This window comes from Rhizobium sp. G21 (genome assembly GCF_014158035.1).
Classification (GTDB): Bacteria; Pseudomonadota; Alphaproteobacteria; order Rhizobiales; family Rhizobiaceae; genus Rhizobium_E.
The window spans coordinates 451,171-665,000 of the sequence record NZ_JACFXW010000002.1; the positions used below are offsets into that span (position 1 = coordinate 451,171).

The window sequence follows — 213,830 nt, forward strand, 5'->3', positions numbered from 1 at the left end:
ACAGCTGCATTCCGATTTCGATGCGCTCAGACAAATCCATGATCCGCTCCCCCAAGGATGACGATCGAATGATTGTCAATTTGCATTGACTTAAAAATGTGTCAACATAAATTGACATACTGAAGGGGAATGTCAATCGGGCGCAGGGGGTGAGGGTGCGCGAAAGGACTGGCGACACGGTGGTGGTGATCGGCGCCGGCATGGGCGGCATCTCAGCCGCCATCCTGCTCGCCGCGCAGGGGCTGAAGGTCCAGATGATCGAGGCCGCCGCAGCGCCGGGCGGCAAGATGCGGCGGGTGACGGCAGGCGGCCACGCCTTCGACGCCGGGCCGACCGTGCTGACCATGAAATGGGTGTTCGACGAGATCCTCGCTCATTGCGGCACGTCGCTGGCCGAGGAAATCCCGCTCACCCGCTCTGATGTCATCGCCCGCCACTATTGGCGGAATGGAGAAAGGCTGGATCTTTTCGCCGATGTCGCGGAGAGCCGCCGGGCGATCGCTGATTTCGCCGGCGCCCGTGAGGCGCAGGGCTTTCAGCGTTTCGCCGACGACAGCGCCCGCATCTATCATCTGTTGGAGCGCAGCTTCATCGATGCCGCCAGGCCCAATCCCCTGTCGCTATCGGCGCGGATCGGGCTCAATCGACCCCATGCGCTGATGGCGCTCAAGCCTTTCGCCACGCTCTGGTCGGCGCTGTCGGATTATTTCGCCGATCCGCGGCTGAGTCAGCTCTTCGGCCGCTACGCCACCTATTGCGGCTCGTCGCCCTTCCTCTCGCCGGCGACGCTGATGCTGGTCGCCCATGTCGAACAGGCAGGTGTCTGGACGATCGAGGGCGGCATGCATGCGCTGGCGCGGCGGCTGATGGACATCGCCTGCGATTTCGGCGTCGAGATCCATTATGGCGAACGCGTATCCTCCATTCTCAGCGACGGCTCCGGCAGAAAGGTCGCAGGCGTTCTGACCGATCGCGAGCGCTGCATCGCTGCAGACAGCGTTCTCTATAATGGCGATGTCGCCGCGCTCGGCCCGCTTCTGGGGCGGCCGGCGGCTGCGGAGCGGCGGTCGCCGCGGTCTCTTTCGGCGCTGGTGACTTGCGGCCTCGAACGGCCCCTCGGCGTCCCGCTCGCCCATCACACGGTGTTCTTTTCGGATGACTACCGCGCTGAATTCTATGACATTTTCGACAAGGTCCGTCCGCCGCGCGATCCCACGGTCTATCTCTGCGCCCAGGATCGGCTAGCCTCCGGCGCGCGCTCGGTCGGGCAAGACGAGCGCGCCCCTGAACGTCTCTACTGTCTCATGAACATGCCGGCCGATGGCGACAGCCATGCCCCTGCGGAAAGCGAGATCGAGCAATGCCTGTCTTCGATGAGACATCGCCTGGAGAAGAACGGCCTGACGATCTCGCTCGATCGGGCGATGCTGGATGTGACGACGCCGGAGAGCTTCGACCGGCTCTATCCGGGCTCGGGCGGAGCGCTTTACGGGGTGGCGTCACATGGCTGGATGGCGTCCTTCCAGCGGCCGGGCGCGCGGGGGCCGCTCAAGGGTCTGTATCTGGCGGGTGGGAGCGTGCATCCGGGGCCGGGCGTGCCGATGGCGGCGCTTTCGGGCAAGATCGCCGCCCAGCGCCTGATCGCGGACAGGGCTTCGAACGGCCGGTCGCGCCTGGCGGCTATCACTGGTGGTATGCGGATGCGGTCAGCGATTGCGGATCTTTCGCCCTGAGCGTCATCGCCTTCGTCGGGTCGGTTTTCTCGCCCTATTATCATTGGGCCGGGCGGCGCGAGCCCGAAGATCACATTTCTTTCAACGTGGCGCTCTATGGAACCGGCGTAAACGCCTGGGCGATGACCGAGCGGGGGAAAGCCAGCCTCATGCGTGGCACTCATCTCCTGAAGATCGGCGCCAGCAGCATGGAGATCCACCCCGGCAAGCTGCTGATCCATTTCGACGAAATGGCGTTGCCTTGGCCGGGACAGCGCCTGCTTCCGCAACGCATCACCGGCGATATCGAGATCAGCGCTGACAGTGAGAGCGACGCCGCTATCGCTCTCGATCCGGGTCGAGCGCATGTCTGGTCGCCGCGCCTGCCGCAGGCGCGGGCGGTCGTGCGCAGTCACGCCTTTCCCGGCGGCGGCTGGGCGGGTCACGCCTATCACGACGTCAATTTCGGCAGCCGCCCGGTGGAGCATGATTTCATGGGCTGGGATTGGGCGCGGGGCGTCGATGAAGAGAGCGGCGAGACTGTTGTCCTTTATGACGCCGAGCTTCTGCATGGAGGGCGCCGGCGCCTCGCATTGCGGTTCGGGGACGATGGTGCGCCCTCCGCGTTCGACTTGCCCTCGGCCAAGCGCCTGCCCAGAGGCTTTTGGGGTGTCGGCGGCGCGATCGCCTGTGACGACGCGGCGGAGCCGGAGATCGTACGCCGTCTGGAGGATTCTCCCTTTTACCGGCGTTCGCTCGTCAGCACCCGCATGGGCGGTCATCCGCTTACGATGGTGCATGAGACACTCGATTGCCGGCGGCTCGCCAATCCGCTGGTGCGGATGATGCTGCCCTTCCGCATGCCGCGGCGAACCGGATTTCAGCGCTCATCCTGATTATCCCGGTCCGCCTTCCGATCCTGCTCTTCATAGCGCTCGAGGTCGCGTTTCTGCCAGATATAGAAGGCGATCGCCAATCCGAACACGAAGACCGCCTCGATCAGGCCGAAATAGGAATTAAGCAAGCTTCACCGCCTTTTCGTAGCGCTGCAGCCGCCTGATGCGATGGTCGTCTCTCGTCTTCGTCTGCAGTCCCATCAAAATGGCGGCGAGCCGTTCGAGGCCCGCCTCTTGCGCGCCGCCATGTTCGCGTTTGACAAACACGGCCGCGTCGGCAGCGGTTTCGATCAGCCATTCGACGCTCGGATCGGCCGGCGCGCTCATGGCCCGGCGCTGCGCCTCCCGGGACAAAGGCTGAGCCCGCGCGGCTTTCGCCATCAGAGCGAGCTTGCGCGGAAGCGTCGTGCGGGCGCGTTTGGTGACGCTGTCATAGCCATTGGCGGCGATGGCGTGGCCGATGTCCTGATAGGTGAGGGCGGCAGTGCGGATGGCGTGACGGCAGTCGGCCGGTAGATGTTCGATCCCGGCATGGCCGAGCGCATAGTGATGATCGGCTTCCGCCAGCAGCCGCCGCACAACGAGACCAAGTTCCGGGGAGAAGCGAGGCTTCGCCAAAAAGGAATGCGGATCGATGCCGACCTCCTCCAGCCAATCAGTGGGCAGATAAAGCCGGCCGTTGCGGGCGTCTTCGCCGACATCGCGGGCGATGTTGGTCAGCTGCATGGCGATGCCGAGATCGGCGGCGCGCGCCAGCGTCCAGCGGTCGTCCTTGCCCATGATCAGCGCCATCATCAAGCCCACGGTCGCGGCCACGCCGGCGGCATAGTCCTTGAGCTCTCCGATGGTCCGGTATCGGCGGCCGGATATGTCCATGGCGAAGCCGTCGAGCAGCGCGGAGGGAATGCCTTTGGGAATGGCGTGTCGATGCGCCAGCCGCCCGAAGGCGCGGTCGCAGGCATGGTCGAGCGGCCGCCCCTCATAGATGAGGTCCAGACGTTGACGCAGGCGCGCCAGCGCATCGGGCCCGCGCCCCGGCTCGTCGATCGCATCGTCGGAATGGCGGCAGAATGAGTAAAGCGCATGCGCCGCCTGCCGGATCGGCCGCGGCAGGATCAGCGAGGCGATGTGAAAGGATTTCGAGCCGCGCCGGATCGATTGCGTGCAGACGCGCAGATCCGTCTCCTGACCGGTGAAGCCGAAATTGGGACTGGCGCCCCCGCCGTTCGGCGATCGCGCCAACAGCCGGTCATCGCAGCGTAGCCCGATCCCATCCGGAAAGCCTCCCGCGCTCATGGCCGAACCTCCGTCACTTTCCCGGCGCGCAGCGACAGCGGGTCTGGAGCCAGTTCGCTGACGATGCGGGCGGAGGACAGGACGCCCGGCAGCCCGGCGCCCGGATGGGTGCCCGCGCCGCAGAGATAGAGATTGTCGAGCTCTTCGCTCTTGTTGTGCGGGCGAAACCAGGCGCTTTGCAGGAGTTTGGGTTCGAGCGCGAACGCTGCGCCTTGCCAGGACTGCAGCCGATCGCGAAAATCGATCGGCGTCGCCACTTTCGAGGTGACGATATGGGCGCCGAGGCCGGGCAGGAGCGTCTCTTCGAGCCGTTTTTCGATGCGGCGGCGATAGGTCTCCGTCATCGCCTCCCAATCCGTCGATCCGGCCAGATTGGGCACGGGGCTCAGCACATAGAAGGCGTCGCAGCCCTCCGGCGCCACCGAGGGATCGACGGCGCTCGGCCGATGCAGATAGAGACTGAAATCCTCTGCGAGGCGACGGCGATGGAAGATGTCGGTCAGCAGGCCGCGATAGCGCGGGCCGAACAGCATCGTGTGATGATAGACGTCGTCATAGCGGCGGTTCGCGCCGAAATACCAGACGAACAACCCCATGGAATAATCGCCGCGGGCGATCTTCGCGTCGGTCCACCGTCGGCGCGGATGGTGTTTCAAGAGTTTGCCATAGAGCGTCGCCGGATCGGCATTGGAGACGACGATGTCGGCCGCGACCGTTTGGCCCGAGGCGAGCCGGACGCCGGTCGCGCGCCTTCCTTCGGTGATAACAGTGTCGACAGTCTCTCCCAGCCGGATCACGCCGCCATTGCGCCGCACGAGCTTGGCGATGCCTTCGACCAGCGCGTTGGTGCCGCCCATGGCGTAATGCACGCCGTATCGGCTTTCGAGATGCGCGATCAGGCAATAGAAGGAGGTCGCGGAAAACGGGTTGCCGCCGATTAGCAGCGGATGAAAGGAGAAGATCGTCCGGAGCTTCTCATTGCGGAAATGGCGCGCCACCACGGAATAGACCGAACGATAGCCTCCGAGGCGCACCATGCCCGCCAATGTCTTCAGCGTGAAGGCGAGGCTGTGAAACGGCTGGTCGGCCAATTGCTCGAAGGCGACCTCATAGATGCGGCGGCTCTCGTCCATGAAGCCGCGATAGCCCACGACATCGGCCGGCTCGAAGCGGGCGACCTCCGCCTCCATCGCCGCCTTGTCGCCGGAGTAATCGAACCAACTGCCGTCATTGAAGCGGATGCGGTAGAAGGGCGTGCAGGCCTTGAGCTGTACGTCATCCTGCATCCTGCCGCCGCAATCGCGCCAGAGATCTTCGAACAGCCAGGGCGCGGTGATGATGGTGGGGCCGGCGTCGAAAGTGAATCCGTCCTGACGATGCGCATAGGCGCGGCCGCCTGGCGCATCGAGGCGATCGAAGACGGTGACGCGATAGCCGCGGGCGGCCAGAAGCGCCGCGCTCGACAGGCCGCCGACGCCCGCGCCGATCACCACGGCATGCGGCGCCCCCGGATCAAGAGGGCGCGCGAGATCGGGATTGAAGCGTCCGGCGATGTTCATGCCGCATCCACTCCTTCGCTCGAGGACCGGTCGATGGCGTCGCCGATCGCGCGGCAGACGAAGCCGGGATTGCATTCATGCAGGAGATGGCCGCCGCGCTCGCTCAGCGCCAGCTTTGCGCCTGGGCACTGACGCGCCAGCTGTCGCGAATTCTCCGCCGGCACCATGGGATCGTCGCTCGCCGCGATCAGGATCGGCGGCCGCGCCAGCGCTGCGACACAGCGGTCGAAGCCGGTCAGGTCCCAGGCCGCCATCATGCCGAGCGCGCCGCGCACATGGCCGGACGAGGTGAGAAGACGCCGATAAAGCGCGGCCCCTTCGGCGTCGATCGGCGAACCGGTCGCTTGCAGGAGATTGCCGCCGAGCGGCGTCGACCCGGCCAGCAGCGAAAACACAGAGGCCGAGAAGGGATTGGCGAACAACAGCTTGGCCATGGGGGAAAACAGTCGCTCGCCCCGGATCGGCCGGAAGGCGCCATTGATGCCCACTACCTGCGGCTGACGCGCGCGCTCCTCTTCCGCGGTAAGCGCGATAGCGATCGCCGCGCCGGCGGAATGGCCGATGATGACATCGGGCGTGACGCCGAGCCGACGCAGCAAGGCCGTGATCGCGCGCGTCATGCCCGGCAAAGACAGATCCGTCGCGGCGCGTGGCCGCGTGAAGCCGTGACAGGGCAGATCGATGGCGATGCAGCGGCGCCGCTGACTGAGAAGCGGCAGCATGTGGCGCCAGGAATGGCTGGACGCTCCGGTTCCATGCAGCAAGAGAAGCGTGGAGCCTGTTTCGGGTCCCATGATCTGCACATGCCAATTGAAGCTTCCGGCGTCGATGAAACGGCTCGCGACGCGGTGCGGCCAATCAAGCCCGTCGCGGCGCCAGTCGAGCCATGTTCCGCCGCTCATCATCACCTGCTCGCCTCCATCGAGGCGTGGACGAGGTCCGACATGCGGCTGCGATCGGCCTGCCGCAGTACATGCAGCGACGCCCCCAACTGATCGGCCAAAAGGCTGACGGCGTCGCGCGGCCGCCGGGCGATGTCGATGCAAATCGACGTCACCGCATGGGCGCGGAAGAGCCGGGCGATCTGTTCCGTCTGGCGCGCCGCCAGCGGCCGATCCGCCGATCCGTCGAGCGCGATATTGCCGCTGCCGTCGGTCATCACCACGACCACCGGCGTACTCCCGCGTCTTCGGACCGAGAGCGCCAGCTCCAACCCTTTTTCGAGCCCCGAGGCGAGGGGCGTCAGGCCGCCGCCGGGCAGGTCGGCGAGCTTGCGTTTGGCAGATGTCAGCGATCGCGTCGGCGCCATCATGAGGTCGGCGCTCTTGCCGCGAAAAGCGATCAGCGAGACCTCGTCGCGCCTGACATAGCAGCGCGCCAACAGCTCTTCGATTGCTCCCTTCGTCTCGCCGAGCCGCTCGAGCGCGGTCGAGCCCGAGGCGTCGACCACGAAGATCGCGGTGGAAGGCCGCAGGTGGCGACGGCGCTGATAGCGAAAATCCTCCTTGCGAATCAGCAGCCTGTCGCGCTCGTCGGGATGCAGGCGCGCCCTGATCTCCTGCCAGGGCGCCGCGGCACGGAGCGTCGCGACGAGATCGGGTCTGGCGTCGGGAAAAGGCGCGTTGCGGCTGGCCGCATAAGGCCTTCCCCGCCTTGCGTTTTTCGCCTCGCCCCCGCCTTGCCCGCTTGGCCGCCCATGCGCGCGGCGCGTTCGGACACGGCAAGCGAAAGACCCTCGATCACTCCCCGTTCGATCGCCGTCTGGAGGGCGTCGAGCGGGCCGGTCGTCGCCGGTTGCTCGTCGTCCCGGGGCGCCGCATCGGCGGGCGGGGTAGAGCACTCGGCTCCATCCGGCTCATCGCCTGCCGACGGCGTGGTCGCATCCGGCATAGGCTTCGCCTCCGGTTCGCCATGCACGAGGCGAATGCCGAGGCAGATCCTCAGCGCCGTCAGCGCATCCTCCTCGGTCACCCGCAGCCGCCCCGAAAGCGCTGCGAGGATGCGGCTGACCTTGACCAGCCGATGCTGGACGCCGACCGATCCGTTCCCGCCCGCCGCTGCGATCGTCAGGATCTGGCCGAGCAGCGCGTCGTCGATCGCGACCGCGCGCCAATCCGCGGCGCAGGCGTCGGCTTCTACAGGCAGATCCGAAACGGTCCGCCAGGCGACGCCGTCCAGATTGACGTGAAGGCCGAGCCGCTGGCCGAGGATCGACGGGATCTGCTCCTCGCACTCCGCCGCCTCGTCCAGGGCGATGATCGTGAGGCGTGTCTTTGCATTGTCGTTTTGTGCCACGCCGGCGGGGACAAGCTCAGGGCGGCGGCCGGTGTCGAGGATCTCGGCGACGACGGCAGCGGCGGACGCGTCGAGCCGTCCGGCCATAGGAATGACGAGTGTGCCGCCATCGACCGCAGCGAGGATGCCGTGATCCCAGACGATCCTGCCGGTGCGGTTGGTCTCGGCAATATCGAGCCGGCCGGAAAGCGAGGCGGCGGATGCGCCCGGCGGCAGCCGCAGGACGGGACCGGGCATGAGACTTGACAGATGACGGAGATAAAGATCGCGCACACCTCCGGCCCGCGCCGTCAGCCACAAACCGCCGATCTCGGGGCCGGCGGCGGCGAGCGCACGGGCGGCGATCAGCGCATCGCGCCAGCGCTCCTCGCTTTGCCGCAGCATGGCTTCGCAGACCTCGTCCTGGGTGAGGCGATCACCCATGGCCGTGCCCGTTGTCCATGGTGGCGAGCGCTCGCTCGATCCGCGGCGCAGTGCCCGCGTCATCCAGCGGATCGCGTCGCAGCCGGTGGCAAAGCACCATCGGCGCGATGTCGGCGATGTCGCTCCAGGATACCGATCCGCGCCCGTCCAGCGCGGCGGCGGCCCGGCCGGCCCGCATCAGGGTGAGTTCGCCGCGCATGCCGTCGATGCCGAGACGCATGCAGAGCTGCGACATCCGTTCGATCACCGGATCGGGAATGGTCACCTCGCGCAGCATCTTCCGGGCAGCGACGACGCGGTTGCGGATCGCTGTTTCTCGCCGCGCCCATTGGCCGGCGAAGGCGTCGGGATCGGTCTCATAGGCGTCCCGGCGGCGGATCACTTCGATGCGCGAGGCGAGATCGTTGATCGTGCGCACGTCGACGGACAGGCCGAAACGATCGAGCAGTTGCGGCCTCAGATCGCCCTCTTCGGGATTGCCGCTGCCGACCAGCACGAAGCGGGCGGCGTGGCGGATGCTGAGGCCCTCGCGCTCGACCACATTGACGCCCGACGCCGCCGCATCGAGAAGCAGGTCGACCAGATGGTCTTCGAGCAGGTTCACCTCGTCGATATAGAGAAAACCGCGATTGGCGGCGGCCAGCAGTCCGGCTCGAACGCTTTCTCTCCGACGGTCAGCGCCTTTTCGATGTCGAGCGCGCCGCAGACCCTGTCTTCGGTGGCGCCGAGCGGCAGGTCGATCATCGGCGCGCGGATCTTGACGAGAGCGGGTTTCGGGTGCGCGCGACAGGTCGCGCAGGCCTGTTGCGGCTCCGAAGGAAGGCAGTTGTAGCGACAGCGTTCGCGCGTCTCCAACTTCGGCAGCAGGGACGCCAGCGCTCTCACCGCGGTCGATTTGCCGGTGCCTCGATCGCCGAAGATCAGCACGCCGCCGAGCAGGGGTTCGACCGCCGCCATCAGCAGGGCTTTCTTCATATCCTCCTGGCCGACAATGGCCGTGAACGGAAATGGCGTCGCCATGGAACCCTCCTCCAAAGAGTGTCAACATACATTGACACTTTCTTGCTGGGATTAGAAGAGGAAATTGACAGTTGGCGTTGCTTTTGCCGGCATATGCGAACCGGCTCATTTCGATGTCGCCGCGATACTGTTCGGAGGCGGCGGCGCCATCCTTTCAGCCTCGCGTAAAGAGGAAACCGGGCGATGCGCTCTCATGGCCGCTAGCGGCGGCTGTCGCTGATGCGCCTAGGTGGACCGCTCACTCGGTGAGCCCTGTGCGGGCATCCGGGGGCGTTCGGGTCAAGACGCGGCCGAGAACGACATGCGGGGCTTGAGATAAACGCACGGTGGTTGCTCCGACAGGCGCCCAACCGCTCGCGCCGGGCTACGACTATCGGCGAATGTACGGTCTTTGGCGAATGAGTTATTCCTTGAAAATTGTCAATTCCGCCTCGGGACTCGGAGTGGTGGAATCGGCGTGGAGGAAGGGGCGTCCTGGCGACGTCCCATCAAGAAAGGGAGGAGTAATCGTAATGGATAAATCTTCGTCCAACGCATATTGGTCCGCCAATGTTCGCGTCATCTATATCTGCCTGGCGATCTGGGCGGTCGTTTCCTACGGATTCGGGATACTGCTGCGTCCGGCGCTGTCCGGCATCGCCGTGGGTGGAACCGATCTCGGCTTCTGGTTCGCCCAGCAAGGCTCGATCGTCGTCTTCATCGCGCTGATTTTCGGATACTCGGTGTATATGAACAAGATCGACCGCGAATTCGGCGTCGACGAGCAGTAAGGCGGACCCACAATGGATCAGTATGCACTCAATCTGCTGATCGTAGGCGCGTCCTTCGCGCTCTACATCGGCATCGCCATCTGGGCGCGCGCCGGCTCCACGGCCGAGTTCTACGCCGCCAACCGCGGCGTCAATCCCGTCATGAACGGCATGGCGACCGCTGCCGACTGGATGTCTGCGGCCTCCTTCATCTCGATGGCCGGTCTCATCGCCACCGTCGGCTATGGAAACTCCACCTATCTCATGGGCTGGACCGGCGGCTATGTGCTGCTCGCTCTCCTGCTCGCTCCCTATCTGCGCAAGTTCGGCAAATATACCGTCCCGCAGTTCATCGGCGATCGCTTCTACAGCCAAGGCGCGCGCCTGACGGCGGTCGTCTGCCTGATCATCATCTCGGTGACCTATGTCATCGGCCAGATGACCGGCGCCGGGGTGGCGTTCTCGCGCTTCCTCGAAGTCGACGTCTCGACCGGTCTGTGGATCGCATCGGCGGTCGTCTTCGTCTACGCCGTTCTCGGCGGCATGAAGGGCATCACCTATACGCAGGTCGCCCAGTACATCGTGCTGATCATCGCCTATACGATCCCGGCGGTGTTTATCTCGCTGCAACTGACCGGCAACCCGATTCCGTGGTTCGGCCTGTTTGGGACGCATACCGAATCCGCGCTTCCGCTGCTGCAGAAGCTCGATCAGGTCGTCACCGATCTGGGATTCAACGCCTACACCGGCCAGGGCTCCATGCTGAACATGACACTGTTCACGCTGTCGCTGATGATCGGCACCGCGGGTCTGCCGCATGTCATTATCCGCTTCTTCACGGTTCCGAAGGTCGCAGATGCGCGCTGGTCGGCCGGCTGGGCGCTCATCTTCATCGCGCTCCTCTATCTGACGGCTCCGGCTGTCGGCGCCATGGCGCGACTGAACATCATCGACACGATCTACCCCGGCGGCACCCAGCAGGACGCGGTTCTCTATGAGGAACGCCCCGACTGGATGCGCAACTGGGAAGTCACGGGTCTCCTGACATTCGAAGACAAGAATGGCGACGGCCGCATCCAGTATTACAACGATACTGCCGCGGGCTTCACCGAGACCGCCACGCAGCGCGGCTGGACCGGCAACGAACTGACCATCAACAACGACATTCTCGTTCTGGCCAATCCGGAAATCGCACAGCTTCCGGGCTGGGTCATCGGTCTCATCGCCGCCGGTGGTCTTGCCGCCGCTCTGTCGACCGCCGCAGGCCTGTTGCTGGCGATCTCGTCCGCCATCAGCCATGACCTGATCAAGGACTTCCTGAAGCCGGACATTTCCGAGAAGTCCGAACTCATGGCCGCTCGCATCTCGATGGCAGGCGCGATTCTCGTCGCTACGCTGCTCGGCCTCAATCCGCCGGGCTTCGCGGCGCAGACCGTCGCTCTCGCCTTCGGCCTTGCCGCTGCGACGATCTTCCCGGCTCTGATGATGGGCATCTTCTCCAAGCGCATCAACTCGCTCGGCGCGACGCTCGGCATGATCGTCGGTCTCGTGGTGACCTGCGTCTACCTGTTCACGTATCTGGGCTGGTTCTTCGTCGCCGGCACCAACATGCTCGAAAACGTTCCGGCCAACTACCTGTTCGGCATCCCGCCGACCGCGTTCGGCCCGATCGGCGCACTGCTCAACTTCGGGACGGCCTATGTCGTTTCGACGATGACCCAGGCGCCGCCCAAGCATGTGCAGGACCTCGTCGAGTCCATCCGTGTTCCCCGGGGAGCGGGCGCCGCGACCGGTCACTGATAGACGGCAACCGGGAGGGGCGAGCAGATCGCCCCTCCCGTCCCTCGACCAGACAGAGCGCCTTTGCGCCGCATGAGGGCACAGCGCATGACCCAGACGAATTCCGACGTGCTGGCGTTTCTCGAGACGGTCCACCCCTATGACAGTCTTCCGAGGAAGGAAATCGAACGGGTCTCGACCCGCTTCCAGCCTCTGTCATTTCAGAAAGATGCGGAGATCTACCGCCGCGGTAGTCCACAGCAGGGCATCTATCTCATTCGGGATGGCGCAGTTGAAATCACGGACGCCGCCAACACGGTGATATCGGAACTTGCGCCACGCAATTCCTTCGGCGAACGCGGACTGATGGCGGATGGCTTCGCCGTGACCACCGCCACGGCCCGCAGCGACTGCGCGCTTCTTCTGCTGCCCGCCGACGAGTTTCGGCGGCTGATGCAGGAACATGCGGTTTTCGCCCGCTTTTTCACCCGCGGGCGGTTCGCAGATAGCCGTCGTGGCGATGTGTCGGTCCAGAAGGTCAGCGAGCTCATGTCGCGTCCCCCGATCGTCTGCGGTCCGACCGATACGGTCCGTTCGGCCGCAGCTCTCATGCGGGGCCGGCATGTCTCCAGCCTCGGCGTCGTCGACGGTGATCGATTTCTCGGCATCCTCACCAGCCGCGATCTGACGGGAAGGGTGCTTGCCGAAGGGCTCGACCCGGAAGCCACGCCGGTGTCCGCGGTCATGACGCCGGATCCAGTGGGTCTGAGCGCCGAAGCGCTCGGCTCGGATATCCTTCATCTGATGCTCGAGAAGCGTGTCGGTCATCTGCCCGTGGTCGATGGCGACCGCTTGGTGGGGATGATCACGCAGACGGATCTCATCCGTTTTCACGCAATCAATTCGGCGCAATTGGTTCGCGACATCTCGACGGCCGAAACGCCCGAGGCGATGCGTGCGATCACGGCGCGTATTCCGCAACTGCTCGTCCAACTCGTCGGCGGCAACAACGCGCATGAGGTCGTCACGCGGCTGATCACCGATATCGCCGACAGTGTGACGCGCCGTCTTGTCGTGCTGGCCGAGCTCGAACTCGGGCCGCCGCCAGCGCCCTATGTCTGGCTCGCCGCCTGCGGCAGTCAGGGGCGTCAGGAGCAGACCGGCGTCAGCGATCAGGACAATTGCATGTTCATAGCTGACGGCGTCGCGCCGGATGCGACGCCCTGGTTCCGACAACTGGCGGCCAAAGTCAGCCGTGGTCTGGATCTCTGCGGTTATCATTACTGCCCGGGCGACATGATGGCGACCAATCCACGTTGGCGCCAGCCGCTTTCGGTCTGGCGCAGCTATTTCCGTGACTGGATCAATCGGCCGGATCCGACTGCGCAGATGCTGGCGAGCGTCATGTTCGATCTCAGGCCGATCTGCGGCGATCCGTCCCTATATCAGGATCTGCAGGCCGAGACGTTGGAAGAGGCGAGCCGCAATTCGATTTTCACGGCGCATATGGTCAGCAACGCGCTGAAGCATGCGCCGCCGCTCGGCCTGCTGCGAGGCTTCGCCACGATCCGAAGCGGGGAGCATCGAAACCATATAGACATGAAGCACAACGGCGTGGCGCCGGTCGTCGATCTCGGACGCGTCTATGCCCTGATGGGCAGGCTGAGGCCGGTGAACACGCGCGCGCGACTGCTTGCGGCGGAGGACGCGGGGATCATCTCCGGGCCAGGGGCGAAGGATCTCATCGCGGCCTACGATCTCATCTCGGATATGCGCCTGCATAGTCAGATGCGGCAGGTGCGCGACGGCCGCAAGCCAGACAACTTTCTGGCGCCCTACGATTTCGGTGATTTCGAGCGTTCGCACCTTCGCGATGCCTTTGTCGTCGTCAGAACCATGCAATCGGCGCTCGCCAATGGCGGTCGAGCGCCCGTCTGAAGGAATGAAGAATGCTGTTTGAGTTGATCGCGGCGGTCGTCGCCGGTGTTGCATTGGCGGGCGTGGCGATGGCCCTGCGTTGGCTGAGCCGGGGATCCTTGCCGAAATGGATCATTCCTGCGACTGCTGGTCTCGGAATGCTGTGTTATTCGGTCTGGAGCGAATATAGCTGGTTCGACCGGATGACCACGGCGCTGCCTGGGATCGCCGTGACTTGGAAAAATCAGCAAACGGCGTTTTGGCGTCCCTGGTCCTATCTCGAGCCGGTGACCACAAGGTTCACGGCCGTCGATCTCAAAGGCGCCAAGCGCAATCCGAAGCAGCCCGGTCTGGTGATGGTGGATATTCTGCTCGTGGCGCGCTGGCAGCCGGTCAAGCCCGTCAAGGTGGTCTATGACTGCGGCAATGCGCGACGCGCCGATCTTATCGACGCCGATGTCGCCATTGCCGACGACGGCAGTCTCGTCGGGGCGGAGTGGAACAACGTGAAGCCCGACGATGCGTCTTTGAAGGTCGCATGCGCGGCCGGGTGAGGGAGCTATGCTGACGAGGATCAGCCTGCGCGGTCGTATCCTACTCTTTTTCGTGGCTTTGGCGGCCGGCGCCCTGGCGGCCTTGGCGGTGGGCATGTGGTTCGGCTATCACCGAGCAGGCAGTCCGGACATGTTGACCGCTTTCATGCAGAGCGCCATCGCCGCCGGTTTTCTGATCCTTGCCATCGTGACGTGGATCTGGTTCCTGTTCGACACGCATCTCGCGCGGCCGATCGCCAGAGTGGCGTCCGCCATGCGGGCGAGGGCGCATGCAAATGTGGCGCATGATTTCCGCGCGGAGGAGGCGCGCTATCTCGGCGAGCTCGCCGAGGCGGCGTCCGCGACGGCGGCGACGCTCGCGCGGACGAGGGGCGCGCTGGCGGAACAGGTCCAGCGGGAGACCACGAGGCTGTCTTCCGACAAAAGCAAGCTCGAGCAATTGCTTGCCGATGTTCCGCCTGCAGTCCTTCTCTGCACCGGCCGTCATCACATCGTCTTTTACAACGGCGTCGCTCAGCACCTGCTCTCGGGCTCGTCGAGACCGGTCTGCCTCGACCGGAACATTTTCGATTATTTGAGCGAAGGCCCGATCCGCACCGCGCATCATAGGCTTTTGGAAAGCGCCGAGCCGGATGCGATCGTCGAATTCCTCTGTCTGGGGCCATGTGGACGACGAAGGCTTGCCGGGCGCATGCGGCTCGCCGGCGACAATGGTGGGGATCAGGCGGCCTATGTCATGACCCTCAGGGATGTCACGACGGAGGTTGCGGCCCATGCGGGGCGTGATGCTCTTCTCGGCGACGTCTTCGCGCTGGTTCGACCCATCGTGTCGGAGTTTCGTCGGCTGGCCGGCGCGCACGATCTGGATATGATTGCCGGGGATGAAGTGTCGCCCCCGCTTCGGCGCCTGGAGGCCACTCTTGCGGAATTGGAGACGCGATTCGAACGCCTGCGCTCCGACGGTTGGCCCATGGCGGTCGAGCATGCGCGGGAGATTGCCCGGCTGTTGCATCGCGAGCTGGACAGGCGGACGCGCTCTCTCGACATCGACGTCGCAGACATTGCCCTACGCTGCAACGCTTTCGACATCGTCAGTCTGATGGCTCACCTCATTGATCGGATCAGCGAGACGAGGGAAGCCGCCGATTATCGTTTGTCTGTCGCGCCGGTCGGGGCGGCGGCCGAAGTCGCCTTGTCCTGGCAGGGGGCGGCGTCTTTCCCGACGAGTTGAAAACGTGGCTGGACGAGCCGGTGTTCGAAAGCGGCGCGACCGGCGAGGCGATCCTGTCGGCGCATGGCGCCGCGGCCTTGGCCGTCAGAGCCGACGAAGCCCCGTCAATCTCCATACGCCTGCAACTGAGCGAGCAGCACGCGTACGGAGCGGACGTATCGAGGCATGTCGTCTACAATTTCGAACTTCTGTCGCGGATGCACGACGAGAAGCTCGCCGACGCGCGGCTGGACGCCCTGACCTATGTCGTTTTCGATACGGAGACCACGGGTCTTTTGCCGGAACAGGGAGACGAGATGGTTCAGATCGCCGCCGTGCGCATCGTGAACGGCAAGCGTATCGGAAGCGAGGTCTTCAACCTTCTCGTCAACCCGGGACGAGCCATCCCGCGCTCCGCTACGGCCATTCACGGGGTGACGGATGCGATGGTTCTGGATGCGGTCAGCGTGCAGGAGGCCGTTCGGCAATTTCATCTCTTCGCGGAAGGCGCCGTGCTCGTGGCCCATAATGCGCCCTTCGACATGGAGTTCCTTACGCGGCGGGAGAGAGAAATGGGGCTGCGCTTCGTCAATCCGATCCTGGACACGGTCCTCCTGTCGGCAAGCGCTTTCGGTCGGGCGGAGACGCACACGCTCGACGCGCTCGCGGATCGCCTCGGGGTTCGCATTGAGGAAAGAGACCGTCATACAGCCCTCGGCGACGCCATAGCCACGGCCGACATCTTCATCAAGCTGAAGGATATGTTGGCGGGTCAGGGGCTCGTCCGTTTCGGCGATGTGCTGACCAAAATGCGCAGCCACCAGAGGCTCGTGCGCGACCTGAACGATCGACATGTCCGGTGAGTCGGCCCGTTTCCGACAGAAATGACATCGAACGCAGCCCCGGCGTCGGAGCTCGCATCCGGTCTTGAGCTTCAGCGCGGCGGGTTTCTGCGCATGAAGCCATCCAGCGTGTCGGCAAGACGCGTCCGAAGCCGGCGCGTCCAAATCATGTCGCCCGCGTCTTACAAGACCCGCGACAGAAATTCCCGGGTGCGCGGCGATTGCGGATCGGCGATCATGGCGCGCGGATCGCCCTGTTCGACGATCACGCCCTGATCCATGAAGATCAACTGGTCGCCGATTTCGCGGGCGAAGCCGATTTCATGCGTCACCACCACCATGGTCATGCCGCTTTCGGCGAGATCTCTCATGACGTTCAAGACTTCGCCGACCAGTTCCGGATCGAGCGCCGAGGTCGGTTCGTCGAACAATAGCACCTTCGGCTTCATGGCCATGGCGCGGGCGATCGCGACGCGCTGCTGTTGGCCGCCGGAGAGTTCGCGCGGATAGCGGTCGAGCTTGTCGGACAGGCCGACGCGCTTGAGCAGCACTTCCGCCTCGGCGCGGGCCTGCTCGACGGGGACGCGGCGCACCTGGGTCGGCGCCTCGATCATGTTTTCCATCACGGTCATATGGGAAAACAGGTTGAAGGATTGAAACAGCATGCCGATCTCGGCGCGGCGCTGGCAGAGCAGGCTGTCCTTGACCTCATAGAGATTGTCGCCGACGAGATCGTAGCCGACGAAGTCGCCGTCGACCAGCAGCAGGCCGCCGGACAGCTTCTCAAGATGGTTGATGCAGCGGAGAAACGTGCTCTTGCCGGAACCCGATGGGCCGATGATACAGGTGACCGCGCCCTTGGCGACGTCCAGATCAATGCCCTTCAGCACTTCGAGATTTCCGTAGGATTTACGAACGCCGCGGGCGAAAACCATGGATTCCGCCGGTATCTGGAAGCGGGCGCGGTTGGAGAGGCTGGCCTCAGACATGGCTATGGCTCCTGCGGACGGGCATGAGTTTGGCGAAAACATCCGCGAGAAGCGAGTCCTCTCGCTTGTCGCTGCGGCCGAAATGCCGTTCGAGGAAATGCTGGCCGACCGACATAATGCTGACCACCGCCAGATACCAGAAGGCCACGACAATCAAGAGCGGGATGGTCTCGAAGGTGCGGGCGTAGATGCTCTGGGCCGAATAAAAGAGGTCGTCGACGGCGATGAAGGTGACGAGCGAGGTCATCTTGAGCAGATTGATCGCCTCGTTGCCGGTCGGCGGCACGACGAAGCGCATGGCCTGGGGCAGCGTGATGCGCTTGAGGATCATGCGATAGGGCATGCCCAGCGCGCTTGCCGCTTCCGCCTGTCCCGAGGGAACGGACTTGATGCCGGCGCGGATGATCTCGGCCATATAGCCCGCCTCGCAGAGCGACAGCGCCACGACAGCGGAGAGGAACGGCGACATCAGATCGTTGGTGCGGATGGAGAAGAGTGTGCCGAGACCGGGAATGGCAAGCGACACCTCGCGCACCAGGAGCGAGAGGTTGAACCAGAAGATCAGCTGGATCAGCGCGGGCACGCCGCGGAAGAACCAGACATAGACGCCGGCGAAGGCGCGCAGGATCGGGCTCGGCGACACCCGCATGATGGCGACGATTGCGCCGATGACGATCGCGACCGCCATGATCAGCACGGTCAGCAGAAGCGTCGTGCCGAGACCGCGCAGGATCGGCGGATGGAAGAGATAGCCCATCGCCGTGCCCCAATCGAAGGCGGGATTGACGGCGAAGGCGCGAATGATGAACCCGGCCAGCACGAGAGCGAGCGCAGTGCCGATCCAGATGCCGTATTGCCGTTGCGGCACGACCTTCAGGCGCGAGACCTGCTCGGCGATGGCCGCATGCGCGTGGGTTTGGGGAGGATCGGCGGTGCTCATATCACTGTCCTTGGAATTCTCGAAGGGCGTCCGGCGCAAAACGCCGACGATGCGCCGCCGGAGTCAATCGGCGGCGCTCATGAATGGGTCAAGCTCCTGATGAGAGCTGTTTCCAGCCTTATTCGGCGCGAAGGGCTTCCATCTTGTTGACGAAATAGGGCTCCTTGATCGCATAGGCGCCCATGCCGTATTTGTTCAGGATCTCCTGATACTTGCCGTTCTTGAACAGCTCCGCAAGGGCCGACACCATCATGTCGGCGGTCGCCGGATCGTCCTTGGCGATGGCGAGGCCGAGCGGCGCCACATCATAAAGCGTCGGCAGCACGACCAACTGACCCTTGCTCGTCACTTCGAAATAGCTCGACGCGGTCGCGTCGTCCATACGGGCGTCGACGCGGTCGGAGAGCACGGCCTGGACGATGTCGGTCGAGGAGTTGAAGACCGACTTCTTAATCTCTTCCTTGCCCTTGTCCGCACAGTCCTTGGAGAGCTTGTCGACCAGGAAGTCGGATGCGCTGCCGGCGGAGACGCCGATGCGCTTGCCGCAGAGCGGCATGTCGCCGGTGAAGCTGTCCTTCTTTTCCGGCGAGGTCGAGGCGGCGATGCCGGCCTTGATGAACATCACGAAATCCACCTGCTTGAGGCGGTCGGGATTGGCGGAAAAGGTTTCCCAGGCGATCTTGAAGCGGCCGGAAGCCAGGCCGGGGATCATCGACGGGAAGGGCGTGCGCTGGATATCGAGATCCGCCTTCACGAGCTTGGCGACTTCGCCGGCGAGCTCCACGATGATGCCGGTCTGCTTGCCGTCGGCGTCGAGATATTCGAAGGGCGCGTAATCCAGCGTGTTGGCGACAGAAAGCTTGCCGCTGCTGGCCACCTCCGGAGAAGGCTTTATGTCCGCGGCTGTGGCGGCGCCGGTCCAGACGGTCATCATCGCGGCGAGGCCGAAGCCTGCATAGGTGAGATAGGATGTCATGTCGGTCGTTCCTCTCTTCATTGTTGTTACTCCCGGCGCCGGTCTCAGTCTTTCGCCTGATCCCGGCGGCTTCCGATCCGGTCCCGCCGAATGGAAATTCTGTTTGTCTCCCAACGCGTCGTCTCAGACCCCGTGGTCGGCCGCGGCCGCGTCCCGTCGATGAAGCGCTCGTAGCGGAATGCCGTGGGATCGACGAGCGGTCTATCGCCGGTGACCAGATCGGCGGCGAGTCTGCCCGCGCCGGGTCCGATGCCGAAGCCATGACCGGAAAATCCCGTCGCAATGATCAGCCCGGGCAGCGACTGCACTTTTGAGATGACCGGGATCGCATCCGGCGTCGCATCGATCATGCCTGCCCAGCTCTGCTCCACTTTGGCGCCCCGAAAGATCGGAAAGGCTTTCTGCAGGTCAGAAAATGTCTGCTGAAGGCGATTGTCCATCGGCGCCGGATCGAGCGTGCGCGTCTGTTCGAAGATCGTCTCGCCCTTGCTGTCCGATGGCGGCGGCGGAGACAGGCCCAGGCTGAAGCTTCCCCATTCCTGCCGCATCATCGGCATGAAGTCCTTGAAATAGCGAAAGCTGTCGGCGCCGATGTCATGGCGGTTCTGGCTGCCGTCGGCGATCGTATAGCCCCCGTCCAACCGTTTGCGATAGGCGAATTCCTTGCACCAGGCCGCGCCATTGGGGCCGCCCGCCACGGGGCTGGTGCGCAGCACGGAGGCGCGGACGCCGAGCTGCGGCAGCCGCAGGTTCAAGCGGCGCAACAGCTTGGTCGACCAGACGCCGCCGGCGACCACCACCGACTGACAGTCGATGCGGCCATATTCGGTGAGGACGGCCGAGACCCGTCCATTGCTGGTCTCGATGTCGCGGACGGCGCATTTGGCCATGAGGATCGCGCCATCGGCGGCCGCGGCGCGCGCAATCGCGGAGGCGGCCTTTTGCGGTTCTGCCCGACCGTCGCTCGCGGTGTACAGCGCCGCATGCCATGATCGCGCGGCGCCCGGCAGGAGGTCGGCGAGTTCCGCGCCCCGCGCCAGGCGGCTGTCGAAAGCGAAATCGCCGGCGCGCTTCAGCCAGTCGAGATGGTGGTCGACATCCTCTTCCCCGTCGCAGAGATAGAGAATGCCGGTTCTGCGAAAGCCGACATCGGCGCCGACCAGCGCATTCATATCGTCCCAGATCCGCATCGCCTCGACGATCAGCGGCAGCTCGCGCGGATCGCGGCCCATCCGCCGCACCCAGCCCCAGTTGCGGCTCGATTGTTCGCCGACGAAGTCGCCCTTCTCGCAAACGGTCACGGACAGGCCGCGGCGCGCCAAAAACAGCGCCGTGCTCAAGCCGATGATGCCGCCGCCCACCACGACCACATCGGTCCTGGCGGGCGGCTTATCTGCGGAGATGACTGGGTCGACCTGCGGTCCCAAACGCGCCTCCTCGGATCTCAGGCCTTGGCGGCGGCTTCCGCCGCCTGCTTCTTGCGGTAGTGATAGTTCTTGTCGATCCGCTCCATCAGGTAGTCGCCATATTGAACCGGCGGATATTTCGGTTCGGTCCCGGCGGGCACGCAGACGTCCAGCGCCTCGATCATCTCATGCATGGCCGGGTCGAAGAAGAAGGGTTGCGAATAGCGTTCGCGGCCGGTGCGGTTGATGACCCGGTGCGGAGTCGAGACGAAGACGTCGTTGGACCAGCGGGCGAGGATATCGCCGACATTCATCACGAAGGAATCCGGGATCGGCGGCGCGGGCACCCATTCGCCGGCCTTGTTTTTGACTTCGAGGCCGCCGACATCGTCTTGCGCAAGCAGCGTGATGAAGCCGTAATCGGTGTGCGGCGCGGAGCCGAACAGGCCTTCTTCCTGCGGCTGGGTGGGATAGTGCAGCAGGCGCAGGAAGGTGGTCGGATCTTCGAAATAGCGGTCGAGATTGTCCGAGGGCAGGCCGAGCGACAGCGCGATCGCCCGCACCATCTTGCGCGCCAGCGTGCTCATCTCCTCGACATAATGCTCGATCGTGGCGCGGAAGCCGGCAAGCTGCGCCTCGTCCGGCCACTGGTTCGGGCCCTGCAGCGGCTCGCCGGCGATAGCGCGCGGATCGTTCTCGTCGACCTCATGCATGAAGAAGATCGATTCGCTCTGGTTGGGCTTGCTGACGGTCGCGACCGAAGAGGTCACGATGGTGGAGCCGGCAAACGGCAGGAAGCCGCGGAAATTCTTGTCGATCTTCAGTTTGAGTTTTTCCTCGTCCGGCAGCGCGAAGAAGCGCTTGCTGGCTTCACGGACCGCCTCGACATCGGCGCGAGGAATGGGATGTCCGACGACATAGAGGAAGCCGATCGTCTCGAGATAGCTGCGCAGCGTCGCCGCCGTGGCGCGGATGGCCGCCTCGTCGTCGCCGTAAAGCGAGGAGACGTCTAGAATCGGAATCTCGGAAAAGTCGCCGCGGTCGATCGAGGTCATCGCCAAACTCCTGTCTTGAACATACGATACAGTACTGTATTTCTACACATAGAAATGATATCGGCAATAGGCATTCGTCAATCATGGGAATTTCAAATCAATGACCCCACGCAAGATCATCATCGACACCGATCCGGGGCAGGACGACGCCTTTGCGATTCTGTTTGCGCTCGGATCGCCCAAGGAGTTGGAGGTGGTGGGGATCACCACTGTCGGGGGCAATGTTCCCCTCAGGCTGACCGCGATCAATGCGTTGAAAGTGGTGGAACTGGCGGGCCGGACCGACGTCCCGGTCTTCGCCGGCTGCCCGGCGCCGATGGTTAAGCCGCTGATGACGGCGGAATATGTCCATGGCGAGACCGGCCTCGATGGCGCGGATCTTCCGGAGCCGGTGACGCCGCTTCAGACAGAACATGGCGTCAACTGGATGGTCCGCACCATCATGGAAGCCGAGGTCGGCGAGATCACCGTCTGCACGCTCGGGCCGATGACCAATCTCGCGATGGCCATGACGATGGAGCCGCGGATCATCCCGCGCATCCGCGAAGTCGTGCTGATGGGCGGCGGCTTCTTCGAGGGCGGCAATGCGACGCCGGCCGCCGAGTTCAACATCTTCGTCGATCCGCATGCCGCCCACAAAGTGTTCGCATCGGGCGTTCCTGTCACGATGGCCGGGATCGACTGCACCTATACGGCGCAGATGACGCCGGAATGGCTCGGCGAGTTGCGCGCCACCGGCAGCCGGGCGGCGATCGAGGCGGCCAATCTCGCCGATTTCTTCCGCATCTATGGCTCGCACAAATTCCCGACCGAGGCGCGGCCGATCCACGACGCCTGCGTCACCGGCTATCTGCTGGCGCCGGAGATCTTCGAGCAGCGCCAATGCCATGTGACGGTGGAAATCTCATCGCCTGTCACGATCGGCATGACGGTTGTGGATTGGTGGCATGTGACGGGTCAGGAGAAAAACTGCAACGTGCTGCGCCGCATCGATCCCGATCCTTTCTTTGCACTTATGTTGGAGCGGATCAGCGCCCTCCCTTGATTCTGCGCCCGCTGGTTGCTAACGGCAGGAAATTATGTCCGGACCGGCCGGCGAGCGTCGCCAGCCCTTCCCGGTCTTGAAAGCGAAAAAGCCTTTGGCAAAAGTAAAACAGTCATCGACAGCCCCGGACGCCGGGGACGGTGGAAAGGTCGCTCGGCGGACGCTCACTCGTGAAGATTGGGTGGCCGCCGCGCGCAAGGTCCTGGAAAAGGGCGGCATCGCAGAGGTGAAGATCGATCGGCTGGCGCGGCAGTTCAAGGTGACGCGCGGCAGCTTCTATTTTCACTTTTCGAGCCTGAAGGATCTGCACCAGGAACTGCTGTCCGAATGGCGGCGCGCCAATTGCGCGCCCTTCCAGGCGATGGTCGATGAAGACGTGACCGACGGCGTGCAGTTCTTCAGCGACATCGTCCACACCTGGGTGGATGAGAAACCATTCAGCCCCAAGCTCGATCTCGCGATCCGCGATTGGGCCCGGACTTCGAAGGAGATTGCCCGCGAAGTGGATGCGATCGACGCGTTGCGCATCAATCTCCTGGTGCGGTCCTTCCTCGCGATAGGCTATTCCGAAAAGGAAAGCATCGTGCGGGCGCGCATCACCTATTTCCACCAGATCGGCCAATACGCGCTGTCCTTCAAGGAAGACCCCGACGTCCGCAAGAGCTACCAGCCTCTGTTTGGGGATGTGCTGCTGGGGCCGCTCGCCAAGAGCCCATAACGGGCCTGTCGCGTCGACCGGGCGCCAAGCCGGCGGCATTGATCGAATGATTATGCTCCCGCCGCATTTGAGGCTATCCTCGTCCCGAAGATCACGGGAGGCGGTCCTTGACGGGCCGGTGATTTCATGGGTTTTTCTGAGCATGTGAAGGAAATCGAACGCGTCGGCCAGGGCAGCAATACCGGTCGCGATGCGCTGGTGGTGGAATCCTGGCGGCGATGCCTGGAAACTTATCAACTCGATCCGGCCAAAGCGCGGGAAGCGGTCATCGTTTCCGAAACGCGGCTGCGGGAACATCGCCAGCAGGCGGAGGATCTGGTCCACATCGCACGTTCAGGTCTCGAACGGTTATACCGGCAGGTCGCCGAGCAGAATTACGTTCTTCTGCTGTCCGATCGCCAGGGCGTGACAGTCGAATTTCTCGGCGATCCCTCCTTCAACAACAATCTGCGCAAAGCCGGCCTCTACCTCGGTTCGGAATGGTCGGAGCCGCTCGCCGGCACCTGCGCGGTCGGCGCCTGCATCGCCACCGGCGAAGCCCTGACCATCCACCAGACCGATCATTTCGACATCACCCACACGCCGCTGTCCTGCACCGCCGCGCCGATCTACGACACTCAGGGCGCGCTCACGGCGGTGCTCGACATTTCGCTTTTGAGCTCGCCGATCCTGAAGACGAGCCAGAACATGGCGCGTCATCTCGTCTCTTCCACGGTGCGTCGGATCGAGCTCGCCAATCTCATGGCAAACAGCCGGCATGATCTCGTGCTGCGCTTCGCCGCCGCGCCAGAGTTTCTCGATGTCGATCCCGAAGCGGCCGTGTCCGTCGACGGCGCCGGGCGCATCACCGGCATGACGCATGGCGGCGCGCGGCTTCTCGCCCGAGCGCGCGGGTTGGATTGGCGCAGCCCTCATCGCCTCATTGGCCAGCCCGTCGCCGATTTCTTCGACGCTGGTCTCGATGAACTGGCTTCGCTGACCCGGGCGACCCTTCCGCGCGACAGGCGCATCGCCTTGCGCGACGGCGCAAATCTCTACGCGCATGCGATCGAACCGCAGCAGCGCGGGACGGCGACGCCGATGGCCCGAATGGTTCGTCCCGCGCCGGCGATAGCCCGGTTGGGCGGTGGATCCGTTATAATCGACGGTCTCAAGCGCAAGATCGAAAAGCTCGCGCCAAGCCGACTTCCGATCCTCCTGCAGGGGCCGACGGGGGCGGGAAAGGAATTCCTGGCGAGGATCATTCATGAAACGAGCGGCGTTTCCGGTCGCTTCGTCGCCGTCAATTGCGCGGCCATTCCCGAACAACTGATCGAAAGCGAGTTGTTCGGCCATGTCCCCGGCGCCTTTACCGGCGCGCTCGCCAAGGGACGCAAGGGACTGGTCGAGGAGGCTGAGGGGGCACGCTGTTTCTCGACGAGATCGGTGACATGCCTTTCGCGGCCCAAAGCCGATTGCTGCGGGTGCTGGCCGAGGGCGAAGTGCTGCCCGTCGGCGGATCGTCGCCGCGCAAGGTCGATTTCCGCGTCATCTCGGCCTCGCATCGATTGCTGGCCGATCTGGTGGCTGCGGGCGACTTCCGTTCGGATCTTTATTATCGGCTGAATGCGGCTGTGCTCTCGCTGCCGCCGCTTTCAAAGCGCGAGGATTTCCCCTGGCTGTTGGATCGCCTTCTCGAAAAGCACGGATCAGCGGGCCGATCCCTTCGGCTTTCGAGCGCCGCCAGACTGTTGATCCTCGGCTATTGCTGGCCCGGCAACATCCGTGAACTCGACAACGCCATCGCTTTCGCCGCCGCGCTGTGCGAGGGTGGCGTGATCGAGGTCGTCGACCTGCCCGATCATCTCACGCTCACCGGCGATCTGCCCGACCGAGAAAAGGATGAGGCGGATGTCCGCGCCATCCTCTCCGTCTGCAAGGGAAATGTGTCCGAGGCCGCCCGGCGGCTCGGCGTCGATCGCACCACGCTGCATCGGCGGATGAAACGCCTCGGCATTGAGCGGCCGCATTGAGCGCCCGTTGTGGCGCGCGCCACACCTGTGGCGCCGCAGATGTGGCGCACAGTATGGCCGGCGATCAGGAATATCCAACAAGTTCAATCGACTGAATGGCGAATGGCCATTGGCATGGGCGTTGCAGCTCACCTTGCGTCGAAAAGACCAGAGGGAGAGAATATGCGCGCGCTCAGATTTCATGCGGCCAGGGACTTGCGGCTGGAAGAGCTTCCCGAGCCGAAACAGCCGGGTCCGGGACAAGTTCTGGTTCGCAATCGTTTCGTCGGTATTTGCGGTACCGATCTGCACGAATACAGCTATGGTCCGATCTTTATCCCGAAAGAGCCGCATCCCTATACCGGCGCACACGGTCCGCAGGTTCTCGGCCACGAATTCGGAGGCGTCGTCGAGGCGATCGGAGCAGGCGTGACCTCCGTGGTCGCCGGCGACCGTGTGTCGATCCAGCCGCTGATCATGCCCCGGTCGGGCGACTATTTCGCCGATCGCGGGCTGTTTCACTTGAGCCCGCAACTGGCGCTGGTCGGGCTGAGCTGGGATGGCGGCGGCATGGCGGAAGCGGCTGTCGTGAACGAATACAATGTCCAGAAAATGCCCGATGAGATGACCGATGAAGAGGCTGCTCTGGTCGAGCCCACGGCGGTCGCCGTCTATGCCTGCGATCGCGGCGGCGTGACCGCCGGCAACAGCGTGCTGGTGACCGGCGCAGGTCCGATCGGCATGTTGACGCTTCTCGCTGCCCGCGCCGCCGGAGCGGCGCAGCTCTTCGTGTCCGATCTCAATGATGCGAGACTCGACCTGGCGAAAAGCGTGCTGCCGGATGTCGTCACGATCAACCCGAAGCGTGACAGTGTCGGCGATGTCGTTCGTTCCTCACCGGAGGCCATGTCGGCTGTGACGTGGCCATTGAATGCGTCGGCAACGAACATGCGTTGAAAGCCTGTGTCGACGCGGTGCGCAAGCAGGGTGTCGTCGTCCAGACGGGCCTGCATCCTCATGAAAACCCGCTCGACTGGTTTCAGGTCACCTTCCGCGATCTCGAGATCAAGGGGGCCTGGGCCTATCCGACCCATTATTGGCCGAGGGTGATCCGGCTGATCGCATCAGGACTGCTGCCGGCGACCAGGATCGTCACCAAGCGCATCACCCTCGACACGGCCGTCACGGAAGGATTCGACGTTCTGCTCGATCCCGCCGGCGCGCATCTGAAGATCCTGATCGATCTGTCGAAGTGAGATTTTCAGCCTTGGCCGCTCGGGAGAGGAGTCCGGTCGGCCAAGGTTCGGAAGTAAACGGAGCGCCTCTCGGGCGTATCCCCAAATCCACCAAGCATCCATGGAGGAGATGACCATGCTTGATATCAGCCCCGGAACCAAGATCGACGCGGTTCTTTCAAAACTCGGCCAGGCCCTCGAGAGCGGCGACATCGACGCCGCCGTCAATCTGTTTCAGGCGGATTGCTACTGGCGCGATCTCGTCACCTTCACCTGGAACCTCAAGACGCTGGAAGGGCATGAGCAGATCCGCGACATGCTGGCGAGCCAGCTCGGCGCGACAAAACCCTCCAATTTCGTGCAGGACGCCAAGGAGCAGGCGTCGGAAGCCGGCGGCGTTACGGATGGCTGGTTCGAGTTCGAAACCGGCGTGGCGCGCGGCTATGGCCATATCCGCCTCAAGGACGGGCTGATTTGGACGCTGCTCACCACCATGACCGAACTCAAGGGCCATGAGGAGCCGAAGGGCTTCCAACGTCCGATGGGCGCCGAGCACGGCCATGGCCGCAACCGCAAGACCTGGAAGGAAAAGCGCGAGGCTGAGGCGGCGGAACTCGGTTATCAGACCCAGCCCTATGTCGTCATCATCGGCGGCGGGCAGGGCGGTATTGCCCTTGGCGCGCGGCTGCGCCAGCTCGGCGTGCCGACCATCATCATCGAGAAGAACGAGCGGCCGGGCGACAGCTGGCGCAAGCGTTACAAGTCGCTCTGCCTGCATGACCCCGTCTGGTACGATCACCTGCCTTACATCCCCTTCCCGGAAAACTGGCCGGTGTTCACGCCCAAGGACAAAGTGGGCGACTGGCTGGAAATGTACACCAAGGTCATGGAGCTGAACTATTGGGGCTCCACCACCTGCAAATCCGCACAATATGACGAGGCGACCGGCGAATGGACCGTGGTCGTCGACCGCGCCGGCCAGGAGGTCGTGCTCCGGCCGAAGCAGTTGGTGTTGGCGACCGGCATGTCCGGCAAGGCCAACGTGCCGACATTTCCGGGACAGGACGTGTTCAAGGGCGAGCAGCAGCATTCTTCCCAGCATCCCGGTCCGGACGCCTATGCCGGCAAAAAGGTCGTGGTGATCGGCTCCAACAATTCCGCCCATGATATCTGCGCCGCGCTCTGGGAAGCCGGGGCCGATGTCACCATGCTGCAGCGTTCGTCCACCCATATCGTCAAGTCGGATTCGCTGATGGAGATCGGCCTCGGCGACCTCTATTCGGAACGGGCGGTGCAGGGCGGCATGACGACGCGCAAAGCGGATCTCATCTTCGCCTCGCTTCCGTATCGGATCCTGCATGAGTTCCAGATCCCGATCTACGACAAGATCCGCGAGCAGGACGCCGATTTCTATGCGGCGCTCGAAAAGGCCGGCTTCATGCTGGATTTCGGCGACGACGAATCCGGCCTGTTCATGAAATATCTGCGGCGCGGCTCGGGGTACTACATCGATGTCGGCACCTGCGATCTGGTGATCGACGGCTCGATCAAGCTCAAATCCGGTGTCGACGTCTCCCATCTGACGGAAAAAGCCGTCGTGTTGAAGGATGGAACGGAGTTGCCGGCCGATCTCGTGGTCTACGCCACCGGCTACGGCTCGATGAATGGCTGGGCTGCCGATCTGATTTCGCGCGAGGTCGCCGACAAGGTCGGCAAGTGCTGGGGCCTCGGTTCAAACACCACCAAAGATCCCGGTCCCTGGGAGGGGGAGCAGCGGAATATGTGGAAGCCGACGCAACAGGAGGCGCTGTGGTTCCATGGCGGCAACCTGCACCAGTCCCGGCATTATTCGCAATATCTGTCGCTGCAACTCAAGGCCCGTCAGGCCGGCATCGACACGCCGGTCTACAGACTGACCGCGCCGCATCATTTGGCTTGATAAATGGCGGGCGCCGGCCTGGCCGGCGCCCGCCATTCCGGGCTCCTCGACACAGAGCGACGATCCCGCGCCGAAGGCAAAGCTGCGACCGTCGCCGAATTCAGTTGTTTTTCCCCTGAGATAAACATCGGCCTGACGCTGGGACAATTCTTCCCAAACCATATGGGCAGCGAGATCGGGTTCGGTGGCCTCGGCCTGATGCGACATCGCGGCCGTCGCGCTCCGGAAACCGTCGAACCAGCCTGCGCCGACGGCGGCGGAGATGCCGGCGCCCAGGGCCGAGGCTTCATCCGACAGGCTGCGCCGCACCCGAAAGCCGGTCGCGTCGGCCACCATCTTGCGCCAGAGCGTGCTCGCGGCGCCGCCGCCGATCACATAGATCTCTTCCGCTCCCGGCGCGGCGGCCTGCATCTGTTTGAGCGCCCGGGCGAATTCCAGCGTGATGGCTTCGAGCGAGGCGCGATAGAGATGGCTCATCCGATGATTCGGCCCCAGGCCGATGAAAGAGGCGCGCGCCTCTTCGTCCCAATGCGGATCCATGCAGCCCATCAGATAGGTGCAGGCGAGAACGCCGTCCGCTCCGACCGGGATATTCGTCGCCTCATGTTCGAGGCGCTGGAAGATGGCGGGGTCGCTGCGACCGCCGGCGAAATTGTCGATCAGCCAATTGACGAACAAGGCGCCGGCTCGTTGCACCGCTTCGAGCAGATATCCCTCGCCGGTGGGCGAGATCAGCGTGCGCCAGAAGGGGCTGATCGCCGGCGTCGGCGACCAGACGCCGCCCACAACCGCGGTGCCCAGATTGAGATAGACCGTCTGCGGATCGATGGCGCTGACGCCGAGGCCCGCGCAATGGCCGTCGCCGCCAGCGGCGTAGACCGGAAGTCCCATGGGAAGCCCAGTCGCCGCAGCCGCAGCCGCGGTCACCCTGCCCAATATGGCGCCCGGAGGATGGGCCGAGGGTAGTTTCTCCAGGTCGATGCCGAGGTGATCCAGCAGCGGCTGAGACCAAGCCTTGGCCTCGATGTCGAAGATGCCGAACGGATCGGCGCTGGTCCATGTGGCCGCCGGCTCTCCCGTCAGATGCATCACCAGAAAATCATGAACCGACAGGATATGGCGGGTGCGGTCGAGGAGTTCCGGTTGATGGGCGCGAAAATGCCGGAGACGAAAGACGCAAGGGATGACATCGACGGGTTTGCCTGAAATGCGATGCAGCCGCTCGCGGCCGATTTCATCCGACAGCACATGCGTCATGTCGCGGGCGCGACGGTCGAGCCATAGGGTGGCGGGCGCGAGCGGCCGGCGGCTCTCGTCCAGCAGCACCATGGTTTCGCGCTGGTTGGAAATGGCGACGCCGTCGATGCGAGCCGGATCGATCCCGGCGATGCAGGCGCGCAACGCCGTTTGCGCCGCTGTCCACCATTCGGCCGAATCCTGCTCGGCGCGATAGGCGTCCGGGGTCAGAAGCGTGTGGGCTGCGCGGCCTTCGCTGCGCGGCTCTCCGTTTTGCGTCCAGGCGATCGCCTTCACCGACTGGGTCGATGAATCCATCCCGATCACGTAACGTTCATTCGGATGCATGCGGCTCCTCCTTCCGCTAGACTTCCGTATGGGCGTCGACGCGGCGACCGCGGCGATCATTGTTCGAGCAGTGCTTCTCCCGTGGCCATGTCGGTGACGAGATGGGTGGCGTACCCTCCGCGCAACGTGGCGAGAATGGCGTCTATCTTGCCCGCCCCGCCGGCCACGCAGATGCGGTTCGGCGTCTGCTTCAATTCTTCCAGCGCGATGCCGACCATGCGGGCGTCATGCTGGCCGCCGACGCCGCCTCCCGCGGCGTTGATGAAGCGGCCGATGATGACGGCGACGGCGCCGTTGCACACATAGTCGTCGATTTCTTGCTGGCTGGCGATGCCGGAGATGCGGACCGTGCTTTTCCCGCCGACATCGCCGACGCCGAACAGAATGCGGTTGGTCGAATGGATCAGGTCGAACTGTTTCTTCAGCACCGGCTCTTCGAGCAGCATGTCTCGCAATTCGGGAGTCGACAACACAGCCGGGGCCAAGAGGTTGACGCAGCGCGCCCGGATGCGGCTTGACAGCAGCGAGGTGCAGAGTTCCGGCGAAAAGTCGGGCTCGCCGGTGGAACTGCCCGACACCTGCACCACCGTCAGGTCGGTGATGGGATCGGGAAGCGTGATCTGATTGGCGACCGAGAGCACGGTGCGGCCCCAGGCGACGCCGATCACGTCGCCCGGCTTCAATTGATCGGCGAGCACGCGCGCGCCGGCGTCGCCGAGGCGGCGCACGAGATCCCTGTCTTCGCCCGAGGGAATGACGAGGGCGCCGTCCAGTCGAAACGTTCCATAAGGCGGCGCGCGATCGCGGTTCGTCCGCTCGCTTGAGTATTCAGCCGTATCGAGACGATGCCGCGTTCGCGCGCCTCCTGCAGGTAGTTCACGATGGTCGCCCGGGAGACGTTGAGCGTCTTGGCGATTTCGCTCTGGGTCATTTCATCGGCGTAATAGAGCCATGCCGCCCAGGTGACGGCGTCTTCGAATTCTGTCGGCTTCGCGGCCGCGCTTTCCAGCATGTGTTTCCTCGAGCAGTCTTTTCATCGTCATCTGACGGCATCCCAGGACAAATGTCAATGTCGTCTGTCATCTGTGTTGACAAGTGTCAGAAAGTGGTGTCACTTGTATCCAAGAATTAAAAATGGATAGTGGGAATGGAAACGCTGAGGAACCGGGGCGCCGTCGATGGCGCGCCGTTGGGCGGCTGGACCGCGCTTATCGATGACATCGTCGCCGGGAAATGGACCAATCCGGAAACGGGCGAGAGGCCGTCCGTGCCCTATGACTCGATCGTCATTGCCGAAAGTCTCGCAGGCCGCGAAGCGGACTTGGTGAAGAGCCTGGATCTCGGTTCGTCCTTCACCGTCGTGGCCGATCATGCGACATGGGAGGCGATGGGCGCACGGGTCGCCAAGGCGCTGGAAAGCCTCGGTCCGGTCAAAACGGTGCTTCTCGATCATCCTCATGCGGATATGGCGACGGTGGAGGACCTGACGGAGCGGTTGAAAGGAGCCGAGGGCCTGGTGGCCGTGGGCTCCGGCACCATCAACGACCTCGTGAAATATGTGACGGGGCTGGATGGCCGGCGCTATTGCGTGTTCGGCACTGCTGCGTCCATGAATGGCTACACCTCCACCACGGCCTCCATCACCCTCGAAAGCGGGCTGAAGGTTTCCTTGCCGTCGCATGCGCCGGCGGGCTTCTTCGTCGATCTCTCGGTGGCGGCGCAGGCGCCGACTTATTTGTCGGCCGCAGGCTTCGCCGATTGCATCTGCCGATCCGTGGCTCAGGTCGACTGGTGGATGTCGCACCGGCTGCTGGGCTCGGTCTACGCCAATTCCCCTTACATCATTCAGGCTCAGGACGAGATCGAACTCAACCGCCGCGCCGCAGGCATCGGCAGGGGCGATGTGGAGGCGAACGGTTATCTCTATCGCGTGCTGACGCTGTGCGGGCTCGGCGTGTCCTTCACCGGCATGTCCCATCACGGTTCGATGGGCGAGCACCAGATTTCCCACTACATCGATTGTTTCGCCGGCGACCGTCATCCGGGCACGTTGCACGGCCAGCAGGTCGGCGTCGCCTCGCTGACCATGGCCCGCATCCAGCGCCATTTTCTCGACAGCGCGACGCCGCCCAGGATCGGACCGACGCGGATCGACCGCGACGACATGGTCAGGCGCATGGGTGTGGATGTCGCCGACCAATGCCTGGCGGATATCGCTCCCAAAATCTACGACCAGCGCGACGCCGATGAGATCAATGTGCGTCTTGCCGACCTCTGGCCGACGCTGCGCGAAGAACTCCGGGCTTTCGTCATCCCGGTCGACGAGATGACCAAGCTGCTGAAGGCCGCGGGCGGGCCGACCACGGCGGCCGAGCTCGGCGTTCCCGTCGATTTCTATCGCGAGGCGGTGATGCATTGCCGGGAAATGCGCAATCGATATTCCTTCCTCGACATCGCCGCCGACAGCGGCGTGCTCGACGAACTCGTCGCGGCGGAGGTCTGAGCCATGCGCGCGGTCGCCGACATGCCCATCGAGACGGCCCGGAGCGTCACCACGCTGTTCGCCGATATCGATGACACGCTGACCACCGAGGGGCGGCTGCCCGCGGCGGCTTATGCGGCGCTCGAGGCTCTGTCGGAGGCGGGCGTCTCGGTCGCGCCGATCACCGGAAGGCCGGCAGGCTGGTGCGACATGATCGCCCGGATGTGGCCGGTGGCGGGCGTGGTCGGTGAGAACGGCGCTTTCTATTTCTCTTGCCATGCCGCCGACCGCCGCATGCGCCGCGTCTTTGCGGCGCCGGATCGGCAACGTGCGGAAAATCGCCAGCGGCTGGAGCGTGTGCGCGCCCGTATTCTCGCCGAGGTGCCGGGCGCTGCGATTTCCGCCGACCAGCATTATCGCGAAGCCGATCTCGCCATCGATTTCTGCGAGGACGTGCCGCCGCTCGGCGCAAGCGAGGTCGACCGCATCAAGCGCATTTTCGAGGAAGAGGGTGCCGTCGCCAAAGTGTCTTCGATCCATGTCAATGGCTGGTTCGGCTCTTATGACAAGCTGACCATGACGCGGCTGTTCGCCAGCGACGTGCTCGGACTCGACATCGACGGAGACAAGGAACGCATCGTCTTCGTCGGCGACAGCCCCAACGACGCGCCGATGTTTTCTTTCTTCCCCAATGCCTGCGGCGTCGCCAATGTGCTGAAATTCCTGGGTCGGATCGACGCCGAGCCCGCTTATGTGGCCAGCGCCGAGGGCGGTCAGGGCTTCGTGGAAGTGGCCGAGCGCATTCTTGCGGCGCGGTCGGGGAGGGCTGCGGCATGACGGCGCCTCTTTACGACATCGCCATCATCGGCGGCGGTATAAACGGCGCGGGCATCGCCCGCGACGCAGCGGGCCGCGGCCTCAAGGTCTTTCTCTGCGAGAAATCCGATCTGGGGTCTGCGACGTCCTCGGCTTCGACCAAGCTCATTCACGGCGGTTTGCGCTATCTCGAACATTACGAATTTCGCCTGGTGCGGCATGCGCTGGCCGAGCGCGAGGTGCTCTGGGGCATTGCGCCGCATATCATCTGGCCTCTGCGCTTCGTCCTGCCGCATCGAAAGGGCTTGCGCCCGGCATGGCTATTGCGGCTGGGGCTTTTCCTCTACGACCATATCGGCGGGCGCAGGAAACTGCCGGGCACGAAGACGCTTCGTCTGAACAGGCATGAGGCAGGCGAGCCGCTCCGCGACGTCTCCTCGATCGGCTTCGAATATTCCGATTGCTGGGTGCAGGACAACAGGCTGGTGGTCCTGAACGCCCGTGACGCCGAAGCGCATGGCGCCGATATCCGCACCCGCACCCGCTGCACCCGCGCCGTCCGTGAAGCGGATGGCTGGCGGCTATCTCTCGAAGACTGCTATTCCGGCACAGTGGACACGATCCGCGCCAAAGCTCTGATCAATGCTGCCGGACCCTGGGCCGACCGTGTGCTGGCGACGGCGATCGGCCGCAATGCGCCGGGGTCCGTGCGGCTGGTCCAGGGTTCGCACATCGTCGTGCCCAAACTGTATGACCATGACCGCTGCTATATTTTCCAGAACCCGGATGGCCGCATCGTCTTCGCCATTCCCTATGAGGATGATTTCACGCTGATCGGCACCACCGATGTCGACTATACCGGCGATCCCGCCGCAGTGGCGATCACTCAAAAAGAAATCGACTATCTCTGCGGCGCCGCCGCCTCCTATTTCAACCGAACCATCGCGCCCGGCGATGTCGTCTGGACCTATTCCGGCGTCCGCCCGCTCTATGACGACGGCAAGGCCAACGCGCAGGAAACGACGCGCGATTACGTCCTGACGCTCGATGGAGATGGCAATCAGCCGCCGCTGCTCAACATCTTCGGGGGCAAGATCACCACCTATCGCTGCCTCGGCGAAGATGCGTTGTCGCGATTGGCGGAGCGCTTCCCGGAATGGAGCAGCGGGCGTGGCTGGACGAAGGACAGAAGTTTGCCCGGCGGAGATTTCCCGGCAGGAGAGGCCGGTCGCGTCGTCGCCGGATTGCAGCGCGACTATCCTTTCCTGACCGAAAAGGCGGCGCGTCGCCTTGTCCGCCATTATGGCACGGAAGCCCGCCGCATTCTCGGCGCTGCCCGCACTCCATCCGATCTCGGAACCGCGTTCGGGCCGGAGCTGACCGAGGCCGAATGCCGCTACCTGATCGACTATGAATATGCGCGTGAGGCGGCGGATATCGCCTTTCGGCGGACCAAGGCCGGCATTCGCATGAGCCCTGAAGAACTCGACGCGCTCGACCGTTGGATGAGCGCTGCGCGGATCCGGACGTCGCCATTGAAAGGCGTCGTCAACGGCTGAAAAAGAGGCGCTTTCCCACCGGGACTGCGCAGGACGAACCGGCGGTTGAGGAGCCGCCTTGATCGAGAGGATGGGACGCGGCTCTCTCCGCGTCCGGTCGGCATTCGCTCTTGGGAGGAGTACGGAATGTCCGTATTGCAGGTGAAACGCATCGCGATCTCGGATTCGCCATGGCCTTGGCTGGCGCCGCTCGTCGCCTTGCTCGTCGTCTTTACGATCTATCCTTTGCTCTACAATATCTGGCTCAGCTTTCACGAGTTTCTGCCGCGCAAGCGCACGCTCGCCTTTGTCGGTTTCGACAACTGGATCCAGCTGTGGAACGACACCCGGTTCTGGGGCGCTCTCGGCGTCACTTTCATCTATTTCTTCATCGCTTTGATCTTCGAACTCGTGCTGGGCATGGCGATCGCTCTGTTGCTGGACGCCGAACTGCCGGGCTTCGGCGCGTTGCGCGCGGTCCTCTCGATGACGCTGGTCATCCCGCCCGCGATTGCCGGCATGATGTTCCTGCTAATGGAGGATCCGCAATTCGGCGCAATCACTTATTTCCTCAATCAACTCGGGCTTCTCGACAAGACGACGCCCATTCTCGCGACCTCTTCGCTGGCGCTGGCGGGCGTGCTGGTGGCGGAAATCTGGCAATGGACGCCGTTCATGGTGCTGATCTTCATGGCCGGCCTGCGCTCGCTGCCAGCCGAGCCCTATGAGGCGGCGATGATCGACGGCGCTTCCGCCGTGCAGATGTTTCGTCGCCTGACGCTTCCGATGATGAGCCGGGTCATTGCCGTGGCCATCCTGCTGCGCGGCATCGATCTGTTCCGCGTCTTCGACTACATCTTCGTGATGACCTCCGGCGGCCCCGGCACCGCGACCTATACGGTCAGCCTCTATGCCTGGCAGCAGACCTTCAGCAATCTGAAATGGGGCTATGGCGCGACCCTCAGCCTGGTCAGCCTGGTGATCGTGATGATCATGGCCAATCTGTTCATCAAAATCTTCAAGGTGAGGTGGTGACCATGCGCCAGAGCAGAACCGCAAGCACGGTGCGCACCCTCGCAGGCTGGCTCGTCGTCGCGATCTTCTTTTTCCCGATCTTCTTCTGGACGTCGGTCGCCTTCCGCAACGCCAAGGATATCTTCAGCTGGCCGCCGAAATTCTTCGATTTCGACCCGACCGTCCGCAATTTCGAGAAGGTGTTCGGCATCTCGCTGGGCTTCGGCTACGGCACGCAGGAGACGGTCGATCCCGGCGGCGGCAATTTCTACATGGCCCCGCGGCTTCTGGATTCCATCATCGTGGCGACCTTCTCGACTGTCCTGGCCATCGTGGTCGCCACGCTCGCCCTATTGTTTGTCCCGCATGCATTTCCGCGGCCGCCACGAATTCGTCAACTGGGTGCTGTCGACGCGCATGATGCCGCCGGTGGCGGTGGCCATTCCGATGTTCTTCATCTTCAAGCAGTTCAGCCTGCTCGACACCTATCTCGGGCTGATCCTCGTGCACGGCCTGATGAATCTGCCGCTCGCCGTGCTGCTGATGAAGAGCTTCTTCGACGACATCCCGGCCGAAATCGACGAGAGCGCGCTGCTCGACGGCGCCTCGCGCTGGACGATCTTCCGTCGCATCGTTTTGCCGATGGCCAAAGGGGGCATCGCCGCCTCCGCCGTGCTCTGCTTCATCTTCAGCTGGACGGAATTCCTGTTCGTCCTGACCCTGACGCAGACCGGCATCAAGACCGTTCCCGTCGTGTCCTCGACCTTTGTGACGTCGATCGGCACGGCATGGGGCAATATGGCCGCCTTGGGAGCGGCGGCCATCGTGCCAGCCTTCATCGTCATCCTCCTGGTTCAGCGCCACCTCGTGCGGGGGCTGACCATGGGATCGCTGAAGCAATGAACCGGCGGCCTGGAGGGGCCAGCCGAAACATCAATCCGGCCGACGCTTTCGTCGTTCGATAGAGGAGGAGAAGAGCATGAAAGACAGTTTGAGGAAATCATATCTGGCTTCGATCACGGACAAGTTCGTCCGCGGCCAGATGGGCCGGCGCGACTTCCTGCGCGCGGCCGGAAAGCTCGGATTGGGCGCAGGCGCGCTCGGCATGGGTTTCGGCAATCGTCCCTTCAGCATGGTCACGAGCGCACAGGCCGCCGAACAATTGGCGCCCAACCCCGAAATCCTCGCCTGGCTCAAGGACGTCGCCAAGCCGTTCGCCGGCACGACGCTGAAGCTCGCGACGGAATCGACGCCGCCGTCCAACGCCATCAACAGTCAGCTCAAGAAATATTTCGAGGAAGCCACCGGCATCAAGGTCGAGATCGAAGTCCTGCCGCTCGAGCAGGTGCTGCAGAAGCTGACGCTCGACGTCGCCTCTTCGCTCGGCACCTATGATCTCTATTATATCGACCAGAGCTGGGCGGCGAGCTTCAGCCAGGATGTGTTCGATCCGCGCGAACAATATTCGGGCAAGGCCGATCTCGCCATGCCCAACTACAATCTCGACGACTTCCTGCCGGCGCTGGTGGACGGGATTTCTAAATACGAGGATCGCTGGGTCGGCGTGCCCTATGACATTCCGATCTTCATCATGATCTACCGCAAGGACATCTACGACAAGTTCAACCTCAAGGCGCCGGAGACGCTGGAAGAGCTGTACACCAACTCGAAGATCATCGTCGATGAAATGGGACCGACCGTCTATGGCACGAGCGGCCAGATGAAGTCGGGCCATTACAGCCTGGAATGCGACTGGACGGCCTGGCTCTGGGGCCATGGCGGCTCGATCTTCGGACCGGACGGCCAGTTCACCGGCAACGACGAAAATGGCATCGCCGCGATGGAATACTGGACCAAACTCAAGGCCACCATGCCTCCCGGCGTCGATGGCTGGACATGGGACGGCCAGGGTCAGTCGGTGGCCCAGGGCGTTGCGGCGTCCATGTTGTCTTGGGGCGAGTTCTTCCCCTATTTCGACGATCCGACCCAGACCAAGGTCTCCGGTCTTTGCGAAGTGGCCGTGCCGCCGCGCGCCTCGTCGCTGCGCACGGTCAAGGAAACAGGCTACGGCGAAATCCCCGGCGTCGGCCATCAGGGCGGCTCCTCGCTCGCCGTTTCGCGCTATTCGAAAAACCCGGACGCCGCCTGGATCTTCATGCAATGGGCGACCTGCGCCGACACCCAGGCGCTGATCACCACGCTCGGCGGCGGCACCGGCCCGACGCGGTCGTCGGTCTATGACGATCCGCGCGTGCTCGCCAATGCCCGCGTCGGCGCGGGCACCACGCGCCACCTGCCGGTGGTGCGCGAGACCATCGCCAAGCATATGGGTTCCGAGCCGGATCTTCCGGAATGGGCGCAGCTGTCGAGCGACACGATCCCGGTCGCGCTCGGCAAATATTTCGCCGGCAATTATGGTTCTCCCAAGGAAGCCATGGACGACATCGCCAAGCAGGTCGGCGAAGTCCTCAAGGGCTGATCCCGCGAAGCCGGGCGCGGGAGGAAACTCTCGCGCCCGTCCCCAGGTGTTGAACAGCAGCAATCCGAGAGTCTGACATGACAAGCAAACCTCTGATCGCCATTACTGGCGCAAGCTCCGGCATCGGCGAAGCGACCGCCCGGGCCTTTTCCGCAGCCGGCCACCCTCTGCTCCTCATGGCGCGCCGCCTGGATCGGCTCGAGGCGCTCGGTCTGCCGAATGCGGTTCTGAAGAAGGTGGATGTGCGCGACCGCGCCGCAATTGCAGACGCCGTGCGTGATGCGGAAGCAATCCATGGCCCTGTCGACATGATGTTCGCCAATGCCGGCATCGCCCGTCTCGGGGATATCGCCAAACAGCCGCCCGAAGAATGGGACGAGATGATCGACATCAACGCCAAGGGGTGATGAACAGCGTGCATGCCGTGCTGAACGGCATGATCGCCCGCAAGACGGGCACCTTGATGATGATGAGTTCGATCGCCGGCCGGAAAGTCTATCCCGATCACACCGTCTATTGCGGCACCAAGTACTTCGTCCACGCGATCTCTGAAAGCCTGCGCGCCTATCTTGCGCCGCATGATGTGCGGGTGATCGTGCTGTCGCCTGGGATCATCGACACCGAAGTGCTCGATCATGTGAAGGACGAGAAGACGCTCGCCAATTACAAGGCCAACAAAGCGGCCATCGGCGGCGGCATTTCCGCCGACATCGTCGCGCAACTGATCCTCGACGCCTACCAGCTGCCGCAACGCGCCATCGTGCAGGAAATCGTCATCACGCCGACCCGGCAGACCTACTGACGCGCAGATCTTCTCATTGATTGGAATTCGACATGGCCACCGTGGAATACAAGAATATCGGCAAGTCCTTCGGCGCCTTCACCATCATGCGCGACATCTCCTTCCTGATCGAGGATCATCAGTTCGTGGTGCTGCTCGGTCCCTCGGGATGCGGCAAGACCACGCTGTTGCGCATGACCGCCGGACTTGAAACGGTGACCGCCGGCGATCTGATGATCGGAGGCCGCAGGGTCAACGACGTGCATCCCCGCGACCGCGACATCGCCATGGTGTTCCAGAACTACGCGCTCTATCCGACCATGAAGGTCTATGAAAACATCGCCTTCAGTCTGGAAGTGGCGAAACTGCCGCCGGCCGAGATCAAGACGCGGGTCGAGCGGGCCGCCGAAATCCTCAACCTGACGCCCTACCTGCAGCGCTACCCCAAGGAACTGTCCGGCGGCCAGCGTCAGCGCGTCGCCATGGGCCGCGCCATGGTGCGGGAGGCGGCGGTGTTCCTCTTCGACGAGCCGCTCTCCAATCTCGACGCCAAGCTGCGCGCGCATATGCGCACCGAGATCCGCCAGCTGCACAACCGGCTCAAGACCACGACGATCTATGTAACCCATGACCAGATCGAGGCCATGACCATGGCTGACAAGATCGTGGTGATGCGCGCCGGCAAGATCGAGCAGATCGGCACGCCTGACGACGTCTATGACCGACCGGCCAGCAAATATGTCGCCGACTTCATCGGCTCCTCCGCGATCAATTTTCTGACCGGCGTCGTGGTCGCCGATGAGGGCGCCCCGGCCGTAGACACCAAGGCGGGCAGGGTCCGGATTACCCCGTCGCATGCCGTCGAGCCCGGCCGGCGCGTGGTGATCGGCATGCGACCCACCGATGTAACCGTCGACGAGGCTGGCGGGATTGCGGCGCGATCGCTGCTGATCGAGCGCATGGGCCATGACGCGCAACTCTGCTGCGAAGGACCGGAGGGACAATTCCTCGCCATCGTCGACAAGAGCGCGCGCTTTGCCGACGGACAGGAGGTTCGCTTCGCGATCGCGCCTGAGAAGGTGCACGTCTTCGACGCCGAAACCGAAAACCGGCTCTGAGGAGCCACATGAATGACAGCGAACCCGCCGGTCGCCGCGCGGGCAGGAAGGATATTGCCATGAAATCGAGATGGAACGACGGCGATTTCGCCTCCGTGGTGCAGGCCTATGTCGACAAGGGCGTCAATCGGGATCTCGCCATTCGCACCTATGCGACGCGGCTGCTCGGCCAGGATCCTGAACTCGTGCTGCATGGCGGCGGCAACACATCCGTCAAGACGGTCATCGCCGATCGCGACGGCTCCGATGTCGAGGTGCTCTGCGTCAAGGGTAGCGGCTGGGATATGGGCGTGATCGAGCCGCAGGGACTGCCAGCGGTTCGGCTCGAACCGCTTCAGGACCTGGTGAAATTCGACAGCCTCTCCGATGAAGACATGGTGATGCTGCAGCGCCGGCTTCTGCTCGATCCCGCCGCGCCCAATCCCTCGGTCGAAGCCATTCTTCACGCCATCCTGCCGTTCAAGCATATCGACCACACCCATGCCAACGCCATCGTCTCCCTGACCAATCAGCCGCATGGCGAAGAGCTGGTGCGGGAGCTTTTTCCTGACAGCATCATCGTGCCCTATGTCATGCCCGGCTTCGTGCTGGCGAAAGTCTGCGACGAGGCCTTCCGAGCCCAGCCGCGAGGCGACGGCATGATCCTTTTGAAGCACGGGATCTTCACCTGGTCGGAGGATCCGCGCGAAGCCTATGAGGACATGATCGCCAAGATCGACATGGCGGAGCGCCGGCTGGCGCGCGGGATCGCAAAGCCGTTTAAATCCGCGTCCCTATCGAGAAACGTCGCGCCCGCTTCGGATATCGCGCCGATCCTCCGCGGCGCCATCGCCATCGATACGGGACTGGAAGGGGCGCCGAAGCGCTTCGTGTTGGAGCACAGAACCAGCGAAAAGATCCTCGACTTCTGCAATGCGGACAATGCTGCCGATCTCGTTCGCCGCGGCAACGCCACGCCTGAGCATGTGCTCATATCAAGCGCTACGGCGTCGCGCTGCCCGCGCCCGATCTTGAAAAGCTTGACGATTGGGCGCGAGACGTCCGAGCCGCCGTCGCCCGCTATGCGGAGGAGTACAAGGCCTATTTCGAGCGCAACAATGCGCGGGTCGGCGGGATCAAGACCATGCTCGATCCTATGCCGCGCGTCTTCTATGTCCAGGGCGTCGGCCTGTTCGCCGCCGGTCCGACCGCCAAGAACGCCCGCATTGCCGCCGATGTCGCCGAGGCGACCATCGACGTGATCACCAAAGCGGAGGGCATCGAAGCCTTCGAGGCGCTGTCTGAAGAGGATCTGTTCGACATCGAATATTGGTCGCTCGAACAGGCCAAGCTCGCGAAATCCGTCGAAAAACCATTGACGCGCCAGGTGGCCGTCGTCACAGGCGGGGCCGGCGGCCTGGGTCTTGCGATCGCCAAGGCGCTGAAAGCCGATGGCGCGGAAGTGGTTCTCGTCGACATCGCCGAGGACGCGGTGAAAGCCGAGGCCAAACGGTTGGGGGCGTCGGCGTCGTCTGCGACGTCACCGATCCCGCATCCGCCACAACCGCGGTCGCCCAAACCGTCAGCGCCTTCGGCGGCATAGACATTCTCATCTCGAATGCCGGCGCAGCGTTTCAAGGCAAACTTCTGGACGTGTCTGACGAGGTGTTCCGCAAGTCGATGGACCTCAATTTCTGGGGGCATCAGCTGATGTCGCGCGAGGCCGCGAAGGTGATGCGGAAGCAGAACACCGGCGGCGCGATCGTGTTCAACATCTCCAAGCAGGCGGTCAATCCCGGCGCGGAGTTTGCGCCGTATGGAACGGCGAAGGCTGCCGCGCTGGCGCTGATGCGGCATTCGGCCATCGAATACGGGCCGATGGGCGTGACCTGCAACGCCGTCAATGCCGACCGCATCCGCACCGGGCTGATGACCGACGCGATGGTCGAGGAGCGCAGCCGCGCCCGAGGCGTCACGCCGCATGATTACATGCGCGGCAATCTACTCGGCCGCGAGGTGACGGGCGAGGATGTGGCGGAGGCCTTTTTGCATCTCGCCAAGGCCCGCGCCACCACTGGCGCGGTGATCACGGTCGACGGCGGCAATGTCGCCGCGATGATGCGGTGAGGCGGCCATGGCGAACATTGCGATCATCGGCGCGGGCGTCATGGGCTCGGCGCTATCGGTTCCGGCCGCCGACAACGGCCATGCGGTGACGCTGGTCGGCTCGCCGCTCGACGACGGGATCATTGAGGTCTTGCGATCGCCCGGCGGCGTGCATCCCAAGCTGGACGCGCCGTTGCCAGCCAGTGTTCGGCCCGTCACGCAAGCCGAACTCCAATCCACCGTTCTGGACGAGGCGGATGTCATCATTGCCGGCGTCAGCAGCCCCGGCGTCGATTGGTTCGCCGACTATGTCGAGACCAGGCTCAGCCGTCCCAAGCCGATCGCCTTCGTCACCAAAGGGCTCGATCTGCTGGGCGGCGCGCTCGCGACATATGCCGACACGCTGCCTCGACGGACGACGCGCTGTCAGGCTTTCGTCGGGATCGGCGGTCCGTGCATCGCGCGCGAACTCGCCAACCGCGTCCCGACTTTGTCGATCTACGCCAGTCCCGATCGAGACGTCGCCGATCGCCTTCGCAGCCTTTTGCAAACCCCTTATTATCGCCTGGCGACGACAACTGACGCCGTGGGCTTGGAGGCCTGCGCCGCGCTGAAGAATTTCTACGCCATCGGCGTGAGCGCGATGCAAACCCGCTATCCCGACGACAGACGTAACGACGGCCAGTCGAAAAATCCTTGCGCCGGCGCCTTCTCAATCGCCGTTGCGGAAATGACCAGGATCGTCACCGCCTTGGGCGGATCCGGCGAAACGGCCATCGGCCTGGCCGGCCTCGGCGACCTTCATGTTACGGTCGGCGGCGGGCGCAACAGCAGATTGGGGCATGGCCTCGGCGCAGGCCGGACTGTCTCGGAAGTGCTGGCCACGGATCTGAAGGGGGAAACCGTGGAGGGCGTCGACACCGCGCGGCTATTGGCCGATTGGCTGAAGGGGCAGGACGACGCGAGGGCGCAGTATCCGCTCGCTACCGCAATCACCGAGGCCGTGCTGGGCGACCGTCTCTTCGAGTTCGACTTTTCGGCTTTGCGCCCGACATAACAGCGCCGAAGAGTTCGGCTTGCGCGCGACATCGGTATTCGGCTTTCTATGACGATCAGGTTGGGCGTCTTCTTTTCACCGCACGAAAAAGCCGGGCGCTGTCCGCCCGGCTGGTATTCTCGTCCTTCTTTCTATGTCCGGCCATCTCGGCCGCCGGTCATGCGGCCGGCAGCAGCGACCGGGTCTTGCTGCGGGACGGGCGCCCCGAAGCGGCCATCTCCGCGTCCGTCGCATGGACATTTTGCGCATGCGCGTCGTCCGTATGCTGCGTCAGCGCCTTGTTTCCGGTGATCCGCCGCGCCAGCACATAGAAGACGGGCGTCATGAAGATGCCGAAGAAGGTGACGCCGATCATGCCCGAGAAGACCGCGATGCCCATGGCGGCGCGCATCTCCGCGCCCGCGCCGGTGGAGACGACCAGCGGTATGACGCCCATGATGAAGGCCATGGAGGTCATCAGGATCGGGCGCAGCCTGAGGCGGCTCGCTTCGATGGCCGCCTGAACCGGCGTCCGGCCCTCGAATTCCAGCTCGCGTGCGAATTCGACGATCAGGATGGCGTTTTTGGCCGACAGCCCCACCAGCACGACCAGGCCGATCTGGGTGAAGATGTTGTTGTCGCCGCCCGTGAGCCAGACGCCTGCGAGCGCCGCCAGCACGCCCATCGGCACGATCATGATGATCGCGATCGGCAGGGTGAGGCTCTCATATTGGGCTGCCAGCACCAGATAGACCAGCAGCAGCGCGAGCGGGAACACCAGCACCCCCGAATTGCCGGCGAGGATCTGCTGATAGGTCAGGTCGGTCCATTCGAAGCCGATGCCCTTGGGCAGGGTTTCCGCGGCGATGCGTTCAATGGCCGCCTGAGCCTGGCCCGAGGAGAAGCCGGGAGCAGGGCCGCCATTGATGTCGGCGGCAAGGAAGCCGTTGTAGCGGTTGGTCCGCTCCGGCCCCGTCGTCGCGTCCACCCTGAGCAGCGCCGAAAGCGGGATCATCTCGCCGCTCGCGGAGCGCACCTTCAACTGACCGATGTCTTCGGGGTTGGCGCGGAACTTGGCGTCGGCCTGGGCGCGGACGCTGTAGGTGCGGCCGAACGCGTTGAAGTCGTTGACGTAGAGCGAACCGAGATAGATCTGCAGCGTCTCGAACACATCCGTCACCGATACGCCGAGTTGCTGCGCCTTGGTGCGGTCGAGGTCGGCATAGAGCTGCGGCACGTTGATCTGGTAGCTCGAGAACAGGCCGGCCAGTTCAGGCGTCTGATAGGCCTTGCCGAGGAACGCCTTGGTCGCTTCGTCGAGCGCCTGATAGCCCAGGCCGGCTCGGTCTTCGAGCTGCAGCTTGAAGCCGCCCGTGGTGCCCAGGCCCTGTACGGGCGGCGGCGGGAACATGGCGATGAAGGCGTCCTGGATGGCGCCGAACTTCTGGTTCAGCTTCATGGCGATCGCGCCGCCCGAGAGATCCGGCGTCTTCCGCTCCTCGAAATCCTTCAACGTCACGAAGACGATGCCGGCATTGGACGAGTTGGTGAAGCCGTTGATCGAGAGGCCCGGAAAAGCGATCGCATGTTCGACGCCCGACTCGGCGAGCGCGATGTCGCTCATGCGCTTAATCACGTCTTCCGTGCGGTTGAGGGTTGCGGCGTCGGGAAGCTGGGCGAAGCCGATGAGATACTGCTTGTCCTGAGCCGGCACGAAGCCGCCCGGCACGGCGTTGAAGATCCCGTAAGTGGCGCCGGCCAAAGCGAGATAGACGCCCATGACCAGCGTTTTGCGTGTCAGGAGCCCGCCTATGCTGCGGCCATAGCCGTTCGAACTCGCGCCGAAGGCGGTTGAAGCCGCGGAAGAACCAGCCAAACAGGAAGTCCATGCCACGCGTCAGCCAGTCTTTCGGCGCATGATGACCCTTCAGCAGAAGCGCGGCGAGCGCCGGCGACAGCGTCAGCGAATTGATCGCCGAAATCACCGTCGAAATGGCGATGGTCAGCGCGAACTGGCGATAGAACTGGCCCGACAAACCGGTGATGAAGGCGAGTGGCACGAACACGGCCACCAGCACCAGAGCGATGGCGATGATCGGCCCCGACACTTCTTTCATGGCGCGATAAGTCGCCTCGCGCGGCGAAAGGCCGTTTTCGATGTTGCGTTCGACGTTTTCGACCACGACGATCGCATCGTCGACGACGATGCCGATCGCGAGGACGAGGCCGAACAGGCTGAGCGCGTTGATGGAGAAACCGAAGGCGTACATGACGCCGAATGTGCCGATGATCGACACGGGGACGGCGATTAGCGGAATGATCGAGGCGCGCCAGGTCTGCAGGAACAGGATGACCACGAGCACGACGAGCGCCACGGCTTCGAGAAGCGTGTCGACGACCTTCTCGATCGAACTGCGAACGAATTTGGTCGTGTCATAGACGATTTCGTACTTCACGCCTTCCGGCATGGCGACCTGCAGCTCGTTCATGGTCTTGACGACCTCGTCGGAGATGGTGATCGCGTTGGAGCCTGGCGCTTGGAAAACCGGGATGGCGACCGCGGCCTTGCCGTCGAGCAGCGACCGCAGCGAATAGTCCGATGCGCCGAGTTCGACACGGGCGACGTCGCGCAGGCGGGTGATCTGACCCTCGGCGCCGCTCTTGACGATGATGTCGCCGAATTCTTCCGGCGTCTGCAGGCGACCCTGGGCGTTGACGTTCAATTGCACGTCGATGCCGGCGAGATTGGGCGATGCGCCGATCACGCCTGCCGCGGCCTGAACGTTCTGGCCGCGGATCGCATTGGTGATGTCGCTCGCCGCCAGACCGTGTTCGGCGGCCTTTTGCGGATCGATCCAGACGCGCATGGAGTAGTCGCCCGAGCCGAAGATCTGCACCTGGCCGACGCCGGGAATGCGCGCCAGGCGGTCCTTGATGTTGAGGACGCCGTAATTGCGCAGATAGGTGATGTCGTAGCGATTGTCCGGAGACAGCAGGTTCACCACCATCATCAGGTCCGGCGAGCTCTTCGCCGTGGTGACGCCGATGGTCCGGACTTCTTCCGGCAGGCGCGGCTCGGCCTGCGACACCCGGTTCTGCACCAGCTGCTGCGCCTTGTCGGGATCTGTGCCGAGCTTGAAGGTGACGGTCAGCGTCATGACGCCGTCCGATGTCGCCTGGCTCGACATATAGAGCATGCCGTCGACGCCGTTGATCTGCTCTTCGAGCGGAGTGGCCACCGTTTCGGCGATGACCTTGGGATTTGCGCCGGGATAGGTCGCGCGCACCACGATGGACGGCGGCACCACGTCGGGATATTCGGAGATCGGCAGCGCCCTCATGCCCAGAAGGCCGGCGACCACGATCAGCACCGACAGCACCCCGGCAAATACCGGGCGGTCGACAAAGAAGCGGGAGATGTTCATGAGGGAACCCTCTTCAACGAGAATTTGAGACGCAGGCGCACACCCCGGTCGCCGAGGGCGCCGGATATGGAAACTGCGAAGACGGATCCGCCTCCCGATCGAAGATCGAGCGGGAGGCGGATGTGACAGTTATTGCGACTGCGCGGGCTGTGCCGCGCCCAGAGCGGCTGTCTTTTCCACTTCGGGAGCGACGACGACGCCGGGACGGATGCGCTGCAGTCCGTTGACCACGATCGTGTCGCCGGCACTCAGACCGGTTTCGACGATGCGCATGCCGTCGACGGCCGCGCCGAGCGCTACCTGCCGATAGGCGACCTTGTTGCCGGCCTCGACCACGAAGACGAACTTCTTGTCCTGATCCGTGCCGATGGCGCGTTCGCTGACCAGGATCTTCTTTTCCGCCTTCGGCTGGCCCATACGGACCTTCACGAACTGGCCGGGGATCAACCGGCCGCCCGGATTGTCGAACACGGCGCGGACGGCGATCGTGCCGCTGGCGCTGTCCACCTGGTTATCGATGAGCTGAAGACGTCCCTTGATGGGCGTGCCCTTGTCTGCGACAGTGCCGATTTCGACCGGGATCTGATCGAGCGCCGGCGAAGACGCCGTGGATTCGGGGAGATCGGCGAGGGCGCGCGTCACCGTTTCTTCGCTGACATTGAAGCCGGCATAGATCGGATCGATGGAAACGAGCGTGGTCAGCGCCGGCGAAGCGGCGCCGGCTTCCACCAGGTTGCCGACGGTGATTTCGACTTTGCCGACCCGACCGGTGACGGGCGCGATGACCTTGGTGTAGCCGAGATTGAGGGATACGGTCCGAAGCGCCGCCTGTGCGGTGCGAAGGCCGGCCTCCGCCTCGGTCAGCGCATTCTGGCGCTCGTCGAGATCGCTTTGCGAGATCGCCTTGTTGGCGGTGAGCCTGCGGCCGCGATCCAATTGCAGCTGCGCGAGGCTGACCCGCGCCTGCGCGGATGCGACCTGACCCTCGGCCTGGGCGACGGCGGCTTCATACGGCGCGGGATCCAGGGTGAAGAGCAGGTCGCCCGCCTTTACAATCGCCCCTTCGCGGAAGGCGACGGTCTGAATGACGCCGGAGACGCGAGGGCGGATCTGCACCCTTTCGACGGCTTCGAGGCGGCCGGAAAATTCTTCCCAGGCCGTGATGGACTTGTCTTCGACGACGGAGACCGTCACCGGTACGGCCGGCGGCGCCGCAGGCGCTTCGGTCGCGGCGGCGGCGGTCCCTCCGGGGAGGTCGAAGAACAAAGTCGCGGCTGCCAAAGACGCAGCCAGTCCCAGGCCGGCGCCCGCGAGGGCCCAGCGTTTGCTGTTCGGTGTCATGGAATGTCTCCTTGCGATCCCGGGGAAAACCCGATCTCAGTAGAGTGTCGTCATCGATCAACCGGCGCCGAGTTCACGGACGAAGTCCGCAAAATGCCGGCGAAGGTTGTCCGCCCAGTTGGGCGTATGGCCTGTCGTCCCGCCGTAGAGTTCAGGCCATCCTGCTCCGGCGGGAAGCAGATGCTGCTGGACATGATTGCCCGCTTGTCTCAGGCGCTCGGCATAACCGATAGCCTCGTCGCGCAACGGATCATCGTCCGATGTCGCAAGCAAAGTCGGCGCCAGGCCCGTCATGCGCGAACAAAGACACGGCGCCGCATAGGGATGACAGACGCCGGCGCTGAGATAATGGCTCCAGCCTTCCGTCCATCGTTCCCGCATGCCCGCGGCGTCCGCTTCGCGCATCGAGACCGAGCCCATGAACGGATCGACCAGCGGCGACAACAGAACCTGACCATCCAGTTCCCGCGCCAGGTGATCCCGGGCCTTGAAGGCGACTGCGGCAGCGATGTTTCCACCCGCTTCTTCGCCTCCGATCAACAACAGCGATTTCCGGTCGCCCAATCCCGCCCGTTTCTTGGCCAGATAGGAGAAGATCGAAAATCCAACCTCCAGCGGCTTTGGAAAAGCGCCGCCCAGAGGCGAAATGTAGTCCGGCACCACCACGATTGCGCCGGCTCCGGCCAGACACTCCGCGGCGGCGTTGTCCCGCATCGGCGATCCCAGAAAGGCTCCGGCTCCGAAATACAGGAGCACCGGCGCGCCTTTGCTGTAATCCGCGCCCTGATAGATCCTCGTTGACACGGGGCCGATGGCCACCTTGTCGAACACCATGTCTGTCACGTCCACTGGCATCGTCTTCGCTTTCATGCTGCTGCATTATCACGCCCCGGATGCACAATGCTCGTCTTTTGTGAGATCTATGTAGATTGACTTGATTGATTGAACAAGTTCGTTATTTATGGCTTCACTATTCGAAAATTCGAACAATATCGCAATGCACATAAAACGGGCAGCAGAAGGATTGGGATATGGACCAGCTTTCGGCAATGCGAGCTTTCGTTCGCGTGGTGGAAACCGGTAATTTTACCCGCGCCGCCGACGCGCTTCGGATGCCCAAGGCGACGGTCACCAATCTGATTCAGGGCCTCGAAGCGCATCTGCGCACGCAACTGCTCAACCGCACCACGCGGCGCGTCGTCGTCACCACGGATGGCGCCCTCTACTACGAACGCGCGGTGCGCATCATTTCGGAGGTCGACGAATTGGACAGCAGTCTGTCCAACTCCAACACCAGTCCGAGCGGGCGGTTGAGAGTGGAAATGGCGGGAGCCTTCGCGGACTGGATCGTCATTCCGGCGCTGTGCGATTTCGCCCAGGCCTATCCCGACATCCGCCTCGATCTCGGCGTCGGCGACAGAACGGTGGATTATCTCGCGGAAAACGTCGATTGCGCGTTGAGAGCCGGCGCGCCGGGCGACCAATCGCTCATCGCCAGACGCGTGTCGGAAATTTCTCTTCTGACCTGCGCGACACCCGACTACGTCGAGAAGTTCGGTTTCCCCCAAACTCCCGGCGAACTCGAAACAGGGCATTACTGCATCAATTACTTTCGAGCCCAGATCAACCGCACATTGCCGTTCGTATTCATCCAGGACGGTGAGACGATCGAGGTGACCGGTCGCTATATTCTATCGGTCAACGACGCGCGCAGCTATGTCACCGCAGCGCTCGCCGGGCTCGGCGTTGCGCAGCTTCCGCACTTCATGATCCGGGACGAGCTGCGCGATGGGCGGCTCATCCCGGTTCTCGAAGAGTGGTCCTGCGAAGTCATGCCGCTCTATGTGGTCTACCCGTCCAATCGGCACCTGAGCAACAAGGTCAGGGTCTTCGTGGACTGGCTGGTGAAACTGCTCGGCAACCGCGCGATGAAGGCCGAAGACAAATAGCCGGAACGCGAGCATGGCGAGGCAGGCCGCCTGGGCGCTCATAAGCAGCGCCACACTTTTTTGTCGGTGGCGACCCGCCTCTGTCTAGAGAAGGAAGTCGCTTCCGTCCAAAGCCGCCCGCCCGTTGAGCTCAGGACGAAGTCCGCGATGCGGTCTCCATCGAGATCGGCGCTCACCAGTGTGTGGCGTCCGATGATTTCGGCGCGCAATTCGCCTTCGCGTCCGCTGAAATCTGCGGCGCCAAGGAAGGAAAAGCGTTGAAAGCCGCTTTCCGACGCGCTGGCGTCGAAATGGGAGAAATCCATGCGATCACCCTCCGCAACCGAAAAATCGGCAATTCTCTCGTGCCGGTCGGCCGCCCGGGCTTCGGGCAGGTCATGCGTCCGGAATACGAAGATGTCCGCGCCACCGCCGCCCTTCAAGACATCGGCTCCGCCGCGACCAACGAGAATATCGTCGTTCGCTGCGCCTTGAAGGTGATCCTGACGCGCGGTTCCGGCAATCGTATCGGACGCCGCCGCGTCATGCCGCGCATCGGTCGACTGGCGCGACGCGCCGCCTTTCATCGTGGTCGACACGCCCGTGCTGCTGCCGTAGACGGTGGCTGCGATCCCGGTATCGTCATTATCGATTGCTTCGGACGTATAGGTGATCACGAAGCGCCCCTTGTTCAGCGCCGCGACGGAGACGTCGAGCTGATCGTCGTACTTGCTTGCGTCCACCCCGACGGTGAAAACCTTGCCGAGAGGTTTTCCGTTGGCGGACAGCACGATCGCATAGGCGTCGTCGCCGACATCGCTCTGCTTGAGCGATTGCTGCGTCCAGGCCACGACATAGCGACCGTTGGAAAGTTGCGCTATGTCCACGTCTCCGGGCACTGTTCCCTTCTGGAAGATTGCGTGGGAGTCGATGACTTGCTTGCCCTTGCCGTCATAGGCGGTGAAATAGATCCCTTTCGCCCCGGCGTCTTTGGTAGAGGGCGTCCAGTCGAGATTGACGACCGCGAAGCCGCTGTCGCCGCGGGCCGCAACGGCGTAGCCGTAATTCTCGTCGTCGCTCCAGGCGCCGCCCGCGCCGCCGAAATGCGGCGTCAGGCCGAAATCGCTCTTGATGACCTTGCCCCGCTCGTCGAGCAGGCTGGCGCGCAACTGGTTCTGGCCATCATCCGTGCCGTCGTCGATCGCCGCTTCGGAGTTCCAGATCACCACGCTATGACCGTTTTTCAGCGCAGCGGATTTGGTGACCAGTTCGTCGAAATCGTTGGAATGTGTGTTGAGGACCGAATCCTGTCGCAAAGCCTTGCCGGATGACGAGTAGGCGCGGGAATAGACTTCATCGAAATTGGCGCCCGACCGTTCGAGGCCGAAACTCACCACGAAACCGCCGCTGCCGGTCGCGACGACGTCGGGAAGGATCGCTTCCGCCGATTTGACCGTATCGACCTTGATGACGTTGCTGACGCTTTCGCCCTTGGAATCGAAGATCTGGGCGCGGATATGCGCGCCGGTGGTGAAGATCGGATGATCGAAATTTTCCGTCCAGGTGAGGACGATATTGCCGTTCTTCAGCTGCGTGGCTTGCGGCGTTCCGGAATAACCGCCGTCTATAGCCCGCATGATTTTCTCGCCGCCGACCGACCGGGCGACCATTTGCGTTGTAGAATTGTGCGCCGAGATAGGTCGTCTCGATGTCGGTATCGTCGTATTGATTGAAATAACTCGACCAGGTGACGAGATAACCGCCCCCTTTCAGGCCGATGACATTGGAGTCCTCCTGCCAATTGTTGCCATAGCTGTTGACGCGGATTTCTTTCGCCATGCGACGTCTCCCAGTTGTGGTGCAGCAGCTGGGTACCGATAGTTTGTGACATTTTTGAAGCTGATTATATTATAAAAAGCTCACGGCGCAGAGCGTGCGTCAATTCTCCACTTCCCCGCTAGCCTGGGCTGCCGCGAAGAAGGACCGCCTGCCAAGCTCGGAGCGGGAGAGATGATTTTTAGGTCGCCAGGATGATCGTGTGGTCCGGAGACCAGGCCAGGACGACCTCGTCCCCTTCTCCAATCTCCATTGTCGCCGAGCTCGGAAGCCCGACGCGAACCTCCTGATCGCCCAGCTGGACGAAAAGCGTTGTCCAGTGACCGGAAAACAACCGGCGCGTCAGCCGGCCGGTCACACGGTTCATCCCGTCGGCCATCGGATCCTTGAGCGAGGCGATCGTGATCCGCTCCGGACGCACGAGGCAATGGGCGGGCGCGCCATTCGGTTCAGGCTTGGCATTCGATGCGGTGAGAATCCTCAATCCATCCCTCAATTCGATGGCGCCATCGGACCATCGTCCCTCGAAGATATTGGCTTCCCCAGAAAGGTGGCGGCAAACAGCGTGTTGGGCCGGTGATAGATGTCGGCAGGCGCGCCTTCCTCGATGACGCGACCGCCGCTCAGAATGCCGATGCGGTCGCTCATCGTCAGCGCTTCCTCCTGATCATGGGTCACGAAGATGGTGGTGACGCCGATTTCGCGCTGGATGCGCTTCAGTTCCACCTGCATGTCCAGCCGCAACGACTTGTCGAGCGCGCCGAGCGGCTCGTCGAGCAGCAACACGCGCGGCTTGATGACGATGGCGCGGGCGAGCGCCACGCGCTGCCGCTGGCCGCCCGAGAGCTGATTGGGCTTGCGATGCCCGAGCGCCGACAGTTGCACCAGTTCCAGCGCCTCGCCGACGCGCTTCTTGATGTCCGGCCGCGACACGCCGCGAATTTCGAGCCCGAAGGCGACATTGTCGAACACGGTCATGTTGGGAAACAGCGCGTAGCTTTGAAACACCATGCCGATATTGCGCTTTTCCAGCGGCACGCGCTCGACGCTCTCGCCATTCATGGCGATGCGGCCCTGATCGGGATAGTCGAAGCCGCCGATCATCCGCAACAGCGTGGTCTTGCCGCTGCCGGAAGGACCGAGCAGCGCATAGAAGCCGCCATCCTCGAAACGGATCGAGACATCGTCCAGCGCCTTGTAAATGCCGAAGCTGCGCGACAGATTGCTGACTTCCACGCTGGCCATCAGTCATTTCCTCCGAATTTGTAGAAGCGGGCGGTGAACAGCATCACGCCCATGGACATGACGATGATCAGGGTCGACACGGCGTTGATTTCGGGCGTGAAGCCCTTGCGGATGGCCGCATAGATTTCGACGGGCAAGGTCGTCTCCCCGGCGTCGCCAAGAAATAGGAGACGACGAACTGATCGAAGGATACGGCGAACGCGAAGAGGCCGCCGGCGATCACCCCGGGCGCGATCGCGGGCAGGGTAACCCGACGGGTCACTTGCCATTGATTGGCGCCGAGCGAGCGGGCGGCTTCCTCGAGTTCCCGAGGAAAGGTCTTCAGCCGGGCGTTCACCACGATGATCACGTAAGGCAAAGCCAGCGCGACATGGCCGAGAATGATGGCGTGCAACCCGCGGCCGATGCCGACGCCGAAGAAGAAGATCAGCATGGCCGTGCCGGTGATCAGCCAGGGAATGGCGATCGGCGGCAAAAGCAGCGCCTGCAAGACCTTTTTGCCTGTGAAATCGTATCGGAATAGCGCGAGCGACGCCGCTGTGCCGAGCGCAGTCGAGATTACCGTGGTCAGCGCAGCGATTTTCACACTGTTGAACGCGGCCGAGATCAATTGGTCGTCCTGCCACAGCGCCTCATACCAGGTCGTCGACCACTCGATCGGCAGCATGTAGAAGGGCGAGGCGTTGAAAGACATCAACGCCATGATCACAATCGGCAAGTAGAGGAAGGCGAGCAGAAGGCCGACATAGAGCCGCCCGAGCCCATTGAGAAGCCGTGTGGTTGCGGTCATGACGCCCTCCGCATCACCGGCGACGCCAGCGCCAGAATGATCAGCACGAGTCCAAGCAGAATGAAGGACAGCGCCGCGCCCAGCGGCCAGTTAAACACCGCCACGAACTGATCCTCGATCACCGTTCCATAGAAGGTGCCGGTGCGGCCGCCGAGAATGCGCGGCTCCATGAAGGAGCCGATCACCGGCACGAACACCAGCACGGCGCCCGCCACCACGCCCGGCATGGACAGGGGCAGGACCAGGCGGCGCAGAATGGTCAGGCGCGACGCGCCGAGCGACCGGGCGGCCTCGATCAGGCTGTCGTCGATCGCCTGCAGGCTTAGATAGCATGTCAGGACGATATAGGGCACATAGGAATGCACCAGCCCGATGATGACGGCCGGATAAGAATACATGAGATCGATATTGATCTCGAAAGGCAGGATGGCGTTGAGCCATGTATCCAGAATGCCGCCGCTTCTGAGCACCATCGCCCAGGAGAAGATGCGGACCAGGCCGTTGCTCCAGAAGGGCAGGATGACCAGAAGAAAGATCATCTCGCGGCTGCGCCCTTCAGCACTTTCGCCAGCACGAAAGCGGTGGGAAAGCCGAGCACGAGGCACCAGAATGTCACTTCGAGCGCAAGTCGGAGCGAAGCGAGCAGTAGGGTCGCGTAGATGCCGGTCGAGAAGAAGGCGGCGTAGTTGGCGAGCGTCAGGCTCCACGGCTTGCCGGACAGCGGCAGGTCGGTGACGAAGCTGAAGAATATCATCGCCGACAGCGGCAGGAAGATAGCCACTGTCAGCCATAGATAGGCGGGAGCGAGCAACGGAGCCGCCTTCGCGCCATCGGAGATGCGTCCATTGCCGCCCCCGGGGGCTGAAGCCGCCGATACTGTTCCCGCCTGTCCCGTCGTCATTTCACGTTGACCTTCAGTTCCTGCCAGATCTGGAGATATTTCTCGCGATCGGCGTCGGAGACCGGCGCCTGGAACTGGATGCGGGCCGCCACAGCCGGATCACCCATCACCGTGCGGTTGAAGGCGTCTGCCGGCAGGCCTGCCACTGCCTTGGTGTTGGCGGACACCGGCGCGCCGACTTTGTTGTCCCACTCCACATAGAAGGCGGGGTCGATCATGTAGTTGATGAAGGCTTCAGCGCCTTCGACATTCTTCGAGCCTTTCGGGATCGAGAAGGCGTCGAGCCAGCCGACCGCGCCTTCTTCCGGCACGACGAAGGTCACCGGCAGCTTGAAGTTCTTCTTGGCGCGACCGGCCGAGCCGCTCCAATAGGTGCCGACATCGATCTGGTTGGCGGCAACCATCTGGTTCCAGTCGTTTTCGGCGCTCCAGAAGGTGCGGATCTGCGGCATCAGCGAGGCGAGCTTGGCCTTGGCGGCGTCGAGATCCTTGATGTCGTTGATGTTCTGGCCGCTGGCGATCGCGCCGAACTGAATGGCTTCGAGCGCATCGTCGCGCAGCACCACGCGGCCCTTATGCGCGGGATCCCACATTACCTGGATGGAGGTCGGCGTCTTGTCGAAGGCCTTGTCGTTGACGGCGATCGAGGTCAGGCCCCATACCCAGGGAACGCCATAGACCTTTGCGTCATGATTGAGCATCGGCGACTTGGCTTTTTCCTCGCCGAGATCGGCGTAATTGCCGATCTTGGAGACGTCGATGGGCTGGATGAGACCTTCGGCGAAGGCCTGGTCGTTGAAGGCCGCGTTGATCATCACCACGTCGTAAAGACCGGGATTGGTGCGCAGCTTGGTGAGCATTTCCTGCTCGGAATTGAAGAAGTCGTTGATGACCTTGTGGCCGGTGGCCTTCTCGAAGGCTTCGATGGCCCACGGCTCGTCGGCGCCGTAACCTTTCCAGTTCAGGACATGGACGTCACCGGCCAGCGCGGTCTGCGATAGCACGGCGAGCATGGCGGCGCCCGCCAGTTTGGCGAATAGTTTCATGGCATTCTCCTCTCAGTCGCAACGCGCGTCGTTCCCGGTTTTTCATCGATCCAGCTTCCCCGCGCGGCTCAGGAATAGATCAACGTCCTCGCGGCGGGGCGCTGTGGCCCCGCCGTGTTTGAGTGTGGAAAGGGCGGCGGCGGCATTGGCGTATTCCACCGCCCTTTCCGGAGCATCGCCGCGGGAGAGTGCGGCGACGAATGCGCCGAGGTGGCAATCGCCGGCGCCGGTCGTGTCGACGGCGGTTACCTCGAAAGCAGGAATTGTCTGGGGTTCGGCGCCGCGCAGCGCGAGGATCGCGCCGGATGCGCCGAGGCGCAGCACCACGCCCCTGGCGCGGGGACAGAGCCTGTCCAAGAGTGTGCGCGCAAGATCGCCTGGCTCAAGATCGTCGCCGATCATCGCCGATGCTTCGTCGCGATTGCAGCTCAGCCAATCGGCGCGCGACAGCGCCACATCCAGCCGCTCACGCGGAATATCCGCGACGATGCCGGTGGGATCGAAGACGAAATTCAGCGCCGGATCGACCTCGGACAGAAACCGTGTCTGCTCCCCGCCGGATTGCGGGTAGAGAAGCGTATATCCCGAAGTGAACAGACAATCTGTCGGCCGCAGTTCAAGCGCAAGCAGGTCGTCGGCGGACAGGCGGCTCTCGGCGCCGGGATAGGAGACGAAGGTGCGCTCGGCGTCATCCGTCACCATCACGATGCAGACGCCTGTGTCTTCCCCTGATAGAGCGGCGCCAGCACGTCGATGTCTTCGTCGCGAAAGGCTTTGTGCACAATGGCTCCAGCCGGGCCATCGCCGACCCGGCCGGCGAAGGCGGTGGCGAGACCGCTCCGCTTGGCCGCCGCCATCATGTTGAAGCCGCCGCCGGGCATGGAGAAGTAAGACGAGGCGATCAGGTCTTCGCCCGGCCGAGGCAGTCGATCCAAGCGATAGATGAAATCGATGACGGCGCTGCCGAAATGAACAAGCCGGGGCTCAGCCATCGCCGCCTCCGGCCATCCGCAGGGTCACCAGCGCCTCGACCAGTGTTTCGACCTCGTTGATGTCAATGCCGCGCAGTTTCGCGATCTTGTCCGCCGGCAGATCGGTCATGCCCGAGCAGGCGCCGGCCATGGAGCAGGCGATCGCGCCGATTGTATCGGTGTCGCCGCCGAGATTGGCTGCGATCACGGCCGCCTTCCAGCAATCGCCATCGGCGAGTGCGAGCGCTGCGAAAGCGGCAGGCACGGATTCCTGCGAGGCGACGCTCGAGCCGAGTATTGCAAAAAGCCGCGTCACGTCTTCTCTCGATTGCGCTTTCCCTGCGAGATCCAGCGCCAGTTCGATGCGGGCCGCGAGCTGGCCGCCGGCGATCCAGACGCCCTGATCGGCACCGGCTCTCGCGGCGTCCGCCGCCTTCGCCACTGCGTCGCGCCAACCCCTGCCGTCGAGGCCTGAGCTGATCACCATGGCGACGGCGGAGGCTGCTGAAATGGCGATCGAGGTGTTGTGCGTGGCCCGGCAGGTTTCAGCCACCCGTGCGATCAGGCCGGAGGAGGGCGACGACAAGATCCCGACGGGTGCGATGCGCATGGCCGCGCCGTTGGTGTCGCCGTAACGGCCGGCCTGTTCGGGCGTCATGCCATTGCGGATCGCCTCGATGGCGCGCTTGGTCGAGGGTCCCAGAAGATCATAGCCGCCGCGCCGGCGGATATCGTCTTCCCAGGCGACCAGCGCCTCGATCCAGGCGTGATGATCGAAACCGGCGGGCGAGGCCAGCAGCACTTTGGCCAGCAGCAAAGTCTGTTCGGTGTCGTCGGTGATGGCGCCGGCTTCGAGACCTTTGGAGACGGGATGATCGGCGTCAGGCGCGACGAAATCCTCGACATGGCCGTAGCGCGCTGCAATCTGTTCCGCTGACAGCAGTTGCGTCGGCATGCCCATCGCATCGCCGAGCGCGCCGCCGATCAGCGCCGCGCGGGCGCGATCCATCATCTCTGTCTTCGAAAGCGGCATGCGTCAGAACTCCAGATGCAAGGCGAAATAGGCGGGATGCAGCAGACTGACGACATATTCGATCGGCCTGCCGTCTTCGTCGCGGCTGAGCCGGCGCGTTCTCAGAAAGGCCGAGCCGGGCGAATTCTTCAGCAACTTGCCATCCTCTGCCGAGAGCATTTCGATATCAGCCCATTCCTCGCCTTTGGCGGGAACCAGTCCGGCCTCACGCATGGTTTCCCGGAGCGAGCCGGCGGTCAGACCGCGGATCGGCAGCGATTCCAGTTCTGGCAGAAGCGGCAGCCGACTGCGCTCCAGTGAAATCGGCGTCTCGCCCACGGTCAGGCATCGCAGACGGTCGATAGCGATGAACAGATCGCGCTCTGCGCCGATCTCGGCCGCCAGCGCCTTGTCTTCGAGCACCTCGATGCGCAGCACGCGAGTGGTGGTTTCCGCGCCGACATCGGCGAGCGCGCGCGACCAGCCGGCGGCGTCGTTGATCGTCTTGCCTTCGAAAGTGACGAAGGAGCCGATACCGACCTTGGTGGTGATCAGGCCACGGTTGTTCAATTCCTCCAGGCCCTTGCGCAGCGTGTTGCGGCTCACGGAAAAGCGCTGCACCAGCTGGTTTTCGCTCTGCAAACGTTCGCCAAAGCCCAGTTTTCCAGACAGGATCTCCTGTTCCAGCACATTGGCGATCTGCGTCGGTTTGGCCGCGCCCGGTGATAAAGCTCTCTTCATCAGAATCTGCTGTCTACCTGTTCTGTGAACCTGTTCACACCTGTATAAAATGAGGTCGCGAGATGTTTGTCAATCGCGATTACGCTCGACGCGCAAAAAGCGTTCGAGAAATGACGACTGGATTGGGGAGGGGAGAGTCTACGGACAGCCGCCATCCGGATCGCCGTTTCGGCATTCCGGTTTCAGCGAGCGGTGAGTGCGCTTAAAGCGACGCAATCCGGGATGGCGAGAAATCTTCCAGCAGGCCGGCATAGGGTTTGTGGACGGGCGTGGCGTAAGCGCCGCGCTTGGCCGTCTTGAGGCCCAGGGCGACCAGAGCTTCCGCCTGCTTCACGGCGGCGGCGACGCCATCGATGATGGGGACGCCGAATTCATGTCTGAGTTGCTCGACGAGATCCGCCATGCCGGCGCAGCCGAGCACGATGGCCTCGGCCTTGTCGTCGCGGAGCGCGGTGGCAATTTCATTGCGCAACCGGTCGCGGGCGTTGGATTGCGGATCTTCCAGAGACAGGACCGGGATATCGGCGGCGCGAACCTTGCAGCGGCCGGCCATGCCGTAGCGATGAACGAGCCCCTCCAGCGGCAGCCGCGACCGCTCCATGGTGGTGACGATGGTGAAACGCTGGGCGATGAAGGCGGTTGACGCGAGCGCCGCCTCGCAGATGCCGATGACGGGGATGCTGGCAAGCGCCCGGGCGGCGTCCAGGCCCGTATCATCGAAACAGGCGATGATGGCGGCGTCGGCCCCGGCTTTCTCGCCTTTGGCGAGTTCCAGAAGCAGGCCGGGCACGGCGAAGGCTTCGTCGTAATAACCTTCGATGGAGACTGGTCCCATCGACGAGGTGACGGCGACGATCTCGGTGTCTTTATTCTTCACCCGGCTTGCCGCGTCCGCCGCTGTGGCGGTCATCGTCTTCGTCGTGTTGGGATTGATCAGAAGTATTCGGGTCACGCGCGCATCCGTCTGCGATTGATCAGCATGATCGATCCGATCGTTACGGAGATCACCAGGAAGGAGAAGAAGGTCGTCACGGCGCCGAGCGCATAGAGCACGGGCGTCGTGACATTGGTGGTCATGCCGTAGATTTCGAGCGGCAGCGTGTTGTAGGTGCCCGAGGTCATCAGCGTGCGGGCGAATTCGTCATAGGACAGCGAGAAGCCGAACAGGCCGACGCCGACAAGGCTCGGGGCGATCATCGGCAGCACGACATGATAGAAAGTCTGCCAGGAACTGGCGCCGAGATCGCGCGCGGCTTCTTCATAAGCCGGCGAGAAGCGATTGAACACCGCGAACATGATCAGCACGCCGAAGGGCAGCGTCCAGGTGAGATGCGCTCCGAAGCCCGAGGAATACCAGGCAGGTTGCAGGCCGAGCTGTGAGAACAGCACACCGATGCCGAGCGAGATGATGATCGAGGGCACGACGAGGCTCGCGACCGAGAGATAGAAAAGTGGCGTAGCACCAATGAACTTGCGGCGGAAGGCGAGGCCGGCCAGCAGCGACACCAGCACCGTGACGACCATCACCATCAGGCCGAGGAACAGCGACCGCCGGAACGAGCCGCCGAAATCGCCGACCGCCTGTTTCTCGAACAGATTGACGAACCAGTGCACCGACACGCCGTTGAGCGGGAATGTCAGGCCGCCATTCGGTCCCTGAAAAGCGAGGATGAGGATGGCGGACATCGGCCCATAGAGAAACAGCACGAAGAGCGCGAAGAAGATCGCGAGGATATAGAATTCGCGGGAGCGTTTTTCTCGATGCATGGCTCAAAGCTCCTTGCGGATATCGACGACGCGGAGAATGGCGGCCACCATCAGCAGCACCAGGATCAGCAGGACCACGGCGTTGGCGGCGGCGGCGGGATATTGCAGAAGCGACATCTGGTTCTTCATCATCAGCGCCACCGAGGCGCTCTGTCCGCCCGACATCACCTGCACGGTCGAAAAGTCGGCCATCACCAGCGTGACGACGAAAATCGTGCCGATCGCCATGCCCGGCTTGGCGAGCGGCAAGATGACATTGGTGAGGATCTGCCAGCTAGAAGCGCCGGTGTCGCGGGCGGCCTCCACCAGCGATTTGTCGATGCGGGTCAGCGTGTTGAAGATCGGCGTGACCATGAACAGCGTGTAGAGATGCACCATGGCCAGCACCACGGCGAAATCGGAATAGAGCAGCCATTCGATGGGCTGCGGCACGATGCCCGCGCCGACCAGCGCCTGGTTGATCAACCCGTTGCGGCCCAGCACGGGGATCCATGAGATCATGCGGATGATGTTCGAGGTCAGGAACGGCACCGTGCACACCAGAAACAGAACCGTCTGCATGGCGCTCGACCGGATGTGGAAAGCCAGGAAATAGGCGACCCAGAAGCCGATGAACAGCGTGATGACCCAGACGAACGCCGCGAATTTCAGCGTGTTGAGATAGGTCTTCCACGTCACCCAGGAGCCGAGCGTTTCAGCATAGTTGAAGGTGACGAAATCGGGATACATCTGGGCGAAGTCGTAATCCCAGAAGCTGACCACCGCGATCAGCAGGATGGGCGCGAGCAGGAACGCGGCCAGGATCAAGGTCAGGGGAGCCGCCTGAAGATAGGGCGGCAGCCATGCGGGCAGGCGGAACGCGCGCTCGGAAGGCTTGTCGCTCACGCCGATCAATCTGACTGTGGTCATTCACCGTCTCCTTCGGGAAGTCCCCTCTGGCCTGCCGGCCATCTCCCCACAAAGGGGAGACAGCAGGCGGCGACGCATTGCCCTCCCTCGGAGGGTGATTTCCGCAGCTGGCTCTGCGAAGATCATGACTTAGCTTACGATCCCTCCAGCTTTAGCTGCTACTTGAGAGCCAAGCGGCGCTGTAGGTTTCCCTCCCCTTGTGGGGAGGGTGGCCGGCAGGCCGGGAGGGGAAGCTTGGTTTAAGCCGCGATGAACTCGTTCCAGCGGCGAACCATGTAGCGGTCCTCGTCCATGACCGAGTTCCAGCAGGCGACCTTGCCCATGCGCTCTTCGAAGGAGCCGCCGTCGCGTACTGCGCCGGCCTTTTCCATGACTTTGCCTTCCGGCGACATGATCTCGCCCTTGGCCGGCTTGCCTTCGATCCAGTAGCCCCACTCGTCTTCGGACATGAAGCCCTTGGCGGTGTCCATGCAGGCCGAATAATAGCCCTGGCGGTTGAGATAGCCGCCAACCCAGCCGGACGTGTACCAGTTGATATATTCATAGGCCGCATCGAGCTGCGCGCCTTCGAGATGCGCGGCGAGGCCGAGACCGCCGCCCCAGGAGCGGTAACCTTCCTTGAGCGGCTGGTATTTGCAGGCGATGCCCTTGGAGCGGACGGCGGCGACGGCCGGCGACCACATGGACTGGATGACGACTTCGCCCGAGGCCATCAGGTTGACCGATTCGTCGAAGCTCTTCCAGAAGGCGCGGAACTGGCCGGCCTGCTTGGCCTTGATCAGGAAGTCGATGGTGGTGTCGATCTCCGCCTTGGTCATGTTGCCCTTGTCGGCATATTTGATCACGCCCATCGCTTCGCAGATCATGGCGGCGTCCATGATGCCGATCGACGGAATGTTGAGGATCGAGGTCTTGCCCTTGAAGGCGGGGTCCATGATGTCGGCCCAGGTGGTGATCTCGCGGCCGACCAAGTCAGGGCGGATGCCCAGCGTGTCGGCGTTGTAAATCGTCGGCATCATGGTGAAGAATTCGGTTTCGCCCTTGGCGAAGGTCTTGGCGTCCTTGGCTTCGACATAGCCGACGGTGTGCGGCGCGGTGCCCTGGGCGATCACGCTGTCGGGCAGAAGCTTGCCGGTTTTGAACAGCGGCACGACCTTGTCGTAATATTTCAGCTTCTTGGTTTCCATCGGCTGGATCACGCCGGTCGGATAGACCTTCTTGAGGATCCAGTATTCGATGTCGGCGATGTCGTAGGAATTCGGCTGCGTCACGGCGCGCTGGGCGGCGGCGTCGGAATCGGTCGCCGTCATCTCGAGCGTGATCCCGAGGTCCTTCTTGCACTGCTCGGCGATGGCGTTGATGTTGGAGACGCCGGTGCCGAACTGGCGGAGTGTGATCGGGTTCTGCGCCCAGATCATCGGAAAGCCGGTGATGACGCCCGCGCCGGCGGCCGCGCCGACGGCGGCGGCGCCGGTCTTGAGCAGGGATCGTCTGGTGACGCCGGTCTTGGCGGGAGTGGTCGATTCAGTGGTCATGCGCAGTCTCCTCTGAGGTTTGTTGTCGTTATTTTTCCACTTTGCCGAGGACGATGACGTCCCCGGATTCCACATCAGCGGCAGGGCGTCTCCGACGGAAATCGTCCGGCTGAAAAAAACGTCGTCGCTGAGGATGGCGGTAAAATCCTCCACGCCGGCGCCCGACATCGACAGTTTGACCGTCGAGCCGCGATATTCGATGTTGGTCACAACGCCGTTGAAGCCATAGCCGGGCAGCGCGGTCTCGCCGATCATCACCCGGTCGGTGCGGATGGCGATGTCGGCGGTCTCGCCGATCTCGGGGCCGTGACCGGATGCCGCGAATTGGCCGCCGCCGGCGACGTCGAGCGTGAGGCTCTCTTCGGAGAGCGAACTCACGCGGCCAGTGACGACGTTATGGTCACCCATGAAGCGGGCTACGAAGGCGGTGGCCGGACGCTCGAACACGGTGCGCGGCGGCGCCGCCTGCTCGATGCGGCCGTCATTCATCACCACGACGATGTCGGCCAGCGCCATCGCCTCTTCCTGGCTGTGGGTCACATGCACGAAGGTGATGCCGAGCGAGGTCTGCAGCTTCTTGAGTTCGGCGCGCATGCGGATCTTGAGAAACGGATCGAGCGCAGACAGCGGCTCATCGAGCAGCAGGACTTCGGGATCGGTGATGAGGGCGCGCGCGAGCGCCACGCGCTGTTGCTGGCCGCCGGACAATTGCGCCGGCCGCCGGGTCGCATAGGGCTCGAGTTGCATCAACTCGAGCATGTCCATGGCCTTGGCGCGGCGCGCATCCTTGTCGACGCCCTTCATCTTCAGGCTGAAAGCGACATTGTCGACGAGATCGAGATGCGGGAAGAGCGCGTAGGATTGGAACATCATCGCCGTGCCGCGCTTGGCGGGCGGCAGTTCGGTGATCAGCGTGTCGCCCAGCAGGATGTCGCCGCTGGAAATCGTTTCGTGCCCGGCGATCATGCGAAGGGTCGAGGTCTTGCCGCATCCTGATGGCCCGAGCAGGCAGCAATAGGATCCGGCGGGGATCTTCAGGCTGATCGCATGCACGGCGGTCGTCTGTCCGTAAATTTTCGAGACGGCGGCGATGTCGATGTCTGCGGCTTTGCTCATGCGGCGCTCCTTTTCGCGTCGCAACAATCCATGCATGCAGCGTGCCAGTTCGAAAACGGCTAGGAGCCGGGCTCAAAAGGGCAGATTGTGATGGTCTTCGCCGTTGTTTTCATCATTGCGGAAAATACGTTGCGCATTAATTGTGCGATTGTCGGCAATCTATTGGTATTGTTGTATGCAATATCGCATGCGCCTGTGGGCGAATGAAGGTTTCCCGAAAGCTCATTCCGAGATACAACGAATCTGCACGGAAGAAGCGACATGAATCTCATCGATAAAAACCTTATGCTCGACCAGAACCAGGAAGATCGCGCCCAGTCGATCCGCGACAGCCTGCGCGATGCGATCATCGACCGCCGCCTCGGGCCGGGCTCGAAGCTGGCGGAAGCCGAGGTCGGGGCGCTGTTCGATGTCAGTCGCACCGTGGTGCGCTCGGCTTTGCAAATGCTGGCTTACGAAGGGCTGGTGCGGATCGAGCGCAATCGTGGCGCTTTCGTCTCCAATCCGACGCCGGAGGAAGCTCGCCAGGTGTTCGACACCCGCCGGCTCATCGAGCCGGGCATCGTGCGCGCGGCAACCGTGCGGATTTCAAAAGCCGATATCGAGGATCTCCGCGATCACCTGACGCTCGAAGAGCGGTTCATGAATGAACGCGGGCCTGCGGCGCGGCGGGCGGAAATCAAGGCGTCAGGCGATTTCCATCTCAAGATCGCCCGGCATTCCGGCAACGCCATTCTCGAAAAATTCATGGACGAACTGGTCGCCCGTTCGTCGCTGGTGATCGCGCTTTACGGGCGCACCGGCGTGTCCCGCTGCGGCCATAGTGAACATCGCGATCTGCTGGACGCCATGGAGCGTTGCGATGCGGACCGCGCCTGCGATCTGATGCTGCATCACATCGATCATATCGAAGCGGATCTCGATCTGCGCGAGGTCGCGGCGATGACGCTGAAGGATGCGCTGGCGACCTGAGATCGCTTTCGGCACAGCTGCATCAGCTGCGCGCCAGATACATCGGGCCGCCTTTATGGGCAGGAAATCCATAGCCGTTGATGAGCACCAGATCGATGTCGCTTGCCCGGAGCGCCACCCCGGCGTCCAGCAGCCGCTGGCCTTCGTCCGCCATGGCTTTCAACAGCCGACCAAGGATGTCGTCTTGTGAAAAGACCTGTGGAACGATGTTCTTCGAGGCGCGAAGTTCGGAGATGAGCGCCGTTACATCGGCATCCACCACGCGTTTGCCGTCGACATATTTGTACCAGCCCAACCCGTTCTTCTGGCCAAAGCGTCCGGCTTCGCAGAGCCTGTCGGCGATTTCGACATAGCGCTCGTTGGGATCACGCGTCGCCGCCTGCCGCTTGCGCCGCGCCCAGGCGATTTCAAGGCCGGCGAGATCGGATATGGCGAAAGGTCCCATCGCCATTCCGAAAGCTTCGATGGCGCTGTCGACGTCCTGCGGCTCTGCCCCGTCTTCCACCAGATATTCGGCTTCGCGGCGATAGGCCGAGAAGATCCGGTTGCCGATGAAGCCTTCGGTCACGCCGGAATAGATAGGCAGTTTCCGCATCGCCTTGGCGACGGCGAAGCCGGTGGCGACGATCTCGGGGGCTGATTTTGCGCACTGCACCACCTCAACCAGCCGCATGATATGCGCTGGCGAAAAGAAGTGCAGACCCAGCATGCGCTCCGGCCGCTTTGTAGCCGCGGCGATGACGTCGGGATCGAGATAAGAGGTGTTGGTGGCGAGGATGGCGTCGTCGCGCACCACTTCATCGAGCCGCCGGAAGAGATCGATTTTGACGTCGAGATCGTCGAAGACAGCCTCGATCACCAGATCGGCGTCGGCGAGGGCGGCAAGCTCGCTGGCGACGGTGAGGCGGGAAACCCGCTCCGCATGCGTCGCCGCATCGGTGCGGCCGCTTGCCAACGCCTTATCGAGAAGGCCGGTGATCCGAAGCCGGCCCTTGTCGGCGGCGTCGTCGGTCTGTTCGACCACGGTAACGCGAAAGCCTGCATCAAGCGCGGCAACGGCAATGCCTGATCCCATCAGCCCGGCGCCGACCACGCCCAATATCTCGATTTTGCGCGGAACCACGCCTGCGAGTCCGGGAATCTTGCCGGCTTCCCGTTCGGCGAAGAAGACGTGCCGCAGGGCTGCGGATTGCGGCGATTGTTTGAGCTTCAGGAAGGCGGCGCGCTCGTGGGCGAGGCCGTCCACAAGCGGAGTCCGACCTGCGCTCTCGATCAGCGTCACCGCTTCTCCCGGGGCGATCTGGCCCTTCGCCTTGGACAGGGCTTTGCGCTTTGCAACTGCGATTTCGTCCTCGGAATAGGGGGAACAGCGAGCTCCCCGGTCTTGCGGAAACGATCTCCAGCTGCCTCCGACGCCAGTTCAATCGCGCGGGCGACAGGATCGGCGGCGATCTCGTCGATGACGCCGAGCGACAGCGCCTCTTCCGCCTTGACGCTTCGGCCGGAGCCGATCAGGTCGATGGCGACCGCTGTTCCCGTCAATCGCGGCAGGCGCTGGGTGCCGCCCGCGCCGGGGATGAGGCCGAGCTTGACTTCGGGGAAGGCGACAGAGGCGGTGGGCGCGGCGATGCGATAGTGGCAGGCGAGTGCAATCTCCAGCCCGCCGCCGAGCGCTGCCCCGTTCAATGCAGCAATGACCGGCTTCGATGAATTTTCGAGCAACCGGCAGATGTCGGGCAGAATGGGCGCTATCGGCGGCTTGTCGAATTCGGTGATGTCGGCGCCGCCCACGAAGATGCGTCCGGCGCCTGTCAAAACGACAGCCTTGATTTCAGGGTCATTTTGAGCGTCGGCAATGGCCGCGGCAAGTCCCTGGCGCATCGCAAGCGAAGCGGCGTTGACGGGCGGATTGTCGATGGTTGCCACCAGCACGCCGTCCTGCGCCGCGCCGCTGACGCAGTTCGAATAGACCCTCATCGGGTTTGCCGCCGCGCTCGTCATGATCAGGCGTCCGGAATAACGGCGGTCGCCTGGATCTCGATCTTGGCGCGATCTTCGACCAATGCCACGACCTGCATGGCGGCCATGGCCGGGTAATGCCGGCCGATCGTGTCGCGATAGGCCTGGCCGATGCCCTTGAGATTGCTGAGATATTCCTGCTTGTCGGTGAAGTACCAGGTCATCGAGGTGATATGCTTGGGTTCGGCGCCGGCTTCGGCCAGCACGGCCACGACATTTTCCAGCGTCTGGCGCACCTGACCGACGAAATCGTCGGTTTCGAACTGGTTCTGTCCGTTCCAGCCGATCTGTCCGCCAATGAAGATCATGCGTCCGCGCGCCTCGACGCCGTTGGCGTAGCCGATGGGCTTGGCCCAGCCTTCAGGTTGCAGGATCGTGTGCATGGTCGGTCTCCAGATGATGGGTCAGCGCGGCGCGGAGGTTGTCCGGCCACGGGCAGGAAGAATGGGTGTCGAGGGACGTGGCGACCAGCCGGTGGCTGGCCGTGAACAGGACGTCGCCGCGTGTTGAAACCGTGTGGTCGAGATCGAGCGAGGTGCGGCCGATGGCGACGACTTTGATGGCGAAGTCCAGCAGGTCGCCGTGAAAGCCCGGCCGCTTGAAGGTCAGGTTGAGGCTCACAGTCGGCGTGCCCATCCTCAGATCTTCGATCATCGGCCGACGCGGCGCGCCGAGCGAGGCGAAGAACTCTTCGATGGCGCCGTCCAGCAGGCGCAGATAAGACGGGTAATAGGCGATGCCGCTGGGGTCGCAGTCGCCGAAACGCAGCGGCGTTGTGCAATGGAACATCGCTTCAGCCCGCCTTCATCAATTCGCGCGCCACGATCAGCTTCTGCACTTCAGTCGCGCCTTCATAGATCCGGAGCGCGCGGATTTCCCGGTAGAGGCTTTCGACGATCTCGCCTGTGCGGACGCCCCGGCCGCCGAACAGCTGCACGGCGCGGTCGATTACGCTTTGCGCGGTCTCGGTTGCCGTCATCTTGGCCATGGCCGCCTCCTTGGTGGTCGGCAGCTTCTGCACATCACGGCGCCAGGCGGCGCGATAGGTCAGCAGCGCGGCGGCATCGATGCCGGTCGCCATGTCGCCGAGCGCAGCCTGGGTCAGTTGCAGATCACTGAGTGTCGCGCCGAACATCTTGCGGCTCTTGGCATGCGCCAGCGCCTCATCCAGCGCCCGGCGCGCAAAACCGATCGCGGCGGCCGCAACCGATGCGCGGAAAATGTCGAGCGTGCGCATGGCGATCTTGAAGCCTTCACCCGGAGCGCCGAGCCGGCGCGAGGCCGGAATGCGGCAGCCGTCGAAGCGGATGGTGGCGAGCGGATGCGGCGCGATCACGTCGATACGCTCGATAATCGAAAAGCCGGGATCATCGGCGAAGACCACGAAAGCCGAGATGCCACGCGTTCCCGGCGCTTCGCCGGTGCGGGCGAAGACGGTGTAGACATCGGCGATTCCGCCATTGGAAATCCAGGTCTTTTCGCCGTCGAGCACATAGCTGTCGCCATCCTCGCGCCCGGCGCAGGCCATGGCGGCGACATCTGAGCCGGCTTCCTTTTCCGACAGCGCGAAAGCGGAGATCCATTCACCGGAGGTGACCTTCGGCAGCACGGCGGCCTTCAGCTCGTCGGAGCCGGAAAGGCCGATTGCTCCGGTGCCCAGGCCCTGCATGGCGAAGGCGAAATCGGCCAGTCCGTCATGCCAGGCCAGCGTTTCGCGCGCGAGGCATACCGAGCGAGAGTCGATGGCGGCGTTTCCGGCATCGCCGGTGGCGAGGCCGAGAAGTCCTGCTTCCCCCAAGCGTTTGACGAGATTACGGCAGGCGTTATCGGTGTCGTGGTGATCGACTGAAGCGAGCGCGCCGCTTGCGGCGAATGCATCCAGCCGTTCAGCGACGGCGCGATGTTGTGGACCGAAAAATGGCCAGTCGAGATGGTCGCGGGTGGGGCCTGTAAGCGTCGACATCAGTTGCCCTCGAAGACAGGCTTGCGTTTGGCGGCGAAGGCTTCAAAGGCGCGGCGGAAATCGCCAGTGGCCATGCAGATCGCCTGCGCCTGGGCCTCGGATTCGATCATTTCATCGATGCCCATCGCCCATTCCTGGTTCAGCATGGTCTTGGTGACGCCATGGGCGAACCAGGGGCCATCCGCGATCGAGCGGGCGAGATCTGCTGCTGCTTGATCCAGATCTTCGGCGGCATGCAGCCGATTGAAGAAGCCCCAGCGTTCGCCTTCCTCGGCGCTCATGAAGCGGCCGGTGTAGAGCAGTTCTGCGGCGCGTCCCTGCCCGATGATGCGCGGAAGGATGCCGCAGGCGCCCATATCAGCGCCGGCGAGACCAACCCGTGTGAAGAGAAATGCGGTCTTGGCTTCAGGCGTCGCAAGCCGGAGGTCCGACGCCATGGCGAGGATGGCGCCCGCGCCGGCGCAGATGCCGTCGATGGCGGCGACGATCTGCTGCGGGCACTTCTTCATCGCCTTGACGAGATCGCCGGTCATGCGGGTGAAGGCCAGAAGGTCCGGCATCTTCATTCGGGTCAGCGGCTCGATGATTTCGAACACGTCGCCGCCGGAGGAGAAATTGCCACCTGCGCCCTTGAGAACGATCGTCCGGACATCGGAGGCGTAGGCGAGATCGCGGAAGAGATCACGCAGTTCCGCATAGCTTTCGAAGGTCAGAGGGTTCTTCTTGTCCGGCCGGTTCAGCGTCAGCGTCGCCACCCGCCCGTCGCCTTCGACGGACCAGAGGAAATGTTTGGGTTTATAGTCACGGAAGGGGCGGAGATGGCCGCTCATGCTCGCAATATCGTCGCTCATCCGGTCATGACCTCCCCACCGGCGATGGCGATCGCCTGGCCTGTGATTGCATCCGCGCCCGGCGACGCGAGCCATAGAACCGCGTCCGCCACTTCTTCCGGCTTGACCAGCCGTCCCTGCGGATTGGATTTGGTGAATTCGGCCAGCGCCTGTTCTTCCGTCCTGCCGGTCTTGGCGACGATCTCGGCGATCGAGCGGGCGATGATCGGCGTATCGGTAAATCCGGGGCAGACGGCGTTGACAGTCACGCCCTTCTTGGCGAGCTCCAGCGCCAGAGATCGCGTCAGGCCCACCACGCCGTGTTTCGCCGCGCAATAGGCCGAGACATAGGCGTAACCGGTGAGCCCCGCCGTCGAGGCGACATTGACGATGCGGGCGCCCTTGCCGAACGCCTTGAGATCGGCGAGCGCAGCCTGCGTGACATTGAAGACGCCGGTGAGATCGACAGACAGCACATGCGTCCACATGTCGAGCGAGGTCTTCTCGAACGGCGCGCTCGGCGCCTCGCCGGCATTGTTGACGAGAATGCTCATCGGCCCGAAGGCGGCGCGGGCCGTCTCAAGACCCGCAGCGATCGCCGCCGTATCGGTCACGTCGAAGCCGGGCAGGACGAGGCAAGCGCCCTCGGGCAGTTCGCGCGCCAAGGCCTTGAGCGGCTCCCGGCGACGGCCAGCCAACGTCACCTTCGCGCCGGCTTGCACGAGACTGCGGGCGATGGCCGCGCCGATGCCGCTGCCGGCGCCGGTGACCAAAGCGTGACGTCCTTGAAGCGGAGGCGACATCGCTTACTTCGCTCCGCCGGCGGTCTGCTGGGCGCGGACGAGATTGGACTCGTATTGCGCCTTGCTGGAGTAATACTGCTTTGGCCAAGAGATGGATGTTAGGCCGATCTTGGCGGCTTCATGCAGCGCCCAGGCGGGATCTGCGAGATGCGGGCGAGCGACCGCGCAGAGATCGGCGCGACCGGCGGCGATGATCGAATTGGCGTGGTCGGCTTCCGAAATCGCGCCCACGGCGATGGTGGGGATGCCGACTTCGTTGCGGATCTTGTCGGAGAAGGGTGTCTGGAACAGGCGGCCGTAAACGGGCTTTTCTTCCTTCCACACCTGACCCGACGAGCAGTCGATCATATCGGCGCCGGCCTCCTTGAACATCGCGGCAAAGATCGCGGCGTCCTCGGGCGTGTTGCCGCCGTCGAACCAGTCATGGCAGGAGAGACGCACGGAGATCGGCTTGTCCTCCGGCCAGACTTCGCGGATGGCCTTGAAGACTTCCAGCGGATAGCGGGCGCGGGCGGCGTGATCGCCGCCATACTCGTCCTCGCGGCGATTGGTGAGCGGCGAGAGGAAGCTCGACAGGAGATAGCCATGCGCGCAGTGAAGTTCGAGCCAGTCGGTGCCGGTGGTCACGGCCAATTCGGCGGCGCGGACATGGTCCTGCAGCACCCGGTCGAGATCGGCGCGATCCATCGCTTTCGGCGTCTGGCTATGCTTGAGATAGGGGATGGCGGAGGCGGACAGTAGCGGCCATGAACCCTCTTCGAGCGGCTGGTCGATGCCGTCCCAGGCGAGTTTGGTCGCGCCTTTGCGGCCGGCATGGCCGAGCTGGATGCCGACCTTGGCGGGTGTGTTGAAATGCACGAATTCCACCAGCCGTTTCCAGCCTTCCGCCTGCTCCTCTTTCCAGAGGCCGAGGCAGCCGGGGGTGATGCGGCCATCCGGCGACACGCAGGTCATTTCGCCGAAGACGAGGCCTGCGCCGCCCATGGCGCGCGAGCCGAGATGAACGAGATGGAAATCGTTGATCAGACCGTCCTTGGCGGAATACATCGCCATCGGCGACATCACCACGCGGTTGGGCAGCGTCACGTTCCGCATCGTGAAGGGTGTGAACATCGGCGGCAGGCAACGGTCGTTGGCCGCGGCCGGGAGGCCCGCCTTGCGGGCGAACCAACGTTCATAGCCTTCGAGCCAATTCTTGTCGCGGAGACGCAGGTTCTCATGGCTGATGCGCTGCGAGCGCGTCAGCATCGAATACATGAACTGTTCCGGCTCCAGCGTATCGGCGTAGCGGCGGCCGACGACTTCGAACCATTCCATGGCGTTGCGCGCCGCATTCTGGATGCGGGCGACATCGACGCGGCGGATTTCTTCATAGCTCGCCAAAACGGCGGGGATCCTGGACTTGTCGTGACCGGCCTTGTTGAACTGGTTGGTGAGTTCGATGGCGTCGTCGATGGCGAGCTTGGTGCCCGAGCCGATGGCGAAATGCGCGGTGTGGGCGGCGTCGCCCATCAGCACGACATGCGAATTGCCGTTGAAATGGCTCCACTTGCCGCAAATCAGGCGATTGAAGTTCAGCCAGGCCGAGCCGCGCATATGGCGGGCATTGGTCATCAGCTTGGCGCCTTCGAGCACCTCGGAGAACAGGTTTTCGCAGAAGTCTATCGAGCCCTGCTGGTCGAGCGCGCCGAGCCCATGCTTCTCATAGGCTTCCTCGGTCGTCTCGACGATGAAGGTCGAGGTCTGGTCGTCGAACTTGTAGATATGCGCCTGGAACCAGCCATGATCCGTTTTGCGGAAGTCGAAGGTGAAGGCGTCGTAGAGCTTGTTGGTGCCGAGCCAGATATAGCGGTTCGGCCGCGTGACGAGATCCGGCTGGAAAACCTCGGGATAGTGATTGCGGACCTTGGAATTGAAGCCGTCGGAGGCGATGATTAGATCGGCGTCCGGAAAATCGAGATCGCTGTCGACTTCGGTCTCGAACTTCAACTCGACGCCGAGCGCTTCGCACCGGCGTTGCAGGATGTTGAGCAGCTTCTTGCGGCCGATGCCGACGAAGCCGTGGCCGGTGGTGCGCTGGCGCGTGCCCTTGAACAGGACTTCGATGTCATCCCAGTGATTGAAGGCGTCCTGGATTTCGGCGGCGCTCTCCGGATCCCAGACCTTCATCGCCTGCATGGTGGCGTCGGAGAAAACGACGCCCCAGCCGAAAGTGTCGTAAGGGCGATTGCGTTCGACGACGGTGATGGAATGCGTCGGGTCGAACTTCTTCATCAGCAGGCTGAAATAGAGCCCGGCGGGGCCGCCGCCAATACATACGAGCCGCATATCGGTTCCCTCTTCTCGATCGAGATCAATCGCACTGATATTTTAAGATTAAAATAAGTTGGTCGGATGCTCCTGTCAATGCGGCCACAGCGTCCTGTCCAGATATTTTAACATTAAACTATCTAGGCGGTTCGAACTGAAAAGCCGCTCGCGATCATCCGCGAGCGGAAAGCGCATGGGCGCGGAAAAACAGCGCGCCGAGATTATTCGGCTGGTTTCTTGGGGTCCCAGAGCTTGGTTTCCACGGTCTTTTCATAAGCCATGCCGTTGGGATAGCTGATCGCCTCGAACTGCAGGCCCCAAGGCGCCTGGAAGTAGAGGATGGTCTGGCCGGCCGCGGGTCCTTCCGAGATCGGGATCGGGCCGAGGCGGCGTGTCGCCACACCCTTGGAGTCGAGATAGGTTTTCACAGCGGCGACGTCATCGACATAGAAGGCGATGTGGAAGGCGCCGATATCGCTGTTCTTCTGCTTGATTTCCTTCTGGTCGGGCGCGGCGTATTCGAACAGTTCGATATTCGAGCCGAAGCCGCAGCGCATCAGGGTGATCTGCTTGATCACCGCCTTCGGATCGACGCCGAGCGCGTCCTCCATGAACTTGCCCTTGTCGTCGCCGATAGGGCCGAACGACATGGCCTTCTTGCAGCCGATGACGTCAGAGAAGAAGCCCACGGCCTGTTCGAGATTGGGCACGGTCACGCCGGTATGGTCATGGCCGCGCATGCCGGGGATCATATCGGCCTGCGCCGCCGTTGCCCCGAGCAAGGATAGTATCGTTGCGCTGAAAATGCTGATCTTCATGTTCATTCCCCTCTGATCGCGGGCATGGCTTCGCCCTTCGCCGGAGCCCGCGTCTCCGGCGTGACGTAACTTGGCATGCGTGTATGCGACGGCCGCCGGGCGCGGCCGGGTGGTCAGGCGTCTTCGACCAGGCTCTCGCGCAGGAGCCAGTCGGGATCGATTTCCGGCAGCGGAATGGCGTCGAGAAGGGCGCGGGTATAGGCCGTGCGCGGCGCGGAGAAGACCTGCTCGCAAGGACCTTCTTCGACCACCTTGCCGAAGCGCATCACATAGACCCGGTCGCAGACTGCGCGGATCACCGACAGGTCATGGCTGATGAAGGCCATGGCGAGCCCGAGATCGCGCGACAGGTCTTTCAGGAGATTGAGGACTTGCGCCTGGGTGGAGACGTCGAGGCCGGAGACGATCTCATCGGCCAGCACGAAATCCGGGCGCAGCAGGGCTGCGCGGGCGATGCCGATGCGCTGGCGCTGGCCGCCCGACAATTCATGCGGGCTGCGCTCCAGCACGATCTTGGGCAGCGTGACGCGGTCGAGGATATCGAGGACCAGGCTCTCCGCCTGTCTGCCGTCTCGCGCCAGCCCATGAAGCAGCAACGGTTCGACGAGAATGCGACGGATCGAATGGCGCGGATTGAGGGAGGCCATCGGGTCCTGGAAGATCATCTGCATGCGCCGGCGGAGCGGCCGCATCTGCTGGTCCGGCAGATGGGTGATGTCCGCGCCGTCGAAGCGGATCTCGCCAGCGGAGACATCCACGAGCCGAAGGAGGGCGCGCCCCAATGTGGTTTTGCCGGAGCCGGATTCGCCGACGATGCCGACGGTCTCGCCGCGTCCCACGGTGACGTCGACGCCGTGCAGCACCCTATGGCCCGGGTTACGCAACAGGCCGCGACCTGCTCCATAGGTGACTTCGATTCCTCGGGCGACTAGCAGATTTTCGGTCATCGGCTGATCCCGATCTCGGCGCGGAGTTGCTCGAACACGCTTTGCGGCACGGGCTCCAGCCCGGCGTCGGGCCGGTCGTAGCGGGGACCTGCGGCAATCAGCGCCTGGGTGTAGATGTGGCGGGGAGCCGTGAGCACATCGGCGGGCGATCCTTGCTCGATGACTTTTCCGGCGTAAAGCAACGTGACGCTGTCGCAGATCTGGGCGACGACGCCGAGATCGTGGGTCACGAAGATCACGCCGGTGCCATGGGCCTGCTGCATCGACCGGATCAGGCGGAGGATCTGCTTCTGCACGGTCACATCGAGCGCCGTGGTCGGCTCGTCGGCGATCACCAGCTTGGGTTCGAGCGCGAAGGCGTCGGCGATGAGAACGCGCTGGCGCATGCCGCCTGAGAGTTCATGCGGATAGCTGCGCAGCACGCGCTCGGGGTCGCGGATATGCACTTCCTCCAGAAGTTTCGCTGCGCGGTCATGCGCCTCGCGGCTCGAAAGACCGCGCCGCATCCGGAGCCCATCGGTCAGCTGCGCCTCGATGCGCCGGCCGGGATTGAGGGCCGTTTGCGGGTCCTGCGGGATCAGCGAGATTTCGCTGCCCATGATCTTGCGGAGTTCCTGCGCCGGCAGCGTGAGGAGATCGCGGCCTTCGAAGCGGATGGCGCCGCCGGTGATCCTGACGGTGCGCGGCAGGATGCCGAGCAGCGCCTTGGCGATGGTGGATTTGCCGGCGCCGCTCTCGCCCACGAGGCCGCGCACTTCGCCGCGCGCGAGGGTGAGCGAGACGTCGCGGAGAATGGGCGCGCCGTTTTCGCGCTCGGATATGGCCGACAGGCCGGCGATGGAGAGAAGCGGATCGGTCATCGGCGCATCATCGGGTCGAGGGCGCGGCGCAGGCCGTCGCCGAGTTGATTGAAGGCGAGCACGGTGAGAAACAGCATCACGAGCGGGGCGAGCAGCACCCACCAGCCCTGATAGATGATGGTGCGACCCTGCGCGATCATCGCGCCCCAGGTCGGCGTATCCGACGACACCGACAGGCCGACGAAGGACAGGATCGCCTCGACGATCACCGCGATGCCCATTTCCAGGCTGATCAACGCGACGATCACAGGCGCGACATTGGGCAGGATCTCCTTGAGCAGAATATGCAGCTTGGAGAAGCCGATCGTGCGCGCCGCCGTGACATAATCGAGTTGCGCCTGCGCCAGCGTTTCGGCGCGGACGACGCGACAGAAGCGCGTCCAGTCGATGATGACGATGGCGGCGATGACAGAATGCACGCCCGAGCCGAGCACGGCGACCAGCAGGATCGACAGGAGCACCGGCGGAAACGCCATCCAGATATCGACCAGCCGCGAAATGACCAGATCCACCCAGCCGCGATACCAGCCGGCCAAGAGACCGAGCAGCGAGCCGAGTAGGGCGGCGAGTCCGGCGGCGACAAAGGCGACAAGCAAAGCGATGCGGGCGCCATGGATGACGCGGGAGAGTACATCCCGGCCGAGATCGTCGGTGCCGAGCCAATAGCCGGGCTCCGCGCCGTCCATGCCGGCCGGCGGCAGGGTTCCGAGCATCAGATCCTGTTCCAACGGGTCCTTCGGCGCGATCCAGGGCGCGAACAGCGCGAGCACGATCAAGAGGAGGATGAAGCCGCCACCGAAGAGGATCTTCGGCTCCTTGAAGAGGGCGCGGAGCGACTTAGCCATGAGCGAGCCTCGGATTGAAGGCCGCCACCAAGAGGTCGACGCAAAGATTGATGAGAATGAACAGCGCGCCGAAAGTCAAAACAAGTCCTTGTATCAGCGGCAGGTCGCGATTGATCACCGCGTCGATGGCCATGTTGCCGATGCCGGGATACGCGAAGATGCGTTCGACGATGACGGTGCCGCCGATGAGAAAGGTGAACTGTACGCCGGTCAGCGCGATCGTCGGGCCGACCGCGTTGCGCAGCGCCTCTTGCAGGATCAGTCGCAGCGTCGATTTGCCCTTGAGCCGGGCAAGCAGGATGTAGTCCTGCACCATGGCTTCCAGCAGCGCTTCCTTGAGCACCCGCGCGATGATCGCCGCAAGCGGAAGTCCGAGCGCCAGAACCGGCATGATCATATGCGCTGAGATATCGAGCAACGCCGGAAAGTTGAGCGTCAGCAGGCTTTCGAGCAGATAGAAATGGGTGACGAAATGGGTCTCGACGCTCGGATCCATGCGGCCCGATAGCGGGAAGACCGGATAAAAGACGCCGAAGATCAGGATCAGCGCCAGCGCCCAGATGAAATCCGGCACGGCTAGCACGGTGCCGTTGACGGTGTCGACGACCGGCTCGAGAAGGGTGCGGCGGACGAGCGCGCCGGTGATCGCTACCGCGCCGCCGAGGATGACGGCGAAGACGAGCGCGGCCGCGGCCAGCTCCAGCGTGGCCGGCAAGCGTTCGCCGAGCAAGTCCAGCACATTGCGGCGGAGCGAGATCGACGTTCCGAAATCGCCCGTTACAGTCGCCTTCAGCCAGATCATGAACTGGCTGAAGATGGAGCCGTCGAGACCGTAATTGGCGCGCAGTTGCGCGATCTGTTCGGGCGTTGCGCCGGGAGAAATCATCATGGCGATGGGATCGCCGGGAACGACGCGGAGAAGAACGAACACCACCACGGCGACGCCCAACAAGGTGACGGCGGCAAGGAGGACGCGGTTGAAAACCGACAGGACGAGCAGCGGCATGGAATATAGAGCCTCGGGCGCGACGGCTCGACGCGCGGCCGGCATACGACGCGCGAGAGCCAAACAGCGGTTAAAAGGTCCGGGCGAGAACCCGCCCGGACCTTTTCAAATCAGGCCTTGGACACCAGAACCGGCTGAAGCGCGCCCGAAACATTCGGCGTGACCTTCAGCGAGGATTTGTAGACCACCGGCTGGGCGTATTGCAGCAGCGGGATCACATAGCCCTGTTCGGCGATGTATTTGCTGACGGCCTTCCAGCCGGCGATGCGCTTGGCTTCGTCCTTTTCGCCCCAGAGCGGTCCGATCATGCCGTCGAGATCGTCGGTGTTCCAGACCGAATGCGGCGAGGGGCCAAACATGGCGAAGCCGGTCGAGGTGGTCGGATCGCCGATCGCATTGCCCCAGTTGTAGAAAGCGGCGGGGGCGAGTTGGTCGGCGGCGCGAAGCTCGTAATGCTTGGCGATTTCGTAGACTTCGATCTCGGCCTCGATGCCGACCTTGCGCCACATGCCGACGATGGCCTGAACCATCTCGTAATCCTTCGGCTTCAGGCCGCGGGTGCTTTGAATCTTGAACTTGACCGGCTTGTCGGTGGAATAGCCGGAATCCGCCAGCAGCTTCTTGGCGAGTTCAGGATCATAGGGAACTTTGATCGAGGCGTCGTAGGCCGAATATTCCGGCGCTTCGAGCGTATCGATCGGCACGCCGTAGCCGCGCAGCAGGCGCTTCACGATCGCAGCCTTGTCGATGGCGTGATGGGCGGCGAGACGGACGTTCTTGTCGTTCATCGCCTCGATATTGTTGAGGAAGATCATGCCGATGTCGGAGATCGGGGTCGCGACGCCGGCGAGGCCTTCCTTGTCCTTCAGACGATCGAAATCTTCATAGGGAATTTCCAGCGTGATGTCGGACGAGCCGGATTCGATTTCGGCGACGCGGCTGGTGCTGTCGGGCGTGAATTTGAAGATCACCGTCTCGAAAGCCGGCTTGCCGCCCCAATAGGTCGGGTTGGCCTTGAGACGCAGGAAGGCGTTGCCTTCGTAAGCGTCGACCATATAGGGGCCGGTGCCGACAGGCTTCTTCTCGAAACCTTCCGCGCCGACCTTTTCGTAATAAGCCTTCGGCAGGACATAGCCGGTCAGGAAAGCCATCCACATGAAGAAGGTGGGTTCGAAGCGCAGCACGTCGGCGGTGATCTTGTTGCCTTCGATCTTGTAATTGCCGGCGGTCGACCAAATGAACTGGATCGGGTTGCCGGTCTTCTCATTGGCGGCGCGTTCGAGCGACCAGACGATGTCCTCGGGCGTGAAGGGCGAGCCGTCATGCCAGGTGACGCCTTCGCGGACGTCCATCCAGAGCTTGGTCTTGTCGTCGTTCCAGCCCCAGGCGGTCAACAGGCCGGGCTGGAATTTCAGGTCCGGCGCCTGCCCGACATATTGGTCGAACACAGAGCGATAAATCGCCTGGATCGTCGGATTGACGGCGGAGGGGCCGACCGTCGGATCGAAGGACGGCAGGTTGACGTTGAAGGCGATGGTCAGCGTGCCGGCTTCGGCCGCCTGGACGGGCACTTTGCCGGCCAGAACGCTGGACAGGAATGCGGCTGCGCCCAGACCCAGTGTCTGGCGACGTGTCAGTTCAGTCATGATTGGCTCCGTTGTTCCCCAGTGTTCCGCCGGATCCAACCACCCGACGGCAGGCATTATTTGCTCGGAATGTTTTAATCTTAAAATTAATTTCGGACGCTTGGCAAGCGGATTTTTCGGCGGTCGCGTCTTTCGCCGTTCGGGAGGCGAAAAAGTCATTTATATTCATTTGCATATGAGGAGCTCAAGCCGAATTTACCGTCCGATTGCCGTAGAAAGAGGGATAAGAAGCCGCCGCTTTTCCCGCTTGACAAACCCCTGAAATCAGAAACATGATTTTGCATATATTATTCTGACGACCTCGAAACGAGGCTAGGGGAACGGACAATGGCCGAACGATCATTTGCCAGCGAGGTCGAAGACCTCAAGCTGGGCGAAGGCGAAATCTTCCGCGGCGAGGGGATCCTGGCCATCACCAAGGCGCTGTTGCAATCCGGCGTCTCCTATGTCGGCGGCTATCAGGGCTCGCCAATCTCGCATCTTATGGACGTGCTGGCCGACGCCAAGGATGTGATGGACGAGCTGGGCGTTCATTTCGAAACCTCCGCGTCCGAAGCCGCCGCCGCTGCGATGCTGTCGGCTTCGGTGATGTATCCGGTGCGCGGCGCGGTGACGTGGAAATCCACCGCCGGCACCAATGTCGCCTCCGACGCGCTGTCCAACCTGTCCTCCGGCGGCGTGACCGGCGGGGCGATGATCATCATCGGCGAGGATTACGGCGAGGGCTCCTCGATCATGCAGGAGCGCAGCCACGCCTTTGCGATGAAGTCGCAGCTCTGGCTGCTGACGCCGCGTCCCAATCTGCCCTCCATCGTCGCCATGGTCGAACAGGGTTTCGAGCTTTCGGAAGCGTCCAATACGCCCGTGATGTTGCAGGTCGGCATCCGCAGCTGCCACGTGCATGGGCAATTCGTCGCCAAGGACAACAAGAGCCCGGAATTTACGCTCCGCCAGGCGCTGGAGCAGCCGATCCGCGATGTCAGCCGCATCGTGCTGCCGCCGGCCTCCTTCCTGCATGAGAAGGAAAAGCTCGAGCGACGTTGGCCCGCGGCGGTCAATTTCATCCGCGAACGGAAGCTCAACGAATATTTCGGTCCCGCCGATGGCGAGATCGGCATCATCCTGCAGGGCGGTCTTTACAACGGCGTGCTCAGGGCGCTGCAGCAACTCGGCCTCGCCGATGTCTATGGCGAATCCTCGGTGCCGCTTTACGTGATGAACGTCTCCTATCCGCTGGTCGATGAAGAGATCGTCGATTTCTGCGTCGGCAAGAAGGCCGTGCTGATGGTGGAGGAGGGCGCGCCGGAATATATCGAGCAAGCGCTCAACACGCTCCTGCGCCGCCGCGACATCCAGACTCGTATTTCGGGTAAGGACGTGCTGCCGATGGGCGGAGAATACACCGCGCCGGTGCTGGTCAAGGGGCTGAAGACCTTCATCGAAACCTATCAGCGCAATCTGCTTGGCAATCAGCCGCCGATCCCCGATCCGACCCCGGTGCTGGCCGATCCGCGCGTCAAAGCTCTGGCCGAAGTCGTACCGCCCCGGCCGCCGGGCTTTTGCATCGGCTGTCCCGAGCGGCCGATTTTCGCGGCGATGAAAATGGTCGAGCAGGAGCTCGGCCAGCATCACGTCTCCGGCGACATCGGCTGTCATCTCTTCTCGATCCTGCCGCCCTTCAATATCGGCGCGACCACGATGGGCTACGGCCTGTCGCCGGCCGCAGCCTCCGCCTTCAACGTCAAGGCCGACAAACGGGTCATCTCGGTGATGGGCGATGGCGGCTTCTGGCACAATGGTCTCGCGACTTCGGTCGGCAATGCGGTGTTCAACAAGCAGGACGGCGTCATCCTCGTCGTCGACAATTTCTACTCCGCCGCCACCGGTGGTCAGGACATTCTCTCCTCGCGCGCCGACAATCCGCGCCGCAAGACCAAGAATTCCATCGTCGACGCGGTCCAGGGCATCGGCGCCACCTGGGTGCGCCAGATCGACCGCACCTATGACGTGACCAAGATGCGCGACACGCTGAAGGAAGCGCTGACCACCAAGGAGGAGGGGCCGAAGATCATCGTCGCCTCCTCCGAATGCATGCTCAACAAGCAGCGCCGCATCAAGCCGCTCTTCGCCAAGGCGGTGAAAGAAGGCAAGCGCATGGTCAAGGAGCGGTTCGGCGTCGACGAAGATGTGTGCACAGGCGATCACGCCTGCATCCGTCTGTCCGGCTGTCCGTCGCTCTCGGTCAAGCATACCGACGATCCGCTCAAGGACGATCCGGTCGCGGCGATCGACAACAATTGCGTCGGTTGCGGCAATTGCGGCGAAGTGTCGGAGGCGGCGGTTCTCTGTCCGTCATTCTATCGCGCTGACATCATCCACAATCCCACCCGCTGGGACCGTTTTGCGGCGTCCGTCCGCGCCAAGGTGATCGGCTGGCTGCAGGCCCGCCGCGCCGCGGGCCGCGTCAGCTTCGCAGATTGAGGAGAGCGTCATGAACGAACATGTGTCCATCGACGCCCTCCGCACTGAGCGCCTCGCCACCGACAAACCGCTCGCCATCGCCGTGCTCGCCATGGGCGGGCAGGGCGGCGGCGTGCTGGCCGACTGGATCGTCAGCATGGCCGAGGCGCAGGGCTGGATGGCCCAGACCACCTCCGTGCCGGGTGTCGCCCAGCGCACCGGCGCGACGATCTATTATATCGAAATGCTGCCGGAGCGGGACGGCCGCGCGCCGATCTTCTCGCTGATGCCGACGCCGGGCGATGTCGACGTCGTCATGGCCGCCGAGCTGATGGAGGCCGGGCGCTCGGTGCTGCGCGGTCTGGTGACGCCGGATAAGACCACGCTGATCGCCTCCACCCATCGCTCCTTCGCGGTCGCCGAAAAGCAGACGCCGGGCGACGGGATCGGCAATCCCGAGACCGTGGTCGAGGCGACCGATTTCGCCGCGCGCCGCACCATCGCCTTCGACATGGAAACGCTCGCCGTGCGCAATGGCAGCGTCATTTCCGCCTCGATGTTCGGCGCGCTGGCCGGCTCCGGCGCCTTGCCGTTTCCGCGCGAAGCCTTCGAGGCGACGATCCGCGCCGGCGGCAAGGGCATCGAACCCTCGCTGAAAGCCTTCGCCGCCGCCTTCGACCGCGCCCGCGACAAGCCGCGGGATCCCGTCTCCGCCAAGCCGGTCAAGCGCCTCGATCCGCTGCCGGCCTCGGCCGGTCATGCGGATCTCGATCGTCTTGTGGCGCGCATCCGCTCGGACTTCCCGGAAGTTCTGCACGCCATGCTCTACGCCGGCGTCAAGAAGCTGACCGATTTCCAGGATCCCGCCTATGCGGGTGAATATCTCGACCGGGTCGCGGCGCTCTTCGCGCTAGACCGGGCACAGGGCGGCGCGGACAAGGACTTCGCCTTCTCCCAGCAGGCGGCGAAATATGTCGCGGTCGCCATGGCCTATGACGACGTGATCCGCGTGGCCGATCTGAAGGTTCGTCAGTCGCGTTTCGAGCGGGTGCGGAAGGAAGTCGGGGCCAAGGACGACCAGATCGTCTATATGACGGAATATATGCATCCGCGCATGGAAGAGGTCTGCGGCACACTGCCGAAGGGCTTCGGGCTGTGGGTCGAGAACCGGCCGGGCCTGTTTGCCTTCCTCGACCGCCGGATCAACAAAGGGCGCCGGGTAAAGACGGCGACGCTCTTCTGGTTCTTGAGCCTCTATATGGTGTCGGCGCTGCGCTCGCGCCGTCGCGGCACGTTGCGGCATGCCCGCGAAATGGAGCATATGAACGCCTGGTTGAAAGCGGCGACGGATCTGTTGCCGGTGAATTACGATCTCGCAGCGGAAGTTCTCGCCACGCGTCGTTTGGTGAAGGGCTATTCCGACACCCATTCGCGCGGCCTGTCGAAATTTGACCGAGTCCTCTCTGCCCTGCCGATGCTGCGCAATCGCGAAGACGGCGCCGACTGGCTGCGTCGTCTCAAGCAGGCGGCGCTGCTCGATGAGGGTGGCATCGCGCTGGACGGTGCGCTCAAGACCGTGGCGAGCCTCTAAGGCTTTCCATTTCGGTCGCGTCGCAGCGTACAACTTCCTCCGCTTGACGCTGACGATTTCCCTGCCGTCGGCTTTGCCGACGCTTTCCGGCCTTCCTTGCAAAGGGAAGGCCGGTTTTTGATTGTGCGGCGACTGTTCACGGTCTTCTGAAATATCAACTGCGCGGTAAGATAAGGATATAAAATCAGGGCGTCACGAAGTCGTTTTTCGATCGAACAAATTCAATGGACACGTATATCGAGATCTGATATATCAGTTTCATCAGATTGATCGAGGCAGTGCTGCCCACACGCAGGAGACCCTAATGACGGCGAACGTATTCAGCGGCTGCATGCCCGCGCTCATGACCCCTTGCAATCCGGACCGGACGCCGAACTTCGATCAACTGGTCCGAAAGGGCAAAGAGCTTATCGCTGCCGGCATGTCCGCCGTCGTCTATTGCGGCTCGATGGGCGACTGGCCGCTTCTCACCGATGAAGAGCGCCAGGAAGGCGTGCGTCGCCTCGTCGAAGCCGGCGTGCCGGTCATCGTCGGCACGGGCGCCATCAACACCAAGTCCGCCGTCAGCCATGCCGCGCATGCCGCCAAGGTCGGCGCCAAGGGCCTCATGGTCATTCCCCGCGTTCTGTCGCGCGGAACCTCGGTCTCGGCCCAGCGCGATCATTTCTCGGCCATTCTTTCGGCCGCCAAGGATCTGCCGGCGGTTATCTACAACAGCCCCTATTACGGCTTCGCCACCCGCGCCGACCTGTTCTTCGACCTGCGTTCGAAGTTCTCCAATCTCGTCGGCTTCAAGGAATTCGGCGGCAAGAAGGACATGACTTATGCGGCCGAGAACATCACCTCGGGCGATGACGCGCTGACGCTGATGGTCGGCGTCGACACCGGCGTCTATCACGGCTTCGTCAATTGCGGGGCCGGCGGCGCCATCACCGGCATCGGTAATGCGCTGCCCAAGGAAGTGCTGCATCTCGTGTCGCTTTGCGAAAAGGCCGCCAAGGGCGATCCTGCCGCCCGCCGCGAAGCGCTCGAACTCGAAGAAGCGCTGATGGTGCTCTCGACCTATGACGAAGGCGCTGATCTCGTCCTGCACTACAAATATCTGATGGTGCTGAACGGCGACACTGAGTACACGCTGCACTTCAACGAGACCGACGAGCTCAGCGCCTCGCAGCAGCGTCATCTCGAAAACCAGTATGCCCTGTTCAAGGCCTGGTACGCGGCCCGTTACGCCTGAACGGCATAGGGCCAAACTCTTGACGCCCTGCGCCTGAATGGTGCGGGGCGTTTTGCGTTTCAGACGGAGCGTTCGGTCAGATATCGTTCTGACGGATATTGCGCAGGATCCGGTGCAGCACGCCGATGAATGTCTTGTACTCCTCTTCCTCGATGCCCTCAAACATCTTGAGGAAGTCGTCATACATGGTCGGCCAGATCTTTTCGAACGCAGCCCTGCCTTCCTCGGTGATCGTCACGTCGCGGACTCGCATGTCGTCGGGGCGCGGCTGGCGGCGGATAAAACCCTGTTCCTCCAGCGATTCCAGAGTGCGGCTCATGGTCGATTGTTCGGTGACGGCGAAGACCGACAATTCGTTGATGGTCACCGACGGCGTGATCGACAGGATGGCGAGCGCCCGCATCTTCGCGGTTGTGATGTCGAGCGCCTTGAGGTCGTCTGCAAGATTGGCGTTCCAGCGCGCGATCACCCTGTTCATGAGATAGGGCGCGAAGTTGTTGAGCCCGATTTCTCCCATGGTCGGGCGCTTGTTCTCCGGGCCCTCGACCGGCCCGAACACGGCGCCAGAAAATCGATCCGTCATGCAACCTTCCTGTTCATGTCAGCGATGAGGCCAAGAGGAAGCCGGAGCCGCCGCCGAGGCCGGGCCCGGGATGCGTCGAGGCGCCGATATGATAAAGCCCGGGAACATGGGTGCGGTGGTTAACCGAGGACTTGAACGGACGCCAGAGGAAAAACTGGTCGACGCCGCAAAAGCCGCCATAGGGATCGCCGCCGACGAGATTCATGTTCATGCTTTCGAGATCGCTCGGCGCATAGGCGCGGCGCGCCAGCACATTGTCGGACCATCCGTCGATATGGCTTTCGAGAATGCGCTCGACGCGATCGGCGAAACGTTCGCGCAGCTCTTCGGTCCAGCGACCGTCGGCCGGGATCGGCAGTTCTGCGGCGGCGTCACCCTTGATGTGGCGCGGCGTTTCCGGCAGTTGCAGCCAGAGGATCGACTTGCCCTCCGGCGCGCGGCTCGGATCGAGCGCGGCGGGCTGGCCGACGCAGATGGTCGGCACGGCGGGCAGGAGACCGCGCTCGCATTCATTGGCGGCGCGCGACACGCCGTCGAGGCCCGGAGTCAGATGCAGCAGCGCCACCTGGCCGAGTTCGCCGCCGGCTTTCCAGCGAGGCGGCGATTTCAGCGCGTAATGGATCTGCATATTGCCCTTGCCGTAGCGAAAGGTCTTCAGCCCTTCGCCCACGTCCGCCGGCCGTGGCTTCGTCGAGCTTTTCAGCAGGCGATCGTAAAGTTGCGTCGGCGTCACCGAGGCGATCACGCCGCTCTTGGCCTGAAGCGTTTCACCGCTGGCGAGGCGGACGCCGTTCGCGCGGCCGCTTGCGTCTTCTGTGACAACATCGACATCGGCATGTGTGCGGATCTCGCCGCCTTGGTCCGTGATCAACCTTTCAAACGCTTTGAGCAGATTGTCCGCGCCACCCTTGACGATCGGGCAGCCGGCCAGTTCGATGGCGAAGCCGATTACCTTCAGCATTTCGCCGGAATAGGCGCTTTCCGGATTGAGGCCGCAATGCAGCACCCAGGGGGCGAAGAGCGCCTGCAGTTCCTCGGAGCGGTAAGTGGCCTCAAGATGCGACCTGCCGCTGACCAGCGCTTCGCCGAACCAGGCCGCCAAGCCGCGCGGGCCGCGCCGCCAGGCTTCCTTCAGCACGGTTTTGAGCACGCTGCCCGACCAGAGCGAGCCGCCCAAAAGCGAAAATAGGAAAGGCGCATCGGCGCCGAGTCTGTCCATCTCGCGCGAAAAGGCTTGTCCGTCGCCAGCGGCGAAGGCGTCGAAGGCTGAGACGTTGCGCTTGCGGTCCATCGACAGGATTGCATGGCGGCCATCCGGCATCAGGACGCCGGTGGGCAGAGGGGAATGAGCGAATTCGAGCCCGCGCGCTTCGAGATCCTTGCCGAGCGCGCCATAGGCGGGCGAAGTCAGGAACAGCACCATGGTCGTCGCCATAACGTCATGGCGGAAACCCGGCTCGGTGATCTCTTCCGTGCGCAGGCAGCCGCCGATGCGGTCATTGCGCTCCAATACGAGCACCTTCTTGCCCCTCTTGCCGAGAAGCGCCGCTGCAATCAGCGCATTGATGCCGCTGCCGACGACGATATAGTCATGGATGCTCATGGCGTCCGTCCTGCCTCATGCCTCTGTCTCGCGCATCGGAAAAAGCCGGCGGAAATATCCGCCGGCTTTCGATGCTTACTTGCTGATCAGCGCCAGCGCGCGGATCGGCGACCCCGTGCCCTTGACGAATTTCAACGGTGCGGCGATCAGGATCGCGCCCTTCGCCGGCAGTTTGTCGAGATGGCAGAGGCTGGCGAGACCGTAGCGGCCGGCCTTGTGCATGAGGTTATGGGCGGGGAAAGGCGGGTTCATGCCGCCGGCCGAGCCGGCGTCGGTGCCGATGGTTTCCTGACCCCAGCCCATGATGTTCTTGGACACGAGATATTCGATCGCTTCGGCGGTCGGTCCCGGCGAATGTGGGCCGTTCTCGTCGGCGTTCAGGAAGGTTTCGGTCGAGCCGTTCCGCTTGTACCAGTCGGTGCGCATCACCACCCAGCTGTTGGCTTCGATCTCGCCATGCTCGGCTTCCCAGGCTTTGATACTGTCGACCGTCAGCAGGTAATCCGGGTTTTCCGCGGATTCCTTGGAGCGGTCGATGACGTTGACCGGACCGACGAAAGCCTGCGGCGGAATGGTGTCGGTGGTGTTGCCCGGCAGGTCCTTGCCGGTGATCCAATGCGAGGGGGCGTCGAAATGCGTGCCGGTGTGTTCGCCGAGCTCCAGCCAGTTCCAGGCCCAGAACGGGCCGTTCTCGTCGTATTGCGAGATCTCGTGCACCTTGACGCTCGGCGTGTTCTTGCCGAACTGCGGCGGCAAATAGAGGACCGGCGTATTGGGACCGAGCGGCGCGGTGAGGTCCACGACCTCGATGGAACCGGAAAGAAGCGCTTTCGCGACATCGGCGAGAATGGTGGCTGACATGATCTGTTCCCTCTTTGCCAGGGTCTCGCTGCGGCCGGTTGCAAGCGCCGCAGCTGCCCGATGACGCCGACGCTAAGTCAGTAAATATGAAAATGCAAGTATCGTTCGGGCGGCTGGATGAGCGGGCCGGCGTGCGAACACTTCACTTCATCTCGTTGAAGCTACTCATCAAAACGCCATTCACGCGCTCGCGCTAAAAACCTTTAGGCTTCAAATATTTTTTGCTTGCCGCTCGGCCTTCAAGATGTATGCATATGAAGCTATCGAAAAAAATCGGGGAACGGGACAATGAATTACGACGCCGTGGTCATCGGCGCTGGCCATAACGGGCTGGCGGCCGCCGTGGAACTCGCCTCGCGCGGCTGGAAGGTCGCGGTTGTCGAGGCGAAGGAGGAGGCGGGCGGCGCGGTGAAGACGCGCGAAGTGACCTTGCCCGGCTTCCGGCACGACCTCTGCGCGATGAACCTGTCGATGTTCGCCGGCTCTGCCTTCTTCAATAAAAACAAGGACGCGCTCTTCGCCCACGGTCTCGGCTTTGCGCGGGCGAGCGACTGCTTCGCCAGCGTGTTTCGCGATGGGACCTGGCTCGGCGTCAGTTCCGATCTCGAAACGACGGCGGGCCGGATCGCCGCCCTCTCGGCCCGCGACGCCGCCGCCTGGCGAATGATGTTTTCCGAGTTCGGCGCCGACGCACCGCATATTTTCGGTCTGTTGGGGTCGCCGATGCCGTCGTTCGCCGCCGCCAAGGTGGCGTGGAAGGCTTGGCGCACGCGGGGGACGGCTTGGCTCTATGAGACGGTGAAGCTGCTGCTGTCGTCGCCGCGCGATTTCCTCGACGCCCGTTTCGAAAATCCCAAGGTCAAGGCGATGATGGCCGCCTGGGGCCTGCATCTCGATTTCTCGCCCGATGTCGCGGGCGGCGCGCTGTTTCCCTATCTCGAAAGCATGGCCAACCAGGCCTTCGGCATGGTCATCGGCCATGGCGGCGCCGATACGATCATCAAGGCGATGACGGGTCTTCTGAAGGCGAAAGGCGGCGAGATCATCCTCGGCGCGCCTGTGGCTTCGGTGGAGACGGCGGCGGGCGCGGCGACCGGCGTGCGGCTTGCGGACGGACGCGTTCTGACCGCGACAAAGGCAGTGATCGCCAACGCCCATCCGCAATTGGTGTTCGGCAAGCTCCTGAAACCTGAACCATCACGCGCCGACTTCGATAGCAAAATCGCCAAGTTCCGCGCCGGTCCGGGCACGATGATGATCCATCTGGCGCTCGACGGTCAGCCGGACTGGGCTGCGGGAGAGGCGCTGAAGCGCTTCGCCTATGTGCATCTCGCGCCCGATCTCGAAATGATGTCGCGGGTCTATGCGGAAGCAGTCGATGGTCTCTTGCCGGCCGAACCCGCGCTGGTGATCGGCCAGCCGACGGCGATCGATCCCAGCCGCGCGCCTGAGGGCAAGCATGTGCTCTGGGTGCAGGTGCGCGTGTTGTCGGCGGAAGTCCGTGGCGATGCTGCGGGGGAAATCCACGAGAAAGACTGGGACGCGATCAAGGATGTTTATGCAGACCGCGTGATTGCGCTTCTGGAGCGCTACGCGCCCGGGCTCAAGACCAAAATCCTTGGGCGCTCGGTCTTCTCGCCGGCCGATCTCGAACGGGAAAACCCCAATCTCATCGGCGGCGACAATCTTTCGGGCTCGCATCACCTCGACCAGAACTTCCTCTTCCGCCCGGTCGCCGGCTATTCCCGCTACAAGACGCCGGTCAAGAACCTCTATCTCTGCGGCGCTTCGACCTGGCCCGGAGCGGGCACGGGAGCAGGCTCCGGCTTCATGCTGGCGTCAATGCTGGCGGGCAAGTGAGTTTCCACCGCAGAACATTGAAAACCGCGCGATTTCCGGGCATGAAGCGGGATAGACTGAGGCGAGCGGCATAGGGACAGGCGCGTGACGGCGGAACAGGACAGCGGGATAGAGGCGACCGAGAGCGCGAAGCAGGAATTGCGGGTCTGGCTCAGGATGCTGTCGACCACCAAACTGGTGACGCAGGAGATCCGCCGCCGCCTGCGCGCCGAATTCGGGGCGACCCTGCCACAGTTCGATCTGCTGGCGCAGCTCTATCGCGAGCCGGAAGGTCTGCGCCTCGGGGAAATCTCCAAGCGCACCATGGTCACAAACGGGAATATCACCGGTCTCGTCGAGCGGCTGGAAGCCGATGGGCTTCTCGTTCGGGAAACGCCCGGGGATGATCGCCGCGTGACGGTCGCGCGGTTGACCGAACAGGGTCGGAAGACTTTCGCCGAGATGGCGCGGGTGCATGAAACCTGGCTCGGCGAAATGATGGCGGATGTCGACAAAGAAATCTTCCCGGCGCTCAATCACAGTATCGATCAGTTGCAGGCATCGGTTCGGAATCATCTGTCCGGCTCGGACTGAGCGGCTGAAACATAGGAGGGTGGCGGTCAGTTTTCCTTCGTCGCCAGACGCTCCTCCCTGAGCCTGTGCCTTGAAAAGAATCGGTCGAGTTCGGATTGTTTGGGCGTCGCGCCTCCGAAGATCGTCACATATTCCGGAATGCGCAGGAACCGCGTTTCCAGATTTTCGCGCGTCTGCATGGAGATATAGCCGATCTGCACGAGATATAGGGTGCGCGCATGCACGTCGGCGGACACGGCGTCGAAACCGTGTCGCCGATACATCCGGCAGATCGCGTCGAGCCGCGTTTGATCGGCAGCCTGCACCTCCTTCAGGATGTCGTCCGACTGCAGCGACCAGCCGCGCATGGCGAATTCGAACCTGGAATCGAACAGCGCCGTATCCAGCCAGCAATCGAATACGTTCAGCACCGCCTCGGCGATGGTTTCCGCATAGGCGTCGGTCTGCCGCACCAGATTGCCGGTGTTCTTGTCGCGCCAACGCGCCACGAGCGCATCGAGAAGCTCCTCGCGATCTTTGAAGAACCAGTAGAAGCTCGTGCGGGAGAGACTGAGTCGCTTGGCGAGCGGCAGGATCTTCACCGCATCGACGCCGCCTTCGAGCAGCGCCTCATAGGCGGCCTCGAGCCATCCGTCGATCGATCCGCGCCAGCCGCTGTCCGTCGAAGTCTCAGTCATGAATGATTCCCGATCATCCCACCTGCTTACGACGCTTGGCGGAAATTTTCGATACGCTGGATAAAACTCTAAATGTACACCTATGTCAATATTGTTGACGTCAGTGTACATTTCTGCTTAGATTGCAGCGATCGCCAAAATGGAGCCGCGCCATGTCCAACGACCCCCTGCTGCAACCCTTCCAGCTCAAGCACCTCACCTTGCGAAACCGCATCATCGTGACGTCCCACGAGCCTGCTTATCCGGAAGACGGGATGCCGAAGGAGCGATATCGCGCCTACACCGTCGAGCGCGCCCTCGGCGGCGTGGCGCTGACGATGACGGCGGGGTCGGCGGCGGTGTCGAAGGACAGCCCCCGGTCTTCAACAATCTCCTCGCCTACAAGGATGAGATCGTGCCCTGGGTGCGTGAAATGACGGACGCGGTGCATGAGGCCGGCGCCGCGATCATGATCCAGCTCACCCATCTCGGTCGACGCACGCGCTGGGACAAGGGCGAATGGTTGCCGGTGGTGGCGCCCTCGCATCTGCGCGAACCGTCTCATCGCGCCTATCCGAAAAAAATCGAAGAGTGGGATATCGAGCGCATCATCAAGGACTTCGCCGACGCCGCCGAGCGCATGCAGGCGGGCGGCATGGACGGCGTCGAGCTCGAAGCCTATGGCCACCTGATCGACCAGTTCGCCTCGCCGCTCACCAACGAGCTCGATAGCCCCTACGGCGGCTCGTTGGAAAACCGCATGAAGTTCTGTCTCGATGTATTTGCCGCCATTCGAAAACGCGTCGGCGACAAATTCATTCTCGGGGTCCGCTATACGGCCGACGAGCAGTTGAAGGGCGGGACCGGCAAGGCCGAGGGCCTGGAGATCTCCCGCCGCCTGCGCGACAGCGGGCTGATCGATTATCTCAATGTGGTGCGCGGCCATATCGACACCGATCCGGGCCTGACCGATCTCATTCCCATTCAGGGCATGGCCAATTCGCCGCATCTCGATTTCGCCGGCGAAATCCGCGCGGCCACGAATTTCCCTACCTTCCACGCCGCCAAGATCCCGGATGTCGCCACTGCCCGCCATGCGATCGCCGCCGGCAAGGTGGACATGGTCGGGATGACGCGGGCGCACATGACCGATCCGCACATCGTCCGCAAGATCATCGAAAAGCGGGAAGAGGACATCCGCCCCTGCGTCGGCGCCAATTACTGTCTCGACCGGATCTATCAGGGCGGCGCGGCCTATTGCATCCACAATGCCGCGACCGGCCGCGAACTGACCATGCCGCACGCCATCCCCAAAGCGGAGGATAAGCGAAAGATCGTGATCATCGGCGCCGGCCCTGCCGGTCTCGAAGCCGCCCGTGTCGCCGGCGAACGGGGTCACGAAGTCGTCGTCTTCGAAGCCGCAAGCGAAGCGGGCGGGCAGATTCGGCTGACGGCGCAGAGCCCGCGCCGCCGCGAGATGATGAGCATCATCGCCTGGCGACTGGCGCAATGCGAGAAACTCGGCGTCACCATCCGCTACAACACCTGGGCGGAAGTCGACATCGTGCAGGCGGAGAACCCGGACGTGGTGATCATCGCCACCGGCGGCCTTCCGCATACCGAGGTGCTCTCCGAAGGTAACGATCTCGTCGTGTCCTCCTGGGATATCATTTCAGGCGACGTGAAGCCGGGGACGAATGTGCTTGTTTTCGACGACGCTGGAGATCACGCCGCGCTCCAGGCGGCGGAGATCCTCGCCAATTCCGGCGCCAAGGTCGAGATCATGACGCCGGACCGGTCTTTCTCGCCCGAGGTCATGGCCATGAACCTCGTGCCGTATATGCGCTCGCTGCAGAACAAGGACGTCACCTTCACCGTGACCTATCGTCTCGAATCCGTCGAGCGTCATGGCAACGGCCTCGCCGCCCATGTCGGCAGCGATTACGGCGGCGTATCCAAGACCCGGCATGTGGATCAAGTGGTGGTCAACAACGGCACGATCCCGCTCGACGATCTCTATTTCGAGCTGAAGCCGCTGTCGGTGAATGCAGGCGAAGTCGCCTATGACGATCTGATCGACGGTCTGCCGCAGACGGTGTCGCGCAACCCGGAGGGCCGCTTCCAGCTGTTCCGGATCGGTGACGCGGTGTCGGCCCGCAACACACACGCGGCGATTTATGACGCTCTGCGGCTGGTGAAAAACATCTGATGGGCGCGGGCGTGTCGCAAGCGGACCGGACGCAGACTGCGGATCGGTGTCTGATCTCCGCATGACGAACGCCCGCATTCCTCCCGCTGCAACCGCGGCGTCCCGCAAGAGCCCGATTGCCGCCTACGGCTTGATCGGGCTCGAAATCGCCATGCTGCTCTCTTGGAGCGCGGGCTTTATCGGCACCCGCTTCGCCAGCGATCACGCGCCGATCTCGCTCATCCTGTTGTGGCGCAGCCTGGCGTCCGGCCTGCTTCTTCTGCCCGTCGCCCTGGTGTTCGGTCCCAAAATCCGTCTGCGCGACGCGCTGGAGCAGGCGGCTATCGGCGCGTTCGCCATGGCCGGATATCTCGCCGGCTTCGGCTTCGCGATCGGCTTCGGCGTGCCCACGGCGCTCGTCGCCTTGATCACCGACATGCTGCCGCTCGCGGTGGCCGTCCTGTCCTGGCCGCTTCTCGGACATGCCTTGAACGGGAGACAGTGGCTCGGCACAAGTCTCGGCATGACAGGCGTCGTGCTGGCGTCGATGGAATCCCTGTCGCTCGGATCGGTCGAGATCTGGGCCTATCTCCTGCCTGTGGCGGGGACACTGGCCCTGGCCTGCTCCACCCTCTTGCAGCGGCGGTTCCAGTCACGCGACATGCCGGTCTATCAGAGCCTCTGCATTCAATGCCTCGCCGCAGCGGCCGTCTTCTCCGTCTTCGCCTATCATGAACACGGCGTGGCGCCGGTGCTCGAGCCGGAATTCATCGGCGGCGTGCTCTGGCTCGTCGTGGTGGCGACCTTCGGCGCCTGGACGCTCTACTATGTGGCGCTCAAGAAATCGTCGCCGGCGCGGGTGACCGCCGTGCTCTACGCCAGTCCGCCGGTGACGATGATATGGGCCTGGGCGATGTTCGGCGAACCGATGTCCTGGATGATGGTCGTCGGTCTCATCGTCTCGCTGATCGGCATCGTCACCGTCGCCCGTGGTTGATGCTTCAGGGGTGGGGTTCCAAAACGAGCGCGGCCCCGTTAGCGGGGCCGCGTTGTCGTTTGGATATCAGGCGGGATGAGGTTCTGACGGCTGCGCATGATCTTCCTGCTCCTTTTGCGCCACGTCGGTTGCGTCCGGCCGCTTGATGCGGAACCAGACCACGTAGAGCGCCGGCAGGAAAAGCAGCGTCAGCACCGTTCCGACGATGATGCCGCCCATCATCGCATAGGCCATCGGACCCCAGAAGATCTCCCGGGAGATCGGGATCAGCGCGAGACTCGCGGCGGCCGCCGTCAGCATGATCGGCCGCATGCGATGTTCGGTCGCCTCGATGACGGCGTTCCACGGGGCGAGCCCCTCGTGAATGAGCGTCTCGATCTGGACGACCAGGATGACGGAGTTGCGGATCAGGATGCCGATCAGCGCCAGCACGCCGAGGATCGCCACGAAGCCGAGCGGCGCGCCGCTGGGCAGGAGCGCGGCCACCACGCCGATCAGGCCGAGCGGCGCGACGATGACCACCAGGAACAGACGCTGGAAGCTCTGCAACTGGAACATCAGGATCGTCGCCATCGCCAGCAGCATCATCGGCACCACGGCGGCGATCGGCGCCTGGCTCTTGGCGCTGCTTTCCACCGAGCCGCCCACTTCGACCTTGTAGCCGACCGGCAGTTTGCCGGCATAGGCCCTGATCTGCGGTTCGAGCTTCTGGTCGATCGTGGCCGGCTGGGTGCTGTCCTTGATCGCCACCTTGACGGTGATCGTCGGCATGCGGTCGCGACGCCAGATGATCGGCTGCTCCATCTTGTAGCGGAAATTGGCGATGGAGGCGAGGGGCACCGACTGGCCGTTGCCGCCCGACAGCTGCAGGTTTCTCAGCATCTCCACCGACTGTCGCTCATCCTTCACCGCGCGTCCGACGACATCGATGAGATAGATGCTGTCGCGGATCTGGGTGATCGTCGAGCCGCCCGTCATGTTGTTGAGCGCAGTCGCGATGTCGGAGGAGGTCACGCCGAGTTGGCGGGCCTTGTCCTGCAGGATTTCGACCTTGACGGTGCGGGCGGGCTCCATCCAGTCATAGACCACGCGGCCGAGACGGGGATCGGCGCCAAGGACCGAGCCGATGTCGCGGGCATAGATGCGAACTTTTTCGGGATCGGGCCCCGACACGCGATATTGGATCGGCCGGCCGACCGGGGGCCCCAAATCGAGGAGCTTGACGAAGACGTCCGAGCCCGGAAATTCCTTTTCCGCCGCCGCGCTCAGCTGGGCCCTCAGGCGATCGCGGGCTTCGATGTCTTTCGCGACGATGATCATTTCGCCGAAATTCGGCGTGTTCGGCTGCACGTCGAAGGACAGGATGAAGCGCTTGGCGCCCTGACCGACATAGGACGTCCAGTGATCGATGTCGGGATTGCCGGCAAGGTGCTCCTGCTCGAAACTGTCCATTTCGGCCTTGGTCTGCGCCAGCGTGTAATTCTGCCGCGCGGTCCAGTCGACCACCAGTTCCGGTCGATCGGATGACGGAAAGAACTGTTGCTGCACAAAGCCCATGCCATAAATCGACACGCCGAAGGCGATCAGGGTCAGGGCGATGGTGATCTTCGGCCAGCTGACGCAGACGTTCAGAAGGCTGGAGAAGCTGCGAGCGACGCGCCCCTTCTCCTCGTGATGCTTCTTCATCGTTTTCGGCAACATGACGACCCCGAGCAGGGGCGTGAAGAGCACCGCCACGACCCAGGATACGATCAGGGAAACGGCGATGACCACGAACAGGGTGAAGGTGAATTCACCGGCAGCGCTGTTGTTCAGTCCCACCGGAATGAAGCTCGCGACCGTCACCAGCGTTCCGGTCAGCATCGGGAAAGCGGTCGATGTGTAGACGGCCGTCGCCGCTTTCTGCAACGATTCGCCTTCTTCGAGCTTCGACACCATCATCTCGATGGCGATCATGGCGTCGTCGACCAGCAGGCCGAGCGCGATGATCAGCGCGCCGAGCGAAATGCGCTGCAAGGAAATACCGGCATATTCCATGAACACGAAGGTGATGGCGAGAACGAGCGGAATCGACACCGCCACGACCAGACCGGCGCGCATGCCGAGACTGAGGAAGCTGACGATCAACACGATGGCGATGGCTTCGAACAGCGCCTTGGTGAAGCCGCCGACCGCTTCTTCCACGACCTCCGCCTGTGCGGCGACATGATGGACGCCGACGCCGACCGGCAGATCCGCGATGACGCGCTCCATCGTCTTGTTCAGCGCTTCGCCGAATTCCAGGAGATTGGCGCCGGCTTTCATGCCGATCGCGAGCCCGATCGCCGGCTGGCCGTTGACGCGAAACAGCGGATCCTGCGGGTCGGAATAGCCGCGGGTGATCGTCGCCACGTCGCTCAGCCGGAAAAAGCGGTCATTGACGCGGAGATTGATGTTGCGGAGACTGTCTTCCGAGGCGAAGCCGCCTGACACGCGCAGATTGATCTGCTCGGTGGTGGTGCGCAGCGTGCCCGTGGCCACGACGGCGTTCTGGTTCTGCAACGTCGTCAGGATTTGTTCCTGGGTGACGCCGAGCGCCGCCATCTGCCGGGTGGAGAATTCGAGATAGACGACTTCGTCCTGTGCGCCGATCAGTTCGACCTTGCCGACATTGGGAACAGAAAGGATCTCTGTGCGAGCGGCTTCGAGATAATCGCGCAATTGTCTCTGAGTGAGGCCGTCCGACGTGAATGCATAGATATTGCCGAACACATCGCCGAAGCTGTCGACGAAGGTCGGCCCCTGCACGCCCGAAGGAAGCTGTGGCGCGATATCGGCGATCATATTGCGGACTTTGACCCAGGTCGGCTTGACGTCCGACGCTTTGGTCGTGTCCAGGAGGTTCACATAGATCGTCGCCTGACCGGGCGCGTTCACACTCTTGGTGTAGTCGAGATTATCCAGTTCCTGCAGCTTCTTTTCGATCCGGTCGGTGACCTGGCTGGTCATTTCCTCGATCGATGCGCCGGGCCAGCTGGCCTGAATCAGCATGGTCTTGATGCTGAAATCGGGATCTTCCTCGCGGCCGAGATTGATGTAGGACAGCACGCCTGCGACGGCGGCCAGGATCATGAAGTACCAGACCAGCGACTTGTGCGCGAGCGCCCATTCGGACAGGTTGAATTTCTGGGTCATCAGGGCGCCTCACCGGCAATGCGGACTGTTTGATCGTTGGAAAGCGAGTTGACCCCGGCTGTGACGACGCGCTCGCCGCTCTTGAGGCCGGACAGGATGTAGACGCCGCCATTGGCGGTCGTCTCGCTCGTCACGGTTCGTGTTGAAACTTTCTTGGTGGCGGGTCGACGATCCAGACGAACTGGCTGCCGTCCTTGCCGCCGACGGCGCTTTGCGGCAACCAGATCTGGTCGCGCACAGGCTGGTCAGGGGCAGCGGTCACGGTGCTTCCGAGACGAAGGGTGGACGGCGGGGAGTCGAGGGCGATCTTGGTCCGGAGCGACCGCGTGGCCGCATCGGCCTGTGGCGCCGTCTCTCGCACCTTGCCCTTCACCGTGATGGCGGGATTGGCTTGCAGCGTGACGACGAAAGGCGTGCCGATCGCCGTCAGCGCATCGTAGCTGTCGGAAATGTCGACCACGGCGTCGCGGGCGCCGAGGCCCGCAATGGTGAGGACGGTCTGGCCGGCAGACACGACCTGCCCGACTTCACCGGACACGGCTGAGACGACGCCGTCGGTTTCAGAAGTGAGTTCGGCATAACTCAACTGCTCCTGCGCCTTGGTGAGATCGGCCTGCAGCTGTTGCACCGAGGCTTCGGCGGCTTCGCGCGACTGCACGGATTCTTCGGCGCTTTCCTTCGTCGTAGCATTGGTTGCGAGCAACTTCTTCTGCCGCTCCTCCGTCACCTTGGCCAAATCCAGCTTTGCGGTGGCGGAAGCTAAATCCGCTCTCGCCTTGTCGACCGCGAGACGAAGGCTGGAATCGTCCAGGGTCGCCAGGACCTGGCCTTTTCGAACGAGATCGCCGACATTGACGTTGCGCGCGGTGATGCGTCCGAGAACCCGGAAGCCGAGATCGGCGCTGAAAGCCGCTTCGACTGCGCCAGTGAATCCGATCGCATCGGCGTGGCTGGCGGAGGCGACCGTGGTGAGAACGGGACGAACAGGCGCTTCGGCGGCTCCGGGCGCTTCGTTGCAGGCCGCAAGCGCTGCAGCCATCAGCATCAGCGGAGGAAATAAGATGAGCTTCATTGGACAGCCTCGTCGGTGAAGGCGACTTTCTCTTCGTTGCGCAGGAACTGGCCGCCATCCACCACGAAGATATCGCCCGGCGTCAGCCCATCGGCCAGCACCACCGTGGCGGAATCATAACGCAGCACCGTGACCGGCTTCAGCTGCGTCTGCATGGAGGCTGGATCGACCACCCACACGGCGGGCCGGCCGTCGAGCGAATAGAGCGACTGCCAGGGGATCTTCACGCGCTCGCTGCTGCCGTAGCGGACATGCGCCACCACCGCCGAGCCGAGCGTCATTTCCGGCGGAGGATTTTCGATGGTGAGCTTGACGCGGACGGTTCCGAGCGTCGTGTCGAGCGCGGGACTGATCTCCCGGATCTTCGCTTTGGCGCGGATCGCCGGGCGCGACAGCAGGGACACTTCGATCGTCGGCGGCGTATCGCGGGCGCTCAGCACATTTTCCTGAACGTTGAAGACCGCATCCAGTTCGCCGTCATGCGCGAGCGTGAAGGCGGTGGAGGAGGGCTGAACCACCTGGCCCGTTTCGATGGTGCGGGCGGTGATGGCGCCGTCGGCGTCGGCGCGCAGGACCGTCTGGACCAGCGCGTCTTCAGCCGTCGCCAGTGAGGCTTTCGCCGCCACCAGATCGTTCTGCGCCGACTGGAATTCCTGGACCGCGCTGTCGAGCTGCTGGCGCGACAAGGCGCCGGTCGCGGCCAGCGCTTCGCGGCGCTTCAGCACCGACTGGGCGATACGGAGGCTGGCTTCCTGGGACTCGACCGAGGCGCGGGCGGAGGCGACGTCGGCGCGCTGCTCGGTGTCGTCGAGCGTCGCGAGGATCTGTCCGGTCTTGACGCGATCGCCCACGCCGACATAGCGCGCGTTCACACGCCCGCTCACCTTGAATGAGAGTTCGCTTTCGATCCTCGGCTTGATCTCCCCGTCCCGGAGCCTTCTTCGACATCCCGCGTCAAGGCCGCTGTCTGCACGGCGACCTGCGAAATCGTCGGCGCGGCGGCTTTCTTGTCCGAGTCGCAGCCTGGCAGCGAGAGCATGAGGATGCCGAGAAGAAGCGGGAGCAAAAGGACGCGATTTCCGAAAATTCTCCAGTCATCTGGCCGAGCGGCGCGTTCCAGCATGTTCTTTTCCCATGGAATAGGTCGAAATTTATTCATCGACTGTTGAATATATGCCGAGGAAGCGCTATTTTTGTCAAGTCTCTAGGAGGAGCTAAATTTGATCGATGACATAAAGGGGCAAGAGCGGGGTCGCGGCCGTCCGCGTCGCGGCGAGGGCCATGATCGTGACGCCCTGCTGGCGGTTGCGCTCGCCTGTTTTGCGGAAAACGGTTTCAAGAACACCTCGCTCAGGATGATCGCGACGCGTGCGGGTGTCGATGTGGCGCTGATCTCCTATCACTACGGCTCGAAGCTCGGACTATGGACCGAGGTGATTACGAGCGTCGGCGACGATTCCCTGGCTCGGCTCAAGGGCTTCGTGGTCGAATGCGAAGAACTGGAGGACAGCCAAAGACTTTCCCGGATGACCGCGAAGATCGTCGACATGATCAGCGAGCGTCCCCAATTCGCCCAACTGCTGGTCGGCGAGATCATCGCAGCGGAGGATGACGCGCGGAGCGACATCATCCAGACGCGCCTGGTCGAGCCGATGCTGAGCGTTCTCCTGCCATTCCTCCGGTCCATTCGAGGCGACGAAAAACCGCCCTTGGACGAGGTGCTGATGGTGATCTCGTCTTTCGCCATGGCCGGGCTCGTCGTCTCGACCGGCCCGTTTCTCGCCCGCCTGACGCCTGTCGCCCGCAGCGACGCCGGCTTGCAATCGGCCGTCAGCACTTTGATGCAGAGGATACTGAAAGCTTGAAGCCCGTCGGCGGCAGAAGGCTTCCAAACGCTGTTCACAGCTCATTTCGCTCGCCGTAAATGTCTGATTTCGCCGAATATTGTCGTGGCGAGACGAGCCTGTGCGCAGGCGGAGGCGCTGGGCCGAGCGGATCGATGTTGCAATTTTTCAGGGAGCAAATAGTCTGGCGCCGCGCCAGAGGGGAAACTGGCGGTGAAAAAGAAAGGTGCTGCAATGAGCGTCCATCCCTACTTCAAGTCCTTCAACCGTGTTCTGCTCGGAGGCGCGCTGGCCATGTCGCTCGCGCTTCCGGCGCTCGCGGAAAGCGTGATCCGCCGCGGCAATGGCGGCGAGCCGCAATCGCTCGATCAGGCGCAGATTTCGATCGATATCGAAGGCTTCATCATTCGCGATTTGTCGGAAGGCCTCACGGTCTATGACGCCAAGGGCAAGGTCATTCCCGGCACGGCCGAAAGCTGGACCGTCTCCGAAGACGGCAAGGTCTACACCTTCAAGATCCGCGACGCGGCCAAGTGGTCCGACGGTTCTCCGGTGACCGCCGCCGACTTCGTCTATTCGATGACGCGCCTGCTCGACCCGGCCACCGCCGCCGGCTACGCCAACATTCTCTACCCGATCAAGAACGCAGAAGCGTTCAACCAGAAAAAGGCGAAAGCCGAGGATCTCGGTCTCAAAGCCGTCGGCGAAAAGTCGCTGGAAATCACGCTGGAGCGTCCGACGCCCTATTTCCTTCAGTTGATGACCCATTACACCGCATTGCCGGTGAACAAGGCCAGCATCGACAAGGACGGCAAGGATTTCACCAAGCCGGGCAAGATGGTGACCAACGGCGCCTATATGCTGACGGAATATGTCGCCAACGACCATGTCACCGCCGTCAAGAACCCCAATTACTGGGATGCGGCGAATGTGAAGATCGACAAGGTCATTTACAATCCGTCGGAAGACCAGGCCGCCACCGAGCGCATGTTCGAAAACGGCGAGCTCGACATCGTCTATAACTACCAGGCCGATCAGCGCGACTTCCTCAAGAAGAAGCTCGGCGATGACCAGGTCTACGCCAGCCCGGCGCTGTCGACCTATTACTACGCCTTCGACACCCGTCACGAGCCCTTCAGCGATATGCGCGTGCGCAAGGCGCTGTCGATGGCGATCGACCGCGACTTCCTCGCCGAAAAGATTTTCGGCGGCGCGCAGCTGCCGGCCTACAATCTCGTGCCTCCGGGCATGGAAGGCTACACCGCGCCCAAGTTCGACATCGCCGACATGGACCAGCTCGATCGTGAAGACGCCGCCAAGGCCCTTCTGAAGGAAGCCGGCTACGGCGAAGGCGGCAAGCCGCTGAAGATCGACATCCGCTACAACACCAACGAAAACCACAAGAAGGTCGCCATCGCGGTAGCCGACATGTGGAAAGCGATCGGCGCGACCGTCACCACGCAGAATCTCGACGTGAAGGCGCATTACGCCTATCTGCAGGAAGGCGGCGAGTTCGACGTCGCCCGCGCCGCCTGGGCGGCCGACTACGCCGACCCGGAAAACTTCCTCAACCTGCTCGTCTCGACCAACAAGGCCTTCAACTACGGCCATTGGGTCAACGCCAAGTTCGACGAGCTGATGAAGGCGTCTTATGAGGAACGGGATCAGGCCAAGCGCATGAAGATCCTGGCGGACGCCGAAACCATCGCGCTGAACGAATATTCGATCACCCCGATGATGAACTACGCCAGCCTCTGGCTCGTCAGCCGCAAGGTGAAGGGATTTGAGGAAAACACCGTCAACGAGCACCTGACCAAATATCTCTCGATCGAGTGATCCCGACCGGGCTCGCGTACGCGGACCGTTTTCGGAACACGGGCGCGGCCCAGACGCCGCCGTCTCAACGACGGCGGCTTTGGCCATTTCGTAATCGAGGAGGCGCCCATGTTGCGTTTCGTGTCTTTGCGACTGCTGTCGGCGCTGCCGACGGTCTTCATCGTCGTGACCCTGTCTTTCTTCATGATCCGGATCGCGCCAGGCGGTCCCTTCAATCTCGAGCGGCCGCTGGAGCCGCAAGTGCTCGCCAATATCAAGGCGGTCTATCATCTCGACCAGCCGCTCTGGCTGCAATATGTCTATTATCTCGGCAATGTGCTGCGCGGGGATTTCGGACCGAGCTTCATCTATAAGGATTACACCGTCGCCGAACTCATCCTGCAGGCTCTGCCCTATTCGATGATTCTCGGCGCCTGGGCGCTGGCGATCGCCGTGTTCGGCGGCGTGCTCATGGGCGTGTATGCGGCGCTCCGCCAGAACAGCTGGCCGGATTACGCGCTGATGGCGTTCTCCGCACTCGGCAACACCGTGCCGAATTTCGTGATCGGGCCGATCCTGACGCTGATCTTCGCCGTGGGGCTGCAACTCGTGCCGACCGGAAGTTGGGGCGACGGCGGTTTCCGCAATCTCATTCTCCCCGTGATCGTGCTCGCTCTTCCGCAACTCGCGGTCTTCGCACGGCTGACCCGCGGTTCGATGATCGAGGCGCTGCGCGCCGATCACGTCCGCACCGCGCGCGCCTATGGCCTGCCGGCGTCAAGCGTCGTCGGACGCCACGCGCTCCGCGCCGGGTTGATGCCGGTCATCTCCTATCTCGGCCCTACGGCCGCTTCGGTGTTGACGGGATCGATCATCGTCGAGACGCTGTTCTCGCTGCCCGGCGTCGGGCGCTATTTCGTGCTCGGCGCGCTCAATCGCGACTACACGCTGGTGATGGGCACCGTGGTGCTGATCTCTGTGTTCATCGTCGTTCTCAACCTGCTGGTGGATGTCATCTACGCGTTCATCGATCCGAGGGTGCGCTATGAGTGACATGACCCACCCTGCAACGTCTGCCGTGGCAAGCCCCGAGACCGGCACGGGCCGCAGCCTGACGCGACTGGCGCTCGCTCGTCTCAGCCGCAACAAGGCTGCGGTCGCCAGCATTTTCGCGCTTGCGATGGTCGCGCTGATCTGCTTCCTGGGGCCGCTCTTCAATTCGCACGGCTATTCCGACATCTATCCGAGCTATGTCGCCGTTCCTCCGAGCCTCGAGCAATATCCGCACGAGGATACGATGGAGCCGGTGATGAAGGCGGCGGTCGAACGCGGCCGGGCCGAAATGGAGAGTTTCGAAGTCGACGGCTCGACCTACACGGCCCGTATCCGCGCGGAAAAGCCTCTCGATCCGCGCATCGTGCGTTATCTCGACCGGCCCGACGAGTTCGACGGCGCCGAAATCACCGAGACTTCGATCGATGGCTTGGCCGCCACCGTCACGGGTCGCGTGAACGGTCAGTATTTCTTGCTCGGCACGGATCGCAACGGCCGCGACATGCTAGCCCGCATCATGGTCGGCGGGCAGATCTCGCTGATGGTCGGCATCCTCGCCACGCTGGTGTCGCTGGTGATCGGCGTCGTCTATGGCGCGATTTCCGGCTATCTGGGCGGCCGGGTCGACAATGTGATGATGCGGCTGGTCGAAATCCTCTATTCGTTGCCGTTCATCTTCTTCGTCATCATGCTGGTGGTGTTTTTCGGCCGCCATATCGCGCTGATCTTCATCGCCATCGGCGCGATCAACTGGCTGGACATGGCGCGGATCGTGCGCGGACAGACACTCGCCATCAAACGCCGCGAATTCGTCGGCGCGGCGGTGGCGATGGGCTTGACGGACGGGCAGATCATCCGCCGGCACATCATCCCCAACACGATCGGCCCGGTGGTGGTGTTCGTCACGCTGCTCGTCCCGCAGGTCATCCTGCTCGAAAGCTTCCTGTCCTTCCTCGGACTGGGGGTTCAGGAGCCCTTGACCAGCTGGGGCGTGTTGATCGCCGAGGGCGCGAGCTCCATCGAGGCGGCCTCCTGGCTGCTGCTCTATCCCTCGCTGTTTTTCGTCGTGACGCTGGTGTCGTTGAACTTCATCGGCGACGGCTTGCGCGACGCATTCGATCCGAAGGACCGCTGATCATGACGGACACTGTTCTCGACATTCGCGACCTCAATGTCCGCTTCGACGGCGAAGACGGCGAAATCCACGCGGTGAAGGGCGTGAGCCTGTCCGTCGCCAAGGGTGAAACGCTGGCCGTGGTCGGCGAATCCGGCTCCGGCAAGAGCCAGACCATGATGGCGGTGATGGGCCTCTTGGCGGCCAACGGCCGGGTGACCGGCTCGGCGCTCTATCGCGGCATGGAGCTGATCGGCCAACCGATCAAGACGCTCAACACCGTGCGCGGCGTCAAGATGACGATGATCTTCCAGGAGCCGATGACCTCGCTCGATCCGCTCTATACGATCGGCGACCAGATTGCCGAGCCGATCCGCTATCACCGCAAGGTTTCAAGGCGGAAGCCCGGGCGCGCGCCCTGGAGCTGCTCAATCTCGTCCGTATTCCCGACGCCGAACGCCGGCTCGATTCCTATCCGCATGAAATGTCGGGCGGCCAGCGCCAGCGCGTGATGATCGCCATGGCGCTCGCCAACGATCCGGAACTGCTGATCGCCGACGAACCGACCACCGCGCTCGACGTGACGATCCAGGCGCAGATCCTCGATCTCCTCAAGGAATTGAAGGATCGGCTGGGCCTGGCCATCGTCTTCATCAGCCATGATCTCGGCGTCGTCAGACGCTTCGCCGATCGCGTCGCGGTGATGCGACGCGGCGAGGTGGTTGAGACGGGTGGAGCGGAAGCAATCTTCGCCGATCCGCAGCATGACTACACCAAGATGCTGCTGGCCGCAGAGCCGACCGGTCGCAAAGATCCGCCGCCAGCGGATGCGCCCATCCTGATCGATGCGCGCAACATGTCGATCCGCTTCAAATATGGCGGAGATTTCCTGGGGCGCGGCGTGAAGTATCTGACCGCCGTCGACAAGGTGTCGCTGATGCTGAGGGAGGGACAGACGATCGGCGTCGTCGGCGAATCCGGCTCAGGCAAATCGACGCTCGGCCGCATCCTGCTGCGCCTCTATGACGGCGAGGGGAGGGTGGTCTTCTGCGGCAAGGACATCTCCAAGGCCGACAAGGCGGCGATGCGTCCGCTTCGGCGTGAGCTCCAGCTCGTCTTCCAGGATCCCTACGGCTCGCTCTCGCCGCGCATGACGGCGGGCGAGATCATCACCGAGGGCCTCCTGATCCACGAGCCGCAGTTGAGCAAGGCCGAGCGTGATCGCCGCGCGATCGAAAGTCTGATCGAGGTCGGGCTCGATCCGGCCAGCCGCAATCGCTATCCGCACGAATTTTCGGGCGGCCAACGCCAGCGTCTCGCCATCGCCCGCGCCATCATCCTCAAGCCCAAAGTGATCGTGCTCGACGAGCCGACCTCGGCGCTGGACCGATCGGTGCAGAAGCAGATCATCGAACTGCTGAGGGATCTGCAGGCCAAGCACAGTCTCGCTTATCTCTTCATCAGCCACGATCTCGCAGTTGTCCGGGCGCTGTCGGACTACATCATGGTGATGAAGAACGGAAAAGTGGTCGAGCAGGGGCAAACCGACGACATCTTCGACCAACCCTCGATGGACTATACCAAGGAACTCATGGCCGCAGCGATGGTCGGATAGCGACAATATTACGGGCGGCGGCGGCGTTGCCGCCCGAACGTCTTAAAAATCTGCCACTGTTTCGCCGTTTCGGAACATCGGATGCTTCAAGGTCATGTGGTCTGGCGTTCATCCGAAAAAGATGCTGTTCCGCGCTGGAAAATACGGATGTTGGATGACCGCTGTCTCTCCACAAAAGCGAAGAATGCTTGAAAGTGAGGTGTTTCAAGCTGGTCAGGTCTTCCTGGTCGCTTGACAAGTGGTTGCGGCGCTTTCACATGATGCGTCATGGGGGCACATAGACTTACGTTACCGGCATTGTTGGGCGGGGCGCTGATCGGCGCGTCGTCGCTTTGCGCATTCGCCGATCCCGTGCCGAGACCATCGCCGGCGGCCGGCGCCGTGATCGCGCGGAAGACCGGCGAGGAAGTGCGCTTCATCGACGCCTCGCAATGGCGCTTCGTGGACGTCAAACAGGACCTTCTGGTCGGCGATGTGCTGCGGACCAACGCCGTCGGGCAGCTCGCGATCCTGTTCTCCGACCGCACCCAAATTCGTCTCGGCCGCAATTCTTCGCTCGTCGTCAAGAACCTGGCCGCATCCGGCGGCGAGGAGACGGTGTTCGAACTGCAATCGGGCTCGATCTGGGCGCGCGCCGAGCGCGGCGGCACGAGCGTGAAGGTGGAGACGCCCGCCGCCACCGCCGCCATTCGCGGCACCGACTGGACCATGACCGTCGCCGGCTCCCGCACCGCGCTGCGCGTGCTCGATGGTCGCGTGTCGCTGAGCAATCCGCAGGGTTCGGTCGATGTGTCACAAGGCCAGGCGGCGGCTGCGACGATCGGCCAGGCGCCGGAGATGCTGGCGATCGTCGATTCCGACGACCGGGAACAGATGCTGTTCTATCTGCCGCGTCGCGAGCCTTTCGAGCGGATGTCGCCCACTTTCGGTCGGCCGGTGGAGGTGCGTCGGACGATCACCGCCATCTCCGAAAAGGACGCCGATGCGCGCAGCGCTGAAGAGTGGGTGGCGCTCGCCGAGGGACAGTTGCGGCTGGACGGCGTGCTGGCCGCCGAGCAGACGCTCGCCAGTCTCGACGACAGCAAATTCAGCCGCAGCCAGCGCGCCCGGCTCACCCTCGTCAGGGCGATCATCGCAGGCTTCAAAAATGACTACACAACGTCCGCCAGGCTGTTCGCCGAGGCGAAGCCCGGGCTCGACAAGCGGCGCCAAGGCATTGCGCTTTACGGTGGCTATTATGCGCGCACGCTCGCCGATCCCAACCGTGTCGAGCCGTTGCCGACCGCCGTCGACGGCCCGGAAGCGGCGTTCCTGCGCGCCTATGCGCTGGGGTTTCTGAACGATCTCAAGGCGACGATCGCCGAATTCAAGAGCGCGGAAAAACGGTTTCCCGACGATCCCGTGCTTCCGGCCTATCGGGCCTGGATCGCGCTGCTTCTCAACGACCGGGAACAGACGCTGGAGGCGACGGAGCGCGCTCTGGCTCTTGATCCTGATAATCCCGTGGCGCTGGAGGTGTCGTCTCATTACCTTTGGGGGATTCGCGGCGATTTGAGAGGCGCCTTGGCTAAGGTCGAGCGCTCCGTGGATCTAGAACCGGGCTCCGCATCCAGCTGGAACCAGATCGGCAATATTCAATCTGAACTCGGCGGCGTTCGGGAAGCGGAAGCCGCATTTCGCAAATCCATCTCTATCGACCCTTTCAGCGCCGCAACTTACACCAATCTCGCGATTTTCTATCTCGATCTTGATCGGGTGAACGACGCCAAGCCCTTGATCGACAAGGCGCTGTCGCTGGATGCCGGTTTTTCGCCGGCGCTGGTTGCTCGAGGTCGATACTACCTGCAGACCGGCAAAGCGAGACTCGGCGTCGAGGATATCTTCGCCGGATCGGTCTCCGACCCTGGCTATCAACAGGCCCAGCTTGGGCTCGCGGCGGCGCAATATCAGAAGGGCGACCGCGTCGCCGCCGATCAGGCGCTCGACAACGCCGAACGGCTGGACGGGAATGACCCTGTGGTGTCCGCCGTGCGCGCGCGCATGGCTCTCGACGACTACGATTCGGAGAACGCCATCCGCTATGCGCGCGATTATGTGCGCCTGTCCCGCGCCCGGGGCGGCTACTACGGGGCGCTCGGCGCCAATCAGAGTCTGGCTCGACCCTCAATGACGCCTTCCGCTTTCAGGGCCTCAACGCGTGGGCGGACTATTATTCCGACGCTGTGTTCGATCCCTTCTCCGGTTCGGCCTTGATCGACCAGGCATTGCGCGGCAACGCTCCGGGTTTCTTCATAAGCTATCCCTACGGCGTCGACATCGTGCAGAACGCCACGACGAGCCGTTCCGCTTCGACCCTTTTCCAAGGCCTGCTTCTGGAACCGCATATGGTGTCCGGGCCGACCAGACGCCCACAGCTTTTGCGAGCGCCGTTCATCGAGACATCGGTCGGGAGCGGAGCGGCGCTGTCGGGGTCGGACGTCGGCCCCATCGCCAATGCCGAACTACAGGCTTTTTCGAATTCCGGATCCCCCTGAGCCTCTACGCAAATGTCGACTGGGAGCGTACGACCGACGCACGACCGGTCGATGGCTCCGGCGAAATTTCCTCGACGAGCGAAATCGCCAACGGGCTTCTCTACGCGACATCCAGTCCCACGCCCTATGATCGCGTCATCGGCTTTTTCAATTACTCGACCCGTAAACAGGACTTTCTACAATCTGTGCCCGGTATTCTACCGGGTGAGGGAGATCTCGAAGACGATGGAGAAGCCATCGCCGCCGGCATGGGCTGGAGCCATACGCTCGCCTACCACGATGTCGTCAATGCCGCGGTATTCTACACCAAAGCCAAGAGCAATGTCTCTCAGGCGGTCGATTTTTACCTCGCTCCAGGCTTTCCTATTCCATACCTGCAAAGCCTGCAGGACATCGATCATGAAGCCGTTCTCGGATCTTTGGGGCGCACCGTCGAGGACGGGCGATATCACTTGGCGTTATGGCGTCGAGGGAGGTTGGCAACGCCAGTCTTCCCGCTATTCTTATGGCGAGGAGACAGATCCGCCAACGAACATTTCCGCCTCGACCGCCGGCGACAAGTTCAACGGCCGTCTCTATCTCGATGCGCTTCACGACATCGCGACCGGCTGGAAGGCGGAATACGGTCTGACCGCCTCAGCCTTGGGAGCCGGGGAAAAAGGCGTTCGTCGCGTCGACCCGCGCGTCGGTCTCGCCTGGGAACCGGTGGACGGACAATGGCTGCGTCTCGGCTACCTCGCCGAGAGCCTCGAATTCACGACTCCAACCTTGTCGCCCAGCGGCGTCGTCGGTCTCCAGCCGGCGCAGGTTCCAGTGGACGCGAATGGCGGCGTCGATACGTTGGCGGCGCGTTGGGACGCGGAATGGACGCATCGCTTCTTCACGTCCGTCGAATATCAACATCAAAGCATCGACGAATATTTTGCTGTGGTCCCCAGCCAGAACATCCCGGTTTCGATCGCCGAAGGCATATCTGACAGAGTGAGCGCCACCGGCAATCTGGCGTTGGGCGGCGGCCTTGGCGTGTCTGCGACCGCTGTCCGGACTTGGTCGGAAAATCAGGACGCCGGAACGTTGACCTATCGCAAGAACATGCCCTTCATGCCCTCATGGGCGGGGCAGGTGGCGGCGACCTGGGTCAATGAAAACAACCTCCGGCTGACGGTTGCGGGCAATTATCTCGGCAAGCGCATCGAGGGCGGCGGCGTCAAACTCGACGATGTCTGGACGCTCGACGCCGGTCTCACCTGGGAGCCGTTCGACAAACGCTATTCGCTGGAGTTCTCTGCCTACAATCTTCTCGATGCCGATTTCGAGATTTCGGACGGCGTTCCCGGCTGGGGGCCGTCTTTCCGCGGCATGTTCAAGGCCCGCTTCTGATGCTGGCATGGGCTCAAGGCCGGCGCATCTGGCGACGCCTGGGTGGCCGGCGAGGGCAGGTGGCCTTGCTGTCGGCGCTGCTGTTTCTCGCGGTCGCCGGTCTGGCCCGGCTGCCGTTCTGGCCGTTGGTCGATTATCGCGCCTATGATTATCTGTCGACCATCGGCGCGCCGCCTCTGCCGGAAGACGCGCCGATCGTGGTGGCCATCGACGAGCCCTCGCTCGCAGATATCAATCAGCGCTGGCCCTGGCCGCGCAGCCTGCATGGCCGTCTCATCGAGGCGCTGCGCGGGGCCGGGGCGAAGGCCATTGGTTTCGACATCGTCTTTTCCGAGCCTTCGGACGAGGCCGAGGATTCGGCTTTCGAAAAACGCTCGGGCCGGATGTGGTGCTGGCGGCCGACGAATCCCTCGTGACCTCCGATCAGGCCGATCAGTTGATCCGGGCCATGCCGCTTCAACGTTTTTCGGACAAAGGCGCCCGCGCCGGCATCGCATCGGTCGCGCTCGGCCGTGACGGCGTGCTCCGCGAGGCGCCCTCTTACTCCGACGGATTCGCCGCGATGCTGGCCGAGGCGGCCGGCGAAGCCTTCGATGTGCCGGATACGGGCCGTCTCATCCAGGTGTTCGGCGGCCCGCGCCGATACCAGACGGTTTCCTATTATCAGGCGCTCGACCCCGACAACTTCCTGCCGCCCGGCCTGCTCAGGGGCCGCGTCGTGCTGGTCGGCCTCAGCCTTCAGAATGCGCCGACCCTCGAGGGCGGCGGCGCCGACGCCTTCGCGACGCCGCATACGGTGCATGACGGACGGCTGACTGCGGGCGTGGAAATCCAGGCGACGATTTTCGACAATCTCAGGCATTCGCTTTCGGTCCGGGATGGATCGGACACCCTGCGCCTCGGTTTGTTGCTGTTCGTGGCGATCGCTTCGGCGTTGATCGTTTCGAACAATTCTGGCTGGCAGGGTTTCGCCGTCGGCCTCGCCCTGATGGCCGCCGTTTTCATGGCGTCGTGGTTCATGCTGCGCTATGGCCGACTGTTCATTTCGCCCATGCGTCGCTTGCGGTCTTCGTCGCCATTCAGGCCGGCCAGGCGATGATCGATTACGCCCAGGAGCGGAAATCGCGCCAGCGCATCACCAAGGCGTTTGCGCAATACCTCGCGCCGGAACTGGTGCATCAACTGGCCCGAGATCCCTCGCGTCTCAGGCTTGGCGGCGAAAAACGCGAACTCTCGATCCTGTTCTGCGACGTGCGCGGCTTCACCACGATCGCCGAGCAGCTCAAGGACGATCCCGAGCAACTGACCACGCTGATCAACCGCCTGCTGACGCCGCTCTCGGACATCGTGCTGGCGCGCGGCGGCACGATCGACAAATATATCGGCGATTGCCTGATGGCCTTCTGGAATGCGCCGCTGGAATCGCCCGATCACGCCTATCTTTCGGTCTCGGCGGCTCTGGACATGCTGGACGCCATGGAGGCGCTCAACCGCACGCTGGAGGCGGACGCCAGGGCGCATGGCCGACGTCATTTTCCACTGCGCATCGGGGTGGGCGTCAACACCGGCGATTGCGTGGTGGGCAATATGGGCTCCACGGCGCGCTTCGACTATTCTGTGCTGGGCGACGCCGTTAATCTCGCCTCCCGCCTAGAAGGCGCGTCCAAACTCTATGACGTGCCGCTGCTGATCGGCGTCGAAACGGCGCGGATCATCGGCGACCGGCTGGCCGTGTTCGAGCTGGATCGGATCATCGTCAAGGGCAAGACGGAGGAAGCGCCGGTCTTTACGGTGCTACGCACTGCATCGGCCGCCGTGCTCGCCCTTCATCGCGCGCTTCTCGACGCCCATTACGGCGCAAATCCGTTGAAGGCGCGGGAATTGGCCATGCGTCTGGCCGATGAGAATCCCGCCCTCGCAGGCTACTATGCGCGGTTCGACATCATCGCGGCAGATGAGGAGACGCTATAGCGTCCGGAGATAGTCGAGCGTCGCCGCGACGATATCCTCGATCGGCAATGTCCCATCCACTTTCAGATGTCGTTCGTCGGCGCCCGGTCGCTGCAGCGTGTCGAACTGGCTGTCGACCAGACTGGCCGGCATGAAGTGGCCGGGACGGTGGGAGACGCGCGCATAAGACGTCTCGCGGCTGATATCAAGAAAGACGAAGATCAGTTCGGGCGCATGCGCGCGCAGCGTGTCGCGATAGGTCTTCTTCAGCGCCGAGCAAGTGGTCACGGTCGAGCGGTTCTCGCCGAGATTGGTTTCGAGCGCCCGACCGATGCTCTCGAGCCAGCCGGCGCGATCCTCGTCGGTGAGCGGTTCGCCCCGGGACATCTTCTCGACATTCTCGGCCGGATGCAGCGCATCGCCCTCGATGAAATCGGCGCCGAGCGCACCTGCGAGCGCCTCGGCCACGGTCGTCTTGCCGCAGCCGGTAACGCCCATGACATTGATGGCGAGGGGTTTGTTCTGATCGGTTCCGGCCATGTCGTGTCTCCCATCCGCCAATGAATGCTGGCTATCCACGCGCGGGAGAAATGTGTCGCCCGGCGAGGCGTTCCGAATAGCATGATCGGAAAGGCGAATGAAACGGCGCCCTTCGATTTACTCGCGAGCCGAATCGGGAAATCCTTCGCAGCTGCGAAGAGCAGAGCCGCCGGCTCCAGAGGGATTTGAAATGAAAAAGACCACACACCAACCCGTCGACGCCGCCGAAGTCCCGCGCTTCGCGGGACACGCCACCTTCATGCGCCTGCCGGCCGTGCCCACAGCCGAGGGGCTCGATATCGCGCTGGTCGGCATTCCCTGGGATGGCGGCACGACCAACCGAGCAGGCGCCCGGCACGGACCGCGGGAGATGCGCAACCAGTCGAGCCTGATGCGCCGCGTCCATCATGTCTCCAAGATCGCGCCTTTCGACCTCGCCAATGTCGCCGATGTCGGCGACGTCTCGGTCAATCCGATCGATCTGATGGATGGGTTGAAGCGCATCGAGGACGGCATCGCCTCGATCGTGGCCGCCGGCGCCATTCCGCTCGCCGCCGGCGGCGATCACCTAACCACATTGCCGTCGCTTCGCGCCGTGGCGAAGCAGCGACCGGTGGGGATGATCCATTTCGACGCTCATTCGGACACCAACGACACCTATTTCGGCGGCAACCGCTTCACCCATGGCACGCCATTCCGCCGCGCCATCGAGGAGGGATTGCTCGACCCCAAGCGCATCGTGCAGATCGGCATTCGCGGCTCGAATTACGAGCTCGACGAGCATGGTTGGGCGCTCGAACAGGGCATCCGCATCATTTACATGGAAGAATTCGTCCGGCGCGGTGTCGAGGATGTTATGGCGGAGGCGCGCGCGATCGTCGGCGCCCAGCCCATCTACGTCACCTTCGATATCGACTGCATCGACCCTCGCAGGCGCCGGGCACCGGCACGCCCGAGATCGGCGGCTTCACCACGCGCGAGGCGCAGGCGATGGTGCGCCTGCTGGAAGGTCTCGACATCGTCGGGGCAGACGTGGTCGAGGTCGCGCCACCCTTCGATATCGGCGGCATGACCGCGCTTGCCGGCGCGACCATGATGTTCGAATTGCTCTGCGTGATCGCCGCGAAGTTTCGCTGAGAGGCGAAATGTCAGCCTATCGTCATCAGGCTGGCGTTTCCGCCTGCGGCGGCGGTGTTGATCGAGGTCGAGACCTCTTCGAGCAGCCAGTTGAGGCAATAGGCGTCGGGATCGCCGGCGATGGCTTCGCTCGACGCCGCCTGGATCAGCACCAGCGGTCCCGGCAGATCGGCGATGCGACGGCTGACTTCGGTGATCCTGCCGGCGCCGCCTTCCACAAGCGCGCCGGAGAACGGACCAGCCGCCGCCCAGTTGCTCGCCCAGACCAGACGTCCGGACAGGCTCGATGGCAGATCCTTGAGGTGATCCGCCAGTCCTGCGCCCTTGTCGATCACGGCCGTATTGCCGGTGGCAAGCGCCGCCGATACTTGGCGGAACAGCCCCTGTTTCGTCACCGGCGCCAGCAGGATGCGGCCGCGCGGATGCAGCGCATAGAGATTGCGCTCGCCGACCGGCCCGTCGAGCTCGGTCTCGAAGCCGAGCGCCGAGCGGCTGCCGAGCGCGCGGGCGAAATCCGCTTCGTCTTCTTGCCCCTGCGCGTCGAGCCAGGAGGCGAAGTCGCGCAGCGCGGGATCGCTGTGGGCCGAGCTGACCTGCGGCGGCGCCGGCGCCTTTTCTACCAGACGGCCGAGATAGAGCGGACCGCCCGCCTTCGGACCCGTGCCCGACAAACCACGCCCGCCGAAAGGCTGTACACCGACCACCGCGCCGATGACGTTGCGGTTGACATAGATATTGCCGACGCGGACGCGGCTCGTCACATGCGCGATCGTTTCGTCGAGACGGGTGTGCAGGCCGAAGGTCAGGCCGTAGCCGGTGGCGTTGAGCGCGTCGATAAGGCGGTCGAGATCCTTGCGGCGGTAGCGGATGACATGCAGCACCGGGCCGAAGACTTCGCGCTTCAGGTCTGCGATCGACTTGATCTCGATGATCGTGGGCGCGACGAAAGTGCCCTTTTCCATTTCCTGGCCGAGCGGGAGCCGGTCGATCTTGCAGCCGAGCGCGGTCATGCGCTCGACATGCGCCTCGATGACCGACTTGGCCTTGGCGTTGATGACCGGGCCAATATCCACGGCGAGCCGATCGGTCGCGCCGATGCTGAGTTCGTTGAGCGCGCCCTTCAGCATGGTCAGCGTCCGGTCGGCGATCTCTTCCTGCAGGCAGAGAATGCGCAGCGCCGAGCAGCGCTGGCCGGCGCTGTCGAAGGCGGAGGCGATGACGTCGCCGACCACCTGTTCGGCGAGCGCCGAGGAATCGACGATCATCGCATTCTGTCCGCCGGTTTCGGCGATCAGCGGGATCGGTTGGCCCGACGTCGAGAGGCGGCCGGCGAGGTTGGCCTGGATGAGGCGGGCGACCTCGGTCGAGCCGGTGAACATGACGCCCGAGGTCTCGGGCGCTGCGATCAGCGCGCCGCCGAGCTCGCCGCCGCCGGGCGCGAGTTGCAAGGCGGAGACGGGAACGCCGGCTTCATGCAGAATCTTGACGCTTTCCGCGGCGATCAGAGGCGTATCCGGCGCGGGCTTGGCCACCACCGGATTGCCGGCGACGAGAGCCGCCGCCACCTGACCGGTGAAAATCGCCAACGGGAAATTCCACGGGCTGATGCAGACGATCGGGCCGAGCGGCAGATGCGCCGGACCCAGCGTGCGCCGCGCCTGTTCTGCGTAATAGCGCAGGAAATCGATCGCCTCGCGCACTTCGCCGATGGCGTTGGGCGCAGATTTGCCGGCTTCGCGAATGATCACGCCAATCAGCGTCTCGATGCGAGCCTGCATCAGGTCGGCGGCGCGATCGAGGCAGGCGGCGCGTTCGGCCGGCGCCGTGGCGGCCCAGTCTTCCGCGCCGAAAGCTGCGGCGGCCATCACCGCAGCCGCGTCCTCAGCGGCGAGTTCGGTGACATGGCCGACCACGTCGGCGTGATTGGCAGGATTGAGCACCAGCCGCGTCGCGCCGCGCGCTTCGACGCCCGCCAGCATCGGTTCGGCGAACCAACCGGTCGACACCGTGGCCTTCAGGGCTGCTCCAAGTTGCTCCAGCGTCGTTTCATTCGAAAGGTCGAGACCCGCTGAATTGCGGCGCGCGCCGAAGAGATCGACGGGGGCAGCGATCTTGTCGTGCTGCGCGCCCGGCGCCGGCATCGCCCTGACGATGTCGACAGGATCGGCGATCAACTCGTCGATCGACACATTGGGATCGGCGATGCGGTTGACGAAGGAGGAATTGGCCCCGTTTTCCAGCAGGCGGCGGACGAGATAGGCGAGCAGCGTCTCATGCGTGCCCACAGGCGCATAAATGCGGCAGGGACGATCGAGCTTGTCGGCGCCGACGACTTCTTCGTAAAGCGGTTCGCCCATGCCGTGGAGGCACTGGAATTCGTATTTGCCGACATGGAAATCCGGCCCGGCCATGTGGAGGATGGTCGACAGCGTCTGGGCATTGTGTGTGGCGAATTGCGGGAAGATCACGTCGGTCGCCGACAGCAGCTTGCGGGCGCAGGCGATGTAGGAGACGTCGGTGTAGATCTTGCGGGTGAAGACCGGAAAACCGTCCAGTCCGTCCAGTTGAGCGCGTTTGATCTCGGCGTCCCAATAGGCGCCCTTGACCAGGCGCACCATGATGCGGCGACGCGAACGGCGGGCGAGGTCGATGATATAATCGAGCACAAAGGGGCAGCGCTTGCCATAGGCCTGCACCACGAAGCCCATGCCGTTCCAACCCGACAGCGCCTCGTCGAGGCAGAGTTCTTCCAGCAGGTCGAGTGAAAGCTCCAGGCGATCGGCCTCTTCCGCGTCGATGTTGAGGCCGATGTCGTAGCGCTTGGCGAGTGCCGCAAGCGCCTTCACCTTGCCGAGAAGTTCGGCCATCACACGGGCTGCCTGGGCGCGCGAATAGCGCGGATGCAGCGCCGACAGCTTGATGGAAATGCCCGGACCTTCGTAGACGCCGCGGCCAGCGGCGGCCTTGCCGATGGCGTGAATGGCGTTTTCGTAATCGCGATAATAGCGTTCGGCGTCCGCAGCGGTGGTGGCGGCTTCGCCGAGCATGTCATAGGAATAGCGGAAGCCACGCTCCTCCAGCGGCCGTGCGCGGCGCAGCGCCTCATCGATGGTTTCTCCGGTCACGAACTGCTCGCCCATGAGACGCATGGCCATGTCGACGCCGCGCCGCACCACCGGCTCACCGCAGCGGGCGATCAGCCGGGTCAACGCCGCCGACAGCGAGTGATCATTGACGGTGGAGGCCAGTTTGCCGGTCACCACCAATCCCCAGGTCGCGGCGTTGACGAACAGCGAGCGGCCGCCGCCCATATGCGACTTCCAGTCGCCCTCGGCGATCTTGTCGCGGATCAGCGCATCGCGGGTGGCGGTGTCGGGAATGCGCAGCAGCGCTTCGGCGAGACACATTAGCGCCACGCCTTCCTGGCTCGACAGCGAATATTCCTGAACCAGCCCCTCGACCCCGGTTCCCTTATGCTTGGCCCGGAGCGCGGTGATCAGGCTGCGGGCCGTCGCTTGCGCCTGTGCGCTTGTCGACGCCGAAAGTGTTGCGGCGTCGAGAAGCGGCGGCAGGCATTCCGGTTCCGGCCGGCGATAGGCGGCGGTGATCGCCCGGCGCAGCGCCGATTGGGGCCGCACCTGCGGTGCGAAATCGTTGAACGGGCTGGATTCCGGTTGAAGTGCAGGCGAAGGGGCGGTCTGGGACATGGATCACCTCTATTGAAACAAGGGCGCGACACGGGGGCGGTTTTATGGATTCCTCGTCAGGATCATATCTCTTCCGCGCTTAAAATGCTTGACTATAATTATGCCAAAAAATAATCGTATCGCCTAAAACGTGATATACAATCAGGCGATCAGATGAGAAAAGCCGTCTCGCATGGTGAATTGGACCAATTCGACCTGAAAATACTCGACGCGCTCGCCGAAGATGGCCGCATCTCCGTGACCGATCTCGCGGCGAAAGTCGGCCTGTCGAAAACGCCCTGCCAGATCCGTATGCGCCGGCTGATCGAAGACGGCTATATCGACGGCTTCAAGGCGGTGCTCAACCCGATCAAGATCGGGCTCGATCACGTCGCCTTCGCCGAGGTGAAGCTGACCGATACGCGTGAAGAGGCTCTGTCGAGCTTCAACGCAGCGGTGAAGCGGATCAAGGAGGTGGAGGAGTGCCACATGATCGCCGGCCGCTTCGACTATCTCCTCAAGATACGCACGCCGAGCATTCATCGCTACCGTCAGGTCTTGGGCGAAAAGATTTCAAGCTTGCCTTTCGTCTCCAGCACGTCCACCAATGTGGTGATGGAGTCGGTCAAGGAAAATTGGGGTTGAGCGGATGCAGAGTCCGCGTCGCTTCCTTCCCGCCCTTCATTATCTCTCCGCCTTCGAGGCTGCGGCGCGCACCGGCAGCGTCACCGCGGCCGCGCGTGAACTGTCCCTGACCCAGGGGGCGGTCAGTCGGCAGATCAAGGCGCTGGAGGAGCAGTTGGGCGTCGAGCTCTTCCACCGCGAGAAGCAGACGATCCGGCTCACCGCCGGCGGCGAGGCCTATGCCCGCGACATCCGCGATGCGCTTAAACTGATCAGCACCGCCTCTCTCAATCTGCGCGCCAATCCGTTCGGCGGAACGCTCAATCTCGCGGTGCTGCCGACCTTCGGCGCGCGCTGGCTGGCGCCGCGCCTGCCGCGCTTTATCGACGCCAATCCCGGCGTCAGCTTCAACCTGGTGACCCGGCTTAGTTATTTCGACTTTCGCCTCGACCCCGTCGACGCCGCCATCCATTTCGGCGGACCGGAGTGGCAGGGCGGCGAAATGGCCATGCTGCGTGGCGAAACCGTCTCGCCGGTCTGCAGCCCGGATCTCAAAGCGAGGTTTTATTTCAGCGACGCGGCCTCCGTGCGGGAAGCGCCGCTCTTGCATCTTACCACTCGACCTGACGCCTGGGAGCGCTGGCTCCGCCATTACGGCGCGGCCGATGACAGCGTGCGCGGCATGCTGTTCGACCAGTTTTCCACTATCGCCGAAGCGGCGATGGCCGGCATGGGCGTGGCGCTGCTTCCGGAATTTCTCATCGAAACTGAATTGGCGTCCGGCCGTCTCGTGAAAGCCATAGATCTGCCGATGACCAGCGAAGGAGCCTATTATCTCGTCTGGCCGAGCGAGCGCGCCTCCTATCCGCCATTGCAGGCTTTTCGAGAATGGCTGTTGGCGGAAACCGCCGGCGAAAGGTGATGATGTTTTCGTCCGCTCGGTAGAGGTCGCGACGATATCCGGCGCCAAGGAATGCGCTGGGAGTTCTCGGACTTCGCCAACGCCAGCGCGAGACGTGTCCGAATGCGACGAAAAGTTATTGAGAGCGCATTCGGCGGCCCCACTACAGCAATAGCGCCCAGAGTAGATCTCTCGCCGTCGAGGCCAGGCGCCGGCGAAGCCGCGGACGTCGAAGCTTGTGCGAGGCTTGCGAAGCGCTCCCCGGCGCTCTTATGCGGTCTCATAAAATTCTTGACGCGACTCGTTGTCTGTCGCACCGTTGTTACGGAAAACGGCGAAGAATGCCAAGTTCGCCGTAATTGATATCGCTTCCTGTTAGTTTCGTCTCGGCGCGTATTTCAAATCGGCGAGAATCGTGGAAGGGGTGTGTCAAAGGTTGACGCTCCGTTAATCGTCGGCATGACGCCGTTAATGCGGAGAGGATAACATCACTTACGGAGATTTGGATGGCTATCCCGTCCAGCATGAATGTCGACAAAGCGGCGGGCCGATCAGCCGACGAGACCATTGCGCTCGATGCGCAGGCTCTGTCGGCGCAGCTGAAGGCCATGCGCGAGCGGCTGTTTCCGCCGGCGTCGCAGAAGACATTGAGGTCGTTTACGTCGGGCGAGGCCGCGCGCCTGATCGGCGTGTCCGACGGTTATCTGCGTCAGTTGACGCTGGCGGGGGGGAGGGGCCGCAGCCGCAGATCGGCTCTGCGGGGCGGCGCTATTATTCGCTGGCCGATATCGATGCGCTGCGGCGCTTCCTGGCCGACCAGGCGCTGGCCAAGGGCAATGACGCCAAGGCGCGGACCTATCTGAAATGGCGGGATCCGGCGCGCAGCGAGCATTTGCAGGTCATTTCGGTCACGAACTTCAAAGGCGGCTCGGGCAAGACGACCTCGGCCGTGCACCTGGCGCAATATCTCGCGATGACCGGCCATCGGGTGCTCGCGGTCGATCTCGATCCGCAGGCCTCGCTTTCGGCGCTGTTCGGCTACCAGCCGGAACTCGATCTCAGCGGCAACGACACGATTTACGGCGCGATCCGCTATGACGACGAGGCGCGCCCGCTGCGCGACATCATTCGCAAGACCTATTTCCATGGCCTCGATCTGGTGCCGGGAATCTCGAACTGCAGGAATTCGAGCATCAGACGCCACGGGCCTTGTCGATGCGCAAACCCGGCGACGAGAACAGCCTGTTTTTCGCCCGCGTTCAACAGGCCTTGGAAACGGTGGCGGACGATTATGACGTCGTCGTTCTCGATTGCCCGCCGCAGCTCGGCTATCTCACGCTCTCGTCGCTGTGCGCTTCGACGTCGGTGATCGTCACCGTGCATCCGCAGATGCTCGACGTCGCCTCGATGAGTCAGTTCCTGTTCATGACCGCCGATCTGCTCGCAGTGGTGCGCGAGGCGGGCGGTTCGTTGAATTTCGATTTCCTGCGCTATCTCGTGACCCGGTTCGAACCGCATGACGGACCGCAGACGCAGATCGTCGGCTTCCTCCGCTCGCTGTTCGGCGACCGCGTTCTAACCGCGCCGATGTTGAAATCGACGGCTGTCTCCGACGCCGGCCTCACCAAGCAGACACTCTATGAGGTCGGTCGTGAGAATTTCAGTCGCGGAACCTATGATCGCGCGATGGAGTCCCTCGACGCCGTCAATGCCGAGATCGAAAAGCTCATTCACACGGCATGGGGACGGTGAGCATGGCGGGCCGCGATCGCAAGAATTCGCTCAAGGCGCTGTTCGGAGACGCCGTGACGCCGGCGGGCGACGTCAGCAATCTGTCGACGTCGATCAACCCGGAAGGCGCCTCGCAGCCGCCGGCGGCAGAACAGGCCGCGCCGCCGCCGCGCGCCGCTTCCGGCGCCATCAAGGCCATGGGCCTGTCGTTGACCAACATCACGCGGGAAGCGGAAGAAGCCCGCGTTCTTCGCCAAGCGTTGGAAGAAGGCGAGCGCATCGTATCGCTGGACACCGAGAAGATCTCCGGTTCTTTCGTCAGCGACCGTCTCAGCGAAGAAGAACGGGACGATCCCGACTTTCTGCAACTGGTCGACAGCGTCCGCGAGAGCGGTCAGCAACAGCCGATCCTGGTGCGCCCGCATCCAGAAAAGCAGGGTCATTATCAGGTCGCCTATGGGCATCGTCGCCTGCGCGCCGTTCACCGTCTCGGTCTCAAGGTCAAGGCGGTTATCCGCAATCTCACCGACAGCGAGCTGGTGCTGGCGCAAGGGAAAGAGAACGCCGAGCGGCGCAATCTCTCCTTCATCGAGCGCGCCCTGTTCGCCAAGGCGCTGATCGGTCGCGGCTTCGAGCGAAAGATCGCCTGCGATGCGCTTGCGGTTCAGAAAAGCGAGTTGTCGCGATTGCTGCAGGTGGCCGACAGCGTGCCGGACGCGCTGATCCGCGCCATCGGTCCTGCGCCGAAAATCGGCCGTGAACGCTGGATGGCGCTCGGCCAGCTGTTCGACGACGACGCGGCCAAAGGCAAGGCGGAGGCGGAAATCGCCTCCGACCGCTTCAGATCAGCGGAAAGCGACGAGCGCTTCCAGATGCTGTTCGAGCGCCTGTCCCGCAAGGCTCGATCGGAAAAATCAGCGCCGGAAGCTTTGTCGACGCCGGACGGCAAGGTGTTCGCCCGGGTCAATCGTCAGGGCAGAAGCGTGAAGATCGAATTCTCCGTAGAGGCGGATCAAGGCTTCATCGAAGCTGCGATCGAGCGCATGACGGAGGATTACGCGCGATTCCTCGCGAAAGCGGGATCGTGACCATAGGCTGCGGGGGCTGGAAGCGGCCCCTGTAGCGACGTCGGGACGAGAGAAAGGGAACATCGAGACAAGAAAAAAGGCCCCAAAACGTCGCCATTTCGGAAGCCCTCTTTGATGTAGCAACCCAAGAGAATCACTTCCCAAGGTCAAAGTCAAGAGTCGGCCGCGCATTTCGTGGGCCGCAGAGTTCGATCGTCGTCCCCATTGGCTTGATCCATAGGCGACGAACCCTTTGTCGCGCCTTAAGTTTTCCGGCTGGATACGCTTCGCGAGCCATGCTTGCGGGAGCGATGACCTATGTCCCGATGAAATGCCGTTGCAGGCCCTCCTTGTCTTCTTGATCAGGGGACTGGACATGACCGAACGAATTGGAACGACGCCTTTTGGCGGCGGCAAGATGTCTGCGCGCCTTTTCAAGCGCCAGATCGACGTGGCGGAGCGACAGCAGGCGCTGCAGGGCGGCGAGGGCGGCAATGAAACCGGCCGCGCCGACAAATGGCGGCTGCTCAGGGCGCTGACGGAAGCCAAGGCGCATTACGGTTTGAACGACCGCGCCATCGCCCTTCTCGAAGCAATGGCGAGCTTCGCTGCCGAGCGCGAGCTGGATGGCGCGAAACCGATCATCGTTTTCCCCTCCAATCGCGAATTGTCCTTGCGCGCGCGCGGCATGTCGCCGGCGACCATCCGCCGCCATGTGGCGGCGCTGGTCGAAGCAGGACTGATCTTCCGACGCGACAGCGCCAACGGCAAACGCTATTGTCGCCGTGGCGATCATGGCGCCGTCGAAGAAGCCTTCGGCTTTGATCTCGCCCCGCTGGCGTTGAAGGCCGATGAAATCTTCGCTCTGGCCGAACAGGCGCGCGAGGACGACAAGCTTTTGCGAGCGATCAGGACCGAAATCACGCTTCATCAGCGCGACATCGCCAAGATCCTGGAGATCGCCATCGAGGAAGGGAGGGCGGGCGACTGGCTGGACTTCTCGATCCAACTCGCCGGCATCCGGTCCACCCTTACCAGAAAGACGGAAATCGAGACGCTCCGCCAGACGAAATCCGACCTTAACCTGTTGAGGCATAAGGTGGAAACGCTATACCTCGAAGCATTGTCCGAAGAAGAAATGAGCGCCAATGACTTACAAATTGAGCGCCATATACAGAATTCAAAGTCAGAACAGCTACTTGAATCCAGCGGCAATGAAAAAGAAAAGACGGAAGCGCAACAGCGTAAAGCCTTGGTGAGCTTGGCGCGATTGCAAAAGGTCTGCCCGCAAATATTGGATTATGCCCGCGAGGGCGTAAGAGGTTGGAGCGATCTCATCAAGACAGCGGATCTCGTCCGCTCGATGTTGGGGGTTTCGCCGGATGCATGGCGCAAAGCGCGGGCAGCCATGGGCGAAGAAGCCGCCGCGGTCGTGATCGCTGTCATGCTGGAAAGGGCAGAAGAGATCAAATCGCCCGGCGGTTACCTGCGCAACCTGACGGACAAGGCGGAAGTCGGCGCCTTCAGCATCCTGCCGATGCTTCAGGCGCTCGAACGAAAGACAAAATAGGCTTGCCGCTTTGTCTACCGGAGTTCTGACCAGTCGGAGGCGTGCAACATGCTCCGCAGCGTCTCGATATCGGGGTTCAGAGGTCGGTCGTCCGCATAAGCGGAAACCTTTTGACGGACAGCGGTTTGGAGCCGATCGGTGAGCGGCGCCCGTTCGCCTTGGCCAGACACGAAATCCTGGGCCTGCGCCGCAGCCATGAGTTCAATGGCGAAGATATATTCGGCGTTGTCGAGGGCGGCGAGGAGTTTGTTGACCGCGGGTGTGGGATTGGCGAGGAAATCCTCCTGCAGCGCCGAGGTCACGCCGCCGTCGACCGAGGCCGGCATGGCGAGCCGGCGATTTTCGTTGGCGAGCCCGGCTGCCGTATATTGCGCGATCATGAATCCGGAATGGGCGCCGGCGTCCTGGGCGAGGAAAGCGGGCAAGCCGCTGACCAGCGGGCTTACGAGACGGTCGAGGCGGCGTTCGCTCATGAGCGACAGTTGCGCGAGCGCGATGGCGAGGCTGTCCATGGCCTGGGCGAGATGCGGCGCCACCGCATGCGCTTCGGACTGCACATGCGGTTTGTCGGGTGTTCCCGAAACAAAGGGATTGTCGCTGACGGAAGCAAGTTCTTGATCGACGATACGGACAGCCGAGGCAAAGACGTCGCGAGCTGCGCCGTGAACATGGGGAATAGCGCGGAGGCTGAGCGCATCCTGGGTGCGCCGACCCTTTGCCGCAGCGATCAGACCGCTTCCGGCGAGATAGGTTTCAATCGTACGAGCGACCTGAAGGCTGCCGGGCGACGGACGGACGGAGACGGAAAATTCGGACAGGGCGTCGATTTGCGCTCCGGCTGCTTCCAATGTGAGAGCGGCGATCGCATCCGCCCAGTCCAGCAGCCGCGCCATGCGGGATACGGCGAGACTGGACAGACCGGTGGCGCAGGCAGAGCCATTGACGAGGCTCAAGCCTTCCTTGGCGCGGAGTGTCAAAGGCGGCAGGCCGATTTTCTCGAGCGCGGTTTTTCCGTCGAGGCTCTCGCCGTCAAGTTCTGCTTTTCCTTCGCCGATCAGTAGCAAGGCGATTGCGGCATTGTGGGTGAGATAACCGACAGAGCCGCGAGAAGGTGTGACCGGGGTCAGGCCGGTTTCCAGGAATTTCAGATAGTAGCGAATGATCTCCGGCCTTACGCCGGATTTGCCATGTGCGAAATTGTTGATCTGGGCGGTGATGATCGCGCGCACCTCCGGTTTCGGCAAAGCCGGGCCGACGCCGGCCGAATGGCTGAGCACGATATGGCGGGAGAGGGCAGCCTGTTGCTCGCGGCTCACCACCCGATCGGCCAGCGCGCCGACGCCTGTGGTTATGCCATAGGCGCGCACGCCGCTTTCGACGATCGCGTCGACGATGGCGCTCGCCTGCTCGATGCGAGCCCAGACATCCGGCGCCAATTCGAGCGTCTCGCCATGGGCTATGCGGGCGACATCCGGCCAGGTCAGCGTGTCGGATAAAAGAACGGTCATTTCGATGCTCCGGTAATGGTCTGGGCAGGCGGGGTGAAGCGCGCGACGAGGGCGTGCCGATCGCCGGGATAGGTGAATTTCACGTGTGTTACGGGTCCCGCGCCGCTCCATGTGCGACGCTCGACCGCAAGGCAGGCGGCGCTTTTATCGATATCGAGCCTGACGGCGACATCCTGGCTCGCGGAGACCGCGGTGATCCGGTGTTCCGCGGCGCTCCATGGCACTTCCTGGAGCAGCCAGGGACCGGGGGCGTTTTGTGAGAAATCCGGTTTTGTCGCTTCGGGCACTGTCTCGAGATTGATGATCCGCTCTTCGAGGCAGAAGGGCCTGCTTTCCGCGAAATGGATGCAAACGATATCGGCGACGCGGGCGCCGGACGGCAGTTCGAGACGCTTGCGATCCTCGGCGGTCGCCTTGCGGGTGACGAAGCTGGCGATCTCATATCCATAGGCGAGATTGAGGCTCTGCACTTCGGCCTTGATGTCGTGGATTTCGAGAATGGCCGACTGCGCCTTGGGGAACGCGACGAAACTGCCCGACTTCTTGCGTCTCTCGATCAGACCGGAAGCGGCGAGCTGCGTCATCACCTTGTTCACCGTCATGCGCGAACAGCCGTAATGTTCGGCAAGGTCGACTTCGAACGGGATGCGATGACCCGGCGGCCAGTCGCCGGAGACGATGCGCGTCTCGATGTCGCTCAGAATTTTCTGATGCAAGGATTCCTTGCTCGTCTCCATGGATCCGCCCCGGTTTGTCTTGGCCCGCGCTTACACTGCCCCTTGCTCGCCGAAAAGATCAGGCGTCGAGAAGCCTCGCCATCGCTTTGTGAAACCGGGTCGATATGGCCTCTCGCTGGACATGGCGGCCGCCCTCGACGCGCTTGACGCCGGCGGTCCAGACCTTGTCGACGCTGAGGCGGCCTGCGAAGATCCAGTGATCGAGGATCTGGTCGTCCTGGAGATGGGACGCTTCGGATAGATCCAGGCTGACGATGTCGGCTGTTTCCCCGATTGCAAGCGAGGCGTTTGAAGCGAGCGCTTTGGATCCGCCCGACAGCGCGCTATCGAACAGCCTCCGGCCGGTCGAGCCGCCGGGCGCCGCCACGACATTGCGGGCCCGGAGCGAAAGACGCTGCGAATATTCGAGCGTTCGGAGTTCTTCCGCGACGGAAATCAGAATGTTCGAGTCGGATCCGATCCCGAACGCCCCGCCCTGGTCGAGAAAACGCGGAGCAGGGAAGACGCCGTCGCCGAGATTGGCTTCGGTGATCGGGCAGAGGCCGGCGACCGCGCCTGACCGCGCCATTCCCGCCGTTTCCGTCTCGGTCATGTGGGTGGCGTGGATCAGGCACCAGCGGTCATCGACCGGCATGTTGCGAAGCAGCCATTCGACGGGAGTTGAGCCAGACCAGGCGACGCAGTCTTCAACCTCTTTCACCTGTTCGGCGATATGGATGTGGATGGGCCCGCCCTCGGCCAGCGGCAGGATCGTGGTCAACTCGTCAGGCGTTGCGGCGCGAAGGCTGTGCGGGGCGATTCCGAGTCGCCCGCCCGAAAGAGCGGCAAGTCCGGTTCGGCAAGCGTCCATGAGTTTGGCATAGCTGTCGATCGAATTGATGAATCGCCGTTGTCCGTCGATAGGCTCAAGTCCGCCGAAGCCGGAATGGGCATAGAAGACCGGCAGCAGCGTCAGATGGATGCCCGCCTCGCTTGACGCCGCCATGATGCGGTTGGCGAGTTCGGCAATGTCGCCATAGGGGGCGCCGTCCCTGTCGTGATGGACATAATGGAATTCGCCGACGCGGCCGAAACCGGCTTCGAGCATTTCCATATAGAGCTGCGCCGCCACGGCCTCCATGTCCTCTGGCGTCATGGTGAGCGCGAATTTGTACATGATGCTGCGCCAGCTCCAGAAATTATCGGCGCCCGGCCCGCGCAATTCCGCAAGACCCGCCATGGCGCGCTGAAAGGCGTGGCTATGCAGGTTGGGCATAGCCGGCAGCAGCACGTCAGAGATCTCGTCGCCCGGCAGAGCGGCGACGCCGGTCTCCAATGTCGTGATCCGCCCATCGGCAAGCGTCAACCGGACGTCTTTTTTCCAACCGGACGCGGTGAGAGCGGTTTTGGCGTAAAGTCGGGTCATCGGCGTTTTCTCCGGTTCTCTTGGCCTGTCGGCGGGCGGCTCGAAAATTTCTCTTGCCTGTCACTTATTATGTATATACATGAATCATAAAGATTGAAGCGGAATATCGATCATGGACCAGATTTTTTCGCGACCCGACGCGCTCTACAGAAATGCCCGCATCGCCTCGATGACGCCGGGCGCCGAAGGTCTCGGCGTCATCGAGGGCGGCGTGATACTGGTGCGCGACGGCCGGATCGCCTTTGTCGGCGTGGAGGGTGATCTTCCCGCCGGCGCGGAGCCCCGCGACCTGGATGTGCAGGATCTCGAGGGACGTTGGGTCACGCCGGGTCTCATCGATTGCCATACGCATATCGTGCACGGTGGCAATCGCGCCCGGGAATTCGAAATGCGGCTGGCGGGCGCGAGCTACGAGGAAATCGCCCGTGCCGGCGGCGGCATCGTCTCCACGGTCAGCCAGACCAATGCGCTGAACGTCGACCAACTGGTCGAAGCCTCGCTGCCGCGTGTGGACACGCTGATCGCCGAAGGCGTCACCACGATCGAGGTCAAATCAGGCTATGGCCTGTCGATCGAAGGCGAACTCAACATGCTCCGGGCCGCTCGCCGGCTCAGCGAGATCAGACCGGTGCGCGTGGTGACGAGCTATCTCGCCGCGCATGCCACGCCGGCCGCCTATAAAGGCCGCAATGCCGACTATATCGCCGACGTCGTGCTTCCGGGCATGACGGCGGCGAAAGCCGAAGGTCTCGTCGACGCCGTTGACGGGTTTTGCGAAGGCATCGCCTTCTCGGTGGCCGAAATCGAGATCGTCTTTCGTCATGCGCGAGAGCTAGGACTGCCGGTCAAGCTGCATGCCGAGCAACTCTCCAATCTCGGCGGCGCCAAGCTCGCGGCCTCTCATGGCGCTCTCTCCGTCGATCACATCGAATATCTCGATGATGAGGGCGTCGCGGCGCTCCAGGCGTCCGGCACGGTCGCGGTGCTGCTTCCCGGCGCCTTCTACGCCATCCACGAAACCCGCAAGCCGCCGGTCGCCGCATTGCGTGCGGCCGGCGTGCCGATCGCCATCGCCACCGACTGTAATCCCGGCACCTCGCCGCTGACCTCGCTGCTTCTGACCATGAACATGTCGGCGACGCTCTTCGGTCTGACCGTGGAGGAGTGCATTCTCGGCGCCACCCGCAACGCCGCCCGCGCTTTGGGCGTCTCGGCTGAAACCGGATCTCTCGAAGACGGCAAGTCGGCCGACTTCGCCGTCTGGAATGTCGAGAGCCTGGCGGAACTCGTCTACCGCATCGGCTTCAATCCGCTGCATCTGCATGTCTTCAAAGGCGAAAGGATCTCGCTTTGACCATCACGCTCCATCCCGGCTCCGTGCCGCTCACTGACCTCGAAACGATTTTCTGGTCCTCCGAACCAGCGCGCCTCGACCGCTCTTTCGACGCTGCGATCGAGAAGGCCGCTGGGCGGATCGCAGAAATCGCCGCCGGCAACGAGCCCGTCTACGGCGTCAATACCGGCTTCGGCAAACTCGCCTCGATCAAGATCGACAGCGCCGATCTCGCCACCCTGCAGCGCAATCTCATCCTGTCGCATTGCTGCGGCGTCGGCGCCCGCTCGCAGACAATATCGTCCGCCTCATCATGGCGCTCAAGCTGATCTCGCTCGGCCGCGGGCGCTCCGGCGTTCGGCTGGAGCTCGTCCGCCTGATCGAAGGCATGCTGGAAAAGGGCGTCACGCCGGTCATTCCGGAAAAAGGCTCGGTCGGCGCTTCCGGCGATCTCGCCCCGCTGGCGCATATGGCGGCGGCCATGATCGGCGAGGGCGAAGCTTTTTACGAAGGTGTGCGGATGCCGGCCGCCGAAGCTCTGGCGAAAGTCGGACTGGAGCCGGTGGTGCTTTCCGCCAAAGAGGGACTAGCGCTCATCAACGGCACGCAGACCTCGACGGCGCTGGCGCTTGCCGGTCTGTTCCGCGCTCATCGCGCCGCACGCTCCGCGTTGATCACCGGCGCTCTGTCGACCGACGCCGCCATGGGCTCGTCGGCGCCGTTCCATCCCGATATACACACGCTGCGTGGCCATAAGGGCCAGATCGATGCGGCGACCGCGCTCCGTTCGCTGTTGGCGGGATCTGAAATCCGCGAAAGCCATCTCGATGGCGACGAGCGGGTGCAGGATCCCTATTGCATCCGTTGCCAGCCGCAGGTCGACGGCGCATGCCTAGATCTCCTGCGCATGGCGGCCCGCACGCTCGAAATCGAAGCCAATGCGGTCACCGACAATCCGCTGGTGCTGTCGGACAGTTCGGTCGTCTCTGGCGGCAACTTCCATGCCGAGCCTGTGGCCTTCGCGGCTGACCAGATCGCCATTGCGATCTGCGAGATCGGCGCCATCGCCCAGCGCCGCATCGCGCTTCTGGTCGATCCGGCGCTGTCCTACGGACTGCCGGCCTTTCTCGCCAAGAAGCCGGGTCTCAATTCCGGCCTGATGATCGCCGAAGTCACGTCCGCCGCATTGATGAGCGAAAACAAGCAAATGTCGCATCCTGCGTCCGTGGATTCGACGCCGACCTCGGCCAATCAGGAAGATCACGTGTCGATGGCCTGCCATGGCGCGCGCCGCCTGTTGCAGATGACCGACAATCTCAACGCCATCGTCGGCATCGAGGCTTTGACGGCGGTTCAGGGCGTTGAATTCCGCGCGCCGTTGCGCACCAGTCCCGAACTCGAAAAAGCCATGGCCGCCGTTCGCACTGTGGTGCCGACGCTCGAAGTCGACCGCTACATGGCCGGCGATCTCGACGCCGCTTCGCGGCTCATCGCCGAGGGCGGGCTCACCGATAGCATCTCGCCCGGCCTGTTGCCGCGGCTCGAAAGCTGATTTTCAAGAACACGAACAGAGGGAACAGACATGACCGCCAATCCCCGCCACAATATCCGCGACGTCCGCGCCGCCACCGGCACTGAACTGACCGCCAAGAGCTGGATGACCGAAGCGCCGCTGCGCATGTTGATGAACAATCTCGACCCCGACGTCGCCGAACGGCCGCATGATCTGGTGGTCTATGGCGGCATCGGCCGCGCCGCCCGCACCTGGGACGACTTCGACAAGATCGTCGCGACGCTCCGGGATCTGAACGAGGACGAAACGCTGCTGGTGCAGTCCGGCAAACCCGTGGGTGTGTTCCGCACGCATAAGGATGCGCCGCGCGTGCTGATCGCCAACTCCAATCTCGTGCCGCATTGGGCGACCTGGGATCATTTCAACGAGCTCGATAAGCGCGGCCTGGCCATGTATGGCCAGATGACGGCGGGCTCCTGGATCTATATCGGCACCCAGGGCATCGTCCAAGGCACGTATGAAACCTTCGTCGAAGCCGGCCGCCAGCATTACGACGGCAATCTGACGGGCAAGTGGATCCTCACCGGCGGCCTTGGCGGCATGGGCGGCGCCCAGCCGCTCGCCGCCGTCATGGCCGGCGCCTGCTGCCTGGCGGTGGAATGCGACGAGACCCGCGTCGACTTCCGGCTTCGCACCCGTTATCTCGACGCCAAGGCGCACACCCTTGATGAAGCTCTGGCGCTGATCGACCAGTGGACGAAGGCGGGTGAAGCCAAGTCCGTGGGCCTGATCGGCAACGCCGCCGATATTTTCCCCGAACTCGTGCGTCGCGGCGTTCGCCCCGATATCGTCACCGACCAGACCTCCGCCCATGATCCGATCAACGGCTATCTTCCCGCCGGTTGGACGGTCGCCGAATGGCGAGCCAAGCAGGAGAGCGATCCCAAAGCCGTCGAGAAGGCCGCGCGCGCTTCGATGAAGGTGCATGTCCAGGCCATGGTCGATTTCTGGAACATGGGTGTGCCGACGCTGGATTACGGCAATAATATCCGTCAGGTCGCCAAGGACGAAGGGCTCGAAAACGCCTTCGCCTTTCCGGGTTTCGTGCCCGCCTATATCCGTCCGCTGTTTTGCCGCGGCATTGGCCCGTTCCGCTGGGCGGCCCTGTCGGGCGATCCGGAGGACATCTTCAAGACCGACGCCAAGGTGAAGGAACTCCTGCCGGACAACAAGCATCTGCATAACTGGCTGGACATGGCGCGTGAGCGCATTTCCTTCCAGGGTCTGCCGGCGCGCATCTGCTGGGTGGGCCTGGGCGATCGCCATAAGCTCGGCCTCGCTTTCAATGAAATGGTGCGCAACGGCGAACTCAAGGCGCCCGTCGTCATCGGCCGCGATCATCTCGATTCCGGCTCGGTCGCCTCGCCCAATCGCGAGACGGAAGCCATGAAGGACGGCTCGGACGCCGTGTCGGACTGGCCGCTGCTCAACGCGCTCCTGAATTGCGCGTCTGGCGCGACCTGGGTGTCGCTGCATCACGGCGGCGGCGTCGGCATGGGGTATTCCCAGCACTCGGGCATGGTCATCTGCGCCGACGGCACGGATGATGCGGCGCGCCGGCTGGAGCGTGTTCTCTGGAACGACCCGGCCACCGGCGTCATGCGTCACGCCGACGCCGGCTACGACATCGCGCTCGATTGCGCCAGCGACAAGGGCCTTCGCCTGCCGGGCATTCTGGGCAACTGATGCGCATCCTCCGGCGGGACGATTATCGCAAAATGCCGTGGAAGAACGGCAAGGGCGTGACCGAAGAGGTCGCGTCCTTTCCCGACGGCGCAGGGCTCGACGCGTTCATCTGGCGGCTCTCGATCGCGCATGTGGCGGAGGATGGATCTTTTTCGGTCTTTCCAGGCATAGACCGCACCATCACGCTGCTTTCGGGTGACGGCATGACGCTCGATTTGCCTGAAGAAAGCGTTGAGCTTCATGTTTCTGGCGACCCATTCACGTTTTCCGGCGACCTGGCGATATCCAGCCGAAATCGTGGCGGACCGACAGCCGACTTCAATGTGATGACGCGCCGTGGCGTCGCGGTCCACCGCGTTTTGAAACGCCCTGCGGGGGCGTGGAGGCGGCGGAGCTGACATTCCTCGTCGTTCTGTGCGGCGACGTGGCGGCGGCGGGTCGGCGACTGTCGCAATGGGACGTCGTCCGCCTCGAGAAAGGCGAGTCCTTGCGTGTGGACGGCGACGGGACGTTGCTCGAGATCGAGATTGCCCTGGCTGAGATCTGAGCTTCGGCGCGACGATGAACGTCGGCGCCGAGGCGGTCGATCCTAAGGCCTGAGAACCTCCCGCCAAGCGGTTTATCCTGGCGATCAAGCCAGCGAAGCGATCAGGCTCTTCAGTTCCGGCTCCTGCACGCGGCGGGCTGCTTCCAGAAGCGGGGTCCATTCCGCAATTCGCATCCCGGTCTCGGAAAAGAACTCCGCGCATTTTTCCACGAAGACGCAGTGAACGGTGACCAGGCAGACTACCCCTTCCTTCTGCTTGACGTAGATATAGCGGCCGAGCGGCTTGTTTTGCACCGCGCCGGACACACCGGCTTCTTCGAAGGCCTCGCGGGCCGCGGCCTCGCCGGTGTTTTCCTTTTCTCGACCGCGCCCTTGGGCAGCACCCAGCGCCTGGAATCGCGGCTGGTCACCAGCAGGACCTCGGACCCGCCGTCGACGTCGCGTCGCAGGCAGAGGGCCGCGGCCTGTTCGACGAGCCGGCCGGCGCGGATTTCGCGCGTCCATGGGGCGAGGGTGGAGAGATAGCTTTGCACTCGGGTCCTTGCGCTGGATGTCTAGGCAATTAGACAAGGCAGGCTTAGCCCGATGACGCCGCCTCTCGCAATAAAAACTTCGGTTCGAGATGGACGGCGTTCGCTCGCTGCGACGAAACGGCATGGGTGGGAAGATCGGCGACGTTATACGATGCGGCGCCAAGTCAAGGCCTGCAGTCGCCTTTCCACGCGTCGCAGGTGGAGGTCAGCCGTAGAGCGCCGTCAGTTCCGCCTGATGACGTTTCATGATCTGATAGGCCGCATAATCGCGCTCGTGCAGGCGCGCCGCATCCGGATCGGGCGACACGGCGCGTCTGCCCGGATTGAAGGACACCGCTTTCCCCGCGGCCTTACGAGCCAGGCCAGAAGCACGTATTGCGTGCAAAGCGCAACCATACAGAACGGAATCCCGGGTGGTGTCGGTGACGACGGTTCTGCCGGTGACATTGGCGTAGAGCGCGGGGATCAGCGGATGGCTCGCGAAACCGCCGGCCATCAGCAGGGTTTCAATATCGCCGGCGCCCGGCATGTTGGACAGGCTGTCGCGGATCGAACAGGCGAGACCGACGCAGGCCCGCCAGAACAGTTTGCACAGTCCGTCGAAGCTTTCATCGAGCGTCAAGCCCGCCAGGATACCGGTCAAGTGGGGGTCGGTGACAGGCGAGCGCGCGCCGTGGAAATCAGGCAGAACGGTCAAAGGGGCGCCGTAGGCCGGGCCTTCGACCGCAAGCCGTTCGGCGATGGCGTCGAACAACGTCATCGGGGAAGGCGGCGAGGCGCTTCGACCGGCAGGGTGAAGCCGGATGAGGTGATCGAGCAGAGCACCGGACGCGGATTGGCCGGCTTCCATCAACCAGAGATCCGGCAAGGCGACATCGTGAAATCCGCCCCAGCAACCGACCTTCGTCTCTGCGATGCGATCGAAGCGGATCACGCAACTGGACGTCCCGGCGATCAGCGCGGCCTTTCGATCATAATCGCCGCCTTCGGAAACGAAGGCCCCGATCGCCCCGGCATAGGCGTCGATCAGGCCAGGGGCGACGAGGCAATCTGGACTCAGAAGGAGGTCGTCGGCGGCCGCCTCGCTCAATGGTGCGACGACCTGGCCGAGCGGCGTCGACCTTTCGGGAATTCCTGCCTTGTCCGCCAGGTCGGACAGGCCGATGCGATCGTAGAAATCATCGGGCCGGGCGCCGGGCGCGACGGGTTCGTAGCCCCACTTGGCGGCGAGCGGCGAGTGCGAACGCGCGTTTGATCCGGTGGCGCGCCAGGTGAGATAATCGCAGAGATCGAAAATGTTGCCGGCTCGCGCCCAGGCTTCGGGTAGGTGTCGCTTCATCCAAAGCAGTTTAGGGGCCTGCATTTCCGGGGAAAGACGGCCGCCGAAGCGCGAGACGACGGGATTGTCCGCGATCGAGCATTCGTCCGATTCCGTTCGGGCGCGATGATCCATCCACAGCATCGTGTCGAATGATCCTTTACCCGAGGCTGAAATCGAGATCGGCGCGCCGCCCTTGTCGCGGGCGACCAGCGAACAGGTCGCGTCGAAGCCGATCGCCACGATCGCGTCGGCGGGTAAACCGGAGGTTTGACGCGCTTCGCGGACAGAGCGGCACACCGCCGACCAGATCTCGTCGCTGTTCTGCTCGTAGTGGAGCGGCTGTGGTCGGTGAAGCCCGATGCGCGTCACGGCTCGCGCCAATTGCCGTCCGTCGATATCGAACACGCCAGCGCGCGCGCTGCCGGTGCCCACATCCACCGCGATGACATGTTCACCCATCAATGCCGTCTTTCGCTCTCCTCACCCGCTCGGCAAGTTGCAGCAAATCGGCCATCGCGTCAAATCGCTGGTCGGGTTCGAGAGCCTTGATGGCGGCATGATAGGTCTCGCTGCTCGCATGCGATCCGCCGGAGAAGGCGAAGACCGTCATGCCGGCCGCCCGCGCCGCCTGAACGCCGGCGGGACTGTCCTCGATCACGATGCTGCGTTCGGGGGAAAAGCCGAGCCGCGCGGCGGCGTGCAGAAAAAGATCCGGCGCCGGTTTACCCCGAGACACCATGGTGGCGCTGAAGATGCGGGGGCTGAACCGGCTATGAAGCCCCGTGACTTCCAGGCTTTTGGCGATCCGCTCCGGCTGGCTCGAAGAGGCGACGCAATAGAAGAAGCCGGCCGAGGCCAGATCGTCGAGCGTATCGGCCATATCCGGAATCGGCTGCAATTCCTGCTCGAAGCGAACGAACAGCCGTTTCCGCATCTTGTCGGGAAAATCTTCCGGCAGAGCGACGCCGAATTCCTGCCGGATCAGCGCCGTCATCGAGGAGAGACTGCGCCCCAGGAAACGATCGGAGATCGAGTCGGCGTCGAGCGCAACGCCTTCCTCGGCCAGCATGGCGCGCAGCACATCCAGCGCGATCGGCTCGCTGTCGACGAGCACCCCGTCGCAATCGAAGATGATGAGCCAATCGCCGCCGTTGTTCTGTGTCGTCACCCGCCAAGCGTCCCGTCAAGATAGGCGCGCAAAGTCGCCGCCGTGCCTCGGTCCCGCAAACTAGCGAGCGCCTGGCCGAAGCGGGCGACGAATTGCGGGTTCACACCCACATCGCCGAAAATATCGCCGAGCGCAAGGAAGGCTTTCGGGTCTTGGCGTGACGCGAGCGCGGCTGCCTGCAATCTCTCGGCGCTCGCATCGTTGAACGCGATGGGTTTGCCGCTGTCGGAGACGCCTTCGAAATACCGGCACCACAGCGCCGACACCAGCGCCAGACCGACGACGTCGAGGCCCTTGGCGAGGCGATCGCTGGTGGATGGCAGGATGAATTTCGGCTGACGGTTGGATCCGTCCTGGGCGAGCCGCGGAATGGTGTCGCCGATCTTGGGATTGGCGAAGCGACGTTCGATCAGGTCGAAATAGTCGTTGAGGCTGGTGTTCGGCACCGGAGGAACGACTGGAATGATCTCGTCATGCTCGAGCTTGGCGAGGAAGGCGCGGATCAGCTCGTCTTCCATCGATTCATGAACGAAATGAATATCCATGAGCGCGGCGGGATAGGCGATCGCCGCATGGCCGCCATTGAGGATGCGCAGCTTCATCAGTTCGTAAGGGGCGACGTCCGGCACGAAGGTCGCGCCGACGTCTTCGAAATCAGGTCTCCCGAGCGGGAAGTTGTCTTCCATGACCCATTGCTTGAATTCTTCGCAGAATACCGGCCAACCGTCCTCGATTCCATAGGCGTCGCGGGCGATTTCGATCTCGCGCTGTCCCGTCGCCGGCGTGATACGGTCGACCATGGAGTTCGGGAAGGCGACATTGTCGTGGATCCAGTGGGCGAAATCCGGATCGGAAAGCTTGGCGAGGCCAGTGACGGTCGCTTCGGTCACTTCGCCATTGCCCGGGATGTTGTCGCAGCACATCACCGTGAAAGGCGCGTTTCCTGCGTCGCGTCGGGCCTTCAGTCCGGCGATGATCAGGCCGAACACGGTCTTGGGATGCTCGGGATCGGCGGCGTCGGCGACGATCGCCGGATGCTCCGGGTCGAACTTGCCGGTGGCGGGATCGATGAAATAGCCGCCTTCGGTGATGGTCATCGACACGATGCGGATCTTCGGATCGGCGAGCGTGTCGATGATGCGGTCGAAGTCGGGCGCGGTGATGATGTCGATCATCGGGCCGGTGATGGTGGCGGCCGAGCGGTTGACGTCCTGCTCGACGACGGTGGTGAGATAATCCTGGGCTTGAAGGGTCGCCTTCATCTTGGCGTCGGAAGCCATGACGCCCGCGCCGATGATGGCGAAATCATGGGCTTTGCCCTCGTTCATCAACTCATGCAGGTAAACGGCCAGATGAGCGCGATGGAAATTGCCCACGCCGAAATGCACGATGCCGGCCGAGAGATCGTCGCGCCGGTAGCGGGGAACGCTGGCTTTGGCGGACAGCGCTTCGAGATTGGCGAGCGAGAGTTTGGTCATGGGCAGTCTCCGATCCTGGGGTCTGGGAGCCTCAGCTCATCCAGTTGCCGCCATCGACGTTGTAGGTTTGGGCGACGATGTAGTCGGCCTCGGCGGAGGCGAGAAACACGGCCATGCCCGTCAGGTCCTCGGCGCGGCCCATGCGCCCGAAAGGCACGGCCTCGCCGACGAGTTTCTTCTTCTCGCCCAGCGGGCGATTTTCATGCTTGGCGAACAGGGCGTCGACGCCGTCCCAATGTTCGCCGTCCACCACGCCGGGGGCGATGGCGTTGACGTTGATGCCGTATTTGATCAGGTCGAGACCGGCCGACTGGGTGAGCGAGATGATTGCCGCCTTGGTGGCGCAGTAGACCGCAACCAGCGCTTCGCCTCGGCGGCCGGCCTGGCTGGCCATATTGATGATCTTGCCGCCTTTGCCGCGCGTGATCATCGATTTGGCCGCCGCCTGCATCGTAAACAGCGATCCTGCGACATTGATCGAGAACAGCGTATCGTAGCTCTGGCGGGTGATTTCCACGATCGGCGCGAGATCGAAGAGCGCGGCGTTGTTGACGAGAATGTCGAGGCCGCCGGTCTTTTCTTCGACCGCGGCGATCGCTGCGTCGATCGAGGTCTGGTCGGTGACGTCCATGCGGACGGCGTAGGCCGAAGCGCCGAGCTCCGACGCCGTCTGCTGCGCGCGTTCGAGGTTGATGTCGGCGATCGCCACCGTCGCGCCTTCGCGGATATAGGCTTCGGCGAAGACGCGGCCGATGCCGCGCGCAGAGCCGGTGATCAGCGCCGATTTTCCGTCAAGCCTGCTCATCGGACGGCCATCCCCTTGTCGTTGAAGCGATGAATGCGTTTGTCGTCCGGCGTCAGATACACCTCATGACCATGCCGGAACGTGGTGTCGCCATCGGCGCGAACCGTCAGGCTGCCGGCTTCTTCGGTGTGGATATGGAGGAACGTGTCCGAGCCCAGATGTTCGGTGACGCCGACCTTGCCCTTCCAAAGACCTTCGGTCGAAGACAGCCGGACATGTTCCGGTCGAATGCCGATCGTATGCGCGCCATGCCCGGAGCGGCCGCTGCGCCGGTGACGAAATTCATGCGCGGCGAACCGATGAAGCCGGCGACGAACAGATTGTCGGGACGGTTGTAGAGATCCATCGGCGAGCCGACTTGCTCGATATTGCCGGCCTGCAGCACGACGATCTTGTCGGCCATGGTCATCGCCTCGACCTGGTCGTGGGTGACATAGATCATGGTGGCGCCGAGCTGCTGGTGCAGTTCGGAGATTTCCAGGCGCATCGAGCCGCGAAGCGCTGCGTCGAGGTTCGAGAGCGGTTCGTCGAACAGGAAGGCCGAGGGTTCGCGCACGATAGCGCGGCCGATGGCGACGCGCTGACGCTGGCCGCCCGACAGCTGGCCGGGCCGCCGCTCGAGATAGTTGGTGAGGTTGAGAATGCGCGCGGCGTCCTTGACCTTCTTGTCGATGGCTTCGGGCGCCATGCCCGCCATTTTCAGCGGGAATGCGATGTTCTTATAGACGCTCATATGCGGATAGAGCGCGTAAGACTGGAACACCATGGCGAGCCCGCGTTTGGCGGGCGGCGTCTTGGTGACATCCTTTCCGTCGATCTCGATATGACCGGAACTGGTGTCCTCGAGACCGGCGATCAGCCGGAGAAGCGTGGACTTGCCGCAGCCCGAGGGGCCGACGAAGACGACGAATTCGCCGTTTTCGATGGAGAGATCGATGCTCGGAATGACCGTGGTCGCGCCGAATGACTTGTTGACCTTCTTGAGTTGGATCGTGCCCATCGTTGTTTCTCCCCTTGTCTCTTATTTCACCGCGCCGAAGGTCAGGCCGCGCACCAATTGCTTCTGCGAGAACCATCCCATGATCAGGATGGGGGCGATGGCGAGGGTCGAAGCCGCCGAGAGCTTCGCCCAGAACAGGCCCTGCGGGCTCGAAAACGAGGCGATGAAGGCGGTCAGCGGCGCGGCGTTGGTGGTGGTCAGTCGGATCGACCAGAAGCTTTCGTTCCAGGCCAGGATGATGTTGAGCAGCATGGTCGAGGCGATGCCCGGCACCGCCATCGGCGTCAGCACATGCACGATCTCACCCCATAGCGTCGCCCCGTCCATGCGGGCGGCCTCGAGGATCTCGCCCGGGATTTCACGAAAGTAGGTATAGAGCATCCAGACGACGATCGGCAGGTTGATCAGCATCAGCATGATGGTCAGGCCGATGCGGCTGTCGAGCAGGCCGAAATCGCGGAACAGCAGGTAGATCGGCACCAGCACGGCGACCGCCGGCATCATCTTGGTGGAGAGCATCCACATCAGGATGTCCTTGGTCTTGCTGGTCGGCGCGAAGGCCATCGACCAGGCGGCGGGAACCGCCACCAGCAGAGCCAGGATCGTCGATCCGACCGACAGGATCACCGAATTCATGAACGGCTTGAAATAATCCCGCTGGGTCTGGACCTCGATATAGTTTTCGAAAGTCCCGGAGGGGATGAGGCTGAAGCCCTGGATCGCTTCGCTCTCCGTCTTGATCGAAGTGATCAGCGTGTAGAGGATGGGAAAGAAGATCAACAACGCGACCGACCAGGCGGCGACGGTGAAGAAGGCTTTGCGGCGGGTCGAAACGGCGCGGGCCATGGGTCTCTCCTTACTTGTCCAGGTTCTTGCCGACGGCGCGCATCAGGAAGAAGGCGACGATGTTGGCGAGGATGACGGCGATGATGCCGCCCGCGGATGCTCCGCCCACGTCATAGCCCAGCAGCGCGGTGCGGTAGATCAGGAAGGCGATATTGGTGGAGGCGTAGCCGGGGCCGCCATTCGTGGTGACCAGAATTTCCGCATAGACGCCGAGCAGGAAGATCGTCTGGATGAGAATGACGACCGTGATGGCGCGCGAAAGATGCGGCACGACCAGATAGATGAAGCGGCTCCATATGCCGGCGCCGTCCATTTCGGCGGCTTCCTTCTGCTCGCCGTCGAGCGACTGCAGCGCGGTCAGGAGAATGAGCGTCGAGAAAGGCAGCCATTGCCAGGCGACGATGACTATGATCGAAAACAGCGGATACTGGGCGAACCAGTCGACAGGCTGAAAGCCGAGCGCGCGGTTGATGTCGGCGAGAACGCCGTAGCCGGGATGCATGATCATGTTCTTCCACACCAGCGCCGCGACCGGCGGCATGACGAAGAAGGGCGATATGACCATGATGCGGACAAAGCCCTGGCCCCACATGTCCTGGTCGAGGAGCAGGGCGATGAGCACGCCGCCGATCACTGTGATCAACAGGACGCCGCCGACCAGCACCAGCGTGTTGTAGATCGACTGGAAGAAGGCGGGATCGGTATAGAAGAAGCGATAGTTGAACAATCCGGCAAAACTCACATTGCCTGGGTTCAACAGATTGTAGTTCTGGAACGAGAACCACAGCGTCATCGCCAGTGGCACAATCATCCAGATCAACAGCAGCCCCACTGATGGAGCCATCATTGCGCGCGCGAGCGTTCTCGTCTGTTGCGTCGCCATCGTTTCCTCCCCTGCGCAGCGGTATGGTGAATTGTCGAGACAATAGATGTCGCGCTTGGGCGCGGAATGATTCTTTGAAAAAGGCTGCCCAGAGGGGCCGGGCAGCAAGGTCAGGCCTGGGAGCCTGTGGATTACTTGATGTAGCCGGCGCGGGTCATTTCGCGTTCGGACACCTGCTGAGCCTGAGCCAGCGCATCGTCGACGCTCATCTGACCGGCGAGAGCCGCCGAGAACAGCTGGCCGACAGTGGTGCCGAGGCCCTGGAATTCAGGGATCGCCACGAACTGGACGCCGACATAGGGGACCGGCTTGACGGTCGGCTTGGTCGGGTCGGCTGCGTTGATGGAGTCGAGGGTCATCTTCGCGAACGGAGCGGCCTTCTGGTAGTCGGCGTTTTCGTAGAGCGAGGTGCGCGTGCCCGGAGGAACGTTGGCCCAGCCTTCCTTGTCCGCCACCAGCTTCAGATAGTCCTTGCCGGTCGCCCAGGCGATGAACTTCTCAGCTGCTTCAACCTTCTGCGAGCCTGCGGGGATCGCGAGGTTCCAGGCCCAGAGCCAGTTGCCGCGCTTGCCGAGGCCGTTGTCCGGAGCCAGAGCGTAACCGACCTTGTCGGCGACGGTGGAATCCTTGGGGTTGGACACGAAGGATGCGGCGACGGTGGCGTCGATCCACATGCCGCACTTGCCCTGCTGGAAGAGCGCGAGGTTTTCATTGAAACCGTTCGAGGACGCGCCCTGCGGACCGGCGTCGTTCATCAGCTTCACGTAGAAATCGAGCGTGTTCTTCCATTCCGGCTGGTCGAACTGGGGCTTCCAGTTCTCGTCGAACCAGCGGGCGCCGAAGGAGTTGGACATGGCGGTCAGGAAAGCCATGTTTTCGCCCCAGCCGGCCTTGCCGCGCAGGCAGATGCCGTTCACGCCGGTGGCGCGGTCGGTCATCTTGCGGGCGGCGTCGGCGATGAAGTCCCAGGTCGGAGCGTCGGGCATGGTGAGCCCGGCCTTTTCGATCAGGTCCTTGCGGTACATGACCATGGAGCTTTCGCCGTAGAAGGGCGCTGCGTAGAGCTTGCCTTCCAAAGTCAGGCCGCCGCGGATAGCCGGCAGCAGATCGTCCACGTCATAGTCCGCGCCGAGATTGTCGAGCGCGACCAGCCAACCCTGCTTGGCCCAGATCGGAGCTTCGTAGGTGCCGATGGTCATGACGTCATACTGGCCGCCCTTGGTGGCCACGTCGGTGGTTACGCGTTCGCGCAGAACGTTTTCTTCCAAGGTCACCCAGTTCAGCTCGATGCCGGGGTTCTTCTTGGTGAAATCGTCCGTCAGCTTCTGCATACGGATCATGTCGCCATTGTTGACGGTGGCGATCGTCAGGGTCTCGGCGTTCGCGAGGCCGAACATCGCCAATGCCGAGCTTGCGCCCAGCAGGAAAGTCTTCAGGTTCATGGTCTTCCTCCCAGAAGAGAAACTTGAGCAAATGCCATGCTCATGGGCAGATATTCACTTCGTCCGGAAAACTGTCAATAGGGATTCTTTTTGCAGCGCCGAAAGGACCATGCAAGTCCCTGAAATATCGAATAAAAAAACAGGGCCGCACACGCTGCCCGTCTTCCAGGGCGCGCGTGAAGTCCGCTGCTGTTGGAAAGGCGAGGTGGCTGTCAGCCGGCGAGCAGCATCCGGGCTGCGTCTTCATCGGTGATCAAGCCGTTGATTTTGCCGCCGATGACGGCGGCGCGAATGGCCTTGTGCTTGCGGACACCGCGCCCCAGGCCGATGACCGTCGAGGCGTCGCGGGAGGGAATAGGCAAGCTCGCGACGCGGTCGTTCACCCCATGTGCGAGGAGTTTTCCATCCGGTCCGAAAATCCAGCCGCAGATTTCGCCGACCGCGCCGGCTGCGAGCAACTCCTCCATCTCCGCATCGTTCAAGAATCCGTCAACCAGCAGCGGCGCGTTCTGCGCCATCTCGCCGATGCCGACGAAAGTGACGTCGGAATGCTTGCCCAGATCGATGGTCGTGGCCATCAGCGGCTGGCGATGCAGCAGGTCCCGTTCCGCCTGCGAAGACACGATGACGGGCAGCGGCATCGGGAAGTGCGGCGCCTTGACCGCATCGGCCATGGAGAAGATGACGTTGAAATAGGCGGCCGATCCGTCCGGGCTGATATTGCCGGTGAGCGACACAATCTTATGTTGTGGGCACTCCATCGGCGACAGCTGGTCGATGACGGCGCGCAGCGTGCGGCCGGTGCCCATGGCGATCACCAGCGGGTCGCTGCGCTTCAGCCAGCGTTCGAGCTCGGCGGCGCCGGCCTCGGCCACGCCGATCGCCGTGTTTCCAGCATCCGGATCGCTCGGCACGATTTCGACCTGCTTCAGTCCAAAGCGATCCTTGATCGCTTCGGCGAGTTCGAGACAGGCGGCGATCGGGTGATCCAGCCGGACCTTGACCAGCTTTTCAGCCACCGACAATGAAATCAGACGTTGTGCGCTCTGGCGGGAAATGCTCATGATCGAGGCGATTTCGTCCTGGGTGCGGCCGGCGACGTAATAGAGCCAGCCGGCGCGCGCCGCCTCGTCCAAGCGTCCTTGATTGTCCGGTCGTTTCGCCATGGTTATTCTGCCTGCCATCAGTCTGTCGGCCATTTGCTGCCAAGTTTCTGACGACCTGTCAAATATCTTCAGCCGCTTTCGCCCTCGACGAAGGTCATCGGCCAGAGCTGGCGTTGCGGCGCATCCGGATAATGTTCGCGGTAGCCGGGCATGGCGGCAAGCAGGCTTTCGGCAAGAGCGGCCCCGAGATCGCGAAGCGACAGGTCGAAATAAGTAAGGCTCGGCGCCAAAAATTCCGCCTGCGGACTGCGCATGCCGATCACCGCGATGTCGCGGCCGGGCGACAGGCCGACTTCGGCGAGGCCCCGGTAAAGGCCGAGCGCCACCGATTCACTGACCAACAACACGCCGTCGGGGCGCTTGTCCGAACTGAGGATCTGGCTCGCCACATCGTAGCCGCCTTTTTCGCTGGCCGCGGCGTGGTAAATCTGCGCGTCCGGCAGATCGAGACCGTATTCGGCGAGCACCTGACGGCATCGCTCGATATAAACATAGCCGAGATTGAGGTCTCCGTGCGGCCAGACGAAGGCCAGGTCGCGTTTGCCCCGCTCGACCATGCGCCGCACCGAGCGTTCCGCCATGCCTTCGAAATCCAGGTCGATCCACGGCTGATCGACGTCGGTGAGGCTTCGGCCGAGGGTGATGAAGGGAATTTTGCGGCGGGCGAGGTACTCGAAGCGAGCCTCTTGCCGCCGGGTCGCGGAGAGGATGACGCCGTCGGCGAAACCGCGCGCCACCATGCGTTTCAGGTATTCGTCGGGATCTTCTTCGGACGAGCACAACATCGCCACCAGATCGAGGCTATGGCGGGCGAGGACGGTCTGGACGCCGTCGAAGACGCTCATGAAGAAGGTGTCGCCGCGACCGGTGATTTCGGGGCCCGTCTGCATCATGAATCCGATGACCCCGGTTTCGCCTTTCCGCAGCGCGCGACCCGACTGATTGGCCACGTAGCCCAGCTTTTCGGCCGCGTCGAGGACGCGCTTGCGCGTATCCGGATTGACGTCCGGTTTGCCGTTCAAGGCGCGGGAGACGGTGCCGATCGAAATCTTGAGATGGTCGGCGAGTTGGCGGATGCCTGTCATGCTGTCTCGATGCGCTCCGTGATCGTTTACGGAAACCCTATTGACAAATATCGATTCCTGTAAATAGTATCGTAAACGTTTACGGAGCGCGAAAGAGGAGTTTCGCTTCCGTCGGTGGAGGAAATCAGTGACATATTCAGCCGTTTTGTGCGGTTGCGGAGCTATGGCCAAGGGCTGGCTGCGTGCGATCGCCGAACACGAAGACCTCAAGGACAAGGTCGCCATCGTCGGGCTTGTCGATCTCGATGAAGGCGTGGCCCGCGGGCTGGCCGCGGAATTCGGGCTGACCGACGCCGTCATCGGCTCCGATCTTGCATCAGTCCTGTCCGAAACATCTGCCGATCTCCTGTTCGACGTCGTCGTGCCGCCGGCGCGCAAGGATGTGGTGAAGACGGGGCTTGCCCATGATTGCCACGTCCTGTCCGAAAAGCCGATGGCCACCTCGATCAAGGACGCCGAGAGCCTGATCCGGAAAGCGCGCAAGAAAGGTCTGACCCATGCGGTGGTTCAGAACCGCCGTTATATCCCGGGCGTCAGGCGAATGAAAGCCTTCGTCGAATCCGGCGCGATCGGCGAGATCACCGGCGTCCATTGCGATTTTTTCATCGGCGCGCATTTCGGCGGTTTTCGCGATGAGATGGACAATGTCCTGCTGCTCGATATGGCGATCCACACGTTCGACGCCGCCCGTTTCGTTTCCGGCAAGACGCCCCAAGCTGTCTATTGCCATGAGACCAATCCCAAGGGCTCCTGGTATGCGCATGGCGCATCGGCTTTCGCGATCTTCGAGATGAGCGACGACGTGACCTTCAGCTATCGCGGCTCCTGGTGCGCCGAAGGCGCCAACACCAGTTGGGAAAGCCAGTGGCGGATCACCGGCGAGAAGGGCACGCTGCTCTGGGACGGGCTGGATCAATTCTCCGCCCATCGCGTCGCCGCAGACGAAGGGTTCCTGCGCGATCAGGAAGAGATTTCCGTGCCCGACGCGCCTGATCTTGCAGCGACCGAGGGGCACGCCAGCGTCCTTTCCGCCTTTGTCCGAGCGATCGAAACCGGAACGCCGCCGGAGACGGCGGGCGAAGACAATATCAAGAGCCTTTCCATGGTGTTCGCCGCCATAGAAAGCGCCAGGCGCGGCAAGCGCGTCGTCATTTCCAAGGAGTAGCAGGATGAGCAACCCGGCAAAATCGATCCGCGTCGGCACCATGGTCAGCGCCAGCGGCGGCAAGGCGGCCGAGCGCATCGGCCAGATCGCCGATATGGGCTTCGAAAGCTTCGAGCCCTTCTTCTGGCAGACTACCAATAGCCAGGATCTCGCCGAACTCGGCAAGCGATGCAAGGACGCGATCGGCGACCGCGATATCACCATTTCCACGCTCGGCATGTTCGGCAATCCGCTGGAGACCACCGAGATCGACCAGATCACGCTTCAGGGCTGGAAGGATTGCATCGACAACGCCCATCATTTCGGCGCGACCTGCGTGGCGGGCTTCACCGGCCGCATCCGGGGCAAGCCGCTGACCGACAGCTTGCCCCGCTACAAGGAGATCTGGAGCGAGCTCGCCAAGCGAGCCGCCGACAAGGGCGTCAGGATCGCCTTCGAGAACTGCGCCATGGACGGCGACTGGCGGAGCGGCGACTGGAACATCGCCCATAATCCCGACGCCTGGGAGCTGATGTTCAACGAGACGCCGGATGAGAATATCGGGCTCGAATGGGAGCCCTGCCACCAGATGGTCTACCTCATCGATCCGCTGCCGCAGATCCGCAAATGGGCAAGCAAGATCTTCCATGTGCATGGCAAGGACGCGACCATCCGCTGGGAGGTGATCCGCGAGCACGGCATTTTCGGCAAGGAGAAATTCGTCTTCATGCGCACGCCGGGCTTCGGCGACACCAACTGGACCGACGTGATTTCGGAGCTGCGCCTGGCCGGATGGACCGGTTCGATCGACATCGAGGGCTGGCACGATCCCGTCTATCGCGACGCGCTCGAAATGACCGGTCAGGTCCACGCGCTCAACTATCTCAAGAATTGCCGGGGCGGCGACTTCGTCATCGACCCGCAATGAGAATGCCCAGGCGGCAGGGAGGAAAGCCGCCCGGATCACTCTGAACCTGAATGGAGGAGAACATGGGTATCAGGAAATTTCTCATGGCGGGCGCGCTGGCGCTCGCATCCGTCTCTGCGCTCGGCCTGTCCGCGCATGCCGAGGACGTGAAGATCACAGTCTGGTCGCTCGACCGCGACATCCAGCCGGCGCCCAATCTGATCAAGGATTTCAACGCTCTGAAGAACGGGATCACGGTCGAGTACCGCCAGATCCAGTTCGACGATGTGGTCAGCGAGGCCATGCGCGCTTACTCCACCGGCCAGGCGCCCGACATCATCGCCGTCGACAACCCCGAGCACGCGCTGTTTTCGTCGCGCGGCGCCTTTCTCGACCTGACCGACCGGATCGCCAAATCCACGGTGATCAAGCCGGAGAACTATTATCCCGGCCCGTTGAAATCGGTGATGTGGGACGACAAATATTTCGGCGTTCCCAAGGCCACCAATACGATCGCGCTCTATTACAACAAGGACATGTTCAAGGCAAAGGGTCTCGATCCCGCCAAGCCGCCGCAGACCTGGGACGAATTGGTCGCAGCCGCCCGCAAGCTGACCGACCCGGCCAACAATGTTTACGGCCTGGCGTTCTCCGCCAAGGCGAGCGAGGAGGGGACCTTCCAGTTCCTGCCCTGGGCGCAGATGGGCGGCGGCGGCTATCAGCAGATCAACGCGCCGGGCGCTGTGAAGGCGCTGGAGACCTGGAAGACCATCATGGACGAAAAGCTCGCGTCGCCTGACACATTGACGCGCGGCCAGTGGGATTCCACCGGAACCTTCAATTCCGGCAACGCCGCCATGGCGATCTCCGGCCCCTGGGAGCTCGACCGCATGCTGGAGGAAGCCAAGTTCGACTGGGGCGTGGCGTTGCTGCCGGTGCCCGAGGCGGGCGCGCAGCGTTCTTCGGCCATGGGCGACTTCAACTGGGCGATCTTCTCGAACACCCAACATCCCGACGAAGCCTTCAAGGTGCTCGAATATTTCGCCTCGCAGGATGACAAGATGTTCGAAAAGTTCGGGCAGTTGCCGGCCCGCTCCGACATCACCATTGCCGCGACCGGAAAGCCGCTGAAGGACGAGGCGCTCAAGGTCTTCCTGGAGCAGTTGAAATACGCCCAGCCGCGCGGTCCGCATCCGGCCTGGCCGAAAATCTCCAAGGCGATCCAGGACGCGATCCAAGCGGCGCTGACCGGCCAGATGAGCCCGAAAGACGCGCTCGACCAGGCGGCGGAGAAGATCTCCGCGGTACTGGGCTGACGCTACAGGCTTTCCTCCTCGCGGGGAAAGCCACACCCGTTCCTCCCGAAGGGGCCGTCTCGCTCGACCGAGGCGGGCGGCCCCGAGGACGTCTAGTTTTCGCGGGGTTCCATGAAGAGATTCCTCACCAGCCTGACCGACGGTCGCGGCTTCGACATCGGCCTCGTGGCGCTGCCGCTCGGCTTCCTGTTCGTGATGTCCGGTCTGCCGCTGATCTACAATGTGCTCATGAGCTTCCAGGAAGTGGACATGTTCTCGCTGGGCACGTTCATCCGGCCTTTCGTCGGCTTCAAGAACTACGTCGCGCTGTTTTCGCAGCCGGAGACGTGGCCGATCCTGCGCAACACGGCGGTCTTCGTCGTCGCCTCGATCGCAGGCCAGTTTCTGATCGGGTTCGGTCTGGCGCTGTTCTTCTGGAACGATTTTCCGGGATCGAGCTGGCTGCGCGGCCTGTTTCTCGTGTCCTGGGTCATGCCGGGCCTCGTGGTCGGCGCGATCTGGAACTGGATCCTTTCCGGCGATTTCGGCGTGCTCAACTATTTTCTGCGCGAGGCGGGCGTCATTTCCGGCAATATCTTCTGGCGGTCCGATCCGCATTATTCGCTTTGGGCGGTGATCCTCGCCAATATCTGGCTCGGCACGTCCTTCAACATGATCCTGCTCTCGGTTGGACTTTCGGGTATCCCGAAGGATCTTTATGAGGCGGCGGAACTCGATGGGGCGGGCGTCTTCCAGCGTTTCGTCACCATCACCCTGCCGATGATGCGCTCGACCATCGGCGCGATCATCTCGCTCGGCCTCATCTTCACCCTGCAGCAATTCGATCTCTTTGCCGGCATCACCTCGGGCGGGCCCAACAATTCCTCGAATGTGGCGCAATACTGGGCCTGGGATCTCTCGTTCAAGCAATATGATTTCGCCCGCGGCGCGACCGTGTCGGTCATCATGATCGTCTTCGTCATGATCGCTTCGGTCGTCTATGTCCGCTCGACGCGGCAGGAGGTGCGGGGATGACCGAAACGTTTCGAAACCGGTTGATGCTCGCCATCGCGCTCGTTCTGGCGGCGATCTATCTCTTTCCGCTTTACTGGATGTATATCACGGCGCTGAAGACCGGCTCGGCAATGTTCGCCACGCCGCCGAACTTCTGGCCGTCCGATCCGCAATGGGGCGTCTATGGCGCGGTGTGGCAGGCGAGGGGCGTCGGCCGCTTTCTGTGGAATTCGCTGCTGGTCGCTTTGGGATCAGTGGTGCTGATCACTATCCTCGGCGCCGGCTGCGCCTATGTTCTGGCGCGATACCGCAATGTCTGGATCGATATCGGCCTGTTCCTGATCCTGATGCTGCAGGTCCTGCCGGCCTCGCTGATGATCACGCCCATCTTCGTCGGCTATTCGCAACTCGGCCTGCTCGAATACCCCCGGCTGGCGGTGATCATCGCCATCGCCGCCAAAAGCATGCCCTTTCGTCGTGCTTGTTCGCGCGACCTTCATGAGTGTGCCGATCGAACTCGAAGAGGCGGCGATGGTCGACGGCAATTCCCGTATCGGCGCCTTCTTTCATATCGTGCTGCCGCTGGCCCGTAACGGCATCCTCGTCTCGGCCATCCTGATCTTCATGCAGGCCTTCGGCGAATTCGTCTATTCCAAGTCGATCATCCAGGCGATCGAGTATCAGCCGGCGAGCGTCGGGCTCTATTCCTTCATGGGACCCAACACCAATGAGTGGAACAACATCATGGCCTTCGCCTCGATGTATGTGACGCCGATCCTCGCCCTTTTCGTTCTTCTGCAGCGCCGCATCGTGTCCGGCCTCACGTCAGGAGCCCTCAAATGATTCCGCAAATCGAGTTGACAGGCGTCAACAAGCATTACGGCGCCTATCATGCGTTGAAGAATATCGATCTTACGATCAAGAAGGGAAGTTTTGTCGCGCTCGTCGGTCCTTCCGGGTGTGGCAAGTCCACGCTGCTGCGGTCGCTCGCCGGTCTGGAAAAGATCAGCCAAGGCCGGATGACGATCGCCGGCCAGGATATGCGCGACGCGCCGCCGCGCAAACGGGACATCGCGATGGTCTTCCAGTCCTATGCGCTCTATCCGCATATGACGGTGGAGGAGAATCTCATGTATCCCCTTCGCATGCGCGGAACCGACAAAGCCGCCGCCAAGGCCAAGGCCGCGGAGGTGGCTGCGATCACCGGCCTTTCCGGTCTTCTCGATCGCTATCCGCGCCAGCTTTCGGGCGGCCAGCGCCAGCGCGTCGCCATGGGGCGCGCCGTCATTCGCAACCCCAAGGCTTTCCTGTTCGACGAACCCTTGTCCAATCTCGATGCGGCGCTGCGCGTCTCCATGCGCAAGGAAATCCGGGCGCTGCACGACCGGCTGGGCGCGACCTCCGTCTATGTCACCCACGATCAGATCGAGGCGATGACCATGGCGGATCATGTCGTGGTGATGAAAGACGGGGTGATCGAGCAGCAGGGCGCGCCGCTCGAACTCTATGATCGCCCCGCCAATCGCTTCGTCGCCGGCTTCATCGGTTCGCCAGCGATGAATTTTGTGACCGCGACCAGCGCCGGCGGCAACCGCGTGGTTCTCGATCTGCCGGGCGCGCCTGAACTCGCCGTTGCGCAGCCCATCGAGCCGGGCCGCAAGCTGCTCGCTGGCCTTCGCCCGGAGCATCTGAAGGTGGCGCATGGCGAGGAAGCCGGCTTCACCCTGCCGGTGTCGCTGATCGAATCCACGGGGTCGCTCACCTATATCGTGCTCGGTTCAGGTCAGAGTGAAATCACCGTGGTAGAGCAGGGCAGGGAGCGTGTGCGGCCGGGCGACAGCCTGCGGCTGACGATCGAGCCGGGACTGGTGCATCTGTTTGACCCGGAGACGGGGCGGCGGGTGTGAGGTCAGGCGTGAACGCCAGCGTCGACACTGTCTATGTAGGCTAAGACATCCTGCGCCCGGCCCTCACGAACAAGGTTGCGAGCGGTCGATTCTCCATGGCCTGGCAGCGGCGTGCTGTTCAACCAGCCCCAGGCTTCGGCCTCATTGCCGAACCGTGCGATGACGCGGTTGATGATGTCGCGCTCTTTCAGGACAAATGGCATCGTTTCTTTTGTCATGTCCGCGTCGCCTCGTTGCTGTTTTTACCACCATACCATCAGGGACAGGCGGGTGGTCAGAAAACCTGCGACAGATGGATTTTCGCATGCCATAAGGGCGCCCGCGTCAACCAGTCCAGATAAGCCATGATCCGCCTCGAAAACATCTCCAAGCAGCTCAGCCACCGCATCCTGTTCATCGAGGCCTCCGCCGCCCTCAACAAGGGCGAGAAGATCGGCCTCGTCGGCCCCAACGGGGCGGGAAAATCGACGCTGTTTCGGATGATCACCAGCCAGGAACTGCCCGATGAAGGCCAAGTTTCGGTCGATAAGGGCGTGACGATCGGCTATTTCGACCAGAATGTCGGCGAAATGGCGGGCCGCAGCGCCGTGGCGGAAGTCATGGAAGGGGCAGGGCCGGTCAGCGCAGTGGCGGCCGAGCTGCGCGACCTCGAAACCCAGATGTCCGATCCCGACCAGATGGACCGGATGGACGAGATCATCGAGCGATATGGCGAGGTGCAGGCGCGCTTCGAGGAGCTCGACGGCTATGCGCTGGATGGCCGCGCCCGCGAGGTGCTGGCCGGTCTCTCCTTCACGCAGGAGATGATGGATGGCGATGTCGCCAAGCTGTCGGGCGGCTGGAAGATGCGCGTGGCGCTGGCCCGCATCCTCTTGATGCGTCCGGACGTGATGCTGCTCGACGAACCGTCGAACCATCTCGACATCGAAAGCCTGATCTGGCTCGAAAACTTCCTGCGCGGCTATGACGGCGCGCTTTTGATGACCTCGCACGACCGCGAATTCATGAACCGCATCGTCACCAAGATCATCGAGATCGATGGCGGCACGCTGACCACCTATTCCGGCGACTACGGCTTCTATGAGGGCCAGCGGGCGCAGAACGAGAAGCAGCAGCAGGCGCAATTCGAGCGCCAGCAGGCCATGCTCGCCAAGGAAATCAAGTTCATCGAGCGCTTCAAGGCGCGCGCCAGCCATGCGGCGCAGGTGCAGAGCCGCGTCAAGAAGCTCGAAAAGATCGACCGCGTGGAGCCGCCGAAGCGCCGCCAGTCGGTGGCGTTCGAATTCCGGCCCGCGCCGCGCTCAGGCGAAGACGTCATCAACATCAAGGGCGTGCACAAGAAATACGGCTCCCGGTCCATCTATGAAGGGTTGGATTTCAGCGTCCGCCGTCGCGAGCGCTGGTGCATCATGGGCATCAATGGCGCCGGCAAATCTACGCTTCTGAAGTTGGTCACCGGCACGACCGAACCGGACGAGGGCACGGTGGCGATCGGCGCCAGCGTCAAGCTCGGCTATTTCGCCCAGCACGCGATGGATCTGCTCGACGGCGACGCCACCATTCTCGAATGGCTGGAATCCTCCTTCCCGCAGGCAGGTCAGGCGCCGCTCCGGGCGCTGGCGGGTTGTTTCGGCTTCTCGGGCGACGACATCGACAAGCGCTGCCGCGTGCTCTCTGGCGGCGAAAAGGCGCGGCTGGTCATGGCCAAGATGCTGTTCGATCCGCCCAATCTGCTGGTGCTCGACGAACCGACCAACCATCTCGATCTCGACACCAAGGAAATGCTGATCAGGGCGCTCGCCGATTACGAGGGCACCATGCTGTTCGTCAGCCACGATCGTCACTTCCTCGGCGCTCTGTCCAACCGCGTGCTGGAGCTGACCCCGACGGGGTTCATCGCTATGATGGCGGCTATACCGAATATGTCGCGCGCACCGGACAGGAAGCGCCCGGCATTCGCGGCTGAGACTCGTTTTCGGCGAGCCAGGCCTGTGAAAATCGTTCCGGTTTGGGAAGGCGACGTCGTTCGACGCCTCCCATTCTGGACCATTCACATCTCATTTTACTAAAGCATGGCACTATTTGCCGGTTCCAAGGCACCGGCTGACTGATTGAATGGTGTCCAAAACCCAACCATTGCAGGGACTTAACGAGACCTTCATGATCGCTTTCAAGAAATTGTCGGCGGGCGTCGCCGATGCTCGAGGCAAGCGAGGAAGATTTCGGAATGCAAGTGATCAGCGTGGTGGAGCAGAATGCTCATGGGAATAGATGCGCCAATGACGGCGGCGAGGTTCTTCGTCCGTTGACGGCCAGGGAGCGCGACGCCGTTCGCCGCGCCGGGCTGTTGATCGAGCAGAATTTGTCGAACCCGCTCAGCTTGGGGCAGTTGTCGGACATGGTCGGGCTCAGCCAGCGTCGGCTGTCGCAGGGGTTTAGGGAGCAGTTCGGCAGCACGATTTTCGGTTATCTTCGCGAGAGCAGGTTGAGAACGGCACGTCGGCTGCTGGGGAAACGGAAATGCCTCTCAAGCAGATCGCTTTCCTGATCGGCTATGGTCACGCCAACAATCTCATCGCCGCCTATCGCGAACGCTTCGGCGTCTCGCCGCGTCGCCATGCGCGGATTTCGGCCCTCGCATCGATGGAGTCCGTGCGGCTGAGCGCTTGAGCCGGCGCCAGGCGCGATCAGGAGTCAACTGCCGATCTTGGCGACCCATTGCGACCACATGGCTTGCGGGGTCGCTGCGATGGCCCGCTCCGTGTCCGACGCCGAGAGGTGGCGAACTTCCCGCGGGGTCATGCCGAACAATCGGCGAAAGGCGCGGGTGAAGTTTTCCGGATTGGCGTAACCATGGCTCTCGGCGATCGAGGCGATGGCGACATGGCGCTGGTCGGACGCCCGCAGCGCATCCCAGGCGCGGCGCAAGCGCCGCTCATGCACATAGGATTGGAAGCCGCCGAACCGCTCGAAAAGCCGATACAGCGAACGGCGCGACAGGCCGAAGCTGGCTGCGACCGTTTCGGCGGAGAGATCTGCATCGAGCAGATTGGCTTCGATGTGACGCCTGATGCTGGCGGTCAGCATCAGGTTCACCGCTTCGGCCTTTTCCTCCGAAAGTTCGGAGTTGATCGCCACAGCGGTGAGATCGACCAGCGGCTTCAGCGCGGCTTCCGCGTCTTCCGCGCGCAAGCGGTCGAGATTGCGGGTATAGCTGAGCATCGATTCCCGCAGCAGCGTCACCAGCGGCCGATCTCCCGGGATCACCAGCTCATGACAATTATCGGGCATTTTCAAAGAGGGTGCGAGCATGCGGCGCGGCAGCGCGAAGCTGATCTGCTCATGATCGGTCGTGGCGGTCGCCAGGGCCTGGGCCATGTCGATGAGATAAAGATCGCCCGGTTTGGCCGTCTGACCGCTGACGCGACCTTCGCTCTGTCCTTGCAAGTAGAACTGTAGCACATAGCCGTCCATCGCATCCTTGGCGATCTTCTTGCGGGAGCGATCGAACCGCTGACCGGCGCCGCGGATATGTCCGATGCCGACCTCGCCGACCAGCCAGGCGTCCACCGAGGCGAAAAATCCGTCCTCGATGCTCTTATGCGGGCGGGAATCGAAAATCACGCTGATCTGGTCGTGCCAGAGGTCCCAGGCGGGTCCTGGCGGCAGCTTGCGGGTGTCGAAGGAAGATCGCGGTATGCTCATCAAGGGGTCCGTGCGCCAATCCAGTCCGGCATTCTGCTCGAAATAGCTGCGGTTGTCAGTCGACGACGACGATTATGGTTTCTTGCGCTATACGGTTTGTCCGGGTGATTTATTCAACGCATCAGAGATTGCGGCTTTATCGGGCTTTACGCAACCGGCGTCGAACATGCCTCGGCTTTTACGCATATTCCTGAGTTCCATAATTTAGATTACCACGTTATCCGCTGTGGAGGTGCCATTCACCAATGTGCCGCCTGTTGCCTGATCCCTCGAACCGCTTCATTCTGCTTCATATCAGGAGTCTCCATGCCGCGTTTCGCCGCCAACCTCACCATGCTGTTTACGGAAATGCCGTTCGAGTCTCGGCTCAAGGCGGCGGCCGAGGCCGGTTTCGATGCGGTGGAATTCCTGTTTCCCTATGATCACGCTCCCGCCCAGATCGCCGAATGGGTCGAGGACGCCGGCTTGCCAGTGGCGCTCATCAATATGCCGCCGGGCGACTGGAGCGCTGGCGATCGTGGTCTGGCTGTCGATCCGCGTCGCCAGGACGAATTCGACGCGTCGCTGAGCCTCGCTGTGACCTATGCCGGCGCGCTCGGGGTCAGGAAGTTGCATTGCATGGCGGGCGTCGCAGAACGCGGTAATTCCGTTGCGGCCGGCGTCTATCGCGACAATCTGTCGAAGGCGGCCGACACAGCCGGCGCAATCGGCGCCGAAATCCTGATCGAGCCGCTCAATCCGCGCGATATGCCCGGATATTTTCTCGGTGATTTCAACGATGCCGCAGAGTTGGTCGATCGGATCGGCCATCCCTGTCTCAGGCTGCAATTCGATATCTATCACCGCCAGATCCTGCATGGCGACGTGTTGACCGGCCTGAGGTCGCTGTTTCCTCTGATCGGCCATATCCAGACAGCGGCGGTTCCGCATCGCGGAGAACCGGGCAGCGGCGAACTCGACGACGCCAGAATTTTCCGCGAACTCGACGCGCTGGGTTATGAGGGATATGTGGGGTGCGAATACCGGCCGATGGCGGGAACGACCGCCGGTCTTAAATGGTTGGACCGCTATCGCTGATTCCTATCCATCACATCGGTGAATCGGTCGAGGCGGATCGATTCACCGAAGTCGTTAGACGTGCGCCGGCGCGGCTGGAAGAATCGCGCCATGACAGGTTCATTCTCGACCCCCTTGCGCCTTCACCGCATCGATCCGACCCGCAACATGGCGCGTTTCTATCTCCTCAGCCTGCAGCACACCCTGTTCGGCGAAGTCTCGCTCATCCGTCAATGGGGCCGCATCGGCGGCGAAGGGCAGAAAAAGTCGAGACCTTCGCCTCGGAAGACGACGCTGCGCGCGCCTGGGCGCGATTGGAGCGGATCAAGCGGCGGCGCGGCTATGCCTGAGGGGTCAGGCGGACCGGATCATCCGGGCGCATTTGTCGCCGATCATCATCGACGGCGCATTGGTGTTGCCGCCGATCAGCGTCGGCATGATCGAGGCGTCGGCGACGCGGAGGTTGGAAAGCCCCTCACCTTCAACGTCTCCGGATCGACCACCGCCATGTCGTCGACGCCCATCTTCACCGTGCCGACGGGGTGATAGACCGTAAGCGCCTCGGTGCGGAGATAGGCGCGAATTTCATCGTCCGTCCGGACATCCCGCCCCGGGAGAAATTCTGTGCCCTCGAGTTCGGCCAGCGCCGGCTGGGCGAAGATCGAGCGGGCCAGTTTGATGCCTTCGACCAGCGTGTCCAGATCTTCCGACCGGGTGAAGAAGCGATGGTCGATCAGCGCGTTGCGGCGCGTTCCATCTTCCGTGAGCCTGAGTTCGCCGATGCTATTCGGCCGGAGAACACAGGTATGCACGGCAAAGCCGTGGCCATATTCGACCAGCCTGCCGCGATGGCTGCGATAGCCCGGCACGAAATGAAACTGGATATCGGGAAGGCCCGTCGAGAGCCGCGTCTTGGCGAAGCCGCCGGCTTCGACATAGTTTGTGGTCAGCATGCCCCTGCGGCGCAGGAGGTAATTCAGCGGGCTCGCGAGGATCGCCGGCAGATTGCCGAATGACAGGCCGAGCGTCTCGAGGCTTTTGGAGCGCATGGTGATCATGCCGTCTATATGATCGCGCAAGTTTTTGCCGACGCCGGGAATATTCAGCTTCACCGCGACGCCTGCGGCGGCGAGCTCAGGCGCGGGGCCGAGGCCCGAAGCAAGAAGAATGCGCGGACTGCCGATGGCGCCTGCGGACAGGATGATTTCACCGCGCGCAACAATCTTGTGCGCAATTCCATCGCGCACGACATTTACGGCTGTTGCCCTGTCTCCGACGATATCGAGATCGACGACTTCGGTGTCCGGCAAAACATGGAGGTTCGCCCTGCCCGCGACCGGTCTTATGAATGCCGTGTGCGACGAAAAGCGGCTGCCTTTATCCTGCGTCACATTGTAGATGCCGACGCCATATTGGCTCGCGGCGTTGAAATCACTGTTTTCCGGCAGGCCCGCCTGCTTGCCGGCCTCTACGAACGCGCGCGCTACAACATTGGGGTCACGCGGCCTGTCGACCAGAAGTTCTCCTTCGAAGCCGTGATAAGTCGGGTCCTGGTCGATCAGGTTTCGTTCGAAACTCCTGAACACCGGCAGCACGTCGTCATAACCCCATCCCTTGCAGCCCAGCGCGGCCCATTCGTCGTAATCCTCGCGGGCGCCGCGGATATAGATCATCGAATTGATCGTGGAGGAGCCGCCGAGCGCCTTGCCGCGATTGACCGGAATGCGCCGGCCGTTCATCTCTGCTTGCGGAACGCCGACATAGCCGTAATCGAAGCGCGGATTGCCGTAGAGCGAGAGGATGCCGGCCGGCACTTTCACCCTGAGACTGTCATCCGAGCCGCCGCCTTCGATCAGGCAGACGGTTTTCGTCGCATCCACGCTCAACCGATTGGCGAGCACGCAACCTGCGGAGCCTGCGCCGACGATCACATAATCGAATTCGAGCTTATCCATGCGCATGTCTCCGCGCTGTCGCGCCAGAAGCCCGGCGCGAGACTGGTATTGCGTGGGTGGAAGGGCGACGACGCTTAGTGCGCGTCGTCCTCGTCATTTCTCAAGAGCTCCAGGATCTCCCGCTTCATGGCGATGAATTCCGGCTCCAGCACGATGTCGGCCGAGCGCGGCCGGGGATCGTGACCCTGATTTCCTTCTTGATCAGGCCGGGCCGCCCGGACATGACCAGCACGCGGTCGGCGAGCAGGATCGCTTCCTCGATGTCATGGGTGACGAAGAGCACGGTCTTCTTGGTCGATTCCCACACGCGCAGCAGCAGTTTCTGCATCTGGTGGCGCGTCTGGCTGTCGAGCGCGCCGAAGGGTTCGTCCATCAGCAGCACTTCGGGATCGTTGGCGAGCGCGCGGGCGATGGCGACGCGTTGCTTCATGCCGCCCGACAGCTGCGACGGATAGTGGTTGGCGAATTTCGACAGGCCGACCTCGGCGAGATAATGCTCGACCAGATCCTTGCGGGTGGCGGGGTTGACGCCTTTTCGCTTCGGGCCGTATTCGACATTCTGCGCGACCGTCAGCCAGGGAAACAGCGTGTAGCCCTGGAAGACCATGCCGCGATCGGGCCCCGGTTCGGTGACGCTGCGGCTCCCCACCGCGATGTCGCCGCCGGTCCGGTCCTCGAGCCCGGCGATCAGATAGAGAAGACTCGACTTTCCGCAGCCTGATGGCCCGACGATGACGCAGAACTCGTTCTTTTCGACATGCAACGAGATGTCGTTGAGCGCGAGAACCGATTTCTTGCCCGCGCCGTAACGCAACTGTACATGCGAGACGGAAATATCCGAGGAATTGTAATCGAGTTTGGACATGCGGCGCCTCTCAATTGGCCCAGGGCGCCAGATAGCGGCGAATGAGGCGGAAGATCTTGTCGGTGCAGAGGCCGAGCAGGCCGATCATGGCGATCGCCATGAAGATGACATCGACCTGGAAGCCGCGCGCCGCCTTCAGCGAGATATAGCCGAGGCCGGCGCGGGCGGCGACGAGTTCGGCGACCACCAGATAGGTCCAGGCCCAGCCCATGGTGACGCGCAGCACGTCGAGAATGTTGGGCAGGGTCGCCGGCAGCACGATGTGGAACACGGTCTCGATGCGGCGCGTGCCGAGCGTATAGGCGGCGTTGATCAGGTCGCGCGGCACCGAATGCGCGGCGTCGGCGATCATCACCAATTGCTGGAAGAATATGCCGAAGATGATCACGGCCATCTTCTGCTCGATGCCGATGCCGATCCACAGGATGAACAGCGGCACGAAGGAGGTGACCGGCAGATAGCGGATGAAGTTGACCAGCGGATCGAACAGCCCCTGCACCACACGGTAGGAGCCCATCAGCAACCCGAGGGGGACCGCGAAGACGGAGGAGACGACGAAGCCGAGCATCACGACCTTGAGACTTGAGGACGTGTGTTCCCAAAGTTGGCCGTTCTGAGCAAATTTTAGCGTGGTTTCAAGGACATGGCCAGGGCTCGGCAGAAACATGTCCGGCACGTAGCCGGACAAGGTCACCAAGATCCAGAAGCCGATGACCAGCACCCAGACCAGCACGCCGAGGCCCGCCGTCAGTGACGGCGGAATAGCGCGAAACGGCGACGCCATGTCTTTGAGAAGAGAACGTTGAGACAAATCGAAACTCCAGCTCCGGCCTTCGGGACAGGCGAGGCGCGTCTTCAGACCGGGCGGCTGGGCCGCCCGGCGAAGAGGTGAGCGTTTACTTGATGTCGAGGAACTGGGCGTCGACGACGTCTTCGAATTTGGCGTCCATCTTCACCTTGCCGAAGCCGCCCCAGATCTCGTTGCCGAGCTTGATCAACGTGCCGGCCTCACTATCGGCGCCGCCTTTGAAGAAGCGGGCGTTCTCGTCCTTGCCGTAGAAGTTCACCCCGGCGGCGGAATCGGCGAAATCCTTGGGATCGGACAGCCAGCCGCCAACGCCCTTGGCCATGATGGCGTAAGCCTCTTCCTTGTTGGTCTTGATGTATTCATTGGCCTTGTAGAGGCCTTCGACCAGAGCTTTCACGTCTTCCGGATGTTTTTCGATATAGTCGCAGCGCAGCGAAAGCACGTCGACGATCACGCCGGGAGTCTTGGAGGAATCGATCAGCACCTTGCCCTTGTTGGCCTTCTTGGCCAGCGTCAGATGCGGCTCCCAAGTCACGGCGACAGGGATGCGGTCTGCCATGAAGGCGGCGGCGGCGTCGTCGGCGGTCATGTTGGTGACCTTGACGTCCGCTTCCGTCATGCCTTCGCGCTTGAGCAGGATGTTGAACCAGAACTGCGAGACCGAGCCTTCGTTGAGGCCGACTTCCATGCCCTTCAAATCCTTGATGGAATTGACGGTGGTCGGCGTCAGCATGCCGTCGCCGCCATGGCTGTCGTCGAGCGCATAGACCGTTTTGAAGCAGAATTCCTTGGTGCGGTATTGCAGCGTCTCATCGATCGTGCCGGCGTCGCCGTCGAGTTCGCCCGAGGCTTCGGCCGCCATGGCGAGCGCATGGTCTTCGACGATCTGCAGATCGACATCCAAGCCCTTTTCCTTGAAGTAGCCGAGGTCGCGGGCGAGGAAGAGCGGGCCATAGCCGACCCAGGTGGTCATGCCGAGCTTCATCGTGCCGGCTTCGGCGGCGCCAGCCGCGAGGAGCGCGACGCCGGCGGCCAGCGAAGTCTTGAACAGGCGAGAAAGAGATTTCATGTGACGTTCCCTTGTCTGTGGTTCGTTCTCGACGTCCTGGCTCCCGACGGATGTCGCTTGGGCGGGAGGAGCCCAAGACCGTGCCGGACCGGCGTCTTTTTTCGTTGCCTATACAAGTAAGCATGGAACGTTCATTTGGAAAAATAGACTTTTCTGACGAATTTGATTAGGAAAAACCTAATCAGCAGCCATTCGCATGAGCTGGTGCGAAAGAAGGTCAAAAAATGTGCAGGCGGCTGCAAGTCCTTGGGCGCCTGCCTTTTTGCAAGCAGATCCAGCTTTTCTATCTCGTCAGCGGCGCTTGTGGCCCATCGCCGGCGCCACCATCCCCGGAATATAGGAATCGGAGATGAACGCGCGGGCATGCGCGCTGAAGGCGGAAAGCAGGCGCGATTTTCGCAGCTGCTTGAGCGTCGCGACGCCGATGGTCATCGGCCTGTGATCGCCCGCGAGCCGCACGCGCGTGACGCGGCGGCCGTCCAGCGCCTGCTCGGAGCGCGACGTGACATTGGCGAGCGTATAACCGTAGCCGTTGGCGACCATGGTGCGGATGACATCCGGTTGCGAGAAGCGGAAGCCTATGGTGGGCTGGAGACCCTCCTTGAGGAAGAGCGCCATGAAATACTCCGCAGAAATCGGCATATCCAGGAGGATCAGCGGCAGCTCGACCAGTTCCTGCAACGTCACGGCGGATTGGCGGGCCAGGGGATGCGTCTCGCCGACGACCGCATGCACGGGCAGGTCGACGAGCGGTAGGAAGTCTATGCCCTGCGGAATCTGCAGGTCATAGGTGATGGCGACGTCGATCGTCGCCTTATGCAGCCCTGACAGCAGCGTTTCCTGGTGATCGGCGAAGGGGCGGATCGACGCCTTCGGGAAAGCGGACATGAAGGACAGCGCCAATTCCGGCAGGATCATCGGCGCGAGCGTGGTCAGGCAGCCGATATTGAGCTGCCCCCTCACCTCTTCCGAGGTCGCCGTGGCGGCCGAATACATCGCTTCGGCCTGTTCGATCAGCCGCTTCGCCTCCATCAGCATCACGCGTCCGGCCGGCGTCAGCGACAGGCCCTGGGCGTGATGACGGACGAAGAGCTGCACTTCCAGCTCCTGCTCCAATTGCGAAATCGCCGTGGAGATCGAGGGCGAGGAGATGTTGATGCGCTCGGACGCCTGTGAAATGCTGCCGGTTTCGCCGGCGGCGATGAAATATTCGAGCTGTCTCAGCGTGAAGCGCATGCGGCGGATGTCCGGTGTTCGTCGGTTTCGCCGGTCCGGCGTCTCCGTTCAATCGAGCTTATCGTTCGCGAGTTTCTCAGCCCAGCCCGTTCTTGAGGGCGTAGAGCGCGCGCGAGCGCTCCAGATGCTTGATCATGGCGTTTTCCGCAGCATCGGGGTCATGGGCCTCGATGGCGGCGATGATATCCTCGTGCTCGGCCAGCGTGAAATTCTCCTTGCCGGTCCAGATCAGCATTTCCGTGTGATAGGCTTTGAGCCAGCCGAGCATGGCCTCGCTCACCGCCTCGAAAATCGGATTGCCGGAGATGCGGGCGATCGCCGTATGGAATTCCATATCGGCGCCGATAAAGCCTTCGGAATCGCCGAGCTGCGCTTTCTGCTTTTCGAGCTTGGACTTGAGTTCGCGGATCTGCTCGTCCGTGGCCTTTTCGGCGGCTTCCCGCACCATGCCGCGCTCGAAAAAGATGCGGGCTGACTTCAGATGTTCGAGCGAATCCGAAGAACCCGCCAGCATGACCTTGGCGGGCAGATCCACCTGGCGCAGCAGTGATTGGGCAGTGACCTTCAGCACCCGCGCCCGTTCTCCATGCGAGATTTCCACCAGTCCCTTGCCGGCCAAGGCCTGCATGGCTTCGCGGATCGCCGGCCGGCCGACGTCGAACCGCTCCATCAGCGTTCTCTCGGACGGCATTTCGTCGCCGGCCTTGAGTTCGCCGGTTTCGATGAGCGCCTTTAAACGCAAAAACACCTCGTCGGAAAGTTTCCGCCGCACGATCGGTTCGGAGAGGATAGTCATCGCGTCACCTTCTGTTTCGCCGCTGATCTTATGCACGATTGCGCGAAGCAAGAAAACCGTCGGCAGGCCCTTGCATGACAGTGATACTCATTATACCAGTTGCCATCTAGCTGCAACGCGAATGCTCGGGGAGGAGCGGCGTGATCCGGGTCACCTATCGTATCGAAACGTCGGGCTCCATCGAAAAAATGGCCGCCAAGATCGCCAGCGACCAGTCCACCGGCACATTCGTGGCGCTGCCCGGAGAAACGGAAGAACTCAAGGCCCGCGTTGCGGCCCGCGTCGTCGAGATCCGCCCCCTGCCCCCGACCGACAAGCCTTCATTTCCGGACGAAGGCGGCGGCGCGAAACTGTTTCACCGCGCCGATGTCGATATCGATTTTCCCCTGGATGCGGTGGGGACTGATCTCTCCGCGTTGATGACGATCTGCATCGGCGGGGTCTTTTCGATCAAGGGCATGACCGGCATCCGTATCGTCGATCTCAAACTGCCCGACGCGTTCCGCGCCGCTCATCCCGGACCGCAATTCGGCGTGCAAGGCAGTCGCAAACTGACCGGCGTCGCGGATCGGCCCATCATCGGCACCATCGTCAAGCCGGCGCTCGGCCTGCGACCGCATGAGACGGCGGAGATGGTCGGCGAACTGATCGAGGCCGGCGTCGATTTCATCAAGGACGACGAGAAGCTGATGAGCCCGGCCTATTCGTCGCTCGAGGACCGGGTTGCGGCGATCATGCCGCGCATTCTCGACCACGAGCAGAAGACCGGCAAGAAGGTGATGTACGCCTTCGGCATTTCGCATGCCGATCCCGATGAGATGATGCGCAATCATGATCTTGTGCTCAAGGCTGGCGGCAATTGCGCCGTCGTCAACATCAACTCGATCGGGTTCAGTGGCATGAGCTTCCTGCGCAAGCGTTCGGGCCTCGTGCTGCATGCTCATCGCAATGGCTGGGATGTTCTCACCCGGCATGCCGGCATCGGCTTCGAATTCTCCGTCTGGCAACAGTTCTGGCGGCTGCTCGGCGTCGACCAGTTCCAGATCAACGGCATCCGGGTCAAATACTGGGAGCCCGACGAGAGTTTCGTGCGCTCCTATCAAGCGGTGTCGACGCCGATCTTCGACGCCTCCGATTGCCCCCTGCCCGTGATCGGCTCGGGCCAATGGGGCGGCCAGGCGCCCGATACGATCAAGGCCACCGGCGGCTCGACCGATCTCCTCTATCTCTGCGGCGGCGGCATCGTCAGCCATCCGGATGGGCCCGGCGCGGGCGTCAAGGCCGTCCGGCAGGCCTGGGAGGCGGCGGCGGCGGATATCCCGCTCGACGACTATGCGCGCGATCATACCGAACTCGCCCGCTCGATCGAGAAATTCGCCGACGGCAAGGCCGCCTGAGACCCCTTCCCGGAGTAGGATATGACCCGCCCCTGATCAGCTATTACGGCGACGATTTTACCGGCTCGACCGATGTGATGGAGGCGCTCGCGTCCAACGGCGTCGATACGGTGTTGTTTTTGAAGAAGCCCGGCGGCGAGTTGGTGGAGCGGTTTCGGCAGGCGCGCGCCATGGGTCTTGCCGGTACGAGCCGCAGCGAAAGCCCGGACTGGATGGATGTCCATCTGAGCGATGCCTTGAGGTGGCTTGGCGGGCTCGACGCCGAACTCTGTCATTACAAGGTCTGCTCGACCTTCGATTCCAGCCCGGGGTTCGGCAATATCGGCAAGGCGATCGAGATCGGCGCAAACATATTCGGAAATCGGACCACGAGCCTCATCGTCGGCGCGCCGCAGATCCGCCGCTATACTGCTTTCGGCCAGTTGTTCGCCGCCTATCAGGGTCGTAACTACCGGATCGACCGCCATCCGGTGATGAGCCGGCATCCGGTGACGCCGATGGACGAGGCGGATATTCTGCTGCATCTGGCGCGACAGACGAAGCTGTCGTCGGCGCTTTTGGATTGTGCGGGGCTCACCGGCCCCGATGTCGGCGGCGCGCTCGGTGCGGCGTTGGCGGACGATCCGGCCATCCTGTTGATCGACGTCCTGGATTCCGGCACGCAGGCCGCCGCGGGGCAGATCCTGTGGAATGCGCTGCGTGATCGCGGCCGTTTCGTCTGCGGCTCCTCGGGCGTCGAATATGCGCTGATCGAAGCCTGGCGGCAGGAGGGGCTGATCGGTGCGAAGCCGGGTTTTGAGCCGGTCGGGCCCGTCGAGCAGATCGCCGTGGTCTCCGGGTCCGTGTCGCCGACGACGGAGCGGCAGATCCGTCACGCGCTGGCGCATGGGTTTGAAGCGGTAGCGCTTGATCCGCTGCATTTGACCGGCGACAATGCGGAAAACGAGGTTGAACGCGGCGTGGTCGCTGGTTTGGAGATCCTGTCGCGCGGCGCGAGCCCGGTCATCTTCACGGCGCTCGGACCCTCCGCCGATCGCGGCAGCGAGATCGATATGCGCGAGGGCGCGCGTCACCGGATTGGTCGGGGGCTGGGAAAGATCCAGAAACGTCTGCTGGGTGAAGCGAAACTTCGCCGCGCGGTGGTGGCCGGCGGCGATACATCCAGCCATGCGCTCGGCGAAATGGGGATCGAGGCGCTGACGCTGACCATGCCGTTGCCGCAGACGCCGGGCTCGCCGCTCTGCACGGCGCATGGCGGCGCTCTCGATGGTCTGCAGATCGCGCTCAAGGGTGGGCAGGTCGGCGGCGACGATTACTTTTCGATGATCCGCGCCGGCCGTCCCTGACGCTTCGAGAGAGGGCGGCTGTCCGCCCTCCCCTCGTGAGAGATGGATCAGGCCCTGGCGCGCTGGGCGTCGACGCTGAGCGGACCCCGCCGGCAAAGACGAGATACAGGAACAGGAAGCAGTAGAGGATCGCCGCGTCGCCGCCATTGTTCATCGGGAAGAAATTCTGCGGTGCATGCGCGATGAAATAGGCGAAGGCGCACATGCCCGAGGCGAGGAAGGCAGCCGGACGGGTGAGGAAGCCGACGGTCAGGAGAATGCCGCAGACCAGTTCGATGACGCCCGCCCACCAGCTCAGGCTGAAAGCGGCCGGATTCATGTCGGACAGGGGGAAGCCGAGCAGCTTGGCGGTGCCATGCTCGAGAAAGAGAAGGCCCGACATGATGCGGGTGATGCTGAGCATATAGGGCGAATAGGAGGTCAGTCTGTTGGTCAGCGTCATGTGTTTACTGCCTTGCTTGGCTGGGAGGACTATGCTTCAGCGCCATCGCACGGCCCGCAAAACTTGTCACGTCAACTCCAGATAACTTCCTCGTGAACATGTTTTCAATGAGAGATCAACGCCTTGAGACAGGCGTATGGCGGCAGGGCGACGGTTTCTGAAGCCAACCCGGGCCGGAAGCCCTCGCCGAGACTTTCCGTTGTCAGGAGAGAAACTCTGCTGGCGGGGCCGGGAAGCCTGACCGTCCGTTCATACGGGGTCATGTTCGCCGCCAGCACAAAAACGCCCTCCTCGCCTTCCACGGCGAGCCCGAGAATGTCCGAAGGCGCGTCCGAGGTGAGCGCCCAGGCCGGTTGGCCGGAAAGGCGGCCGAGTTCGCCGATGACGTGTCCGAGTGGACGGATGGCGCCGGCGGCGCAAGGCTCCCCCTCGCCGGGGATCAAGCCAAATGGCCCTGCAAGTGTGGACAATGTGAGAAGCTCGAGTCCTGCCGGCAGCGTGGCCGCCGCGTAGGCGAGCGCGAAAGCAGCGCCGAACAGGCCGTTATGGCGCGGATCGACATTGGCCATGGGGATGCGCGAAAGCGTCGGATTGTCCTTGGTCGCAGAACCATAGGGGTTCTGGCGCATGGCGATGGTCGAAGGGCCGATGCGATAGGACTTGTCGGCGTAGATCGCGCGTGCGGAGGCGACGACATCGGAAAGCGCCTCGAATGTCTGCATCACCGAGAGATCGTCGGCCGCATGCACGATGGGATTGGTGCAATGGCTCACATAATCGACGAGGTCGCCGGGAATGCGCTTCCGGTTGAGTTCCGTGAAATAAGAGAGCATGCCGCCACCCAGACGGACGCCTGGGAAGGCCGCCCGCGCCGCCTGATAGAGGTTTTCAAGAGGTGGACATTCCGGCCATGCCGAACCCGGCGGCGTCGATTGTCGATCCACCGAGGGGCAGACGAACAGCGTGTCCAGCGGCAGGTCGGCTCGCTCAACGAGGGCGGCGAGTTCGGCCATTTCCTCATCGAGCGGCCGCCGGCATGGGACGGCGCATTCGAGCGTCATCTTGAGACCGGTCTGCCGCGCCACGCTGGCGTAATGCCGGAGCGCGTCGATCCCGTGTCCGGCGAGAGGGTCGTAATGGGCGATGAGATGGCGCGCGCCGATCTCCGCCAGCAGCGGAAGATGAGACGCTTCTTCCTCCATGCAATCGGGGCGGAGGCCGACGCCGATATCAGGCAGGCGGTAGGACGTCGAAGACAGGGTGAGATCCACAGGCTCATCCGAGCGCGAAAAAGCCGGCGCGGCGGTCTCCGCTGAGACGATCATTTCGACGCTCTGGCTGTGGGGCGCGCCGCTTTCGAGCCGGTAGGGCCAGGGCAGCGCCAAGGGCCGCACATAGGTCTTGTAGGAGCCGTCGGTCCAGTTGCGCTGGTCTTCCATTTCGAAGATGTCGCCGGAGAACCGCGTCTCGGCCTTGATGCCCGGAGCCGCCGAATGGGTGATGGCCGAGATGTTCTTGAAAGGCTGCCAGGGGTCGATGGCCTGAGGCCAGACAGCTTCTTCGATCGAGCCATCCGCATGCCGCACCGTCACCGGCTGACCGGACAGGCCGACAATGGGGTGCAGCACGGTGAAGCCGGCGCGGGCGGTCTCGAAATCGCCTTCCGCCATGAAATCCGCCGCGAAGCGAATGCGCTCCGCCTCTCCTTCTATGACGATGTCGGCGAAGAGCCTTGCGCCATCGGGAGCGGAATAGCTTGCGCGATAGGTGATGCGGAAATGGGCCTCGTTCTCATGGATCGCAAGGTCGGAAATCTTCGCCGCGCAGGTTCCCCAATCCTTGTCGCGCACCAGGAAAGCGATGGCGCGCACCACTTCGTGGCCGCGATAGCGGATGGTGCGGAGATTGCCGTCCTGCAGGTCGACACTCAGAGGCCCGGCCGTGAGCCGGCGCGCCGGCGCCGGAGGCTCACGGGTTCCATAAAGGCGGAAATCGAGACTGCTCATGGTTTTCTCATCGTGGATTGCAGCGAGCTCAACCAAGTAGATCCGCAAGATCGATGGTCATTCCTGTTTCGGCGCTGAGATAGGCGGCCTCGACCAGGGCGAAGGTTTTCAAATTGTCCTCGCCGGAGGTGTCGGGCGCCTGCGCCGCCGCCAGCCGCTCGATCCAGTGCTTCTGGATCAGCGCTACGCTTTCCTGGATATTGTGCCAGGGGCGCGAGGCCCAGGGCAGCAGGTTGGGCGCGACGGTGGAGACTGTTGTTCCCGATCGGCCATGCACCGCGAGGCGATAATCCTTGCCCAGCCGGAGCGTGCCTTCTGTTCCATCGATCTCGACGAAGGTTTCCGGGAACGGTTCTTCCGGCAGCTTCGAGGCGTAGGACACGTCGACGATGGAGGTGACGCCGTTGTCGTGGTCTAGCAGCATGGTGGCGACATCCTCGCCGGCGATCGCAGGATTGATCCGTCGCGTCCGCGCGGTCATGCGGGTGGCGTCGCCGAACAGATAACGGGCGATATCGAGCGAATGTATGCCGAGATCTTCGATGATGAAGCGCTTGCCCTTGGCCAGATAAGGCTGGCCGGAAAACACGTCGAAGCCGGAGCGGAAGGAGACGCGGCCCCAGAAGGCCTCGCCGATTTCGCCGGAGTCCAGCACAGCTTTGACCGCCAGGATCGGCGTCTGCCAGCGGAAATTCTCGTGGATCATCAGGGGAACGCCGGCGTCTTGGGCGGCGCGGACCATGGCCTTGGCGTCATCAAGCGTCGGGGCGAACGGCTTCTGGCAGATCATCGGGATCTTGTGCCGTGCTGCGAGTTCGACCAAGGCCCGATGGCTGGAGACGGTGGTGGCGATGTCGACGAAGTCGAAACCGCCTTCGGCGAACATCGTCTCCGCATCCTGATAGCGTCTGGCGACGCCGAACTGGTCGCCGACGATCTTCAGCCGTTGGGGGTCTCTGTCGCAGATGGCGACGATCTCGACATTGCCGGCGTCGCCCCAGCCATGCATCTGGTTGACGGCGAAGAAGCCGCAGCCAATCAACGCGCCCTTGAATGTCGACATCATCGCCCTCCCCTGTTCAGCCGGCCTTGGCCATCTGCATCAGCGTCACGCGCTGCTGCAATTTGCGTTGCGCCTGATCGACCACGACCGCGACGATGATCACCAGACCCTTGATGACCATCTGCCAGAAGGAGGAGACGCCCATCATCACCAGCCCGTCCGAGAGAATACCGATCACGAAGGCGCCGATGATCGTGCCGCCAATCGTGCCGCGTCCGCCCGACATCGAGGTTCCGCCGAGCACGGCTGCGGCGATGGCGTTGAGCTCGAAGGAATTGCCGGTGGCGGGATGCGCGGCCATCAGTTCCGACGAGATCACCAGGCCGACGATCGCGGCGCAGAAGCCTGAGAACATATAGACGAACATCTTCACCCGGTCGACGCGGATGCCGGACATGCGGGCCGCCCGCTCATTGCCGCCGACGGCGAAAATGTGGCGGCCGAGCGGCACGTAACGGGCGAAATAGGCGGCCGCCAGCGCCACCGCGATCAGCAGCCAGACCGATGTCGGCAATCCCAGAATATAGCCGGCGCCGAGAAAGCCGAAGCCTTCATTGCCGAGTTCCGGCTTGCCGACCAGATTGGGCAGCGTCTGGCCGTCGGAATAGAGAAGCGCCGCGCCGCGCGCCATATAGAGCGTGCCGAGCGTGGCGATGAAGGGCGCGACATTGAGTTTGGTGATCAACAGCCCGTTGATGACGCCGATGAACACGCCGACCACCAGCACGATCAGCGCCACTTCGAAAATGTTGAAATAGACGGTGTAGCCGATCGGCAGCTGGACGCCGTTGAGGATCAGCCCACCCGCGACCATGCCGCAAAGACCGACGATCGAGCCGACCGACAGATCGATGCCGCCGGTGACGATGACGAAGGTCATGCCCATGGCGAGAAAGGCGTTGAGAGCCACATGCTTGGACATCAGAATCATATTCGCCGTCGACAGGAAATTCGGGGCGAAGATCGAGAAGAAGGCGATCACGGCAAACAGCGCGATGAAGGTGCGCAGTTTCATGAGCGTCAGGAGCAGCGATCCGGAGACTGGGCTCGCGCCCGTTGCGGCATTGGCGGCGGCGGTCATCAGTGAAGCGTCCTTCTTTGTTTATGTCCTTCGGCGGAGGCGGCGATGATCGCCTCCTCGGTGGCGGCGGCGCGATCGAGGATCGTCACCAGTCGGCCGTTGCTCATCACGGCGATCCGGTCCGACAGCGCCATGACCTCTTCGAGGTCGGAAGTGGAAAACAGGATGGCGAGCCCCTCGCCCGCCAGCCGGCGCATGGTGCGGAAGACATCGGCCTTGGCGCCGACATCGATCCCCCCGCGACGGCTCGTCCATCAGCAGAACTTTAGGGCCGGTCATCAGCGCCTTGCCGATCACGACCTTCTGCTGGTTGCCGCCCGACATCGAGGTGACTTCGAAATCCGGGTTCGGCGCCTTGATGGCGAGATTGCGGATCGAGTCCTTGATCGCCTGCTTCTCTTTCGCGAGATCGATGTGGAACAGGCTCTTCACGAACTGACCGAGGCTCGCCAGCGTCAGGTTCTCGGCGATCGACAGGCATTGCACGAGGCCTTCGCGCTGGCGGTCTTCGGGGATCAGAGCCAGTCCCTGCTGGATGCGGCGGGTGGTGTCGGGCGCCGTCAGTTCCGCGCCGTCGATGAAGATCCGGCCCGACGCCAGCGGATGGCGGCCCATGACGCATTCGAACAATTCGCTGCGGCCTGCGCCCATCAAGCCATAAATGCCGAGGATTTCGCCCTTGCGCACCGTGAGCGATACGTGATCGACGGCATAGCCGCCCTGGGCGCGCGGCAGGCAGATCTCCTCGACGCGCAGCGCCTCGCCGCCGATCTTGTGATCCGTGGCTTTGGCGAAATCCTTGGCGTCCGAGCCGATCATCGAGCGGACGATCCAGCGGGTGTCGATGTCCTTCACCAGCGCCTGGCCGGTGATCTGGCCGTCTTTCAGCACGGTGATGTAATCGCCGATCCGCATCAGCTCTTCGAGGCGATGCGAGATATAGACGATCGCCACGCCCTGCGCCTTCAGTTCGGCGATGACCCGGAAGAGAATGTCGACCTCGGCGGCTGACAGGGCCGAGGTCGGCTCGTCCATGATGAGGATGCGGGTGTCGAGCGACACCGCGCGGGCGATTTCCACCAGCTGCTGCTGGCCGATCGGCAGGTCTTCGGCAAGCGTCTCGGCGGAGATGCCGGCTTCCAGTCGGTTGAGGAAGGCGTTGGCCTTGTCCACCTGCGCCTTGTGGTCGATGCCGCGCAGGCCGCGGGTGATCTCGCGGGTGGCGAAGATGTTTTCGGCGACCGTGAGATTGCCGAACAGGTTGAGTTCCTGAAAGACGATGCCGATGCCATGCTTGACGGCGTCGGCGGGAGAGGAGAGCGAAATGCGTTCGCCGTCCATCCAGATCTCGCCGAGCGTCGGCTGTTCGACGCCGGCGATGATGCGCATCAGCGTCGATTTGCCGGCGCCGTTTTCGCCGACGAGAACATTGACCGCGCCGCGCCGCAGCTTGAGATTGGCCTTCTTGACGGCGAGAATGCCGGAATAGGCCTTGGTGACGTCGCGCAGTTCGAGGATGACGTCGTTTTGGGAAACGTCCATATCAGCCCCCGATGGTGATCGTCGCCGGCACAAATTGCGGCAACTGGCCTGAAGACGGCTGCGGATAGGCGCCCGACGCCTTCACGGTCTTGCCGACGAGCGTGTCGCGCGGCAGCTTTTCCAACGTCAGCTTGTTGACATGGATGTTGAAGGACTTGCCGAACTGCGCCCATTCGATCTGGTTGCGGAAGGAATTGAAATCGACGAAATCCAGCGCGTCGCGCAGGGCTGTGCCGCGAATGGCCGGGCCGATCGCCACGCGGATATCCGCCTTCTGGTCGCCGTCGACATCGACGTCGACATAGCCGGCGCGCGATTTGGTCTCGGCCTTGACGATGACGCCGTCGACTTTGGCGACATAGGTCCAGGGCGCGTTGCCCTGCTTTTCCTTATGGCCATAGGTCTTGTTGGCGGCGTCCGGATCGGAGGCGACAAGGGCCGCCACGTCCTTATAGGGCCCGGATTTCTTATCGAAATAGGGTGCGACCTTGCTGTCCCAGATCTCGGCCACCTGCCGGTCTGGATCGAAGGCGGCGGCGGCGGCTTCCTTCTGCTGGTCCTCGGTCTTGACGAATTTGCATCCGGCCAGCGTGAGCCCAGTCAGCGCCAGAAGGGCGATGAAGGCGTGATGTCGGGACATGGCGCGCTCCGGTCGTGTACACCAATGATGGGCCGGCAAACGGCCCGGAATGAAGGGAAAAGGCGCGGGGATGCTGGACGGCGCCCCCGCGCAAAGTTGGCCGTAAGGCGGCCTTGGGAAAATCACTCCTTCAGCGCGAAGGTTTCGAGCTTGTCGGCATTGTCGGCGTTGATGAGCACGCAGTCCATCAGCTGCTTTTCTTCAGCCGGACCCTTGCCGGTCTTGATGAACTCGTCGGCCTGGGTGACGGCCATCTGGGCCTGCGCATAGGCCGGCTGCATGACGGTGGCCTTGATGCCGCCCGCCTTGATGGAGTCGCGCACGTCGTTGGAGCCGTCGAAGCCCACCACGATCACATCTTTGCGGCCGGCGGCCTGGAGTGCGGCGATCGCGCCCATGGCCATCGTGTCATTGCCGGCGATCACGCCCTGAATGTCCGGATTGGCCTGGAGGATGGTTTCCATCTTGGAATAGCCTTCCGTCTGGCTCCAATTGGCCGACTGCTGGGCGACCATCTTCATCTCCGGATAGTCGTCGATGACGTCGTGATAGCCCTTGGAGCGGATGCCGGCGTTGAGATCGGCTTCGCGACCGAGCAGCTCGACATAATTGCCCTTCTCGCCCATCAGCTTGACGAATTCTTCCGCGCCGAGCTGTGCGCCCTGATAGTTGTTGGAGACGATCTGCGAGACGGCGATGCCGGTGGCGTTGATTTCGCGGTCGATCAGGAAGGAGGGGACGCCGGCGTCCTTGGCCTTCTTGACGGCGGCGATCGACGCTTCCGAGCCGGCATTGTCGAGAATGATGGCTTTGGCGCCGCGACCGATGGCGGTGTCGATCAGCTGCGACTGCTTGTTGGCGTCGTCGTCATGCACCAGCACCAGCGTGTCGTAGCCGAGTTCCTTGGCCTTGGCTTCCGCGCCCACGGCTTCCGCCTTGAAGAACGGATTGTCGTGGCTCGGGGTGATGATGGCGATGAGATCGGCGGCGAAGGCCGGCATGGCGGTGGTGGCCGCCATGATGGCGGCGAAGCCGGCGAGCGTCAGTCTACGGGTCAAAGTCATGATGTTCTCCTCCTCTTGAACAAGTTTTGGCGCGGCGCTTTGGCCGACCATGTCGTTTCAACGACGGTCGCCTCCACGTCCGTCGATCTGTGGCCTCAGGCCTCAGGTAATGCGCTGAATGCTGGCGGCGATTTCTTCGGGCTCGAAGACGCGTAGCCAGTCGTCTTTCATCAGCACCGGCTTGCCGAATTCGATCGCCTTGTTGCAGGCGTCGGAAAACACGCCGGGCGTTTCCTCAAAAATGACCGCGCCGAGCACATTCATATGGCCGAGCAGGAAGTCGCGGGCCGCCTCCTTGGGCACGCCGCGGCGGACGCATTCGTCCATGGCTTCCTTCATCACGACCAGCAGTGATGCGCAGACGGTTTCGGACAGGCCGGGCTCCAGCAGCGCCATCTGTTCGACGGTGACGCGATGCGAGCGCATGACCGGCGCCCAGATCGTTTTGGCGATCTCCTCGCCGAGCGCATACTCGCTTTCCGGTCCCTGCATCAGCGCAGACACGATATGCTGCTTGGCGTGCACGCCGCCGAAGTGATCCTTCTTGGCGGCCATGTCGGTCTCGTCGTTGAAGATCGGCGGATGGCAGGGATGGGTGACGAAATAAGTAAGATCCTTACGATCGGGCAGATGGCCGGCGAAAGGAGCGGCGGCGTCGAGCACCACGACCATCACGCCCGGCTTGAGTTTGTCGGAAATCGAATGGGCGACCTTGCCGATGGCGGTATCCGGCACCGCCAGGATCACCACATCAGCGCCATCGAGTGCGGTGTCGGCGTCAATGGCCGTGACGCCCAGTTCATTGGCGAGGCGGCCCTTTCCGGCGTCGCTGACTTCGACGTGACGGACGTCGAAACGCGATCCCTTGAGGTTTTTCGCCAGGCGGCAACCCATTTTTCCGCCTGCTCCGAATAGCGCGATCGCCGTCATTGTGTCGTCTCCGTCCTTGCTTCTGTGTCACGTGGAGGGTCGGCGCTTCGGGCGCAGAGGGTTGATGTCCGCCGACGTTGCGGCGGAGGCCTCCCAGGCTGCCGTTCTCCCGACGGCGCCGCTCCTCACTCTGGAGTGAACGGGTAAAGCAACTGGTATGATGAGTCAATGAGGTAATGATTATTTTGTGCGAACACAAAAAAGCCCGCCGACAGCAGCCGGCGGGCAAGGCTTGGCGGGAGAAACGGTCAGTATTTGATCCAGGCCGTCTTGAGACCGGAGAATTTGTCGAAGGCGTGCAGCGACAGGTCGCGGCCGACGCCGGATTGCTTGAAGCCGCCGAACGGCGTCATCGGAGACAGGGCGTCCACCGTGTTGACTGATACGGTGCCGACTTTCAGCACATCGATCAGCCGGTGCGCGCGCGACAGGTTTGACGTCCAGACGGAGGCGGCCAGCCCATAGATCGTGTCATTCGCTAGCGCCACGGCTTCCTCTTCCGTGTCGAACACCGTCACGGTGAGCACCGGCCAAAAATCTCTTCCCGCGACAGCCGATCGTCAGGATCGACGTTTGCGAAGATGGTCGGCTGGATGAAATGGCCTTTGCCGGCGACCGTCACGCGCTCTCCGCCGGCGATCAGCTTGGCCGTTGTCTTGCCGTGTTCGATATAGGATTGCACGCGGTCGCATTGGCGGCCGTCGACGATCGCGCCCATGGTGGAGGCCGGATCGAGCGGATCGCCGGGCTCATAGCGCGCGGCGCGTTGCTTCATTTTATCGAGAAACGCATCGGCGACGCCGCGCTGGACGAGCAGGCGGGAATTGGCCGAGCAGATTTCGCCCTGATTGAAGAAGATGCCGAAGGCGGCCATGTCGGCTGCGGCGTCCAGATCCTCGCAATCGTCGAAGATGAGGTTGGGGCTTTTGCCGCCGCATTCCAGCCAGACCTGTTTCATATTGGACTGGGCGGAATAGCCGAGGAAATATTTGCCGACTTCGGTGGAGCCGGTAAAGGCGATGCAATCGACGTCCGGGTGCATGCCGAGCGCCTTTCCGGCGGTCTCGCCAAAGCCTGGAACGACGTTGAACACGCCGGCCGGCACGCCAGCTTGAAGCGCAAGTTCGGCGAGGAAGAGTGCGGAGAGCGGCGATTGCTCGGCCGGTTTCAGCACCACCGAATTGCCCATGGCGAGCGCCGGCGCGCATTTCCAGGCGGCCATGTCGAGCGGGAAATTCCAGGGCGTCACAGCGCCAATGACGCCCAGCGCCTCGCGCCTGACCATGGCGACATTGCCGCGACCCGTCGGCGCGATCTCGTCATAGATCTTGTCGATGGCTTCGGCGAACCATTGGAACACGCCGGCCGCGCCCGGCACATCGATGGCGGCGGCATCCGTCACGAGCTTGCCCATGTCCATGCTTTCGAGCAGCGCAAATTCGGTGAGATTGTCGCGGATGAGATCGGCGAGCTTCAGTAGCACCGCCTTGCGCTCGGCCGGCGTCTTGCCCGACCAGCGTCCGTCCTCGAAGGCGGTGCGCGCAGCTTTGACCGCGCGGTCGATATCCTCGGCGTCGCAGGCGGCGACGTCGGTGATCACCTCCTCCGTCGCCGGATTGACGCTCTGAAAAGTCTTGCCGGAGAGCGCCGGAACGAAAGCGCCATCGATGAAGGCCTGGTTGCGAAAGCGGAGTTTTGCCGCGGCGTCTTTCCAGTCGGCCAAAGTCATGGTCATCGGTTCGGCTCCTTAGCGGTCGTCGCCGGGAACGCCGTAGCTCGGCGAGCCCGAAGGATTGAGGGCGCGGGTGACATAGGCGTCGAGCTGCGGCTTGTAGAGCCGCCAGAGATCGGCGAGCTGGCTGATCGGATCGTCCTCGGCCCAGTCGACGCGGAGGTCGGCGACCGGCCAGCTGACATGATCGACGATCAGCAGACCGGCGGAATGAACGGGCCCCGCCTCCCCGCCCACCTCGAGCGCCGCATGCATGGCGGCGAGCAGCCGGTCGCCGAGATCGCCTTCGGCCGCCTCAAACGCTGCGACCATCCGCTTGGGAATAGAGGGATTGGCGAGCAGATTGCCCGCGGCGGCGCAATCGCGCCCCTGCGCCATGTCGTGGACCCCGAGCGCCTGCGCGCCGGAAAACAGCGCGGATTGTCCTTTTGCGTCCAGAATGACGAGCTGACGCCACTCCGCATGCGGATAACCATCCAGAAGCGCCGTCATCGCGGCGTCCGCGGCCAGACCCGTTGCGAGCAGGTCGAGCCCCTTCGGCCCCAGCGCGGGGTCGGTGATGTTCTGGCTGGCGACGACGCCGGTCCCGGCGCGGGCATGGGCGCAGCGCGCGGCGACCGCAGGAGACGAGGAGGAGATGGCCATGCCCAGCCGGCCGGTGGTCTTGCAGCGCCCGAGGATCGAGAAGGTCATGGCGGGCTTAATCCGGAATGACGGCGGTGACATCCACTTCGACCAGCCATTCCGGCCGGGCGAGCGCCGAGATCACCACACCGGTCGAAACGGGGAAGACGCCCTTCAGCCATTTGCCGATGACGCGATAGACGGTCTCGCGATAGCGGGGATCGACGAGATAGATGGTGATCTTGCAGATATGGCCGAGTTCCGAGCCGGCCTCTTCCAGAAGCATCTTGATGTTTTTCATCGCCTGTTCCGTCTGCGCCTCGACATCGCCGACGCCGACATTCTCGCTCGTGTCGAGGTCCTGGCCGATCTGGCCGCGAACGAACACCATGGTACCCCGGGCGACCACGACCTGGCAGAGATCGTTGTCGAGCTTCTGTTCGGGATAGGTGTCCTTTGTGTTGAACATCCGGATGCGCTTGTGGACGGGCATGGTCATTCCATTCTTCGGTTGGCGTTCCCCGGCAGGGCGGTGCTGGCGGCATAGGAACCGATGTTTGCAAGAGAGGAAAGAAGGCTTTCCGTCGCCGTTGCGTCAGGAAAACCGAAGCAGGCTGCTCCATTGCTTAGGACAATGAGGATATGCCGTTGGTTTTCAGTATACGCCGCTAATTCGAAATATCCAAATCAGATGTCAAATAAATCATCATTTCCCGAACCAATCGGCTCGGTTAGCCTTTTCCTCGTCCGGCGACAGGCCGGCTTTCAGGATTTCGGCAAAGGAGCCCGCCTCATGACGGTGGAAACCATCGACACACTCATCATCGGGGCGGGCCAGGCCGGAATTGCGATGAGCGAGCATTTGTCCAAGACGGGAATTCCCCATCTCGTGCTGGAGCGCAATCGCATCGCCGAACGTTGGCGCTCCGAGCGCTGGGATTCGCTCGTGGCCAACGGTCCCGCCTGGCATGACCGTTTCCCGACCCGCACCTTTGACGACATCGCCCCGGAGGCTTTCGCCGGCAAGGACAGTATCGTCAGCTATCTCGAAGCGCATGCGCGGGAGAATGGTTCGCCGGTTCGTTGCGGCGTCGAAGTGACCGCGCTCGGCCGCAAGCCCGATGGGTCCGGCTTCACGGCCGAGACCAATCAAGGCGTGTTCGAAGCCCGTAATATCGTCTCCGCCACCGGCCCGTTTCAGAAGCCGGTGTTTCCCGCTCTCATTCCAGCCTCGAGCGGAGTCACCCAGATCCATTCGTCCTCCTATCGCAATCCGTCAGAGCTTCCCGAGGGCGGCGTCATCGTCATCGGCGCCGGCTCCTCGGGCGTGCAGATCGCCGATGAACTGGCGCGCGCCGGTCGCAAAGTCTATCTCGCGGTGGGGCCGCATAATCGGCCGCCGCGCAGCTATCGCGGCAAGGATTTCGTCTGGTGGCTCGGGGCTCTCGGTCTCTGGGACGTCAAGGCCAATGATCCCTCGCTCGAACATGTCACCATCGCCGTCAGCGGCGCGCGCGGCGGCCATACGGTGGATTTCCGCGTCCTCGCAAGCCATGGCATCACCTTGGTCGGCCGCGCCCAGTACTATGAAAATGGCGTGCTGCATTTCGCTGATGATCTAGCGAAGAACATCGCCATGGGCGACGCCGATTATCTTTCGGTGCTCGATTCCGCCGACGCTTATATCGCCCGGGAGGGCCTGGATTTCCCGGAAGAGCCCGAAGCCCGGATCATCGGTCCGGAGCCCAATTGCGTCAAAGACCCGGTCCTCGACCTCGATCTTGCCGAAGCCGGCGTCACCTCGATCATCTGGGCGACGGGCTATACGCTCGATTATGGCTGGCTGAAGCTCGACGTGATGGACGAACGGGGACGCCCTTCTCATCATCGCGGCGTCTCCGCTGTCCCCGGCTTCTATTTCCTCGGCCTTCCCTGGCTCTCCCGCCGCGCTTCGCCCTTCATCTGGGGCGTCTGGCATGACGCCAAATATCTGGCGGAGCACATCGCGGCGCGCCAAGACTGATCGGGACTGGCCAAGGTCGCGGCAAGGCGCTAAGGGCGGAAGGTCTATCCATGCGCGAGGCCTTCATGATCGCCTGCCCCTGCGGCTCCGGCCGGTTCGAAATCTCTTGTTGCGACCCCTATCTGGCCGGCAAGCCTGCGCCGACGGCCGAAAGCCTGATGCGGTCGCGCTATACGGCGTTCACGCGCGGCGATCTCGACCATATTGAGCGGACCTGCGCCGGAGAGGCGAGGCTCGCCTTCCATCGCGCCTCTCTCGCTTTGTCTATCGCAAAGACGGAATGGCTGGGCCTGACGATCGAGGACGTCCGCGCCGGCGGCGAGGAGGATGAGAAAGGAACCGTGCGGTTCACCGTGCGCTATCGCGAGGGCGGCCGGCTGTTTTCGCAAACGGAAACCTCTGAATTCCAGAGACTTGCGGATGGCTGGCGCTATATGCGCGGCGATGTCGGCCGGGCGTCGCAGCCCGCGGCCACGGCCTCCGGCCGCAACGATCCCTGTCCTTGCGGCTCAGGCAAGAAATTCAAGAAATGTTGCGGGGCCGGATAGCTCCGGCCCCAGCCGCTTCATGCCGGAATCATCGTCTCGTACTCGTCGCGCAGGCGCGACCAAACATTCCAGAAGGGTTTCGGATCGGCTGCTTCCAGCCGCGCTTTGAGGATGTCGAGATGCGCGTGCCAGCCGGCGCCGATCTTGACCATATTGGCGCGGTCGCTGATGCGCTTGTGGATCACCGTCAGCAGAACATCCTCGCCCTTGGGCTCCAGCGTGAAGCTGACTTCGCCGGGACCCCAGGCGAAAGCGAGTTTGTGCGGCGGATCGACTTCCGTCACACGGCTCTGCATGCGATGCTCCTCCCCGAAACCCTCGGGACGCTGGCCCGGAGGGCTGGTCAGCTCGTCATTGCGCCAGACCAGTTCGATGGGCCCATCGATCGTGAGATCCATCGGTCCCGACGCCAGCCACTGGCGGCGCAGCTCGCTGTCGGTAAGATAGGACCAGACGCGCTCGGCGGGGCCGGGCAAGAGGCGTTCGAGTTTCAAGGTCGCTTGTTCGACGACGGCGGCATAGGCGTTCAGTTTGGCATGCTCATTCATCGGGTCTCTCCCTTTGTTGCATTTCCATCGCCGCCGCGGTCCGTCCGCAGCAGATTTTCGAGAATATCGAGACGATCGGTCCAGAAGCGCTGGTAGATCGCCAGCCACTCATGCGCCCGCGCCAAAGGCCCGGGATCGAGCCGGCAGACATGCGTGCGCCCCCTCACCTCCCGGCGGATTAGGCCTGCGCTTTCCAGCACCTTGATGTGCTTGGAAGCTGCGGCCAGCGACATGTCGTGCGGCGCGGCGAGATCGCCGACGCTGCGTTCGCCCGAGGCGAGCGCCGCCAGCATGCCCCGGCGCGTCGCATCCGACAAAGCGTGGAAGATCTGATCCATCTGTTGTGTATTATGTTCAACCATATGGTTGAATGTGCGCGATCGGCGCATAATTGTCAACCGACTGGTTTAATATATTTCCATGAAGCGACGAGCCGCTTGGCGGCCCGGCGACTATCCGCTGGAATGAAGGTCAGGTCAGCCGGTCGAGGATTTTGCCGAGCATGGTCCGGCAGGCTTCCATCTGGCTGAGGTCGATGAATTCGTCGGGCTTGTGGCCCTGCTCCATATCGCCGGGACCGCAGACGATCGAAGGCGCGCCGAATGCCTGTTCGAACAAGCCGCCTTCGGTGCCGAAAGAGACCTTGAATTGCTCGCCGCCGGACAGAGACTTCACCGCCTCGGTCGCCTTGCCGCGCGGATCGACATTGAGGCCCGGATAGGTGTTGAAGATGTCTAGACGGATGCCTGTTTCCGGGAAGCGCTTGCGGCCCTCGGCGGTGATCCGCTCGGCCTTGTCGAACAACCTGGCTATATAGGCCATGGGGTCGTCGCCGGCGAGATTGCGGATTTCAAAATCGAGACGGCAGGCGTCGGGCACGATATTGAGCGCGGTGCCGCCCTGAATTACGCCGGCATGCAGCGTGGTGTAGGGCACGGTGTAGTCGTCGTCACGGGGGCCGGAGGCTTCGATGTCGGCCTGGATCGCGCGCACTTCCGCCAGAAGCTCCGTCGCCATATAGATGGCGTTAAGGCCGGTGGGGGCGAGCGCCGAATGGGCCGAATGGCCGGTGCAATAGGCTTTGACGCCGGTCTTGCCCTTATGGCCGGTGGCGACCTGCATGGCGGTGGGTTCGCCGATCAGCACCCATTCCGGATCGATGCCGGCGGTGGCGAGCTCATCCAGCATCGGGCGTACGCCGACGCAGCCGATTTCCTCGTCATAGGAAAAAGCGAGATGCAAGGGCCGCGTCAGCCGGCGCTCTGTGGCGGCGACGGCCGCCTCCATGGCGCAGGCGATGAAGCCTTTCATGTCGGTGGTCCCGCGTCCATAGAAGCGGTCGCCCTTGCGGCTCATGCGGAAGGGTCGACGGTCCAGGCCTGGCCATCGACAGGCACGACGTCGGTATGGCCCGAGAGCACGATGCCCCCGGCCCTTCCGGGCCGATCGTGGCGAAGAGCGAGGCGCGGTCGCCATTCTCATGCGGGAAGAGACGCGAGGCAATGCCCGCCGCCGCCAGCGCATCGGCGATATAGCGAATGAGATCGATATTGCCGTCTCTGCTGACGGACGGGAAAGCGATCAATCGGTCGAGGATGTCATAGGCGCTGGTCATGCGAGGCGATTCCTGTTTGCCGCAAACTACCGCTGCGACCGTGGCGGACGCAAGGACGCATCGCGACGTCAGGGCGCCGCGCGCAGATTGATCGCCTTGCGCATGATCTCTTCGCTGAGCGCCGAGGTCAGCGCCTTGTCGGCGCCGCGGCGCTCGACGAGCACGAATTCGACATCTTCGAGTTCGGGGAGGCGACCGGCGGGGATCTCGCGCAGGCCCGGCGGCGCGAGGCTGCGCGGCTGCACGAAGACGCCCATTCCGGCCTTGGCGGCTGCGGTCAGCCCGCTGAGGCTGCCGCAGGTGCAACTGATCCGCCAGGTGACGCCGGCTTTGTTCAGCGCTTCGAGCGCGATCGATCGGGTGACGCTCGGAGAGGGAAAGGCGATCAGTGGCAATGGCGTCTGCATCAGGGAGTGGTCGGGATCACGGGCCAGCCAGACCAGCGGTTCGCGATGCAGGAGTGCGCCGCGGGTTTCTCCCAATCGCCGCTTGGCGAGCACCAGGTCGATCTCGCCATTGTCCTGCATCTGGAACAGCGGTCCGGACAGCGCCACCGTCAATTCGAGATCGACGGAGGGGTGGGAGCGGGCGAAGCCTTCGAGGATCAGCGGCAACTGGCTGTTGACGAGATCTTCGGAGACGCCGAAGCGGATGCGGCCGCGAAGGTCGCCCGCGCGGAAGTGGCGTTCGGCGCGGCCCGCGATGGCCAGAATATCCCGCGCATAGGCGATCATCGCCTCGCCATCACCGGACAGCGCCACCCGCTGCGTGTCTCGCGAGAATAGTCGTCGGCCGACAACAGTTTCGAGTTTCTGGATATGCTGGCTGACCGTGGATTGCCCGAGGCCCAGCCGCTCCGCGGCCAGCGTGAAACTGCCCGTCTCCTCGACGGCGACGAACGATCGGAGTTGGACGAGGTCGAACATGCTTATTGCGCTCCATGATGACTATTATTTCTTGTATTGCGAATCGTGATGATCGACAATTGCCGCGTCAGAAGGATTCCGCCATGCGCCGCTATATTCCCAACAGCTTCACGCTGATGCTCATCTCCACCGTCATCATCGCCTCGCTGCTGCCGGCCAGCGGCGCCTTTGCGGATTGGTTCGGGGTCGCGACCGACATCGCCATTGCGCTGCTGTTCTTCCTGCATGGCGCCCGGCTGTCGCGTGAGACGGTGATCAAGGGCATGCTGCATTGGCGACTGCATCTGGTGATCCTGGCGGTGACCTTCATCGTTTTCCCGCTCCTGGGTTTGGCGCTCGGCATGCTGCCGGAAAGCCTGCTGCCGCAGCCGCTCTATCTCGGCCTGCTCTATCTCTGTGTGTTGCCGTCCACTGTGCAGTCGTCGATCGCCTTCACCTCCATGGCGGGCGGCAATGTGCCGGCAGCCGTCTGCTCGGCCTCGGCCTCCAACATCATCGGCATGTTCCTGACGCCGCTCCTGGTCTATCTGCTGTTTTCGCTGGGCGATGGCGGCGGCGGCTTTTCACTGGGCGGTCTGGAAAAGATCATGCTGCAATTGCTCGCACCCTTCGTGCTCGGCCAGATCCTGCAGCCCTGGGTCGGCGACTGGGTGCGGTCGAAGAAGAACCTTCTTCTGCCCGTCGATCGCGGCTCCATCCTGATGGTCGTTTATCTCGCTTTCAGCCATGCGGTGATCGAAGGCGTCTGGAGCGATTTTTCGCTGCGCGATCTCGCCGTGGTCGCCGTCATCGATGTGCTGCTTCTGGCGATCGTGCTGGCGCTGACCTATTGGGGATCGAAGGCGCTGGGCTTCAACCGCGAGGACGAGATCGTCATCGTCTTCTGCGGCTCCAAGAAGAGCCTGGCGAGCGGCGTGCCGATGGCCAACGCCCTGTTCTCCGGGCCGATAATCGGCTCGATCGTGCTGCCGATCATGCTGTTTCACCAGATCCAACTGATGACCTGCGCCGTGATCGCCGAAAAATACGCCGCGGCCGCGCGCCGTCGCGCAGAGGCGAAAGTCGCGATCGCCTGAACTGGATCAGTTCTCGGCGCGAAGCGTGGTCGTATAGGTGAACCGTTCGGCGGGGAGAACTTGGAAGGCATATTCCAGGAGCCGCCGCCCTGAGCCGTAATAGCGGCGGGTCACCACCAGCGCTAGATCGCCGACCTTGGCGTCGAGCCGGGCGGCGATCTCTTCGTTGAGCGCCATCGGCTTGATATCCTGCTCGATTTCCTGGATTTTCTCGCCGGTATATTGTTCAATGTAGTGAAAGATCGCGCTGCGGGCGATGTCGAGATCCTTGACCGCCGCCGACAGCCGCGCGTCGACATAGATTTCGTTCCAGGAAAATGGTTTGCTGCGATTTGTGGGATAGCGAATTCCGGCCATATGCAGGAATTTGCGGCCGGGGCGGCAGCCGAGCTCGACCGCCAGCCTGCCCTGTGCGGAAATTTCTTCCTTGAACGAGATCACGAATTCGGTTTCGGCGGCGATCTCGAACAGTTCGGAACGGGACTGGGCGATGAACCGGGCCCGCGCCGGGTTGAACCCCGCTTCGACCCTCGTCCCCACGCCTTTCCGGGCTGAAAGACGACCCTGATTGCGCAGCATGCCGATCGCCTGGCGGATGGTCTGGCGGCTGACGCCGAGCGTTTCCGCCATCTCCTTTTCGGTCGGCAGCAGCGAGCCGACCGGATAGTCGCCATTGTTGATCTTGCCCTCGATGTGGCGGACGACCTGAAGATAAAGCGGCGCGGTGTCGAGTTTCGGCTTCCAGCCTTTCGCCGCGGTCATGTCTTCGTTTTGGTGGTCGCCAAGCGTGGGTGTCGAGATCATGGGACGAATATGCCTTGTGCGCGGCCTTTCAATCCTCTTTTTGCGGAGATTGCAAATGGAATCATCACGACGCGGGCATACGATGTCGCGCTCAGGCGGAGCCCTCGTCGCTGTCCCCGCGTCGGGTTACGACAATGGCGCCGACGATGGTCAAGGCGGCCATCGCAAACCAGGTCAGAGCATATTGGAGATGGTGGTTGGAAAAGGCGACGACCGTCAATCCGGTCACCGGATAGGCGTTCGCCGCGCCCTTGGCGGCAGCCTCGACATCGATGAAAAATGGCGCGACGGACGACAGGCCGCGCGCGCGGGCGATTTCCACGACATCGCGGGAGAACCAGCGTCCGGCCGCCGGATCGTTGTCGCGCAGGAAGCCGCCTTTCGGCTCGGTCAACCGCAGAAGCCCGGTCACGCTGATTGCGCCCGACGGCGCGGCGTAGGCGGTCTGGTCTTTCAGATCCTGCGGAATGAAGCCGCGGTTCACGAGGATCACGCGGCCCTCCTCGCTCGTCATCGGCGTCATCACCCAGAAACCGGGCCCGAGTTTCGTCACCGCCTGGGTCAGCGTATCGGCGTCGGCGATATAGGTTCCGGCGATCCGGATGCGGCGATATTCGTCGTCGCCTGTCGCCGTCTCAGGCGGGGCGACGGGGGCGGCATGGATGCGGGCGTCGACGCGGGCGATGAGATCCTGTTTCCATTGCAGCCGTTCGATCTGCCAGACGCCGAGGCCGACGAAGGTCAGGAAGGCGAGGCCCAGCAGGCCGAGAAGCAGAATGCGCTTGGTCATGTCGTCTCTCCAAACAAAAAGCCGCGGCGCAAGAGTGAGCCGCGGCTTCGCTGAGCTTATACGCCCGATGTCGCGGCCCGATTATGGGACGTTGCGCATCATGTCCGGCGACATCGGCATCATATTGGTGTTGAGGTGATGCATGACCCAGAGCGACCCGGTCAGTGCGATCACCACCAGCAGCAGGGTGAAGACGAGCGCCATAAAGGTCCAGCCGCCTTCCGACTTCAGGTTCATATGCAGGAAGTAGATCATGTGGACGACGATCTGCACGACGGCGAAGCCCATGATCACCAGTCCGGCGGCGAGCTTGTTGTCGCCGAACACATCAGCCATCACCACATAGAACGGGATCGCGGTGAGGATGACCGACAGCACGAAGCCCGTCATATAGCTCTTGAACGTGCCATGCGAGGCCTCATGCCCATGGCTATGGGCATGGTGGGCTTCCATGGCGTCTTCATGTCCGTGAGAATGCGCGCTCATCCGATGACTCCGATCAGGTAAACGAGAGAGAAGACGCCGATCCAGACGACGTCGAGGAAGTGCCAGAACATCGACAGGCACATCAGGCGACGCTTGTTCTCATGGATCAGGCCATGCATCGACACCTGCACCATCAGCGTGATCAGCCAGATGATGCCGAAGGTCACGTGCAGACCATGGGTGCCGACCAGCGTGAAAAAGGCCGACAGGAAGGCGCTGCGCTGTGGGCCTGCGCCCTCATGGATCAGATGGTGGAACTCATAGAGTTCGAGACCCAGAAACGCCGCGCCGAACAGACCGGTAATTCCAAGCCAGAGCAGCGTGCCGCTCTTGTCGCCCTTTTCCATCCGGAGCATGGCGAAGCCATAGGTGATGGAGGAGAACAGCAGCATGGCGGTGTTGATCGCCACCAGCGGCAGGTCGAACAGATCCGCAGGCGACGGGCCGGCCGCATAATTGCGGCCGAGCACGGCATAGGTCGCGAACAGGATCGCGAAGATGAGGCAGTCGCTCATCAGGTAGAGCCAGAAGCCCAGATTGGTGCTGTTCTCCGGATGGTGATCTTCCGTCAGGTAGAACTGCGGCTTGTCGGTCGAGGTTTGAGGATGCGCGCTCATGATTACCCCTTGGCGGCCAGAAGCGCGGTGCGCTTGGCTTCGGTGTCGATCACTTCATCGGCGGGGATGTAGTAATCGCGCTTGTAGTTGAAGGTGTGGCCGATCGACACCGCGAGGATGGCGATGAAGGACACGGCCGCGAGCCACCAGATGTACCAGATCAGGGCGAAGGCGAGGACGACGCTCAAACCGCCGAGAATGACGCCCGTGCCGGTGTTCTTCGGCATGTGGATCGGCTTGAAGCCTTCCAGCGGACGGCTGTAGCCGCGGCTCTTCATGTCATACCAGGCGTCGCTGTCATGCACGACCGGCGTGAAGGCGAAGTTGTAGTCCGGCGGCGGCGACGAGGTCGACCATTCGAGCGTGCGGCCGTTCCAGGGATCGCCCGTCACGTCGCGCAGTTCTTCGCGCTTGAAGAAGGACACGACCAACTGGATCACGAAGCAGCCGATGCCGGCGGCGATCAGCACCGCGCCGAAGGCGGCGATCACGAACCAGATCTGCAATGAGGGATCCTCGAACTGGCTGAGGCGGCGGGTGACGCCCATCAGGCCGAGCACATAGAGCGGCATGAAGGCGAAATAGAAGCCGATGAGCCAGAACCAGAAGGACAGCTTGCCCCAGAACGGATCGAGCTTGAAGCCGAAGGCTTTCGGGAACCAGAAGTTCACGCCGGCGAGCAGGCCGAACACCACGCCGCCGATGATCACATTGTGGAAGTGCGCGATCAGGAACAGCGAGTTGTGCAGCACGAAGTCGGCCGGAGGAACCGCGAGCAGAACGCCGGTCATGCCGCCGATGACGAAGGTCACCATGAAGCCGAGCGTCCAGTACATCGGCACTTCGAAGCGAATGCGGCCGCGATACATGGTGAACAACCAGTTGAATATCTTCGCGCCCGTCGGGATCGAGATGATCATCGTGGTGATGCCGAAGAACGAATTCACGCTCGCGCCGGCGCCCATGGTGAAGAAGTGATGCAGCCAGACGAGATAGCTGAGGATGGTGATGACGACGGTGGCGTAGACCATCGAGGCGTAGCCGAACAGGCGCTTGCCGGAGAAGGTCGAGACGACTTCCGAAAAGATGCCGAAGGCGGGCAGGATCAGGATGTAGACTTCGGGGTGGCCCCAGATCCAGATGAGGTTGACATACATCATCGGATTGCCGCCGAGGTCGTTGGTGAAGAAGTTCGTGCCAACGTAACGGTCGAGCGACAGCAGAGCGAGGGTGGCCGTCAGGATGGGGAAGGTCGCGACGATCAGGATGTTGGTGCAGAGCGAGGTCCAGGTGAAGACGGGCATCTTCATCATGGTCATGCCCGGCGCGCGCATCTTGACGATGGTGGCGATCAGGTTGATGCCCGACAGCGTCGTGCCCACGCCCGCCACCTGCAGGCCCCAGATATAATAGTCGACGCCTACGCCGGGACTGTAATCGGCTCCCGACAGCGGCGGATAGGCCAGCCAGCCGGTGCGCGCGAATTCGCCGACGAATAGCGAGATCATGATGATCGCCGCGCCCGCCGCCGTCATCCAGAAGGAGAAGTTATTGAGGAACGGGAAGGAGACGTCGCGCGCGCCGATCTGCAAGGGCACGACGAGGTTCATAAGGCCGGTCACGAAGGGCATGGCCATGAAGAAGATCATGATCACGCCATGGGCGGTGAAGACCTGGTCGTAGTGATGCGGCGGCAGGAAGCCCTCATTGCCGTTGAAGGCGATGGCCTGCTGGCCGCGCATCATCAGCGCGTCGGCGAAACCGCGCAGCAGCATGACAAGCGCCAGGATCACATACATGATGCCGATCTTCTTGTGGTCGACGGATGTCAGCCAGTCGCGCCACAGCAAGCCCCAGACCTTGAAATAGGTCAGGAGGGCGAACAGCGCGACGCCGCCCACGGCGACGCCGGCGAAGGTCATGACGAGGATCGGCTCGTGATACGGGATCGCGTCCAGCGTCAGCCGGCCGAAGATGAGTTTCAGGAATTCAGGATCGGAAAACATGGATGTCTCGTCCGTTCATCGAATGGGGCGCTGAGACGCCGTGTCAAGGATTGATCTGCGCGGGCGCAGGATCGTTGCTTTGCGGCTGGGCCCCGTCTGGCGCGCCTTGGGAGGGAGCGGCTTCGGCGGGCGCCGGCTCGGGTGCGCCGGTTGCCGTTCCCTCGGGCGCTTCCTCGGACTTGGCCGGATTGCCGGTGGCGGGAAAGGTCGGGTTCAGGCCGTTGAGCGCTTCGGCGTCCTTGTGGGGTCCTTGCGTATAGTGGAACTTCTCATAGAAATCGGTGTAGCGATTGTCGTAGCGCAGCTGGTCGCGGGAGACTTCGGGCTCCTTGCCGCCGCCGCCCATGCGGTCGATATGCATGACTTCGTCGACGCAGACCGAGCCGGGCGCGGTGCAGAGATTGACGATGCGGTGGAAGAGATCCGGCTGGAAACCGGCGTAATAGGTCGGCGGCACCTTCTCGCTCGGCTTTTCGAGTTTGAAATAGGCGTCCATGTTCAGCATGGTTCCGCGCGACTTGACGGTCGCGACCCACTGGTCGAAGCCGTCTTGGCCGAGCGCATGGAACTTGAAGCGCATATGCGAGAAGCCCGAGCCGGAGTAATTGGCGGAGAAGCCTTCGAAAACGCCTTCCTTGTTGATGACGGCGTGCAGTTTGGTCTGCATGCCCGGCATCGCATAGATCTGGCCGGCGAGCGCCGGGATGTAGAAGGAGTTCATGACCGAGGTGCCGGTGATCGTGAAGGTGATCGGCCGGTCGATCGGGGCCGCCATTTCATTGACGGTTGCGACGCCCTGTTCCGGATAGAAGAACAGCCATTTCCAGTCCAGCGCGACGACCTGCACTTCGAGGGGCTTGACGTCGGCCGGCACCGGCCGGCTGGCGTCGATGCGGTCGAGGGGGCGGTAGGGGTCGAGCTTGTGGGTCGAGATCCAGGTGATGGCGCCGAGCGCGATGATGATCATCAGCGGCGCGGCCCAGATCACCACTTCCAGCCGCATCGAGTGATGCCAATCGGGGGCGTAGACGGCCTTTTCATTGCTTCGGCGATAATGCCAGGCGAAATAGAGCGTCAGGATGATCACCGGAATGATGATCAGAAGCATCAACCCGGTCGACACCAGGATCAGATCCCGCTGCTGCATGGCGATATCGCCCGAAGGAGACATGACGACCATGTCGCATCCTGCCAAAGCGAGAAGCATTGTCAGACCAAGGAGATGACAGGAAAACTTCAGCAGTTTTTGCACGTCTCTCGAACCTCTTTGATTTATGTCAAGCCGCGCCTAAACCACACGAGACGTTAACAAAATGCGGTGTCTTGTCGCATTGCGGAAGAAATATCGCGCTGCGGCAAACTGCAATATTCTAACATTGCGCGAGATGGCCAATCAGGGGCGCCGAAGCTGTATTTTTGAAACCCGGATGACAATCGTCAAACGATGAGGGAAAAGCGCCGCCATTCCCGTGAGATAGATGGCGCTGGAACGGCGCATCTTTTCACCCGCTAATGCAATCGCAAGTGAACTTTTTGAACTTTTGGGCCTTGATATCGCTGTGAACTTGATCATGATCATCTCGGGACGCTTTGTCACAGGAGCGTAGGAGGAGAGAAAAATGAACACAGCAACCCATTATGACGGTCCTTCGTCATCGGCGCTCGAACGCGACGCCCGGCACATCCATGACGACAAGCCGGTGTCGCCCGGGAGCATCGCACTGGGCGTGATTCTCGGGCGCATGTCCGAATTCTTCGATTTCTTCGTCTATGGTCTAGCATCGGTGCTGGTCTTCCCGCAGGTGTTCTTTCCCTTCGCGCCCGACCGGCTCACGGGCACGCTCTATTCTTTCGCGATCTTCTCGCTCGCCTTCATCGCCCGTCCCGTCGGCTCGGTGATCTTCCAGGCGATCGACCGTCGCTATGGACGGGGCACCAAATTGACGATCGCACTCTTTATCCTCGGCGGCTCGACGGCATCCATCGCTTTCCTTCCCGGCTATGAATCGATCGGCGTCGCGTCGATCTATCTGCTTGCGCTGTTCCGGCTGGGTCAGGGCTTCGCGCTCGGCGGCGCTTGGGACGGTCTGGCCTCGCTGCTCGCGCTCAATGCGCCGGAGAACAAGCGCGGCTGGTACGCGATGGTGCCGCAGCTCGGCGCCCCGATCGGGTTTGCGCTGGCGAGCGCGCTGTTCGGCTTTTTCGTCGCCAATCTCGCCTCGGCGGATTTCCTGAGCTGGGGCTGGCGCTACCCGTTCTTTGTGGCTTTCGCCATCAACGTCGTAGCGCTGTTCGCACGCCTCCGGATTGTCATGACGCAGGAATTCGGCGATCTGCTCGAAGAGAACGAATTGAGCGCGGCGCCCATCAAGGACGTGCTGCGTCTGCATGGCCGCGACATCCTGATCGGCGCCTTCGTCCCGCTGGCGAGCTTCGCGATGTTCCATCTCGTGACGATCTTCCCGCTCAGCTGGATGAATCTCTATGGCGAACAGTCGATTTCCGATTTTCTCTGGGTGCAGGTGATCGGCGCCGCCGTCGGCGTGCTCACCGTCATCGCCTCCGGCCTGTTGGCCGACCAGATCGGCCGCCGCAGCCAGCTCGGCATCGCCGCCGTGATCATCGCCGCCTTTTCGTTCCTCGGCCCCAAGCTGCTCGGCAGCGGTTCAGCCGGCCATGACGCCTTCGTCATCATCGGCTTCGGCGTGCTCGGCCTGTCGTTCGGACAGTCGACGGGGTCGGTGTCGTCGCGCTTCTCGCGCGGTTACCGCTATACCGGCGCAGCCTTCACCTCCGACCTCGCCTGGCTGGTCGGAGCAGGTTTCGCACCGCTCGTGGCCCTCAGCCTCGCGGCCAATTATGGATTGGAATTCGTGGGCTACTATCTGCTGTCGGGCGCCCTCTGCACGTTGATCGCGCTCTATTTCAACAAACTGATCGAGCCGGCCGACCGGCAGCGCAAGGCGCGGTGACCACAGACGAATGCGCCGGCCGCCCTCGGGCGGCCGGTTTCGTTCAGGCCACCAGCGCCATCAGTCCGTAAGAGGCGATGACGATGGCGCTGATATTGCGGCGAAGCATGAAATACCACTCCGGCTGGGCCGAGGCCTTCCGGATCCGCCAGTCTAGACCGAGCAGCAGCGCGAAGGCTCCGGCTTGCAGGGCCAGGCCGAACCCGAGCGGCCCCGGCACGATGAGCGCAGCCCAGGCGACGAGCGCTGCGACATTGCTGAGCGCCAGCAGCTTTCGCGTCTCCACATCCGTCATTTGCGCCTGCGACCAGATCGTCCCGCCCATGAAGCCGGCTATGACTGCGCCATAGGCGATGAAGGCGTTGACAGCCCAATCCTTCTCGAAACCCGCCGCCGCCATGACAGCGAGCCCGACAAAGGGAATCCCGCCGCTATAGGTGAGCGCCTGCGTCAGCCGCTTCTCGCCATACATGGTCATGTTTCTCCCAAGTGTTTTGCGATCGCCTGCGACAGGCTGCTTGCGCTCTGGAAGGCGCATTCGACGCGACCGCCGAGGCACCAGTCGCCCGCGGCGGCCAATCCGAGCCCGGCATCGATTAGAAACGGCGCGCCGAGCGGCGTCTCGACATTGGCGAAGCGCCAGCGATGCAGATCGCGATGCGGGGCGTTTGAAAAATCCTCTCCCGTGAGTTCCACCACTCCAGCGAGGAGTTCTTTCTCGATCCAATCGCGGTCGTTTTCCATATGCGTGTCGGCCCAGTCATTGCGGCTATGGACGACCAAGCAGGGCGGACCGTCGCGGCCGGGCTTGGAACTGTTGAGCGCGATCCAGCCGACAACGGGATGATGGGCGCGGATCGCCTCGGCGTTCAGCTCGGGCGCGCGATCGAGGCCGATCATCAGCGTGAAGCATCCGCTCATGCGGACCTGAGCGAGTCGGGCGCCGGCGGAGAATTCCGATGGCATCAACCGGGCGGTCTGCGGTGCGGGCGCGGTCGAGATCACCCAGTCGAAGACGCCGAGCGCGGCGCCAGCCTTGTCGACCAGCAGCCAGCGCCGATCGTCTGGTTGTATCGCCGAGATCTCCGTCTCGAGTGTGATGTTCAAACCCCGGCCGAGCCTGCGGGCCATTCCGTTCATGCCGGGCGTCCCGACATAGCGCGCTTCGGACGAAACGGGCGCGCCCGGCCGGCGATCGTCGATCATGACGGGCCACATCGCAGTCGCGCCCAGGCGCGTCATCTCGGCGGTCAACGACAGGAAGGCGGGATCGCGCGCGGTGAAATATTGCGCGCCGTGATCGAAGCGATGGTCGCCGCGGCGCCGTTCGGCCATACGGCCGCCGAGGCCCCTGCTCTTCTCGAATAGCGTGACGTCTGCGACGCTTTGAAGCCGGCTGGCCAGAGTGAGACCAGCAAGGCCCGCGCCTATCACGGCGATCTTTGTATCCATGAATGTCATTCTCCGCCGCGCGGCCGCAGTTTGTTGTTTCTACGTGGTGGACGGAGCCGAGGATTAGGGTGTCAGCCCTTTGCCATCAAGCCAATCGCGGATCAGCGTCTTGAGCCGCGCGCCGTCCAAACTCGGGAAATGCCCGCCATGCACGAGCCGAACCGGCAGGTCATGCAGTCGTTTCATCGAGGCGATGTAATGATCGGGATTGGCGTGATAGGTGTCCTCGATCAGCGGCCCGTCATAAACGATGTCCCCTGAGAACAGCATCTCCGTCGCCTTCTCGTACAGCGCTATCCCGCCCGGCGAATGGCCCGGCGTATGGATCACCTCGAAGTAACGGTCGCCGAGATCGATGATGTCGCCGTCTTCGAGAATGCGGGTCGCGGGCGCGGCTTTGACCCCGTAGCATTTCGAGCAATAGGGCTCTGGCGGCAGCGCGTCGAAAATATCGTCGGTCACATAGGGGTCGGCGAGCGTGTTGGCGCGGGTAGGGTTGGCGAGCAGATCCGCCTCCGCAGCATGCACCGCGCGGCATTCGAATTCGTGGTGGCAGCCGATATGGTCGAAATGCGTGTGGCTCGCCACCGCAATCAGGTCGCGCTCGGTCACCAATGGCACCCATTCCCGGAGCGACACCACGCCCATGCCGCTGTCGACCAGCATGTCGCGATCCCGCCCGCGCACATGCCAGATGTTGCAACGGTAGAATTCCTGGATGAAAGGCTCGGAAATGGCGGTCACGCCGTCGGCGAGCCTGCGGGTCGCATACCAGTCTTCGGGCTTCACTCTCTTCATCTCGGACCTCATTCGGCGGGAAGCACGACGATCGTCTCGGCAGGCGCCGCCAGCATCAGCCTGTCGCCGCGCTTCGGCTCCGCCGATTGAGGCAGATGCGCAACGAGGACCGTATCGGCTGAGCGGGTCGAGCGCAAATGGCAGCGCTGATGCGTTCCGAAGAAGGCTGCGTCTTCTACCAAGGCTTCGCCGAGATCGACCGAGGCCCCCTGCCCTTCGCCGCGGAAATGTTCCGGCCGGATCACCACCGTTGCATTCTGTCCCGCGACGGGTTCGCCTGATGTGAAGGCGTCGCGCGGTAGAACAAGCCGGCCCAATGCGGTCTCCATCGCCATCTCGGTCGCGTCGAGCGCGGCGATACGGGCCGGGATTATGTTGGCTTCGCCCATGAAGCCGGCGGCGAAGAGCGACCGGGGGCGACGATAGATGCGCGAGGGCGCGCCGAAATCCTCAATGCGGCCCTTGTTCATCACCACGATCCGGTCGGCAATGGCCATAGCTTCTTCCTGGTCATGGGTGACATGCACGAAGGTGGTGCCGACTCGCTTCTGAATCGCCTTCAGCTCATCTTGCATCTGCCGGCGGAGTTTGAGATCGAGCGCGCCGAGCGGTTCGTCGAGCAGCATGACGTCGGGATCGACGGCGAGCGCGCGGGCGAGCGCCACACGCTGGCGTTGGCCGCCGGACAGTTCATGCGGTTTCTTGGAGGCGGAGGCCCGCAAACCGACGAGATCGAGGAAATCCAGCGCCTTGGCGTCGCGAACATTCCGCTCCTGCCCGCGCATGCGCAGGCCGAAGCCGACATTGGCGAGAAGCGTCATATGCGGAAAGAGCGCATAATCCTGGAAGACGGTCGTCGTCGGCCGTTTCGACGGAGCCACATGCGTCATGTCGCGGCCGCCGATATGGATTTCGCCCTCGGAAGGTTCGAGAAAGCCGCCGAGGATGGACAGAAGCGTGGTCTTGCCGCAGCCGGATGGGCCGAGCAAAACGATGAATTCCCCGCCTCGATCTCCAGTGACACATGTTCGAGCGCGATGAACTGGCCGAAGACGCGGGTGGCGTTGCGGATCGACAGATCGGCGGTCATGAACGTGTCCTTGCTTTTCTGAACACCGTGAATTCGGCGAGGAACAACAGCGCGATCGACACGAGGAAGACGAGGCTGCCGATGGCGTTGGTCTTGGGATTGAGGCCCGAGCGCAGCATGCTCCAGATTTCGACGGGAAGCGTGACGTCGAAGCGCGAGAGCAGGAAGGCGATGATGAATTCATCCCAGCTGAAGGTGACCGACAGGAAGAAGCTCGCAAGAATCGACGGAGCGAGCATCGGCGCGGTCACCAGCGCAACGACCTGCCATTCCCGCGCCCCGAGATCGCGGGCGGCGCGTTCGATATTGACCTGATGGCCGCCCATCGAGGCGTAGATGATCGCAAAGCAGAGCGGCATGTTGATGACGACATGGCCGACGCCGATGGTGAACAGAGACAGCGGCACGCCCAAGCGATTGAACAGCGCCAGGAGGCCGAGGCCGATGATCAATGTCGACACCGACATCGGTGCGGCGAGCAGGCCCCGCATCAGCGCCGAGGCCGGCAGCCTATGTCGCGCCAGGCCGTAAGCGGCGAGAAATCCGAGAAGGCAGGATGCTAGCGAGGAGACAATCGCGACGATCAGCGAATTAAATAGCGCGTCCATCAAGCCGCGATCGCTCAGCACTTCCCCATACCAGCGCCACGTCAGCCCATGCAGCGGCGGCACCGGCAGCGATCCGTCCTGGAAGGAAAAGATTACCAGCACCGCGACAGGCAGGAAGATGAAGATGTAGACGGCGGCCATGTAGAGCGCGGAGAGAAGAAGCGTGAGGCGGCGCATCAGTTTCTCTCCATCTTCAGCCAGCGGGCGGCGGCGAGATAGGCGACGACCACGACAGCCATCAGCACGATCGACAGCGCGGCGGCGAGCGGGAAATCCGCCCGGCGTCCCAACTGCATCATGATGATCTGCGGCAGCGTCAGCTCATTGTTGCCGCCGAGGATCTGCGGCGTGATGTAATCGCCGATGCAGAGCACGAAGGTCAGGAAGGCGCCGACCATGACGCCCGGCAGCGTCAGCGGCAGGATCACATGCCAGAAGGTCTGGAACGCATTTGCGCCGAGATCGGCCGCGGCGCGGCGATAGTTCGGCGAGAGCTGGATGAGATTGGCGTAGATCGTCAGCGTCAGCAGCATGACGAAGAAATGCACGAAGCCGATCACCGTGCCGGCGCGATTGGCTGAGAGTTGCAGCGGTTCGGACACTAGGCCGAGCGTCATCAGCGTCTCATTGACCACCCCGCCCTTGGACAGAACCAGCAGCCAGGAATAGGAGCGGACCACATAGGAGGTCCAGAAAGGCAGCACCGCGAGAATGAGCGCCAGGCGGCGAAACCGCGCCGGCACGATTTCGGCGATGATGAAGGCGAGCGGATAGGCGATGAGGATCGAGATGATCGTCACCGTCGCAGTGATTTCCAGCGATACGAACAGCGCCTTGTACATCGGCTCCTTGGTCAGGAAGGCCATGTAATTGACGCCGGTCCAGGGCGGACCGATCTCGCGGCCCTGCCGGGTCCAGAGGCTGATCACCGCCATGAACAGGAAGGGGATGACGAAGAACAGCGCGGTGAAGCCGAGCGCGGGCAAGGTGAAGGCCCAGCCTCGTCGGCGTTCGGCGCGTTCGAATGCGGTGGATGACATGGGACGTCACTCTTAGGGAGGCGTTCGCACAGGGATCGATCGTCCGCGCCTGAGCGCGCGCGGACGATGACAGATGGCGCCGAAACGTCAATTCTGCAGCATTTCCGTCCAGATATCCTGCATCTTGCCGTCGAGGTCGGCGTTGACGACCGGATAGAGTTGGGTGTTCTTGAGATAGCCGGCCTGCTTGTCCCAGCGCAGCGCTGATTTTTGCTGATCATTCAGCACAGCGCCAGCTCTCTGGTTGGCCGGCATCGCCCAATAGCAGGACGAGGTCGCGAGCCGCGCCTGACCCTCGGGGCTCAGGATATATTGCACGAATTTCAGCGCCAGTTCCTGCTTGGTCGAATCCTTGAAGACGCCGATCGACTGCGACCAGCGCACCGCGCCCTGCTTCGGCACGGTCCAGTCGAGATTGGGCTTTTCCGCCGTCAGGCCGGCCGTCACCCATTCGCCGCCGCCGAGGATGATGTCGACTTCGCCCGACACCAGCGCGGTCTGCGAGGAGACGACGTCGGAGACCTGGCGCGCGTTCTTCTTGAGCGCGATGAGGCGGTCCTTGATGGCCGGGAGATCGGCTTCGGCGAGGCCGGCCGTCTTCTTGCCGATCTCGATGGCGGTGATGCCGATCAGCGGGAGATAATAGTCGTAAACGGCGATCCGGCCCTTGTATTTCTCCGACCAGAGTTTGGAGAGATCCTCCATGTCGGCGGGATCGACCTTGGTCTTGTCGTAGGAAATGGTGTTGTAGCCGAATTTCTCGGTGACGGCGTAGATCTTGCCGTCCTTGCCATTGTTCTCGTCCATGCGGACTTCAGGGAAGATATCGCCGAGCGGCAGCTTGTCCTTGGGTAGTTCCGCGAGGATGCCCATGCCCGAGACACGCGGCACGTCGACGCCATCGACCACGAACACGTCCCAATCGCCGGGCTGCGATTGTTCGACGATGGAAAGGCCCGCGCCGGTGCCTTCATATTCCTTGAGATTGACCTTGACGTCGTTGGCCTTTTCGAAGGGTTCGATCAGCGCCGGATCGGTGTGGTCGCACCAGACCAGCGCGTTCAGTTCTTCCTGCGCACGCGCCGTGGCCGAAAGGCCGAGCATAATGGCGGCGGTTGACATGAGCATGCTGCGGACGCGCGCGCCCGTGACTTGGCTTTTCATGATCTTCCCTCTGGTTGAACGAATGGTTTCGATCAGTCTGGCGCTCGTCGCGGCGCCTTGAGAAAAAAATTGAACGAATTCATTTTTTAAGTCAACATAGAAAATGAACCGGTTCAGGAGGCCGTGCGGGAGAAGAATGACGAGTCTCAGGGAGAGGAAGAAAGCCGATAAGGAAAAGCGAATTCTCGAGGCGGCGACCCGGCTGTTTCGCGAGCAGGGCTATGACCACGCCCGCATGGAGCATATCGCCGATATGGCGGAGGTTTCGGTCGGCACGCTCTATAATTACTACGAGAACAAGGGCGACATTCTCATGGCCACCGTCAATATGGAGGTGACGGAGGTGCTGGACGCCGGCGAGGCGATCGTCGCCGATCCCCCGCCGATGTCGAGAAGGCGGTCAATCGCCTGGTCGATCAGTATTTCGACCACTCGCTGTTTTATCTCTCCAAGGAAATGTGGCGGGCGGCCATGGCGATCTCCATCCAGCAGCCGGATACGCCGCTGTCGAAAGCCTACACCGAACTCGACCAGCGCCTGTCCGCCCAGATGGTGCGATTGATCGAGACGCTGCAGGCGCGGCGTCTGGTGGGCGCTGCGGTGTCGGCCCGCGCGGTCGGGGAAGTGCTGTTCAACAACCTCAACATGATGTTCATTGAATTCGTGAAGGACGAGCCGCAACCCCTCGCTGTGCTGAAGGCCAGGGTCGCAGAGCAGCATGGGCCGATTGCACGGTTGATCTCGGGTGAAAGAGCTGCAATCGCCTCGACCGCCCGTTAACCATTGCCATGGGCGCGTGAGCCAAAAGCCGAAACATGCGCGCCACGTCTCAAAAATTCGCTCCAAAATTTTCGACCATCTTTACGGATAGCAATTATCGTTGAAAATCAGATGCATGAACTGAGGTTATGCGTGGGCGCGTCTTGCGATGCGCGGGATTTTCAGCTGTTTGGACCCCTGTCGACGCGCCGTCTTGAGACCGCCGGCATGAGCCTCCGAAATGGAATTTTAACCTTCATTTCCTATCAATGATGGTGTTCAAATTCCTTCAATGAGTGATCGAAGTTCATGCGTCTGCCGAGAACCAATCTTACCTCTGCCCAAATCGCTGATCTTGAGCAGGGAGCCGCGCCGGACGGCCTGCAATCTTCAACCTCCGGCGCCGGCAGTCTTGAAAAACTTCGCGAGATGGCCAGCAAGATGCGGCAGAGCCAGGGGGCGACCGACTGGGAGAATCATTTCTTCCTCGCGCCCAATGTCCGCTTCACCCGCACCCCCGAGCGGGTGTTTCTGACCACCGATTCCGGCTCGCTCGATGCCGAAGCCGCCAAGGCGATCGAATCCTCCGCCGGCGGCATGGTCGCGCCCGCCGCGCCGCGCGTGCTGCCTCAGCCGGCTGAACCCGTGATCGCAACTGCGCCTGAGCCTGTGGTCGCCAAGGCCCCCGTCACCGCGCCGTCGCCGTCCCGCCCACCTTTGCTTGCGCCGCAGATCCGCGCCGCCCGCGCCGCCGCTGCCGAGCGTCAGGCTCAAGTTCAGGCCGAGGCTCAAACTCCCAAATTGGAAGTCTCTGTGGCGCCGGCGCCGAAGCCGGAGCCGGTTCTGCGCGCACCTGTCGCGCCTGCGATCAAGCTAACGTCCGCCGAACAGAGCGGCGACGCCGACTTTCAGACCGCGATGCTGCTGACCGGACGGATGGATGCGCGCGCCTATGCCGCCGAGCCGAAGATCGAAATCCGCCCGACCGCAACGCCGCTCAAGATCACGCCCGTCCAGCCAGTGCAGACTGCGCCGGCCCCTGTCGTTGCGTCCGGTCCACTGACGGCGATGTCGCATCTTTCGGACTTTGCTTTCTGGGAAGCGCTGGAGCAGGACGAGGATGCGGTCGCGCCGCCGCCGGTAATCTATGCCGAGCTTCGACCGATCACCAAGCCGCCAGCGCCCGTCCAGCGGCAGCCACTCAAGATCGAGCCAGTCGTTCAGCAGGCTGCCGCGCCGCAAGCGCGGGTCGCGCCGATGCAGCCGGCTCTGTCAATGCGGCCGGCAGTTAGCACGTCGCCGGGTGCGGCGGTGTCCGCGCCGCAGGCCGCCGTCGATCCGCTCGCTGCTTCGGGTCTCGCTCTGAAACCGGTCGAGACGACGGAGGCTCCTGCCGTTGAGGCTGCTCCCAAGATGGCCTTCCCCTGGGCGCGCGGCGCCCGCTCGGCTGCGCCCAAAGTTGCCCCTAGCCCCGTTCAGGCGCCGATCGTGATTGCGCCGGCCATCGCCGCTGCGCCGGTTGTGGCGGCCCCAGCGCCCATCATTGTCGAGGATATGACCGAGCCGCCGGCCCCGCCGCGCGCGGCCGCGCCGCAGAAGGCGCTGAGCCCGGTTCGTCCGTCCGGCGGCATTCCGGTCGCCATGCCCTTCTCGATCGAGGCGATCGGCTTCAGCCGCGCCGCCGATGGCTCCTACGAGTTTCCGCCGCGCGAACTGCTGCAGGATCCGCCCGAACGTCAGGGCTTCGTGATGTCGCAGGAGCAGCTCGAGCGCAATGCCGGGCTTCTGGAAAGCGTGCTAGAAGACTTCGGCATTCGCGGCGAGATCATCCATGTCCGCCCGGGCCCCGTTGTCACGCTCTATGAATTCGAACCCGCTCCAGGCGTCAAATCCTCGCGCGTTATCGGCCTAGCCGACGATATCGCCCGCTCGATGTCGGCGCTGTCGGCTCGCGTCGCCGTGGTGCCCGGCCGCAATGTCATCGGCATCGAACTGCCGAACGCCACCCGCGAAACGGTCTATTTCTCCGAGCTGATCGACAGCCAGGATTTCTCCAAGACCGGCTTCAAGCTGCCGCTTTGCCTCGGCAAGACCATCGGCGGCGAGCCCGTCATCGCCGAACTCGCCAAGATGCCGCATCTCCTGGTCGCCGGCACCACCGGCTCCGGCAAATCGGTGGCGATCAACACCATGATCCTGTCGCTCATCTATCGGCTGAAGCCGGAAGAATGCCGTCTGATCATGGTCGATCCGAAGATGCTGGAATTGTCGGTCTATGACGGCATCCCGCATCTGCTGACCCCTGTCGTGACCGATCCCAAAAAGGCCGTCCTTGCGCTGAAATGGGCGGTGCGCGAGATGGAGGAGCGCTACCGGAAAATGTCGCGCCTCGGCGTGCGCAATATCGACGGCTACAACGCCCGCGCCGCACAGGCCCGCGCGACCGGCGAGACCATGTCGCACACGGTGCAGACCGGCTTCGAGAAGGGCACCGGCGAGGCGATCCACGAGACGCGCGACATGGACCTGTCGCCCATGCCCTATATCGTGGTGATCGTCGATGAAATGGCCGACCTGATGATGGTCGCCGGCAAGGAGATCGAAGGCGCGATCCAGCGTCTCGCCCAGATGGCCCGCGCCGCCGGCATCCATCTGATCATGGCGACGCAGCGTCCTTCGGTCGATGTGATCACCGGCACGATCAAGGCCAACTTTCCGACCCGCATTTCCTTCCAGGTGACCTCGAAGATCGACAGCCGCACCATTCTCGGCGAACAGGGCGCGGAACAGCTTCTCGGCCAGGGCGACATGCTGCATATGGCCGGCGGCGGCCGCATCGTCCGCGTTCACGGCCCCTTCGTTTCCGACGAGGAAGTCGAAAAGGTCGTTTCGCATCTGAAATGCCAGGGCAAGCCCGACTATCTCGACACCGTCACCACCGACGAAGAGGATGACGGCGAGGCCGAGCAGGACCAGGCCGTGTTCGACAAGACCGACATGGGCGGCGACGACGGCGATCTCTACGACAAGGCCGTCAAGGTAGTGCTGCGCGACAAGAAATGCTCCACCTCCTATATCCAGCGCCGCCTCGGCATCGGCTATAACCGCGCCGCCTCGCTGGTGGAGCGGATGGAGAAGGAAGGCCTGGTCGGCGCCGCCAACCATGTCGGCAAGCGCGAGATCATCAGCCAGCGCGATCAGGCGCCGGTCGCCGAGGAAGAATAATCAACCTGCTGCGGCGCGTCGCTCCCGGGCGGCGCGCGGCGACCTTGGAGGCGGAAGCATGGATTCCTCTTCCGCATCCTGCGGCTCGCCCCAGAAAGCGTCGAGCCGCGGGCCATCCTTGATGCGCTTGTCACGGAACAGGTAATTCTTCCATTCGAAGAACCACACGCGCCGGCCCATCCTGGTGTACCAGCGCATGGCGTGGCGAACCTCCTTGTCGGGATGAAACAGGATGCGCGCGAGCGCCTTGGGCCGCGCCTGCATCATCACTTCGATCGTCTTCATCCACAGCGTCAGCCGCCAGGAGGGAAGGCCGGCTTCCAGCACCTGATGCTTGTAGTCCCAGCGGCGCTGGTCGAGCTGGATCACCTTGCGGTCGGCGGCGATGCGGAAATAGGGCGTCCAGCGGTGCGGCGTGACGTACAGCGCCTGGATCTGGTCCGGATCGTAAGCCAAGAGCACCCGGAACAGCCGCCAGAGATCGGCGTCGCGTTCTTGCTTGAAGCCGGCGACCCAGGTGGCCATGGAAATGATCCCATGCGCCCGGAGCAGCTCGATCGCCTTGCGGTCCTTCGCTGTGGAGCCACCCTTCTTGATGAGATCGAGCGTCGATTCGTCGATATTTTCCATGCCGAGCAGCCAGCGGATCACGCCTGCTTTCTTGTAGAGATGCAGGATATCGGCGTCGCGGACGATATCGTCGGCGCGGGTCGAGCCGACCAGCAGCACTTTCACGTCTTCCTCAATCAGCGCTTCGAGAAAAGCCAGCCAAGCCTTGCGCGACGAGGTCGGGTTTTCATCGGCGAAATTGAAGACCTCGACGCCCTCCTCGCGATGAAGCCGCGCGATCTCCTTGGCGAACAGCACCGGGTCGCGATGCCGCCAGCGGGTCCAGAAGCCGCGCTGGCCGCAATAATTGCACAAATGCGGGCAGCCGCGCGAAAACTGCACCACCACAGCCCGTTTGCCGCCCCAATAGCTGTAATCGGCGTGGTCGATCAGTTCCCAGCCGATCCGGTGCGCGTCGAGATCGGCGATGGCCGCCGAGGGACGCGTGGATCGGATGCATTCGCCTGCGCGATAGGCAATGCCGGGAATTGCGGAGAGATCGGCGCCCTCGGCCAAAGCTGCGATTAGCTTCGGCGCTGTCTCCTCGCCCTCGCCGCGAACGATGGCCGTGACATAGGGCTCTTCTGTCAGGATTTCCCGCCAGTGATAGGTGGGGAAGACGCCGCCATAGACGATGGTGATCTCGGGTCTTAGCGCCACGATCCGCTGCGCGGCGAGCCGGATGACCGGATGTCCGGAGGTGGAGCCGGAATGTCCGAACAGGACCGCATCCGGCTCATGCCGGAGCGTTTCTGCGACGAGAGCGTCGACTGAGAGGTTTTTGAGATCGCCATCCACCAGTCTAACATCATGCCCGGCATCGATCAGCGGCCCGCCGATAGAGAGCAGGCCGAGAGGCGGCAGGTGATCATCCGGAATTCTGCTGCCGATCGACGGATGCGGAGCGTTGACGAGTGTGATGCGCATGGCTGTTGTCCCTTCGTTATTTTTCCTGAGAAGAGACGGGGAAGGTGGCGGTGTTGAGCCGGAATTGTCCGCGAATCGCGGCGGCTTTGCGGAATTGTCACGGCTGCTCGGTTCCGGGAAGACAGACGCGGAGTCGCCGTGGACAGGCAAACGCCCTCCATTTGCGCCTGTGTTGCCTATCGCATAGGCAGAATGGGCGTCTTCCTGCAAAGCACGCCGTCTCAGACGTTGATTTCCTAGACAATCGCAAACTGGCCCGCCGCTTGCATCGTCTTAGCTGAGTTGGCCGCTAGGGTTCCGGCGCAGAATGCGCGACTGGTCCGAGAGCAGCCACCGGCGGGGAGACATCCCGCCGGGTGCACGGCGGGACAAAAGCCCGGGAGACCTCGTTAGCCAAGGGATTGGCGGCGTTGGTCTATGCCGATCCCTTTCAAGACAAGAAGGGGAATGCACGTGAAGACAATTAGCAAAATACTCGCAACCGCCGCCGCGACGGTTCTCATCACCTGGGGCGGTTTGAGCGGCGCGATGGCCGAGCCGAAGAAGGACTTTAAGGTCGCCTGGTCGATCTATGTCGGCTGGATGCCCTGGGGCTATGCCAAGGATCACGGCATCGTCCAGAAATGGGCGGACAAATACGGCATCAAGATCGAAGTCACGCAGTTCAACGACTATGTCGAATCGATGAACCAATACACCGCCGGCGCTTTCGACGCGGTGACGCTGACCAATATGGACGGCCTGTCGATCCCCGCCGCGGGCGGCGTCGACACGACCGCCGTCATCGTGGGCGATTTCTCCAACGGGAATGACGCGATCATTCTGAAGGGCAAGGACAAGCTCGAGGACATCAAGGGCCAGACCGTCAATCTGGTGGAATTCTCGGTGTCGCATTATCTTCTGGCCCGCGGGCTTGAAAGCATCGGCTCCTCGGAGCGCGATGTGAAGGTCGTCAACACGTCTGACGCAGACATGGTCGCGGCTTACAAGACGGCGGACGTGACCGCTGTCGTGACCTGGAACCCGCTGGTCGCTTCTATCCTCGAAGATCCGACCGCCAAATCGGTGTTCGACAGCTCCAAGATTCCCGGCGAGATCATGGATCTCATGGTCGCCAATTCCGATGTGCTGAAGGACAATCCCGATTTCGGCAAGGCGCTGGCCGGCATCTGGTATGACACGATGACGGTCATGACCGCCGACAGCGCCGAAGGCAAAGCCGCGCGCGAGGAAATGGGTAAGGCGTCGGGCACCGATCTCAAGGGCTTCGAGGCGCAGATGGCGGCGACCAAACTGTTCGACAAGCCCGCCGACGCCGTGGCGTTCACCGCTTCGCCCGATCTGCCGAAGACGATGAATCTGGTGCGGAACTTCCTGTTCGAAAAGGGCCTGCTCGGCAGCGGCGCGCCGTCTGCCGACGTCATCGGCATCGAAATGCCTGACGGCTCGGTGCTCGGCGACAAGGGCAATATCAAGTTCCGCTTCACCACCAGCTTCATGGATGCGGCGGAAAAGGGAACTCTCTGATCACCCGTCATCGGCGGGCCGTCGAGCCCGCCGCATTTCCCTGTTCGATCGGAGCCCATGATGCGGTGGATCAACACTCATCCCAGCAAAGGCGCGCGACTAGCCCTGATGCTTGCGCCGTTCGGGCTGGTCCTGATCGCCTATGCGATCGGCTCGGCGGCCCGTCTCGCCGAAAACCCCAATGACAAGCTGCTGCCAGGACTTATTGGTTTCGCCACCGCGATCGATCGCTTCGCCTTCACCGCAGACGCCCGAACCGGCGACTATCTGCTCTGGACCGACACGGCGGCAAGCCTGATCCGGCTGCTGTCCGGCCTCGGGATCGCTATGATGATCGCCCTTGTGTTGGGGATTTTGATCGGCATGCTGCCCTATGTCAGATCGGCCCTCTCGCCCTTCGTGGCCACGATTTCCATGGCGCCGCCGCTGGCGCTCTTGCCGATCCTGTTCATCATCGCGGGCCTCGGCGAAACATCGAAAATCGCCCTGATCGTCATCGGCGTCGCGCCGATCATGATCCGCGACCTCGCTTTGACAGCTGTCAACCTGCCGCGCGAGCAGATCATCAAGGCCGAAACGCTGGGCGGATCGTCCTGGCAGATCGGGTTGCGCGTGGTGCTGCCGCAGATCCTGCCGCGGCTGATCACCACGCTTCGGCTGCAGCTCGGCCCTGCCTGGCTGTTTCTGATCGCGGCCGAAGCGATTTCCGCCGATTCCGGTCTCGGTTACCGGATCTTCCTCGTTCGACGTTACCTCGCGATGGACGTGATCTTCCCCTATGTCGTCTGGATTACGCTGCTCGCAGTCGCCGCAGATTGGCTGCTGGATCGGCTGCGCATCCGCCTCTTCCCCTGGTCAGAACTGGAGAAGCAGGTATGAGCGCGCTGAAAATCGACAATGTCTGGAAGGAATATGGCGACCAGATCGTGCTCGAAAGCGTGTCGATCGACATCGAAGACCGCGCTTTCGTGGCTCTCGTTGGCCCCTCCGGCTGCGGCAAGACCACGTTTCTGCGCATGCTGCTCGGTCAGGAGGAGCCGACGCGCGGCCAGATCCTGATCGATGGCGCGCCGCTACCGCCTGAACCCGGGCCCGATCGCGGCGTGGTGTTCCAGCGTTATTCGGTGTTTCCGCATCTGACCGTGCTCGGCAATGTGCTGCTCGGCCGGGAATTGACCCGCTCCCCTCGCCTCGCCCGTCTGTTCGGCGCCGAACGCAAGGCGGCGCTCGAGGATGCGCGGGAAATGCTGGCGCAGGTCGGACTGTCCCGCTCGGAGGACAAATATCCGGCTCAGCTGTCCGGCGGCATGCAGCAGCGATTGGCGCTGGCGCAGGCGCTGCTGATGAAGCCGAAAGTGCTTCTCCTCGACGAGCCGTTCGGGGCGCTCGATCCCGGCATTCGCGCCGATATCCATGTGCTGATGAAGCGTCTCTGGCACGAGAACCCCATGACCGTGGTCATGGTCACGCATGACATGCGCGAAGCCTTCACACTCGCCAGTCGCGTCGTCGCGTTTGAGCGTCCGCGCGACCGTCCGGAGGAAAAACTGCGCTATGGCGCGACGATCACCCGCGACATTCCGATCTGGCCGCCGCGCGACGCCGGCCAGGCCTCTCTCATCCGACCAGACCGGGACGGCCCGGCGCCCAGAGGTCTCTAGCCGGGACGACCCGGCTCCCAATCAAGGAGAAGAACGGTGCATATCCGACGTTCGCCCGAAGAAATCGCCGCCAATCGCGCCCGCTATGAAGAGCATCAGCGCAAGGGGCTTGAATTTGCTCCCAAGGCCCTGCCTGGTAAGAGCGCCAAACCCGCCCCTGAGCTTGCGGCCGATCAGGTTTTGCACCGGGAAACTGTTCCCGGCGGCTGGTATTGGTCGACCCGGGTCCGCAAAAACGAGATCCTGCGCGTCAGCCTCGATCACGGTTTTTCGACTGTGACGCTTGTCGCCTGGAAGGCCGACGAGCCCAGCGAGAGGCTGAACCTGCCGGATACCGTGAAGGTTCAATGGACCACGGGCCTCGGTAAAGGCCGCGTCATTCTCTCGGATATGGGCACGGTGATGTTCTCGATCACCGAGGATTCCTGCGCAGCGCATGATTGCCTGATGGGCGGATCGACGGCGGCCTCCAATGCGCGGAAATATGCCGGCGCCAACGGCGCCGAGATCCGCAACACGCGTGACAATCTCGTCAAGCTGACCACCAAACTCGGTCTCGACCGCCGCGACATTCCCGCAGCGCTCGCGCTGTTTGCGCCTGTGCGCGTCGATGACGACGGGCGGTTCGTCTGGAAGCCGGAACTGGTGGAAGACGGCGACTATGTCGATCTTCGCGCCGAAATGGACATGCTGGTCGGCTTTTCCAATTGCCCGCATCCGCTCGACCCGAGCCCTGTCTATGCGCCCAATCCGGTGGCGATCACGCGCATTGCGGCATCCGAACCGGCGGCGGACGATCTTTGCCGCACCGCCACCGCCGAAGCCGTGCGCGGCTTCGAAAACAACGCATTGGCTGTGATCTGAGGAGGTCCTGGTATGAGCAAGTTTATCGTCACCTCCCCTGACCGCACGCCCGAAACCGCCGTGCAGGATCATTACATCCCCGCCGAAGCGCCGTTTTCCACAGTGGTTCGCAAGGGGCAGGTTCTGCGTATTGAGGACAGCTTCGGCCAGCAGGCCATCGACACGCTGTTTTACAATGCGGAAGACTATTCCGAGCGCTATTCGAACCAGGATACGATGCGGGAACAGGGCGCGGCCTATGTGACCACCGGCACCAGGATCATCTCCAACGAAGGTAAGGTGATGCTGACGATGACGGCCGACAGCTGCGGTCGACACGACACCTCGGCCGGGGCTTGCTCCTGCGAGAGCAACACCGTGCGTTTCGGTCACGGCGCCAAATATCTGCATGCTTGCCGCGACAATTTCGTGCTCGAAGTGGCGAAATACGGCATGGGCAAACGCGATGTGCCGCCCAACATCAACTTCTTCATGAATGTGCCGATTTCCCCAAGCGGCGACATGACCATCGTCGACGGTATTTCCTCGCCCGGCGATTATGTCGAGATGCAGGCCGAGATGGATGTGCTGCTGGTGATCTCCAATTGCCCGCAGATCAACAATCCCTGCAACGGGTTTGATCCCACGCCGATCCGCGTGCTGGTCTGGGATGGCGAGGCCGGCTGATGTTCAAAAAGTCCTGATCGCCAATCGCGGCGAGATCGCCGTCCGCATCATCCGGACGCTGAAGCGCATGGGCATCGCCTCCGTCGCCGTCTATTCAGACGCGGACCGTTTTTCCAAACCGGTGCTGATGGCGGATGAAGCCGTGCGGCTCGGTCCTGCGCCGGCCTCCGAAAGCTATCTGAATGTCGATGCGGTCGTTGCGGCCTGCAAGCAGACCGGCGCGGAGGCTGTGCATCCAGGCTACGGCTTTTTGTCCGAAAACATTGCTTTCGCTGAGCGCCTGAAAGCGGAAGGCATCGCCTTTATCGGTCCGACGCCCGACAATATCGCCGCCTTTGGATTGAAGCATACGGCGCGCGAACTGGCGCGGGACAGCGGCGTGCCGCTGCTGCCGGGCACCGGGCTCATCGAAACCGGCGAGGACGCGCTGAGCGCGGCTCTCGAAATCGGCTATCCCGTCATGCTGAAATCCACCGCCGGCGGCGGCGGCATCGGCATGCAACTCTGCCATGACGCGGAAAGCCTGAAAGCCTCTTTCGACAGCGTGCAACGCACAGCGAAAGCGAGTTTCGGCGACGCCCGCGTCTATCTCGAACGCTTCGTCTCCAAAGCCCGGCATGTCGAGGTGCAGATCTTCGGTGATGGCGAGGGACGCGTCATCGCGCTTGGCGAACGCGATTGCTCGCTGCAGCGCCGGAACCAGAAGGTGATCGAGGAGACGCCGGCGCCGGGCCTGAGCGATGTTGTGCGTGAGCGCCTGCATGCCGCAGCGGTCGCACTTGGCAAATCCGCCAATTACACGTCGGCGGGAACCGTCGAGTTCATCTATGATCCGGCTCGCGAAGAATTCTATTTTCTCGAAGTGAACACCCGGCTTCAGGTGGAGCATCCTGTCACCGAAGCCGTGTTCGGCGTCGATCTCGTCGAATGGATGATCCGCCAGGCCGCCGGAGAGGATGTGCTGACGGGTAAGGAAGTTCTTACGCCTAGGGGAGCCGCGATCGAGGCGCGCGTCTATGCGGAAATGCCGCATGCGGGCTTTCGTCCGAGCGCCGGATTACTGACGGACGTGGTGTTTCCCGAAGGCGTCAGGGTCGATGGATGGGTGGAAACCGGCACGGACGTGACTCCTTTCTACGACCCCATGCTCGCCAAGGTGATCGTGTCAGCTGAAACGCGGGAGCTGGCGATCCGCGCCCTCGAAGAAGCGCTTTCGCAGTCGGCCATCTCCGGCATCGAGACCAATCTTGAGTATCTCAAGGCAATCACTTCCTCGGATCTGTTCAAATCAGGCGATGTCGCGACCACCGCGCTCAAGGATTTCGACTTCACACCCGATGTCATCGAGGTCGTGGCGCCGGGCGCCCAGTCGAGCCTGCAGGAGCTTCCCGGTCGTCTCGGTCTCTGGCATGTCGGCGTTCCCCGAGCGGGCCGATGGATGAACGCTCTTTCCGCCACGCCAACCGCCTCGTCGGCAATGCCGATGAGACGGCGGCGCTGGAACTAACCGTGTCGGGTCCAGTGCTGAAATTCTGCGCCGATGTCGTCTTTGCGCTTGCCGGCGCGGAGATGCCGATGACGCTGGATGGAGTGCCTGTCGCTCATGACAGCGCGATCAAGGCCCGCGCGGGCCAGTCGTTGGCTGTCGGCGCGATCAAGGGCGCGGGGCAACGCGCCTATCTGGCCGTTGCCGGCGGCTTCGATGCGCCTGTCGTCCTCGGGTCCCGCGCGACCTTCGGGCTGGGTCGATTCGGCGGCAACGCCACCGGCACGCTTCGCGCCGGCCATGTGCTGCGGCTGGCGCGGGCTTCCCTATCCGGCGTCAAACCCGCGAGCGAGCCTGCGGATCTCACCCGCGAGTGGAGCGTGAGGGTGCTCTATGGACCGCATGGCGCGCCGGATTTCTTTCTCGATGAGGACATCGGAACGCTGTTTTCGACGGATTACGAGGTGCATTTCAATTCCGCCCGCACCGGCGTTCGGCTGATCGGCCCGGCGCCGAAATGGGCTCGCGAGGACGGCGGCGAAGCGGGGCTGCATCCCTCCAACCTGCACGACAACGCCTATGCGATCGGGGCGATCGACTTCACCGGCGACATGCCGATCATTCTCGGTCCCGATGGCCCCAGCCTCGGCGGCTTCGTCTGCCCGGCGGTGATTGCGCGCGACGAGCAATGGAAGATGGGGCAGTTCAAGCCGGGCGACAGGATTCGCTTTCATCCGGTGGCGCGGGAGGGGATGTGGCATCAGCATCCGCGATACCCCCTCTGTCCTGCCGGACATCTCCCCTCAAGGGGGAGATTGCAGAGACGTACGACCATCGCCCGGCAACTGGCCTTGAGAATACTGCGGTTGAGAGTGGGGAAGCCGGCGCCGCCGTCCAATCTCCCCTTGAGGGGAGATGGTCGGCAGACCAGAGGGGGTACCGCTTGGCGCGCCCTCGCCGGCTCTCCCATCCTCGCCACCATCGATTCCGGACCTGTCCCTGTCGCCTATCGCCGTCAGGGCGACGACAATCTGCTGGTCGAATATGGGCCCATGCAACTCGATATCGCCTTGCGGCTGCGCGTCCATCTTTTGATGGAGGCGGTAAAGGCGGCGAAACTGCCCGGACTGATCGATCTGACGCCGGGAATTCGCTCGCTGCAGATCCACTACGACAGTCTGACTCTGTCGCGGTCGCACCTCTTGGGACTATTGGCGGAGATCGAGCAAAGTCTGCCGCCGGTCTCGGAGGTCAAGGTTCCGAGCCGCACGGTCTATCTGCCTTTGTCCTGGAACGATCCGGATGCCGAACTGGCCATGCGGAAATATCAGGAGCTCGTGCGGCCGAACGCGCCCTGGTGCCCATCGAACATCGAGTTCATCAGGCGAATCAATGGTTTGGCGGACGAGCAGGCGGTGAAGAACACGATTTTCGACGCCTCCTATCTGGTGCTCGGTCTCGGCGATGTCTATCTCGGCGCGCCGGTCGCCACACCCGTCGATCCCAGGCACCGGCTGGTCACCACCAAATACAATCCCGCCCGCACCTGGACGCCGGAGAATGCCGTGGGCATCGGCGGGGCCTATATGTGCATCTACGGCATGGAGGGCCCCGGCGGCTATCAGCTGTTCGGCCGGACAATCCAGGTCTGGAACACCTGGCGTCAGACGCCTGTCTTCGGCAAAGACAAGCCCTGGCTGCTCGACTTCTTCGATCAGCTCCGCTTCTTCCCGGTAAGCCATGACGAACTGACAGAGGCGCGCGCCGCCTTTCCGCATGGCGGATATCCGATCCGCATCGAAGAGGGCGAATTCTCCTACGCCGCCTACGAGAAAATGCTCTCAGAGAATGCCTCCAGCATCGGCGCGTTCAAGGCCCGGCAGCAATCCGCCTTCGAAGCCGAACGGCAGCGATGGAAGGCCGGAACAAGGCCTCGACAGCTTCATCTCAGACGAGGGCGCCGCCAGCGGACTGGCGGGTGATATTCCCGAGGGATGTTTCGGCGTTGAAAGCGCCGTGCCCGGCAATGTCTGGAAAGTGCTCGTCGACGAGGGGCAGAGCGTAGCGCCGGGCGATACGCTCGCCATCATCGAATCGATGAAAATGGAAATCAACATCACTGCTCATGCCGCCGGCGTCGTGCGCGAATTGCGCGCCGGGCCTGGGCGAAACGTCAAGGCCGGCGATGTGCTGGTGGTTCTGGAGGACAAATGATGCTCCCGCAAATTCTCGACATTGCATCGCTCAAAGCCGCTTATGCGAGCGGCCTGCCGCTTCTCGATCTCGTCGAAGAGGTGACCACGCGGATGGAAGCTTCCGAAGATCCGGCTGTTTTCATCACCCCCATCTCTGCGGATGATTTGCGCGCGGCGGCGAAAGCGCTGCTGGCGCGTGCGCCGGAGCCGAACAGCCTGCCGCTCTGGGGCATTCCGTTTGCGGTGAAGGACAATATCGACGTTTCGGGCTTTCCGACCACGGCCGCCTGCCCCGCTTTTGCTTACCAGCCTGAGCGGGACGCCACCGTCGTGGCGCGTCTCAAGGCGGCCGGCGCTTTGGTGATCGGCAAGACCAATCTCGATCAGTTCGCCACCGGCCTCAACGGCACGCGCTCGCCCTATGGCGCGCCGCGCTCTGTGTTCGACAGTGCTTACGTTTCGGGCGGCTCGTCCTCAGGCTCGGCTGTTGCCGTCGCCTCGGGATTGGCGAGCTTTTCGCTCGGCACCGACACGGCGGGCTCTGGCCGCGTGCCGGCCGCCTTCAACAATCTGGTAGGGGTCAAGCCGACGCCCGGTCTTGTGCCGAATGTCGGCGTGGTGCCGGCCTGCCGCAGCGTCGATGTCGTCACCGTCTTTGCTGCGACCGTCGGCGACGCCACATCTGTCCGCAAGGTGATGGATGGTTATGAGGCGCAAGACCCGTTCTCCGAAAGGCTGAACCAACCGCCCTGCCCTCTTCCGGACTTCGGATCGGCGTTCTCGATGGCGCCGAACGCGAATTCTTCGGCAATTCCGAGGTCGAAGCTTTGTACGACGCCGCCATCGAAGCGCGCGAAAAGCCTCGGCGCGACGATCGTGCCCTTCGACTATGCGCCGTTCCGGCAGGCGGCGGAACTGCTCTACAATGGTCCCTGGGTGGCCGAGCGCTTGGCGGCGGTCAAGGATTTCATCTCCTCGAACGCCGATGATGTCGATCCGACCGTCCGCAAGATCATCGAAGGCGCGAAAGCCTATAGCGCGGTCGACGCTTTCGAAGGCCTGTACAAGCTCGGCGCCCTCGGCCAGAAAGCCAGAGCGGAATGGGAAAAACTCGACATTCTCATGCTGCCGACCTCGCCGACCACCTACACGGTGGAAGACATGCAGGCCGATCCGATCGTCAAGAACAGCCATTTTGGCCGCTACACCAATTTCGCCAATCTGTTCGGCTATGCGGCGATCGCCGTTCCGGCCGGCTTCGACTCGAAGGGCCATCTGCCGGCGGGCGTCACGCTGTTCGGTCCCGGCTTCTCCGACGATGCGCTTGCGCCTTTCGCCGACGCCATGCATCGCGCGCTCGGAGCCGGCATGGGCAAGGACCGTCACGCGGCGCTGCCCGAGGCGAGCAAAGTCGCGTCTCCGGCCTCGAACTGGGCTCAGATCGTCGTGGTCGGCGCGCATCTCACGGGCATGCCGCTCAATCATGAACTGACCGGTCCCGGCGGGCGGCTGGTCAAGGCCTGCAAGACCGCAGGCGATTATCGTCTCTATGTCCTGCCCAACACCACGCCGCCGAAGCCCGGTCTGATCCGCGACCCCGGATTTTCCGGCGGCGGGCTCGATGTCGAGGTCTGGTCGATCCCTTATGACGCCTTCGGTCGTTTCGTGGCGAATATCCCCTCCCCGCTCGGCATCGGCAAAGTGACGCTTGAGGAGGGCAGCCAGGTCTCAGGGTTTCTCTGCGAACCCTTCGCTGTCCAAGGCGCGCGCGAGGTCACCGATCTCGGCGGCTGGAGGGCCTATATCGCCTCGTTGAAGACATAGAGAATGGGGCATGGGGCCCGATGATCGTGTCGGGTCCCCGCTTGCATGGCGCGCGGGCCTTGTTTAGGAAACACAGGATAAGAGGATCCAGGCGCGATGCGCCTGACCGTAGACTGTAAGGCCGCCTTCCCGGCGGTCAGGCGAGACGAGGCTGTCCGTGACCAATGTGATCAAGTTCGAACCGCGGAAAAAGCCGGAAGCCCCGAAGCCCCCTCGTCCGGAATGGCAGAAAAAGGCTTTGATCGGCGCTGGCGTGGCGGCGTTTTTCGTTGTCGTCTGGGCCTATTACGCTTTCATCGCGCCGGCTCAGCCGCCCGCGCCCTGACGCGCCGCACGAGCGAGCGCCGCCTCGAGCTTTCGAAACACCAGTTCATCCGTCATCTGCGCTACGTTGAAGCGCATGAAGCCGGTCGCCGTTTGCGCATGGCTGAAGGCGTTGCCCGGCGCCAGAACCAGATTGTCCTTGAGCGCCGCGCGCGCCACGTCGGCTGCATCGAGCCCCTCCGGCAGCCGGCACCACAGGAACATGCCGGCGTCCGGCTCGATCCAAGGCGTGATCCCGAGCTTCTGCAATTTTGTCATGGTTGACAGCCGCGCCTGCGACAGCCGCGCCCGCAACGTCTCCAGATGTTTTCGATAGCCCCCATCGCTCAGAACGGCGTGAGTGAGATCGGCCGAGAGCCGCCCTCCCCGAAAGACGTTGCGATTTTGATGTCGATCAACCCATCGATCCAGTCGCGCTTGGCGGCGATATAGCCGCAGCGCGCCGAGGCCGACAGCGTCTTGGAAAAGCTGCCGATCTGGATCACCCGTTCCAGCCCGTCGAAGGCTGCGAGCCGTGGAGCGGGACGCTCTTCGAAATCGGCGAAGATGTCGTCTTCGATGATCACGAGATCGTGGATTTCAGCCTGTTTCAGCACCCGATGCGCCGTGACGGCCGACAGCACGGCGCCGGTAGGATTGTGGAGTGCGGAATTCGTAAGATAGATCCTGGGCCGATGCTCCCCGGCGGTCCGCGCAAAAGCGTCGAGATCGGGACCATGTGGGGTATAGGGGACGCCGACGATCCTGGCGCGGTGTGCGCGCAGCAAGGCCTGGAAGTTGAAGTAGCAGGGGTCGTCGACCATCACCACGTCGCCCGGCGAGATCAGCAGTCGGCAGAGAAGGTCGATTGCCTGGATGCCGGATTCGGTGAGCATGATCTGGTCGGGGCCGGCCTCGACGCCCTTTTCCGCCATTCGCCGCGAGAGAAGCGTGCGGAGCGGGGCGAGACCGAGCGGAGAACTATAGGCCATCAAGCCCGCCGCCGGCGCGCGCGACGCCTGCCGCAACGCCTTCCGCATCCCCTCCTCCGGCAGCCAGGAAGACGGCAGCCATCCGCAGCCCGGCTTCGCCTCGTCGTCGCCGCTCTCCAGAGATTGTCTCGAGACCCAGAAGGGATCGATGGCCCGGTCGAGGCGGGGTTCGGACGCGGCGACATCGAAGGGCGCTATGGCGCGGGCCACGAAGAAGCCGGCGCCGGGCCGCGACGTTATCGCGCCTTCCGCCAACAACCGATCATAGGCCTCGACGATCGTCGAGGTGGAGACGCCCAGCGTGGCGGCCAGCTTTCGGATCGACGGTAGTTTGGCGCCTGTCGCAAGGCTGCGACTGGCGATGCGCTGGCGGATGACATCCGCCGCCATGACCGCGCGGGGCGCCGCCTTTGGGGAAGCCTCGTTCATCTGTACTGATCCTTGCGCCATAACAGTTCTGTCAAACTGTATCAGACTGTTTCTGGCGATGCGAGCGAGACGCGGTCATAAGCGCTGAAAACAGGAGTGGCCTATGACGCGCGAAAGATCCGGTTTGGTGAACGGCTTGATCGGGGTGATCATCTTCAGCGGATCGCTGCCCGCCACGCGCCTGGCGGTCGCCGATTTCGATCCCTTGTTTCTGACGGCGGCGCGCGCGGCCATCGCCGGTCTTCTCGCGCTCGGTCTGCTGATGATCTTTCGGCAAAAGCGGCCGGCCCGCGGCGATCTCGTTTCTCTCTATCTGATCGCCGGCGGCGTGGTGGTCGGCTTCCCGCTGTTGACGGCGTTGGCGCTGCGCACGATCACCTCGGCGCATTCCATCGTCTATATCAGCCTGCTACCGCTCGCGACCGCGGCCTTTGGCGTCATGCGCGGCGGCGATCGTCCGCGTCCGGCCTTCTGGATCTTTTCGACGCTCGGCAGTCTCTGCGTTGCAGGCTTTGCGCTGCTGCAGAACGATGTGCGCCTGGCGGAGGGAGACGCGCTGATGGTGGCGGCCATTCTGGTCTGCGGGTTGGGCTATGCCGAAGGCGCGCAGCTGTCGAGGCGGCTTGGGGGATGGCAGGTAATCTCCTGGGCTCTGGCTCTGTCGCTCCCGGTCATGCTCGGCGCGGCCCTTGTGCTGTTGCGATGGCAAACGCATGCGATCGGCGGTCCTGCGCTCTTCGGCCTCGCTTATGTCTCTGTCTTCAGCATGCTGATCGGTTTCGTGTTCTGGTATCGCGGCCTGGTTATGGGCGGCGTGGCGGCGGTCGGGCAGTTGCAATTGCTGCAGCCCTTCTTCGGCCTGGCGCTTGCGGGGTTGTTGCTCGGCGAACCGGTCAGCCCGGCAATGCTCGTCGCCACGGCCGGCGTCATCGCCTGTGTCGCCGGCGCGCGCCGCTTCAGCCCCCTGCCAGGCAAAGCAATCGGGAAGAGTTGACAGCTGGCAACTCGGTTGACGACTGCGGGAAAGCCGAGGAAATGTCGCGTTGCTCCGAATTGCCTTGGGTCCCGCGCCGTGCTAGCTCCGATGCAGGGTTTTGCGTGTGGAGGCGCTAGCCCTGGGAGGAGACAGCATGCATGTGATGATTATCGGCGCCGCCGGCATGATCGGGCGCAAACTCGTGGA

163 protein-coding genes, 32 pseudogenes and 1 riboswitch (2 of these 196 only partly in view) are annotated in these 213,830 nt (G+C 62.9%); of the genes and pseudogenes, 83 read left to right on the plus strand and 112 right to left on the minus strand.

What is annotated here, in order from left to right; all coding sequences use genetic code 11:
• A pseudogene (locus H2O14_RS23400) lies at window positions 1–40 on the minus strand (polyprenyl synthetase family protein) (it extends 829 nt beyond the left edge of the window).
• A 115-nt stretch (window positions 41–155) separates the two neighbouring features.
• Between H2O14_RS23400 and crtD the strand changes: the two are divergent.
• Window positions 156–1,733 carry a 1-hydroxycarotenoid 3,4-desaturase CrtD gene (crtD, locus tag H2O14_RS23405; RefSeq protein WP_182829777.1) on the plus strand — a complete coding sequence of 526 codons (1,578 nt, stop codon included), beginning with the start codon at window positions 156–158 and terminating at the stop codon, window positions 1,731–1,733.
• Between the two features lie 149 nt (window positions 1,734–1,882).
• On the plus strand, window positions 1,883–2,608 hold the full coding sequence (locus H2O14_RS23410) for a carotenoid 1,2-hydratase (RefSeq protein ID WP_246697737.1): 726 nt from the start codon (window positions 1,883–1,885) through the stop codon (window positions 2,606–2,608).
• On the opposite strand, the gene H2O14_RS23415 is transcribed toward H2O14_RS23410, so the two are convergent.
• From H2O14_RS23415 to bchI, 7 genes and pseudogenes are all read right to left on the minus strand, one after another.
• A complete protein-coding gene (locus H2O14_RS23415; protein ID WP_182829778.1) occupies window positions 2,593–2,736 on the minus strand; it encodes a hypothetical protein in 144 nt (47 codons plus the stop codon). The two genes, H2O14_RS23410 and H2O14_RS23415, sit on opposite strands and share 16 nt — an antisense overlap.
• Complete coding sequence (locus H2O14_RS23420; protein ID WP_182829779.1) at window positions 2,729–3,904, minus strand: phytoene/squalene synthase family protein; 1,176 nt, start codon at window positions 3,902–3,904, stop codon at window positions 2,729–2,731. The genes H2O14_RS23415 and H2O14_RS23420 overlap by 8 nt, the downstream gene beginning before the upstream one ends.
• On the minus strand, window positions 3,901–5,463 hold the full coding sequence (locus tag H2O14_RS23425) for a phytoene desaturase (RefSeq protein ID WP_182829780.1): 1,563 nt from the start codon (window positions 5,461–5,463) through the stop codon (window positions 3,901–3,903). Before H2O14_RS23425 ends, H2O14_RS23420 begins: the two co-directional genes overlap by 4 nt.
• Window positions 5,460–6,365 carry an alpha/beta fold hydrolase BchO gene (bchO, locus tag H2O14_RS23430; protein ID WP_182829781.1) on the minus strand — a complete coding sequence of 302 codons (906 nt, stop codon included), beginning with the start codon at window positions 6,363–6,365 and terminating at the stop codon, window positions 5,460–5,462. Before bchO ends, H2O14_RS23425 begins: the two co-directional genes overlap by 4 nt.
• Window positions 6,366–6,367: 2 nt before the next feature.
• Window positions 6,368–6,913 carry a VWA domain-containing protein gene (locus H2O14_RS23435; protein WP_182829782.1) on the minus strand — a complete coding sequence of 182 codons (546 nt, stop codon included), beginning with the start codon at window positions 6,911–6,913 and terminating at the stop codon, window positions 6,368–6,370.
• A gap of 62 nt (window positions 6,914–6,975) precedes the next feature.
• Window positions 6,976–8,181 carry a hypothetical protein gene (locus H2O14_RS23440; protein ID WP_182829783.1) on the minus strand — a complete coding sequence of 402 codons (1,206 nt, stop codon included), beginning with the start codon at window positions 8,179–8,181 and terminating at the stop codon, window positions 6,976–6,978.
• Window positions 8,174–9,201: pseudogene (bchI, locus tag H2O14_RS23445) on the minus strand (magnesium chelatase ATPase subunit I). The gene H2O14_RS23440 and the pseudogene bchI overlap by 8 nt, the downstream one beginning before the upstream one ends.
• Before the next feature lie 512 nt (window positions 9,202–9,713).
• Between bchI and H2O14_RS23450 the strand changes: the two are divergent.
• The 6 genes from H2O14_RS23450 to H2O14_RS26880 all read left to right on the plus strand — a co-directional run bounded on the left by H2O14_RS23450 (window position 9,714) and on the right by H2O14_RS26880 (window position 16,273).
• Window positions 9,714–9,971 carry a DUF4212 domain-containing protein gene (locus H2O14_RS23450; RefSeq protein ID WP_182829784.1) on the plus strand — a complete coding sequence of 86 codons (258 nt, stop codon included), beginning with the start codon at window positions 9,714–9,716 and terminating at the stop codon, window positions 9,969–9,971.
• A gap of 12 nt (window positions 9,972–9,983) precedes the next feature.
• On the plus strand, window positions 9,984–11,750 hold the full coding sequence (locus tag H2O14_RS23455; RefSeq protein WP_182829785.1) for a sodium:solute symporter family protein: 1,767 nt from the start codon (window positions 9,984–9,986) through the stop codon (window positions 11,748–11,750).
• An 87-nt stretch (window positions 11,751–11,837) separates the two neighbouring features.
• Complete coding sequence (locus tag H2O14_RS23460) at window positions 11,838–13,667, plus strand: DUF294 nucleotidyltransferase-like domain-containing protein (RefSeq protein ID WP_182829786.1); 1,830 nt, start codon at window positions 11,838–11,840, stop codon at window positions 13,665–13,667.
• A gap of 11 nt (window positions 13,668–13,678) precedes the next feature.
• Entirely contained in the window at window positions 13,679–14,200 is a 522-nt protein-coding gene (locus H2O14_RS23465; RefSeq protein WP_182829787.1) for a hypothetical protein, read from the plus strand.
• A gap of 7 nt (window positions 14,201–14,207) precedes the next feature.
• A complete protein-coding gene (locus H2O14_RS26875) occupies window positions 14,208–15,431 on the plus strand; it encodes a hypothetical protein (RefSeq protein WP_210275585.1) in 1,224 nt (407 codons plus the stop codon).
• Window positions 15,428–16,273: a PolC-type DNA polymerase III gene (locus H2O14_RS26880; RefSeq protein ID WP_210275586.1), complete on the plus strand. Its 846-nt coding sequence runs from the start codon at window positions 15,428–15,430 to the stop codon at window positions 16,271–16,273. The genes H2O14_RS26875 and H2O14_RS26880 overlap by 4 nt, the downstream gene beginning before the upstream one ends.
• A gap of 161 nt (window positions 16,274–16,434) precedes the next feature.
• Here H2O14_RS26880 and H2O14_RS23475 read toward each other — a convergent pair whose 3' ends face one another.
• The 5 genes from H2O14_RS23475 to H2O14_RS23495 all read right to left on the minus strand — a co-directional run bounded on the left by H2O14_RS23475 (window position 16,435) and on the right by H2O14_RS23495 (window position 21,618).
• A complete protein-coding gene (locus H2O14_RS23475; protein WP_182829941.1) occupies window positions 16,435–17,187 on the minus strand; it encodes an amino acid ABC transporter ATP-binding protein in 753 nt (250 codons plus the stop codon).
• A gap of 46 nt (window positions 17,188–17,233) precedes the next feature.
• A complete protein-coding gene (locus H2O14_RS23480; protein WP_182829788.1) occupies window positions 17,234–18,181 on the minus strand; it encodes an amino acid ABC transporter permease in 948 nt (315 codons plus the stop codon).
• A 118-nt stretch (window positions 18,182–18,299) separates the two neighbouring features.
• Window positions 18,300–19,157, minus strand: coding sequence for an ABC transporter substrate-binding protein (locus tag H2O14_RS23485; RefSeq protein WP_182829789.1), 858 nt, complete (start codon window positions 19,155–19,157; stop codon window positions 18,300–18,302).
• Window positions 19,158–19,201: 44 nt separating this feature from the next.
• Complete coding sequence (locus H2O14_RS23490) at window positions 19,202–20,584, minus strand: NAD(P)/FAD-dependent oxidoreductase (protein WP_182829790.1); 1,383 nt, start codon at window positions 20,582–20,584, stop codon at window positions 19,202–19,204.
• Window positions 20,585–20,601: 17 nt separating this feature from the next.
• A complete protein-coding gene (locus H2O14_RS23495) occupies window positions 20,602–21,618 on the minus strand; it encodes an isopenicillin N synthase family dioxygenase (RefSeq protein WP_182829791.1) in 1,017 nt (338 codons plus the stop codon).
• Between the two features lie 100 nt (window positions 21,619–21,718).
• On the opposite strand from H2O14_RS23495, the gene H2O14_RS23500 reads away from it, so the two are divergent.
• The 5 genes and pseudogenes from H2O14_RS23500 to H2O14_RS23520 all read left to right on the plus strand — a co-directional run bounded on the left by H2O14_RS23500 (window position 21,719) and on the right by H2O14_RS23520 (window position 28,546).
• Window positions 21,719–22,663 carry a nucleoside hydrolase gene (locus H2O14_RS23500; protein WP_182829792.1) on the plus strand — a complete coding sequence of 315 codons (945 nt, stop codon included), beginning with the start codon at window positions 21,719–21,721 and terminating at the stop codon, window positions 22,661–22,663.
• Between the two features lie 181 nt (window positions 22,664–22,844).
• Window positions 22,845–23,381: a TetR/AcrR family transcriptional regulator gene (locus H2O14_RS23505; RefSeq protein WP_312858705.1), complete on the plus strand. Its 537-nt coding sequence runs from the start codon at window positions 22,845–22,847 to the stop codon at window positions 23,379–23,381.
• Window positions 23,382–23,507: 126 nt separating this feature from the next.
• Window positions 23,508–25,393, plus strand: a pseudogene (locus tag H2O14_RS23510) (sigma-54-dependent Fis family transcriptional regulator).
• 162 nt (window positions 25,394–25,555) lie between these two features.
• A pseudogene (locus H2O14_RS23515) lies at window positions 25,556–26,628 on the plus strand (2,3-butanediol dehydrogenase).
• Between the two features lie 115 nt (window positions 26,629–26,743).
• Window positions 26,744–28,546: an NAD(P)/FAD-dependent oxidoreductase gene (locus tag H2O14_RS23520; protein ID WP_182829794.1), complete on the plus strand. Its 1,803-nt coding sequence runs from the start codon at window positions 26,744–26,746 to the stop codon at window positions 28,544–28,546.
• A gap of 258 nt (window positions 28,547–28,804) precedes the next feature.
• On the opposite strand, the pseudogene H2O14_RS23525 reads toward H2O14_RS23520, so the two are convergent.
• Both H2O14_RS23525 and H2O14_RS23530 read right to left on the minus strand, forming a co-directional pair.
• Window positions 28,805–30,190, minus strand: a pseudogene (locus H2O14_RS23525) (xylulokinase); the annotation flags it as partial.
• Window positions 30,187–31,142 (minus strand): annotated as a pseudogene (locus H2O14_RS23530) (sugar-binding transcriptional regulator). The pseudogenes H2O14_RS23530 and H2O14_RS23525, both read right to left, overlap by 4 nt.
• A gap of 135 nt (window positions 31,143–31,277) precedes the next feature.
• Here H2O14_RS23530 and H2O14_RS23535 point away from each other — a divergent pair.
• The 4 genes from H2O14_RS23535 (at window position 31,278) to H2O14_RS23550 (ending at window position 36,001) form a co-directional block, all read left to right on the plus strand.
• Window positions 31,278–32,633, plus strand: coding sequence for a sn-glycerol-1-phosphate dehydrogenase (locus H2O14_RS23535; protein WP_182829795.1), 1,356 nt, complete (start codon window positions 31,278–31,280; stop codon window positions 32,631–32,633).
• 3 nt (window positions 32,634–32,636) lie between these two features.
• Entirely contained in the window at window positions 32,637–33,449 is an 813-nt protein-coding gene (locus tag H2O14_RS23540; RefSeq protein WP_182829796.1) for an HAD-IIB family hydrolase, read from the plus strand.
• Window positions 33,446–34,987 carry a glycerol-3-phosphate dehydrogenase gene (gene glpD, locus H2O14_RS23545; RefSeq protein WP_182829797.1) on the plus strand — a complete coding sequence of 514 codons (1,542 nt, stop codon included), beginning with the start codon at window positions 33,446–33,448 and terminating at the stop codon, window positions 34,985–34,987. The genes H2O14_RS23540 and glpD overlap by 4 nt, the downstream gene beginning before the upstream one ends.
• Before the next feature lie 126 nt (window positions 34,988–35,113).
• Window positions 35,114–36,001, plus strand: coding sequence for a carbohydrate ABC transporter permease (locus H2O14_RS23550; RefSeq protein WP_182829798.1), 888 nt, complete (start codon window positions 35,114–35,116; stop codon window positions 35,999–36,001).
• On the opposite strand, the gene H2O14_RS28025 is transcribed toward H2O14_RS23550, so the two are convergent.
• Complete coding sequence (locus H2O14_RS28025) at window positions 35,985–36,191, minus strand: hypothetical protein (RefSeq protein WP_246697739.1); 207 nt, start codon at window positions 36,189–36,191, stop codon at window positions 35,985–35,987. The genes H2O14_RS23550 and H2O14_RS28025 overlap by 17 nt on opposite strands.
• A gap of 155 nt (window positions 36,192–36,346) precedes the next feature.
• Here H2O14_RS28025 and H2O14_RS28030 point away from each other — a divergent pair, with 155 nt between their 5' ends.
• From H2O14_RS28030 to H2O14_RS23580, 6 genes and pseudogenes are all read left to right on the plus strand, one after another.
• Entirely contained in the window at window positions 36,347–36,883 is a 537-nt protein-coding gene (locus H2O14_RS28030) for a carbohydrate ABC transporter permease (RefSeq protein WP_246697740.1), read from the plus strand.
• A 76-nt stretch (window positions 36,884–36,959) separates the two neighbouring features.
• Window positions 36,960–38,459 carry an ABC transporter substrate-binding protein gene (locus tag H2O14_RS23560; RefSeq protein WP_182829799.1) on the plus strand — a complete coding sequence of 500 codons (1,500 nt, stop codon included), beginning with the start codon at window positions 36,960–36,962 and terminating at the stop codon, window positions 38,457–38,459.
• 77 nt (window positions 38,460–38,536) lie between these two features.
• Window positions 38,537–39,261 (plus strand): annotated as a pseudogene (locus H2O14_RS23565) (SDR family oxidoreductase).
• A gap of 32 nt (window positions 39,262–39,293) precedes the next feature.
• Window positions 39,294–40,358, plus strand: coding sequence for an ABC transporter ATP-binding protein (locus tag H2O14_RS23570; protein WP_182829800.1), 1,065 nt, complete (start codon window positions 39,294–39,296; stop codon window positions 40,356–40,358).
• 59 nt (window positions 40,359–40,417) lie between these two features.
• Window positions 40,418–42,464, plus strand: a pseudogene (locus H2O14_RS23575) (bifunctional aldolase/short-chain dehydrogenase).
• 7 nt (window positions 42,465–42,471) lie between these two features.
• Window positions 42,472–43,500 carry a glycerol-3-phosphate dehydrogenase gene (locus tag H2O14_RS23580; protein ID WP_182829801.1) on the plus strand — a complete coding sequence of 343 codons (1,029 nt, stop codon included), beginning with the start codon at window positions 42,472–42,474 and terminating at the stop codon, window positions 43,498–43,500.
• 157 nt (window positions 43,501–43,657) lie between these two features.
• Here H2O14_RS23580 and H2O14_RS23585 read toward each other — a convergent pair.
• The 3 genes and pseudogenes from H2O14_RS23585 to H2O14_RS23595 form a co-directional block, all read right to left on the minus strand.
• Window positions 43,658–46,904: pseudogene (locus H2O14_RS23585) on the minus strand (efflux RND transporter permease subunit).
• Between the two features lie 129 nt (window positions 46,905–47,033).
• Window positions 47,034–48,245, minus strand: a complete 1,212-nt coding sequence (locus tag H2O14_RS23590; protein ID WP_182829802.1) for an efflux RND transporter periplasmic adaptor subunit — start codon at window positions 48,243–48,245, stop codon at window positions 47,034–47,036.
• Between the two features lie 57 nt (window positions 48,246–48,302).
• Window positions 48,303–49,100 (minus strand): alpha/beta hydrolase fold domain-containing protein, encoded by a 798-nt coding sequence (locus H2O14_RS23595; protein WP_182829942.1) that lies wholly within the window; start codon window positions 49,098–49,100, stop codon window positions 48,303–48,305.
• Between the two features lie 176 nt (window positions 49,101–49,276).
• On the opposite strand from H2O14_RS23595, the gene H2O14_RS23600 reads away from it, so the two are divergent.
• The gene (locus tag H2O14_RS23600) at window positions 49,277–50,194 is read left to right on the plus strand and encodes a LysR family transcriptional regulator (RefSeq protein ID WP_182829803.1); all 918 of its coding nucleotides are present in this window, start codon (window positions 49,277–49,279) and stop codon (window positions 50,192–50,194) included.
• 38 nt (window positions 50,195–50,232) lie between these two features.
• On the opposite strand, the gene H2O14_RS23605 is transcribed toward H2O14_RS23600, so the two are convergent.
• The 14 genes and pseudogenes from H2O14_RS23605 to H2O14_RS29625 all read right to left on the minus strand — a co-directional run bounded on the left by H2O14_RS23605 (window position 50,233) and on the right by H2O14_RS29625 (window position 64,042).
• Window positions 50,233–51,810, minus strand: coding sequence for a hypothetical protein (locus H2O14_RS23605; protein WP_182829804.1), 1,578 nt, complete (start codon window positions 51,808–51,810; stop codon window positions 50,233–50,235).
• Window positions 51,811–52,190: 380 nt separating this feature from the next.
• Window positions 52,191–53,254 (minus strand): annotated as a pseudogene (locus H2O14_RS23610) (ABC transporter ATP-binding protein).
• Window positions 53,254–54,044: pseudogene (locus H2O14_RS23615) on the minus strand (ABC transporter permease). Before H2O14_RS23615 ends, H2O14_RS23610 begins: the two co-directional pseudogenes overlap by 1 nt.
• Window positions 54,041–54,855 (minus strand): annotated as a pseudogene (locus H2O14_RS23620) (ABC transporter permease). The pseudogenes H2O14_RS23615 and H2O14_RS23620 overlap by 4 nt, the downstream one beginning before the upstream one ends.
• 86 nt (window positions 54,856–54,941) lie before the next feature.
• The gene (locus tag H2O14_RS23625) at window positions 54,942–55,958 is read right to left on the minus strand and encodes an ABC transporter substrate-binding protein (protein WP_312858722.1); all 1,017 of its coding nucleotides are present in this window, start codon (window positions 55,956–55,958) and stop codon (window positions 54,942–54,944) included.
• Between the two features lie 75 nt (window positions 55,959–56,033).
• Complete coding sequence (locus tag H2O14_RS23630) at window positions 56,034–56,693, minus strand: PfkB family carbohydrate kinase (RefSeq protein WP_281410058.1); 660 nt, start codon at window positions 56,691–56,693, stop codon at window positions 56,034–56,036.
• Window positions 56,693–56,983 carry a PfkB family carbohydrate kinase gene (locus H2O14_RS28630; protein ID WP_281410047.1) on the minus strand — a complete coding sequence of 97 codons (291 nt, stop codon included), beginning with the start codon at window positions 56,981–56,983 and terminating at the stop codon, window positions 56,693–56,695. Before H2O14_RS28630 ends, H2O14_RS23630 begins: the two co-directional genes overlap by 1 nt.
• On the minus strand, window positions 56,976–57,995 hold the full coding sequence (locus H2O14_RS23635) for an ADP-ribosylglycohydrolase family protein (protein ID WP_182829806.1): 1,020 nt from the start codon (window positions 57,993–57,995) through the stop codon (window positions 56,976–56,978). Before H2O14_RS23635 ends, H2O14_RS28630 begins: the two co-directional genes overlap by 8 nt.
• Window positions 57,996–57,998: 3 nt before the next feature.
• Window positions 57,999–58,715: a GntR family transcriptional regulator gene (locus H2O14_RS23640; protein WP_182829807.1), complete on the minus strand. Its 717-nt coding sequence runs from the start codon at window positions 58,713–58,715 to the stop codon at window positions 57,999–58,001.
• Between the two features lie 202 nt (window positions 58,716–58,917).
• On the minus strand, window positions 58,918–59,667 hold the full coding sequence (locus H2O14_RS23645) for an aspartate/glutamate racemase family protein (RefSeq protein WP_312858706.1): 750 nt from the start codon (window positions 59,665–59,667) through the stop codon (window positions 58,918–58,920).
• Window positions 59,664–60,482, minus strand: coding sequence for an ABC transporter permease (locus tag H2O14_RS23650; protein ID WP_182829808.1), 819 nt, complete (start codon window positions 60,480–60,482; stop codon window positions 59,664–59,666). The genes H2O14_RS23645 and H2O14_RS23650 overlap by 4 nt, the downstream gene beginning before the upstream one ends.
• 3 nt (window positions 60,483–60,485) lie before the next feature.
• Entirely contained in the window at window positions 60,486–61,391 is a 906-nt protein-coding gene (locus tag H2O14_RS23655; RefSeq protein ID WP_182829809.1) for an ABC transporter permease, read from the minus strand.
• A gap of 239 nt (window positions 61,392–61,630) precedes the next feature.
• Window positions 61,631–62,926, minus strand: a complete 1,296-nt coding sequence (locus H2O14_RS26885; RefSeq protein WP_210275609.1) for a PotD/PotF family extracellular solute-binding protein — start codon at window positions 62,924–62,926, stop codon at window positions 61,631–61,633.
• A gap of 28 nt (window positions 62,927–62,954) precedes the next feature.
• Window positions 62,955–64,042: pseudogene (locus H2O14_RS29625) on the minus strand (ABC transporter ATP-binding protein).
• Window positions 64,043–64,303: 261 nt separating this feature from the next.
• On the opposite strand from H2O14_RS29625, the gene H2O14_RS23665 reads away from it, so the two are divergent.
• Window positions 64,304–65,014, plus strand: coding sequence for a GntR family transcriptional regulator (locus H2O14_RS23665; protein WP_182829811.1), 711 nt, complete (start codon window positions 64,304–64,306; stop codon window positions 65,012–65,014).
• 22 nt (window positions 65,015–65,036) lie between these two features.
• Here the strand turns inward: H2O14_RS23665 and H2O14_RS28045 are convergent, their stop codons facing one another.
• From H2O14_RS28045 to H2O14_RS23730, 14 genes are all read right to left on the minus strand, one after another.
• Window positions 65,037–66,296: a 3-hydroxyacyl-CoA dehydrogenase family protein gene (locus H2O14_RS28045; protein ID WP_312858707.1), complete on the minus strand. Its 1,260-nt coding sequence runs from the start codon at window positions 66,294–66,296 to the stop codon at window positions 65,037–65,039.
• The gene (locus H2O14_RS28050; protein ID WP_246697741.1) at window positions 66,293–67,015 is read right to left on the minus strand and encodes an enoyl-CoA hydratase/isomerase family protein; all 723 of its coding nucleotides are present in this window, start codon (window positions 67,013–67,015) and stop codon (window positions 66,293–66,295) included. The genes H2O14_RS28045 and H2O14_RS28050 overlap by 4 nt, the downstream gene beginning before the upstream one ends.
• A gap of 2 nt (window positions 67,016–67,017) precedes the next feature.
• Window positions 67,018–67,416: a RidA family protein gene (locus tag H2O14_RS23675; protein WP_182829812.1), complete on the minus strand. Its 399-nt coding sequence runs from the start codon at window positions 67,414–67,416 to the stop codon at window positions 67,018–67,020.
• On the minus strand, window positions 67,394–67,822 hold the full coding sequence (locus H2O14_RS23680; RefSeq protein WP_182829813.1) for a thioesterase family protein: 429 nt from the start codon (window positions 67,820–67,822) through the stop codon (window positions 67,394–67,396). The genes H2O14_RS23675 and H2O14_RS23680 overlap by 23 nt, the downstream gene beginning before the upstream one ends.
• A 4-nt stretch (window positions 67,823–67,826) precedes the next feature.
• Window positions 67,827–68,996, minus strand: a complete 1,170-nt coding sequence (locus H2O14_RS23685; RefSeq protein ID WP_182829814.1) for an acyl-CoA dehydrogenase family protein — start codon at window positions 68,994–68,996, stop codon at window positions 67,827–67,829.
• On the minus strand, window positions 68,996–69,847 hold the full coding sequence (locus tag H2O14_RS23690) for an enoyl-CoA hydratase family protein (RefSeq protein WP_182829815.1): 852 nt from the start codon (window positions 69,845–69,847) through the stop codon (window positions 68,996–68,998). The genes H2O14_RS23685 and H2O14_RS23690 overlap by 1 nt, the downstream gene beginning before the upstream one ends.
• Window positions 69,844–70,629, minus strand: a complete 786-nt coding sequence (locus tag H2O14_RS23695) for an SDR family NAD(P)-dependent oxidoreductase (RefSeq protein ID WP_182829816.1) — start codon at window positions 70,627–70,629, stop codon at window positions 69,844–69,846. Before H2O14_RS23695 ends, H2O14_RS23690 begins: the two co-directional genes overlap by 4 nt.
• A 3-nt stretch (window positions 70,630–70,632) precedes the next feature.
• The gene (locus tag H2O14_RS23700; RefSeq protein WP_182829817.1) at window positions 70,633–72,957 is read right to left on the minus strand and encodes a bifunctional salicylyl-CoA 5-hydroxylase/oxidoreductase; all 2,325 of its coding nucleotides are present in this window, start codon (window positions 72,955–72,957) and stop codon (window positions 70,633–70,635) included.
• Window positions 72,958–73,160: 203 nt separating this feature from the next.
• Window positions 73,161–73,757: a VOC family protein gene (locus tag H2O14_RS23705; protein ID WP_182829818.1), complete on the minus strand. Its 597-nt coding sequence runs from the start codon at window positions 73,755–73,757 to the stop codon at window positions 73,161–73,163.
• Between the two features lie 113 nt (window positions 73,758–73,870).
• A complete protein-coding gene (locus H2O14_RS23710) occupies window positions 73,871–74,704 on the minus strand; it encodes an ATP-binding cassette domain-containing protein (RefSeq protein ID WP_182829819.1) in 834 nt (277 codons plus the stop codon).
• Complete coding sequence (locus H2O14_RS23715; protein WP_182829820.1) at window positions 74,701–75,564, minus strand: ABC transporter ATP-binding protein; 864 nt, start codon at window positions 75,562–75,564, stop codon at window positions 74,701–74,703. The genes H2O14_RS23710 and H2O14_RS23715 overlap by 4 nt, the downstream gene beginning before the upstream one ends.
• Complete coding sequence (locus tag H2O14_RS23720; protein WP_182829821.1) at window positions 75,561–76,409, minus strand: ABC transporter permease; 849 nt, start codon at window positions 76,407–76,409, stop codon at window positions 75,561–75,563. Before H2O14_RS23720 ends, H2O14_RS23715 begins: the two co-directional genes overlap by 4 nt.
• Window positions 76,402–77,415, minus strand: a complete 1,014-nt coding sequence (locus H2O14_RS23725; RefSeq protein ID WP_182829822.1) for an ABC transporter permease — start codon at window positions 77,413–77,415, stop codon at window positions 76,402–76,404. Before H2O14_RS23725 ends, H2O14_RS23720 begins: the two co-directional genes overlap by 8 nt.
• A gap of 110 nt (window positions 77,416–77,525) precedes the next feature.
• Complete coding sequence (locus H2O14_RS23730; protein ID WP_182829823.1) at window positions 77,526–79,061, minus strand: ABC transporter substrate-binding protein; 1,536 nt, start codon at window positions 79,059–79,061, stop codon at window positions 77,526–77,528.
• 327 nt (window positions 79,062–79,388) lie between these two features.
• Here H2O14_RS23730 and H2O14_RS23735 point away from each other — a divergent pair, with 327 nt between their 5' ends.
• The 3 genes from H2O14_RS23735 to H2O14_RS23745 all read left to right on the plus strand — a co-directional run bounded on the left by H2O14_RS23735 (window position 79,389) and on the right by H2O14_RS23745 (window position 84,349).
• The gene (locus H2O14_RS23735; protein WP_182829824.1) at window positions 79,389–81,542 is read left to right on the plus strand and encodes an indolepyruvate ferredoxin oxidoreductase subunit alpha; all 2,154 of its coding nucleotides are present in this window, start codon (window positions 79,389–79,391) and stop codon (window positions 81,540–81,542) included.
• A 10-nt stretch (window positions 81,543–81,552) separates the two neighbouring features.
• A complete protein-coding gene (locus H2O14_RS23740) occupies window positions 81,553–83,112 on the plus strand; it encodes an indolepyruvate oxidoreductase subunit beta family protein (RefSeq protein WP_182829825.1) in 1,560 nt (519 codons plus the stop codon).
• Window positions 83,113–83,416: 304 nt separating this feature from the next.
• On the plus strand, window positions 83,417–84,349 hold the full coding sequence (locus H2O14_RS23745; RefSeq protein ID WP_182829826.1) for a dihydrodipicolinate synthase family protein: 933 nt from the start codon (window positions 83,417–83,419) through the stop codon (window positions 84,347–84,349).
• A 76-nt stretch (window positions 84,350–84,425) separates the two neighbouring features.
• Here H2O14_RS23745 and H2O14_RS23750 read toward each other — a convergent pair whose 3' ends face one another.
• The 3 genes from H2O14_RS23750 to H2O14_RS23760 all read right to left on the minus strand — a co-directional run bounded on the left by H2O14_RS23750 (window position 84,426) and on the right by H2O14_RS23760 (window position 87,396).
• Window positions 84,426–84,932: a MarR family winged helix-turn-helix transcriptional regulator gene (locus H2O14_RS23750; protein WP_182829827.1), complete on the minus strand. Its 507-nt coding sequence runs from the start codon at window positions 84,930–84,932 to the stop codon at window positions 84,426–84,428.
• A 13-nt stretch (window positions 84,933–84,945) separates the two neighbouring features.
• A complete protein-coding gene (locus H2O14_RS23755; protein ID WP_182829828.1) occupies window positions 84,946–86,535 on the minus strand; it encodes a phytoene desaturase family protein in 1,590 nt (529 codons plus the stop codon).
• Between the two features lie 75 nt (window positions 86,536–86,610).
• Window positions 86,611–87,396 (minus strand): cyclase family protein, encoded by a 786-nt coding sequence (locus H2O14_RS23760; protein ID WP_182829829.1) that lies wholly within the window; start codon window positions 87,394–87,396, stop codon window positions 86,611–86,613.
• Between the two features lie 288 nt (window positions 87,397–87,684).
• Here H2O14_RS23760 and H2O14_RS23765 point away from each other — a divergent pair, with 288 nt between their 5' ends.
• Window positions 87,685–89,256, plus strand: coding sequence for a phytoene desaturase family protein (locus tag H2O14_RS23765; RefSeq protein ID WP_182829830.1), 1,572 nt, complete (start codon window positions 87,685–87,687; stop codon window positions 89,254–89,256).
• Window positions 89,257–89,340: 84 nt separating this feature from the next.
• Window positions 89,341–89,829, plus strand: a complete 489-nt coding sequence (locus H2O14_RS23770; RefSeq protein ID WP_312858708.1) for a MarR family transcriptional regulator — start codon at window positions 89,341–89,343, stop codon at window positions 89,827–89,829.
• A gap of 26 nt (window positions 89,830–89,855) precedes the next feature.
• Here the strand turns inward: H2O14_RS23770 and H2O14_RS23775 are convergent, their stop codons facing one another.
• Window positions 89,856–90,506, minus strand: a complete 651-nt coding sequence (locus tag H2O14_RS23775) for a TetR/AcrR family transcriptional regulator (protein WP_182829831.1) — start codon at window positions 90,504–90,506, stop codon at window positions 89,856–89,858.
• Window positions 90,507–90,658: 152 nt separating this feature from the next.
• Between H2O14_RS23775 and H2O14_RS23780 the strand changes: the two are divergent.
• Window positions 90,659–92,694: pseudogene (locus H2O14_RS23780) on the plus strand (FAD-dependent oxidoreductase).
• 61 nt (window positions 92,695–92,755) lie between these two features.
• Window positions 92,756–93,670 carry a DMT family transporter gene (locus H2O14_RS23785; RefSeq protein WP_182829832.1) on the plus strand — a complete coding sequence of 305 codons (915 nt, stop codon included), beginning with the start codon at window positions 92,756–92,758 and terminating at the stop codon, window positions 93,668–93,670.
• Between the two features lie 66 nt (window positions 93,671–93,736).
• On the opposite strand, the gene H2O14_RS23790 is transcribed toward H2O14_RS23785, so the two are convergent.
• Genes H2O14_RS23790 through H2O14_RS23800 form a run of 4 tightly spaced genes read right to left on the minus strand, consistent with a single transcriptional unit; the run spans window position 93,737 to window position 99,010 of the window.
• Window positions 93,737–96,844, minus strand: a complete 3,108-nt coding sequence (locus H2O14_RS23790; RefSeq protein ID WP_182829833.1) for an efflux RND transporter permease subunit — start codon at window positions 96,842–96,844, stop codon at window positions 93,737–93,739.
• Window positions 96,844–96,978, minus strand: coding sequence for a hypothetical protein (locus tag H2O14_RS28635; RefSeq protein ID WP_281410048.1), 135 nt, complete (start codon window positions 96,976–96,978; stop codon window positions 96,844–96,846). Before H2O14_RS28635 ends, H2O14_RS23790 begins: the two co-directional genes overlap by 1 nt.
• Window positions 96,975–97,916, minus strand: a complete 942-nt coding sequence (locus H2O14_RS23795) for an efflux RND transporter periplasmic adaptor subunit (protein WP_182829834.1) — start codon at window positions 97,914–97,916, stop codon at window positions 96,975–96,977. The genes H2O14_RS28635 and H2O14_RS23795 overlap by 4 nt, the downstream gene beginning before the upstream one ends.
• Entirely contained in the window at window positions 97,913–99,010 is a 1,098-nt protein-coding gene (locus H2O14_RS23800; RefSeq protein WP_182829945.1) for an efflux RND transporter periplasmic adaptor subunit, read from the minus strand. The genes H2O14_RS23795 and H2O14_RS23800 overlap by 4 nt, the downstream gene beginning before the upstream one ends.
• Before the next feature lie 126 nt (window positions 99,011–99,136).
• Here H2O14_RS23800 and H2O14_RS23805 point away from each other — a divergent pair, with 126 nt between their 5' ends.
• From H2O14_RS23805 to H2O14_RS23835, 8 genes and pseudogenes are all read left to right on the plus strand, one after another.
• The gene (locus tag H2O14_RS23805; protein WP_182829835.1) at window positions 99,137–99,781 is read left to right on the plus strand and encodes a TetR/AcrR family transcriptional regulator; all 645 of its coding nucleotides are present in this window, start codon (window positions 99,137–99,139) and stop codon (window positions 99,779–99,781) included.
• A gap of 273 nt (window positions 99,782–100,054) precedes the next feature.
• Entirely contained in the window at window positions 100,055–101,596 is a 1,542-nt protein-coding gene (locus H2O14_RS23810) for a peptide ABC transporter substrate-binding protein (RefSeq protein ID WP_246697777.1), read from the plus strand.
• 108 nt (window positions 101,597–101,704) lie between these two features.
• Window positions 101,705–102,628: an ABC transporter permease gene (locus tag H2O14_RS23815; protein ID WP_182829837.1), complete on the plus strand. Its 924-nt coding sequence runs from the start codon at window positions 101,705–101,707 to the stop codon at window positions 102,626–102,628.
• 1 nt (window position 102,629) lies between these two features.
• Complete coding sequence (locus tag H2O14_RS23820; protein ID WP_409526973.1) at window positions 102,630–103,763, plus strand: ABC transporter permease subunit; 1,134 nt, start codon at window positions 102,630–102,632, stop codon at window positions 103,761–103,763.
• A gap of 2 nt (window positions 103,764–103,765) precedes the next feature.
• Window positions 103,766–104,508: pseudogene (locus H2O14_RS28055) on the plus strand (ATP-binding cassette domain-containing protein); the annotation flags it as partial.
• A 12-nt stretch (window positions 104,509–104,520) separates the two neighbouring features.
• On the plus strand, window positions 104,521–105,357 hold the full coding sequence (locus H2O14_RS28060; RefSeq protein ID WP_409526974.1) for an ATP-binding cassette domain-containing protein: 837 nt from the start codon (window positions 104,521–104,523) through the stop codon (window positions 105,355–105,357).
• Between the two features lie 267 nt (window positions 105,358–105,624).
• Complete coding sequence (locus H2O14_RS23830) at window positions 105,625–107,610, plus strand: FecR domain-containing protein (protein ID WP_182829839.1); 1,986 nt, start codon at window positions 105,625–105,627, stop codon at window positions 107,608–107,610.
• Window positions 107,607–107,891: a hypothetical protein gene (locus H2O14_RS23835; RefSeq protein ID WP_210275587.1), complete on the plus strand. Its 285-nt coding sequence runs from the start codon at window positions 107,607–107,609 to the stop codon at window positions 107,889–107,891. Before H2O14_RS23830 ends, H2O14_RS23835 begins: the two co-directional genes overlap by 4 nt.
• A 197-nt stretch (window positions 107,892–108,088) precedes the next feature.
• Here the strand turns inward: H2O14_RS23835 and H2O14_RS23840 are convergent, their stop codons facing one another.
• Window positions 108,089–108,292, minus strand: a complete 204-nt coding sequence (locus H2O14_RS23840) for a hypothetical protein (RefSeq protein WP_182829841.1) — start codon at window positions 108,290–108,292, stop codon at window positions 108,089–108,091.
• On the opposite strand from H2O14_RS23840, the gene H2O14_RS23845 reads away from it, so the two are divergent.
• Both H2O14_RS23845 and H2O14_RS29630 read left to right on the plus strand, forming a co-directional pair.
• The gene (locus H2O14_RS23845) at window positions 108,291–109,271 is read left to right on the plus strand and encodes a TonB-dependent receptor (protein ID WP_182829842.1); all 981 of its coding nucleotides are present in this window, start codon (window positions 108,291–108,293) and stop codon (window positions 109,269–109,271) included. The genes H2O14_RS23840 and H2O14_RS23845 overlap by 2 nt on opposite strands.
• Window positions 109,271–111,242: pseudogene (locus H2O14_RS29630) on the plus strand (CHASE2 domain-containing protein). The gene H2O14_RS23845 and the pseudogene H2O14_RS29630 overlap by 1 nt, the downstream one beginning before the upstream one ends.
• Here H2O14_RS29630 and H2O14_RS23855 read toward each other — a convergent pair.
• Entirely contained in the window at window positions 111,237–111,761 is a 525-nt protein-coding gene (locus H2O14_RS23855; protein WP_246697742.1) for a gluconokinase, read from the minus strand. The pseudogene H2O14_RS29630 and the gene H2O14_RS23855 sit on opposite strands and share 6 nt — an antisense overlap.
• Before the next feature lie 190 nt (window positions 111,762–111,951).
• On the opposite strand from H2O14_RS23855, the pseudogene speB reads away from it, so the two are divergent.
• A pseudogene (gene speB, locus H2O14_RS23860) lies at window positions 111,952–112,898 on the plus strand (agmatinase).
• Between the two features lie 11 nt (window positions 112,899–112,909).
• Here the strand turns inward: speB and putA are convergent.
• A complete protein-coding gene (putA, locus tag H2O14_RS23865; protein ID WP_182829843.1) occupies window positions 112,910–116,605 on the minus strand; it encodes a trifunctional transcriptional regulator/proline dehydrogenase/L-glutamate gamma-semialdehyde dehydrogenase in 3,696 nt (1,231 codons plus the stop codon).
• A 153-nt stretch (window positions 116,606–116,758) separates the two neighbouring features.
• Between putA and H2O14_RS23870 the strand changes: the two genes are divergently transcribed.
• The 5 genes and pseudogenes from H2O14_RS23870 to repC all read left to right on the plus strand — a co-directional run bounded on the left by H2O14_RS23870 (window position 116,759) and on the right by repC (window position 122,477).
• Window positions 116,759–117,229, plus strand: coding sequence for an Lrp/AsnC family transcriptional regulator (locus H2O14_RS23870; RefSeq protein WP_182829844.1), 471 nt, complete (start codon window positions 116,759–116,761; stop codon window positions 117,227–117,229).
• A 4-nt stretch (window positions 117,230–117,233) separates the two neighbouring features.
• Window positions 117,234–118,130 (plus strand): LysR family transcriptional regulator, encoded by an 897-nt coding sequence (locus tag H2O14_RS23875; protein WP_182829845.1) that lies wholly within the window; start codon window positions 117,234–117,236, stop codon window positions 118,128–118,130.
• Window positions 118,131–118,615: 485 nt separating this feature from the next.
• Window positions 118,616–119,861: pseudogene (repA, locus tag H2O14_RS23880) on the plus strand (plasmid partitioning protein RepA).
• A 2-nt stretch (window positions 119,862–119,863) separates the two neighbouring features.
• Window positions 119,864–120,928, plus strand: a complete 1,065-nt coding sequence (gene repB / locus H2O14_RS23885) for a plasmid partitioning protein RepB (protein ID WP_182829846.1) — start codon at window positions 119,864–119,866, stop codon at window positions 120,926–120,928.
• Between the two features lie 397 nt (window positions 120,929–121,325).
• Window positions 121,326–122,477 carry a plasmid replication protein RepC gene (repC, locus tag H2O14_RS23890; protein WP_246697779.1) on the plus strand — a complete coding sequence of 384 codons (1,152 nt, stop codon included), beginning with the start codon at window positions 121,326–121,328 and terminating at the stop codon, window positions 122,475–122,477.
• A gap of 14 nt (window positions 122,478–122,491) precedes the next feature.
• Here repC and hutH (H2O14_RS23895) read toward each other — a convergent pair whose 3' ends face one another.
• The 3 genes from hutH (H2O14_RS23895) to H2O14_RS23905 are packed head-to-tail and all read right to left on the minus strand — an operon-like array spanning window position 122,492 to window position 126,127.
• Window positions 122,492–123,985, minus strand: coding sequence for a histidine ammonia-lyase (gene hutH, locus H2O14_RS23895; protein ID WP_182829848.1), 1,494 nt, complete (start codon window positions 123,983–123,985; stop codon window positions 122,492–122,494).
• Complete coding sequence (gene hutC / locus H2O14_RS23900; RefSeq protein ID WP_182829849.1) at window positions 123,982–124,722, minus strand: histidine utilization repressor; 741 nt, start codon at window positions 124,720–124,722, stop codon at window positions 123,982–123,984. The genes hutH (H2O14_RS23895) and hutC overlap by 4 nt, the downstream gene beginning before the upstream one ends.
• Before the next feature lie 58 nt (window positions 124,723–124,780).
• Entirely contained in the window at window positions 124,781–126,127 is a 1,347-nt protein-coding gene (locus H2O14_RS23905) for a formimidoylglutamate deiminase (protein ID WP_182829850.1), read from the minus strand.
• Window positions 126,128–126,239: 112 nt separating this feature from the next.
• Here H2O14_RS23905 and hutI point away from each other — a divergent pair, with 112 nt between their 5' ends.
• From hutI to H2O14_RS23930, 5 genes and pseudogenes are all read left to right on the plus strand, one after another.
• Complete coding sequence (hutI, locus tag H2O14_RS23910; protein ID WP_182829851.1) at window positions 126,240–127,481, plus strand: imidazolonepropionase; 1,242 nt, start codon at window positions 126,240–126,242, stop codon at window positions 127,479–127,481.
• Window positions 127,482–127,504: 23 nt separating this feature from the next.
• Window positions 127,505–129,012 (plus strand): annotated as a pseudogene (gene hutH / locus H2O14_RS23915) (histidine ammonia-lyase).
• 30 nt (window positions 129,013–129,042) lie between these two features.
• Window positions 129,043–130,719 (plus strand): urocanate hydratase, encoded by a 1,677-nt coding sequence (gene hutU, locus H2O14_RS23920; RefSeq protein ID WP_182829852.1) that lies wholly within the window; start codon window positions 129,043–129,045, stop codon window positions 130,717–130,719.
• A complete protein-coding gene (locus H2O14_RS23925; protein WP_182829853.1) occupies window positions 130,719–131,117 on the plus strand; it encodes a HutD family protein in 399 nt (132 codons plus the stop codon). Before hutU ends, H2O14_RS23925 begins: the two co-directional genes overlap by 1 nt.
• Complete coding sequence (locus H2O14_RS23930) at window positions 131,099–131,266, plus strand: hypothetical protein (RefSeq protein WP_182829854.1); 168 nt, start codon at window positions 131,099–131,101, stop codon at window positions 131,264–131,266. Before H2O14_RS23925 ends, H2O14_RS23930 begins: the two co-directional genes overlap by 19 nt.
• 84 nt (window positions 131,267–131,350) lie before the next feature.
• On the opposite strand, the gene H2O14_RS28070 is transcribed toward H2O14_RS23930, so the two are convergent.
• The 11 genes and pseudogenes from H2O14_RS28070 to H2O14_RS23985 all read right to left on the minus strand — a co-directional run bounded on the left by H2O14_RS28070 (window position 131,351) and on the right by H2O14_RS23985 (window position 142,993).
• Complete coding sequence (locus tag H2O14_RS28070) at window positions 131,351–131,923, minus strand: NUDIX domain-containing protein (RefSeq protein ID WP_312858712.1); 573 nt, start codon at window positions 131,921–131,923, stop codon at window positions 131,351–131,353.
• A gap of 81 nt (window positions 131,924–132,004) precedes the next feature.
• Window positions 132,005–133,579 carry an FGGY-family carbohydrate kinase gene (locus H2O14_RS23940; protein ID WP_182829856.1) on the minus strand — a complete coding sequence of 525 codons (1,575 nt, stop codon included), beginning with the start codon at window positions 133,577–133,579 and terminating at the stop codon, window positions 132,005–132,007.
• Entirely contained in the window at window positions 133,572–134,288 is a 717-nt protein-coding gene (locus tag H2O14_RS23945; RefSeq protein ID WP_312858713.1) for an HAD family hydrolase, read from the minus strand. The genes H2O14_RS23940 and H2O14_RS23945 overlap by 8 nt, the downstream gene beginning before the upstream one ends.
• Window positions 134,285–135,766, minus strand: a complete 1,482-nt coding sequence (locus tag H2O14_RS23950; RefSeq protein WP_182829857.1) for a mannitol dehydrogenase family protein — start codon at window positions 135,764–135,766, stop codon at window positions 134,285–134,287. Before H2O14_RS23950 ends, H2O14_RS23945 begins: the two co-directional genes overlap by 4 nt.
• 31 nt (window positions 135,767–135,797) lie before the next feature.
• Window positions 135,798–136,571, minus strand: a complete 774-nt coding sequence (locus H2O14_RS23955) for an L-iditol 2-dehydrogenase (protein ID WP_182829858.1) — start codon at window positions 136,569–136,571, stop codon at window positions 135,798–135,800.
• A pseudogene (locus H2O14_RS23960) lies at window positions 136,568–137,571 on the minus strand (ABC transporter ATP-binding protein). Before H2O14_RS23960 ends, H2O14_RS23955 begins: the two are co-directional and overlap by 4 nt.
• Window positions 137,572–137,592: 21 nt before the next feature.
• Window positions 137,593–138,417, minus strand: a complete 825-nt coding sequence (locus H2O14_RS23965; RefSeq protein WP_182829859.1) for a carbohydrate ABC transporter permease — start codon at window positions 138,415–138,417, stop codon at window positions 137,593–137,595.
• 10 nt (window positions 138,418–138,427) lie between these two features.
• Window positions 138,428–139,300, minus strand: a complete 873-nt coding sequence (locus H2O14_RS23970) for a carbohydrate ABC transporter permease (RefSeq protein ID WP_182829860.1) — start codon at window positions 139,298–139,300, stop codon at window positions 138,428–138,430.
• A 131-nt stretch (window positions 139,301–139,431) separates the two neighbouring features.
• A complete protein-coding gene (locus H2O14_RS23975) occupies window positions 139,432–140,742 on the minus strand; it encodes an ABC transporter substrate-binding protein (RefSeq protein ID WP_182829861.1) in 1,311 nt (436 codons plus the stop codon).
• Window positions 140,743–140,954: 212 nt separating this feature from the next.
• Window positions 140,955–141,908: a sugar-binding transcriptional regulator gene (locus H2O14_RS23980; protein WP_182829862.1), complete on the minus strand. Its 954-nt coding sequence runs from the start codon at window positions 141,906–141,908 to the stop codon at window positions 140,955–140,957.
• 68 nt (window positions 141,909–141,976) lie between these two features.
• Complete coding sequence (locus tag H2O14_RS23985) at window positions 141,977–142,993, minus strand: LacI family DNA-binding transcriptional regulator (RefSeq protein ID WP_182829863.1); 1,017 nt, start codon at window positions 142,991–142,993, stop codon at window positions 141,977–141,979.
• A 127-nt stretch (window positions 142,994–143,120) separates the two neighbouring features.
• Between H2O14_RS23985 and H2O14_RS23990 the strand changes: the two genes are divergently transcribed.
• The 6 genes and pseudogenes from H2O14_RS23990 to H2O14_RS24015 all read left to right on the plus strand — a co-directional run bounded on the left by H2O14_RS23990 (window position 143,121) and on the right by H2O14_RS24015 (window position 149,260).
• Window positions 143,121–144,158 carry a Gfo/Idh/MocA family protein gene (locus H2O14_RS23990; RefSeq protein ID WP_182829864.1) on the plus strand — a complete coding sequence of 346 codons (1,038 nt, stop codon included), beginning with the start codon at window positions 143,121–143,123 and terminating at the stop codon, window positions 144,156–144,158.
• A gap of 4 nt (window positions 144,159–144,162) precedes the next feature.
• Window positions 144,163–145,065 carry a sugar phosphate isomerase/epimerase gene (locus H2O14_RS23995; RefSeq protein WP_182829865.1) on the plus strand — a complete coding sequence of 301 codons (903 nt, stop codon included), beginning with the start codon at window positions 144,163–144,165 and terminating at the stop codon, window positions 145,063–145,065.
• Between the two features lie 62 nt (window positions 145,066–145,127).
• On the plus strand, window positions 145,128–146,360 hold the full coding sequence (locus tag H2O14_RS24000) for a sugar ABC transporter substrate-binding protein (RefSeq protein WP_182829866.1): 1,233 nt from the start codon (window positions 145,128–145,130) through the stop codon (window positions 146,358–146,360).
• 111 nt (window positions 146,361–146,471) lie between these two features.
• The gene (locus H2O14_RS24005) at window positions 146,472–147,374 is read left to right on the plus strand and encodes a carbohydrate ABC transporter permease (RefSeq protein ID WP_182829867.1); all 903 of its coding nucleotides are present in this window, start codon (window positions 146,472–146,474) and stop codon (window positions 147,372–147,374) included.
• Window positions 147,371–148,196: pseudogene (locus H2O14_RS24010) on the plus strand (carbohydrate ABC transporter permease). The gene H2O14_RS24005 and the pseudogene H2O14_RS24010 overlap by 4 nt, the downstream one beginning before the upstream one ends.
• On the plus strand, window positions 148,193–149,260 hold the full coding sequence (locus H2O14_RS24015) for an ABC transporter ATP-binding protein (protein WP_182829868.1): 1,068 nt from the start codon (window positions 148,193–148,195) through the stop codon (window positions 149,258–149,260). The pseudogene H2O14_RS24010 and the gene H2O14_RS24015 overlap by 4 nt, the downstream one beginning before the upstream one ends.
• A 2-nt stretch (window positions 149,261–149,262) precedes the next feature.
• Here H2O14_RS24015 and H2O14_RS24020 read toward each other — a convergent pair whose 3' ends face one another.
• A complete protein-coding gene (locus H2O14_RS24020; protein WP_182829869.1) occupies window positions 149,263–149,478 on the minus strand; it encodes a hypothetical protein in 216 nt (71 codons plus the stop codon).
• 126 nt (window positions 149,479–149,604) lie between these two features.
• On the opposite strand from H2O14_RS24020, the pseudogene H2O14_RS24025 reads away from it, so the two are divergent.
• From H2O14_RS24025 to H2O14_RS24035, 3 genes and pseudogenes are all read left to right on the plus strand, one after another.
• Window positions 149,605–151,226: pseudogene (locus H2O14_RS24025) on the plus strand (ABC-F family ATP-binding cassette domain-containing protein).
• A 261-nt stretch (window positions 151,227–151,487) separates the two neighbouring features.
• Window positions 151,488–151,808, plus strand: a complete 321-nt coding sequence (locus H2O14_RS24030) for an AraC family transcriptional regulator (RefSeq protein ID WP_210275589.1) — start codon at window positions 151,488–151,490, stop codon at window positions 151,806–151,808.
• The gene (locus H2O14_RS24035; RefSeq protein ID WP_182829871.1) at window positions 151,781–151,930 is read left to right on the plus strand and encodes a hypothetical protein; all 150 of its coding nucleotides are present in this window, start codon (window positions 151,781–151,783) and stop codon (window positions 151,928–151,930) included. The genes H2O14_RS24030 and H2O14_RS24035 overlap by 28 nt, the downstream gene beginning before the upstream one ends.
• A gap of 24 nt (window positions 151,931–151,954) precedes the next feature.
• On the opposite strand, the gene H2O14_RS24040 is transcribed toward H2O14_RS24035, so the two are convergent.
• The gene (locus H2O14_RS24040) at window positions 151,955–152,965 is read right to left on the minus strand and encodes a helix-turn-helix domain-containing protein (RefSeq protein ID WP_182829872.1); all 1,011 of its coding nucleotides are present in this window, start codon (window positions 152,963–152,965) and stop codon (window positions 151,955–151,957) included.
• A gap of 306 nt (window positions 152,966–153,271) precedes the next feature.
• Here H2O14_RS24040 and H2O14_RS24045 point away from each other — a divergent pair, with 306 nt between their 5' ends.
• Together H2O14_RS24045 and H2O14_RS29635 are read left to right on the plus strand one after the other, a co-directional pair.
• Window positions 153,272–154,042, plus strand: coding sequence for a hydroxypyruvate isomerase family protein (locus H2O14_RS24045; RefSeq protein WP_182829873.1), 771 nt, complete (start codon window positions 153,272–153,274; stop codon window positions 154,040–154,042).
• A 147-nt stretch (window positions 154,043–154,189) separates the two neighbouring features.
• Window positions 154,190–154,237, plus strand: a pseudogene (locus H2O14_RS29635) (hypothetical protein); the annotation flags it as partial.
• A 138-nt stretch (window positions 154,238–154,375) separates the two neighbouring features.
• Here H2O14_RS29635 and H2O14_RS24055 read toward each other — a convergent pair.
• The 6 genes and pseudogenes from H2O14_RS24055 to H2O14_RS24080 form a co-directional block, all read right to left on the minus strand.
• A pseudogene (locus H2O14_RS24055) lies at window positions 154,376–155,982 on the minus strand (GMC family oxidoreductase).
• A 118-nt stretch (window positions 155,983–156,100) separates the two neighbouring features.
• Complete coding sequence (locus H2O14_RS24060; RefSeq protein WP_246697745.1) at window positions 156,101–156,841, minus strand: ABC transporter ATP-binding protein; 741 nt, start codon at window positions 156,839–156,841, stop codon at window positions 156,101–156,103.
• A 10-nt stretch (window positions 156,842–156,851) separates the two neighbouring features.
• The gene (locus H2O14_RS24065) at window positions 156,852–157,652 is read right to left on the minus strand and encodes an ABC transporter permease (protein WP_246697746.1); all 801 of its coding nucleotides are present in this window, start codon (window positions 157,650–157,652) and stop codon (window positions 156,852–156,854) included.
• An 85-nt stretch (window positions 157,653–157,737) separates the two neighbouring features.
• On the minus strand, window positions 157,738–158,718 hold the full coding sequence (locus tag H2O14_RS24070; protein WP_182829874.1) for an ABC transporter substrate-binding protein: 981 nt from the start codon (window positions 158,716–158,718) through the stop codon (window positions 157,738–157,740).
• A 291-nt stretch (window positions 158,719–159,009) separates the two neighbouring features.
• Window positions 159,010–159,954, minus strand: coding sequence for a LysR family transcriptional regulator (locus H2O14_RS24075; RefSeq protein ID WP_182829875.1), 945 nt, complete (start codon window positions 159,952–159,954; stop codon window positions 159,010–159,012).
• 76 nt (window positions 159,955–160,030) lie between these two features.
• A complete protein-coding gene (locus tag H2O14_RS24080) occupies window positions 160,031–160,750 on the minus strand; it encodes a transcriptional regulator NanR (RefSeq protein ID WP_182829876.1) in 720 nt (239 codons plus the stop codon).
• Between the two features lie 140 nt (window positions 160,751–160,890).
• Between H2O14_RS24080 and oiaX the strand changes: the two genes are divergently transcribed.
• Window positions 160,891–162,147 (plus strand): 3-oxo-isoapionate-4-phosphate decarboxylase OiaX, encoded by a 1,257-nt coding sequence (oiaX, locus tag H2O14_RS24085; protein WP_182829877.1) that lies wholly within the window; start codon window positions 160,891–160,893, stop codon window positions 162,145–162,147.
• Window positions 162,144–163,493, plus strand: a complete 1,350-nt coding sequence (locus tag H2O14_RS24090; RefSeq protein ID WP_281410062.1) for a four-carbon acid sugar kinase family protein — start codon at window positions 162,144–162,146, stop codon at window positions 163,491–163,493. The genes oiaX and H2O14_RS24090 overlap by 4 nt, the downstream gene beginning before the upstream one ends.
• A gap of 47 nt (window positions 163,494–163,540) precedes the next feature.
• On the opposite strand, the pseudogene H2O14_RS24095 reads toward H2O14_RS24090, so the two are convergent.
• The 11 genes and pseudogenes from H2O14_RS24095 to H2O14_RS24145 all read right to left on the minus strand — a co-directional run bounded on the left by H2O14_RS24095 (window position 163,541) and on the right by H2O14_RS24145 (window position 175,110).
• A pseudogene (locus H2O14_RS24095) lies at window positions 163,541–163,935 on the minus strand (DoxX family protein).
• 104 nt (window positions 163,936–164,039) lie between these two features.
• A complete protein-coding gene (locus H2O14_RS24100; protein ID WP_182829879.1) occupies window positions 164,040–165,941 on the minus strand; it encodes a hypothetical protein in 1,902 nt (633 codons plus the stop codon).
• Window positions 165,942–165,969: 28 nt separating this feature from the next.
• On the minus strand, window positions 165,970–167,004 hold the full coding sequence (locus H2O14_RS24105) for a Gfo/Idh/MocA family protein (RefSeq protein WP_182829880.1): 1,035 nt from the start codon (window positions 167,002–167,004) through the stop codon (window positions 165,970–165,972).
• Between the two features lie 16 nt (window positions 167,005–167,020).
• The gene (locus tag H2O14_RS24110; RefSeq protein WP_182829881.1) at window positions 167,021–168,085 is read right to left on the minus strand and encodes an ABC transporter permease; all 1,065 of its coding nucleotides are present in this window, start codon (window positions 168,083–168,085) and stop codon (window positions 167,021–167,023) included.
• A pseudogene (locus tag H2O14_RS24115) lies at window positions 168,085–169,627 on the minus strand (sugar ABC transporter ATP-binding protein). Before H2O14_RS24115 ends, H2O14_RS24110 begins: the two are co-directional and overlap by 1 nt.
• A 1-nt stretch (window position 169,628) precedes the next feature.
• Window positions 169,629–170,267 carry a DUF2291 family protein gene (locus tag H2O14_RS24120; protein WP_182829882.1) on the minus strand — a complete coding sequence of 213 codons (639 nt, stop codon included), beginning with the start codon at window positions 170,265–170,267 and terminating at the stop codon, window positions 169,629–169,631.
• A 122-nt stretch (window positions 170,268–170,389) separates the two neighbouring features.
• Complete coding sequence (locus tag H2O14_RS24125; RefSeq protein ID WP_182829883.1) at window positions 170,390–171,331, minus strand: D-ribose ABC transporter substrate-binding protein; 942 nt, start codon at window positions 171,329–171,331, stop codon at window positions 170,390–170,392.
• Window positions 171,332–171,433: 102 nt separating this feature from the next.
• Entirely contained in the window at window positions 171,434–172,261 is an 828-nt protein-coding gene (locus H2O14_RS24130) for a phosphogluconate dehydrogenase C-terminal domain-containing protein (protein ID WP_182829884.1), read from the minus strand.
• A gap of 248 nt (window positions 172,262–172,509) precedes the next feature.
• A pseudogene (locus tag H2O14_RS24135) lies at window positions 172,510–173,990 on the minus strand (aldehyde dehydrogenase).
• An 18-nt stretch (window positions 173,991–174,008) separates the two neighbouring features.
• Entirely contained in the window at window positions 174,009–174,686 is a 678-nt protein-coding gene (locus H2O14_RS24140) for a DUF1028 domain-containing protein (protein ID WP_182829885.1), read from the minus strand.
• 7 nt (window positions 174,687–174,693) lie between these two features.
• Window positions 174,694–175,110, minus strand: a complete 417-nt coding sequence (locus H2O14_RS24145) for a RidA family protein (RefSeq protein WP_182829949.1) — start codon at window positions 175,108–175,110, stop codon at window positions 174,694–174,696.
• A 300-nt stretch (window positions 175,111–175,410) separates the two neighbouring features.
• Between H2O14_RS24145 and H2O14_RS24150 the strand changes: the two genes are divergently transcribed.
• Both H2O14_RS24150 and H2O14_RS24155 read left to right on the plus strand, forming a co-directional pair.
• The gene (locus H2O14_RS24150) at window positions 175,411–176,640 is read left to right on the plus strand and encodes a flavin-containing monooxygenase (protein WP_182829886.1); all 1,230 of its coding nucleotides are present in this window, start codon (window positions 175,411–175,413) and stop codon (window positions 176,638–176,640) included.
• A gap of 50 nt (window positions 176,641–176,690) precedes the next feature.
• Window positions 176,691–177,188 carry a YchJ family protein gene (locus H2O14_RS24155; protein ID WP_246697747.1) on the plus strand — a complete coding sequence of 166 codons (498 nt, stop codon included), beginning with the start codon at window positions 176,691–176,693 and terminating at the stop codon, window positions 177,186–177,188.
• Window positions 177,189–177,205: 17 nt separating this feature from the next.
• Here the strand turns inward: H2O14_RS24155 and H2O14_RS24160 are convergent, their stop codons facing one another.
• The 4 genes from H2O14_RS24160 to H2O14_RS24175 form a co-directional block, all read right to left on the minus strand.
• Window positions 177,206–177,736: an SRPBCC family protein gene (locus H2O14_RS24160; RefSeq protein WP_182829887.1), complete on the minus strand. Its 531-nt coding sequence runs from the start codon at window positions 177,734–177,736 to the stop codon at window positions 177,206–177,208.
• Window positions 177,733–178,098, minus strand: a complete 366-nt coding sequence (locus H2O14_RS24165) for an ArsR/SmtB family transcription factor (protein WP_182829888.1) — start codon at window positions 178,096–178,098, stop codon at window positions 177,733–177,735. The genes H2O14_RS24160 and H2O14_RS24165 overlap by 4 nt, the downstream gene beginning before the upstream one ends.
• 109 nt (window positions 178,099–178,207) lie before the next feature.
• Window positions 178,208–179,092: a M20/M25/M40 family metallo-hydrolase gene (locus H2O14_RS24170; RefSeq protein ID WP_312858714.1), complete on the minus strand. Its 885-nt coding sequence runs from the start codon at window positions 179,090–179,092 to the stop codon at window positions 178,208–178,210.
• 327 nt (window positions 179,093–179,419) lie between these two features.
• Window positions 179,420–180,277, minus strand: coding sequence for a LysR substrate-binding domain-containing protein (locus H2O14_RS24175; protein WP_182829889.1), 858 nt, complete (start codon window positions 180,275–180,277; stop codon window positions 179,420–179,422).
• Between the two features lie 83 nt (window positions 180,278–180,360).
• On the opposite strand from H2O14_RS24175, the gene H2O14_RS24180 reads away from it, so the two are divergent.
• Window positions 180,361–181,353, plus strand: a complete 993-nt coding sequence (locus H2O14_RS24180; protein ID WP_182829890.1) for a bile acid:sodium symporter family protein — start codon at window positions 180,361–180,363, stop codon at window positions 181,351–181,353.
• Window positions 181,354–181,359: 6 nt separating this feature from the next.
• On the opposite strand, the gene H2O14_RS24185 is transcribed toward H2O14_RS24180, so the two are convergent.
• The 7 genes from H2O14_RS24185 to H2O14_RS24215 all read right to left on the minus strand — a co-directional run bounded on the left by H2O14_RS24185 (window position 181,360) and on the right by H2O14_RS24215 (window position 187,629).
• A complete protein-coding gene (locus H2O14_RS24185; RefSeq protein ID WP_182829891.1) occupies window positions 181,360–182,157 on the minus strand; it encodes a GntR family transcriptional regulator in 798 nt (265 codons plus the stop codon).
• Between the two features lie 91 nt (window positions 182,158–182,248).
• Window positions 182,249–182,947 carry an SURF1 family protein gene (locus tag H2O14_RS24190; RefSeq protein ID WP_182829892.1) on the minus strand — a complete coding sequence of 233 codons (699 nt, stop codon included), beginning with the start codon at window positions 182,945–182,947 and terminating at the stop codon, window positions 182,249–182,251.
• An 81-nt stretch (window positions 182,948–183,028) separates the two neighbouring features.
• Window positions 183,029–183,433: a cytochrome o ubiquinol oxidase subunit IV gene (gene cyoD, locus H2O14_RS24195; protein ID WP_182829893.1), complete on the minus strand. Its 405-nt coding sequence runs from the start codon at window positions 183,431–183,433 to the stop codon at window positions 183,029–183,031.
• Window positions 183,430–184,050, minus strand: coding sequence for a cytochrome o ubiquinol oxidase subunit III (cyoC, locus tag H2O14_RS24200; protein WP_182829894.1), 621 nt, complete (start codon window positions 184,048–184,050; stop codon window positions 183,430–183,432). Before cyoC ends, cyoD begins: the two co-directional genes overlap by 4 nt.
• A gap of 2 nt (window positions 184,051–184,052) precedes the next feature.
• Complete coding sequence (gene cyoB, locus H2O14_RS24205; RefSeq protein ID WP_182829895.1) at window positions 184,053–186,056, minus strand: cytochrome o ubiquinol oxidase subunit I; 2,004 nt, start codon at window positions 186,054–186,056, stop codon at window positions 184,053–184,055.
• Window positions 186,057–186,099: 43 nt separating this feature from the next.
• A complete protein-coding gene (gene cyoA / locus H2O14_RS24210) occupies window positions 186,100–187,308 on the minus strand; it encodes a ubiquinol oxidase subunit II (protein ID WP_182829896.1) in 1,209 nt (402 codons plus the stop codon).
• A 141-nt stretch (window positions 187,309–187,449) separates the two neighbouring features.
• Window positions 187,450–187,629 carry a hypothetical protein gene (locus tag H2O14_RS24215; RefSeq protein ID WP_182829897.1) on the minus strand — a complete coding sequence of 60 codons (180 nt, stop codon included), beginning with the start codon at window positions 187,627–187,629 and terminating at the stop codon, window positions 187,450–187,452.
• 46 nt (window positions 187,630–187,675) lie between these two features.
• On the opposite strand from H2O14_RS24215, the gene H2O14_RS24220 reads away from it, so the two are divergent.
• On the plus strand, window positions 187,676–189,028 hold the full coding sequence (locus tag H2O14_RS24220) for an MFS transporter (protein WP_182829898.1): 1,353 nt from the start codon (window positions 187,676–187,678) through the stop codon (window positions 189,026–189,028).
• Window positions 189,029–189,071: 43 nt separating this feature from the next.
• Here the strand turns inward: H2O14_RS24220 and H2O14_RS24225 are convergent, their stop codons facing one another.
• The 8 genes and pseudogenes from H2O14_RS24225 to H2O14_RS29100 form a co-directional block, all read right to left on the minus strand.
• Window positions 189,072–189,506 (minus strand): DUF3429 domain-containing protein, encoded by a 435-nt coding sequence (locus H2O14_RS24225; RefSeq protein ID WP_182829899.1) that lies wholly within the window; start codon window positions 189,504–189,506, stop codon window positions 189,072–189,074.
• Window positions 189,503–190,480 carry an NAD(P)/FAD-dependent oxidoreductase gene (locus tag H2O14_RS24230; protein ID WP_182829900.1) on the minus strand — a complete coding sequence of 326 codons (978 nt, stop codon included), beginning with the start codon at window positions 190,478–190,480 and terminating at the stop codon, window positions 189,503–189,505. Before H2O14_RS24230 ends, H2O14_RS24225 begins: the two co-directional genes overlap by 4 nt.
• Before the next feature lie 63 nt (window positions 190,481–190,543).
• Window positions 190,544–191,278 (minus strand): MBL fold metallo-hydrolase, encoded by a 735-nt coding sequence (locus H2O14_RS24235; protein WP_182829901.1) that lies wholly within the window; start codon window positions 191,276–191,278, stop codon window positions 190,544–190,546.
• A gap of 8 nt (window positions 191,279–191,286) precedes the next feature.
• A pseudogene (locus tag H2O14_RS29640) lies at window positions 191,287–192,368 on the minus strand (ABC transporter ATP-binding protein).
• Window positions 192,365–193,153: an ABC transporter permease gene (locus tag H2O14_RS24245; protein ID WP_182829902.1), complete on the minus strand. Its 789-nt coding sequence runs from the start codon at window positions 193,151–193,153 to the stop codon at window positions 192,365–192,367. The pseudogene H2O14_RS29640 and the gene H2O14_RS24245 overlap by 4 nt, the downstream one beginning before the upstream one ends.
• On the minus strand, window positions 193,153–194,016 hold the full coding sequence (locus tag H2O14_RS24250; RefSeq protein ID WP_137155102.1) for an ABC transporter permease: 864 nt from the start codon (window positions 194,014–194,016) through the stop codon (window positions 193,153–193,155). Before H2O14_RS24250 ends, H2O14_RS24245 begins: the two co-directional genes overlap by 1 nt.
• 87 nt (window positions 194,017–194,103) lie before the next feature.
• Window positions 194,104–195,180: an extracellular solute-binding protein gene (locus tag H2O14_RS24255; RefSeq protein ID WP_182829903.1), complete on the minus strand. Its 1,077-nt coding sequence runs from the start codon at window positions 195,178–195,180 to the stop codon at window positions 194,104–194,106.
• 288 nt (window positions 195,181–195,468) lie between these two features.
• A complete protein-coding gene (locus H2O14_RS29100; RefSeq protein WP_312858725.1) occupies window positions 195,469–195,612 on the minus strand; it encodes a hypothetical protein in 144 nt (47 codons plus the stop codon).
• A 39-nt stretch (window positions 195,613–195,651) separates the two neighbouring features.
• Here H2O14_RS29100 and H2O14_RS28090 point away from each other — a divergent pair, with 39 nt between their 5' ends.
• Window positions 195,652–195,960, plus strand: a complete 309-nt coding sequence (locus H2O14_RS28090; protein ID WP_246697748.1) for a hypothetical protein — start codon at window positions 195,652–195,654, stop codon at window positions 195,958–195,960.
• A gap of 408 nt (window positions 195,961–196,368) precedes the next feature.
• Window positions 196,369–199,164, plus strand: a complete 2,796-nt coding sequence (locus H2O14_RS24265) for a DNA translocase FtsK (RefSeq protein WP_246697749.1) — start codon at window positions 196,369–196,371, stop codon at window positions 199,162–199,164.
• Here H2O14_RS24265 and bchE read toward each other — a convergent pair whose 3' ends face one another.
• Window positions 199,165–200,700: a magnesium-protoporphyrin IX monomethyl ester anaerobic oxidative cyclase gene (gene bchE / locus H2O14_RS24270; protein WP_182829905.1), complete on the minus strand. Its 1,536-nt coding sequence runs from the start codon at window positions 200,698–200,700 to the stop codon at window positions 199,165–199,167.
• A 278-nt stretch (window positions 200,701–200,978) separates the two neighbouring features.
• Window positions 200,979–201,085, plus strand: a riboswitch (guanidine-I (ykkC/yxkD leader).
• A gap of 68 nt (window positions 201,086–201,153) precedes the next feature.
• Between bchE and H2O14_RS24275 the strand changes: the two genes are divergently transcribed.
• The 9 genes and pseudogenes from H2O14_RS24275 to H2O14_RS24310 all read left to right on the plus strand — a co-directional run bounded on the left by H2O14_RS24275 (window position 201,154) and on the right by H2O14_RS24310 (window position 211,248).
• Window positions 201,154–202,227, plus strand: coding sequence for a putative urea ABC transporter substrate-binding protein (locus H2O14_RS24275; protein WP_182829906.1), 1,074 nt, complete (start codon window positions 201,154–201,156; stop codon window positions 202,225–202,227).
• Window positions 202,228–202,287: 60 nt separating this feature from the next.
• Entirely contained in the window at window positions 202,288–203,106 is an 819-nt protein-coding gene (locus tag H2O14_RS24280; protein ID WP_182829907.1) for an ABC transporter permease, read from the plus strand.
• Window positions 203,103–203,925, plus strand: a pseudogene (locus H2O14_RS24285) (ABC transporter ATP-binding protein); the annotation flags it as partial. The gene H2O14_RS24280 and the pseudogene H2O14_RS24285, both read left to right, overlap by 4 nt.
• Window positions 203,925–204,752 carry an urea amidolyase associated protein UAAP1 gene (locus H2O14_RS24290; RefSeq protein ID WP_182829909.1) on the plus strand — a complete coding sequence of 276 codons (828 nt, stop codon included), beginning with the start codon at window positions 203,925–203,927 and terminating at the stop codon, window positions 204,750–204,752. The pseudogene H2O14_RS24285 and the gene H2O14_RS24290, both read left to right, overlap by 1 nt.
• 12 nt (window positions 204,753–204,764) lie before the next feature.
• On the plus strand, window positions 204,765–205,418 hold the full coding sequence (locus H2O14_RS24295) for an urea amidolyase associated protein UAAP2 (protein WP_182829910.1): 654 nt from the start codon (window positions 204,765–204,767) through the stop codon (window positions 205,416–205,418).
• A pseudogene (locus H2O14_RS29105) lies at window positions 205,402–207,737 on the plus strand (5-oxoprolinase/urea amidolyase family protein); the annotation flags it as partial. The gene H2O14_RS24295 and the pseudogene H2O14_RS29105, both read left to right, overlap by 17 nt.
• A gap of 117 nt (window positions 207,738–207,854) precedes the next feature.
• Window positions 207,855–209,118: pseudogene (locus tag H2O14_RS29110) on the plus strand (carboxyltransferase domain-containing protein); the annotation flags it as partial.
• Complete coding sequence (gene atzF / locus H2O14_RS24305; protein ID WP_182829911.1) at window positions 209,115–210,923, plus strand: allophanate hydrolase; 1,809 nt, start codon at window positions 209,115–209,117, stop codon at window positions 210,921–210,923. The pseudogene H2O14_RS29110 and the gene atzF, both read left to right, overlap by 4 nt.
• 157 nt (window positions 210,924–211,080) lie before the next feature.
• Window positions 211,081–211,248 (plus strand): hypothetical protein, encoded by a 168-nt coding sequence (locus tag H2O14_RS24310; protein WP_182829912.1) that lies wholly within the window; start codon window positions 211,081–211,083, stop codon window positions 211,246–211,248.
• On the opposite strand, the pseudogene H2O14_RS24315 reads toward H2O14_RS24310, so the two are convergent.
• Window positions 211,230–212,668 (minus strand): annotated as a pseudogene (locus tag H2O14_RS24315) (PLP-dependent aminotransferase family protein). The gene H2O14_RS24310 and the pseudogene H2O14_RS24315 sit on opposite strands and share 19 nt — an antisense overlap.
• Before the next feature lie 82 nt (window positions 212,669–212,750).
• Here H2O14_RS24315 and H2O14_RS24320 point away from each other — a divergent pair.
• Both H2O14_RS24320 and denD read left to right on the plus strand, forming a co-directional pair.
• The gene (locus H2O14_RS24320; protein ID WP_182829913.1) at window positions 212,751–213,641 is read left to right on the plus strand and encodes a DMT family transporter; all 891 of its coding nucleotides are present in this window, start codon (window positions 212,751–212,753) and stop codon (window positions 213,639–213,641) included.
• Between the two features lie 136 nt (window positions 213,642–213,777).
• Window positions 213,778–213,830: the start of a D-erythronate dehydrogenase gene (gene denD, locus H2O14_RS24325; RefSeq protein ID WP_182829914.1), read on the plus strand. The gene runs 928 nt beyond the window's last position; the window shows 53 of its 981 coding nt (coding positions 1–53); it begins with the start codon at window positions 213,778–213,780; the stop codon falls past the right edge of the window.

What these genes read in the sequence shown, in the direction of transcription:
- H2O14_RS23410 (WP_246697737.1), top strand. Translation starts at nt 1,883, where the DNA reads ATGCGTGGCACTCATCTCCTGAAGATCGGCGCCAGCAGCATGGAGATC.
- H2O14_RS23420 (WP_182829779.1), bottom strand. Translation starts at nt 3,904, where the DNA reads ATGAGCGCGGGAGGCTTTCCGGATGGGATCGGGCTACGCTGCGATGAC.
- H2O14_RS23425 (WP_182829780.1), bottom strand. Translation starts at nt 5,463, where the DNA reads ATGAACATCGCCGGACGCTTCAATCCCGATCTCGCGCGCCCTCTTGAT.
- bchO (WP_182829781.1), bottom strand. Translation starts at nt 6,365, where the DNA reads ATGAGCGGCGGAACATGGCTCGACTGGCGCCGCGACGGGCTTGATTGG.
- H2O14_RS23440 (WP_182829783.1), bottom strand. Translation starts at nt 8,181, where the DNA reads ATGGGTGATCGCCTCACCCAGGACGAGGTCTGCGAAGCCATGCTGCGG.
- H2O14_RS23450 (WP_182829784.1), top strand. Translation starts at nt 9,714, where the DNA reads ATGGATAAATCTTCGTCCAACGCATATTGGTCCGCCAATGTTCGCGTC.
- H2O14_RS23455 (WP_182829785.1), top strand. Translation starts at nt 9,984, where the DNA reads ATGGATCAGTATGCACTCAATCTGCTGATCGTAGGCGCGTCCTTCGCG.
- H2O14_RS23460 (WP_182829786.1), top strand. Translation starts at nt 11,838, where the DNA reads ATGACCCAGACGAATTCCGACGTGCTGGCGTTTCTCGAGACGGTCCAC.
- H2O14_RS23465 (WP_182829787.1), top strand. Translation starts at nt 13,679, where the DNA reads ATGCTGTTTGAGTTGATCGCGGCGGTCGTCGCCGGTGTTGCATTGGCG.
- H2O14_RS26875 (WP_210275585.1), top strand. Translation starts at nt 14,208, where the DNA reads ATGCTGACGAGGATCAGCCTGCGCGGTCGTATCCTACTCTTTTTCGTG.
- H2O14_RS23475 (WP_182829941.1), bottom strand. Translation starts at nt 17,187, where the DNA reads ATGGTTTTCGCCCGCGGCGTTCGTAAATCCTACGGAAATCTCGAAGTG.
- H2O14_RS23480 (WP_182829788.1), bottom strand. Translation starts at nt 18,181, where the DNA reads ATGAGCACCGCCGATCCTCCCCAAACCCACGCGCATGCGGCCATCGCC.
- H2O14_RS23485 (WP_182829789.1), bottom strand. Translation starts at nt 19,157, where the DNA reads ATGACATCCTATCTCACCTATGCAGGCTTCGGCCTCGCCGCGATGATG.
- H2O14_RS23495 (WP_182829791.1), bottom strand. Translation starts at nt 21,618, where the DNA reads ATGACCTCGATCGACCGCGGCGACTTTTCCGAGATTCCGATTCTAGAC.
- H2O14_RS23500 (WP_182829792.1), top strand. Translation starts at nt 21,719, where the DNA reads ATGACCCCACGCAAGATCATCATCGACACCGATCCGGGGCAGGACGAC.
- H2O14_RS23520 (WP_182829794.1), top strand. Translation starts at nt 26,744, where the DNA reads ATGCTTGATATCAGCCCCGGAACCAAGATCGACGCGGTTCTTTCAAAA.
- H2O14_RS23535 (WP_182829795.1), top strand. Translation starts at nt 31,278, where the DNA reads ATGGAAACGCTGAGGAACCGGGGCGCCGTCGATGGCGCGCCGTTGGGC.
- H2O14_RS23540 (WP_182829796.1), top strand. Translation starts at nt 32,637, where the DNA reads ATGCGCGCGGTCGCCGACATGCCCATCGAGACGGCCCGGAGCGTCACC.
- glpD (WP_182829797.1), top strand. Translation starts at nt 33,446, where the DNA reads ATGACGGCGCCTCTTTACGACATCGCCATCATCGGCGGCGGTATAAAC.
- H2O14_RS23550 (WP_182829798.1), top strand. Translation starts at nt 35,114, where the DNA reads ATGTCCGTATTGCAGGTGAAACGCATCGCGATCTCGGATTCGCCATGG.
- H2O14_RS28025 (WP_246697739.1), bottom strand. Translation starts at nt 36,191, where the DNA reads ATGCCGAACACCTTCTCGAAATTGCGGACGGTCGGGTCGAAATCGAAG.
- H2O14_RS28030 (WP_246697740.1), top strand. Translation starts at nt 36,347, where the DNA reads ATGCATTTCCGCGGCCGCCACGAATTCGTCAACTGGGTGCTGTCGACG.
- H2O14_RS23560 (WP_182829799.1), top strand. Translation starts at nt 36,960, where the DNA reads ATGAAAGACAGTTTGAGGAAATCATATCTGGCTTCGATCACGGACAAG.
- H2O14_RS23570 (WP_182829800.1), top strand. Translation starts at nt 39,294, where the DNA reads ATGGCCACCGTGGAATACAAGAATATCGGCAAGTCCTTCGGCGCCTTC.
- H2O14_RS23580 (WP_182829801.1), top strand. Translation starts at nt 42,472, where the DNA reads ATGGCGAACATTGCGATCATCGGCGCGGGCGTCATGGGCTCGGCGCTA.
- H2O14_RS23590 (WP_182829802.1), bottom strand. Translation starts at nt 48,245, where the DNA reads ATGACACCGAACAGCAAACGCTGGGCCCTCGCGGGCGCCGGCCTGGGA.
- H2O14_RS23595 (WP_182829942.1), bottom strand. Translation starts at nt 49,100, where the DNA reads ATGCCAGTGGACGTGACAGACATGGTGTTCGACAAGGTGGCCATCGGC.
- H2O14_RS23600 (WP_182829803.1), top strand. Translation starts at nt 49,277, where the DNA reads ATGGACCAGCTTTCGGCAATGCGAGCTTTCGTTCGCGTGGTGGAAACC.
- H2O14_RS23605 (WP_182829804.1), bottom strand. Translation starts at nt 51,810, where the DNA reads ATGCGGGCTATAGACGGCGGTTATTCCGGAACGCCGCAAGCCACGCAG.
- H2O14_RS23625 (WP_312858722.1), bottom strand. Translation starts at nt 55,958, where the DNA reads ATGCTCGCCGTGCTATCGCAGACCGCGCTGGCCGGTGACGTCCATGTC.
- H2O14_RS23630 (WP_281410058.1), bottom strand. Translation starts at nt 56,693, where the DNA reads ATGGTGACGGATGACGCCGAGCGCACCTTCGTCTCCTATCCCGGCGCC.
- H2O14_RS28630 (WP_281410047.1), bottom strand. Translation starts at nt 56,983, where the DNA reads ATGGCTGAGCCCCGGCTTGTTCATTTCGGCAGCGCCGTCATCGATTTC.
- H2O14_RS23635 (WP_182829806.1), bottom strand. Translation starts at nt 57,995, where the DNA reads ATGCCGCTTTCGAAGACAGAGATGATGGATCGCGCCCGCGCGGCGCTG.
- H2O14_RS23640 (WP_182829807.1), bottom strand. Translation starts at nt 58,715, where the DNA reads ATGAAGAGAGCTTTATCACCGGGCGCGGCCAAACCGACGCAGATCGCC.
- H2O14_RS23650 (WP_182829808.1), bottom strand. Translation starts at nt 60,482, where the DNA reads ATGCATCGAGAAAAACGCTCCCGCGAATTCTATATCCTCGCGATCTTC.
- H2O14_RS23655 (WP_182829809.1), bottom strand. Translation starts at nt 61,391, where the DNA reads ATGACCACAGTCAGATTGATCGGCGTGAGCGACAAGCCTTCCGAGCGC.
- H2O14_RS26885 (WP_210275609.1), bottom strand. Translation starts at nt 62,926, where the DNA reads ATGACCACTGAATCGACCACTCCCGCCAAGACCGGCGTCACCAGACGA.
- H2O14_RS23665 (WP_182829811.1), top strand. Translation starts at nt 64,304, where the DNA reads ATGAATCTCATCGATAAAAACCTTATGCTCGACCAGAACCAGGAAGAT.
- H2O14_RS28050 (WP_246697741.1), bottom strand. Translation starts at nt 67,015, where the DNA reads ATGACGAGCGCGGCGGCAAACCCGATGAGGGTCTATTCGAACTGCGTC.
- H2O14_RS23675 (WP_182829812.1), bottom strand. Translation starts at nt 67,416, where the DNA reads ATGCACACGATCCTGCAACCTGAAGGCTGGGCCAAGCCCATCGGCTAC.
- H2O14_RS23680 (WP_182829813.1), bottom strand. Translation starts at nt 67,822, where the DNA reads ATGTTCCATTGCACAACGCCGCTGCGTTTCGGCGACTGCGACCCCAGC.
- H2O14_RS23685 (WP_182829814.1), bottom strand. Translation starts at nt 68,996, where the DNA reads ATGTCGACGCTTACAGGCCCCACCCGCGACCATCTCGACTGGCCATTT.
- H2O14_RS23690 (WP_182829815.1), bottom strand. Translation starts at nt 69,847, where the DNA reads ATGAGCGACGATATTGCGAGCATGAGCGGCCATCTCCGCCCCTTCCGT.
- H2O14_RS23695 (WP_182829816.1), bottom strand. Translation starts at nt 70,629, where the DNA reads ATGTCGCCTCCGCTTCAAGGACGTCACGCTTTGGTCACCGGCGCCGGC.
- H2O14_RS23700 (WP_182829817.1), bottom strand. Translation starts at nt 72,957, where the DNA reads ATGCGGCTCGTATGTATTGGCGGCGGCCCCGCCGGGCTCTATTTCAGC.
- H2O14_RS23705 (WP_182829818.1), bottom strand. Translation starts at nt 73,757, where the DNA reads ATGAAGATCAGCATTTTCAGCGCAACGATACTATCCTTGCTCGGGGCA.
- H2O14_RS23710 (WP_182829819.1), bottom strand. Translation starts at nt 74,704, where the DNA reads ATGACCGAAAATCTGCTAGTCGCCCGAGGAATCGAAGTCACCTATGGA.
- H2O14_RS23715 (WP_182829820.1), bottom strand. Translation starts at nt 75,564, where the DNA reads ATGACCGATCCGCTTCTCTCCATCGCCGGCCTGTCGGCCATATCCGAG.
- H2O14_RS23720 (WP_182829821.1), bottom strand. Translation starts at nt 76,409, where the DNA reads ATGGCTAAGTCGCTCCGCGCCCTCTTCAAGGAGCCGAAGATCCTCTTC.
- H2O14_RS23725 (WP_182829822.1), bottom strand. Translation starts at nt 77,415, where the DNA reads ATGCCGCTGCTCGTCCTGTCGGTTTTCAACCGCGTCCTCCTTGCCGCC.
- H2O14_RS23730 (WP_182829823.1), bottom strand. Translation starts at nt 79,061, where the DNA reads ATGACTGAACTGACACGTCGCCAGACACTGGGTCTGGGCGCAGCCGCA.
- H2O14_RS23735 (WP_182829824.1), top strand. Translation starts at nt 79,389, where the DNA reads ATGGCCGAACGATCATTTGCCAGCGAGGTCGAAGACCTCAAGCTGGGC.
- H2O14_RS23740 (WP_182829825.1), top strand. Translation starts at nt 81,553, where the DNA reads ATGAACGAACATGTGTCCATCGACGCCCTCCGCACTGAGCGCCTCGCC.
- H2O14_RS23745 (WP_182829826.1), top strand. Translation starts at nt 83,417, where the DNA reads ATGACGGCGAACGTATTCAGCGGCTGCATGCCCGCGCTCATGACCCCT.
- H2O14_RS23750 (WP_182829827.1), bottom strand. Translation starts at nt 84,932, where the DNA reads ATGACGGATCGATTTTCTGGCGCCGTGTTCGGGCCGGTCGAGGGCCCG.
- H2O14_RS23755 (WP_182829828.1), bottom strand. Translation starts at nt 86,535, where the DNA reads ATGAGCATCCATGACTATATCGTCGTCGGCAGCGGCATCAATGCGCTG.
- H2O14_RS23760 (WP_182829829.1), bottom strand. Translation starts at nt 87,396, where the DNA reads ATGTCAGCCACCATTCTCGCCGATGTCGCGAAAGCGCTTCTTTCCGGT.
- H2O14_RS23765 (WP_182829830.1), top strand. Translation starts at nt 87,685, where the DNA reads ATGAATTACGACGCCGTGGTCATCGGCGCTGGCCATAACGGGCTGGCG.
- H2O14_RS23775 (WP_182829831.1), bottom strand. Translation starts at nt 90,506, where the DNA reads ATGACTGAGACTTCGACGGACAGCGGCTGGCGCGGATCGATCGACGGA.
- H2O14_RS23785 (WP_182829832.1), top strand. Translation starts at nt 92,756, where the DNA reads ATGACGAACGCCCGCATTCCTCCCGCTGCAACCGCGGCGTCCCGCAAG.
- H2O14_RS23790 (WP_182829833.1), bottom strand. Translation starts at nt 96,844, where the DNA reads ATGACCCAGAAATTCAACCTGTCCGAATGGGCGCTCGCGCACAAGTCG.
- H2O14_RS23795 (WP_182829834.1), bottom strand. Translation starts at nt 97,916, where the DNA reads ATGAAGCTCATCTTATTTCCTCCGCTGATGCTGATGGCTGCAGCGCTT.
- H2O14_RS23810 (WP_246697777.1), top strand. Translation starts at nt 100,055, where the DNA reads ATGTCGCTCGCGCTTCCGGCGCTCGCGGAAAGCGTGATCCGCCGCGGC.
- H2O14_RS23815 (WP_182829837.1), top strand. Translation starts at nt 101,705, where the DNA reads ATGTTGCGTTTCGTGTCTTTGCGACTGCTGTCGGCGCTGCCGACGGTC.
- H2O14_RS23820 (WP_409526973.1), top strand. Translation starts at nt 102,630, where the DNA reads ATGACCCACCCTGCAACGTCTGCCGTGGCAAGCCCCGAGACCGGCACG.
- H2O14_RS28060 (WP_409526974.1), top strand. Translation starts at nt 104,521, where the DNA reads ATGCTGCTGGCCGCAGAGCCGACCGGTCGCAAAGATCCGCCGCCAGCG.
- H2O14_RS23830 (WP_182829839.1), top strand. Translation starts at nt 105,625, where the DNA reads ATGGGGGCACATAGACTTACGTTACCGGCATTGTTGGGCGGGGCGCTG.
- H2O14_RS23845 (WP_182829842.1), top strand. Translation starts at nt 108,291, where the DNA reads ATGAAGCCGTTCTCGGATCTTTGGGGCGCACCGTCGAGGACGGGCGAT.
- H2O14_RS23840 (WP_182829841.1), bottom strand. Translation starts at nt 108,292, where the DNA reads ATGATCGATGTCCTGCAGGCTTTGCAGGTATGGAATAGGAAAGCCTGG.
- H2O14_RS23855 (WP_246697742.1), bottom strand. Translation starts at nt 111,761, where the DNA reads ATGGCCGGAACCGATCAGAACAAACCCCTCGCCATCAATGTCATGGGC.
- putA (WP_182829843.1), bottom strand. Translation starts at nt 116,605, where the DNA reads ATGTCCCAGACCGCCCCTTCGCCTGCACTTCAACCGGAATCCAGCCCG.
- H2O14_RS23870 (WP_182829844.1), top strand. Translation starts at nt 116,759, where the DNA reads ATGAGAAAAGCCGTCTCGCATGGTGAATTGGACCAATTCGACCTGAAA.
- H2O14_RS23875 (WP_182829845.1), top strand. Translation starts at nt 117,234, where the DNA reads ATGCAGAGTCCGCGTCGCTTCCTTCCCGCCCTTCATTATCTCTCCGCC.
- repB (WP_182829846.1), top strand. Translation starts at nt 119,864, where the DNA reads ATGGCGGGCCGCGATCGCAAGAATTCGCTCAAGGCGCTGTTCGGAGAC.
- repC (WP_246697779.1), top strand. Translation starts at nt 121,326, where the DNA reads ATGTCTGCGCGCCTTTTCAAGCGCCAGATCGACGTGGCGGAGCGACAG.
- hutH (WP_182829848.1), bottom strand. Translation starts at nt 123,985, where the DNA reads ATGACCGTTCTTTTATCCGACACGCTGACCTGGCCGGATGTCGCCCGC.
- hutC (WP_182829849.1), bottom strand. Translation starts at nt 124,722, where the DNA reads ATGGAGACGAGCAAGGAATCCTTGCATCAGAAAATTCTGAGCGACATC.
- H2O14_RS23905 (WP_182829850.1), bottom strand. Translation starts at nt 126,127, where the DNA reads ATGACCCGACTTTACGCCAAAACCGCTCTCACCGCGTCCGGTTGGAAA.
- hutI (WP_182829851.1), top strand. Translation starts at nt 126,240, where the DNA reads ATGGACCAGATTTTTTCGCGACCCGACGCGCTCTACAGAAATGCCCGC.
- hutU (WP_182829852.1), top strand. Translation starts at nt 129,043, where the DNA reads ATGACCGCCAATCCCCGCCACAATATCCGCGACGTCCGCGCCGCCACC.
- H2O14_RS23925 (WP_182829853.1), top strand. Translation starts at nt 130,719, where the DNA reads ATGCGCATCCTCCGGCGGGACGATTATCGCAAAATGCCGTGGAAGAAC.
- H2O14_RS28070 (WP_312858712.1), bottom strand. Translation starts at nt 131,923, where the DNA reads ATGCCGTTTCGTCGCAGCGAGCGAACGCCGTCCATCTCGAACCGAAGT.
- H2O14_RS23940 (WP_182829856.1), bottom strand. Translation starts at nt 133,579, where the DNA reads ATGGGTGAACATGTCATCGCGGTGGATGTGGGCACCGGCAGCGCGCGC.
- H2O14_RS23950 (WP_182829857.1), bottom strand. Translation starts at nt 135,766, where the DNA reads ATGACCAAACTCTCGCTCGCCAATCTCGAAGCGCTGTCCGCCAAAGCC.
- H2O14_RS23955 (WP_182829858.1), bottom strand. Translation starts at nt 136,571, where the DNA reads ATGAGCAGGCTTGACGGAAAATCGGCGCTGATCACCGGCTCTGCGCGC.
- H2O14_RS23965 (WP_182829859.1), bottom strand. Translation starts at nt 138,417, where the DNA reads ATGGCCCGCGCCGTTTCGACCCGCCGCAAAGCCTTCTTCACCGTCGCC.
- H2O14_RS23970 (WP_182829860.1), bottom strand. Translation starts at nt 139,300, where the DNA reads ATGGCGACGCAACAGACGAGAACGCTCGCGCGCGCAATGATGGCTCCA.
- H2O14_RS23975 (WP_182829861.1), bottom strand. Translation starts at nt 140,742, where the DNA reads ATGAACCTGAAGACTTTCCTGCTGGGCGCAAGCTCGGCATTGGCGATG.
- H2O14_RS23980 (WP_182829862.1), bottom strand. Translation starts at nt 141,908, where the DNA reads ATGGCGAAACGACCGGACAATCAAGGACGCTTGGACGAGGCGGCGCGC.
- H2O14_RS23985 (WP_182829863.1), bottom strand. Translation starts at nt 142,993, where the DNA reads ATGACAGGCATCCGCCAACTCGCCGACCATCTCAAGATTTCGATCGGC.
- H2O14_RS23995 (WP_182829865.1), top strand. Translation starts at nt 144,163, where the DNA reads ATGAGCAACCCGGCAAAATCGATCCGCGTCGGCACCATGGTCAGCGCC.
- H2O14_RS24000 (WP_182829866.1), top strand. Translation starts at nt 145,128, where the DNA reads ATGGGTATCAGGAAATTTCTCATGGCGGGCGCGCTGGCGCTCGCATCC.
- H2O14_RS24005 (WP_182829867.1), top strand. Translation starts at nt 146,472, where the DNA reads ATGAAGAGATTCCTCACCAGCCTGACCGACGGTCGCGGCTTCGACATC.
- H2O14_RS24015 (WP_182829868.1), top strand. Translation starts at nt 148,193, where the DNA reads ATGATTCCGCAAATCGAGTTGACAGGCGTCAACAAGCATTACGGCGCC.
- H2O14_RS24020 (WP_182829869.1), bottom strand. Translation starts at nt 149,478, where the DNA reads ATGACAAAAGAAACGATGCCATTTGTCCTGAAAGAGCGCGACATCATC.
- H2O14_RS24030 (WP_210275589.1), top strand. Translation starts at nt 151,488, where the DNA reads ATGCAAGTGATCAGCGTGGTGGAGCAGAATGCTCATGGGAATAGATGC.
- H2O14_RS24035 (WP_182829871.1), top strand. Translation starts at nt 151,781, where the DNA reads ATGCCTCTCAAGCAGATCGCTTTCCTGATCGGCTATGGTCACGCCAAC.
- H2O14_RS24040 (WP_182829872.1), bottom strand. Translation starts at nt 152,965, where the DNA reads ATGAGCATACCGCGATCTTCCTTCGACACCCGCAAGCTGCCGCCAGGA.
- H2O14_RS24045 (WP_182829873.1), top strand. Translation starts at nt 153,272, where the DNA reads ATGCCGCGTTTCGCCGCCAACCTCACCATGCTGTTTACGGAAATGCCG.
- H2O14_RS24060 (WP_246697745.1), bottom strand. Translation starts at nt 156,841, where the DNA reads ATGTCCAAACTCGATTACAATTCCTCGGATATTTCCGTCTCGCATGTA.
- H2O14_RS24070 (WP_182829874.1), bottom strand. Translation starts at nt 158,718, where the DNA reads ATGAAATCTCTTTCTCGCCTGTTCAAGACTTCGCTGGCCGCCGGCGTC.
- H2O14_RS24075 (WP_182829875.1), bottom strand. Translation starts at nt 159,954, where the DNA reads ATGCGCTTCACGCTGAGACAGCTCGAATATTTCATCGCCGCCGGCGAA.
- H2O14_RS24080 (WP_182829876.1), bottom strand. Translation starts at nt 160,750, where the DNA reads ATGACTATCCTCTCCGAACCGATCGTGCGGCGGAAACTTTCCGACGAG.
- H2O14_RS24100 (WP_182829879.1), bottom strand. Translation starts at nt 165,941, where the DNA reads ATGAGCAGTCTCGATTTCCGCCTTTATGGAACCCGTGAGCCTCCGGCG.
- H2O14_RS24105 (WP_182829880.1), bottom strand. Translation starts at nt 167,004, where the DNA reads ATGTCGACATTCAAGGGCGCGTTGATTGGCTGCGGCTTCTTCGCCGTC.
- H2O14_RS24110 (WP_182829881.1), bottom strand. Translation starts at nt 168,085, where the DNA reads ATGACCGCCGCCGCCAATGCCGCAACGGGCGCGAGCCCAGTCTCCGGA.
- H2O14_RS24120 (WP_182829882.1), bottom strand. Translation starts at nt 170,267, where the DNA reads ATGTCCCGACATCACGCCTTCATCGCCCTTCTGGCGCTGACTGGGCTC.
- H2O14_RS24125 (WP_182829883.1), bottom strand. Translation starts at nt 171,331, where the DNA reads ATGACTTTGACCCGTAGACTGACGCTCGCCGGCTTCGCCGCCATCATG.
- H2O14_RS24130 (WP_182829884.1), bottom strand. Translation starts at nt 172,261, where the DNA reads ATGACGGCGATCGCGCTATTCGGAGCAGGCGGAAAAATGGGTTGCCGC.
- H2O14_RS24140 (WP_182829885.1), bottom strand. Translation starts at nt 174,686, where the DNA reads ATGACCTTCTCGATCCTCGGGCGCTGCAAGACCACCGGCCGGCTGGGC.
- H2O14_RS24145 (WP_182829949.1), bottom strand. Translation starts at nt 175,110, where the DNA reads ATGCCCGTCCACAAGCGCATCCGGATGTTCAACACAAAGGACACCTAT.
- H2O14_RS24150 (WP_182829886.1), top strand. Translation starts at nt 175,411, where the DNA reads ATGACGGTGGAAACCATCGACACACTCATCATCGGGGCGGGCCAGGCC.
- H2O14_RS24155 (WP_246697747.1), top strand. Translation starts at nt 176,691, where the DNA reads ATGCGCGAGGCCTTCATGATCGCCTGCCCCTGCGGCTCCGGCCGGTTC.
- H2O14_RS24160 (WP_182829887.1), bottom strand. Translation starts at nt 177,736, where the DNA reads ATGAATGAGCATGCCAAACTGAACGCCTATGCCGCCGTCGTCGAACAA.
- H2O14_RS24165 (WP_182829888.1), bottom strand. Translation starts at nt 178,098, where the DNA reads ATGGTTGAACATAATACACAACAGATGGATCAGATCTTCCACGCTTTG.
- H2O14_RS24170 (WP_312858714.1), bottom strand. Translation starts at nt 179,092, where the DNA reads ATGAGCCGCAAGGGCGACCGCTTCTATGGACGCGGGACCACCGACATG.
- H2O14_RS24175 (WP_182829889.1), bottom strand. Translation starts at nt 180,277, where the DNA reads ATGTTCGACCTCGTCCAACTCCGATCGTTCGTCGCCGTCGAGGAGACG.
- H2O14_RS24180 (WP_182829890.1), top strand. Translation starts at nt 180,361, where the DNA reads ATGCGCCGCTATATTCCCAACAGCTTCACGCTGATGCTCATCTCCACC.
- H2O14_RS24185 (WP_182829891.1), bottom strand. Translation starts at nt 182,157, where the DNA reads ATGATCTCGACACCCACGCTTGGCGACCACCAAAACGAAGACATGACC.
- H2O14_RS24190 (WP_182829892.1), bottom strand. Translation starts at nt 182,947, where the DNA reads ATGACCAAGCGCATTCTGCTTCTCGGCCTGCTGGGCCTCGCCTTCCTG.
- cyoD (WP_182829893.1), bottom strand. Translation starts at nt 183,433, where the DNA reads ATGAGCGCGCATTCTCACGGACATGAAGACGCCATGGAAGCCCACCAT.
- cyoC (WP_182829894.1), bottom strand. Translation starts at nt 184,050, where the DNA reads ATGAGCGCGCATCCTCAAACCTCGACCGACAAGCCGCAGTTCTACCTG.
- cyoB (WP_182829895.1), bottom strand. Translation starts at nt 186,056, where the DNA reads ATGTTTTCCGATCCTGAATTCCTGAAACTCATCTTCGGCCGGCTGACG.
- H2O14_RS24215 (WP_182829897.1), bottom strand. Translation starts at nt 187,629, where the DNA reads ATGATCAAGTTCACAGCGATATCAAGGCCCAAAAGTTCAAAAAGTTCA.
- H2O14_RS24220 (WP_182829898.1), top strand. Translation starts at nt 187,676, where the DNA reads ATGAACACAGCAACCCATTATGACGGTCCTTCGTCATCGGCGCTCGAA.
- H2O14_RS24225 (WP_182829899.1), bottom strand. Translation starts at nt 189,506, where the DNA reads ATGACCATGTATGGCGAGAAGCGGCTGACGCAGGCGCTCACCTATAGC.
- H2O14_RS24230 (WP_182829900.1), bottom strand. Translation starts at nt 190,480, where the DNA reads ATGGATACAAAGATCGCCGTGATAGGCGCGGGCCTTGCTGGTCTCACT.
- H2O14_RS24235 (WP_182829901.1), bottom strand. Translation starts at nt 191,278, where the DNA reads ATGAAGAGAGTGAAGCCCGAAGACTGGTATGCGACCCGCAGGCTCGCC.
- H2O14_RS24245 (WP_182829902.1), bottom strand. Translation starts at nt 193,153, where the DNA reads ATGCGCCGCCTCACGCTTCTTCTCTCCGCGCTCTACATGGCCGCCGTC.
- H2O14_RS24250 (WP_137155102.1), bottom strand. Translation starts at nt 194,016, where the DNA reads ATGTCATCCACCGCATTCGAACGCGCCGAACGCCGACGAGGCTGGGCC.
- H2O14_RS24255 (WP_182829903.1), bottom strand. Translation starts at nt 195,180, where the DNA reads ATGAAAAGCCAAGTCACGGGCGCGCGCGTCCGCAGCATGCTCATGTCA.
- H2O14_RS28090 (WP_246697748.1), top strand. Translation starts at nt 195,652, where the DNA reads ATGGCGATCTCCATCCAGCAGCCGGATACGCCGCTGTCGAAAGCCTAC.
- H2O14_RS24265 (WP_246697749.1), top strand. Translation starts at nt 196,369, where the DNA reads ATGGCCAGCAAGATGCGGCAGAGCCAGGGGGCGACCGACTGGGAGAAT.
- bchE (WP_182829905.1), bottom strand. Translation starts at nt 200,700, where the DNA reads ATGCGCATCACACTCGTCAACGCTCCGCATCCGTCGATCGGCAGCAGA.
- H2O14_RS24280 (WP_182829907.1), top strand. Translation starts at nt 202,288, where the DNA reads ATGCGGTGGATCAACACTCATCCCAGCAAAGGCGCGCGACTAGCCCTG.
- H2O14_RS24295 (WP_182829910.1), top strand. Translation starts at nt 204,765, where the DNA reads ATGAGCAAGTTTATCGTCACCTCCCCTGACCGCACGCCCGAAACCGCC.
- atzF (WP_182829911.1), top strand. Translation starts at nt 209,115, where the DNA reads ATGATGCTCCCGCAAATTCTCGACATTGCATCGCTCAAAGCCGCTTAT.
- H2O14_RS24320 (WP_182829913.1), top strand. Translation starts at nt 212,751, where the DNA reads ATGACGCGCGAAAGATCCGGTTTGGTGAACGGCTTGATCGGGGTGATC.